The organism is Natrarchaeobius chitinivorans (assembly GCF_003841505.1).
GTDB lineage: Archaea > Halobacteriota > Halobacteria > Halobacteriales > Natrialbaceae > Natrarchaeobius > Natrarchaeobius chitinivorans.
The window spans coordinates 1-169,193 of sequence record NZ_REGA01000009.1; the positions used below are offsets into that span (position 1 = coordinate 1).

At 63.0% G+C, this 169,193-nt stretch carries 158 protein-coding genes, 4 tRNA genes and 4 pseudogenes; 76 read left to right on the plus strand and 90 right to left on the minus strand.

Going from position 1 to position 169,193, the window contains the following annotated elements; all coding sequences use genetic code 11:
* Positions 1–191: pseudogene (locus EA473_RS11240) on the minus strand (IS4 family transposase); the annotation flags it as partial.
* 211 nt (positions 192–402) lie between these two features.
* On the opposite strand from EA473_RS11240, the gene EA473_RS11245 reads away from it, so the two are divergent.
* Genes EA473_RS11245 through EA473_RS11255 form a run of 3 tightly spaced genes read left to right on the plus strand, consistent with a single transcriptional unit; the run spans position 403 to position 3,244 of the window.
* Positions 403–1,500 (plus strand): CRISPR-associated protein Cas4, encoded by a 1,098-nt coding sequence (locus tag EA473_RS11245; protein WP_124195762.1) that lies wholly within the window; start codon positions 403–405, stop codon positions 1,498–1,500.
* Between the two features lie 5 nt (positions 1,501–1,505).
* On the plus strand, positions 1,506–2,447 hold the full coding sequence (locus EA473_RS11250) for a recombinase family protein (protein WP_124195911.1): 942 nt from the start codon (positions 1,506–1,508) through the stop codon (positions 2,445–2,447).
* Between the two features lie 44 nt (positions 2,448–2,491).
* A complete protein-coding gene (locus EA473_RS11255; RefSeq protein ID WP_124195763.1) occupies positions 2,492–3,244 on the plus strand; it encodes a transcription initiation factor IIB family protein in 753 nt (250 codons plus the stop codon).
* Here the strand turns inward: EA473_RS11255 and EA473_RS11260 are convergent.
* Positions 3,209–4,504, minus strand: coding sequence for a recombinase family protein (locus tag EA473_RS11260; RefSeq protein WP_165875266.1), 1,296 nt, complete (start codon positions 4,502–4,504; stop codon positions 3,209–3,211). The genes EA473_RS11255 and EA473_RS11260 overlap by 36 nt on opposite strands.
* 177 nt (positions 4,505–4,681) lie before the next feature.
* Here EA473_RS11260 and EA473_RS11265 point away from each other — a divergent pair.
* Positions 4,682–4,927, plus strand: a pseudogene (locus tag EA473_RS11265) (DapH/DapD/GlmU-related protein); the annotation flags it as partial.
* Positions 4,928–5,017: 90 nt separating this feature from the next.
* On the opposite strand, the gene EA473_RS11270 reads toward EA473_RS11265, so the two are convergent.
* The 4 genes from EA473_RS11270 to EA473_RS11285 all read right to left on the minus strand — a co-directional run bounded on the left by EA473_RS11270 (position 5,018) and on the right by EA473_RS11285 (position 10,521).
* Positions 5,018–6,955 carry an MEDS domain-containing protein gene (locus tag EA473_RS11270; protein WP_124195766.1) on the minus strand — a complete coding sequence of 646 codons (1,938 nt, stop codon included), beginning with the start codon at positions 6,953–6,955 and terminating at the stop codon, positions 5,018–5,020.
* 382 nt (positions 6,956–7,337) lie between these two features.
* Positions 7,338–8,270, minus strand: coding sequence for a GTP cyclohydrolase MptA (mptA, locus tag EA473_RS11275; RefSeq protein WP_124195767.1), 933 nt, complete (start codon positions 8,268–8,270; stop codon positions 7,338–7,340).
* A 343-nt stretch (positions 8,271–8,613) separates the two neighbouring features.
* A complete protein-coding gene (locus EA473_RS11280; protein WP_124195768.1) occupies positions 8,614–9,387 on the minus strand; it encodes a methyltransferase domain-containing protein in 774 nt (257 codons plus the stop codon).
* 309 nt (positions 9,388–9,696) lie between these two features.
* Positions 9,697–10,521: a helix-turn-helix transcriptional regulator gene (locus EA473_RS11285; protein WP_124195769.1), complete on the minus strand. Its 825-nt coding sequence runs from the start codon at positions 10,519–10,521 to the stop codon at positions 9,697–9,699.
* A 530-nt stretch (positions 10,522–11,051) separates the two neighbouring features.
* On the opposite strand from EA473_RS11285, the gene EA473_RS11290 reads away from it, so the two are divergent.
* The 3 genes from EA473_RS11290 (at position 11,052) to ftsZ (ending at position 14,744) form a co-directional block, all read left to right on the plus strand.
* Positions 11,052–11,996 carry a calcium/sodium antiporter gene (locus tag EA473_RS11290; RefSeq protein ID WP_124195770.1) on the plus strand — a complete coding sequence of 315 codons (945 nt, stop codon included), beginning with the start codon at positions 11,052–11,054 and terminating at the stop codon, positions 11,994–11,996.
* Between the two features lie 104 nt (positions 11,997–12,100).
* Positions 12,101–13,435, plus strand: coding sequence for a D-aminoacyl-tRNA deacylase (locus tag EA473_RS11295; RefSeq protein WP_124195771.1), 1,335 nt, complete (start codon positions 12,101–12,103; stop codon positions 13,433–13,435).
* A gap of 157 nt (positions 13,436–13,592) precedes the next feature.
* On the plus strand, positions 13,593–14,744 hold the full coding sequence (ftsZ, locus tag EA473_RS11300; protein ID WP_124195772.1) for a cell division protein FtsZ: 1,152 nt from the start codon (positions 13,593–13,595) through the stop codon (positions 14,742–14,744).
* On the opposite strand, the gene EA473_RS11305 is transcribed toward ftsZ, so the two are convergent.
* The 3 genes from EA473_RS11305 to EA473_RS11320 form a co-directional block, all read right to left on the minus strand.
* Positions 14,741–15,352, minus strand: a complete 612-nt coding sequence (locus EA473_RS11305) for a hypothetical protein (protein WP_124195773.1) — start codon at positions 15,350–15,352, stop codon at positions 14,741–14,743. The genes ftsZ and EA473_RS11305 overlap by 4 nt on opposite strands.
* Before the next feature lie 14 nt (positions 15,353–15,366).
* Positions 15,367–16,494, minus strand: a complete 1,128-nt coding sequence (locus EA473_RS11310) for a DUF3179 domain-containing protein (protein WP_124195774.1) — start codon at positions 16,492–16,494, stop codon at positions 15,367–15,369.
* A gap of 641 nt (positions 16,495–17,135) precedes the next feature.
* The gene (locus EA473_RS11320; protein ID WP_124195775.1) at positions 17,136–17,468 is read right to left on the minus strand and encodes a 2Fe-2S iron-sulfur cluster-binding protein; all 333 of its coding nucleotides are present in this window, start codon (positions 17,466–17,468) and stop codon (positions 17,136–17,138) included.
* A 116-nt stretch (positions 17,469–17,584) separates the two neighbouring features.
* Between EA473_RS11320 and EA473_RS11325 the strand changes: the two are divergent.
* Positions 17,585–17,809: pseudogene (locus EA473_RS11325) on the plus strand (IS5/IS1182 family transposase); the annotation flags it as partial.
* 638 nt (positions 17,810–18,447) lie between these two features.
* On the opposite strand, the gene EA473_RS11335 reads toward EA473_RS11325, so the two are convergent.
* From EA473_RS11335 to EA473_RS11345, 3 genes are read right to left on the minus strand one after another with little or no spacing between them, the layout of a single operon-like run.
* Positions 18,448–18,855 (minus strand): hypothetical protein, encoded by a 408-nt coding sequence (locus tag EA473_RS11335; RefSeq protein WP_124195777.1) that lies wholly within the window; start codon positions 18,853–18,855, stop codon positions 18,448–18,450.
* Positions 18,856–18,859: 4 nt separating this feature from the next.
* Entirely contained in the window at positions 18,860–19,543 is a 684-nt protein-coding gene (locus EA473_RS11340; protein WP_124195778.1) for a hypothetical protein, read from the minus strand.
* The gene (locus tag EA473_RS11345; protein ID WP_124195779.1) at positions 19,543–20,520 is read right to left on the minus strand and encodes a hypothetical protein; all 978 of its coding nucleotides are present in this window, start codon (positions 20,518–20,520) and stop codon (positions 19,543–19,545) included. The genes EA473_RS11340 and EA473_RS11345 overlap by 1 nt, the downstream gene beginning before the upstream one ends.
* A gap of 438 nt (positions 20,521–20,958) precedes the next feature.
* Between EA473_RS11345 and EA473_RS22775 the strand changes: the two genes are divergently transcribed.
* From EA473_RS22775 to EA473_RS22555, 4 genes are all read left to right on the plus strand, one after another.
* Positions 20,959–21,231: a PIN domain-containing protein gene (locus EA473_RS22775; protein WP_243645235.1), complete on the plus strand. Its 273-nt coding sequence runs from the start codon at positions 20,959–20,961 to the stop codon at positions 21,229–21,231.
* Between the two features lie 474 nt (positions 21,232–21,705).
* Entirely contained in the window at positions 21,706–21,945 is a 240-nt protein-coding gene (locus tag EA473_RS11355) for a hypothetical protein (RefSeq protein WP_124195780.1), read from the plus strand.
* A 155-nt stretch (positions 21,946–22,100) separates the two neighbouring features.
* A complete protein-coding gene (locus EA473_RS11360) occupies positions 22,101–23,300 on the plus strand; it encodes a PQQ-dependent sugar dehydrogenase (protein ID WP_243645236.1) in 1,200 nt (399 codons plus the stop codon).
* Between the two features lie 159 nt (positions 23,301–23,459).
* Positions 23,460–24,374, plus strand: coding sequence for a phage tail protein (locus tag EA473_RS22555; protein WP_207890172.1), 915 nt, complete (start codon positions 23,460–23,462; stop codon positions 24,372–24,374).
* 150 nt (positions 24,375–24,524) lie between these two features.
* On the opposite strand, the gene EA473_RS11370 is transcribed toward EA473_RS22555, so the two are convergent.
* Positions 24,525–25,301: a helix-turn-helix transcriptional regulator gene (locus tag EA473_RS11370; RefSeq protein WP_124195782.1), complete on the minus strand. Its 777-nt coding sequence runs from the start codon at positions 25,299–25,301 to the stop codon at positions 24,525–24,527.
* A gap of 260 nt (positions 25,302–25,561) precedes the next feature.
* Here EA473_RS11370 and EA473_RS11375 point away from each other — a divergent pair, with 260 nt between their 5' ends.
* Both EA473_RS11375 and EA473_RS11380 read left to right on the plus strand, forming a co-directional pair.
* Positions 25,562–34,558 (plus strand): carboxypeptidase regulatory-like domain-containing protein, encoded by an 8,997-nt coding sequence (locus EA473_RS11375; protein ID WP_124195783.1) that lies wholly within the window; start codon positions 25,562–25,564, stop codon positions 34,556–34,558.
* A 164-nt stretch (positions 34,559–34,722) separates the two neighbouring features.
* Positions 34,723–36,135, plus strand: a complete 1,413-nt coding sequence (locus tag EA473_RS11380) for a geranylgeranyl reductase family protein (protein WP_124195784.1) — start codon at positions 34,723–34,725, stop codon at positions 36,133–36,135.
* Positions 36,136–36,400: 265 nt separating this feature from the next.
* On the opposite strand, the gene EA473_RS11385 is transcribed toward EA473_RS11380, so the two are convergent.
* The 3 genes from EA473_RS11385 to EA473_RS11395 all read right to left on the minus strand — a co-directional run bounded on the left by EA473_RS11385 (position 36,401) and on the right by EA473_RS11395 (position 39,995).
* A complete protein-coding gene (locus EA473_RS11385) occupies positions 36,401–38,134 on the minus strand; it encodes a M48 family metalloprotease (protein ID WP_124195785.1) in 1,734 nt (577 codons plus the stop codon).
* 187 nt (positions 38,135–38,321) lie between these two features.
* Positions 38,322–39,596 (minus strand): amidohydrolase, encoded by a 1,275-nt coding sequence (locus tag EA473_RS11390; protein WP_124195786.1) that lies wholly within the window; start codon positions 39,594–39,596, stop codon positions 38,322–38,324.
* Positions 39,597–39,659: 63 nt separating this feature from the next.
* Positions 39,660–39,995: an uS10/mL48 family ribosomal protein gene (locus tag EA473_RS11395; protein ID WP_124195787.1), complete on the minus strand. Its 336-nt coding sequence runs from the start codon at positions 39,993–39,995 to the stop codon at positions 39,660–39,662.
* A 141-nt stretch (positions 39,996–40,136) separates the two neighbouring features.
* Between EA473_RS11395 and EA473_RS11400 the strand changes: the two genes are divergently transcribed.
* Entirely contained in the window at positions 40,137–40,571 is a 435-nt protein-coding gene (locus tag EA473_RS11400) for a bis(5'-nucleosyl)-tetraphosphatase (protein WP_124195788.1), read from the plus strand.
* Positions 40,572–40,794: 223 nt separating this feature from the next.
* On the opposite strand, the gene EA473_RS11405 is transcribed toward EA473_RS11400, so the two are convergent.
* Entirely contained in the window at positions 40,795–41,223 is a 429-nt protein-coding gene (locus tag EA473_RS11405; RefSeq protein ID WP_124195789.1) for an RDD family protein, read from the minus strand.
* Between the two features lie 69 nt (positions 41,224–41,292).
* Positions 41,293–41,889, minus strand: coding sequence for an alpha/beta hydrolase (locus EA473_RS11410; RefSeq protein WP_124195790.1), 597 nt, complete (start codon positions 41,887–41,889; stop codon positions 41,293–41,295).
* A 169-nt stretch (positions 41,890–42,058) separates the two neighbouring features.
* Here EA473_RS11410 and EA473_RS11415 point away from each other — a divergent pair, with 169 nt between their 5' ends.
* Positions 42,059–42,892, plus strand: coding sequence for a PspA/IM30 family protein (locus EA473_RS11415; protein WP_124195791.1), 834 nt, complete (start codon positions 42,059–42,061; stop codon positions 42,890–42,892).
* On the opposite strand, the gene EA473_RS11420 is transcribed toward EA473_RS11415, so the two are convergent.
* A complete protein-coding gene (locus EA473_RS11420; protein ID WP_124195792.1) occupies positions 42,893–43,465 on the minus strand; it encodes an HPP family protein in 573 nt (190 codons plus the stop codon).
* Between the two features lie 131 nt (positions 43,466–43,596).
* On the opposite strand from EA473_RS11420, the gene EA473_RS11425 reads away from it, so the two are divergent.
* On the plus strand, positions 43,597–44,172 hold the full coding sequence (locus EA473_RS11425; protein ID WP_124195793.1) for a cupredoxin domain-containing protein: 576 nt from the start codon (positions 43,597–43,599) through the stop codon (positions 44,170–44,172).
* Positions 44,173–44,232: 60 nt separating this feature from the next.
* Here EA473_RS11425 and EA473_RS11430 read toward each other — a convergent pair whose 3' ends face one another.
* Positions 44,233–44,754: an FxLYD domain-containing protein gene (locus EA473_RS11430; RefSeq protein ID WP_124195794.1), complete on the minus strand. Its 522-nt coding sequence runs from the start codon at positions 44,752–44,754 to the stop codon at positions 44,233–44,235.
* A gap of 172 nt (positions 44,755–44,926) precedes the next feature.
* On the opposite strand from EA473_RS11430, the gene EA473_RS11435 reads away from it, so the two are divergent.
* The 3 genes from EA473_RS11435 to EA473_RS11445 all read left to right on the plus strand — a co-directional run bounded on the left by EA473_RS11435 (position 44,927) and on the right by EA473_RS11445 (position 48,269).
* Positions 44,927–46,003, plus strand: a complete 1,077-nt coding sequence (locus EA473_RS11435; RefSeq protein WP_124195795.1) for a hypothetical protein — start codon at positions 44,927–44,929, stop codon at positions 46,001–46,003.
* Between the two features lie 134 nt (positions 46,004–46,137).
* Positions 46,138–47,163, plus strand: a complete 1,026-nt coding sequence (locus tag EA473_RS11440; protein ID WP_124195796.1) for a hypothetical protein — start codon at positions 46,138–46,140, stop codon at positions 47,161–47,163.
* A 68-nt stretch (positions 47,164–47,231) separates the two neighbouring features.
* Positions 47,232–48,269 carry a hypothetical protein gene (locus EA473_RS11445; RefSeq protein WP_124195797.1) on the plus strand — a complete coding sequence of 346 codons (1,038 nt, stop codon included), beginning with the start codon at positions 47,232–47,234 and terminating at the stop codon, positions 48,267–48,269.
* Between the two features lie 27 nt (positions 48,270–48,296).
* Here EA473_RS11445 and ric read toward each other — a convergent pair whose 3' ends face one another.
* From ric to EA473_RS22780, 3 genes and pseudogenes are all read right to left on the minus strand, one after another.
* On the minus strand, positions 48,297–49,034 hold the full coding sequence (gene ric, locus EA473_RS11450; protein WP_124195798.1) for an iron-sulfur cluster repair di-iron protein: 738 nt from the start codon (positions 49,032–49,034) through the stop codon (positions 48,297–48,299).
* Between the two features lie 219 nt (positions 49,035–49,253).
* Positions 49,254–49,529, minus strand: a pseudogene (locus EA473_RS11455) (cupin domain-containing protein); the annotation flags it as partial.
* Between the two features lie 192 nt (positions 49,530–49,721).
* A complete protein-coding gene (locus EA473_RS22780) occupies positions 49,722–49,904 on the minus strand; it encodes a hypothetical protein (protein WP_243645237.1) in 183 nt (60 codons plus the stop codon).
* A 256-nt stretch (positions 49,905–50,160) separates the two neighbouring features.
* Here EA473_RS22780 and EA473_RS11465 point away from each other — a divergent pair, with 256 nt between their 5' ends.
* Genes EA473_RS11465 through EA473_RS11475 form a run of 3 tightly spaced genes read left to right on the plus strand, consistent with a single transcriptional unit; the run spans position 50,161 to position 53,170 of the window.
* Positions 50,161–51,231 carry an ABC transporter ATP-binding protein gene (locus EA473_RS11465; protein WP_124195914.1) on the plus strand — a complete coding sequence of 357 codons (1,071 nt, stop codon included), beginning with the start codon at positions 50,161–50,163 and terminating at the stop codon, positions 51,229–51,231.
* Positions 51,232–51,238: 7 nt separating this feature from the next.
* On the plus strand, positions 51,239–52,192 hold the full coding sequence (locus tag EA473_RS11470) for a carbohydrate ABC transporter permease (RefSeq protein WP_124195799.1): 954 nt from the start codon (positions 51,239–51,241) through the stop codon (positions 52,190–52,192).
* Between the two features lie 6 nt (positions 52,193–52,198).
* Positions 52,199–53,170 (plus strand): carbohydrate ABC transporter permease, encoded by a 972-nt coding sequence (locus EA473_RS11475; RefSeq protein WP_124195800.1) that lies wholly within the window; start codon positions 52,199–52,201, stop codon positions 53,168–53,170.
* A gap of 42 nt (positions 53,171–53,212) precedes the next feature.
* On the opposite strand, the gene EA473_RS11480 is transcribed toward EA473_RS11475, so the two are convergent.
* Complete coding sequence (locus EA473_RS11480) at positions 53,213–53,509, minus strand: hypothetical protein (RefSeq protein ID WP_124195801.1); 297 nt, start codon at positions 53,507–53,509, stop codon at positions 53,213–53,215.
* Between the two features lies 1 nt (position 53,510).
* Entirely contained in the window at positions 53,511–54,830 is a 1,320-nt protein-coding gene (locus EA473_RS11485; RefSeq protein WP_124195802.1) for an ABC transporter substrate-binding protein, read from the minus strand.
* Positions 54,831–55,118: 288 nt separating this feature from the next.
* On the opposite strand from EA473_RS11485, the gene EA473_RS11490 reads away from it, so the two are divergent.
* Positions 55,119–56,246: an AI-2E family transporter gene (locus tag EA473_RS11490; RefSeq protein WP_124195803.1), complete on the plus strand. Its 1,128-nt coding sequence runs from the start codon at positions 55,119–55,121 to the stop codon at positions 56,244–56,246.
* A gap of 36 nt (positions 56,247–56,282) precedes the next feature.
* Here the strand turns inward: EA473_RS11490 and EA473_RS11495 are convergent, their stop codons facing one another.
* The gene (locus tag EA473_RS11495) at positions 56,283–56,543 is read right to left on the minus strand and encodes a HalOD1 output domain-containing protein (RefSeq protein ID WP_243645239.1); all 261 of its coding nucleotides are present in this window, start codon (positions 56,541–56,543) and stop codon (positions 56,283–56,285) included.
* Positions 56,544–56,986: 443 nt separating this feature from the next.
* Positions 56,987–57,058: transfer RNA gene (locus EA473_RS11500), tRNA-His, on the minus strand.
* 166 nt (positions 57,059–57,224) lie between these two features.
* On the opposite strand from EA473_RS11500, the gene EA473_RS11505 reads away from it, so the two are divergent.
* Complete coding sequence (locus EA473_RS11505; RefSeq protein ID WP_124195805.1) at positions 57,225–57,680, plus strand: DUF5814 domain-containing protein; 456 nt, start codon at positions 57,225–57,227, stop codon at positions 57,678–57,680.
* A gap of 54 nt (positions 57,681–57,734) precedes the next feature.
* Here EA473_RS11505 and EA473_RS11510 read toward each other — a convergent pair whose 3' ends face one another.
* Positions 57,735–58,148, minus strand: coding sequence for a ribbon-helix-helix protein, CopG family (locus EA473_RS11510; protein ID WP_124195806.1), 414 nt, complete (start codon positions 58,146–58,148; stop codon positions 57,735–57,737).
* Positions 58,149–58,279: 131 nt separating this feature from the next.
* On the opposite strand from EA473_RS11510, the gene EA473_RS11515 reads away from it, so the two are divergent.
* A complete protein-coding gene (locus EA473_RS11515; protein ID WP_124195807.1) occupies positions 58,280–59,344 on the plus strand; it encodes a VOC family protein in 1,065 nt (354 codons plus the stop codon).
* A complete protein-coding gene (locus EA473_RS11520) occupies positions 59,341–60,018 on the plus strand; it encodes an alpha/beta hydrolase (protein WP_124195808.1) in 678 nt (225 codons plus the stop codon). The genes EA473_RS11515 and EA473_RS11520 overlap by 4 nt, the downstream gene beginning before the upstream one ends.
* Positions 60,019–60,048: 30 nt before the next feature.
* On the opposite strand, the gene EA473_RS11525 is transcribed toward EA473_RS11520, so the two are convergent.
* The 6 genes from EA473_RS11525 to EA473_RS11550 all read right to left on the minus strand — a co-directional run bounded on the left by EA473_RS11525 (position 60,049) and on the right by EA473_RS11550 (position 65,602).
* Positions 60,049–60,549 carry a VOC family protein gene (locus tag EA473_RS11525; protein ID WP_124195809.1) on the minus strand — a complete coding sequence of 167 codons (501 nt, stop codon included), beginning with the start codon at positions 60,547–60,549 and terminating at the stop codon, positions 60,049–60,051.
* Positions 60,550–60,681: 132 nt separating this feature from the next.
* Positions 60,682–61,317 (minus strand): RPA family protein, encoded by a 636-nt coding sequence (locus tag EA473_RS11530; protein WP_124195810.1) that lies wholly within the window; start codon positions 61,315–61,317, stop codon positions 60,682–60,684.
* Position 61,318: 1 nt separating this feature from the next.
* Positions 61,319–62,248 carry a replication factor A gene (locus tag EA473_RS11535; RefSeq protein WP_124195811.1) on the minus strand — a complete coding sequence of 310 codons (930 nt, stop codon included), beginning with the start codon at positions 62,246–62,248 and terminating at the stop codon, positions 61,319–61,321.
* A 126-nt stretch (positions 62,249–62,374) separates the two neighbouring features.
* Positions 62,375–62,965, minus strand: coding sequence for a MogA/MoaB family molybdenum cofactor biosynthesis protein (locus EA473_RS11540; protein WP_124195812.1), 591 nt, complete (start codon positions 62,963–62,965; stop codon positions 62,375–62,377).
* Positions 62,966–63,007: 42 nt separating this feature from the next.
* Positions 63,008–64,399, minus strand: a complete 1,392-nt coding sequence (locus tag EA473_RS11545; RefSeq protein ID WP_124195813.1) for a CobW family GTP-binding protein — start codon at positions 64,397–64,399, stop codon at positions 63,008–63,010.
* Entirely contained in the window at positions 64,400–65,602 is a 1,203-nt protein-coding gene (locus EA473_RS11550; RefSeq protein ID WP_124195814.1) for a GTP-binding protein, read from the minus strand. It lies immediately after the preceding gene.
* Positions 65,603–65,706: 104 nt separating this feature from the next.
* On the opposite strand from EA473_RS11550, the gene EA473_RS11555 reads away from it, so the two are divergent.
* Positions 65,707–66,123, plus strand: a complete 417-nt coding sequence (locus EA473_RS11555; RefSeq protein ID WP_124195815.1) for a CopG family ribbon-helix-helix protein — start codon at positions 65,707–65,709, stop codon at positions 66,121–66,123.
* A 147-nt stretch (positions 66,124–66,270) separates the two neighbouring features.
* Positions 66,271–66,414, plus strand: coding sequence for a hypothetical protein (locus EA473_RS22285; RefSeq protein WP_165875267.1), 144 nt, complete (start codon positions 66,271–66,273; stop codon positions 66,412–66,414).
* On the opposite strand, the gene EA473_RS11560 is transcribed toward EA473_RS22285, so the two are convergent.
* Both EA473_RS11560 and EA473_RS11565 read right to left on the minus strand, forming a co-directional pair.
* Complete coding sequence (locus EA473_RS11560; RefSeq protein ID WP_124195816.1) at positions 66,408–66,881, minus strand: hypothetical protein; 474 nt, start codon at positions 66,879–66,881, stop codon at positions 66,408–66,410. The two genes, EA473_RS22285 and EA473_RS11560, sit on opposite strands and share 7 nt — an antisense overlap.
* Before the next feature lie 770 nt (positions 66,882–67,651).
* Positions 67,652–67,724, minus strand: a tRNA-Asn gene (locus tag EA473_RS11565).
* A gap of 95 nt (positions 67,725–67,819) precedes the next feature.
* On the opposite strand from EA473_RS11565, the gene cca reads away from it, so the two are divergent.
* Positions 67,820–69,256 (plus strand): CCA tRNA nucleotidyltransferase, encoded by a 1,437-nt coding sequence (gene cca, locus EA473_RS11570; RefSeq protein ID WP_124195817.1) that lies wholly within the window; start codon positions 67,820–67,822, stop codon positions 69,254–69,256.
* A 41-nt stretch (positions 69,257–69,297) separates the two neighbouring features.
* Here the strand turns inward: cca and EA473_RS11575 are convergent, their stop codons facing one another.
* The 3 genes from EA473_RS11575 to EA473_RS11585 all read right to left on the minus strand — a co-directional run bounded on the left by EA473_RS11575 (position 69,298) and on the right by EA473_RS11585 (position 72,377).
* Positions 69,298–70,326, minus strand: coding sequence for a histone deacetylase family protein (locus EA473_RS11575; protein ID WP_124195818.1), 1,029 nt, complete (start codon positions 70,324–70,326; stop codon positions 69,298–69,300).
* 1 nt (position 70,327) lies between these two features.
* On the minus strand, positions 70,328–70,759 hold the full coding sequence (locus EA473_RS11580) for a histone family protein (protein WP_124195819.1): 432 nt from the start codon (positions 70,757–70,759) through the stop codon (positions 70,328–70,330).
* Positions 70,760–70,904: 145 nt separating this feature from the next.
* Entirely contained in the window at positions 70,905–72,377 is a 1,473-nt protein-coding gene (locus EA473_RS11585; RefSeq protein WP_124195820.1) for a single-stranded DNA binding protein, read from the minus strand.
* A 233-nt stretch (positions 72,378–72,610) separates the two neighbouring features.
* On the opposite strand from EA473_RS11585, the gene EA473_RS11590 reads away from it, so the two are divergent.
* From EA473_RS11590 to EA473_RS11605, 4 genes are all read left to right on the plus strand, one after another.
* Positions 72,611–72,683 (plus strand) — tRNA-Arg (locus EA473_RS11590).
* An 821-nt stretch (positions 72,684–73,504) separates the two neighbouring features.
* The gene (locus tag EA473_RS11595) at positions 73,505–74,440 is read left to right on the plus strand and encodes a formyltransferase family protein (RefSeq protein ID WP_124195821.1); all 936 of its coding nucleotides are present in this window, start codon (positions 73,505–73,507) and stop codon (positions 74,438–74,440) included.
* Positions 74,441–74,658: 218 nt separating this feature from the next.
* Positions 74,659–75,861 carry a PQQ-binding-like beta-propeller repeat protein gene (locus EA473_RS11600; RefSeq protein ID WP_124195822.1) on the plus strand — a complete coding sequence of 401 codons (1,203 nt, stop codon included), beginning with the start codon at positions 74,659–74,661 and terminating at the stop codon, positions 75,859–75,861.
* A gap of 130 nt (positions 75,862–75,991) precedes the next feature.
* Positions 75,992–76,681, plus strand: a complete 690-nt coding sequence (locus tag EA473_RS11605) for a hypothetical protein (RefSeq protein ID WP_124195823.1) — start codon at positions 75,992–75,994, stop codon at positions 76,679–76,681.
* Positions 76,682–76,803: 122 nt separating this feature from the next.
* On the opposite strand, the gene EA473_RS11610 is transcribed toward EA473_RS11605, so the two are convergent.
* Positions 76,804–78,261 carry a cytochrome P450 gene (locus EA473_RS11610; protein ID WP_124195824.1) on the minus strand — a complete coding sequence of 486 codons (1,458 nt, stop codon included), beginning with the start codon at positions 78,259–78,261 and terminating at the stop codon, positions 76,804–76,806.
* Between the two features lie 82 nt (positions 78,262–78,343).
* On the opposite strand from EA473_RS11610, the gene EA473_RS11615 reads away from it, so the two are divergent.
* The 3 genes from EA473_RS11615 (at position 78,344) to EA473_RS11625 (ending at position 80,711) form a co-directional block, all read left to right on the plus strand.
* Positions 78,344–79,051, plus strand: coding sequence for a helix-turn-helix domain-containing protein (locus EA473_RS11615; protein ID WP_124195825.1), 708 nt, complete (start codon positions 78,344–78,346; stop codon positions 79,049–79,051).
* Positions 79,052–79,179: 128 nt separating this feature from the next.
* Positions 79,180–80,157, plus strand: coding sequence for an ABC transporter substrate-binding protein (locus tag EA473_RS11620; RefSeq protein WP_124195826.1), 978 nt, complete (start codon positions 79,180–79,182; stop codon positions 80,155–80,157).
* Complete coding sequence (locus EA473_RS11625) at positions 80,154–80,711, plus strand: desampylase (protein WP_124195827.1); 558 nt, start codon at positions 80,154–80,156, stop codon at positions 80,709–80,711. The genes EA473_RS11620 and EA473_RS11625 overlap by 4 nt, the downstream gene beginning before the upstream one ends.
* A 161-nt stretch (positions 80,712–80,872) precedes the next feature.
* Here the strand turns inward: EA473_RS11625 and EA473_RS11630 are convergent, their stop codons facing one another.
* From EA473_RS11630 to EA473_RS11655, 6 genes are all read right to left on the minus strand, one after another.
* Entirely contained in the window at positions 80,873–81,316 is a 444-nt protein-coding gene (locus EA473_RS11630; RefSeq protein ID WP_124195828.1) for a hypothetical protein, read from the minus strand.
* Positions 81,317–81,580: 264 nt separating this feature from the next.
* Entirely contained in the window at positions 81,581–83,068 is a 1,488-nt protein-coding gene (locus EA473_RS11635; RefSeq protein ID WP_124195829.1) for a sulfatase-like hydrolase/transferase, read from the minus strand.
* A gap of 197 nt (positions 83,069–83,265) precedes the next feature.
* The gene (gene hisS / locus EA473_RS11640) at positions 83,266–84,564 is read right to left on the minus strand and encodes a histidine--tRNA ligase (RefSeq protein ID WP_124195830.1); all 1,299 of its coding nucleotides are present in this window, start codon (positions 84,562–84,564) and stop codon (positions 83,266–83,268) included.
* A gap of 154 nt (positions 84,565–84,718) precedes the next feature.
* Positions 84,719–85,318 (minus strand): DUF7411 family protein, encoded by a 600-nt coding sequence (locus EA473_RS11645; RefSeq protein WP_124195831.1) that lies wholly within the window; start codon positions 85,316–85,318, stop codon positions 84,719–84,721.
* Entirely contained in the window at positions 85,318–85,668 is a 351-nt protein-coding gene (locus EA473_RS11650; protein ID WP_124195832.1) for a DNA-binding protein, read from the minus strand. The genes EA473_RS11645 and EA473_RS11650 overlap by 1 nt, the downstream gene beginning before the upstream one ends.
* Positions 85,669–85,766: 98 nt before the next feature.
* On the minus strand, positions 85,767–86,222 hold the full coding sequence (locus EA473_RS11655) for a 30S ribosomal protein S19e (RefSeq protein ID WP_124195833.1): 456 nt from the start codon (positions 86,220–86,222) through the stop codon (positions 85,767–85,769).
* A 132-nt stretch (positions 86,223–86,354) separates the two neighbouring features.
* Between EA473_RS11655 and thiL the strand changes: the two genes are divergently transcribed.
* The gene (thiL, locus tag EA473_RS11660; protein ID WP_124195834.1) at positions 86,355–87,287 is read left to right on the plus strand and encodes a thiamine-phosphate kinase; all 933 of its coding nucleotides are present in this window, start codon (positions 86,355–86,357) and stop codon (positions 87,285–87,287) included.
* Positions 87,288–87,408: 121 nt separating this feature from the next.
* Here thiL and EA473_RS11665 read toward each other — a convergent pair whose 3' ends face one another.
* The 3 genes from EA473_RS11665 to EA473_RS11675 form a co-directional block, all read right to left on the minus strand.
* Positions 87,409–88,569: a site-2 protease family protein gene (locus EA473_RS11665; RefSeq protein WP_124195835.1), complete on the minus strand. Its 1,161-nt coding sequence runs from the start codon at positions 88,567–88,569 to the stop codon at positions 87,409–87,411.
* Positions 88,570–88,771: 202 nt separating this feature from the next.
* Positions 88,772–89,011, minus strand: a complete 240-nt coding sequence (locus EA473_RS11670) for a DUF7123 family protein (protein ID WP_124195836.1) — start codon at positions 89,009–89,011, stop codon at positions 88,772–88,774.
* Positions 89,012–89,265: 254 nt separating this feature from the next.
* On the minus strand, positions 89,266–90,105 hold the full coding sequence (locus EA473_RS11675; RefSeq protein WP_124195837.1) for a molybdopterin synthase: 840 nt from the start codon (positions 90,103–90,105) through the stop codon (positions 89,266–89,268).
* Positions 90,106–90,491: 386 nt separating this feature from the next.
* On the opposite strand from EA473_RS11675, the gene pyrH reads away from it, so the two are divergent.
* The 3 genes from pyrH to EA473_RS11690 all read left to right on the plus strand — a co-directional run bounded on the left by pyrH (position 90,492) and on the right by EA473_RS11690 (position 94,874).
* Entirely contained in the window at positions 90,492–91,220 is a 729-nt protein-coding gene (pyrH, locus tag EA473_RS11680; RefSeq protein ID WP_124195838.1) for a UMP kinase, read from the plus strand.
* A complete protein-coding gene (lysS, locus tag EA473_RS11685) occupies positions 91,213–92,931 on the plus strand; it encodes a lysine--tRNA ligase (RefSeq protein WP_124195839.1) in 1,719 nt (572 codons plus the stop codon). The genes pyrH and lysS overlap by 8 nt, the downstream gene beginning before the upstream one ends.
* Positions 92,932–93,038: 107 nt before the next feature.
* A complete protein-coding gene (locus tag EA473_RS11690; protein ID WP_124195840.1) occupies positions 93,039–94,874 on the plus strand; it encodes a site-2 protease family protein in 1,836 nt (611 codons plus the stop codon).
* A 17-nt stretch (positions 94,875–94,891) separates the two neighbouring features.
* Here the strand turns inward: EA473_RS11690 and EA473_RS11695 are convergent, their stop codons facing one another.
* From EA473_RS11695 to EA473_RS11705, 3 genes are all read right to left on the minus strand, one after another.
* Positions 94,892–95,422, minus strand: coding sequence for a PadR family transcriptional regulator (locus tag EA473_RS11695; protein ID WP_124195841.1), 531 nt, complete (start codon positions 95,420–95,422; stop codon positions 94,892–94,894).
* A gap of 120 nt (positions 95,423–95,542) precedes the next feature.
* A complete protein-coding gene (locus EA473_RS11700) occupies positions 95,543–95,800 on the minus strand; it encodes a PIN domain-containing protein (protein WP_124195842.1) in 258 nt (85 codons plus the stop codon).
* Positions 95,801–96,000: 200 nt separating this feature from the next.
* Positions 96,001–96,276, minus strand: a complete 276-nt coding sequence (locus EA473_RS11705) for a ribbon-helix-helix domain-containing protein (RefSeq protein WP_341538994.1) — start codon at positions 96,274–96,276, stop codon at positions 96,001–96,003.
* A 435-nt stretch (positions 96,277–96,711) separates the two neighbouring features.
* Here EA473_RS11705 and EA473_RS22290 point away from each other — a divergent pair, with 435 nt between their 5' ends.
* The gene (locus tag EA473_RS22290; protein ID WP_165875268.1) at positions 96,712–96,864 is read left to right on the plus strand and encodes a hypothetical protein; all 153 of its coding nucleotides are present in this window, start codon (positions 96,712–96,714) and stop codon (positions 96,862–96,864) included.
* A gap of 389 nt (positions 96,865–97,253) precedes the next feature.
* Here the strand turns inward: EA473_RS22290 and EA473_RS11715 are convergent, their stop codons facing one another.
* Positions 97,254–97,433 (minus strand): hypothetical protein, encoded by a 180-nt coding sequence (locus EA473_RS11715; protein WP_124195844.1) that lies wholly within the window; start codon positions 97,431–97,433, stop codon positions 97,254–97,256.
* 321 nt (positions 97,434–97,754) lie between these two features.
* Here EA473_RS11715 and EA473_RS11720 point away from each other — a divergent pair, with 321 nt between their 5' ends.
* Positions 97,755–99,281: a heme-binding protein gene (locus EA473_RS11720; protein ID WP_124195845.1), complete on the plus strand. Its 1,527-nt coding sequence runs from the start codon at positions 97,755–97,757 to the stop codon at positions 99,279–99,281.
* Between the two features lie 110 nt (positions 99,282–99,391).
* On the opposite strand, the gene EA473_RS11725 is transcribed toward EA473_RS11720, so the two are convergent.
* The 4 genes from EA473_RS11725 to EA473_RS11740 form a co-directional block, all read right to left on the minus strand.
* Entirely contained in the window at positions 99,392–99,580 is a 189-nt protein-coding gene (locus tag EA473_RS11725; protein ID WP_124195846.1) for a hypothetical protein, read from the minus strand.
* 99 nt (positions 99,581–99,679) lie between these two features.
* Complete coding sequence (locus tag EA473_RS11730) at positions 99,680–99,868, minus strand: hypothetical protein (RefSeq protein ID WP_124195847.1); 189 nt, start codon at positions 99,866–99,868, stop codon at positions 99,680–99,682.
* 163 nt (positions 99,869–100,031) lie between these two features.
* The gene (locus EA473_RS11735) at positions 100,032–100,421 is read right to left on the minus strand and encodes a DUF5611 family protein (protein ID WP_124195848.1); all 390 of its coding nucleotides are present in this window, start codon (positions 100,419–100,421) and stop codon (positions 100,032–100,034) included.
* 149 nt (positions 100,422–100,570) lie between these two features.
* Positions 100,571–101,506, minus strand: a complete 936-nt coding sequence (locus EA473_RS11740; RefSeq protein ID WP_124195849.1) for a DUF7093 family protein — start codon at positions 101,504–101,506, stop codon at positions 100,571–100,573.
* Positions 101,507–101,763: 257 nt separating this feature from the next.
* Between EA473_RS11740 and EA473_RS11745 the strand changes: the two genes are divergently transcribed.
* Both EA473_RS11745 and ygfZ read left to right on the plus strand, forming a co-directional pair.
* Positions 101,764–102,063: a DUF6432 family protein gene (locus tag EA473_RS11745; RefSeq protein ID WP_124195850.1), complete on the plus strand. Its 300-nt coding sequence runs from the start codon at positions 101,764–101,766 to the stop codon at positions 102,061–102,063.
* Between the two features lie 39 nt (positions 102,064–102,102).
* Positions 102,103–103,224: a CAF17-like 4Fe-4S cluster assembly/insertion protein YgfZ gene (ygfZ, locus tag EA473_RS11750; RefSeq protein WP_124195851.1), complete on the plus strand. Its 1,122-nt coding sequence runs from the start codon at positions 102,103–102,105 to the stop codon at positions 103,222–103,224.
* 57 nt (positions 103,225–103,281) lie between these two features.
* On the opposite strand, the gene EA473_RS11755 is transcribed toward ygfZ, so the two are convergent.
* From EA473_RS11755 to EA473_RS11765, 3 genes are all read right to left on the minus strand, one after another.
* Positions 103,282–103,650: a hypothetical protein gene (locus EA473_RS11755; RefSeq protein WP_243645240.1), complete on the minus strand. Its 369-nt coding sequence runs from the start codon at positions 103,648–103,650 to the stop codon at positions 103,282–103,284.
* Positions 103,651–103,797: 147 nt separating this feature from the next.
* Complete coding sequence (locus EA473_RS11760) at positions 103,798–104,355, minus strand: DUF7342 family protein (protein ID WP_124195853.1); 558 nt, start codon at positions 104,353–104,355, stop codon at positions 103,798–103,800.
* A 125-nt stretch (positions 104,356–104,480) separates the two neighbouring features.
* A complete protein-coding gene (locus tag EA473_RS11765) occupies positions 104,481–105,878 on the minus strand; it encodes a hemolysin family protein (protein WP_124195854.1) in 1,398 nt (465 codons plus the stop codon).
* Positions 105,879–105,979: 101 nt separating this feature from the next.
* Between EA473_RS11765 and EA473_RS11770 the strand changes: the two genes are divergently transcribed.
* Entirely contained in the window at positions 105,980–106,297 is a 318-nt protein-coding gene (locus tag EA473_RS11770; protein WP_124195855.1) for a glutaredoxin family protein, read from the plus strand.
* Positions 106,297–106,818: a redoxin domain-containing protein gene (locus EA473_RS11775; protein WP_124195856.1), complete on the plus strand. Its 522-nt coding sequence runs from the start codon at positions 106,297–106,299 to the stop codon at positions 106,816–106,818. The genes EA473_RS11770 and EA473_RS11775 overlap by 1 nt, the downstream gene beginning before the upstream one ends.
* Before the next feature lie 162 nt (positions 106,819–106,980).
* Here EA473_RS11775 and EA473_RS11780 read toward each other — a convergent pair whose 3' ends face one another.
* Positions 106,981–107,535: a hypothetical protein gene (locus EA473_RS11780; RefSeq protein WP_124195857.1), complete on the minus strand. Its 555-nt coding sequence runs from the start codon at positions 107,533–107,535 to the stop codon at positions 106,981–106,983.
* Between the two features lie 126 nt (positions 107,536–107,661).
* Here EA473_RS11780 and EA473_RS11785 point away from each other — a divergent pair, with 126 nt between their 5' ends.
* The 3 genes from EA473_RS11785 (at position 107,662) to EA473_RS11795 (ending at position 109,854) form a co-directional block, all read left to right on the plus strand.
* Positions 107,662–108,255, plus strand: a complete 594-nt coding sequence (locus tag EA473_RS11785) for an L-threonylcarbamoyladenylate synthase (protein WP_124195858.1) — start codon at positions 107,662–107,664, stop codon at positions 108,253–108,255.
* Between the two features lie 254 nt (positions 108,256–108,509).
* Entirely contained in the window at positions 108,510–109,208 is a 699-nt protein-coding gene (locus EA473_RS11790; RefSeq protein ID WP_124195859.1) for a hypothetical protein, read from the plus strand.
* 127 nt (positions 109,209–109,335) lie between these two features.
* The gene (locus EA473_RS11795) at positions 109,336–109,854 is read left to right on the plus strand and encodes a cupin (RefSeq protein WP_124195860.1); all 519 of its coding nucleotides are present in this window, start codon (positions 109,336–109,338) and stop codon (positions 109,852–109,854) included.
* Positions 109,855–110,035: 181 nt separating this feature from the next.
* On the opposite strand, the gene EA473_RS11800 is transcribed toward EA473_RS11795, so the two are convergent.
* The 4 genes from EA473_RS11800 to EA473_RS11815 form a co-directional block, all read right to left on the minus strand.
* Positions 110,036–111,442 carry a WD40/YVTN/BNR-like repeat-containing protein gene (locus EA473_RS11800; RefSeq protein ID WP_124195861.1) on the minus strand — a complete coding sequence of 469 codons (1,407 nt, stop codon included), beginning with the start codon at positions 111,440–111,442 and terminating at the stop codon, positions 110,036–110,038.
* Positions 111,443–111,615: 173 nt separating this feature from the next.
* On the minus strand, positions 111,616–111,930 hold the full coding sequence (locus EA473_RS11805) for a hypothetical protein (RefSeq protein ID WP_124195862.1): 315 nt from the start codon (positions 111,928–111,930) through the stop codon (positions 111,616–111,618).
* 216 nt (positions 111,931–112,146) lie between these two features.
* Complete coding sequence (gene solA, locus EA473_RS11810) at positions 112,147–113,277, minus strand: N-methyl-L-tryptophan oxidase (protein ID WP_124195863.1); 1,131 nt, start codon at positions 113,275–113,277, stop codon at positions 112,147–112,149.
* A 139-nt stretch (positions 113,278–113,416) separates the two neighbouring features.
* Positions 113,417–113,845: a DUF5807 family protein gene (locus EA473_RS11815; RefSeq protein WP_124195864.1), complete on the minus strand. Its 429-nt coding sequence runs from the start codon at positions 113,843–113,845 to the stop codon at positions 113,417–113,419.
* Between the two features lie 474 nt (positions 113,846–114,319).
* On the opposite strand from EA473_RS11815, the gene EA473_RS11820 reads away from it, so the two are divergent.
* A complete protein-coding gene (locus EA473_RS11820) occupies positions 114,320–114,811 on the plus strand; it encodes a helix-turn-helix transcriptional regulator (protein ID WP_124195865.1) in 492 nt (163 codons plus the stop codon).
* Positions 114,812–115,162: 351 nt separating this feature from the next.
* Here the strand turns inward: EA473_RS11820 and EA473_RS11825 are convergent, their stop codons facing one another.
* Positions 115,163–115,600 carry a DUF7112 family protein gene (locus tag EA473_RS11825; protein WP_124195866.1) on the minus strand — a complete coding sequence of 146 codons (438 nt, stop codon included), beginning with the start codon at positions 115,598–115,600 and terminating at the stop codon, positions 115,163–115,165.
* A 27-nt stretch (positions 115,601–115,627) separates the two neighbouring features.
* Positions 115,628–116,017: a 30S ribosomal protein S6e gene (locus EA473_RS11830; RefSeq protein ID WP_124195867.1), complete on the minus strand. Its 390-nt coding sequence runs from the start codon at positions 116,015–116,017 to the stop codon at positions 115,628–115,630.
* A gap of 319 nt (positions 116,018–116,336) precedes the next feature.
* On the opposite strand from EA473_RS11830, the gene EA473_RS11835 reads away from it, so the two are divergent.
* The 5 genes from EA473_RS11835 (at position 116,337) to EA473_RS11855 (ending at position 119,135) form a co-directional block, all read left to right on the plus strand.
* Positions 116,337–116,615 (plus strand): hypothetical protein, encoded by a 279-nt coding sequence (locus tag EA473_RS11835; RefSeq protein ID WP_124195868.1) that lies wholly within the window; start codon positions 116,337–116,339, stop codon positions 116,613–116,615.
* Between the two features lie 53 nt (positions 116,616–116,668).
* Complete coding sequence (locus EA473_RS11840; RefSeq protein ID WP_124195869.1) at positions 116,669–117,346, plus strand: TetR/AcrR family transcriptional regulator; 678 nt, start codon at positions 116,669–116,671, stop codon at positions 117,344–117,346.
* 21 nt (positions 117,347–117,367) lie between these two features.
* On the plus strand, positions 117,368–118,258 hold the full coding sequence (locus EA473_RS11845; protein WP_124195870.1) for a hypothetical protein: 891 nt from the start codon (positions 117,368–117,370) through the stop codon (positions 118,256–118,258).
* Positions 118,259–118,277: 19 nt separating this feature from the next.
* Positions 118,278–118,595: a hypothetical protein gene (locus EA473_RS11850; RefSeq protein ID WP_243645242.1), complete on the plus strand. Its 318-nt coding sequence runs from the start codon at positions 118,278–118,280 to the stop codon at positions 118,593–118,595.
* Positions 118,596–118,700: 105 nt separating this feature from the next.
* On the plus strand, positions 118,701–119,135 hold the full coding sequence (locus EA473_RS11855) for an SHOCT domain-containing protein (RefSeq protein WP_124195871.1): 435 nt from the start codon (positions 118,701–118,703) through the stop codon (positions 119,133–119,135).
* Positions 119,136–119,237: 102 nt separating this feature from the next.
* Here EA473_RS11855 and EA473_RS11860 read toward each other — a convergent pair whose 3' ends face one another.
* Positions 119,238–120,542, minus strand: coding sequence for a molybdopterin molybdotransferase MoeA (locus EA473_RS11860; protein WP_124195872.1), 1,305 nt, complete (start codon positions 120,540–120,542; stop codon positions 119,238–119,240).
* A 109-nt stretch (positions 120,543–120,651) separates the two neighbouring features.
* Between EA473_RS11860 and EA473_RS11865 the strand changes: the two genes are divergently transcribed.
* From EA473_RS11865 to EA473_RS11880, 4 genes are all read left to right on the plus strand, one after another.
* Complete coding sequence (locus EA473_RS11865) at positions 120,652–121,038, plus strand: hypothetical protein (RefSeq protein ID WP_124195873.1); 387 nt, start codon at positions 120,652–120,654, stop codon at positions 121,036–121,038.
* A gap of 107 nt (positions 121,039–121,145) precedes the next feature.
* On the plus strand, positions 121,146–121,631 hold the full coding sequence (locus EA473_RS11870) for an Hsp20/alpha crystallin family protein (protein ID WP_124195874.1): 486 nt from the start codon (positions 121,146–121,148) through the stop codon (positions 121,629–121,631).
* Positions 121,632–121,694: 63 nt separating this feature from the next.
* Positions 121,695–123,347, plus strand: a complete 1,653-nt coding sequence (locus tag EA473_RS11875) for an ABC1 kinase family protein (protein WP_207890173.1) — start codon at positions 121,695–121,697, stop codon at positions 123,345–123,347.
* Positions 123,348–123,659: 312 nt separating this feature from the next.
* Positions 123,660–124,742 (plus strand): hypothetical protein, encoded by a 1,083-nt coding sequence (locus EA473_RS11880; RefSeq protein WP_124195876.1) that lies wholly within the window; start codon positions 123,660–123,662, stop codon positions 124,740–124,742.
* An 87-nt stretch (positions 124,743–124,829) separates the two neighbouring features.
* Here EA473_RS11880 and EA473_RS11885 read toward each other — a convergent pair whose 3' ends face one another.
* Complete coding sequence (locus tag EA473_RS11885) at positions 124,830–125,396, minus strand: hypothetical protein (protein WP_124195877.1); 567 nt, start codon at positions 125,394–125,396, stop codon at positions 124,830–124,832.
* 155 nt (positions 125,397–125,551) lie between these two features.
* Between EA473_RS11885 and EA473_RS11890 the strand changes: the two genes are divergently transcribed.
* From EA473_RS11890 to EA473_RS11900, 3 genes are all read left to right on the plus strand, one after another.
* Positions 125,552–125,926, plus strand: a complete 375-nt coding sequence (locus tag EA473_RS11890; protein ID WP_124195878.1) for a translation initiation factor IF-5A — start codon at positions 125,552–125,554, stop codon at positions 125,924–125,926.
* Positions 125,926–126,816, plus strand: coding sequence for an agmatinase (gene speB, locus EA473_RS11895; protein WP_124195879.1), 891 nt, complete (start codon positions 125,926–125,928; stop codon positions 126,814–126,816). The genes EA473_RS11890 and speB overlap by 1 nt, the downstream gene beginning before the upstream one ends.
* Positions 126,817–126,938: 122 nt before the next feature.
* Entirely contained in the window at positions 126,939–127,286 is a 348-nt protein-coding gene (locus tag EA473_RS11900) for a DUF7344 domain-containing protein (protein WP_124195880.1), read from the plus strand.
* Positions 127,287–127,371: 85 nt separating this feature from the next.
* On the opposite strand, the gene EA473_RS11905 is transcribed toward EA473_RS11900, so the two are convergent.
* The gene (locus tag EA473_RS11905) at positions 127,372–128,283 is read right to left on the minus strand and encodes an acetamidase/formamidase family protein (RefSeq protein WP_124195881.1); all 912 of its coding nucleotides are present in this window, start codon (positions 128,281–128,283) and stop codon (positions 127,372–127,374) included.
* Positions 128,284–128,478: 195 nt separating this feature from the next.
* Between EA473_RS11905 and EA473_RS11910 the strand changes: the two genes are divergently transcribed.
* A complete protein-coding gene (locus EA473_RS11910) occupies positions 128,479–129,246 on the plus strand; it encodes a Nif3-like dinuclear metal center hexameric protein (protein ID WP_124195882.1) in 768 nt (255 codons plus the stop codon).
* Between the two features lie 131 nt (positions 129,247–129,377).
* Here the strand turns inward: EA473_RS11910 and EA473_RS11915 are convergent, their stop codons facing one another.
* The 3 genes from EA473_RS11915 to EA473_RS11925 all read right to left on the minus strand — a co-directional run bounded on the left by EA473_RS11915 (position 129,378) and on the right by EA473_RS11925 (position 131,238).
* Complete coding sequence (locus EA473_RS11915) at positions 129,378–129,878, minus strand: small multi-drug export protein (RefSeq protein ID WP_124195883.1); 501 nt, start codon at positions 129,876–129,878, stop codon at positions 129,378–129,380.
* 80 nt (positions 129,879–129,958) lie between these two features.
* Positions 129,959–130,294 carry a pyridoxamine 5'-phosphate oxidase family protein gene (locus EA473_RS11920; RefSeq protein ID WP_243645243.1) on the minus strand — a complete coding sequence of 112 codons (336 nt, stop codon included), beginning with the start codon at positions 130,292–130,294 and terminating at the stop codon, positions 129,959–129,961.
* A 242-nt stretch (positions 130,295–130,536) separates the two neighbouring features.
* The gene (locus EA473_RS11925) at positions 130,537–131,238 is read right to left on the minus strand and encodes a glycosyltransferase (RefSeq protein ID WP_165875269.1); all 702 of its coding nucleotides are present in this window, start codon (positions 131,236–131,238) and stop codon (positions 130,537–130,539) included.
* A gap of 625 nt (positions 131,239–131,863) precedes the next feature.
* Here EA473_RS11925 and EA473_RS11930 point away from each other — a divergent pair.
* Both EA473_RS11930 and EA473_RS11935 read left to right on the plus strand, forming a co-directional pair.
* Positions 131,864–132,256: a DUF5518 domain-containing protein gene (locus EA473_RS11930; RefSeq protein ID WP_124195885.1), complete on the plus strand. Its 393-nt coding sequence runs from the start codon at positions 131,864–131,866 to the stop codon at positions 132,254–132,256.
* 426 nt (positions 132,257–132,682) lie between these two features.
* Positions 132,683–133,432: an aquaporin gene (locus EA473_RS11935; protein WP_124195886.1), complete on the plus strand. Its 750-nt coding sequence runs from the start codon at positions 132,683–132,685 to the stop codon at positions 133,430–133,432.
* A gap of 564 nt (positions 133,433–133,996) precedes the next feature.
* Here the strand turns inward: EA473_RS11935 and EA473_RS11945 are convergent.
* Positions 133,997–136,330, minus strand: a complete 2,334-nt coding sequence (locus EA473_RS11945) for a PAS domain-containing protein (RefSeq protein WP_124195887.1) — start codon at positions 136,328–136,330, stop codon at positions 133,997–133,999.
* Between the two features lie 461 nt (positions 136,331–136,791).
* On the opposite strand from EA473_RS11945, the gene EA473_RS11950 reads away from it, so the two are divergent.
* From EA473_RS11950 to EA473_RS11970, 5 genes are all read left to right on the plus strand, one after another.
* Positions 136,792–140,214 (plus strand): hypothetical protein, encoded by a 3,423-nt coding sequence (locus tag EA473_RS11950; protein ID WP_124195888.1) that lies wholly within the window; start codon positions 136,792–136,794, stop codon positions 140,212–140,214.
* Between the two features lie 30 nt (positions 140,215–140,244).
* Positions 140,245–141,564, plus strand: coding sequence for a patatin-like phospholipase family protein (locus EA473_RS11955; RefSeq protein WP_124195889.1), 1,320 nt, complete (start codon positions 140,245–140,247; stop codon positions 141,562–141,564).
* Between the two features lie 360 nt (positions 141,565–141,924).
* The gene (locus tag EA473_RS11960; RefSeq protein ID WP_124195890.1) at positions 141,925–142,965 is read left to right on the plus strand and encodes a lytic polysaccharide monooxygenase; all 1,041 of its coding nucleotides are present in this window, start codon (positions 141,925–141,927) and stop codon (positions 142,963–142,965) included.
* Positions 142,966–143,194: 229 nt separating this feature from the next.
* Positions 143,195–145,105, plus strand: a complete 1,911-nt coding sequence (locus EA473_RS11965; protein ID WP_124195891.1) for a hybrid sensor histidine kinase/response regulator — start codon at positions 143,195–143,197, stop codon at positions 145,103–145,105.
* Positions 145,106–145,223: 118 nt separating this feature from the next.
* A complete protein-coding gene (locus EA473_RS11970; RefSeq protein WP_124195892.1) occupies positions 145,224–146,411 on the plus strand; it encodes a pyridoxal-phosphate-dependent aminotransferase family protein in 1,188 nt (395 codons plus the stop codon).
* Between the two features lie 151 nt (positions 146,412–146,562).
* On the opposite strand, the gene EA473_RS11975 is transcribed toward EA473_RS11970, so the two are convergent.
* Positions 146,563–148,152 (minus strand): HTTM domain-containing protein, encoded by a 1,590-nt coding sequence (locus tag EA473_RS11975; RefSeq protein WP_124195893.1) that lies wholly within the window; start codon positions 148,150–148,152, stop codon positions 146,563–146,565.
* A 572-nt stretch (positions 148,153–148,724) separates the two neighbouring features.
* Positions 148,725–150,077 carry an FAD-dependent oxidoreductase gene (locus EA473_RS11980; RefSeq protein WP_124195894.1) on the minus strand — a complete coding sequence of 451 codons (1,353 nt, stop codon included), beginning with the start codon at positions 150,075–150,077 and terminating at the stop codon, positions 148,725–148,727.
* Between the two features lie 196 nt (positions 150,078–150,273).
* Here EA473_RS11980 and EA473_RS11985 point away from each other — a divergent pair, with 196 nt between their 5' ends.
* Positions 150,274–151,320 (plus strand): NAD(P)/FAD-dependent oxidoreductase, encoded by a 1,047-nt coding sequence (locus EA473_RS11985; protein WP_124195895.1) that lies wholly within the window; start codon positions 150,274–150,276, stop codon positions 151,318–151,320.
* Between the two features lie 20 nt (positions 151,321–151,340).
* Here the strand turns inward: EA473_RS11985 and EA473_RS11990 are convergent, their stop codons facing one another.
* Complete coding sequence (locus EA473_RS11990; RefSeq protein WP_124195896.1) at positions 151,341–152,741, minus strand: cryptochrome/photolyase family protein; 1,401 nt, start codon at positions 152,739–152,741, stop codon at positions 151,341–151,343.
* A gap of 336 nt (positions 152,742–153,077) precedes the next feature.
* Positions 153,078–153,719: a metal-dependent hydrolase gene (locus EA473_RS11995; RefSeq protein WP_124195897.1), complete on the minus strand. Its 642-nt coding sequence runs from the start codon at positions 153,717–153,719 to the stop codon at positions 153,078–153,080.
* 248 nt (positions 153,720–153,967) lie between these two features.
* Here EA473_RS11995 and EA473_RS12000 point away from each other — a divergent pair, with 248 nt between their 5' ends.
* Both EA473_RS12000 and EA473_RS12005 read left to right on the plus strand, forming a co-directional pair.
* Positions 153,968–155,248: a hypothetical protein gene (locus tag EA473_RS12000; protein ID WP_124195898.1), complete on the plus strand. Its 1,281-nt coding sequence runs from the start codon at positions 153,968–153,970 to the stop codon at positions 155,246–155,248.
* Between the two features lie 202 nt (positions 155,249–155,450).
* Positions 155,451–156,350: an STM3941 family protein gene (locus EA473_RS12005; RefSeq protein WP_124195899.1), complete on the plus strand. Its 900-nt coding sequence runs from the start codon at positions 155,451–155,453 to the stop codon at positions 156,348–156,350.
* Between the two features lie 16 nt (positions 156,351–156,366).
* Here the strand turns inward: EA473_RS12005 and glnA are convergent, their stop codons facing one another.
* Complete coding sequence (gene glnA / locus EA473_RS12010) at positions 156,367–157,722, minus strand: type I glutamate--ammonia ligase (protein WP_124195900.1); 1,356 nt, start codon at positions 157,720–157,722, stop codon at positions 156,367–156,369.
* Between the two features lie 126 nt (positions 157,723–157,848).
* Between glnA and lrp the strand changes: the two genes are divergently transcribed.
* Positions 157,849–158,310, plus strand: a complete 462-nt coding sequence (gene lrp / locus EA473_RS12015) for an HTH-type transcriptional regulator Lrp (RefSeq protein WP_124195901.1) — start codon at positions 157,849–157,851, stop codon at positions 158,308–158,310.
* Positions 158,311–158,549: 239 nt separating this feature from the next.
* On the opposite strand, the gene EA473_RS22295 is transcribed toward lrp, so the two are convergent.
* The 11 genes from EA473_RS22295 to EA473_RS12065 form a co-directional block, all read right to left on the minus strand.
* Positions 158,550–158,690: a hypothetical protein gene (locus EA473_RS22295; protein WP_165875271.1), complete on the minus strand. Its 141-nt coding sequence runs from the start codon at positions 158,688–158,690 to the stop codon at positions 158,550–158,552.
* 216 nt (positions 158,691–158,906) lie between these two features.
* The gene (thsB, locus tag EA473_RS12020; RefSeq protein ID WP_124195902.1) at positions 158,907–160,577 is read right to left on the minus strand and encodes a thermosome subunit beta; all 1,671 of its coding nucleotides are present in this window, start codon (positions 160,575–160,577) and stop codon (positions 158,907–158,909) included.
* A 198-nt stretch (positions 160,578–160,775) separates the two neighbouring features.
* Positions 160,776–161,480, minus strand: coding sequence for an SOS response-associated peptidase (locus tag EA473_RS12025; protein ID WP_124195903.1), 705 nt, complete (start codon positions 161,478–161,480; stop codon positions 160,776–160,778).
* 23 nt (positions 161,481–161,503) lie between these two features.
* Complete coding sequence (locus tag EA473_RS12030; protein ID WP_124195904.1) at positions 161,504–162,661, minus strand: MFS transporter; 1,158 nt, start codon at positions 162,659–162,661, stop codon at positions 161,504–161,506.
* A gap of 251 nt (positions 162,662–162,912) precedes the next feature.
* On the minus strand, positions 162,913–164,154 hold the full coding sequence (locus tag EA473_RS12035; RefSeq protein WP_124195905.1) for an RNA-guided endonuclease InsQ/TnpB family protein: 1,242 nt from the start codon (positions 164,152–164,154) through the stop codon (positions 162,913–162,915).
* A gap of 137 nt (positions 164,155–164,291) precedes the next feature.
* A tRNA-Ser gene (locus tag EA473_RS12040) sits at positions 164,292–164,372 on the minus strand.
* Positions 164,373–164,497: 125 nt separating this feature from the next.
* Positions 164,498–164,755: a hypothetical protein gene (locus tag EA473_RS12045; protein ID WP_124195906.1), complete on the minus strand. Its 258-nt coding sequence runs from the start codon at positions 164,753–164,755 to the stop codon at positions 164,498–164,500.
* Between the two features lie 165 nt (positions 164,756–164,920).
* A complete protein-coding gene (locus tag EA473_RS12050) occupies positions 164,921–166,606 on the minus strand; it encodes a bifunctional N(6)-L-threonylcarbamoyladenine synthase/serine/threonine protein kinase (RefSeq protein WP_124195907.1) in 1,686 nt (561 codons plus the stop codon).
* An 18-nt stretch (positions 166,607–166,624) separates the two neighbouring features.
* A complete protein-coding gene (locus tag EA473_RS12055) occupies positions 166,625–166,759 on the minus strand; it encodes a 30S ribosomal protein S27ae (RefSeq protein ID WP_124195908.1) in 135 nt (44 codons plus the stop codon).
* A gap of 1 nt (position 166,760) precedes the next feature.
* Positions 166,761–167,078, minus strand: a complete 318-nt coding sequence (locus EA473_RS12060; protein WP_124195909.1) for a 30S ribosomal protein S24e — start codon at positions 167,076–167,078, stop codon at positions 166,761–166,763.
* A gap of 250 nt (positions 167,079–167,328) precedes the next feature.
* A complete protein-coding gene (locus EA473_RS12065) occupies positions 167,329–168,843 on the minus strand; it encodes an ATP-binding response regulator (protein WP_124195910.1) in 1,515 nt (504 codons plus the stop codon).
* 173 nt (positions 168,844–169,016) lie between these two features.
* Here EA473_RS12065 and EA473_RS23240 point away from each other — a divergent pair.
* A partial coding sequence (locus tag EA473_RS23240; RefSeq protein ID WP_133306930.1) for a helix-turn-helix domain-containing protein occupies positions 169,017–169,193 on the plus strand: 177 nt, incomplete at its 3' end.

Below are 169,193 nucleotides of genomic sequence, written 5' to 3' on the forward strand. Positions count from 1 at the left end.
GTCTCATCAGCTGTCGAGTTGTAGCTGCGTCTGAAGCCAGCGAGTGTTCGGCTTTCGCCTGCGGCGAAACCGAACACGAATGCCCAGACGAATGCGGGAATCTGGAGCTTGCGGTCGCGTTCGACCACGCCGAGTTCCTCGGCGTGCTCTTCGAGGAACTCGGAGGGAAACAATGTAGTGAGCCGACGCATAATCCGAGATGAGGAGGTTTCGTTGTGCACACTCGATACCTCCTCATTCCTTCCGAAAAGTATCCACGATAAGCTGTCGCTGTCACGTGGTTTCACGCTTAGCTAAAGACGGATAGACGCTCCGTAACCACAACTGGCGATTGATCAAGAGGCTTCTCGTTGGCACTCTCCTGTATGATTTGTAATCAGATCAGCAGTCGAGGAGGTCAACATGGGAGAAATAGATAAGGAAACGACTAGAACTCGGCCGTCTGAGACCAATCTGGTCGACGAAATCTCTGGAAAGCAGTTTCGAGACTGGTATCAGGAGCGGGAATTCCGGAAAAACATCGAAAACGGAAAGCCGTATTTCAACGGACCACCGTCGGTTCCGTCGCCCCGAAAACATAGTCCAAGCCAGCTACTGCAATGCCACCGAAAAATCGCATACCGCCAATGCAACGCGCCAGCAGAAAAACCGGATCCAACCGGGATGTTTTGGTTTGGGTCACAGTTTGAGGAAAGCCTCGTGATAGATTTCCTGAGGGAAGCTATAGTTAATGACCACGAATACGTCTCGAACTCGCTCTGGGTCGATTTCACCGCCCAGACCGATGCTGGTACGATCCAAATCAAGGGAGAAACGGATCCTGTGGTCGTAGATTCAGATGGTGAACCGTTGCTTCTCACGGAGATCAAAACCAAACAATCTGTAGACAACGTTCATTCGCCGAATAAACATCATCGAGCACAGGCGCATGCCTACATGAAGGGATTGAGCGAGAAACACGACCGGAAAGTGACGGAAGCAGTCGTCCTGTACGGCAGTCGAAAAACTCTGGACGTCAAGGTGTTCCACATCGAATTTGATCCGTGGTTCTGGCGCAATACAGTCCTATCCTGGGCAGAGACACATACTTCGTACCGACTCAACGAGGAGTTGCCACCGGCAAATCCCGAGTACGGTTGGGAGTGTAGTTTTTGTTCCTTTAGAGAGAGGTGTGGTCGAGGGAGTGCAAGCTACGAGAGCGTAGGTCCTGTAGGATTTCTGCCGCTCCATGAATACCCTCGAGAAGAGGTGAGGCGTCATCTGGAGAGTCACGAGAATGTAAAGCTCACACCGACCCTCTCAAAGCAACATCCAGACTTAACGGACAAATTTGGGGTACATGATTGGAAATGTGAACGTTGCGACGCGACCTATTCGCACGATTCAGTTGAATGGAACGGAAATCTTTCAGAGCCACCCCTCTGTCCCTCTTGTTGCGATCACGGTGTGCCAGCTACACTTCGTGGAGATTCTATCCTCTCACCGAGGAAAAGGGGGTGAACGAAATGGACGGAACCCACATTCCGAAGCGAGAGGAATCGATCGCTCAAAGCGGCTCTGAAGATGAGACAGAACTCGACGCTGGTATCTATGCAAGAACCTCTTCCCCGTCTCAAAAGTCAAAGTACTCCATTGACGAACAGATTAACCGTTGCTGGGAGCAGTGCGAAGCAGCTGGTTGGTCAGTCGAATACGTGTTCTTCGATAAAGCAGAATCGGGTCGAGACGTAGACAGGCCACAGTTTCAGAAGATGCTGGAACAAGCCGAAGCAGGTCGGATCGATGTCGTCATATTCTGGAAGTTAGATCGGTTTTGCCGGTCGCTTGCGGATCTTGTTCGAATAGAAGATAAGTTGCGCTCATGGGGCGTTGGGCTACAGAGCGTAACGGAGTATATCGACACGACGTCTCCAGTTGGCAGGTTCAACTTTCGGAACCTTGCATCGGCTGCAGAACTGGAAAGTGATCTCACGAGCCAACGGGTCCAAATCGGCATGTATGGACTGGCTAAAGATCACAAGTGGCCGAACGACCACCCACCGCTCGGTTACGAGAAAACCAGCGAGGGACGATTGGAGGTCAACGACGAGGAAGCGTCTCTCGTCCGGCGGATCTTTCGAATTTATCTCGAGGAGCGCTCCATGCCCCAGGTGGCCTATCTACTGAATGAGAAGGATCTCACAACGAAGAAAGGCGAGAGATGGTGTCGCCAAGCGGTAAGAACTGTACTTAGTAACGAGTTGTACACTGGGGAATACGAACTGGCAGACTTCAATGAATATGTTGACGAGTATCAAATTGTAAGCGAAGACCTGTTCGAAGCAGTCGTCGAGACTCGGTATCGCTTTCAAAATTCGAGTAACGAGATGGATTCACGGCGAAAGAAATCGAAGAGTGAGAAGATATTGGGCCACTTCAAGACAATGGTTGAGAGAGGTGACGGATAGTGACCGAAACAGCTTGCCCACAATGCGATGGGCAAATAAAAGAGATGGATCCGAAGCCTGGTACCTCTGTTTGCCAGAATTGTGGATTAGTGGATCCAGAAACGAATACCGAGCAGTCAAACGGGGATAATAAAGCGGATGGATCGAACACCCCCGTACAAACAGAAACCACATCGCCGAACGTAGCGTGGGTGAACGACGTCAGTGTCAAAGACTCGTCTGATGAAAATATAGTTGAACTACTCTTATCGCTTGACGGGGCAGCTCAGCAGTTGAGGTTTAGTAGAAACAATCGAATTCGTGCAGCCGAACTGGTGATCGCTGGGTGGGAAAATCGACTTCTACACGGCCGCAGTCAGGATGCACTCGTGGGTGCATGCGTTTATCTGGCATCCCGGGAAAGTGAACGGCCTGTCCCCGTCAGTATTGTAGCAAAGGTTGTCGATGAGAGGGAAGGGTTGATCAGTAATTCATACCGGGACCTGATGAGGACGTTAGAACTTGAGATACCTGTTGCCGGACCAGAGGCCTACGCTCAATATTTAGGAGAGGAGCTAGGAATTCAGGACGGTCTCGTTCGAGAAGTTGAGAACGTTCTAGACAGGGAAGTCGATATAAGCGGGAATCCAGCTGGTATCGCTGTTGGAGCACTCTACCTCATTGCCACCGCTCATGGTCACGACATAACACTAGTTGAGGCCGGAAAAGCGGCTGGTGTAGCTAAAGAAACAGTCTGGAGAAAAGTCAGCGATCTCCGAGAATTAGAAGTCTGTGAGGGCCACTTGATTCGGTCCTGACCCATCATTCTCATCGCTACTTAGATCTTCACGGGCCTGGTCGGCAGGTGTGTCTCCTGACCACGTGAACTTGAGATCTGGATGTTCAAAACCGCGCTGGTATTTGTCTGGAAGTAAATCAGTTCCAAACATATTGTCGCAGCTCAAGCACGTGTATGAGTAATCCCATTCTCCGCCCTCAGCCCGGTCGATCTCAAAGTGTTCCGTTTCGGGGCAAAAAGGACACCGTAATGGGAGGGTGTCGTGTAATTTGTTGAACTCCTCTTGTGTGAGAAGAGGTCCCTGGTGGTCACATTCTTGGCAGACGTAGTTTTTCAACTTCGTTCCCCAACGTTCCAGATCCCCATTATGCTGTAGATCACCGCCGCATTTTCTACACTGCGTGTGTATGCTGTCGAACAGAGTAAGGACGTACTCTTCGCCATATTGCTCAGCGGCTCGCTCTATAGGTTTAGGAACCGCTCGAGTTCCTGTTGGATCTGAACTCCGTCTATCAAGGATTTCTTGGACTGCATTGAAGACCTCTAGATCGATGACTGCAAGCTGTGGATTCTCTTTGATGACTTCGCCTTCGAGTGTTAGTTGGCCCAGACACAGACGGCTCTGAAGAAGTGTTTTAAGTTGAGAGTCACTTACACTTTGGTTATATTGGTCATTGATTGTCCGTTTCACCTCTGCTCGGTTTTGCTCTTGCCGATATAACTCGAAGGTTTCAGGAATGATATCCTCACCTTGCTCAGTCAACAAAACGTAATCATTTTCGTCTTTGTAGTAACCGAAAGGTGGCTGTCCGAAAGGCCACTTACCCTGCTCAAGCTTTCCAATCTGGCCGTCGCGTGCATTGTCACGGATCCGCTGGTACCATTCCCGTGAGAAAACGACTTGGCGAACTAACATCTGAAAGTCGTAAAGATCATCCCAGTCAAAGTAACCGTGTGTGCCAGCGTAGAGGATGATGTCGGCTTCCTTCAGCTGTTTCAGATATTCGAAGCTCTCCCAGGGATCCGCCCGGGTTAGACGATCAAGTTTCGAGACGCCTACAACATCAATCTCGTCCTCCTCTGCGAGAGCTGCAATCTCTTCTAATGATTCTCTCTTTACCGTAGCCGCTGATTCAGCGACTTCCACTTCTTTCCGAACATCTCCGTCAACACTGTTAACTTCTTCCTCGAGGTTATCGAGTTGCCTCTCGGTACTCTGACCAGCCATTTGAGGACCAGTGCTTACGCGCGAGAGAAGCGCCCATCGATCATCATCCACCTTATCACGTCGCAAGAGACCCAGCAACAGAGGGAAGAAAATGCTATTCTCCATGGACAAGAATTGAAGCAGAATAGTCGCGCCTGCTGTAAGGATGATTAGCCCCGTTTTAGTATGGATGGATTGCCCACACCCTCGCGCATATGCACTTAATGACTTTAGGATGGACAGCTCACCTATATCTATACCGCAACACACCCGCTCGACGCGGGCGAACGAATCAAAGGCCCGGAGTACGGCAAACCCGTGACGGTTGGTGATAACGTCTGGATCGGTGGACGAGCGGTTCTCAACCCCGGCGTCTCAGTCGGTGACAACGCCGTCGTCGCGTCCGGGGCGGTCGTGACTGAGGACGTCCCCGACGACGTGGTCGTTCGGGGGAATCCCGCGAGCGTAGTGAAAGACCTCGAGACAGACGGGTAACGTACTCGGTGGGTCGTCGCTTCCGGCGTCTAAAGAGGACAGTGAAAGTTCCAGAGTCACCCGGCCCGTGATCGTTCACATGAGGTGTCGCTACCGCTCGTGTACGTCGGCCGCGGGAAGCGTAAACGAAAACGTCGATCCCTCGCCCGGATCCGATTCGACCCAGATCTCGCCGCCGTGGCGTTCGACGATTCGCTGGCAGAGCGCCAGTCCGATACCGGTTCCCTCGTACTCTTCGCGACTGTGAAGTCGGTCGAAGACGGAGAACACGCGGTCCTGGTCTTCCGGATCGATCCCGATTCCGTCGTCGTGAACCGAGAGCACCCAGTTTCTGCCCTGTCGTTCGGCGTCGACGTGAACCTCCGGTGGGGCGTCCCCGCTGTAGGTTATCGCGTTGACGATCAGGTTCTGGAGAACCTGCCTGAGCTGGTTGGCGTCTCCCTCCGCGCGAGGCAGTTGCTCGGTCCTGATCGTGGCGTCCGATTCCTCGATCTGTATCTGCAGGTCGTTGAGCACGTTCCCGAGAATCTGGTCCAGTTCCACCGGTTCGAACGGATCACCTTGCGTCTCGACGCGGGAGTACTCGAGCAGCGCGTTGATCATCTCGCGCATGCGCTCGGCGCCGTCGACGGCGAACTCGAGGAACTCCTGACCGTCGCCGTCGAAGGATTCGCCGTGGCGGTTTTCGAGTAACTGGAGGTAGCTCGTCACCATTCGCAACGGCTCTTGCAGATCGTGGGACGCGGCGTAAGCGAACTGCTCGAGACGCTCGTTCGACTCCTTGAGTTGTCGTTCGTGGTTTCGCTGTTCGAGTTCGTACTTCAGCCACTGTCCCATCAGGTGGTGAAACGTCCGATCGGCGTCTGAAAACTCCCGGTCTCCCGGCTCCGTGGACACGAAAAAGAACGTGCGATCGGTCCCGTTCTCGAGTCGGATCCGCGTTCCGAGGTAGGCCTCGACGCCGAACGTTTCGTACGCGAGCGTCCCTGCGAAGCCGCTATCTTCGAGGTCGGTCACGTCCGCCGTCTCCTCGGTCGCGACGGTGAGTCGACAGCACGTCTCGGAGAGCGGGACCTCCGTTCCGGATTCCAGATGGTCGTGCTCGCCGCTTACCGCTTCGACCTCGAGCGTGTCGTGTGCCGGGTCGACTTTCGCCAATCCGCCGAGTTCGAGATCGAACCGGTTACGTCCCAGTTCGAAGAGGTTCCGTAGCTTCTCGTCGAACGACTGGCCGGCGTCGGCGGCGATTTCGATCTGTCGCTCGAGGTGTTGCTGGTGGTTCCGGAGTTCGACGCGGGCCGTCGTTCGGTCGAGTAACGTCCCCATCATTCGATCGATTTCGCGTTCGGGCTGATCGTGGCCGAAAAACTCCTCCGGCGGGGTGTAGTAGAAGTTCTGACACACCGTGTTACTGTAGATGAGGTGTGGGTGCGTCCTGATGACGTCTCGGATGATCTCGGCGGAGAACTTCTCGCGGTTGTACTGACAGAGTGCGATTCCGTTCGCATCCGGCAGGAGTTCGTTGAGCTTCCCCTCGTACTCGATGAGTTCCTCGAGCGGCGGATCGTCGCCGAACACCCAGGTCATTTCACCGGTGATTCGAACGCCCTCGAACTCCTCGGTCCCCTCCTCGATTGCACCTGCGATGAACGCGATCATCTCGTCGGGATCGAACTGCCCGTTGCGGAGGTACGCCTCCTGGGCGGTGTACATGACGAGCGAGCCAGATTCGAGCGCATCGTCGACGTCTACCCCGCTCTCTTCGAGTGCCGTCAGCACCTCCGTCGTATCGTTCTCGTCGGCGATGTAGATGCATCGTTCTCCGCGCTCGAGGCCGTGTTCGATGTACGGAATCGCGGTCGCGAACTGTTCGGCCTGCGATTCGTAAATAAACGCGAGGTGGTCGTAGGACTCGTGTTCGGCGACCGGTTCGACGAGGCCGTCGAACTCGGAACTGTTCTGGAGGGCTTCGAGACCGGTGTCGAGGCCGAGGATATCGTCCCTGGGCTGTTGTAGAGAGTGGCTCATGAGGTGCGTTGGTGACCGCGTCGCTTGTCGATGGAACTGTTTCGCTCTCGCCGACTGTTCCGCTCTTTCGCCAACGGTTCCGATCTCCCGCCATTATCGTAACAACTGAAACGATTCACACCGATCGCACGACTGCTGTGCGATCGGGTGTGCAGTGACGTTCAGTGGCTACTGTAGTCCATCAGACCCGGATCGGTCGGGTGAACCGTTTATACCGTATACACGGATAAAAGCCACGGTCACGGACGTTCGACGTCCGCAGGAGCAGGTCCCGCCGGTGTACCGCTACAGCATTCGCGTCATACGGTTTACTGTCCGTCAGTTCCGGCCCAGTCGCGACCCGGGCGGCAGGTGCGCCGGGACATCGGGACAGCAATCCGTCTCAGTCGCCGCCGTCGACTTCCTCGCGCAGCGTCGCCATGTCGACGATGCGCTCGGCGTGGGCGTTGTGCTGGTGGATCGACTCGTCGTTCGACTGTTTCATCGTGATCACCGCGTCGTCGGGCAGGTGATCGAATTCGGCGACGACCCCTTCCGCCATCGAGCGCACGCAGTCCTCGACGAACTTCGCGTCCGCGTGGGCCTCGTAGGTCATGTGATCTTCGTCGGGGCGTTTCGCGAGGTTGTAGATCCGCGCGCTCATCGCGTCTCGAGCGACGTCGATGACGTCGTTCAGGTCGACCTCCGGATCGCCGGTCGTCTCGACGGTCACCGTCGCGTGTCCGCGCTGGGAGTGGCCCGGCTGGGGGACCTCCTCTAAGAACTGGGTGATCGTCTCCGCCTCGACGTCCAGGTTCTCGAGGGTCTGTTTCGCACGTGCGGCCGACATCCCCTGCGAGCAGGGACAGACCGTCATCCCCGTCACCTCCGCGCCGATCTCCTCACGGGTTCCTTCGTCGGTCGCCGTCGCCGAGGCGATGACGTCGACGGTGTGTTGGGTTTCGCGGTCGGTCGCGGGCGTCCGTTCGCGGCGCATGAACTCGGCTTCCATCGCCACCTCCGCTCTGGTCGTGTAGTCGTGTTTCTCGAGCAGCCGTTCGGCGGCCTCGCCACAGACTTCCTCGACGCGGTAGGCCTCCTCGCGGGTGGCGTCCTCTAAAATCTCGTCGATAACCTCCATGTTGCGGCTCATGTCCGCGCCTTTTCGCCAGGCTGGGAGGTCCACGAACACCTCGAACTCGGCGGTGAACACGAGCGGACGCTGGCCGTCGCGGGCGATCTTGACGAGTTTCTCGACGCCGGTGACGCCGACCTGGCTCAGGCCGACGGTAACGTCGGGGGAGGTCGCCTGCACGTCCGGAAGCTGGTGACTCATTGTCACCACTCGGGTCACCAGCCGATTATGCCTTTCGGAACCAACAACTCCGGGGTGAAAATTGTCCGGTGAGGCCGTCATTCGCCGTTCCAGGATTCTCTTCTCGGCTGAAACCACCGGTACGGCCGCGAGTCGACGCCGCGGCTCTCTTTAAGTGCTTCTGGTCACAAGGTGAAGATACGACGGGAAGTCGGCTTCTCTCAAACTCACATCTCGCCAGTGAGCGGTGTCGCTCGTCTGAGTCCATTTTCTCGTCTCGAGCGTCGGCATACGGTCTATCGTACCGATGTAGCGGTGGGGCCGCAGCCGGCGGCCCACCGGAAATGACCTCCAGTAGTCCCTCTCAGTCGTGTTTTCGGGCGTTCAGTGAGACGCTCTTGACGCCGTAGGTCTGACAGGCGTTCGCCGCTCGCTCGGAGGTAAACTCGTAGTCGACGTTTTCTTCGACTGTGGTTACGTCCAGTCCCGCCGCCTCGATCAGGTCGGTGTAGCGGTCCACTTGTTCGGCACCACCGATACAGGCAGCCCACAGGTCTGCATCGTTCTTGATGCTTCCCGGCATTTGCTGTTCGCTGATGATATCCGAGAGGGCGAGTCGTCCACCGGACCGCAGCACCCGGAACGCCTCCTCGAAGACCCGATCCTTCTCGGCGGAGAGGTTGACCACGCCGTTCGAAATCACCGCGTCGAACGAGTCGTCCTCGAACGGAAGCTCCTCGATGTATCCCCGACGAAACTCGACGTTGTGAAAGCCGTTTTCCGCCGCGAGCGTTCGGGCTTTCTCGACCTGTTTGTCCGTCATATCCACGCCGGTGACCGTCCCGGTTTCGGTTACGTGCAACCCGGCGACGAACGCGTCCATCCCCGACCCGCTCCCGAGGTCGAGTACCGCTTCGCCCGGCTCGAGGTTCGCCAACTCGAAGTGGTAGCCGACGCCCGCGAACGAGTCGATCGCTGCGTCCGGAACGTAGTTCAGATCGTCGGGTTCGTATCCGAGGCGCTCGGCGAGCTCCCGTCCGGTCTCGAAGTGAAACTCCGCGTCGGACGACTCCGCGACGTCGCCGTACATCGACTTGACCTCGCGTTCGAGTTTTTCCGTGTCGAGTGATTTGCTCATTTTCTCACGCCTCTGGATGGCCGCCTGGGTGTTCGACGATCTCCTCGAGGGTGTTGGGGTCGATACCGTGTACGAGTTGCTGATAGTCGTTCATAATTACTTCATCTCTCGGCCTGATACGGTAGGTGGTCTGGAATACTGTAGCTACTTCGTGAAGTTTCGGCGGTTGCTGCCGATTTTGCACTCGCTGCAAACGAGTCGCCTGCTGGGCGGCGGCGGTCGTAGCCGAGTTCCATTTACTCGAGGCCCCGTCGAGGTCATCCTGTTACCGCCGTGATCGAATTGGACGGTTGATCGATGTTCCGGTCACTACTCGACGGCTCGTTGCGGCTCGAGTGGGCGAGCATCGGGTTCGTAGCGTTCGTACACCGACTGCGCCCAGTCACGAACTGCCGGCACGTCGGTATCGAGCAACGCCCGTATCGTTCCGCTGTCTCGCTCGAAACAGCTGATGACGACGCGATCGTCGAGAAGCCCGATTCCGTACGGCGGTAGCTCCTCGTGCTCCAGGACGGTGAAGTTGTCCCGCTGGAGCATCTCCGAACTGCGCTTCGGGTACGTCGAACGGAAGTACGTGTGGCAGTTCGGCCGGTCGATCAACGTGACGTCCACGCCGTCGCCGATCAGTCGCGTGAGAACGTCGAAACAGGGGTCCATCAACGCGACTTCGGGCCGGAGAAATCGGACTGTAGTCGTCCCCTCGAGAAGCGACTCGAATCGGTTCACCGGCTGGTAGGGGAAATCGGGCTCGGCGACGGTGACGGTGAGATCCGCCCACGTCTCGATCGAGAACCTGTCCATCTCGTCGGGGAGCCAGTGCCAGACGTCACGCAACTTCCGCTCGGTTTCGATCCGGTCGATCAGTTCCTCCATCCCGGACGCGATGGACTCTCCGAGCCGAGTTGCAACGTACTGATATCCGTCTTTACGGATCCACACCCGGTTTTCGAACTCGTCTACCGTTCGACGAATCGTCGAGGAGGAAACGCCGGTTAGTTCACAAAGCTCGGACCGACTCCGGGGGCGTTTCGTCAGCGCGACGAGCGTCGGAATACGGTGTTCGGACCGTGTGAGATACGCGATATCACCAGTCGGTGAGTCAGTCGGACAATGTCTTGTGTTACCTATTCCCATAGACAAGGTACGCTTACGAGCATGAAAACTATTTGCGTACGGGATGCACCCGGCCATCTCCACACGGGACGGACCACTCCGAATGCGATACGGTACGAAACGCTCACACCGTCCAAAGCGGTGATACCCTCCTCAGCCGTGAACGGCCCGATTCCATCGCCGGTAAAAGAGAGCGAACGGGAACCGTCGTCTGCAACGACGAACTCGGAATCGACGAGGCCCGTTCGTTCCTTTAAGTGCTTCTGGTCACAAGGTGAAGATACGACGGGAAACGACGACTTCTCGAGGGCTCTTCGATCGAAGTGACGACTTCGCTCACGACGACGAAGAGGAGGGCCTCGCTCACCGGACGGACGAGAGAGGACGGACCACCGCCGGCCATCGCTGTCGAGCCGACGCTGTCCTCGTTTCGCACGGAGCGCTGTCCTCGGTCCCCGTTTTGCACGGAGCGCTGTCCTCGGTCCCCATTTTGCACGGAGCGCTGTCCTGGTTTCGCACTGCTTATACCGCGTTCTCGAGTAGCCGACGCTATGTTCTCGGAGACGGTCGGTTCCGTTCTCGTGCTCGCTGCTGGCGTCGTCGCGCTGTACGCCGGTGCCGAGTTGCTCGTCGCCGGTGCCGGACGACTGGCTCTCGGGATCGGACTCCGGGCGGCGACCGTCGGCGTGACGGTAATCGCGTTCGCGACGACCACACCGGAACTCTTCGTCGCGACGATCGGCGCGCTCGACGTTTCGACGGACGTCGGACTCGGGGCCGTCCTCGGCTCGAACATCGCGAACATCGGCCTCGTTCTCGGCGTCGCGGCGCTCATCAAACCCCTGTCGGTGAGCGAGACGGTCATGCGTCGTCACGTCCCGTTCATGGTGTTCGCCGCGTTCTTGCTGTTCGTCCTCGGAATCGACGGGGTCATCGGCCGTCTCGAGGGTGCCATCTTCCTGTTCACGCTTGCCGGGTTTACGGGGTATCTGCTGTACTACGTGGGGGCCGATCCGGCACCGATAGCGGACGAACCCGACGCCGGTGAAGGAATCGAGCCGCGAGACGTCGCGCTCGTTCTCGGCGGGCTTGTCGCGCTCGTCGTCGGCTCGCGGTGGCTCGTCGCCGGCGGAACGGAACTGCTCTCCACGCTCGGCTTTTCGGAGCTATTCATCGGCCTCACCGTCCTGGCGCTCGGAACGTCGCTTCCGGAACTCGCGGCGTCGGTCGTCGGTGCGATTCGCGGCGAGACGGCTTTCGCCATCGGCAACGTCGTCGGTTCGAACATCTACAACGTCCTCGCCGTCCTCGGACTCGTGGCGATCGTCACCCCGATCTCGATCGCTCCGTCGACGCTCCGATTCGAGTTCCCCGTCCTGATCGTCTTCACAGTCGTCCTGGTCGGGATGATGGGATACGGGCGGCGGCTCACGAGGCTCGACGGGGCGGCCCTCGTCGTCGGCTACGTCGCGTTCGTCTACCTGCTGTTTCCGTGAGCGGGCGGACGCGTTCCGACTGTGACAGGCGAACCCGTTCCGGCACGGCGGCCGGACCGATCGAAAACCGGCGACTTAACGGGTTCCGGAGCGGGACCTCCGGTATGAGCGACATCGCGATCGTCGAGAGCCGTGCCGACCGGGCGTCGGTCCACATCTGCGATCACCTTCGGGACCTCGTCGCCTGGGACGAACGGACGGACGAGGGGCGTCCGGATGCCGACGGGGGCGGGACCTACTACCGGACGGACGGAGCCGAACTCCGCTCGTTCGACGGCCGCCACCTCGACCTCGAGCGGCCGGTCGCCGCCTTCGACTGTGAGCCCGCCGTCCTCGTCTTCGCCTCGCGCCACGCCGGCGACACCGGCCCGCTGCTGACCGGCCACTTCACGGGAAACGTCGGTCCGGCGGAGTTCGGTGGCGAGGACGACTCCGTCGCCGAAACCTGCCCGAACGCGCTCGCTCGGCTGCTCGAGGCCTTCGACGAACACGTTCCCGAGGGGTACGACGTCGGAATGGAGTGTACCCACCACGGCCCGACCGACGTCGGCTGTCCCTCGCTGTTCGCCGAACTCGGCAGCGACGACGACCAGTGGGACGATCCGGTCGGGGCCGAGGCGGTCGCCCGGGCGATCCTCGACCTCCGCGGGGTCGACCCACACCGCGAGCGACAGGTCGTCGGCTTCGGCGGCAACCACTACGTCCCCCGCTTCGAGCGAATCGTTCGGGAGACGCCGTGGGCCGTCGGTCACGTCGTGCCGGACTGGGCACTCGAGGAGTTGGACCATCCGACTGCACACCGGGACGTCCTCGAGGCGGTGTTCGAGACGAGCGAGACCGACCTCGCGGTCGTCGACGACCAGCGACCGGCCCTCGAAGACGCTCTCGAGGAGATGGGATACCGCGTCGTCAGCGAGAGCTGGCTCCGTGCGGTCGGTGACCGCCCCTTCGACCTCGTCGACGCGGTGGAGTCCGATCTCGGACCCGTCGGAGACGGCGTCCAGTTCGGCCAGCGCGTCGAGCGCCCGATCGCGACGGTCGATCTTCCGGGCGAACTCGTCGACGCTGCGGAGGGAATCGATCGGCCTCGAGTCCGTGAGATCGTCGAGCGCCACACCGTCGCGTTCGCGACCGAAAACGGTGGCAGCCGCGTCGGATCGCGCGCCGCGGTTCCCCGAACGGCGGCGGCCGACTCGCGGGCGGCGGTGGTCGAAGCCCTCGCCGAGGTCCTCGAGTCGAAGTACGACGACGTTACGGTCGAAGACGATGCCGTCGTCGCCGAGGAGGTCGCGTTCGATCCCGACCTGGCGAGACAGGCCGGCGTTCGGGAGGGGCCGGCGTTCGGCAAACTTGCCGACGGCGTCCCGGTTACGGTCGACGGTGAATCTATCAGCCCCGGGAGTGTTCGGACGAAACGAACGCACCGATTTCCCCTGTGACGTGTCCGACAAACGGAGTAATTCGAAATATACCTTTCACGTCGGCATTTCTCCTCGAAATTGTCTTTTGACAGGTAACGAATCGATAACGTGTCAGACGCTCGGCTGACGTGTAGGGGAAAGGTAATTATGCTTCGCCTTTTAGAGAGTCTCAAGAATGGACTCACTCATCGACGACGCCATCGACGAGGCCGAAGACGGGGAGCCGACGGAGGCTCTCGACGTCGACCAGTCGACCGACGAGTCGGACGGCGAGAGCGGGCGAGAATCGGGAACGATGACCGACGAGGAACTCGAGGACGTTTTGCAGGATCTCCAGACCGACATCACGGTCGTCGGCTGTGGCGGCGCGGGCGGCAACACGATCGACCGGATGGACGAGGAAGGGATCCACGGCGCGAAACTCGTCGCGGCCAACACCGACGTCCAGCACCTGGTCGAGATCGACGCCGACACGAAGATTCTGATGGGCGAGGAGAAGACCGGCGGCCGCGGTGCCGGCTCGCTCCCGCAGGTCGGCGAGGAAGCCGCCCTCGAGAGCCAACAGGACATCTACGAGGCGATCGACGGCTCGGACATGGTGTTCGTCACGGCCGGACTCGGCGGCGGCACGGGAACCGGCTCCGCGCCGGTCGTCGCCAAGGCCGCCCGCGAGGCCGGCGCGCTGACGATATCGATCGTCACGACGCCGTTCACCGCGGAGGGTGAGGTCCGCAGGACGAACGCCGAAGCCGGCCTCGAGCGCCTGCGCGACGTCTCGGATACGGTTATCGTCGTTCCGAACGACCGCCTGCTCGACTCCGTCGGCAAACTCCCCGTCCGTCAGGCGTTCAAAGTCAGCGACGAAGTGTTGATGCGCTCGGTCAAGGGGATCACCGAACTCATCACCAAACCCGGCCTCGTCAACCTGGACTTCGCCGACGTCCGAACCGTAATGGAACGTGGCGGCGTCGCGATGATCGGCCTCGGCGAATCCGACTCGGAAGCGAAAGCCGAAGATTCGGTCAAAACCGCGCTTCGCTCGCCCCTGCTCGACGTCGACATCTCCGGAGCGAGTTCCGCGCTCGTCAACGTTACCGGCGGCAACGACATGTCCATCGAGGAAGCCGAGGGCGTCGTCGAGGAGATCTACGACCGCATCGATCCCGACGCGCGCATCATCTGGGGAACCTCGATCGACGAGACGCTCGAGGGAAGCATGCGGACCATGATCGTCGTCACCGGCGTCCAGTCACCACAGATCTACGGCCGCCCCGAGGGCGAGGCCGTCCAGCCCGACATGGGCGACGACATCGACTTCGTCGACTAACGGTTCGGCTCAGAGTCCATCGGCCCGCGCTCGAGACCGACTTTTCCGGCGACGTACACGAGACTCCCGACCAGCAGCGCCGCGCCGAGCGGTAACAGCCACGGCAGCACCGTCAACAGCGCGCCGCTCGCCTGGATGCCCAGCACGAGGAGGACGACCGGTGCACAGCAGACGCTTCCCGACAGCAACGCCGGGACTGCCGCGGCAGCGCCGGCCCCGGCCCCGATCCCGCAGGAGGCCGGCTGGACGAGTGCCAGGTACGCCAGCGCGACGTTGAGTCCGACGAGCGCCGAGAGAGCGATGCCGATCCCGAGGTCGATCGGTGCGAGGAGGACGGTTCCGAACCCGGCGTCGACGACCGCGATCGGCTCGAACGAGGTCGGTCCCCGCCGCTCGAGCGCGCGAGTGAACGGATCGTCGACGAGACGCCAGGAGAAGCCGGCCCCGAACCGGACGGTAAACGAGTTCGTCGCCCAGAGAAAGCCGAACAGGTAGGCGATCGCGGTCGCGAACGCGACGCCAACGCTGTCCGCCCGACGCACGGCAACGCGGCTCGCGAGAACGGTCTCGTGAAGTCGTCTTCGGAGCCGGGCCGTCGAGTCAGTCATGGACGATCCTCGAGTCAGTCATGGACGGTCGTCGACGGATAGAACCCCTTCCAGGCGAACCACATGGCGTCGTAGGCGTACACCGCCTCGAGCGCCAGGTCGGTGGGATCGTGGCGGTCACCGTCCGGATCGATCACCGCCCCGTCCTCGTAGTCGAACGCGTCGGCGTCTTCGGTCCGGTACAGTCGGCCGAACTCGAGTTCCGGATCGTACGCCGCGAGGTAGTCGTGACCGGCGCGATCGATCCCGTAGACGCCGTGTTCGCGTAACGCCTCGAGCGAGATGGCGAGCGGTCCGTCCTCGGGTCGCGAGCAGAGAAACACCTGCTTCGGCGGGTGGCTGTCGTCCGCCTGGAGCGGATCGAACATCCAGTCGCTGTCTTCGCCGTAGTAGCCGGTCTTCGGGTTGTACGTCCCGTAGGGGTCGCCGTCGTAATCCCGCGCATACCCGGTTTCCTCCGTGAGAACGGTCGAATCCGGGTACGCCTCGATCCACCTCTCCCACGTCGTCCAGACGACCGGAAACTCGAGGAGCGACGCCGCCTCGAGATCGCCCTCGATCGCGGTGGCGAGCATCTGGGGCCAGTAGCTCTCGTCTGCGCGGTCGTACATCACGAGATTGCTGTTGAGCAGGTGACCCGAGACGCCGAGCGTGGTGTCGCCCCGTTCGAACCCCATCGCCGTCCCCGTAAGCGGGCAGTAGGTTACGGCGACCGGCTCGCCGCCGATCTCGTCGTTGACGATTTCGTGGTGGACGAGGATCGACTGCGGGTACGCCTTCGCCTCGCCACCCCGCCGGACGCCGAAGACCGGATCGCCGTCCCGGATCCGATCACCGACGTCGTCGACCGGTTCGAACTCGGGACCGTCGACCGCCGGGATCCCGTCTTGCGGGACGACGCTCCTGACGACGGCCTCCCGCAGGGCCTTGAGTTCGTACTCGACGGGCAGTTGTCCGTCCCGGATCGGAAGCGGCGAGTCGGCGATCGCGTCGTCGTCGGGCGTCGTCTCCATTCCCCCAGTCGTCGTCGCGTTGCTCTCCCCGTTCCCGTCGTACGGTCCGGAGTCGGAGTCGCCGAGGCAACCGACGATGCCGACCGCCGCGAGCGCGAGCGCACCGCGACGCGAGAGCCGTCGGTCCATACGTGGTCGTCGACATCGTTGAAGGTACGACTACCGCGGTCGTGTACCCGTCACACACGATCGGCGCTTCGCTCCCGGTGTCATCACCTCTCCACCTCGAGAAGCGATCTGATGCGAACCGAACGAATCTGCTGGTGGCGAATTCACTCGCCGGGGGAGGGGCGTAAATGCCTCCTTCGAAGCCGCCAATACCGAACGTAGAGCAGGAGACACTACTATAGTATCTCGGTAAGTGTGGGATTTAAGTTCTGCTGAAACGTCATATCGAGTATGGGTGACCGGAAGCCAAATAATCCGCTTTCACCGTACTACCCATCTGAGGCTCCCGATCTGTCGGGGAACGTCCCCAGATGGATTGCAATTGGTGTCCTGCTATGGGCGGTGTTCTGGGGAGGTTGGATCGTCCTCTCTACGCTTGGTATCGTTCCCGCACCGATGTAGTAAGCGTAGTGCCGAGGGGAATTAGAACCTCGAAGATTGCTCCGGTGGACAGTTACAGCAAGCTGCATCAATCTGAAGAAGACTGCTCCGACGACCGACCGTCCCGAATCGGCGTCGTCATACGGTTTACTGTAAGTCATTTCCGGCGCAACCGCGACCCGGGCGGCGGTTGCGCCGGCAAATCGTTACAGCAATCCGTATCAGTCGTCGGCCGCCGCCGTCTCCCCGCCCGTCGCCTCGAGGTCACTCTCGATGCTCGGCGGGTAGACGCCACGCTCGAGTTTCAGGTCCGACTGCGGGCGGGCCATACAGGTGAGCGCGAACCGTTCGGCCTCCTCGTCGGTTAACCCGCGTGCGGCCGGCTGGGTGACCTCTCCCTCGAGAATCTCGGCCGAACACGCCAGACACATTCCGACCCGACAGGAGTATTCCTGGGCGATGCCCTCCTCGAGACACCGGCTGAGAATCGTCTCTTTCTCCGAGCAGGTGATCGTCTCCCCCGTCCCCACGAACTCGATCGTGTACTCCGTCATGAGTGTCGGTACGCAAGAGCGGACTAAAACTCTTTATTCCGGTTCTGTCCCGTCGGATAGGACGAAAATCAGGGTGAGGGACGTATTTTCGACCGGTTCCGCCGATGGAACCGGACCACGAGGTTCGTCCACTGATTAAGCACCGTGAGTTCACATCGCTCTTCAAGGCATGGAACGCACGCTTAGACGCTGATCTCTACGGGCAGCGGAGTCAATCCGAGACTGTCAACTCAACACTCAAGCGAAAGTACGGTGCGTTCGTCCGCTCACGACGCTGGTGGAAACAATTCCGTGAACTCACCATCGCCTGTCTCGTTCATGATACCGACCGATCATTCTGAGCGGTCAATGCAAGATGAACGTATCATAGAACAGCTCAAGCGGATGCAGAACGCCGTTTTGCAGCGTGTACTCCGAGAAGATAGATTGGAATGACGAGAAGTTCGACTACGACTAACGCGATGACAGTACTGAAAACGAATGCAAGCCCCACTCCTAGAACGAATACAGATGCTCCTACGACTACCGGGGAGCGCGAGCCATACTTTTTCGCCTCAGAATAGACGAACCACGAGATGAAAGCTTGTACGACGAGGAATATCGGGATTCCAATACCGAATGCAGGCATAGAAATATGTTTTCTTTTCGTCTATACAAGTACTTTCGATGAAGATTGTCCACACCTCTTGACGGAGAGATGAGCGGTAACTACGCAGTTCCCATCTACCGACTGTTTCATTCTACAGTTTACCGTGTCATAGAATACGTCTCCCTTCCTGACGATTATACAACTCACGATCAGCGTTTAGCTGCTAATGTAGTCAGCTAGTTGCTTTCTCACGGTTGAGACGACGAATCGGGCACGGTGAGAAACATTGTATCACTCTTGACCGACAGATTTGTAACCCACGGCCCTCCGAGCGGAGGTCGTCGCGTGACAGAACATCGTAATGGGTCTACTAATCCATCGGCTGGTAATTTAGACGACGTCCCTCGAGATGCTGAGTTCGCTGTCGGACCCGTGTAAAACGTTGATCCAGGCACCACTAGCTGGGCTAATGTCGTCGGTGAGTTCGTCGCTGTCTCGGTCGGTGGCAGCGGTCACGGTTGCCTCGAACTCCGCTCCGATGTCGAGATCGGGTTTTTTACTCGGTGGCGACCCGTCTTCTTCGGGTCCAGCGAAGCCATCGAAGTCCAACGCCTCGTCGTAGACGACTTCCCCGGTATCGACGTTGGTGATCGTTACGTCGATCGTGACTGGATTTTCGTGCCAATTGCTGATACGGATGTACTTTGGTTCTTCACCTTCGATGTCCAGACAGCCGGCTGCCAGGATCGCTCCGACGGCCGCCGCGTTTCCGAGGACCGACCGACGTGTGCTTGGCATCAGTTCAATATTCGTCACTCAACCAACGAGTAGCTTCTGATTCGGTACACCCAGAGAGGTCAGGCGTCCAGTTGGGAGACCCCGAAGGATCACCTTCGTACCCACAGAATTCGGACGGTGGGTGATTGGTGTCAACCCCGGGGAGCGAAAGTGCATACCCCGTCGCCATCGGCGTAATGGTGGTCTGAAACCAGGATTCCTCAACGTGACCGCAGGAGTGGTCGTCACTTCTAGAAACGTGCGTTCCTGGACAGTTGTCGTCGCCGTTCATCAACGAGTGGAGGAGTTCGTGTTTGACTATATTTCTGAAAGCACTTTCGCTCCCGATAGAACTCTCCATAAGGTGCGCATTGGCGACTGCGTAGCAGCTATCATCGGATCGGAAAAAACTCCGGCTAGCACCCGCTGGGACCTCGCTTGACAGGTCGCGTTTGTAGAGGAGAAGTCCCTGATTACCATCGGGAACGAAGTCCGCATGGACACCTGGAATATCTCCTTCCTCGAGTTCTTCCAGATAGTCACTGTAATCATTGTGGTCGGGGCCATCTCGTGTGCCGTGGGAGGTGGCTGAATAGTCAGTCCCAAGTTGGTCCGCGAGGTTTCCAATGGCATCCACCGCCACGCTGAAGGTGTCATCGTCGACGTCCTCGTCCCGGAACATCGTTATATCCAACGCCGGACTGGACATTAGCAACCCACCCCCCTTGTGACGTCGACAAACAGAAGTTCCGACCCGATTCTCGCCCAGCGACGATCATCGAGGGTCGCAGCCGGATCCACGTCGATGCGCTTGAGGAACTGTGCGACTGCCTCGCTCGGCTCACCTTTCTCGGTGATACCCCCCTCACTTGCGGCAGTAAGAACTTCTTTTTCCTGGACTGTGAGTAGCGATAATTGATCGTCCACCGCAAGTTGCTTCGTTACGAACCACTCGTCGAATTCCGCGGCCGTCTTCGCGACAGATTCGGTACGGACATCGTAGACCTCTACGTTCGCCTGCATCGGCCGGAGAGAAAGACGGTGACAATCTCCGGTTTCGTCTTGGACGTAGTGGGGGAAATCCACGTCGGCCAACTGGGTCGGAACGTTCTCGGACGCACCGAACACGTACCCGCGCTGGCGGGGCTTTGTGTCATCCACTGAAGTGTCAGGTTCCGTTTCGAGCAGGTGCAGATACCGCTCGCGGCCGATCGCACCGTGAATTGCCTCCCAAGCAGCGGAGGTGAACTCGTTGACCAGGGTGACGGAGTCCGTTCCGAGCTCTTTTCCGTCTACGGACTCGGCGACGAGTACCGGTGTCTCTCTTGTTTCACGACCGGAAAATGAAACGTCGTACTGGTAATATTCGTCGTTGACGACGAAGCCAGTACCACGAACCCACGGTCGTTCGTATCGGGTGGTTCGACCGTTTTCGATAGCGGTGTTGATCGTCGACTGTGCATCGTCAGCGAGCGTCTCGAACTGATCCGGTACGACCACGGCAGGTGACCTGTCGTCGTATCGTTCGATCTCGACAGTCAGGTGTCGGGTTGCACTCCCGGTCTCGTCCGGGGTTCGTTGTTGATCCTCGTCGCGAGCAGCGGCAACCGTAGTCAATCCAGCAGTTGCCGAAGCTCCTGCCGCAGCGAGGACTATACGGCGGGGAAGTGGGTTGTCTTTCGACATGCATACAATTGTTGGAGACACAATAATATAAATTCCTTTACTAGAAAAAACATCATTTTATTCCTTTTATTAATATTCAAATTTATATTGTTATTTTCATCACCTGGGTGTTACTAAGAACAGGAGAAGACCGCGATACGAGTCTGCCTTAGGTCACTTTTCTTGAAAGCCTTCGTCAGTGAGAGTGAACCACTCGATCAAACTGTCCCAACTGATTGTAGCTTCAACTGACCATGTCATACACTGATTCTTTCCCTACACGGTTCGTCGTCTTAATTATGAGAAAACAAATACTAACGATATTCCGGCTAAACGCGAATCCTGAGTTGTATAATCGTCAGGAAGGGAGACGTATTCTACGACACGCTATTCTACATTGTGTATGAAGAATAGAACTTCAACAGAGCCGGCCGTTCTGGATACGTTCTCATTTCATCAGTGATCTCAACCGGCACGCCCCACGACGTGGTCGTCGCCGGATTCGAGGGAGAGTACCAGATAGTCGTATCAGTGGCCACTCTCGGGGAGTTCAGAAAGACGCTGCTCAAGTATCTCGATCGGTTCGAGATGAATGAAGATGCCGTCCAGAAAGAAGTCGAAACTGTCCGGTATTTCGCAGAATTCGTCGAACCGAGCGAATCGATCCAAGCGGTCGCAGACGATCCCGCCGACGACAAATTTTTGGAGGCCGCAGTCGCGGGTGACGTATAGTAGCCACTGGGAGTCAATGCACACCTGATCGCACGACGGCTGTGCGATCAGTGTGTAAATAGTTCCAGTTGTTACTATAGTGTATCTGGTCTCGGGTGATCAACATCTACTGACGCTCGAGTCGTTTCGCGGAATCGAGATCGTTTCCCCACGGACGTTCTATACGCTTTTGGAGTGACTGGCCTTATTCCTGACTCATACAGAAGTTATATTATCCTGCAGAACGACTGTCACGATGGAAGCCGTACGCTCCAAAAGCGGACGCGGGGGCATGCGTACGAAATGCCCCGGGTGCAGCAACACCCGAGGCGTGTGGCTTCCAAGCTCTCACTCGGTTGCCATGCTTACGTTCCTGCCACCGAGACAAAAAGGTCTCGCACGACAGCGTCGTATCGCCATCGACTACCGACCGGTCCTCGAGAACACCCGTCCCCCCGCTGGAGTCGTCAGTACACGCCTCGAGAGGACGCGCCGATGAGTTCCCGGCACGATCCGGGTGACGCGGCCGGCACCGATCGTCCGACGACGATCTGTGATCGCTGTGACGAGTCGATCCCCGAGATTCGAGTGATCCACGTCGTCGCCGAGCCGTGTCCCGAACTCACGGACCGATACCGGCCCGTCGGTCGGACGTACTGCCCCGACTGCGCCGCCGCCAGCGGCATGCTCGAGTTTGCGGTCGGTCTTCGAACGTCGCCGACGGAGGCCGAATAGGCCGCTTTTCCCTCGATTTAATAAGACTCCTGCGCTCGCTACCCGCCACGATTGGCTCGAGAACGATCGGCCGGCTCGAGAACTATCGTTCGCCACGGCACACCCCAACCGTCAAACGCCACACCACCGAAAAGGCGGTGACGGGTGACTCCTCTGTGACCGATTCGAACCGCGGCCCGACGCGTCGAACGTTCCTCCAAAGCGCCATTGCGGTCGGTTCCCTCGCGACCGCCGGCTGCGTCACCCCCCTCGCCGGTCCATCCGACCCCGACGAGTTCGACGCCGAAACCGTCGCCGAGGGGCTGGTCCATCCGTGGGGACTCGAGTTCCTCCCGGAGGACTCCCGGCTGCTCGTCACCGAGCGCGAGGGACGGCTGACCGCCGTCGATCGCGAGGACGGTTCGAGTTCGGCCGTAGACGGCGTGCCGCCCGTCCACGACGCCGGTCAGGGCGGACTGCTCGACGTTGCTTCCCATCCCGAGTTTCCGAACGAACCGTGGATCTACCTGACCTACGCCGCGACGAACGACGACGGCGAGTCGACAACGCACCTCGGACGAGGCGAACTCAACCTCGAGGCGGCCACGCTCGAGGAGTTCGAGGTGTTGTACGTCGCCGAGCCGTTCGTCGAGTCGAACGCCCACTACGGTTCTCGCGTCGTCTTTGGCGAGGACGACGCGCTCTACGTCACCGTCGGTGACCGACAGTTCGACGACTTCGGCCCGGATCACGTTTCGCAGGACCCGACGAACGACCTCGGGACCACGATCCGGCTCGAACCGGACGGCTCGATCCCCGAGGATAATCCGTTCGTCGACGACCCAAACGCCGACGACGCGGTCTTCAGCTACGGTCACCGGAACGCCCAGGGGATGACCGTCCACCCCGAGACGGGCGAAATATGGCAGAGCGAACACGGCGAGGAGGACGGCGACGAGATCAACGTCCTCGAGGCGGGCGGCAACTACGGCTGGCCGGTCGCTCACACCGGCTGTGAGTACGGGACCGACGATCCCATCGGCGACGATCCCCGCGAGCGCGCAGACGTGGTCGACCCGGTCTACTACTGGGAGTGTAACACGGGCGGCTTTCCGCCCGCCGGCGCGACGTTCTACGACGGTGAGGCGTTCCCCGACTGGCAGGGGGAGCTGTTCGTCGGGAACCTCGTCGGGGAGTACCTCGGTCACTTCGCCGTCGACGGGAGGGACGTCGAGGAACTCGATCCGCTGCTGGCCGACCGCGGGTGGCGGATTCGCGACGTCGCGGTCGCCCCCGATACCGGCTTCCTCTACGTCGCAGTGGACGACAGCGATGCACCGGTCGTCCGGCTCGTTCCGCCGGAAACCGACGGTTGAACCAGCGTTGTGGCGGTCCGCACGAGGAGTTTCGACGTAAAATGAACAGAATTTGCGTATCGACCGTTCGAATTGCGACCAGTCGTGGCTCGTGTGGGTCGTCTCGGACATTCGTTCTCTAGTCTAGTGCTTATTATCTAGTAGCTTCCACGTAGACCGATGCACGAATTACGACCGGCCCCATCGCTGCAGACGCTCGACGACCTCGTCGAAACGACGTTCACGGTCGACGGTGATGACGACGGAGAGTTTCGGTTGACGGAACTCGATACGTCGCGGGACACCGTCGACGATTGGGAACAGTTCACGTTGATCTTCGACGGTCTTGAGGGGAGGCCCCTCGACGGGAAGATGTACCGGCTGGTCGGTGAGGACGGTGAGTGGTTCGATCTCACGCTCAGCCCGACGCCGAGCGGACGCTCCGACCCGGAGGACGTATATTACGAAGCGGTGCTCTCCCGGGAAGTCCCCGGTCGGCAGGCGATCGACGGATCAGATAATTCCGCTGAGGTTGAGAACGCGGCCGTCGGCGCGTCTCAGCTCTCCATCGAGGAGTACATGGGTGGGATTAGCATGTTTGCTGGATCGTTCGCTCCGAAAGGGTTCATGATGTGTGACGGGCGTCCGCTTCAGGTCCAGAACTACCAGGCGTTGTTCAGCTTACTCGGGACGACCTACGGCGGGAACGGACAGACGACGTTCCGGGTCCCCAATCTGACCGGTCGAACCCCCATCGGAGCGGGACGGGGCACGGGGCGGACCTCTCGAGAACTCGGCGAAACTGGTGGGGCGGAACAGGTCACGCTAACGGAAAGAGAGCTACCAGCGCACGGGCACGAAGCACGGTCGGATTTACCAGTGAGTAGATCCCTTGGAAACACCGGAGCACCGAGCGGAAATCGTCTCGCCCGATCTGACGACGTGGATATCTACGCAGAGTCGACCGGCGGACAGATGGCCGTCGAGACCACCATCGGTGACGCAGGTGGGAGCGCACCGCACGATAATATGCCGCCGTATCTGGCGATCAACTACGTCATCGCCGTACGGGGAACATACCCACAGCGGCCCTGATACGGACTGCTGTACCGATGTACCGGCGCACCTGCCGCCCGGGTCGGGGGTGCGCCGGTAATGGCTTACAGCAAACCGTATGAAACACCGTTTTCGTCCGGAGATCTGCTCGGACACAGTTCCACTCGGTTTCTCGGTCTCCGTTGTTCGTTATTCGAGGAACTCCTCGACGGGGGTACCTCGTGACCAACACCGTTCGAACAGGCCGTAGAGCCAGCTTCGGGCTTCGGGAGCATCGCTTATCGCGAGGACTGTTGCGATCCCGGTCTCGTCGTTTGCGCCAACGGTAACGACGTCTTCGTGGAGGGCAAACGAGAACGGTATCCGTTCAGAGACCCGTATCGTTACGTTCTCCGCGACGATGATCTCGTCTAGGAGGTCCGGGGTAAGGTTTCGAAACGTCGCGAGGACCTTCGGTGTCAGACACATTTCGACGTCCATTCCCGAGTTTCGAATCTCTGTCGTCCCCCTGACGATGGAATCTCGTGAGCCCATTGCGGGAATCGCAAATCGGATCCGGTCGGAAGTCTCCCAGAGATCCATCGCGCGATCGGTCGCTACGTACGGGTTGGTTTCGGTCGCAACGACGAGTTCGGCGTCGATGAGCAGGTGAGCGTTCGCTGCGAGTTCTTGCGAACTCACCCCCATCAGGAGTGGTTCGAGTCGGTCGATCGCCGTCACGGAATCGAGAAAGCGGTTCGTGGCCTCGAGCACTACCGCTCCTCGCTGGGTCGTCCGAAATCCATCCGGAGTCTGTTCGAGAAACTCGTTCTGCTCGAGAGCATCCGTCGCGCGGTAGACCGTTGCGCGAGAGCGATCGACTCGATCCGCGATCTCGCTTCGAGTCAGCGGTGTCCCGGAACAGACAGAGAGAATGTCCGCTCGGTTACCGACAGACAGCGCATCCTGAAGCGCACTTGTATTCATATCTGATAAGATACCACCACTGATATAATTGTTCGCCAGTGAGACAGTTGTTCAGTAATGGAACGTCCATAAAAGAAAGTAATATAGATATGGAATATATTTTGTTAACAATGATTCTTCGACGAGACCCATACGCGATTGGGTTATTATTACTTGTTTTTGGATTGGTATTCACTCCGGGAGTGTTTGCGGTATCGGACGATCTTTCTAACTCGGACGTACTGATAAACACGTTTGAAGGCGGTACGGATGGCGTCTCGGTGAACGAAGCTGATGTTGTCGGTGGTGCTGAAGCGACCGCTGGTGGGACGTACGAGAAACCGACTCGAACAACGTCGTTTTCGGTGAGCTCGAGTTCGGACGGGACGAGTCTCGGTCCGAATCTCCTGGTGAACCCTACGTGCACTGTCGCCGGACAGGGTGGGGGCGAGGAGCCGCTTCACTGGACGGTCGAGCAGGGAGAGATCGAATGCAACGAGCCCGAGCCCGATTTTATGCCGGATCCCAGAGTGGGCGACTATGTGTTCATTGACTGGGAGGACCTGGAACCGACGACCGACGAGTCCATCGTCACGCAAACGGTTCCGGTCACGGGTGGTTCTGAGTACCAGTTCAGCGTGTGGGTTGGGTCCGACGAGGTAGACGACGACTATGCCCAGTTCGAGGTCCAGTTTCTCGACGACGGTAGCCCTATCAGCGAGGGAGTGATCGATAGCGGTGAATTCCAACCTGAAGACCACACAGAACCCGATCAGTTCGTCGAGACGACGGCGGCCCCGGAGAACGCCGACGAAGCGGTCGTGCGAATAATTCTGGTAAACGGTGGAGATTTCGGTCTCGATAGGCCGTTGCTCTGGGCGGACGACGTCCGATTGCAGGAGTTCAGTGACGCGCCGACGGCGTTCGACGTCGAGGGTGTCGAGACGGGGATCGAACAGACGATTGCCCCCGACTGGACGCTCTTCGATGACGAGTTCGGCGAGGACGAAGACGACCGTGGATTCGACGACTCCGGAGAGATCACTCACTTCGGCGGCGGCGACCTCGGTGGGAGTGTCACCGACAACGTCGCGGGAGAAACAGCCGAACTCGCCGGTGGCGACTTACAGGTCAACGCTGACGGATCGTTCAGCGTGACGAACCCGACGCAGACGGGTACGTTCGAGTTCGAGTATCGACTGGGATATGAAGGTGACCACGACGATGCGACGGTCGAGATCGAAATTTTCGATCACGAACTGGAGAACCCGCTGTGTGAGGAGTGGGATAGCAACGCCCAGGACCAGCCAATCGGGTGGGATGGGGAAAGTATCTCCTGTCAGGACCTCGAGGACCTCCCGTTTACCGACACCGATCACACGGCCGTCGGAGAACGGTCGTTCACGGATAACTACATCAATCTCGATGACGAGGTCCACACCGAACAGACCGTCTACGTCGTCGGTGGGAAAACCTACACCGTTTCGGGACTGTACGGAACCGACTCCGAGGACTACTCCGGAACGATCGAGTTCGAGTACCTCGATTCTGACGGCCACGTGATCGCGGCCGAGGGGTTCACGCTCGGGGAACTCCAGTCCGAATCGACCACGGATTTCGATCGATTCACTGAGATCACCGACGCACCCGACGACGCGAAACGGGCGACGCTCCGTCTTACGGTCGTCCGCCCGAGTGGACACGACGATCCGGCGGGGGTCTACTTCGACGATCTCTCGATCGATCGCGGAGACCCCGGTGAAGAGCCGGTGAACGCGTACGATGTCGAAACCGAGGTCGGTATCTATCACACGTTCGATCCCTCGGACACGCTGTTCGATGACTGGGGCAACGGGGTAGACGAACTGGGGACGCCCGAAGCTGAACTCGTGAACTTCGGCGGTGGCGACCTCTCGGGGAGCGTGACCGACCACGGCCCCGGTGAGTCAGTTCCCTTCGCTGGCGGGACGCTCACCGTCGAAGCCGACGGCTCGTTCAGTCTCGAGGAACCGACCGACGTCGGGACCCACACCTTCGAGTACGAGACCGAGAACGAACACGACTCGAGCACTGCGACGGTCGAACTCTGGGTCAGAGACAGTACGCTGTTGGACGCTGACTGCGATCCAGATAGCTTCGAGGCGTGGGACGATGTCTCGCCCGGCAATGGAAACATCGACTGTCTCGACCCACAAGAGTCCGGAACGGGTCAGCCGAACGGAGAGCAGAATCCGCCGGTCCCTCCGTACGCGATCGGTGACCGTGGGGGAGACGGGTACGATGCGGTCGGTGAACAGACGGTGCCAGTCCGGGGCGGATACACGTACGAACTGGCCGGGTTCGTTGGAACTGAAGCGACCCCCGAAGATAGCTACGTCACGCTCGAAGTCGACTATCTGAACGAAGACGGAACGAAAATCACCGCGTCGGGGGACGATGGTGCCGATCTCTCCGAGATGCGGTCGGAGGGAACGACGGAGTTTGACGCGTTTTCGGACACCACTGTTCCGCCCGACGAGGCGACCCACGCAACCGTTCGGATCTTCGTACACAGCCCGGAGGAGATGGATCTCGGCGGCGATGCCTATGCGCGCGCGTACGTCGACGACCTCTCGTTCGAACTGCTCGGAACGCCGCCCGAAGCAAACGACGTCGATCTCGAGGTCGATGCTGCCGATACGCTCACTACGTCAGTTGTTGCGGACCACGGCCACGGAGTCGACGATCTCGGCGAACCGGACGCAGACGTCGCGAGTTTCGGCGGTGGTGAACTCGCTGGCGACGCGACCGAATACGACGCTGAGGAGACGGCCGACCTCGCGGGCGGGGACCTGACGATCGACGCCGACGGCTCGCTCGAGTTGGTCGATCCGTCCAAATCCGGAACCTATCAGTTCGACTACCGCCTCGAGAACGACGCGGGGTACGACGATGCGACGGTGACGATCGAGGTCGAGTCGTTGACCGTCGACGGCACCGTTACCGACTCGATTGCCGACGGAGAGCTGGGAATCGCGGGCGCGACAGTGAGACTCGACCACGAAGACGGCGAGGAGAGCTCCGAAACCGAAACCGCCAGCGACGGTTCGTACGAACTCGAGGTCGGGCAGAGAGGCGACTTCGAGTTGGCGGTCGAGGCATCCGGATACGAGATGAAAAGCGTCCCCATCACGCTCGACGAGGGAGATAAAACCCGGGACATCGGGCTGATCGGAAACGAATCGGTCAGCGGCACAGTCTCGGATACCACGTTCGAGACGGGGCTCGACGGAATCGACGTCGCCGTCGGGAACGGACTCGGGACGTACACCGCCGAGACGGACGAAGATGGCGAGTATACCGTCGAGAACGTTCCCGGAACCGGTGAGGAATACGTGGTGAGCGTCGATCAGACCGGCTGGGACGATAATTCGACAACTGTGACCATCGACGATGGCGACGAGGTGACCGGCGTGGACCTCGCGATCACCGGCGATGCGCGGGACGCCATCACGCTCAGTGACGGAGAAACGGACGCGCCGCTCGAGGGGACGACGGTGCGCATCGAGCACGAGACGTTCGGCGTCGCCGAGGACGCGTTTACGACCGACGGGGACGGAGAGATGGAGATTGTCCTCCCCGGTGGCTTCACGTACGAGTACACGTTCTCGCACCCGGGGTACGAACCGGCCGAAATCCCGCTTCGCTCGTTCGATCCGGGCCATAAACTGGGTGCGGATTATAAACTTGGCGGCAACGCCGAGATCACCGGAACCATCACTGACGGCGAAACCGGCGAGGGAACCGGGGGTACGACCGTGACCGCCCAGAACGGGGCAGGTGCCTACGAAGCGACGACGAGCGCCGATGGCTCGTACACGGTCGAGAACGTCCCCGGTGGTCACGACTACGACGTGACAATCGAGGCTGACGGTTACGAAACCGTCGTCGAGTCCGACGAAGCAGTCGGTGACGGGACAACCCACACCCTCGATTCCGGACTGACGGGTAATGCAGCGATCGAGGGGACCGTCGAAGACGAGCGTACGGGAGACGGGGCCGAAAACGCCGATGTAACGATCGTCTACCCACGTGACGGAGAGTTTACCATCGAGAACGCAACCGATGCAGATGGCGAATTTTCCATCGAAAACGTCCCCGGGACCGACGAGGAGTACACCGTCGTCGCACGGGCGGCCGGGTACGACCACGGGAGTGTGGCGGTGACCGTCGAGGATGGTGTACTCGCAGACGTGGGAGCGATCGAACTCGCCGGGAACGCTTCCGTGAGCGGAACGATCGAGGACGCGACGTTCGAAAGCGGCGTTCCGGACGTGGAAGTGACCGTCTCGGATGGACACCTCGAGTACACGACGACGACCGACGAGAACGGGGAGTACACCGTCGAAGGGGTCCCCGGAACCGGAGTCGAGTACACGGTGAGTACCGATCCGGACGGCTGGGACGAGAACTCGACGACCGTGACGGCTGGAGACGGTGAGGAGGTACAGGCTGACCTCACCGTCTCGGGGTCGAGAACCGCTACCGTTGAGGTCCACGACCAGTTGCTTTCCGATGCTGGGCAGTCACATCTCCTCGGTGATGCGACGGTCACCGTTGAACACGATACGGGAGGAATTGAGCCGACGCTCGGCGAGACGACGGTTACGACCGCGAGCGATGGAAGCCCGGTCGCGATCGAGCTTCCCGAACTCCCCACACACCTGGATTTCGACGGGAAGACTGACCGGTTCGTACTCACGGCAGAAAAGAACGGGTACGAATCAGACACCGTCTACGACGAACACGGTGTCTCTCACTCGATACAATTCTCCGTCTCTGGAACCGCCTCGGTGAGCGGTACCGTCGTCGATGAGGCAACCGGTGAGGGAATCGAGGACGCCGACGTCGCGCTCGAGTATCCGACTGGCGAAGAGATCGTCTTCGAGGATGCCACCGATGCGGATGGAGCGTATGCGATCGAAGACGTCCCTGGAACGGATGAGGTGTACACGGTCCACGCGAGCGCTGATGGCTACGACTCCAGCGCGACGACGACTGTCGTTGACGACTGGGAAGATATCGAAGACGTGACAGTCGGGTTGAACGGGACTGCGACGGTCAGTGGCTCCGTCTCGGATACGACGTTCGAGACGGGACTCGACGGGATCGACGTCGCCGTCGAGAACGGGCTCGGGACGTACACCGCCGAGACGGACGAGAACGGTGAGTACACTGTCGAAAGCGTGCCCGGTACAGGCGACGCGTACACGGTGGGCGTCGATCCGATCGGCTGGGACGGGGAGTCGACGACCGAAACGATCAGTGACGGCGACGACGTGACCGACGTGGAGTTCGCGCTCACCGGCGACGCGCGGGACACTGTTACGCTCAGTGACGGAGAAACGGCCGCGCCGCTCGAGGGGACGACCGTGAGCATCGAACACGAGACGTTCGGCGTCGCGGAGGACGCGTTCACGGCCGACGGGGACGGAGCGATGGAAATCGTGCTTCCTGGCGGGTTCACGTACGAGTACACGTTCTCTCAACCGGGGTACGAACCGGCCGAGATCCCGCTTCGCTCGTTCGATCCGGGCCACGAACTGTCGGCGAACTATGTACTGGGCGGCAACGCCGAGATCACCGGCCAGCTCACCGACAGCGAGAGCGGAGACGGAATCGAGGGTGCGACCGTCACCGCCGAAAACGGTGCCGGTGCGTACGACGCAACGACCGACGAGAACGGCGAATACACCGTCGAAGACGTTCCCGGTGGTCACGACTACGACGTCGCGATCGAAGCGAGCGGTTACGAAATCGTCGTCGAATCGGACGAATCCGTCGGTGAGGAGACGACTCACGCTTTCGACGCCGAACTGACGGGAAGCGCAACGCTCGGCGGAACCCTCACGGACGAGACGTTCGGGACGGCTCTTGAGGACGTCGAAGTCGACGTGGCCGGTGAGCAAGAGTACGTCGTGGAGACGGACGAGGACGGCGAGTACGCGGCGACCGTCGCCGGAACCGGTGAGGAGTACACCGTCACCGTCGATCCCGACGGATGGGTCGAGACGAGCGAGACCGTCGAACTCGGTGACGGCGAGACGGTGACTGACTTCGACGTCACCCTGGGTGGCGACGCAGCAGCCGAGATCACGCTCGAGGATAGCGAAACCGGTGGCCCGATCGACGGGGCGACCGTAATCGCTCAGAACGAGACGCTCGGTGAGAGCGATTCGTTCGTGACTGCCGGTGACGGTATCGCCGAGATGACGCCGCTTCCGGGCGGATTCGTCTACGACGTCACGATCGAGGCCAACGGCTACGATGGCGAGGTGGTGACGAACGTATTCCTCGCTGCCGGTTCGTCCGAGAGTCGAACTGACGCCCTGTCTGGAAACGCCACGATCTCCGGGCAGGTGACCGACGACGCGTTCGGTGCGCCGATGGAAAGCGTGACCGTCACCGCCGAAAACGGTGCCGGAGCGTACGAAGCGACGACGGGTGGAAACGGCGAGTACACGATCGAGAACGTTCCCGGAACGGGCGAAGTGTACACCGTCACCGTCGACGAAGCGGGTTACGAACCGACTGCGGAGACGGTGACCGTCGCCGACGGCGCGAGCGTTTCGCGGGATCTAACCGTCGTCGGTGACGCCGAGATCACCGGAACGGTGACCGATCTACTGACCGAGGACGGAATCGAGGACGTGACGGTGACCGCGACGAACGGCGCTGGAGCGTACGAGACGACGACCGACGAAGCGGGCGAGTACGCCGTCGAGAACCTGCCCGGTGGAGAGACGTACGACCTCGTCGCTGACCGCGACGGCTACGGACAGATGACGCGAGACGGAGTGGCGCTCGACGCTGGCACGCAACAGACCGAGAACGTCGTCCTCGAGCCGATCGGTGAGACGACGGTGACCGGAACGGTCACCGACGAGGTGACGGACCACCCCATCGCAGGCGCAAACGTAACCGTCGAACTCGACGACGACCGCGTCGACACCGGCCTCGCGTTCGAAACCGAGACGAACGCCGACGGTGTCTACGAGCTGACCGACGTCGTTGGCGGCTACGACTACACGCTTACGATCGATGCGGACGGCTACGACGTCGACACGACGTCGCTCCACGTCGATCACGACGACGAGGTCGACCGCTCGCTGACCGGCGACGGCGCACTCGAGTTCGACGTCGGTGGCGAGCAGTTCGGCGACGGACTCGAGGGTGCGACCGTCGAGGCGACGCCGGTCGACGGCCACGGCACCTACGCCGGGAGCCACACCGGAAACGGAACCTACACCGTACCCGAGCTGGCGAGCGCCGTCGAGTACGACGTCACCATTACGCTGGCTGGCTACGAGCCGACCGAATTCGACGCACGCGTCGAGGAGCCCGGAACCACGACGCTGTCCGAGCCGGCGTTGCTCGACGGCGACGCTTCGCTCGAGGTAGATGCCACTGATTCGCGTACCGACGAGCCGCTTGCGAACGTTTCGGTGACGATCGAACGCGAGAACGACGGGGCACAGGTCGAGCCAGTGCCGACGACCGATTCCGACGGAGTGCTCGCGGTGACGGTTCCCGGAACGGGTGACGAGTACGCCGTCATCGCGAACGCCACGGGCTACGACGAGGCGACGGTCACGACGGACGGAGTCGACACCGGTGCGACGGTCCCGGTTTCGATCGCACTCGAGGGTGATTCGACCATCGAGGGGACCGTGAGCGACCGCGTGACCGGCGACGCGATCGAAGGGGTGACCGTCACGGTCGACGCGGATGGCTCCGCCTTCGAGACGACGACCGCCGCGAACGGCTCCTACCTGCTGACGGCCGTTCCGGGCGAGCAAGCGTACGAGGTGACACTCGAGGCGGACGGCTACCGATCCGAATCGACGGTCGTTACGCCGTCGGCTGAGACGCTCGTCGTATCCGACTCGCTCTGGCTGGCTCACGACGGCGACGGCACGCACGAAGAACCGTACCGGGTCACGAACGCGGCCGAACTGCAGGCAATCGGGGCGGAACCCGACGCCCACTACGTGCTCGAGGAACACGTCGACGCCGCCGAAGCCGACGCCTGGCACGGTGGCGACGGTTTCGAGCCGATCGGCGACGACGCGTCGCCGTTCACCGGCTCACTCGACGGACAGGGCAACGCCATTTCGACGCTCAGCGTGGAGCGACCTGGCAACTCTTCGGTCGGCCTGTTCGGTACCGTCGACGGGGGTACGATCGAGACGCTCGCGCTCGAGAACGTGAGCGTCACGGGCGACGAACGGGTCGGCGGCCTGGTCGGCTCGCTCTCGGCGGGATCGATCGACGGGGTCGTCGTGAGCGGGAGCGTCGCCGGCGAGGAGTCGGTCGGTGGTCTGGTCGGCTCCGGCGGCGGCGTTTCGGCGTCGGCCTCGAGTGCCACTGTCGAGGGGACGACGGCCGTCGGCGGGCTGGTCGGTGAGAGCGACGGGGACGTCTCCGGATCGTTCGCCGTTGGACAGGTGACCGGAACGACGGCAACCGGCGGTCTCGTCGGCGAGGGGACGCCGCACGTCGACTCGAGTTACTGGGACGCGACCGAAACGACCCAGAACCACTCGGCCGGTTCGCCTGACTCCAATGGATTGAACGCGGACGAACTGGCCGGTTTAGCTGCCCAGGATACGGGTCTCGATTTCAACGAGACGTGGATCGCGCTCGACGATGCGTACCCACGCCACGGGTGGATGCTCGCCGATCTCGACCTGTCGCTCGCCGACGACTCGCTCGAGCCGGGAGCGACGACTGACGCGATCGTCACGGTCGATTTCTTCGACGGCTCGACGGCGTACGCAAACGAGACGGCGGCGCTCTCGAGTTCCGATCAGGACGTCATCGTCATCGAGAACGCGACTGTTGAAGCCGTTGGCGATGGAATCGCAACCCTCACCGTGAATATCGACGTCCTCGAGTCGACACTCTCCGTGGAGGTTGAACCGCGCTCTTCGTCGTCGGGCTCTTCGAGCGCTCCCGCCGACGGTGAGAAGACAGCAGGTAGTGGCGAAATCAGTGATGACGCTGGCGAATCCGGTGACAGTGAAGCCAGCGAAACCGACGACGTGACGGCGCCCGCTGATGAAACCGGTGACGACGATGGCGGGGAAATCGGCGATGATCTCGGCGACGGTCAGCACGAGTTGCCCGGAGATACTGATCGATCGGATGATTCGGTTCCAGGATTTAGCCTCCACCTTACTCTCAGTGTGGTGCTGGCCCTTCTTCTCACACTCCGGCTAGCAACGGTGTGTGAGTGAAAACCTCTGTCGCGGCCAGCACCAACGACGCGCCGAGCACCCGTAGACGATGCTGACGCGACCCGGCCAACGGCGTCGACGGCCACTCGTTGGATGGATTCGCTCCGCCGAGTCGCCGGAACGACCATAAAACGTTTTCTTGTCGGGGTATAGAGAGTGTGGGTATGAGTACACAGGAGCAGTCGGGTGGGGCCGCGCCGTCTGGAACGCAGACGCAGTCACCCGACGCCGTCGTCGTCGGTGCCGGGACCGCCGGCTGTTACGCCGCCGCGACCGTCGCACGGGAGGGGTACGACGTCGTCGTCCTCGAGCGCAAATCCGAGGAAGAGGCGGGACACATCGCCTGCGGGGACGCCCTGAAGGGGGCGAACGCGTTTCCCGAGTCGATCCCGAAATCCCAGATCGAACCGGCGTTTACCAACACCGGCGTCGACCACGGCCGATTCGAGATTCCACAGGAGGATACGGTCCTCGAGATTCCGGTTCCCGGCGAACTGGCGGTCATCGATCGCTGGGAGTACGGCCGGCGGATCATCGAGGGTGCCGAAAACGCGGGCGCGCGGATGCAGTACGACACCGTCGTGACGGACGTCGTCCAGGCCGAGGACGGACGCGTCACCGGCGTCGAGGCGATCCGGAAAGGCGATCCGATCACCTACGAGGCAGACGTCGTCGTCGACGCGGCGGGCTCGCTCTCGGTACTGCAGGACAACGTCGACTTCTCGGAGTCGACGTTCGACACCAACGTCAACTACTCGCACTTCTGTTCGGCCTACCGCGAGATCGTCCACGTCGAGGAACCCGTCGAGTGGTCCGACGCGCTCGTCTTCAAGCCGACCGAACGCGCGGCGGGCTATCTCTGGTACTTCCCGCGGACGGAGACCGAGATCAACGCCGGGCTGGGCTTTCAGATGACCGAAGAGCCCATGCAACTCGTCGAGGATCTCAAACACGACCTCGAGAACAGACCGGAGTTCGCCGGAGCCGACGTCGAGGACAAACTCGGCGCGGCGCTGCCGACCCGTCGGCCGTACGACTCGGCCGTCCACCCCGGCTACGTGGCGATCGGCGACGCCGCGGGCCACGTCAACCCGACCACCGGCGGCGGCATCGCCGGGGCGGCCTACGCCGGCAAGTACGCCGCCGAACGGATCGTCGAGGCGATCGAGACCGGCGACCCGAGCGAGGAGACGCTCTGGGAGTACAACGAGCGCGTGATGGATCACTTCGGCGCGCGGTACGCGGCGCTCGACGTCTACAACATCCTCTCGACCGCGGTCGACGTCGACGACCTCATGGGGCTGCTCGCGGCGATGCCCGGCGAGAAACTCGCCGAAGCGCTCTACTCCGGCAGCACGGACATCGGCACGAAGCTCAAACTCGAGGCCCTGATCAAGAGCCGCGGCCACTGGGGAACCATCTGGAACCTCTACAAAACGAAACGCTGCGCGGACGACCTCCTCGCACACTACGAGGACTACCCCTCGAGTCCCGACGGCCTCGCGGCCTGGCAGGACCGACGCGACGAGCTGATGGAGGCCGTCTACGAGACGACCGGAGCCGATCCGAAGTACTAGAATCGACCTTTTGCGCTGCGGTCTGGCGCGAGCGACGAACGCCTCGCACGCGCCGTCCCTCGGCAAAATGTCGATCAAAAGCACTCCTCCCTCCGTTTCGGACGCGTAGCGTCCTCCACATCGGTCGTCGGCCCGCTCGCTCGTTTTACTCGCTCGCGGTCGGTATCGGCCGACCGCCTGCCCTCCCCCGAGTCACGACGGTCGCCGCGAGTTGCGGCGACCGCCCCTCCTGGCCACCTGTTTCGAGTGTATCGGGACGCCCGGATCACACTCGAGCCCGCAGCCGGTCGACGCGCTTCTCCGTCGGCGGATGGGTTCCGAAGATCGTTCGCGCGACGAACCGTCGCGTCCGGTCGAAAAAGCGGTGTTCCTCCCACGGCGGCGGGACGATGGCGAACGCGGCGGCCGTCTCCCGCTCGCGGAGGTCCGTCGTCGGACGGCGCTCGAGGTCGAAATCGAGCGTCTCGAGCGCGCTCGCGAGGCCTGCCGGGTCGCCGGTGATCGCGACCGCGCCGTCGTCGGCGGCGTACTCCCGGCCGTGGGCGACGAGGGCGACGTACCAGCGACTCGCGATCCGAACGACCGCCGCGAGCGGTTCGACGACGGGGTTGTAACCGTACCGGCTGCGGGAGAGCCGTGAGACGGCACCGGGGGCCGACAACGCGGTGAGCACCGCGGCGTCCCGGTTTTTGAGGTGGGCGAGTTCGTGGGCGACGACGGCATCGAGTTCGCGTTCCTCGAGCGTCTCGAGCAGTCCGTGCGAGAGGACGAGCGTCGACGCAGCGGGCCGGTATCCAACCGTCAGCGCGACCGGCGTCTCGCGCTCGAGCACCCGAATCTCGGGGGTCGGAAGGTCGGCCTGCCCGGCGAGTCGGGTCACGACCGACTCCAGTTGCGTTCGAGACCGTTGGCCGTCCACCGCTGCGCTCGAACCCGCTTCCGCCCCACCGGCGACCCGACCCGCCGGCTCGTCCGCCACGAGCGTCTCGAGGTCGAATCGATCCTCGAGGTCCCGGAGGACGGCGGTGTCGCCGGCGAACTCCGCGCGTATCGCGCCGCCTGCGTGGACGCCGACGAGTGTGAACGCGCTCGCGGCGGCCAGCGAGACGGCGAGGGTCTCCGTCGGGACGATGGTCCCCGCCCAGTAGCCGCCTCCCGCGACGGCGAGCGCACCGGCCGCTGCCAGAACTGCCGGTCGCGGCCCGCGCGCTCGCCGGAGTCGGGTGCGAATCCGTTCGACCTCGTCCGTGAAGCCGTAGACGTCGGCGGGATCGACGGGCTCCTCCTCGGCGCTCTCGGCGGCGCGGCGCTCGACGGCGTCTCGAACCCGGTCGACGTAGTCGGGTGCGAGGATCGAACCGAGGACGAGCCAGCCGAGCGCGCCCACGACGAGCAGGGAGAATCCTGGCCAGAACGCCGCGCTGAGGTAGCCGACGGCGAAGACGACGAGGACGAGCCAGTTGCCACCGGTCGTGCGCTCGTCGTCCACGCCGTCTCTCGAGCGGAGCCACTCGTGGGCGGCCCAGGCGTAGCCGACCGTCACCAGGTAGAAGAAACCGAGCAGAATCAGCATCGCGAGCACGGGTTCGGGAAGCGCCTGACCCAGAAACGGCAGGGCAGCCAGGGCGATCAGCAGCGACGAGAGCAACAGCACGTACGAGGCGAGTTCGACGGTTCCCTGCGCGAGCGCGCCCGCCGGCGACCCGAGCTCGCGGGCGGTTCGGACGGTTCGCAGCGAGAGTTCGACGGCGACCAGACAGGTGATCGTGACCGCGACCACGAGCGCCGCGGCGACCGGTTCGACGAGGAGGCCGGAGTCGGTACCGGGGAAGAACGTCGGTGACGAAAGCGCCTCGACGCCGTAGCGAACCCCCGCGTAGACGGGGACGGCGACGAGCAGGAGGGCCGCGCCGACGACGCCACTCGAGAGGGCGAGACAGCAGCCGGCGGCGACGACCGTACGGACGAGGAGGCTCGCGCGGGTGCGGATCGACGTCACGGCGAGTTCACCTCGAGTCGCGGCGGCTCGGACCGGGCGGAGGGTGACTGCGTGGAAGGCATGTCGTTCGAATGATTCGTCTCGAGGGACAAATATCGTGGTCGTTCTCGGCGGGTCCCGGAGTGGAGCCGAGAGCCGTATGTTCCTCACGCGGTGGTAGTCACAGGTTCGCGGGTTTTGGCGGCTCTCAGTGATTTTCGAGCTCGATACGCTCTATCGCACCGGCGAGGACGTCGATCCCGGTACCGATGCTCTCCTCGTCCACGTCGAACGTCGACGTGTGGTGGCCGCCGGGGTGGTCGGTGCCGACGCCGACGTAACAGGCCGTGCCGCCGTTTTCCTGGACCGTCTCCATCAGGAACGTGGCGTCCTCGCTCCCGCCGAGGTCGTCGCGCTCGAGGACGCTATCCACGCCATCTGTCCTCGCGGCCACGTCGGCGACGATCGAGACGAGCTCGTCGTCGCTCGTCGCGCTCGGGGCCTCCGCGCCCGGTTCGATCTCGACGTCACAGTCGTGCATCTCGGCGGCGCTCCGGAGGACGCGGCGGGCGTTCGATCGCATGTACTCCATCAACTCCGTCGTCTCGCCTCGCACTTCGGCGACGATCCGGGCCTCTTCGGGGACGATGTTCGCGGCGCTTCCACCCTCCGCGATTCCCGCGTTGACCCGCGTCTTCCCCCCGCTGTTCCGGGGAATGGCATAGAGGTTCTGGACGGCCGTCGCCATCGCCTGGACGGCGTTTCGACCGTCCTCGGGGTGGCCGCCCGCGTGGGCTGGCTCGCCGGTGAACGTCGCCTCGAGGTGTGAGACGGCCAGGAAGCCGTCGACGCCGGCGACGATCTCACCGGTGGGGTGGTTCAGTCCAACGTGGACCGCGAGCATGGCGTCGACGTCCTCGATATGCTCGCTTCTGGCCATCGCCTTGCCGCCGGCGATGATCTCCTCTGCGGGCTGGAAAAAGACCTTGAGGGTTCCGGAGAACTCGCCGTCTGCGATCCGTTCGAGGACGCCGATACCGATCGTCGCGTGGGCGTCGTGTCCGCAGGCGTGCATCGCGCCGTCGTGTTCCGATCGGAACCCCTCCGCTGCGGGCAGGTGGTCCGGATCGTCGGATTCCGACCGCGGGAGGGCGTCGATGTCGACGCGCAGACCCACGGTCGGCCCGTCGCCCCGCTCGAGGACCGCGACGGCTCCCGTGTATCCTCCCTCGAGGCGCTCGAGTATCGCCTCGTCGGCCCCGGCGTCGCGGGCCTGTTCGTACCATCGTGTGAGTTCGACGTCGTCGGGGACCGCGAGTCGGTGCTCCTCGGCGATGGCGTCCGGTCCCACGTGGAGTTCGTCGAGGTCGAAGCGGGACTCGAGTTCCTCGACGATTCGTGCGGTCGTGTAAAACTCCCGCCAGGCGGGTTCCGGTCTCCGGTGGAGGTCTCGCCGAAGCGAGACGAGATCGGCGCTCGTCATACCGGTCCCTCGTCGCGAACGATAAAAAAACACTGTACTTCGTCCGTCCCTCGCGGACGACGTTCAGTTCCCGCGTCCGGAGCTGTGGATCTGCTCGACTTCGGCTTCGATGTGGACCGAGTCGGGGAAGTTCTGCGAGGCGATGTTGCGCGCGAGGTTGTCGTGGCCGTGAATCTCGAGTTGACGGGTGAAAACCGTGTACTCCCAGGAGGAAAAGCGCCGATCGTCGTCCGCGTGGAGGCGGCTGTACTGTGGGACCGACCGTTTCTCGGGCGGGTGCGAATGGGGGCCTTTCAGCGCCGCACCCTTTCGTTCCGCGGTCGTTTTGATGTCGTCGACGATGCCGTCGAGCGCCGCTCGGTCGCCGCTCTGGAGCGTGAGACGGGTGACGAAGGTCATGGCTGTGTTGTCAGACCGTCCACGGCCGGCGCGTAAAAACCTGCTGAGATCGCGGTCGGTTCGGTTGCGTTTCGCTCGAGAGCGTATACGAACGACGAACACTCCGATATTCTCTTAACGTCGTACCTATTAATCTCGTTAATGGCAGTCGAAGCTACGAGCGCAGGCGCAATCCTCTTCCGCGACACGCGGGGCCGGCGCGAGTATCTTCTACTCAAGAGCCGCCCGGGCGACTGGGAGTTTCCGAAGGGCGGTGTCGAGGGAGGCGAAGAACTACAGCAGACGGCTATCCGCGAAGTTAAGGAAGAGGCAGGCATCGAGGAGTTCCGACTTCTCGACGGCTTTCGTGAGGACTACGACTACGTGTTCGAGGCGAACGGGACGACGATCCACAAGACCGTTCACCTCTTCATCGCGAAATCCTTCGAGGCGAGTGCGGAACTGTCGAACGAACACCGCGACCTGCAGTGGCGCGATTACGAACAGGCAGTGAACACCGTTACACAGGACGGCCCGCGCGAAATCTTAGAACAGGCTCACGAGTTCCTCGACGAGCGGGAGGAAGACGAAGAGTAAGCGCTTCCGAACCACGTGCGGCCACACCCCTTAGAGCCGCGGTGTTAGTGATCGAAACGTCCCGTGTGGACTGCACTCGATCTACCGATCCGCCGGCAGGCCGTTCGAAATCGTCCCGACGATGGCCGACGGCGACCTATGGTGACAACTGCAACGATTTACACACCCATCGCCGATCAGTCTGCCGATCAGATGTGCAATGACTTGCAGTGGCTACTATATCTCAGCGTTGCTTGACGACGACCGTATCCGCGATCAGATCGCCGATCCGCTGGTTCTCGTCGGTGATGAGGATCAACACGAGGCCGATCAGGTACGCGAACGGAAGCTGATCGACGATCAGCGCCAGGTTACGCAGAATCGACGCCCCGACGGTGCAGTTCGATCCGTCCGATTTGACCACGACCAGGCCGAACAGGTACTTGCCGGGCGTGTAGCCGTACAGTCCCTCGAGAAGGAACACGTAGACGAACGTGACGACCAGGATGACGAGTGACATCAGTAGGCCGACCGTGTCCCCGAGTGCGAATCCAACGACCGAGAGGAGCCCCGCGATGAGGCCCAGAATTATCCCGTCGACGAGAAACGCGATGAGTCTCTGTGCGATCACGTCGCCGTTCGTTCCCATCTGTGGGCTCGGATGTTTCTCCATACGATCAACGGGTTCATTCAACATACTTGTACTTTTGCATCGAATGCCCCCGTCAGGGACTCAGCGCGCTCACTCGAGCACCGTCCGCTCGAAAAAGGACGTGACTTCGGTAGCGATCCGTTCGCGCTGTCCGACGAAGAAGTGGTCGGCCGGCAACGGCGTCACGTCGTCGCGGTCGGTCGCGCCGTCGACGACCGGCTCCCACTCGACCGTCGTATCCCGCTCTCCGTACAGTATCTGGACTGGCACGGCGAGGGTCTCGAGTGCCGAGATCGCATCGAGGTCGTCCGCGAGTCGAGCCGTCGGTGCGAGCGCGGAGACCGCGTCCACGGCCTCGAGATCGGCGGACGCGAGCAACGCCTCCGTCGCCCCGAAACTGTAGCCGAAGACGCCGATCCGTTCGTATCGATCCGCGGCCCACCGGACGACGTTGCGGACGTCCGCGCGCTCGCCGTACCCCTCGTCCCACGCACCGTAGTCGAACCGGAGACAGGCGATTCCCGACTCACGGAGCGCGTCGGCGACCGCCACGAGCCGCCCGTCGCTTCGCGACCCGCCGCGTTGGGGATGAGGGGGGCAGGCGACGACGATTACGTCTGCGCCGGCAGCCGGTTCCTCGAGCGTTCCGCGTACGTCGCGACCGGCCGGAATCAGTACGTCCGTCATCGGTGACCGTTCGACGCGGTCTGTAATCAAAATCGGTCATCCGGGTTGCCGGGCCGTAATCGATCGTCCGGAGACGGGTATCCCCTCGCTGCGGCACGAACGCTGGCACCTTCGGTTCGGACTGTCGCTGATGTGATGTTTTTAAGGGCGACGAGCGATAGGTACGAGTATGGGCATCCTCTCTCGGACCTCCTACGTCATCCGGTCGAAGATCAACTCGGTGCTCAACCGGGCCGAGGATCCGACCGAAACGCTCGATTACTCCTACGAGCAGATGCGCGATCAGCTCCAGGAGGTCAAACGCGGCATCGCCGACCTCACCACGCAGAAAAAGCGCCTCGAGATGCAAAAACGCCGCCTCGAGGAGAACGTCGAAAAACACAACGAGCAGGCCCGGACGGCGGTCCAGCAGGACCGAGAAGATCTGGCACGACGTGCGCTGGAGAAAAAGAAGACGAAGATGAACCAGATCGAGGATCTGGAGCGCCAGATCTCGGAACTCCAGAGCCAGCAGGATCGTCTGATCGAGCAGAAAGACGAACTCCAGGCACGAATCGAGGAGTTCCGAACGAAGAAGGAAACGATGAAAGCCCGCTACGAGGCTGCGGAAGCGAGCTCGACGGTGTCGGAGGCGATGACGGCGACGGGCGAAGAGTTCGAGGACGTCGGCCGCGCGATCGAACGCGCCGAAGAACAGACCGAGGACATGGAAGCCCGCGCCGCGGCGCTCGACGAACTCCACGAGACCGGCGCGTTCGACGACGTCATCTCCGATAAGGACTCCATCGACCGCGAACTCGAGGAGCTGTCGACCGACAGCGGCGTCGAGGCCGAACTCGAGACGCTGAAATCCGAGGTCGGGGGCGGTGAACCCGAGCCCGAACCCCAATCCGAAACCGAGACCGAGGTCGACGAGTCGGAACTCGAGGACCTCGAAGCCGACGTCGACGACAGCGAGGTCGAGGCCGAACTCGCCGAACTACAGGACGAAGAGAACTCCTGATTACTCGCGAGCGTCTTTCGGTTTGAACCCGTACCGTTCTGCGAGCGTCGAGATGACGCGGTCGTGAAAGTACCAGAGGATGGCGACCGCCGTGACGATGATGAGGGCGTCGACGACACCGCCCATCAGCCCGAGCGCGATGATGAGCGTCGTCGCACACGCCGCCGCGTGGTTCGTCTTCGTCAGTAACATGGTCGTGGTCGTCAGCATCATCGCGAGCGTCGCGCTCGCGGACAGGTAGATCAGGTTCCACGAGAACGCGGGATCCGGCTGATCGAAGACGACGTACGCGCTGACCTCGTTTCCGAGCAGCGCGTAGGCGATCAGTCCGGCGGCGACGGCGACGGCGTGGCCGCCGATGACGTGGTAGCCACCTTCGGCCCGCGGCTGTTCGCCGGTCGCCATCAGGTACGCCGAGGGGCCGAGACTCGGGAAGAGAAACGGCCGGCCGCTCACCAGCGTGATCAGCCCGAGAACCGTAAAGTGCAAGAAGACGTTGAGCGTCGCGCTGTACTCGTCTCTGACGTCCAGTTCGCGGTCGGGATCTTCGAAGGGGAGTTCGACGTCGACCAACGTGGGTAAGAAAACGGTCCGATCCGGCAAAAGCGCTCGCGCTGCAACCGCCCGTCTCGCCGCGGTCGACCGCGTTTTCACGCCGTGGCTCGAGTCGCGTACTTTTCCTGCCGTCGCCTCGAGGTGTGAGTATGGGCAGGCGACGCACCTCGCGGCGACGGGTGGTCGCGACCGGGGGAGCGCTGCTGTCGACCGGCGGGACCGTGCTCGCGTCGGGACTCGCCGGCTGTCTCGAGGAGGTACCAGGCGACGACGATCCGCAACTGGGCGATCCGGAGCCGTCCGTCGAGGTCGAACTGACGACCGCCGCGGACGACGAGCGGATCGATCCGCCGGTGGTCCACCTCGTCGACGGCGGAACGGTCGAGTGGGTCGTCGGTGACGGTCGTCACGACACGACCGCGTACCATCCGGCGACGCACGGCGATCAGTTGCGGATTCCCGACGCCGCCGAGCCGTGGGCGAGCGGCGCGTTGGACGACGGCGATTCCGTCGACCGAACGTTCGACGACGAGGGCGTCTACGACTACGTCTGTACGCGCCACGAACCGGAGGGCATGGTTGGAACGATCGTCGTCGGCTGGCCCGATCCCGACGAACAGCCGGCGCTCGAGGCCCCGTCCGAAACGTATCCGCCCGCCGCGGTCGAGCAACTCGAGCGACTGAACGAGCGGGTACGGGAGTTCCTCGAGGAGGCACACGGATAGCGACTTTCGGGAACGGCCGCGTCTACCGACCGTGCGTGAAGGCACAGTACCCAACGCCGTTCACGTCGGCGTCCCGAGTACCGTCACGTCGTACCCCTCGAGGTCCTCGACCGACTCGAGAAGGATCACCTCGAACGCCCAGGCCACGCCGCCGTCGAGGTCGCCTGTCGTGGCGAGGTAACGCCCCAGTTGCTCGCCGTTTCCATCGTACGTTCGAACGCGGACCTCGACGAGCTGAATGCGGCCGTCGCCCGCGTTCTCCACCGTTCCCTGGACCGTCGGGCCTCTGAAGTCGTCCTCGAGGACGAACTCGTGGGCTTCGATCGACAGCGAATCCAGCGGTGTGACGCTCTCGTTGATCTCGGTTTCGGCGAGCGCTGCCGCCGCGACGGTCTCCTCGGGAGTGCGGTCCTCGCCGTCGACCGCACCGACCTCGCCGTCCTCGTACGCCGGGGAGTCGTCCCCGCCGACGGCGTTGCATCCGGCGATTGCGAGGGTGGCGACAGCCGTTCCGACGCCGGCGAGCACGCGGCGGCGGCCCGGTCGCTCGCAGCGAGACGATTCGAAACCGCGTCGGCTCATCGCCGCAACCGTCGGTCCGCGGAGCGTTCGCCGTGCTCGATCATACGGGTCGAACGGCTCCGAACCATTTGAGTCTGGACCCTGCACTCGAGCCGCAATCGGACACACCGTCGATCAACTCTCGAGATATGCAACGCAGGGCCTTATCGTCGCTGATAACGAAGCCGAGCGTATGAGTTCGTCCGACGCCGAAGAGGCGTACGAGTCGTACGGCGCTGACATCGGTGAACGGATGACCTCGTGGGCGCGGCTTCGTGACTGGGTTCTCGTGGAGGCCGACCGTCTGTTCGTCGCGGCGCTCGTCTCGGTCGTGACGTTTCTCCTCTTTCTCGTCCTGAACGCACTCGGCGTCGTCTCGTTCGTCAACGACGACTCGATTACCCGCCTGGCCGGCGGGATGATCGCCGGCACCTTCTCGCTCGTGACGCTCGTCGTCTCGATCAACCAGCTCATCCTCTCTCGTGAGTTCGCCGCGGCCGGCGAGTCCGAGAAACAGCTCGAGGGCGTGCTCTCCTTTCGCGAGGACGTGACCGAGACGACGGGCGTGGCGGCGATTCCAGCCTCGCCAACGCGGTTACTCGAGTTGCTCGTCGAAGCGATCGACGACCGCGCCAGAACGCTTGCCGACGCGACGAGCGATCACGACGACGAACTCGCGGCGCAGGTGAGGCGGTACACGAACGGCGTCACGGAGAGCACCGAACGCATCGACGAAACGCTCGAGCACACGAAGTTCGGCACGTTCCAGACCGTCTCTGCGGCGATCGGCTACGACGACGCCTGGCAGCTGTACGCCGCCAGACACCTCCGTGGGCGGTACGGCGACCAGCTGTCCGACGAGGCTCGCGAGGCCCTCGATGGATTGATCGACGCGCTCGAGTCGTTCAGCGTCGCCCGCGAGCACTTCAAGACGACGTACCTCCAGCGCGAGCTCACCCGCTTCTCGCAGTTGACGATCTACTGCGGCGTGCCGGCGATCCTCTCGGCGATGCTCATCGGCTTCCTGTACGCCGATCTGGGCGGACCGGCGATCAGCGCCGACTACCTGCCGGTCGTGGTCAGCGCGCTCATCGCCGTCGTCGTCTCGCCGCTCGCGTTGCTCACGTCGTACATCCTCCGGACCGCGACCGTGACGCGTCGAACGGCCTCAGTCGGGCCCATGCTTCCCCAGAAGGACCCCGACGAGGGGCCGTTCGACGTCACCTACGGCGAGGACTCGGAGTCGCGGACGCCGGCCGGATCGGACTGACCGGCCGCCGAATTCGGATCGCCCCCCGATCCTGCGTCGCTTTTGGCTCTCCCGTGTCGTGACCGTCGAACGTCGTCACCCGTCGATCACCGGCTCAGGTATTTTACGCGCGAGCGTCGTCGATTCTCCCGTCGATGAGCGACTCGGACTCGAGCGACGGATCGGACGATCAGGGACGACTCGAGGGACCTCGGCTGTGGCTGTTACTCCAGGTAAATCGCTGGTTGTTCACGGCTGCCATCCTGTTTGCCGTCTTCGCGATCCTGGTGGCCGCGAGTTTTCTCGAACTGACGCCGCTCCGGGAGATCGTCGAGAACCAGGACGGCATCGAGTTCCTCTTTTCGGCGTTCATCGGGGCGATCATCACCGGCACCTCGATCGTCGTCACGATCAACCAGCTCGTGTTGTCCCAGGAACTCGGCGCGGTCGGTCAGCAACGAGACCGGATGCAGGACGCGATGGAGTTTCGCCGGGACGTCGAAAGCACGATCGACGAGGACGCGAGTCCGCCCGAACCCGCCGCGTTCCTCTTCGAACTCGTCGACGGCGTCCAGGAGCGAGCGAGCGAACTCGAGGCGGAGATGGAGGGCGGGCGAGACGAGGAGTTACGGGAGAAGATCGCCGACTACGTCGACGATGCGACCGAAAACGCACAGACCGTCAAGGACGACCTTCAGGACGCCCAGTTCGGGACGTTTGACGTGATCTGGAACGCGCTCAACTTCAACTACTCGCGGAAGATCTACGACGCTCGCAAGATTCGGGCGGACCACGGCGACTCCCTCTCTGAGGAAGCAAGCGAGAAGATCGACCACATGATCGACACGCTGCAACTGTTCGGCCCGGCCCGCGAGCACTTCAAGACGCTTTACTTCCAGTGGGAGCTGATCAACCTCTCGCGGGCGCTGTTGTACATCTCGGTGCCCGCGCTAACGGTGATGGCGATCATGATTATGTACGTCGACGGGAGCGCGTTGCCGGGATCGACCCTCGGCGTCGACAACCTCGTCTGGCTGACCAGCGCGGGATTCGTCGTCGGCATCTCGCCGTTCGTCGTCTTCATCACCTACATTCTGCGAATCGCGACGGTCGCAAAGCGAACGTTGGCGATGGGTCCGTTCATCCTCCGGGAGTCCGAACGCGACGAAGATCTCGGCTGAGTCGGTTCTCCGATTGCATTCCTGCCATACCTATTTCCGCCCCATCGTGGTAGCACCAGCCTCGAGCGATGAGCGGCGACGGCTCCCAGCCAAGCGATACGATGGCCGAGCGCAGCGACGACCCGACCTGGAAGCACGAGCTCCTGTTGAACGCGAACCGCTGGCTCGTCACCGCCGGGCTGATGGTGTTCGTCGCCGTCGGCCTCCTGTTCGTGAGCGAGTTTAGCCCCGTCTCGTTACGGGCGTTGATGGGCGAGAAAGAGCCGGTCCACACCCTCTTTCAGGCGCTCGTGACCGCGTTGATCACCGGCGTCACGCTCGTCGTGACGATCAACTCGCTGGTGCTCTCGCAGGAACTTGGTGCCGTCGAGGACCAGCGCGAGCGCCTCGAGGGCGCACTCGATTTTCGCGAGCGCGTCGAGGCGTCGATCGACGCGCCGATCAGTCCGCCGGAGCCCGCGTCGTTCGTCCAGGCGATCATCGCCGCCTCGGAGGAGCGAGCCAACGACTTTCGAGAGGCCGTTGCCGACAGTCACGACGAGGAGTTCGAAGAGCGCGTCGACGACTTCGTCGACAACCTCACGACCCACGCCGACTCGATCCGCGACGATCTCGGAGACGCCCAGTTCGGCACCTACGACGTCGTCAAGGCCGCGCTGGACTACAACTACTCCTGGAAGATCTTCCGCGCCCGCCGCATCCAGAACGCGCACGCGGACTCGTTCACCGACGAGACCCGCGAGGCGTACGACGAACTGCTCGAGTCGCTGAAGCTGTTCGGACTCGCCCGCGAGCACTTCAAGACGCTGTACTTCCAGTGGGAACTCATCAATCTCTCGCGGGCGATGATGTACGTCGCCGTGCCCGCGCTGGTGGTCACGATCTCGATGCTGCTGTTTTTCGATGCAGACGCCGTCTCGGGGACGATCCTCGGCATCGATTCGGTCGTCTGGGTCGTCGTGCTGACGTCGACGGTCGCCGTCACCCCGTTTCTCCTGTTGATCGCCTTCGTCCTGCGGATCGCGACGATGGCCAAGCGGACGCTCGCGATCGGCCCGTTCATCCTCCGCGACTCGAGTCGCGGCGAGGAGATCGACTGGGAGTGAGCCGGCCAGTATATACACCAGTCCGGATCACTCCAGCAGCGTTTCCGCCCGCGTGAACAGCACGTTGTTCTCCCGGTGGACGTGCAGGTGCGTGTTGTGCTCGAGTCGCTCGAGGCGCTCGAGCATGCTGCGGTAGCTTCCGCAGGCTTCCTCGGGAACTGCGTAGCCGTCGGTCAGGTCCACGATGCGCTCGAGCGCGGCCGCCGTCTCGTCGTGGTCGTCCTCGAGGGCGTCGATCTCCTCGCGAAGGCGGGACTCCTCGGCGTCGGTCAGCGGGCGGTCGTCGTCTACCTTCTTTATCAGCGGGAACGCACCCACCTCCTCGTCGACGATGTGTTCTGCCATCTCCGCAGCGAGGTCGTCGACCGTCGCTTCGAGATCCCGAAGCTCGGGATGGCCCTCGCCGTGGACGCGGGCGACTTTCTCGACGAGCGCCCGAAGCTCCGGTAACTCGTCGCGGAGGTATTCGTGGTGGTCCCGGACGATCAGGTTCGCGAGCTGGGTGAGCGAGTCCCAGTCCGTATCGCGGTTCGCCGCGCCTTCTGTCGAGCGAGCGTCAGGGGCTCCGTCGTTCGTCCTCGCGCGCTCGAGTCGCTCGAGGACGGACTCGAGTTCGAGGTCCGCCTCGTCGCAGGCAGCGGCGAGCGAGCGATCGCCGCCACAACAGTAATCGAGCCCGAGAGACTCGAACGCACGAGCGTACGCGAGATTCGTTTCGACGAGTACTGCGAGTTCGGCGTCCGGATCGACTGCGGTCGTTTGCATACTCGAACGGTGTGCCCCCGAACGGATGGGAATCTCCCCGAACATATTCTCCCAATGCCAGGGGGAAGCGATCTCGTACTGTCGGCCAAAACGGTTCATACGGATTGCTGTACCGATGTCCTGGCGCACCCGCTTCCGGGTCGCGGATGCGCCGGAAAGACGGACAGTAAACCGTCAACCACGTCGCTCGCGCGCGAACGGCCGTCGACGATTACGCGACTACAGTGGCGCGCCGACGAGGACGACCTTCGCGCGTTCCTCGCCCCGGTTTACGATCTTCCGGGTTACTTCCGGGTCCAGCCTGAGGAGTTGGTCTTCCGCGAGCGCGACGGTCTCGGCTGCGTCGGTCAGTTCGACCTCGATCTCCCCGGCGACGACGTAGTAGATCTCCTCCTGACCGGTTTCGGTCTCGTCGTGTTCTTTTCCCTCGCCATCGGGCTCGAGTTCGAGGATCGTGAACCCGACGTGGTCCGCCTCGAGTTCGTCTTTCAAATAGGTATCAAGGCGGATTCCCCGCCCTTCCGAAAACCTGCGGTTTTCGGCTTTCGCAAATCGAAGATTTGCGTCAACACCGTGGGCGGGGAGGAAGCCGACACTCGCTGTCCCATACCAGTCTTTTAGTCGATGGCATCCCAACAATCTGGTAGTGGTCGGCGGCCCACAGTTGTCGTCGGCTACGGGCCGCAGTCAACCGGCCCCGAAGTCAGGGATGCCGACCTGTGAACGCCCGAAACCCTTCGGGTACGACGCGGCGAGTCCACTGACAAGCCACGGGCCACCGCGCCCGTGGCAGTTGACAAACCACATTCCACCGATTTCCTCCGGCACGACCGATTCAGCGTCGGTCTTCGTTGCGGTTTCGTACCCCATACCGTGTTCCTCGACGACGAGACGGTAAACTGCTGGGGAACCGGACGTCGATACGAACGGAGGGTGAGGGGGTGCGGCCCACACCGGACTATGGACTTAGAGATATAATTGATTTATTATATAATAGTTCTCGAACGTACTATTAATGCACAAATTCGCGGGTTAAGACGTAATATAGATATGATTTTTAGATGGTGTGTTGGGTGAGATTAATGGAGTGACATCTGGTATTCGGTACTACATGACACAGGTCTCGATGGAGAACGTGAGCAAATACTTCGACGACGGGGAAACCGTCGCGAACTATCGCCTGAACCTCGAGGTCGAGGAGGGTGAGTTTCTCGTCTTTCTGGGACCGTCGGGCTGTGGCAAGACGACGGCGCTTCGGCTCATCGCCGGGCTCGAGGAGCCGTCGGAGGGAGCGATCTACTTCGACGGCCAGCGAGTGGACAGGTGGTCGCCTAGCGATCGAAACGTGGCGATGGTGTTCCAGAACTACGCGTTGTACCCACACATGTCCGTCGCGGAGAACGTGGCCTACCCGCTCAAGATACAGGGCGTTCCGCCCGACGACCGCGACCAACGGATCGAGGAGGTGCTGCGCTTTCTGCACATCGAAGCACAGGCCTCGAAGTCGCCCGCCGAGTTGAGCGGCGGGCAACGTCAGCGCGTGGCGCTGGCCCGCGCGATCGTTCGCGAACCGTCGGTGTTCCTTCTGGACGAACCGCTGTCGAATCTCGACGCCAAACTCCGCCAGGAGATGCGAAGCGAACTGAAGCGGTTACAGGACGAACTCGAGATCACGACGATCTACGTGACGCACAACCAGGAAGAGGCCATGAGCATGGCCGACCGGGTCGTGGTCATGAACCGTGGAACGATCCGACAGATCGCACCCCCCGAGGAACTGTACTCACGCCCGCGGACGGAGTGGGTCGCTCGCTTCATCGGCTCTCCGCCGATGAACCTGCTGCGCGGAACGCGCCAAAACGGCTCGATCGCGTTCGGGGAGGCGGGTTCGGTCGATATCGGCGAAACGACGGTCGGCGGACTCGAGACCGTTCCGCGCGGCGACGTCTCCCTCGGCGTCCGTCCGGAAGATATCTCGATCGCGACCGAACGACCTGCGTCGACGACGGCGATCGCAGGAACGGTCGACACCGTCGAACCGCTCGGCGAGTACACCGTCGTCAACGTGGCGGTCGGCGATCAGATCGTCAACGCGAAGGTACCGACGACGTCCGTCGAACGGGACGATCCAGTCTACCTGACGTTCGACGACGCCGACGCCTACCTCTACGACGAGAACGGCGAACTGCTCACCTGACGCTCCTATGAGCCTGCGAGATCACATCGATGGCCTCGAGGCGGATCGTGACACCGCTTCCGGAATCGACCGGGAGAAAGCAGTTGCGATCGTGATCTTTCTGGTTCCCGGCCTGACCCTGTTCGGGATCTTTTCGGTGGGTCCCATCGTCTACTCGGCCGTCGGCAGTTTCTTCTCGTGGGACGGGTTCTCGATGGAGAGTTTCGTCGGACTGGACAACTGGATTCGGACGTTCGCCGACCCCCTTATCATCCACTGGGACAACATCGCCCGCTGGCGGTTCCCGATGGGCGCGCTCACCCAGAATCTCCTCTGGGTGGTCCTTCACGTTCCGATCAGCACCTTGCTGGGACTCGGGATGGCGGTGTTGTTCGCCGATCTCAAGGGGCGACGCATCCTCCGATCGATGGTCTTTCTCGGCTTTACGACCCCGACGATTATCATCGGGCTGGTCCTCATGTTCATCTACGATCCCCAGGCTGGAATCTTCAACGAACTGCTTCGAGTCATCGGCCTCGAGGGGTCCGTCCGGAACTGGACGCAGTCCCCACAGGTGGCGATTTACGCCCTCATCGCCGGCGGAATCTGGGTCCAGACAGGGTTCAACATGTTACTGTACAGTTCGGCGCTGGCGGCGATCGATCCATCGGTGATCGAGTCGGCCAAAGTCGACGGGGCCGGACGCTGGCGACGGTTCTGGGACATCGTCTGGCCGCTGGTCAGGCCCGTGACGGCCGTGGTCGTCATCATGGGCATCATCTGGGTGATGCGGGTGTTCGACATCGTCTACGCGGCCGGCGGCTCCGCCGGCGGACCGAATCACTCCTACTCGGTGCTCGGAATCGAGGTGTACAGGGCCGCGTTCGAACCGCCGATCGACTACGGCAAGGCGATGGTCGTTGCGCTGATCCAGCTGGTCATCGTCGCTCCGCTCGCGCTGTACATCGCCCGAATGGACTGATTCGATATGACGAACGACGAACCTCACACGTCGCGCGAACCGACCGCGAAATCGGACGGCGGAGCCACAGAACAGTACATCCCACTGGATGCGGTACCCGAGAGTGCCCCCCGACCGGACCTCGACTGGGGGACGCGAATCGCTGCCGCTGTCCCGTCGATGCCGCGACTGCTCAAGTACGCGATCGCCATCGCGGTGGCCGTTCTCTGGATCGTTCCGTTTCTGGGACTGTTCATGGCCTCGTTTCGACCGCTCGGTGAGATTCTCGCCGGCTGGTGGCACGTAGAGGGGATGACGATCACGTTCGAGAACTACCGCCGGGCGTGGTCCTATCAGACGGCCCCGATGGGTCGGGCGCTTTTCAACACACTCGTCGTGACCGTCCCTGCAGTACTCGTCGTCATGTTGCTCGGTGCGATGGCCGCGTACCCCTTCGCACGCTTCGAGTTCCCGCTGAAGACGATGCTTTTCTTTTTCATCCTGCTGGTGATGGCGGCACCGCCGGAACTGGTCGCGATGGGCAACTACAACACCCTCCGTGAGATCGGTCTCTTCGACAGTTACATGGGGCTGATTCTGGTCCACATCGGCTGGGGGCTGGGCTGGGTCGTACTGTTCTTGCGCAACTACTTGCTCGGCATCCCCGAAGAACTCGAGGAAGCCGCACGCATCGACGGCGCGTCCCGCTACCAGATCTTCCGAACGATCATCCTGCCGCTGTCGACGCCGGCGCTGGTCTCCGTGGCGGTCATCCAGTTCACCTGGGTCTGGAACGCCTTTTTCTTCCCGCTGGTCTTTATGCGGTCACCGGAACTCTACCTCGCCCCCCAGGTCCTGCCGCTGATGACCGGTCGCATCCAGGTCGAGTGGGGACTCGTCGCGGCCGGATCCGTGATGACGATGGCCGTCCCCGTCTTTCTCTTCTTGATGCTCGAGCGCTACTACAAACAGGGGATGGTCGCGGCGGTCACGGACTGATTCAAAACAGTCCGTCCAAGACGTTTCGACGGCAATACGTGCTCACAGCGGTGATATCCCGGTCTCGGTCGCGACCACCGCGACGACGATCGCGATCAGGTTCGCGACGAGGAAGGCGGTCGTCGACTTCCAGGCGAAGTACAGAAAGACCGCGAGCGGGAAGAACGCGACCGCCGCCGGTCGGAGTCCCTGTGCGGCCAGCGTGGCGAGAAACGCCGTGGTGAACAGATAGAGGACGTCCATCGCGAGCGCGCTCGAGTTTCGCCGCCGAAGCTCCTGTCCGACGATTACGACGGAATCGACGACCGAACCGGCGGAACCCGTCTCGCGTTTCGACACGCTATACCTCGTCCTGTTCCTCGACGGTCTCCTGGAGGACGGTGTCGAGCGAGTCGAGCAGCGGTTCGACGTCCTGGTCCGGTTCGGCCCAGAAGCCGGTGAGAACCGACCAGAACTCCGACTGGAACGGGTCGCCGACCGTGTCGTCGAGGTCGGGTACGAGTTCTACCTCGTCGGCCATCTCCGAGAGTTCGAGCATGATCTCGACGTCGTAGGCGTCTTCCGGGACGTCGAGGTTCGAGGCGATGAAGCCGCCGCGTTCGGCCCAGACTTCCTGGCCGTCGGCCGACACCATCTCCTCGACGGCCGCCTGGGCCGCTTCGACGTCGTCACCGTACTCCGGAACCGTAAACCAGTTTTCGGCGGCGACCATCGCGTCCGTACCGGGGAGCATGAAGACGTCGAGGTCTTCCGGATCTTCGATCGCACCGAACGTCGGCGTCCACGACCCCATGAAGTAAAGCGGGATCTCGTTCTCCCAGAAGAACTCGTACTGGATCCCGAAGTCTCGGACTTCGCTGAAGTAGCCGTCGGTCAGGAGGTCTTGAATCTCCTCGAAGGCAGTAACGACGCGATCGTCCGTAAACTCGGCTTCGCCGTCGATGAGATCGAGCTGGAGTTGGTCACCGTCTTCTTGCCGGAGGATGAACGCTTCGGTGACGTCGCTCAGGGGCCAGCCGTCGCCGTTTCCGGATGCGAGCGGTGCCTCGACGCCCTCGATTCCGTCGATCTCCTCGAGCAGGTCGAGAAACTGGTCGTAATCGTCCGGCTCCTCGAGGCCGTGCTCGTCGAAAAACGACTGCCGGTACCAGAACCCGGGTTTCAGGTCCATCTTGAACGGGGCCGCGTAGGCCTCGTCGTCGACGCTCACCAGGTCCGGATCCGGCGCGAAGTTTTCCGGGTCCCAGGTGTCGGTCAGTGGCGCAAGATGGCCGGACTCGGCGTCGGACTGGACTCGAGCCGGCGACGGTATCACGACGATGTCGGCGGTGGCGACGCCCGCCTCGTAATCGATCAGGGTCCCGGTCAGGATCGCCTCCGTATCCCGGGGCTCGTACGTGATCTCGAGGTCAGTCTCCGCCTCGACGTGGTCGACGACTGCGAGGAAGTCCTCCTCTTCGTCTTCGGTCCAGACGCCTGTGACGGTGACGGATCCCTCCTGTGTCGCTTCGGTGTCACCGCCTGTCTCTCCCTCCGTATCGTCGTCGGTCTCCTCGAGGCCGTCTCCTTCCTCGCCGAGACAGCCAGCGATGCCGACCGCGCCGGCTCCGATGCCCCCGAGAACGGTCCGTCGGTCGATTGGTGTGTCGCTCTCTCGCATGGGTGTTTCCGACGGCAATCTGGGACTTAATGCTTTCATCGAGGCCGCTGTAATTAGTCTGGAGGCGACTTACCGTGGTTTCGAACTGTTTTTCGGAAACGAACGACGATCAGTCTCGATCTCGATTCAGCCGATCTGTCGTACCGGTTTTTCGGTGGCTCCGGCCGATCACAGTCACGCCGTAACAGACGACGATCGTCGCACGAGTACCGATCTCTGGACTCGAGTCACAGGCACGACCCAACCGCATGATTTATCTGAAACCACTAACGATGTCAGCCCGCCAAAATGAACGAGAAACGAGCGGTAGTCACCCTGTTCGGGGTCGGTGTCGCCGCCGTGACGGCGTACATCGCCTACCGGTTCATCGCGGCGCTCACCGTTGCTGTCTTCCTCTATTACTCGACGCGTCGCTTCTACAAGTACCTCGAGCTCAAACGGGTTCACGTTCCGGACCAGGTCCGTGCCGCCCTCGTCATCTCGTTTCTCGCCGTGCCGTTGCTCGCACTCGGCAGTTATACCGCCGCCTTACTCGTCGTCGAGGTCCGCAACTTCGTCGCGACGTATCCGGTTGCCGAGATGCTCCCCGAAGACGCGAGCTGGGTCCAGGGACTCGAAAACCCGCCAGAACTGACGATTCAGGGTCTCGCCGGTGCCTACCAGTCCGGAACGTTTGATCCGTTCATCGACTTCGCGGTCGAACACGCCGGGATGTTGACGAGCGTGGTTTCGAGCCTTCTGTTGAACCTTCTGATCGTCGTCGTCGTCACGTACTATCTCCTCATCGACGGATCGAAGTTCCACGAGTGGTTGCTCCGATTCGACGACGACGCCATCGTCCGCGAATACCTCGAGGCCGCCGACAGGGAACTCGAGGCGGTGTTGTTCGGTAACCTGTTGAACGTGATCCTCATCTCCCTGATCGCCATCGTCACGTTCATGGGCTACAACGCACTCGTCCCGTCGGCTGCCGAAATCCCCTATCCGGCACTGGCCGGTGCGCTCACCGGAGTCGCGAGCCTGATCCCGGTCGTCGGAATGAAGATCGTCTACGCCCCCGTCGCCGTCGCGGCGGCCGTCCCACTCGTCCTCGACGGAAACTCGGCGATGATCGTCTATCTCGTCGGCTTTCTGGCGCTTGCGGTCGTCGTCGTCGACACGATCCCCGACCTCGTCCTCCGACCATATCTCAGCGGCGAACGGACCCATGTTGGCCTCCTGATGCTCGCGTACATCTTCGGTCCGATCGTCTTCGGCTTCTACGGACTCTTTCTCGCCCCGATCATCCTCGTCCTCGGCCTGACGTTCGCCGACACGGCTCTCCCGCGTCTCCTCGGTGCCGATCCCGACCGCGACCGGAACCCCGATCCCAGTCCAGAATCCGACCCGCCGGACCAGGTGACGGTCAACCGCTGATCGCTCTCCCAGCGTCCACAGCTCCGACTCGAGTGGTCATCCATCACTCGCGAGACGAACGCGAATTCGCCCCGTATCCTCGACCAGTACGTGATAGTCCTCGAGTCGTAACTCGACACTCACGTCGCCGGTACCGTTCGTGACCATCGTGTCGAGCGCTTCCGGATCGACGTGATCGTGGAGAGTGAAGCCGAGATCGTCCGGCGCGTCGACCGGGTCGACGTTCTCGACTGCACATATCGCTTTGATAATCGCGATGCTAGCTGGTGTTACGTCGTCGTACGTCTGGTCGATCACATACGGCGAATCACCGCCGTTTTGATGAATTTTCGGGGGCATCTCACTGGGACGTGCTACCGTGCTGGCGTATTTGGATCTGTGCCCCGGATGATTTGGTGACGGGTTCGATCGCCACTGCAACCGATCGATCGCTGCGTCGCGAGCGGACTCGAGCGGTTCCGAGCCGATAGCTGTGACAGCTTTCCCCGAAGCCGACTTTCCCCGGCGGTACTGGCGCTTCGATCGGATTCTTCCGTATCCCGCCTCGAGTGTGACCACGAATTCGAGACGGCCGATCGGGATAGTGTCCGGCCAGCGACGGCTCCCGGCGCACCCACCGACCGCTCGATGTCGTCTCCGTGATCGATACCGTCGGATCGGTCTCGAGTGTACCGTCTCGGAAGGGGCATTGGCGTGAGAATCGAACTCGAGTGGACGACTTGCTTCTTCGTCGCGAAAAAGTCCGGGTGCGAGAATCGAACCCGCGTCTCAGCCTCCACAAGGCTGAAGGATAACCACTACCCCAACCCGGACACGCTTGCACGCTTACGTACGACCGGTCGTCCTGAAATACGTTACGACTCGAGCGGGCCGCATGCGAGCGCCTGACGCGATTTTCGCCCTCGAGTACACCGTTGGATCGCCCCGAACTCGCGACCGGGACGTTTTTCGCCGGCCAGGTCGTACGACCGCCAACGCGTGGCCATCACGGACAAAATCTACGTCAAGAACCACCGCCAGCTCGCCTCCCAGCTCGAGACCAACATTCCGAAGGGAGCGTTCAAAGGAGCGACGCTGGACGTGCTCTTCCAGGGCGAGGGCCTCGAGAAACTCGACGACGCCACCCAGGAACGCGTCCTCGATTTCGCGGGCGACTTCCTCGATTGTGATTGCGAGAACAACCCCTACTGTGGCTGTCCGGAACGAAAGTTCATGCGCTACCTGCTCGAGTTGCGCGCACAGGGACTCGGTCCTGACGCCATCGTCGACGTGATGACCGACGACTATCTGGTGTATGCCTACCCCGGAGACGTCCTCTCGTTTCTCGACGACGGCGTGCGGACGCTCGAGGCCGCGGAGGGGCTGGCTCGCGTCGACGGCGAATCGGAGAAATCCGACGAGATCCGACGGGAGAAACAGAACCTCGCGAGATAGCGCGCACTCACCCGCCGAACCGAAGGGGAAACGGCCGGACGCGCCCGGATTCGATCACCGAAGCTGGTAGGAGTCGTCTTCGCCGTCGAGGTCGTCGAGTAACAGCACCTCGTCTTCCTCGCCCTCGAGTCTGTCCTGGAGGTCGTTGACGTACGCCTTGTACTCGTCGAGTTGCTCCCGGAGGTGGTCCGCCTCGAGTTCCAGCCGCTCGTGCTCGCGGATGAAACTCTTCGGAACCTGGACGGTCGGCGGGAACGAGAGGTCCTCGTCGTCGCCCGCCGACGCCGTCCTCGCCTCGAGTTCGCGCTCGGGGACGACCTGCACCTGGCCGTCGTGGTCGACGAGCTGGTCGACGTAGTCCCGGAAGACCGCCGAAAGGGAGATGTCCCGCTCCTCGGCGATGTCCTGAAGCGCCTCGAAGGCGTCCTCGTTCACTCGAAACGAGATCGTCTTGTTCTTGTTGCCCATTCGCCCACTAGTGACCCCTCCGTTCACTTAACAGTTCGTCAGACGATCGTCTTCGATTCGGTCACGAAACGACTGGGCGAATCTCTCACCGGGGGCGGACGATCTAACACGCTCGAGGACCAATCACACCCATGGTCGCCGATACGCCCGGCATTCATCACGTTACCGGCATCGTCGGAGATGCCCAGGAGGCCGTCGACTTCTACGCAGGGGTGTTGGGGCTTCGACCCGTGATCCGGACCGTCAACTTCGAGGATATTCTCCAGCATCACCTCTACTTCGGCGACGCGAGAGGAACGCCGGGAACGGTCTTTACGTGTTTTCCCGACCCCTATGCCGACACCGGCCGAGTCGGCAAACCGCAGGTCGATGCCGTTGCCTTCCGAGTCCCCGACGGCTCACTCCCCTACTGGCGTGACCGTCTCGAGGCCGATGGGATCGACGCCGTCGGTCCGCTCGAGCGATTCGCCGACCGGTTCCTTCGACTCGTAGACCCGGTCGGGACGCGACTCGAACTCGTTGCTGATTCCGACGCCAGCGACGCCGTCGCCGAGCCGTGGCCGGGGAGCAACGTTCCAGCGGAGGCCGCAATCCGCGATCTGTACGGCGTCTCGACGGTGTCGCTCAATCCCTACGCCACCGCGAGCACGCTCGAGACCCTCGGATTCGTGTACGACGAGGAACGTGATGACCGCGTCCGGTATCGCGCGCCGGGCGATCGGGCGATGATCGTTGACGTGCGGACTGCTGTCGCCGCCGACACGAAAGCCGAACGAGGCGTGTCGTTCGGCCGTGAAGGGCCGGGGACGATCCATCACGTCGCCGTTCGTGTCGAAAGCGAGGAGATGCTGTACGAGTGGCGCGACCTGTTCGACGATCGCGGTGGGGACGTCTCGCGGGTCAAAGATCGCCACTTCTTTCACTCGCTGTACGTCCGCGAGCCCGGTGGGATCCTCTTCGAACTCGCAACCGAGACCGATGGCGTTGCCGCCGACCCCCCATTGGACGCAAACGTCCTTGATTCGACGAACGGGAGAGAGCGCGTCCACCTGCCGCTGTCTCTCCCAGACTGGTTCGAGGACGACCGCGAGCTGATCGAGAGCCAGCTCCCCCCGCTGTCGGCCCCGGTCGACAAGCGCGACCAGCAGCCGGGCGAGACGGGCGGTGCTGATACCGACGACGAGGAAGGCACATGACGGACTCGAGTTACCCGATGGCTGCCGTTTCGGGACCTCACGGCGGACAGGAGCTGCGTACCGCAGGTGCACCTTCGATGGCGGCAGATGCCGTCGTCATACTCTGTCACGGCCGCGGCGCGACGGCCCAGGGCGTCTGCAACCTGTTCGAGCCGATCTACCGCCACGGCGTTGCCTTCCTCGCCCCGCAGGCCAAACGGAGTCGCTGGTATCCGCGGCCGGCGACGGCACCCCGGGCGGACAACGAGCCCTGGCTCACCTCGGCACTCGAGTGCGTCGAGGCCGGACTCGAGGCGGCCAACGCGATCGACGTCCCGCCCGAGCGAACGCTCCTCGGTGGCTTCTCGCAGGGGGCGAGCGTCGTCGCGGAGTTCGTCCGGCGGAATCCGAGACGCTACGGCGGCGTCTTCGTCCTCTCGGGGGTCCTCCCCGGCGTCTCCGCCGACCGCGATCCTCTCACCGGCTCCGGCTCGCTCGAGGAAACCCCGGTACTCTTCGGTTGTGGGGCGGACGACGCCAGAATCGACACCGCACACGTCTCCGAGATGGCCGACGTCTTCGCCTCCGCGGGCGGAGACGTCGACGAACGGATCTACCCTGACGTAGGTCACGAGGTCACGGACGACGAGTTCGACGCGATTCGGGCGATGCTCGGTTCTCTCCCCCGGTCGTGATACTGTCGGACGGTACGACTTTTCCCGTCATCAGTCCGGACCTAACCCCTTCTCCTCGAGTTCGTCGATCGCTTCGTCGGATTTTTCGAGCCCGTCGAGGCCCATCCCGCGGAGAACGTGGTCGGCTTTCGTAAACTGGATCTCCTCGTAGTCGACGATCTGAACGCGATTCCCCCACGGATCGCGAAACTCGAGTCCCGGAACGTCGAGCCGGTCGATATCCAGCGTCTCGAGCCGCCGGTCGACGCGGTTCGCGTCGTCGACGACGAGACCGAAGTGGCGCGCGTCGTCGACTTCGTCCGTGGCTCCGTCGGTCTCGGCGAGTGCGATGAACTGGTCGCCCATATCGACGAACGCTTTCGTCTCGGAGCGCCCGCGCAACTCGACGGTGAAGATGGACTCGTAGAACTCGAGTGCCGCGTCGACGTCGCCGACCTCGAGTGCGACGTGGTTGATACCGACGAGTCGCGGTTGGTTCTCGGGCTCGTCGGTGTCCCGGTCGTGATCGTGATCGGCCGACCGTTCGGTCATACGAACGCTGTCGGTATCGACGCCAAAAAGACTCGTGCCGGCCGGCCCGTGGCGGTCGGCCGGCGACGGTCCACCCGCCGAACGAACGCGGTAGTGTGTCGTGGTGGTTTCGAGTTCGATTCGGTCGGCGACTTAGGCGGTCGGTTCGGGGTTCTCCGCACCCTCGAGCGACTCGAGGGCCTGGATCACGTCGTTGCGGTAGTTGACGACCGGCGAGTCGTACCGTTCGCGAGCCATCTGGGCGTACTCGTTGGTCGGAGCGGTCGACCCGCTTTCGGGGGCCTCTTGTTCGGCTTCCCACTCCTCGAACGCTTCGATGCGCTCGAGGGTGCGTTCGGCGGTCTCGACGACCCAGCGGTCCCGCGTCGCGTCGTCGACGACCGAGATGGATTCGGGTCGAAGCGAGACGTTGACGGTGCCGTCGTCGGTCTCGTAGGTTCTGGGTTTGCCGACGACGGCCACGTACGCCGGCGGCTCCGTATCCCGCAGGACGGAGGCCGCTTCGGGCTGGTACTGGCCGGCGTAGACGAAGAACGTCCCGGTCGGATCGACGACGCGGCCGCGCCAGTACTCGCTTTCCTCGCCGACGTCCTCGGTTTCGGTGAGGGTGCCGGCGACGAACACGCGGTTGGCGCGGTCGCCGGTCGGGAGCAACGCGTAGTTCGGTGCGCGCTCGTCGTCTGACTCTTTGAATGCGTACGTCGAATCGTTGAATTCGGAGGCGAAGACGCGGCGAGCGACTTCGCGGGTGAGTTCTGCCTGGCTCATGTCACATCGACCTCGCTTTGATCAGCAACTGTTCTGCATCCACCGGCCCGTCGAGTTCGGTGACGTCGTCGGCCAGCACGTATCGGCCGAACGTCGGCCCCTCGATGCGGTAGTAAGTGCCGACGATGTCGTCGGCGATTTCGTCCGCGACGATCGTCGTATCGAGCGCGTCCATCGCCATCTCCTTTGCCTCCTCGAGGGAAAGCCCCGTGAGGTCCTCGGTGGCTTCCTTGTCGAAGATGACTTCGTGGGCGTCGATACCGTCGTCGACGACGGCTTTGATCCGGAGGTCGAACTCGCCTTCGACCTCGCCGTGTTCGTTACACCGGCCGTTCTGGAGGACGCGCGTGCAGTCCTCTTTCGGACAGCGTTTGATGAGGCCGCTGCCGCTTTGCATGTCGACGAGCGCGCCTTCGATCTCGCTGGTGTCGTCGCCGACTTCGATGTCCTCCTCGAGTTCCTCGATCACCGTCGTCGAGTTGAGTTTGACCGAGTACCGGCCCTGGTACTCGTCGGTGACGACGTTTCGAAGGTCGTAGACGCCGCCTTCCTCGAGCGCGGGCAGGTCGGATTTCGCCCACTTGGTGAACTTGATCGTCCCCGTCGGATCCCCCAGCAGGCCGACCTGGGCGACCGAGTCGCTGCGTGGGTCCCAGAGTTCGATGACCTTCGCCGTGAGGTCGACCCACTGCTCCGGTTCGTCGACGTCCTCGACGTTGACGTGTTCGCTCGAGCCGCTGGAGATGTCCTCGCGCTCGAGGCCCGCCTCCTCTAAGTAGTGGTTGGTGACGCTCCGGCGTGCCTCGTCGATGGGTACCTTGTACTCGTCGACGAGGGTGTGCAGGCGCTCCTCGACGTCGTCGACGCTGACGTCGATGTGGTCTGAAAACTGCTCGTGTATGTCGTCCGCGTGCTGTCGTACGTCGCTCATTGTGCCACGCCTCCTCTTGCGTTTCACTGGGAGGCATACCGACGTTCGCTCCCAATACTATTTAAACTGCCGCCACCGGAGTGAAAGTGATCGGACGCCGTTTCGCGGTGCGATCGTGGCCTGTCGTCACTCCTCGCCGTAATCGGACAACGCCCCCTCGGTCACGTCCGCACGGTGGCTCGTCGCCAGACCGGCGAGATGAGGCGTTTCGGGAACGATCAGTTTCTCGCAGGCGGTCTGACACGCGCCCGTACTCCCCGGGATGCAAAACACCGGCGTGTCGACGGCGATTCCCGCCGTCGCGCGCGAGGCGATCGCTCGAGTCCCGATCTCCTCCCACGAGAGCGCGCGGAAGCGTTCGCCGAAGCCGGGCAGGTCGCGCTCGAACAGCGACGAGGTGGCCTCGGGGGAGACGTCGTCGGCCGTGACGCCGGTTCCGCCGGTCGTGACGACGACGTCGACGTCTCGGCGTGCGACCAGTCCGCGGACCGCAGTCCGGATCGCCGAGTAGTCGTCCTGGACGAGCAGACGCTCTTGTACTTCGTGGCCCTCGGCCTCGAAACACTCCTGGATGACGTCGCCGCCCGGATCATCGGGATCCGCTTCGGCCGCCTGTGCGCGCGAACTCGAGACGGTCACGATACCGACGTACAGCGGGTCGATGATGTCGTGGCCGTGGTCGTCAGTGCTCCGTCTGTCTTCTCTGTTGCTCGTCATCTCTGTTACCGTGTTGGTCTGTATGCTCGAGGGCGATAATTGCTAGCGATTCTCGGACAGTCCATCGCGTTCGTCCGTCGACACGGTGACGGTTTCGCCCATCGCCGTCGGCGCGTCGGTTTCGAACGCCGCCCAGTCGGCGTCCATCTCGGCGTCGGTGAGCAGACAGTCGTCGAGCCGCTCGATCAGTGCGTCCATCTCGAGGCCGCGGCCGATGAGCGCCAGCCGCGTCTCGCGGTCGCCCCACTCCTCGTCCCACTCGAGGTCGGGCTGGCCGGAACGGTAGCGCTCCTGGCGCTGCTCGGAGAGGCTGGCGATCCAGCGGCCCGTGACCTCGAGGGAGGTCTCCGAGCCGGCGAAACTCATCGTGATCGCCTGGCGCTCGCGGCCGGCGATCCAGCACAGTCCCTTCGCGCGCACGAGTCCGTCCGGCAGGTCGGCGAGGAGTGTCGCGAACCGTCCGGGGTGAAACGGTCGTCGACGTCGGTAGGCGTCGACATCGATGCCGTACTCCTCGGGCGGATGCGCGTGATCGTGGTCCCCGTGATCGTCGCCGTCGTCGTGATCGTGGGTATGCTCGTGACCTCGGTCGTCACAGCTGTGTTCGTGATCGTGGGTATGCTCGTGGCCGTCGTGGGCGTGTTCGTGACCGCGGTCTTCGGCGTGCGTACGATCGGGGTCGCCGTGATCGTCGCCGTCGCCGTGATCGTGGCCGGCCGTTTCGTCCTCGAGCACGCGTTTCCAGCCCGCCGATTCGGCGGCTGTCTCGAGGTCGAAGCGATCGGTCCCGAGGACGCCGTCGGGGTCGACGACTCCGAACTCGGTCGTCACGACCTCCGCCCGCGGCTGGAGCGTCTCGAGCAGCGCGACCGCGCGCTCGCGTTCGGCCCCGGTCACCAGATCGCACTTGTTGAGCACGAGGAGGTTACAGAACTCCACCTGCTCGAGGACGAGATCGGCGAGCGGCCGCGTGCCGGATTCGTCGGGGCCTTCGATCGCGGGCACGCCGTCTCGCTCGCGGGCCGCGAACCGATCGTGAAACCGGCGCGCGTCGACGACGGTGACGACCGACTCGAGATCGTACACGCCGGCGGCGGGTCCGCGGACGAACTGTCGAGCGATCGGTTCCGGCTCGCCGACGCCGGAGGCCTCGACGACGAGGTGGTCGAACGAACGCTCGCGCTGGAGCCGTATCACCGACCGCGAGAGGTCGCCGCTCAGACTACAGCAGATACAGCCGTTCTCGAGGGCGAGGACCTCCTCGCCGGTCGAGAGGTCGGTTCGCGCCTCCACGAGGTCGGCGTCGACGTTCACCGAACCGACGTCGTTGACGACGAGCGCGATCTCTCGGTCGCTCGATTCGAGGAGCTCCGAGAGCAGCGTCGTCTTCCCCGCGCCGAGTTCGCCACAGAGGATGGTGACCGGGATCGGCATCTAGTCGGACGTGAGCGCGAGTTCCTGTCTCTCTTGCGGTTCGAACGGATCGGGGTAGGCGTCCCAGCTCTCCTCCATTTCGGCGTCGGTGAGAACGCAGTCGTCGAGACGGTCGATCAGCGGATCCTCGTCGAACTCGCGACCGATGAAGACGAGTCGGGTCATCCGATCGCCCCACTCGTCGTTCCAGTCGTCCTCGAGTCCCGGCCTGGCGGCGAAGTACTGCTTTCGCTGGCGTTCGGGGAGCGTGGCGAGCCACTGGCCGGAGGGGCCTGCACGGACCGAACTCCCCGCTTTATCGATCCCCATCGCGACGTCCTCCCGGCCGGCACTCCAGAAAAAGCCCTTCGCGCGGACGAGTTCGTCCGGGAGCTCCGAGAGGAGCGCGGCGATTCGTTCGGGGTGAAACGGCCGATCGCGCTGGTAGACGAACGACGTGACGCCGTGTTCTTCCTGTGGATCGTGGGCGTGGTCGTGCTGGAGTTCGTGTTTCCAGCCGGCGGAATCCTGTGCCTTGCGGAAATCGAACCGGCCCGTTCCGAGGATTTCGTCCGGATCGATGTCCCCGAACTCGGTGCGTACGATCTCGGCACGCGGTTGCAGGCGCTCGAGGACGGCTTCGATCTCCTCGAGGGCGTCGTCCGGGACGAGGTCACACTTGTTGAGCAGGAGGACGTCACAGAACTCGATCTGGTCGAGCAGGACTTCCTCGGGAACGCGTCCGGAGTCGCCGGCCAACTGTGGCTCGGTCAGCGCCTCCCCCGAGTCGAACGACTCCCAGAAGCTGTAGCCGTCGACCACTGTCACCATCGTATCGAGTTCGTACGTGCCGGTGGGATCGAAACTCGCGTCCTCGAACCCCATCGCGAACGTCTGGGCGACCGGGATCGGTTCGGAGATACCCGACGACTCGACGAGCAGGTAGTCGAACTCCCGTCGGTCGGCGAGTCGCCCGACCTCGTCGAGCATGTCTCCGCGGAGCCGACAGCAGATACAGCCGTTCGACATCTCGATTATCTCCTCGTCACCACCCAGGTCGGTCTGCTGGGTGACGTGCTCGGCGTCGACGTTCACTTCACCCATGTCGTTGACGACGACGGCGACCTCGAGGCCGTGGTCGGCGGTCAGAACGCGGTTGAGAACGGTCGTCTTCCCCGCCCCGAGGCTTCCACTCAGGACGGTAACGGGAATGTGGTCGGTCATCACTCACTTGTGAATGTGTGCTGGTGGCTTGTTAATGTTAGTTATTACATAAGGGTAGTATCTTGAATAACAACTTCTATTATACTCTCAGTTGTAATTCATATATGCCCGTCGTCAGCGTCTCGATGCCCGCGGAACTGATCGACCGAATCGACTCACTCGCGGACGAACACGGCTACACCGGCCGAAGCGAACTCGTCCGCGAAGGGGCCAGAACGCTGCTCTCGGAGTTCGACGACGCCCGCCTCGAGGACGGGGCGCTCACCGGTACCGTGAGCGTCTTCTACGACTTCGGGACGCCGCCGGTCGAACGCCGCGTTACCGAGTTGCGACACGAGTACGAGGACGTCATCGTCTCGAACGACCACAGCCACGTCGACGAGTACTGTCTCGACCTCTTCGTACTCGAGGGCGAGATCGAACCGCTCTCTGCGTTCGTCGGTAATCTGCGTTCCGTCGACGGCGTGGAGACGGTCGACTACTCGTTGATTCCCCTCGAGTCGATCGACGGCCTCGAGTAACCATCGACCGCGACTGCACACTGATTGGCCGTCTGATGGGTCTCGAGTCAGTTCGGGTGGGACTGTGACCCGATTGCTCTCATTAACCCATCGGAGCATCAGATCGCACAGTGGGAAAACCGTCGTCACCACCGGTCTTGGTGTGGTATGGCGGGCTGTGACGTGGCACACGTGGCGTGGTGGGTCGTGATCTGCCTTCCCTGGCGTGATGCGGGCGGACTCGAGCGCAGCGGACACGCCTCGGAGGCCGCCTCCATCACGCCAGAGACCGTCGACCCACCAGGTTACTGATCACTTTCAGTTCCGATCACCGGTACGTTCGTCCGCTGGCCGAATATCGGTGCGACGAGCAGCGAGACGCGCCGGATCGTGCTGTCGGTTCTCACTTCTGCGGTCTCGAACTGTTTGGTGATCGTCGTCGTTTCGCGGGCCGGGAACGCCTCGTGGTCGATATCGACCACGCGCTCCATCTCGTCCGGGTGCGAGATGAGCAGGAACGTCGACGCCGGGATTGCACGCCCCGCCCGATTGCGAACGTCGCCCGTTACGACCAGCGTCTCAGTCGATCGAACTGGACTGTTGTCGCGCATGTCCTCGAGCACGAACGGCCAGTCCATCCCCGGCGATTGCGTCTCGTTCTCGAGCGTTTCGACGCCGTCGCTTCCCGTTGCAGTTCCCGTGGCGAACACGGTACTACCGAGCACCAGTCCCCCGAGACCGGCGAGCGTCGTTCGTCGGTCGCTGTCGATCGGTTCCATAGTTTCTCGTCCTCCAGGGCCGCTACGCCGGGCCACCACGGACGTAACGGCCGATCCGGGGACCGCGGATCACCTGGCGACCACGGCTGCTGTCGATCGGTGCCGGTACAACCGCGACCCGCTCCTGGTTGTACCGGCAAATCGGTCCAACAGATCGTCTGAATCGGCCACGGTGTCCACGTCGGCCGCCTCTGACCGCCCACTGGGAGCGTTTACGCGTTGGAACACGCTGTCAGCCGGAATCGGTGCGCGTTGCGAGGCTCGTCGTTCGGATATTCTCGACCATCTGTGTTAATATCTCGCATACGATGGCCTGACAGTCACCGATGGTATCGACTCGCCGCGGGATGGCTCTGTCCCCCCGCGAGGAGTGTTCGAGAAAACACCACGACTGGAACGCGACACGTTCCAGTTACCCGAAAATTTCGAAGAAATTCCTCGGACGCCGAAACCAGGACTCGAACAGGTACGAGACGGTCCGGATCGATCACTCCGTTCGCTCCCGGCTGCGACTCGCGTGCTCGAGTCCTGGCCTGTGTCGCGTTTGCGAAACCTGTATTCGCTCGGAGCTATAGTAACAACTGAAACGATTTACACACCGATCGCCGATCTGTCTGGCGATCGGGTGTGCAATGACTTTCAGTGGCTACTATAGTACCCTCCCAACCGTCGACTGCTGAGCGAAATCGGACCACACCGCGTGATTTCGCTCATCAGTTCAGGCTTGGGACGCCACTAACGCTCCTCGCGAGGCGTTGATTTCTCAAAAGCGCCGAAGCCAGGACTCGAACCTGGGACAACCTCGTTAACAGCGAGGTGCTCTACCATCTGAGCTACTTCGGCTCGTCCTCAGGTAGTCGGGTGCATTTGATAGGGCTTTCGTTTTGCCTGCCATCGGTTCGATACGCTTTCACGCATCGCTCGAGTACGGTTGCGCAATGAGTGACGAGGACGCCGAGCGAGACGACCGCGATGCCAGCACACCTGGCACCGAAGACGGATCACGCGACCCGGCTGTGGATGCCGTCCAGACGGTCATCGAGGCGGCTCGCGACCGCGTCGATCCCGACGAGGACGAACGCGCCCGCCTCGAGAGCGTCGCCAAGCGCCTCCTCGAGCGCGCCGAAGCCGCCGCGACCGACCGCTGTCCCGACGCGGACGCGTTACAGGTCGGCTCGTCGGCCCGCGACACCTGGGTCAGCGGCGACCGCGACATCGACGTTTTCGTCCGCTTTCCGCCCCGCGTCGATCGGGAGACACTCGAGACGTACGGACTCGAAGTCGGCCACGAAACCCTTCCCGAGGGCCACGAGGAGTACGCCGAACACCCCTACGTCAAAGGCGAAGTCGAGGGGTTCGACGTCGACGTCGTTCCGTGTTTCCGCCTCGAGGACGCGACCGACATCCGATCGGCCGTCGACCGAACGCCGTTTCACACCCAGTACCTCCTCGAGCGACTCGACGCCGATCTCACGGCCGACGTCCGGGTGACGAAAGGGTTTCTCAAGGGAATCGGCGTCTACGGAAGCGACCTCCGGACGCGAGGGTTCAGCGGCTACCTCACCGAACTGTTGGTCTGTGAGTACGGCGGCTTTCGGCAACTGCTCGAGGCCGCACGCGAGTGGACGGTCCCCGTCCACCTCGACCCCGAAGATCACGGCCCGGCTGACCTCGCGTTCGACGATCCGCTCGTCGTCGTCGATCCGACGGATCCCGAGCGAAACGTCGCGGCGGTCTGTTCGGCCGAGAACGTCGCCCGATTACAACACTACGCCCGCGAATTCCTCGAGAACCCGGATCTCGAGTTGTTCGACGACGACGACCCCGAGCCGCTCACCGAGACCGAACTCCGGGCACACCTCGAGCGTCGCGGGACGACGCCCGTCGCCGTCCGCTTCGATGCCCCCGATCTCGTCGACGATCAGCTCTATCCCCAGCTCTACAAGTCGCTTTCGGGGATCACCCAGACGCTCGACGACCACGGATTCGACGTCTTCCGCGGAACGACGTTTGCCGACGAGACGGCCGTAATATTCGCCGAACTCGCCGTGGCCGAACGACCCGGCGTCGAACGCCATCAGGGTCCTCCGACCTCCGTCAAGGGCCACGCAAAGGCGTTTTACGACGCCTACGCCGACGATCCCGACACCTACGGCCCGTTCCTCGAAGGGAGTCGGTACGTCGCCGAACGCGACCGCGAGTGTACGACCGCCGAAGCACTCCTGAAAAGCGACCGGATCTTCGACGTCGGTCTCGGCGCTCACGTCGAGACCGCACTCGAAGACGAGTACGACGTCCTGATCGGCGACGACGTGAGAGCGTTGCTCGGCGAGTTCGGAACGAACCTCAGGACGTACTTCGAGCCGAGGCCGTAGCCGGGAACCGATCCGTTTCGAACGAAAAGGCGTCGCCGGCGTTACGAGCCGAGATCGACGTCCAGGCCGTGTTCGTCGGCGACGTCCTCGAGCGTCGACACCGCCTGATCGGCGAGTTCGTCCCCCGGTTCGAGGGGGTCTCTCCCGTCGAACGTTTCGTGGACGATCGCGACGCTGTCGGCGAGGACATCCAGTCCGTACCCCCCCTCGAGGACGAACGCGAGCGCGGCGTCGGTTTCGTCGGCGACCGTTCGCATCCGGTCGGTCATCAGCGCGTACGCCTCCGTCGACAGTCGAATCCGCGAGATCGGATCGTGGCGGTGTGCATCGAAGCCCGCGCTGACGATCACCAGGTCCGGATCGAACGCGTCGAACGCGGCGGCGATCGGTCCTTCGACCGCCGCGAGATACTCGACGTCGTCGGTTCCGGCCGGCATCGGGACGTTCATCGTCGTCCCCGCACCGTCTCCGTCGCCGGTTTCGTCGATCTCGCCGGTCCCCGGATACAGCCCCTGTTCGTGAATCGAGACGAAGTAGACGTCGTCGCGGTCGTAGAAGACGTCTTGAGTCCCGTTACCGTGGTGGACGTCCCAGTCGATGATCGCAACCCGATCGACGTCGTACTCCCCGGAATCGAGCGCGTGCTGGGCGGCGACGGCAGCGTTGTTCACGAAGCAAAACCCCATCGCGTCGTCGGCAACGGCGTGGTGGCCCGGCGGACGGCCGAGCGAAAACGGCGTCTTCCGGCCGTCGTCGCCGTCGAGTGCCGCCTCGACGGCCCAGCAAGCGAGTCCCGCGCTGTGTCGGATCGCGTCCCACGTCCCCTCGCTTGCGGTCGTATCCGGGTCCCAGTTTCCGCCGCCGTCCGCACAGAACTCCTCGAGAGCGTCGACGTACTCCGGATCGTGGACGGCTTCGATCTGTTCTGCGGTGCAGGGGTCGGCCGCGACGTACTCGACGCCGTGTTTTTTCTTCAGCCGCTCCCGAATCGCCCGAAGTCGGTCTGCCGTCTCGGGATGACGCGGACCGGGATCGTGTGCGAGACATGTCTCGCTGTAGCCGAATTGCATCTCACTCGAACAGCGAAAAGTACGTCTCGATGTCGTCGTCGATGATCGTCCGACGGTCGGCGTGTCGTGCGAGAATCGCCGCCGCCTGCGCGACGTTGTCGGCGTAATCCTCGAGAATGTCGGCGAGCGCGATTCGCGCGTCCATCGAGACCCGATACTGATCGTCGATCTCCAGTCGTGCGATGCGGTCGACCGGGGCGACCGGTAACTCGAGGTCGTCCTTGTCGATCACCGTCTCGACGCCAAAATCAGCGGCCATCAGCGTCTTTCGCCCGTCCGCAGTCGCCCGCTGTGCGGCGTCGGTCGCGAGATCGCTCCCGTGGCGTTGTATTCTCGCTGCGAGTTCCTTCGACGCGTCGGCACTCACCCGAAGATCGCCCGCGTTCCGCCGGATTATCGTGTCCACCGGGGCGAACGGGAGTTCGACGTTCATACCATGATACGCGAAGCTAACTCCCTTAACGCTTTTCCTAGGCGTTCATCGAGGTCGCTGGTCGACTCACTCGGTCCGGTGAATCGCTCCTGGGGGACCGGGAACCATCCCAGGTCCCGCCGAGAAACCGCACCGGGGATCCGTATCAGAAGACGTCACTCGCTTCGAGGCGTCCGTCGGAGATGACTCCCCTGACCGTTAGCTCCTCGCCCAGGCCGACGTCGGCGTCGGTCTCGACGCTCATCGTCGTCTCGCCGTCGTCGAGGACGACCGGATCGCCAGCCTGCACGACGACCCCGGTGAACTCGAGTTCCTCGCCGTCTCCCGGTTCGGTCGCGTCAGTTACGGCCGAATCGGCGTCGGCTTCGACGCCACTCGAGTCGCCTCCGTCTCCGGACGCGTTCGCCCCCTGGGAGTCGACGTCGGTCGAAGAACCACCGTCGTCGTCCGAAAACGCCGAGAGTCCCTCGTTTTCGGCCCGGTCGTCCGCGTCGCCGCCGGCCTCCCCCGGACTGTCGGATTCGAGGATCGTGACCGTCGACTGCCAGCCTGCGGAGGCCTCGAGGTCGTCCTGCCAGCCGTCTTTGATCTCGACGTCGCCCAGCGCGACCTCGTCGCCGGGGCCGACGTCGACGTCGGCCTTCTCACTCCACAGTGCCACACGGATGTCGTCGGTCGCGTCCTGTACCCGGATGTTTCGAACCTGCCCCTCGGAGCCGTCGTCGCGGTCGAAGGTCCGTTTCGGGTCCGCAGAGCGGACGACTCCCGCGATATCGACCGTCTGACCGATCTCGAGGTCCTCGATCGGCGTGCTCTCGGGGACGTACTCGACGTCCTCGTCGACTTCCTCGATCGCCCCGCGGTTGCCGACGTGGAGTTCGAGGCTCCCGTCGCGGTCCTTGACGTAGCCGTCGATCACCTCGACCGTCGTTTCGGGGTCGATCTCCTCGGCGGTATCGGCCTGCTCGTCCCACAGGGTTACGCGAACGCGGCCGGTCGAATCGCCCAGCACGAGGTTCGACACTTTTCCCTCGGAGCCGTCGTCGCGGTCGAACGTTCGAACGCTGTCGGTGTCGAGTACGAGACCGACGAGGTTGACGTTCGAGAGGCCGAGCGAGAGGTTCTCGACGGTGTGGGTGTCGGCCACCTGTACGTCGATCTTCGTGTCGTCGTCCGGTTCGACGTCGTCGACGCTGACCTCGACCCCCGAAAACCCCTCCTTGGGGCGGCCCTTGATTCTGAGCACCTGCCCCTCCTCGAGTTCCTCGATCGCGGCTTCGGCGTGTTCGTCCCAGAACGCCGCGCGCACGGAACCGGTTTCGTCCGCGACCTCGACGTTGACGACGCGGCCGTCCTCGTCCTCGCCGTCGCGCTCGAACGTTCGAACCTCGCCGATCGACACCACCTTGGCGACGAACTTCGCTTCCTCCATTCCGGGCTCGATGTCGGCGATGCCGCCAACCTCGCTCTCGCCGACCTCGTGAGCGACGAGCATCGCCGCCGTCTCCTCGTCCGCGAGTCCACCCATCTGCTCGACTTTCGCCTCGACGGCCTCGCGAAACTCCTCGAGAGAAACGTCGGCCTCGAGGTCCTCGTAGACGCCCTCGATGTCGCTCATTCTATGCTCGTGCATGCATAGCCCGCGCATAAGCGTTGTCCATTCGTCCCGCTCGAGGCGAGTTTCGATCCGGCGTATCGATCGATGTCGACCGTCTCGAGGCACCGTGGACTCCGTCCGAGGTCATACCACCGCTGGCCCCCCGATCGTATAAAAACCCGTGTGTCGGCCGACGACGATGTTCACGGCGGGTTCGAAAGGGCTTTAATACTGACCCGGCTACGAGTAGATGAGTCCTGATAGGGTAGTGGACTATCCTCTTGGCTTGCGGAGCCAGGGACCGGAGTTCAAATCTCCGTCAGGACGCTCACTTCTTGCGAGGGCTTCGCGTTGCTCAGCCCTCGCTGCGCCGTTCGCGTCCTGACGTGCCCAACGCTCACTGCGTTCGCGTTGGACTCCGTCAGGACGTTTTCACCGACACAACAACGCCGAGCGTAGCGAGGCGTCCGTGTCGGTGAAAACTCCTCCGGAGATTTGAGCAGACGAGTCGCAGCCCGGGAAGCGAATGAAGTGAGCGACCCGGAACGCCTCGGCGAGTCACAGCCCGCACAGACGAGCGCAGCGAGCAACGGAAGTGAGATTCGTGGACCGGCTGACGAGTGTGAAACAGACCCTTTTCCAACAGTATTTTGATACTAATCGGGTTTAGAACGGGCTTTCTCTCTATTGGACAGCTGTATTCGTGGAGCCGCAGACGGATCGCGGCTCCACTGGAAATGAGTACGATACACCGACAGTGATGGACAATAACCCGTCTCAGACCGGGTTGATGACCGGACGAGCACCGAAACCTCGTTTCGTCGGCATCCGACTCATACGGAGTGCTGTAACTGTTTACCGGCGCACCCGCGACCAGGGCGGCGGGTGCGCCGGTAAGGACGTACAGCAAACCGTATCACGTGTCGGGGGTGATAACCGATTCCGTTCTCGTGTATTCTACCCACCAGCTTGCCCCTCGTCGATCACGTGTCCGCTCGAGGGCGTCGGTATCGACCACGGATACTATCGATACTGGCAACGAACCTATACTTTCGATACCTCGAGTCGCAATAGCGACGCTGTACGTAAAGCGGGGCGGACTGTACGCTGATGTGAACAAATGCATACGTCCGCCTCGAGTGTCGTACATGACTGGCGTCGATTCGATTCGCGTCGGGGTGCTGGCGGAGCCGTATCTCTACGAGTGGCAGGTGCGTGCACTGACACAACTGAAGGACGAACCCGGTGTGGACGTTCCGCTGGTCGTCACCGACGCGAGCAGTGGGGACGCCAAAGCGGAGTCGTGGAACGTCAAGAAGCGAATCGGTTTCGACGACGTGACGACGTTTCTCGACGTTTTCCGCCGGGAGAAAGCCTGGACGTTCGTCCTCGCGGCCCGAACGCTCGCCAGAGTGTTCGGCGACGATCAAACGCTCTGGCACCGTCACTCGGTCGACAACGTCGACTGTCTGTCCGACGCCGACCACCTCCCGTGTGAACCACGAACCCACGAGGGATGGAACGAACTTCCAGCGGATGTGGTCGCCAGAGTCGCCGAGGACTGCGACGTCGTCGTCCGCTTCGGGTTCGGTCTCGTCCGTGGCGAGATCCTGACCGCGCCGGAACACGGGGTGTTCAGCTTTCATCCTGCGGACATCCGCGAGTACCGCGGCATGGGTCCTCCCGCGATCTTCCACGACGGTCGAGACCGTGCCGGATCGACGCTTCAGCGCCTCGACGAGTCGATCGACGGCGGCGAAATCGTCGCGTACGACGAGGTGAGCCTCGACGGCTGCTACACGCTCTGGGACGTCTTCGACCGACTCGCAACGGTACAGATCCGCCTTCTCGCCGATGGGATCGACAGGGTTCGCGACCCGACGTTCGAACCATGGTCCGTTCCCGATGACCGCCTCGGCGAGTTCTACGCCCGTGATACGCGTCGGACCCTTTCGTTTTCGAGTCGCGTTCTCGCGAAGAACCTCGCCGGTCGTATTCGGCGACGACTCGAGAGGGGGGCGGCGACTCCAGAACGGATCCGATCGAAGGTGGCCGTCCGTCTCCAGCAACTGAAGTGGCGATAGTACCCTCCCAAGCGTCGACTGCTGAGCGAAATCGGGCCACACCGCAGTATTTCGCTCAGCAGTGCAGGCTTGGGACGCCACTAGCGGGACACGCTTGCGGCGTCGGGCGTGACCCACTCGGTCGGCGTTCCCGTCGAATACGGCGTTCGTGGGTCGGGAGCGGGAGTGCGTCCGTCGATCACAAAACTCATCAGGACACGTTAGCGATCGATAACGAAATGCCCTCCAGACGCGACCTCCTCCTCGGGGTCGGAGCGACCAGCGCCGCGGCTGTCGCTGGCTGTCTCGGACGCCGTTCCCCGGATCCTGGCACCGACGATAGCTACACGTGGACGACCACCGGCGCGGACCTCCGGAACTCGAGGACGATCGCCGACGGCGTCGCACCGCGGGACGATCCGTCGGTCGAGCGCCGGGTCGACCTCGAGTCCGCTGGCGCTGCCGGTGAACCGATCGTGACCGACGACGCCGTCCTGATAAATACCGGCATGGACGTCGTCGCGTTCGACCGGGAGACGATGGAGCGGCGGTGGTCGATCGATCCCGAGAACGACCTCTACTCGTATCGTGGCGCGCCGACGGTGTTCGAGGACACCGCGTACGTCCCGGAGCGGCGAACGCTCGCCGCGAGAGACCTGGAGACCGGCGACGCCGACTGGTCGTACGAACTCGAGGGCGTGATCAGCCACGGCTCCCTGACGGTGACGGATACGGACGACGGCCGGGTCTACGTGGCCGGTGGCAACGCCGTTCACGCACTCGATGCGAACACTGGCGACCACCTGTGGGAACAGGAACTGCTCGGGGTCGCGCGATACGCGCTCGCGAAGTACGCCGACTGGCTGTTCGTTCCGACGAGAGGCGGCGAACTGTACCGGATCAATCGATGGGAGGGTGACGTCGAGTGGCGACGGACGATCGAGGCGGGTATCTCGAGCGCGCCGATCGTTCTGACGTCGGAGGATCGGCGGACCGGCCACGGGGTCGCCGTCGCGGGCGGAGATGGCTCCGTCATCTACTACGATATGCGCGGAACCCGGGAGTGGCGAACCGAAACCCGCGGGTTCGGCAACGACGGGCTCGCCATCGGCCACCGGACGGTGTTCACCCGCTCGGCGTCGACGCTGTACGCCCTCGACGCCAACGACGGGGACGAGCGGTGGCGCGTGGATCTCGGTCGCGGGTCCCGAAATCCGCCGATCGTCGTCGGCGACACGGTGTACGTCGGCGGCGACCGACTCCGTGCGATCGACGTCGACGGCGGCATCGGTATCCGATCGCTTCGGATCGGCGAAGGGCGGTTCGAACGGCAGGAGGCGGGCAACGTCGGCTACGTTACCGCAGCCGACGGGAAACTGTTCGTGACGACGCGAGTCGACCGGTTCGGCGACGACGCCGCGGAGTTGATCGTCCTCTCGTAGGAGACTACGTTGATCGTCCTCTTGTAGGAGGCTATACAGAGGTCGCGGAGTCGATCGAACGCCGTCGACGTATAAGTGGGCTGGACCTGCCGGCGCTATCGTTACCTCAAGTGGGCCTCTGGGCTCGAGTATGCGACTCTCAGTGCCGGGCGTCCCTGGCGTCTACTACGACACCGACACGGGAACGACCGCGATCGGCGTCGTCACGACCGCCGCCGGTCGCTACGCCCCGAAGCCGAAAGGGTACGCGATCCAGCTGCTGCCGTATCTCTGGTCGTTCGAAGTCGACTTGCGCGACGTTCCGAACGATCATCCGATCCAGTACCTCCACCCCGAAGGCGCACGGAGCCTCGGCGGGGCCGCGAGCGGACGCGGGGGCAAACAGGCCGGCGACGAACTCGAGTCTGTCCTCCGGTTCGTCTGGTCGGTAAACCGGGAACTCGAGTCGGCGACGAACCAGCTGATCGGCCGGCCGGAGCGCCACGACGGCGTCGTCATCGAGATCGACGACGGACGCGTCGGCGTCGACGGCGAGCAACTCGAGACCGCCGAGTTCGACGTCGACGCGGGTTCCGAGAGGGCCACGCAGATCGAAATCGACGATGCGGACGAGGACGCCGGTTCGACCGGCGGGAACCGGAATACCGATCCGAGCGACGCGGGCAAGGACGTTGACAACGGTCTCGAGGACCCAGGCGAAGACGTCGACGACGCCTTCGAGGACGGCGAGGCTGACGACAACGGCGGCGACGACGGCCTCGAGGACGCGGGATTCGACGACCACGATTCGGACGAGTTCGACACCGGCGGCGAACTATAGTGGCGTCCCAAGCCTGCACTGCTGAGCGAAATCACGCCGTGTGGTCCGATTTCGCTCAGCAGCCGACGCTTGGGAGGGTACTATAGCTGTTACCGATCAGAACCGACGGGTACACTCGAGGATTATCGGCGGTCCATCCGAATCAGCACGTCCTCCGCTGGCTTGAGGGTCGTCGTAACGGCAGGCTCCGGATCGGGCTCGCTCAGCAACGTCGGTTCGAACTGCTGCATCAGGGTCGCGACGATCAGCTTCATCTCGAGCATCGCGAACCGCATCCCGATGCAGTGTCGTGGGCCGCCGCCGAACGGGAAGTAGGCGTACTCGGGCCGGTCGCGGTCGTCGGTCCACCGCTCCGGCTCGAACGCGTCGGGATCGTCGTAGAATCGCTCGTCGGTGTGGAGCCAGAACTGTGGCAGCGTGACGATCGTCCCTTCGGGTATCCGGTAGCCGTCGATCACGACGTCCTCTAAGACCGTCCGAAAGAGGATGTACGCCGGCGGATACAGCCGCATCGCTTCCGTGATGACGTGTTCCGTGTACTCGAGGCGAGGGACGTGCTCGAAGCGGGGGCGTTCGCCGTCGAGGACCGTCTCGAGTTCCTCGTGGAGGGTGTCCGCGACGTCGTCGTGGCGCGCCAGCAACATGAACGTGTAGGTGAGCGCGACCGAACTCGTCTCGTGGCCGGCGAACAGGAACGTGACGAGGTTGTCACGGACCTCCTCGGGCGAGAGGTCGGCTCCTTCGGGTCCGCTCGCCTCGAGCAGGAGCGACAGCAGGTCGTCTCCGCCCGGGCCGTCGGATCGGCGGTGGTGGATCAATTCGTCGATCCGCTCCCGGTAGTCGGCCATCGCTCGGTCGTACCGCCGGTTCTCGGGGGTCGGGAGCCACTTCGGGAGGAACGTGAACACGCTCTGGGTGTTGGCGCGTTCGTTGATCGCCCGGGCGGCGCGAACGATCACCTCGTCGTCCGACTCCGGATCGATCTCGACGTCGAACAGCGCCTTCGCGAGGATCCCCAGCGTGAGTCGGGAGAACGCCCGGTTTGCCGCGATCGTCTGTCCGTCGTCCCAGTCGTCGGCGGTCCGTTCGGCGTACGCCGCCATCGTGTCCGCGTACGTCCTGATTCGCTCGATCGTGAACGCCGGTTGCATCAGTTGGCGCTGTCTGTGCCACTGCTCGCCGGTACTCGTCAGGAGCCCCTCGGAGCCGATGTCGAGTCCGAACTCGGTGAACAGGTATCGCTCGAAGCGGTCGTGCTCCGAGACGAGCACCCGTTCGACGTGGTCGGGGTGTAACAGCGCGGTGAACGTCTTCCCCGCCACCCTGTACCGGACGACGTCGCCGTATCTCGAGACGACGTCGTAGAATCCGATAGGATCCCGGACCACCTGGAAGGTGTTGCCCACGATCGGGAGGCCGTCCGGCCCCGGCGGAAGCGGGTACGCCTCGAGCGGCCAGTCCCGGCGCTCGGTCGGCGACTGCCCGTTGGCGTCCGATTCGCCGTCGGCCACCTCGTCGCCGAGCGATCCGTCGTTGCCCCCGCCACTGCCGTTTCCGGGAGTCGACCGCTGCGGTGTCATACGAGTCGGTTCGTCCGTTCGGCGAATCGACGTTGCGGCGAACCTCCTAGCCCATTTTAATGTAGCGTCCGTACCGACGCGCATGAAGTATCTCGACGTCTGGCTCCGCCAGCCCGAGTGGATGCTCCACCCGATGCAGGAGTTCATCCGGCACGAAGACGTCGTTCGGTACGAGGAACTGCTCACGTGGAACATCCTGCCGGAGGAGGGCCTCGAGTACGAACTGTTCTACGTCGAGGCGGACGTCGACCGCTACCGCGAGGCGATCAGCGACGTGGAGTCGATCGTCGACTACCGGCTCGCGCCGATCGACGATCAGTCGCTCAACGTCTGGGCCTGTCAGGAAACCCGCCCGGAAGACCGGTCGTGGCGCGGCGCGTTCTCGGATCGTCATCTGGTCGTCGTCCCGCCGATACGGTTCGACGACGACGCAGCGATGGGGATGACGATCGTCGGCGACGGCGACGACGTTCAGGAGGTCTTCGAGAACCTCCCGAGCGAGATCGAGGTGCGCGTCAGCGAGATCGGTACCTACGACCGCCGCGGCGGGACGCTGGCGGGCGTCCTCACCGATCGGCAACTCGAGGCCGCCGCCACGGCCTTGCGTCTCGGCTACTACGACGTCCCCCGGAGCGCGTCGCTCGCGGACGTCGCGGACCGACTGGGGTGTGCCGAGAGTACCGCATCGATGTTGGTTCGCCGGGCCGAACGTGCGGTGTTCTCCCGTCTACTCGAGCGATACGGCGGCGCGACCGTCCCGAAACGCGAGGAGCCGCGAACCGCCGACTGACTCGTTCGCCTCGCCTGGACTCGTCGTCTCATCCAGGGCTCGTCACACGTGGGTACCGATCGCACGCTCGAGACGACGAATTGAGCGCGAGCCAGCCGTTTTTGTTCTCGGCCCCCTTACTGGCGGCCATGCGCATCGTCACGACGCTCCCGTCGGCGACCGAAATCGTCGCCGCGCTCGGGACGGAACCGGTCGGCGTCTCCCACGAGTGTGACCACCCGCCGGGGGTCGAATCTATCCCCTCGATCACGCACTCGAGAATCGACGCGGCGGCCTCGAGCGAGGAGATCGATCGGCAGGTCCTCGAGGCGGCCGACGACGGCGGCGTCTACGACGTCGACGTCGAGACGCTCGATCGACTCGATCCGGAGCTGATCGTCACGCAGGGGATGTGCGACGTCTGTGCGGTCGACGAGGCGGTCGTCGCCGACGCCGTCGATCGGATCGACGCCGATCCGGAGGTTCTGCCGACCGATCCGCACAGCGTCGCCGACGTTCTCGACGACATCGAGCGGATCGGCCGAGCGACCCGACGCGAGGAACGCGCCCGGGAGGTTCGGGCGGACCTCGAGAATCGAATCGACCGCGTCAGAACCATCGCTGGCGAGGCCGGGAGCGGCGAGCGTCCGCGGGTCGCGATCTTCGACTGGACCGACCCCGTCATGGTCGCGGGCCACTGGACGGCCGAACTCGTCGAGTGGGCCGGCGGCGAGTACGGACTGGCCGGCGTCGGAGATCCGTCCCGTCCCCGCGAGTGGGCCGACATACGCGAGTACGACCCCAACGTCGTGATCGTCGCGCCCTGTGGCTTCGGCCTCGAGCAGACGGCCGACAACCTGACGGATCTCACGGACCGCGACGGTTGGACCGACCTGACGGCCGCCCGCGAGGGCCGCGTCTGGGCGATGGACGGCCACCACTACCTCAACCGACCCGGCCCGCGGCTGGTCGAGACCCTCGAGACGCTCGCACCGATCGTCAGGCCGGACCTGTTCGACCGCTCGCTCGCGCCGGCGGGCGAGAACGGACCGATGGCGCTCCCGCTTTCCGATCTCGAGGCTCGGTTCGAGGACGGTCGCGGGCCCGGGGCTCGAGTCGAGCCGTGAACCCGACCGACGACTCCCGCGAGGACGGCGACCCCGACGGTTCCGGCGGTTGTACCGATCCCGACGGCTCCGACGGCCCTCTACGACCGGAACTCGTCCTCCCCAATGCCGTCCACGACGAGATCACGAAGCGTGCCCACGACGGCCGCCCTCGAGAGATCTGTGGCGTCCTCGGCGGTACGTTCGACCCCGACGAGAGCCGCGTCCGCTCGCAGTATCCCGCCGAAAACGTCGCGGACACCCCCCGAACGCGCTACCGGATCGATCCCGAGGAGCAACTCGAGGTTTTCGAGCGACTCGAGGATAGGGGTGAGGAGATCGTCGGATTCTATCACTCCCACCCGCGGGGGCCGCCTCGACCGAGCGAAACGGACGTCGCGACGGCGACCTGGCCCGATCGTTCGTACGTGATCGTCTCGCTCGAGCCGCCGGACGTAGGGTCGTGGCGCTGGCGCTCGGGGGACGAAGATGACGGGGACGAAGATCCGAAACTCGGAGTCGACGGCCCTTCCGGCCGGTTCGAGCGCGAGCGAATCGACCTCGAGTCCGGCTGATTTTCCAGATCCGACCGATTTCCGCTCGAGACGGGACTCGAAATCGCTCTTCAGGGGTGAGATCGGCTCTGACGTCACTCATACGGTTTACTGTACGTCATTGCCGGCGCACCCGCGGCCCGGGCGGCGGGTGTGCCGGTACACAGTTACAGTAATCCGTATCAGTCGGAACTCCGATCTGCACTCCCTCGATCCGTCCCCTCGCGTGCCTGTTGTGCCTGCTCTCGAAACTCCTCGATCCGCTGGCTCAGTTTCTTCCCGACCTGATAGGTGAACTCGTCTGGCATCAGTCCGCGCTGGATATCGATCGTCACCATCGTATCACAGTCCTCGACGATCTCCGGTGCCCAACTTCCTTCCGCAAGCTTCGACTCGTCGGTGACGACCGCCTCGCCGTCCTCGACGTCGATAAACGCCGTGACAGTGTTCCAGATGCGCGGATCGCTCGTGGTCGCCTCGTCGAACAGCCCCTCGAGTCGCGACTCTCTGACCGACTCGTCGCGTAACTCGACGACCAGGTCCTCGAGTGCGTCTGCGATCTCTTCGTACTCGGCCGCGTTCTCGGTGCGGTCGTCGGCCTCGTCGCTCGAGCCACCGGCCGTCATCGGTGCCCTCCGCCGTTTTCGTCGACCGCGTTCCCGTTGATCGTATCCCCGTCGATCGTGCTCCCGTCGATGGTCATAGAGTAGCGTACCCCCTTCGAACCCGTAAACGTACGCTTCCGCTCCGGGGGTGGATCGATCTCCCGACCGTCGGGTCCGTCGGACGGTCTGGTGTCAGTCGGTACTGACGCGACCGCATCCAGGCTTGCGAACACCCGGTACATCGTTACAGCGGCCCGTATCAATCCGCCCGCTCAGCGGTCCGTATCAATCCGCCCGCTCGAGCACCTCGGGAACCCAGCCCCGGTTCGGGTCGTTCGTCTCGTCCATCCAGTCGACGAGCCGATCCCGCATCTCCCGGCGAACGCCGGCGTAGTCGGGGTGGTCGATCAGGTTCTGTAACTCTGCGGGATCGGCCTCGAGGTCGTACAGTTCGTCGACGTCCGGGCCGTTGTAGACGTACTTGTAGCGCTCGGTACGGACCATCCGCTGGCTGTAGAGGCCGAACTCGTCGCCGTGGTACTGGGCGAAGACGGAGTCGGGCCAGTCCTGATTGCCGTCGGTTTCGCCACTCTCGAGGAGGGAAACGAGACTCCGCGAGTCGAACGTCTCCGGAACCTCGAGGTCACCGATCTCGAGGAACGTCGCCGCCAGATCGTGCAGGTGGACCGGCTGCTCGCAAACCGATCCCGGCTCCGCGACTCCAGGCCAGCGGATCTGCATCGGAATCCGGTAGGTGTCGTCGTACATCAGCGGTCCCTTGTTGAACTGGCGATGGCTCCCCGCGAAGTCGCCGTGATCGGACGCGTGGACCACGACCGTCTCCTCGGCCAGTCCGTACTCCTCGAGGGCCGCGAGGATCCGCTCGAGCTGGTCGTCGATCAGCGTCACGAATCCCCAGTATTTGGCGATCGCCTCGGCCCAGAGTTCCCAGTCGTAGTCCTCGACGCCCCGATAGTGCAGGTAGTTCTCGTGGACCCGCGGCTTCCCGTCGAACGTTTCGGCGTAGCTCTCTGGCGGCTCGATCTCGTCGGGATCGTACATCGAGGCGTACGGTTCGGGGACGACGTAGGGGTGGTGTGGGCCGTAGAAGTCCGTCCTGTGGAAGAACGGTCCGTCCCCGTCCACGTCGTCGAACGTTCCGCCGTCCGTGGCGTGGGCCTCGAGCGCTTCGATCGTCCGTTCCGCGAGGAACCAGGCGCGGGTTTCCTCGACGTCGATCGGCGTCGTCGCGGCGACGAACGTCCCGTCTTCGCCGTCCCTCGGTTTCTCACCCGTGTAGATCTCGTCCTCGAGGTCGACGTCTCCGACCGGCGTCCCGCGTTCGCGGCGGTACTCGCGAAACGCCTCGTCGATGTCGTCGTGATGGACGTCGCTGCCGCCCAGATACGAGAACCCGAACTCCTCGGGGGTCGCGTCCCGACCGGCGTGCCACTTTCCGGTGTACGTCAGATCGTAGCCGGCGGCCGCGAGCGCCTCGGAAAACGTCGGCAGATCGGGCGGCAGGTTCGCCTGAATCGCGTCGTCTTCGTGGCAGTTGTTCAGCATCCCGTGGCCGTGGGGAAATCGCCCAGTCAGCAGCGATGCACGGGCGCTCGAGCAGATGCTGATCGGCGTGAACGCGTACTCGAAGCGGACCCCCTCGCTCGAGAGGCGATCCATCGTCGGCGTCTCGACCGGTGACCCGGGTGCGCTGCAATCGTACCGTTCCTGATCGGTGAGCGCGAGCAAGACGTGTGGACGGGTGTCGGCCATCGGGCGTCGTACACCAGCCCGGTAATTAATGCTGGCCCCGGAAACGGTGGGTTTCGTCGGTCCGTTCGGGGGATTTCGTCGGTCCGTTCGCGTTTCGATCCCGCTCGTCTCGACGCTCATACGGTCTGCTATGAGTCTTTACCGGTTGATCGCCCACCGTTCTGCGATCGACCGGCAATCAGTCATAGCAAACCGTATCAGTCGAAGTCGTCGAACGTCGGCCGCTCTCTGTCCCCGGGGAACTCGTCGACGGCGACCTGCGTCTGATCGCCGGTTTCCATGTCCTTGATCGTCACCTCGTCGTTCGCGAGGTCTTGCTCGCCGACGATGACGACCGTCTCGGCGTTGATCGAGTCGGCGTAGTTCAGTTGTGCGCCGAACGAGCGTCCTGCAACGTCGGTTTCGACGACCTGACCCCGTTCGCGCAACTCACGACAGATCCGGGCGGCCTCGCTTCGGGTGTCGCCGATCTGGAGGACGTAGTAGTCCGTGGTCACCTCCTCGTCGGGCCAGACGCCGGCGCGCTGACAGAGCAACGAGAGGGTCGCGTGGCCGGGGGCGACGCCGACCGCGGGCGTGGGCTGGCCGCCGAAGCTCTCGATGAGGTCGTCGTAGCGGCCGCCACCGAAGATCGATCGCGAGACCTCGCCCGCGGAGTCGAAACACTCGAAGACGACCCCGGTGTAGTAATCGAGCCCGCGGGCCGTCTCGAGCGAGATGGTACAGTACTCGCGAGCGCCGAAGTCCTCGGCGGCTTCGAGGACGCGCTGGAGGTTCTCGACGGCGTCGGTGACGCGCTCGGTGTCGGCAAACTCCTCGACTGCCTCGAGGTCGCCGCTTGCGACGAGGTCGTCGAACTCGGCCGCCTGATCGTCCTCGAGGCCGGCGTCGACGAGCAGGTCGTGGTACTCGGCCGTCTCGAGTTTGTCCGACTTGTCGACGGCGCGGATCGCGTCGTCGACGTCGACGTCGGCGTCGTAGGTCTCGAGGACGCCGCCGAGGATGTCGCGGTGAGAGATCCGGAACTCGAAGTGGTCGCCGGAGAGTCCGAGTCCTGTCAGGGCGTCGGCCGCCCAGGCGAGGATCTCGGCGTCGGCTTCGGGCTCGCTCGAGCCGAAGATGTCGACGTTCGTCTGGTAGAACTCGCGCTGGCGACCCTGCTGGACCTGTTCGTAGCGCCAGAACGGTCGCGTCGAGAACCACTTGATGGGTTTGGAGAGTTCCTGCTGTTTGGCGACGACCATCCGCGCGACCGTCGGCGTCAGTTCGGGCGTCAGCGTGACGTGGCGACCGCCCTGATCCTCGAAGGCGTACAGCTCATCGACGATGTCGTCGCCGCTTTTGTCAGTCCAGAGTTCCGCGCGCTCGAGCGCCGGCGTTCCAATCTCGCGAAAGCCGTAGCTACGGGCGCGTTCCTCGATGGTGTCGATGGCCGCCCGCCTGGCGGCCATCTCTCCGGGATAGAAGTCACGAAAGCCCTTGATCCGGTCGTACATGACCGACCGTTCGGGAACGGCGAACTTCTATCCTTTCGTTCGCGGACGGCCCGCGAGTTCGGGGTCGTCACCCCGGGGCCGATCGAGACGGGCGTTTCCCGGCCCGGTCGCGTCCCGTTGCGGTGGTGTGGTACGTCCGGTGGCGGGGGATGGGTTACGTCCGCTCGTGAAGGTCGGTGACGTACGTCTGCTCGTGGTCGGGAAACAGGTCCCCGACCGCTTCGGGGCCGTCCTCCTCGGCGATGATCGTCCGTAGTTCGGCCTCGTAATCGGCTCGTCGTATCTCCTCGCTCGGCCCGGTCGTCACCTCGAGGTGGGTCTCGACGAGCCGGTCGACGGCGGTTCGACCGAACCCGGAGAGCGGGGCGAGGTAGTCGACGCCGTGGCGGTCCTCCAGACTCTGGGCCTGTGCTCGAGAGACTGTCGGCACGCGGTCGTCGCGTCTCGTTCCGTCGGCGACGGCGTCGAACTCCGCCGACGCGGCTCGCTCGAGGGCGTGCTGGTGGACCAGCTGGATCCCGTTACGGGGAAAGCCGTCGTCTCGAATCCGATCGACGGCGTCGTGGGCGACGTCGGGATCGAGCGCGAGCCGTTCGAACGAAAAGCCGACGGACTCGGCGCTCGCGCGGGCGTGCTTCCAGTCCTCGCCAACGCCGAAGTGAGCCGTGACGAGCGTCACGTCGTAGAAGTCCTCGAGGAGGAGCGCTGCAAGCGTCGAATCTTTCCCGCCGCTGTAGAGTACTCCGAGCTCCATCAGCGCCGCTTGATGTCGAAGCTCTTCGATTCGGGCTTTAGCTCCTGGAGGAGCTGTTTCATCTTCTCGTCGTCGATCTTGCCCTGAATGCGCCCGCTCCGGGCGAGTGCGATCACTTGCTGTTCGACCTGCTCGCCGAACTGCTGTTTGCTCATCTTGACCGTGTTGAGTCGCTTGCGGGCGTCGTCGGTCAGGTGCTGGCGGAGCAGTGCTTTCTTTTGCGCTTCGGCCTGTTGCTGTGCGGCCTCCCGCTCGGCTCCGCCTTGCTGGGACTCTGCCTGTTCCTGTAGCTGCTCCATCTTCTTCTGTCGCAGCTCTTCGAGTTTCTCCTCGTCGGGTTCTCCGCTCATACGTACCGAATACTCCCGCACCGGGGAAAATGATTACGGACCGCGATCGATACCGACGGCTCTGAGGCGATTTCGACGTGAAAACGTTCGTCGTCGAGTTACGCGTAGCGCTCGAGTTCCGGTCGGTCGAGTTCTTCGAGGACGGCTCCGGCGGTGTCGTCGAGGAGGCTTCGTCCCTCGGGCGTGATCCGGCGTCCTTCGCCCTCGGCGGTTTCGACGAGGTCTTCTTCCTCGAGTTGCTGGAGGATGGTTCGGATCATGTTACGCGAGCCGTCCGCGCGTTTGTCGGGCGCGACCTGATAGCGGTTGGAACCGCTTTTCCCGCCGCCGTATTCGGTCGAGAGCCGTTCGACGCCGACCGGACCGCGGTCGGCGACTTTCCGAAGGAGGCTCGCGGCGCGAACTGCCCAGTAGTTCTCCTGTTTTGGCGGGAGTTCGCGGTCGACACCGGTCTTGACGAACTTGCCCCAGTCGGGCTCGTCCAGCCGTTCCTCGAGATCGTCGGCGAGCGCCTCGATGAGGTCGTCCGCCGGAACGTCGTACATCGTAGCCATTGGCGTTGGGTTCCCTTCCGCGGCATTTAAGACCATCGTATCGAGTCCAGACCGGTCGGTCCCGAAAGGAGCCGTGGCCCTCCCACCGGGACATTTCCGATCGTTTTTCGCCCTCGAGCGTCAACCGGGGGTATGGACGAACGCGCCGCACTGGCGCTTCTGGAAGCGGAACTCGATTCCGTCGGCGACGACGCGGCCGTCGTCGGCGACCTCGTCGTAACGACGGATATGCTCCACGAGAAAACGGACTTTCCGCCGGGAACGACGCGGTACACGGCGGGCTGGCGCGCCGTCGGCGCGTCGCTGTCGGACGTCGCCGCGATGGGTGCAGAGGCCACGGCGGCGGTCGCCGCCTACGCCGTTCCCGAGTTCGATCGCGAGGAACTCCTCGCGTTCGTTCGCGGCGCGAGCGACGTCTGTGAACTCGTCGGTGCCGAGTACGTCGGCGGCGACCTCGACGGCCACGAGGAGTTTACCGTCGCGACGACGGCGTTCGGGCGGACCGACGATCCAGTACTTCGGAGCGGCGCGCGACCCGGCGACCTCGTCTGCGTCACGGGAACGCTCGGCCGTAGCGCCGCCGCGCTCGCGCTGTTCGAGCAGGCCACGGCGAGCGAGACGTCGCCGACCGACGAGACGTCGACGATCGACTCGGACAGCGCGCTCGAGCGGGCGAACGAGCTGTTCCAGTTCGAGCCCCGCGTCGCGGCCGGACTCGCACTCGCTGCGCGGGCGACCGCCATGATGGACTCGAGCGACGGCCTCGCGCGCTCGCTCCACCAGCTCGCCGAGGCGAGTGACTGCGGGTTCGCCATCGAGTCGGAGGCGATCCCGATCGACGACGCGGTCCGCGCGGTAACGGCGGGAGAGGAGGAGGCACTCGAGCGCGCGACGACGTTCGGCGAGGACTTCGAACTCGTCGCGACCGTTCCGGAAGGGACCCTAGAGGACGTCCACGCGGCGAGTGACGTTCCGATCACGCCGATCGGGTCGGTCGTCGACCACGGAGACGGGATCACGCTCGACGGCGACGAACTCGCGGATCGCGGGTACACACACGGCTGAACGACCCGAAACACTCCGATATCGCAGGCCGGAACGGTCCCAAACCGGAGGCCGCAACGGTCCGAAACCGCAGGCCGTAACGGTCCGAAACCGCAGGCGTTTCGATCCGACTCGAGCCCCATCACTCGATTATCGCGATCGGAACGGCCATGAAACAGAGGACGCCCAGCGCGAACGTGACGATTCCGAGCAGGATCCGGCCGAGACCGAGTCGATCGTCGCGGACCGGATGGGCCGGGCCGACGGAGGCGAGGACCGCGGTAAAGACGCCCCAGACTGCCCAGATGAACACCGAATTGCCGCTGTAGCCGCTCACGTAGTAGAGGTAGGCAGCGAGGCCGAAGAGGACGCCCGGAACCAGCGCCGCGATCGTCTCCTGGTACTCGCCGGCCATCGCCCGGAGGATGTGACCGCCGTCGAGTTGGCCGACAGGGATCAGGTTGAGGAAGGTGACGAACATGCCGACCCAGCCGCCGATGACGACGGGATTTACCGCCGTCGTCGGATCGTCCCGATACAGCGGCTGGTCGAACGCCGCGGCGAGCATCTCGAGCAACGGCGGGTAGCCGAGCTGGATCTGGATCGCGTCCGGATCCTGTACGACCGCTTCCGGTGCGGTCACCGGCGGCAGGTGAAGCCCTACGATGGTTACGGCAACCGTCGCGACCAGTCCCGCGATCGGTCCGGCGACGCCGATGTCGAACAGCGCTTTCCGGTCGGGCATGCGCCCTTTCATCTTGATCACGGCCCCCATCGTTCCGATGAGCGTCGGCACCGGGATGAAATACGGGAGCGACGCGTCGACGCCGTGGTAGCGGCTCATCACGTAGTGGCCCATCTCGTGGACGCCGAGCACGCCGAGGATCGCGGCGGTAAACGGCCACGCGCGCCACATTTCCGTCGGATTGGCGAACGGGTCGATGTGATACCACATCGATCCGGCAAACAGCGTGGAGACGACCGTCAGAACGAGCAACACGACGTTCGTCCTGGGAATACCATCGCTGGCGCTATCGCCGGTGTTCGGTTCGGCGACGAGAACGAACTCGCCGTGTCGAGTCCGAAACTCGAGGTCGTAGCCGGCCTCACGGAAGACCGACCACAGGTCTGCCGTCACGTCCTCGGGCGGAACCAGCGGATCGCCGTAGTACACCAGTTGTTCGTCTTCGATCCTGGTCTCGTAGACCGTAAACACCGATTCGATCCGCTCGAGTGGCGGCCCGTCCGCTGGAGCATCGACGCTCGACGATGCTCCGTACGCGGACGGATCGACGTCATCCATCACCCGTGGATCACTCGCCGCTCGTATAAAAAAAGACCGCGAACGAAATGTGACGTCCGCGACCGACGTCAGCGAGGTCGTGCCGGATGGCGTCGACGACGCGCCGGCAGTTCGTAGCAGGGCATGGCATGGCTGGATGATCCGGGTCGGCCGTCGTTCGGGGAACGCGACGGCCACCGTTCGCGAAGACGACTCGCTTCGATCAGGCGGGCTCGACTCGCCACGTGGTCGCGCTCGTGTACGACCACTTCTCGATCTCGAGTTCGGTCGCGGATTCGGAGAGTTTGACCATCAACGCGCCGATCTCCTTCGGAGACAGGCCGACGTCGTCGGCGATGAACTTGCCCTTGAAGTACAGTTCACCGTCTTCGGCGCGTTCGCGAAGGTAGCGTTTCAGGCGGCGTTCTTTGCTTTCCGTGGAGGGTTGGGCTGTCGTGCTCATCGACGTCGGGCCCTTGTGAGGGGGATATGTTATAAAGGAGGGACGCTTGACGAAATTTCGGTTGTGTTCAGGATTTCGCCCGGTAATACACCTTTTACCTCGATTTAAGATCTGTTTTCTCGATCGATCAGATGGCTCGAGAACGTTCAAAGCGGGATCTAACTCATTATCTCTGCCGAATCATTCTCCGTTATTATACGTTCGTATTTCTCTGACTGTCGCTGTATTCTATCTGGATGACCTGGAATCAACGGTCAGGATCGCTCGTGAACCCAGAACTCGTCCTCGACCGTCACTTCCTTCTTGAAAAGTGGCACCTCGTCTTTCAGGCGATTGATGCCGTCCTCGACGGTCCGAAAGGCCTCCTCGCGGTGGCCGGCGAGGACGACAACGAAGACGATGTCCTCGCCGTCCTCGACGACGCCCGTGCGGTGGTGCATCTCGATCGCGAACACTCCCTCGCGCGCCTCGAGTTCGGCCTCGAGCGCCGCCATGCGCTCGTCGGCGACGCCCTCGTACTTCTCGAACTCGAGGTACTTCGTCGGCGCGTCGTCGTCGCTGTCACGCGCTCGCACTCGTCCGGTGAAGGTTGCGATCGCGCCCGCACGATCGGCCGACGGCGATCGTTTGACGCGAGCGACGAGCGACTCGAGGGTGACGTAGGGTTCGGTCTCCTCGAGACGCGCATGGAGGTCTACCGTCTCGAGTTCGACCGCCGTCTCGACGGTCGCGAGGACGTCGGGGCCGTCGTCTCCCGCGTCCGTCGGGTCGGAGCCGACGACGATCGACGGATACCGGAGCGTCGGGACGCCCGCGACGATCGCGTACTCACAGTCGATGGCCAGCCGATCGAGCGCGCCCTCGACCGAGAGTCCGGTCCCGCTGGCGCTCCAGTCTCCGTCCGCGCCGAGGTCGTACGTGACGTCGCCGCCGACAGTCGGCGACTGGTGAGCGTGGGTGCCGTCGGCGATAGTCGCGTCGTATCTGACGACGCCGACCCGTCCCGCTTGCGAGAGTTCGTCCGCCGCTCGATCCACGACCCGATCGAGTGCACCGTCGGGCGCGTCCGAACCGAGAATACCGAGTACGTGCATACTATTGACAAGGCCACGTCACACTTTGTAGCTGTCGCCACGGTCGCGTCTCCGTCTTCGTCGGCGTCACCACGGTCGTCCCCCACCGTCGGTGCCATCGGCTTCCGGTGTATGGGTTCTGCTACGCCCGGTCGTCCGGGCACCGTTCTGCCCTATAGTGACAACTGAAACGATTTGCACACCGATCGCCGATCCGTCCCGCGATCGGGTGTGGGGTGACGTTCAGTGGCTACTATAGTCGTGTGGGTTGGGCTACCGCCACACTCGTGTGGGTTGGGCTACCGCCGGGCTCGAGCGAGATCGATCGGAAACGGGGGCACACGAAACCGAGTCGGAGAGTCCACTTGGCAACCCTTAAGATTGCAACCCGGTTACACCGGGTTAGCATGAAAGTGGTCGTCTCTATCGGCGGGAGCGTACTCGTACCCGAACCCGGGGCTCACCGGGTGGCCGAACACGCGGCCGTCGTCGAAAACCTCGTCGCGGACGGCTGTCGCGTCGGCGCTGTCGTCGGAGGCGGCGGCGTCGCACGCGAGTACATCGGTGCCGCTCGCGAACTCGGCGCGAACGAGATCGAACTCGATCAGCTCGGGATCGACGTCACCCGGCTCAACGCGCGATTGCTCATCGCGGCGCTCGGCGAGGAGTCGATCACCGCACCGGCGCTCGATTACGAGGAGGCCGGCGAGGCGCTTCGGCAGGGGAACGTCTCCGTGATGGGCGGCGTCGCGCCGGCCCAGACGACCGACGCCGTCGGTGCCGCCCTCGCGGAGTACGTCGACGCCGACCTGCTCGTCTACGCGACCAGCGTGTCGGGCGTCTACAGCGACGACCCCAACGAGGACGACGCGGCGACGAAGTACGACGAACTCTCGGCGGCGGACCTCGTCGACGTCATCGCCGGCCTCGAGATGAACGCCGGCGCGTCGGCACCGGTCGATCTGCTCGCAGCGAAGATCATCCAGCGGTCGGGAATGCGGACGATCGTCCTCGACGGAACGGATCCGGATCGGATCTCCCGGGCGGTCCGCTACGGCGACCACGAGGGAACTGACGTGATCCCCGACGGCGTCGGAGAAGAGCCGACCTACTGGGCGGAACACGAGAATGAGTGACGACCGACCCGGCATCGAATCGGACGACAGCGTCGTCGATCCGGCGAACCCGTACACGCTCCAACGAGCCGACGACCACCACGCGTTCTGGGCCGACGCCGTCGCGGACCGCGTCGAAGCCCGCGTCGACGACCAGCGCGAGCGTGGCGTTCGTGATCGGGACGATCCGATCGTCGTCAAGGGTGGAATCTCGCCGTCCGGCGTCCCTCACCTCGGCAACGTCAACGAGATCATGCGGGGATACTACGTCGCCGAGGTGCTGCGCGAGCGCGGCCACGACGTCCGGCAGGTGTTCACCGCGGACGACCGCGACCCCCTTCGGAAGCTCCCGCGAACCCTCTGTGATCTCGAGGGGAACCTCGTCGATCTGGGGGAGGTAGACGCGGGCGCGCTCGGGCGGAACCTCGGTGCGCCGTACACGGACATTCCCGACCCCTTCGGCTGTTGTGACTCCTACGGCGAGCACTTCTCGACGATCATCCAGGACAGCGCGGACGCCGTCGACGTCCCGATCGAACTGATCTCGAACACCGAACTGTACGAAACCGGTGCGTTCGACGAGATGACCCGGTACGTGCTCGAAAACCGCGATCGCGCACGCGAGGTTCTCGCCGACTACCAGGACAAAGTCGACGACGACTACGTCCCCTTCAACCCGATCTGTGAGGAGTGTGGCAAGATCACCGAGACGGTAACGGGCGTCGACCTCGAGGGGGAACCGTCGGTCGAGTACCGCTGTACCGACATGGACGCCGGCGAGCGTCCGATCGACGGCTGTGGCCACGAGGGGACGGCGACGCTGCGAGAGGGGAAGATGCCGTGGCGGTTCGAGTGGCCGACCCAGTGGGAGATACTGGGCGTCGACTTCGAGCCGTTCGGCAAGGACCACGCCGAAGGCTCGTGGCCGAGCGGACAGGACGTCGCGCGCAACGTCCTCGAGATCGAGCCGCCGGTGCCGATGGTCTACGAGTGGTTCACCCTCGACGGCGAGCCGTTTTCCTCCTCCGAAGGAAACGTCGTCCTCGTTTCGGACGTCCTCGAGTTGCTCGAATCCGAGGTGTTGCGATACTTCTTCGCGAAAGACCCCGCGAAGGCGCGGGATTTCAGCATCGAACGCCTCGACCAGCTCGTCGACGAGTTCGACCGGCTCGAGGCGGTCTACTTCGACGAGGTCGACGCCGACGAGGACGAGACGGCGTTCGCAAAGCGGGTCTACCCGCTCGTCGTGGAGGAGCCCCGAGAAGAGCGGATCCGGCTGCCGTACACGTTCGCCGCGGTGCTTGGCATGACCGATGACCCCGACCTGCGCGAGGAGATCGCTCGTCGCGAAGGCCACGTTCCGGACGACGCGCCCGGGTGGGCCGTCGAGGGTGCACTCGCCCGCGTCGAACAGGCACGCAACTGGGCACGCCGGACCGGAAACGAGTTCGACTACGAACTCAAGCGACGCGAGATACCCGATCACGAGTTCGACGACGCGACCGAGGACGCGCTCGCGGAACTCGCCGACTACATCGAGGAGGGCCACGACCCCGACGAGATCCAGGGCGAAATCTACGAGACCGCGAAACGCCACGACGTCGACGTCGGCGACTTCTTCGGGGCCGGCTACCGGCTGTTCTTCGACGAAGAGCAGGGGCCGAAACTCGGCCCGTTCCTCGCGAAAGTAGACCGCGAGTTCGTCGTTGACCGATTGCGTCGGGAACGGTAGTTCGTCGTCGCGGCCGATTACGTCGGGAACGGTAGTTCGTCGTCGCGGCCGACTGCGGTGCGAACCAGACAAAAGCCATTTGAGAACCCCTCCCCGAGTAACGGTAGATGGTCACCGGTTCCCTCGCGCTCGTTTCGGTTCCCGAACTCTTCGGATCGGAGACGCTGACGTGGGTCCTCGTCGGGTTGTTCGTCTACTGGTTCGCGATTATTTCGCTGCGTAACGCCGGAATCCTTCCGGAGTTCGTCGGTACCCAGGGACCGATCCTGACCTTCCATACCAAACGAGGAAGGGAATTTCTCGACTGGCTTTCGGGCCCGAAGCGGTTCTGGCGCGCGTGGGCCAACATCGGTATCGGCATCGCGCTGGTCGTGATGGTCGCGATGTTCGGCTTTCTCCTGCTCGCGGCGATCGCCGCACTCACCTCGCCACAGCCGTCTACGGCCGTCCAGCAACCACGCAACGTCCTCGTCATCCCTGGCGTCAACGACTTCCTCCCGCTGTCGGCGACGCCTGGCATCGTCTTCGGCTTGCTCGTCGGCCTCGTCGTCCACGAGGGTGGACACGGATTGCTCTGTCGGGTCGAGGACATCGACATCGAGTCGATGGGGATCGCGATGCTCGCGATCATCCCGATCGGCGCGTTCGTCGAGCCCGACCAGGAAAGCAGCAAGAACGCCTCGAGAGGCGGCCAGACGCGGATGTTCGCCGCGGGCGTGACGAACAACTTCGCGATCACGATCGTCGTCTTCGCGCTTCTGTTCGGGCCGATCGCCGGAGCGATCGCCGTCGCACCCGGAGCCGCCGTCGGCGGCGTCGAACCGGACTCGCCCGCGGCGCAGGCCGACATCGAACCCGGCGACCGGATCACCGCCGTCGGCGGCGAACCGGTCGAGAGCAACGACGACCTCGCCGAGCGCATCGAGGCCACCGGTGACGACGCGATCGCCGTCGAAATCGACGAGGAACGGACGGTGGAGGTCGACCGGTCGCTGATCGTCTCCGCGAGCGTCCAGACCGACGCGGTCGGACTGGAAAACGGCGACGTGATCCTCGCCGTCGACGGGACGGAGGTCGCCACCGAAGCCGAATTCCTCGAGGCCGTCGGCGAGAGCGAGACGGTGACGCTCACCGTCGCGACCGACGGCGGCACCGAAAACCGCGACGTTCCGGTCGGCGGACTCGTCCAGATCGCCGAGGACGGCCCGCTGGCACAAAGCGGTGCGCCGGCCGGCGAACAACTGGTCATCACTCGCTTCGACGGCGATCGAACGCCCTCGGACGGGGCGTTAAACGACCGACTCGGCACGACCGATCCCGGCGACGAGGTTACGATCACCGGCTACCTCGACGGCGAACGCGTCGAGTACGACGTCACGCTCGGTGATCGCAGCCAGCTGACCGGCGGCGGCACCGTCGGGTTCTACAGCGCGTCCGGTATCTCCGGCGCTTCCATGTCTCCGCTCGGCCTCGAGTTGTACCCCGCCGAGGCGTACCTCACGATACTCGGCGGCGACACCGGCGAAGAACTCGCCGGAGTGACGGATTCGTTCCTCGGGAAGATCGGTCTCGCGCTTCTGTTGCCGATCATCGGCGTCGTCGGCATGCTTCCGTTCAACTTCGCCGGCTTCACCGGCGGCATAGAGAACTTCTACGAGGTTCAGGGCAGCCTCGCCATTTTCGGCGACGGGGCGATCTTCATGATCGCGAACCTGCTGTTCTGGACCGGCTGGATCAACGTCCAGCTCGGCTTTTTCAACTGCATTCCGGCGTTCCCGCTCGACGGCGGCCACATCCTCCGGACCAGCACCGAGGCGATCGCCTCACGGCTTCCGATCGAGGCGACGCGCGGAATGGTCCGCGTCGTCACGACGACGGTCGGGGTGACGATGCTGATCAGCTTCCTCGCGATGTTGTTCGCGCCGGGACTGCTCGCGGGCTGAGCCCTCGATCCGTTTCTTTAGTCTGAATCGTCCTCGTCGATCCCGTGGCGCTCGACGAACTCCTCGGGCGTCACCTCGACCCGTTCGAACTCCGTCTCGAAGTAGTGTTCGTGGTGGCGGACCACCTGCTCGACGATCCACTCGCTGAACGTCTCGTCGAAGGTCCACTCGCCCTCGAGTTCGGGAATCTCGAACCGATCGTCGGTCGCAAAAGCCGCGTAGACGTGAAAGAAGCCGAGGATGACGTCCGCGAAGTCGCTTGCTTTTTCCGATCCCTGCGTTCGGCGCTCGGCGAGTTCCTCGCGTCCCGCGTCGGTCATCTCGAAGTACTTCCGATCCGGCTCGTCCTCGCGTTCGATCCGTGCGGCCCACCCCTTCTCCTCGAACTTGTAGAGGATCGGATACACCGACCCGTAAGACGGCTCCCAGTGACCGCCGCTTAGCTCCTCGATTTCTTTCAAGATCTCGTACCCGTACCGCGGTTTCTCCTCGAGCAACTCGAGGACGATGTAGGCGATGAGTCCCTTTGGCGGCCCACTCTTCCGCATGTGATCCGTGATTTAAACGGACGTACGTAAAGGGTTTCGGTCACCCCGGTCGGCTTTGGGTGTCGAGGGGACGGTGGCTACAGTAGTCGTTGAAACTGTTTGTCGAAGTCGGTAAAGATGTTACTCGAGGTCACGCGGATCGAAGTGTCCGACTTCGTCAATCTCGGGATAGAGCGTATCGGTCGACACGATCGGTTCCTCGAGCGTATAGGCAGTCCCAAGATGGACTGCGTCGAAGACATTGAGCCGATCGTATGCCCGTCGCAACTCTCCAGCAGCGTCCATCATATCGACGGTCAGAGGAACGAGTTCGATTCCCTCGTTCGCAATCTTGCTGTGGCTATTCGAGAGTTGTTCTTTACTCCAGGTGTCTTCCATCACGTACTGAACTTCAATCGCTGCTGCGACCGATGTCTTTGGTGCGTCGATCGGTTCGAGGTCAACTGTGCTTGCTATAGTAACAACTGAAACGATTTACACACCGATCGACGATCCGTCTGGCGATCGGGTGTGCAATGACTTTCAGTGGCTACTATAGCCAGTCGTCGGTTTTCAGAAGCGCAAGGACGGGATCGGTATCAAGATACACGCTTTCGCTCCAAGCACTCTTTAACGTCGGCACGCGCCTCAGCGTCGGTTTGGTCATGGAGTCGCGCTTGTCGTTCTTCGCGAACGATGAGACGGGCGCCATATCGGAGAGCTTCGGACCGTGAGCTAAACACGCCGTCCTCGACGAGCGAATCGAGTTCTTTCACCAACTCCGGTGGGAGCGATACCGGCACAGAGTGTCTATCGCTGCTCATAGCTATACATACTTTATACAATCGTATAAACATCGCGGCACTCTGGCTCATTCATAGTGTGCAAACACTGTGAGCGTGCCAATAACTTTTCTGTTTGCTGTCGGATAACCGTTGCAAAGAAATCAACTCAGGCTTCCCGCTCACTGTACTTTTGGACGGGAGTCATGCAATCGACGTACGACTCCTTCTAGCGATTGAAATACTTGCTCAGATAGGGCGTCGGTTGCTCGAGATACCCCTGATTCACCAGAGCCATAAAAAATATACAAACGCTCTTCTACAAAACCCGTAGCCATACGCGGTGTGGTTGCTCTCTTCGATTCCACAGCGACAGCCTGGCGGTATCAACAATTTCCGACAGAAGAGCGTTCTACTGGTTCATCACACTCTCGAGGAGTGGTGGAGAGCGACCAAGAGAGGGGAAACTGGATTGAACGATCCGACTCGTGACGAACTGTTTTACTCCCGCAGAACGAGTAGCTGAGTATGGGAGTCTACGCTGATGACGTGAACGAATTCACGTGTACCGACGACGAGGACGATGATCGTCCTCCACTCGGCAAACGGCTTCGAGGTCTGGCAAGCGAACTCGCTGTCGATTCAGCTGTCGAAGTTCGCGAACTACGCGAACGGTCATGACGCTCTTTCTTGATACCAACGTATTTTCCGCTGCAGTATCAGACGAACCGGACACTGGCACGATAGCTGAGGATGTCCTCGACGATAATTCAGAACTACAAGCGGCAGGGGCACTGGATCCGGAAGACTGTCTCTGAGTGCCTCTGTCGAGTGGCAGTACCGGTCGGCGTCCCGTTCCTCTGCCGTCGATAACGTCCACCTCGAGCGACCCGGCTTCGCTCACGGCGCGGTAGCCGTCGGACTCGAGTCGAACCGGGACCTCGGTGTCGAACCGGGACTTCGTTGTCGACCTCGAGCACCGAAACCAGCGTTCGTCTCGCCGGACTCGGACGGCGGCGTGAGGGCTCGCCAGACTCGGACGACTACGGAGGGCTATCCGGCGATAGCCCTCACGGGCCTCGACACGAGCGAAGGCCGTTGCGAAGACCGGATGTCTCGCGCTCGGGGGCGAATTCGATTATCGTCGTCTCGAACGCGGACTCGCAGTCGGGACAGACGACCGTGCCGTCGGTCGTCTCGGTGTGTACGTCGGTTCCACAGTCACAGTGTATGGTGACGTTCGCGGTCATGGGTAGCTCCGTCGTGGCCCAGCACAGCGGAGATCAACCCAACCGAGATCCGGCCGTCGCGACGCGGTCCCGTGGAAACGCCGGCAGGTCGTGGCCGACGAAACGTCGGCAGGTCTTTATTTCGCCAGCGTTAATAGTGGATTGCTCCCGCTATGCGGGGGTTGTGCGAGCCGGAGTGCTAGGTTGGTGCCGGCAACTCCGGCTCGGCGCACTTTCCGTGCGCGTTCGTACATTATTCAACCAAGGTAAAGAACGTTAGGATGTTTATTGTTCGGCGCGGAAACCCGGTCCTTCTTGGCGTCTCCGTTCTAACCACCGCGTATGGATCGTCGGACACCTCCGCAGACCGAAGAAGGCTGGTACGTTCTCCACGACTTCCGATCGATCGACTGGGACGCCTGGCGCGACGCGCCCGAACGACGCCGTTCGCAGGCGATCGAGGAGGGCGTCGAGTATCTCGCCTCGGCCGAACGACTCGAGGACGCCGAGGCTGGCGACTCGGCGACGTTCTCGGTGCTCGGCCACAAAGCCGACCTGTTGATCCTCCACCTCCGGCCGACGCTCGCCGACCTCGATTCCCTCGAGCGCCAGTTCGAACACACGGCGCTCGCCGAGTTCACCGAGCGTGCCGACTCGTATCTCTCGGTGACCGAAGTGTCGGGATACATGTCACAGGAGTACTTCGAGGACGACGCCGAGGTCGAAGACGCCGGGCTGGAACGCTACATCGAGTCCCGCCTCGAGCCCGAGATTCCCGACGCCGACTTCTGTAGTTTCTACCCGATGGACAAACGGCGCGGTCCCGATCACAACTGGTACGAACTGCCGTTCGACGAGCGCGCGGACTACCTCTCGAATCACGGCGAGATCGGCAAGGGGTACGCGGGACGGGTCACCCAGATCATCTCCGGCAGCATCGGCCTCGACGACTTCGAGTGGGGCGTGACGCTGTTCGGCGACGATCCGACCGACGTGAAGGAACTGCTCTACGAGATGCGATTCGACCCCTCGAGTTCGCGATTCGCCGAGTTCGGCCGGTTCTTCTCGGCTCGCCGGTTCCCGCCGGCAAACCTCGCGGCCTACCTCGCCGGCGAAGACGTCCCACAGGAGGCTGCACACCCGCACGGCTCGGGTGGACACGGCCACGGACACGCCGACTCCAGCACGCACGCCCACGGCGGCTCGGGCGGCCACGGACACGGCGACTCCAGCGGCCACGGTTCCGGCGGTCCCCACGGTGACGACGAGGACGAACGCGTCCGCAGCGAACTCGAGGAGATCGGCGTCTACGCGGGCCAGCCCCACGGCGAGGACGTCCACGCGGTCGTGCTCTACTCCGCCGCCGACCCGGAGGAACTGTTCGAGGAGGTCGACGGCCTGCGGACGAATTTCGATCACTACGACACCCACGTGAAGACGGCGGTCTACGAATCCCAGGACGACGAACCGGACGCGGAAACCGCGATCGTCAGCCTCTGGGAGACCGACCGCGCCGCGAACACGGCGGCCGGCTTCCTCGCCGAGCTGCCCGAAATCGTGCGCCAGGCGGGTGACGACGAGGGCGATTCCTGGGGAACGATGGGGATGTTCTACACCGTCGAACCCGAACACAGGGACGACTTCGTCGGGACGTTCGGCGATGTCGCCGGAGTGCTTGCCGATATGGACGGCCACCGGAAGACCGACCTGCTGGTTAACCGCGAAAACGAAGACGACATGTTCATCGCCAGCCGGTGGGACTCCCGCGAGGACGCCATGGCCTTCTTCCGAAGCGACGAATTCTCCGAGACGGTCGAGTTCGGCCGCGACGTCCTCGCGGAGCGTCCACGGCACGTGTTCCTGGCCTAGGTTTCATACGGTTTCCTGTCCGTCAGTTCCGGCACAACCGCGATCCGAGCGGCGGGTGCGCCAGTACATCGGTACAGGAATCCGACTCAGTAGTCATCGTCACTGCTGGGCTACGGTCGGCCGTTTTCGAGTTCCGCTGTTCGTTCCTCGAGTGCCGTGAGCCGTTCGTCGTACCTTCGCTTCCTGTCGAGGAAGAGCACGACGAAACCGAGAACGAACAACGGGAGTGCGATATTGACGAGCAACAGGACGAGCACTTCGGGGCCAGCAGGTGCACCGGGAATCGTGAGAGGGTTCATACCGTCGTCTCCTTCACACACAGGTATGGATTTTCTGGAGCTGTTTCGGTGGGAAATTTATCGGTTCTGTTCGGCACTCGAGCCGACGCTGGAGACGGTTTAGATCCGTCCACGCGACGTCGTCTCGTCGTAAAAGAAGTAGCCAGCGACTCCCGCAAGTCCCAGTGCGAGCGTAATGTAGGGCCAGTTTCCGGCTTCTCGGTCGGTAAACGACGCGTGTGCTGTGACGAAGATCGCAAAGCCGACGTGGGCGACCGCGGTCGCGAGCAGGAACGAGACGAGATCCATCCTACTCGAGGGATTCGACGTGGGACCAATAGCCGTTTCGAAGCCGATGCCATCTCGACTCTCGAGATCCGAAACCGGTGCCGGTACCGATCGCTGTGGCTGTGGCTGTAGCTGTGGTCGACGACGAACTCAGGCGGGCGGAGAACAGGCAGATTCTGCTTCGTTAGGCGTCGATGTCGTGGTCCGGATCGTCTTCGACGGTGCGTTTCATCGAATCTCGTCGAGCCTTGGCGTCCCGCCCGGTCGCCTCGAGCAGGAAGTCGTTTTTCGCGTCGACCGCCTCGCCGGCGGCCTCGAGTTCGTCGGGACCGAGTTCGGTCGGATCGCGTTCGTGGAACTCGACGCCGAGTTTGTCCTTCTTGCCGGAGTACTCGACGGCGCCGACGACGATCTTCTCGAAGACCGGGTTATCGGGTTCCCCGATGACGTAGAGGTCGCTTCCCTTGAACTCCTGGGTGCCGGTAATGGGACCGAAGTAGTCTTCGATCGTCGACTCCATGTCGGGAATTCGCTCCTCGAGATATTCACCGCGACGCATCTTGTACTCCTTCATGGATTGGAGATACACGGCGGGGTGTTTACCTCTTTTCATAGCCGATGTTTTGGATTCCCAACACGTCTTCGGACGGCAACTCCGCTCGTGGGGGTTCCTCCACGCTCATTGAAAACCGTCCCGGACCGACGCGGGCGGACGTCGATCGACTACTGAAGCGGTCGTTCGCCGAGATACCCCTTCCGGCACTTGGGGCAGATGTCGCCTGCGCGGAGCGATCCGCGATCGCCGGCGTCGACGTACTCACACCGGGGACAGTAGAACTCAGTCGGTGCGTCGTCGGAACGGGCGTTCGGCGTGTCACCCGGTTTCGGAGCGGGTTCGGCCCGCTCGATTCCCGATCCGGAGTCGACCTCCGGGTCGGCGTCAGCGCCGGCCGCGGCGTCGAGTATTTCTGACTCCGTGGCGATCGCTTCGGCACCGCTCGAGGAGCCGACGGCCGATTCGTCGTGCTCGAGAACGATCGCGTCGTCTTCGACCGGTTCCTCGGCGTCGGCGGGATCGGCCGACTCGTCAGCATCGGGCCAGGAACCCACTTCCTCGCCCGCGTCGACCGGCGGACCGACGTCGTCGGAGTCCGGCCACTCGCCGCGGTCGCGACCGTCGCGTGGCTCCTCGGAGTCGTCGCTCTCGAGGATTTCGCCGTCGTCGGTGATCGTCTCGCCGTTTTCGTCGGTCGGCAGATCGATATCGTCGGCCGACTCGGCTTCCGCGGGAGGCTGGTTCGAGTCGGGCTCCGGATCGACGTCAGTCGGGTCGGCGTCGACGATCACGCCGTCCGTTTCGGCGGGATCGTCGCGGGCGACGTTCGCCTCGGCGGCCGGTTCGGCGTGGTCGGAAGTCGGTTCGGGCTCGGGTTCGGGATCGGGGGTGCGGGCGTCGTCGTCAGTCAGTGTGCTCTCGTTCGATTCAGTGACGATACTCGTCACCTCTGTGTTCTCGCTGATGACGTTGCGTTCGCCACAGCGGGCACACTCTTCGAACTCCTGGACGGTGACGACGACCTCGCTGCCCCGTTCTTCGCGCTCGCGTTGGACCTCGGTCTCGCCGTAGTCGTGACCGAGCAGCGAACATCGCAGGACCATTGTCCCATCGTACCGATCCAGGGCATAAAAAACGTACTGCCTGTGCCGTTCGCAGCCCTGACATCTTCGGGACCGCCGCTCGAGCGAACTGACGGTGGCTCTCGGTCGATCGTCTTTTGGGGGTTCTCGAGCGATCGTCTATCAGTGGGTCGAGATCGATCGTCTCCCGATGGGTCGTGAGCGCCACCGACACCTCGTTCGACTTCCCGGAGCGGAACGACAAACGTCAAATCCCGGGTCGTCGAATACTGGAACGGATGAGAGTGAAGCGGGAGTACCGGGACCGGGAGCAGACCGAGGTAGCGGTACTCGACGCCCTCGTCGATCGTGCTGAGGATGGAATGACCGTCTTCGAACTCCGCGCGGCCGTCGAAGTCGACATCGACGATCTGGAGTCCGCCCTGTCGACGCTGAAGACGGACGACTTGATCGTCGTCGACCTGGAGGGAAGCGACACGTTAATCAAACCCGCCGACCGCGTCGTTCCGGACGAGCCGACCGACCCGAACGACGAGCAGACGATCGCCGACTGGTTGCGGGAACGACTGCCCTTTTGAATCGAAACGCCTGAGGGGCTCAGACGCCTCGAGCTATCTATGACCGTCATCGAGTCCGTTCACGCGGACCACGGAGCGACGTTCGGCGAGCGCGGCGGCCGAACGATCGTCGAGCACTACGGCCGGCCGGACCGAACCCACCGCGCGGTGCGAAACGGCGTCGGACTGATCGAACTCGTCTACGGCGTTATCGTCGTCGAGGGCGAGGATCGACTCGAGTACGTCGACAACGTCGTCTCCAACCGGGTTCCCGACGAGGACGGGCAGGGGTGTTACGCACTCGTCTTGGATCCACAGGGAGGTATCGAGGTCGAACTCTACGTCTACAACGCCGGCGAGCGGCTGTTGCTTTTCGTGCCGCCCGAGAAAGCCGAGGCGCTCGCCGCGGACTGGGCCGAGAAGGTGTTCATTCAGGACGTCGACATCCGGACCGCGACCGACGAGTACGCGATCTTTGGCGTTCACGGCCCGCAGGCGACCGAGAAGGTCGCGAGCGTCCTGAACGGTGCCCCGTCCCCGGACGACCGCCTCTCGTTCGTTCGCGGAACGATGGGCGATTCGGGGGTAACCGTCGCTCGAACCGACGCGATCACCGGCGAGGAGAGTTACGACGTGATCTGCGGGGTCGACGACGCCGAGGCCGTCTACGACGTCCTGTTGAACCAGGGACTGAACGCGGCTCCCTTCGGCTACCGGACCCTCGAGAGCCTCTCGCTCGAGGCCGGTTCGCCGCTTTTCGCGACCGAACTCGAGGGCAGGATTCCGAACGTTCTCGGGCTCCGGATCGCACTCGACTTCGAGAAAGGGTGTTACGTCGGCCAGGAGGTCGTTTCACGCGTCGAGAACCGCGGCCGACCGAGCAAACGGCTCGTGGGGCTGACCCTCGAGTCCGGCGGCGAAGACGACGGCGAGGCGCCTAACCAGCGGATTCCCGAACCGGGTGCGGCGGTCTTCGACGGCGACTCGACTATCGGGGAAATCACGCGTGCGGGGGCGAGCGAACTGCTGGGGGAGGGCATCGCGCTGGCGGTCGTCGACTACGGCTCCGAGAGCGAGCGGGTGACGGTCCGCGTCGAGGGCGAGGACGTTCCGGCCGTGCGGACGGAACTCCCGTTCGTGGAGGGGTCGGACCGATCGGATCGGCTTCCGGTTTACGAGTGAGCCGGTTACACAGCGCATCTCTCACGGATTCGAACTCACGCTTGGACGTCGAGTCGGTCATCGGATGGCCTCGTTCGGGAGGTGCGGGACGCCATCTCCCCACGTCAGTGTGTTGAGAATCTCCACGAAACCGTCGATCCGTCGGTCGAGCACGTTTAACGGGTGTACATCGAGAAACTCGGCTTCCGATCGCTGTACAGTCTCACCTCGATAATCGATCTGGAAGTGACACTCACCGAGGTCCATGTGCGTTTCGTCCTGGTGCCACCCGACCATGAGGTCACGGTCCGACTCGACCCACTGAATCACGTAGAAGTCGTAGGAGTGTGTCTGGGGAAAATCAAACGAGATCTGCAACTCCGCTTCATCGGCGGGATGGGACCTGCGGAGAAACTCGTTCGGCGTGATCGTCGCTCGGACTCCCACTTTGTTCCCGGTAGACGTCTGATACCACACCTGCTCAACCGGGGAGTCCTCTTTCGGAGCCTGTGTCTGGAGCCGATTATGAATTCGGGTGAGAAGCGTACGTTTATCGAGATTTGCGCGATTGGCGAGAAAGATCATCAGCCCGGCTTACTGAGAGAGTGGGACCGACGAGTTCGATGAGTCGTTCTGGCCCGGGTAGAGTTCTCGTGCGTCGTCGTAGAGTTCCAGCGCGTGTTTCAACAGGCGCTTGTTGTCTTCATAGCGTTCCCACTGCCGCAACACGCGGTTGCGGTCCCGAATGGCATCGCTGTCGAGTTCGTCGTCGGTGAGTGTCGATTCCAACTCCTCCCGGGAGTCGACGGTGAATTCGCGCTTCCACTCGTCGATTTCGGCCTGGATGGACGCGATTTCCTCTCTGAGTTCCGCCCGCGTGTGGTCGTTGATCAACTCGGTTACTTCGCTGAAGTACCGAAGCTGGTAGTTCGGAGCGTACTTCGTATTCCCCGCGTCGCCTTCGACAGCCTGGACCTGCTCGAATTCGACGAGCATCTCCAACTCGTCTTTCGCGGTTTGCCACGACGACACCTGTGCCTGTTCACGTACCCATTCGACGGAACGAGGTCCCGTGAGCGTCGTAGCGATTTCTCTGACGCGCTCTCGGGCAGAGAGGTCATCAGTCCACGAGCCGAGGCCACGACCAGTCATACTCACGGATACACTGTCTGCTCTATTATTTCTTTGGATGGCTCACACATATGCGAGACCTGTAGCCAATATATCCGCTACGCCCTGTATGCTGTTCCATCACGCATTATCGAACCCGCGGTGGCTCACTCGATTTCGTTGGTCCCTTCGGGTGGCTCTTCGTCGCCCTCGTTGTCTCCCGCGGGCGGCTCCTCGAGTTTGTGCAGACGAGCCTTCATGATGCGCGTGTTCTCGACGGTTTCGACGGTGATTCGGACGCCGTCGTAGGTGATCTCCTCACCCTCCTCGACGAGACGGCCAGCGCGGTTGAAGATGAAGCCCGCGATGGTTTCGAACTCCTCGCCTTCGGGGAGGTCGATCTCGAGGGCCTCGTTGACGTCTTCGATGTTGACTTCGCCGCGGACGATGACGGTCCGCTCGTCCAGTTGCTCGACCGGCTCTTCTTCGCCGGATTTGAGGATTTCACCGACGATCTCTTCGATCATGTCCTCGACCGTCACCAGCCCCTCGGTGGTGCCGAACTCGTCGATGACGATCGCCATGTGCATCCGGTTTTCACGCATCTCGGTCAGCAGTTCGTCGATGTTTTTCGACTCCGGAACGTGCAGCGTCGGCTGGATGAGATCCGATAGCTCGAGGGCTTCGGTTTCGGTTTCGCCGTAGTTGAGATCGCGCACGAGGTCGCGGATGTGAACGACGCCCTGGACGTTGTCGAGACTCCCCTCGTAGACCGGAATCCGGGCGTGACCGCTCTGGATACAGGTTTCGATCGCTTCGTCGATTCCCGCGTCCTTCGGAACCGCCGTCATGTCGAGTCTCGGCGTCATAACCTCCTTGACGATCGTGTTGTTGAACCGAAAGATGCGGGTGAGCATCTCGTGTTCTTCTTCTTCCAGGACGCCCTCGCGCTCGCCGGATTCGATCATCTCCTGAATCTCGTCTCTGGTGACGTAGGGCGATTCGATCGCGCCGGTCGATCCCGTCAGCTTGTTCACTTGCCGGGTGAGGTAGTCGAAGAGGACGATCAGCGGGAACAGGAGGTACTCGGTGCCTTTGAGCGGCTTCGAGATCCGGATCGCCCACGACTCCGTATTCTCGACCGCGTAGGATTTGGGGACGCTTTCCCCGAAGAGGAGGACGATCGCCGTGATACCGAACGTCGCGAGGATCACGCCGAGGAGGCCGCCGAAGTGTATCGAAAGGACGGCGGTCGCGATCGACGACATCGCGATGTTGACGATGTTGTTCCCGACGAGGATCGTCACGAGCAACCGATGGGGATCGTCCTTTAACTCCTTGACCAGCTCCGACCCCTCGATTCCCTCCTCGACCATCCCCTCGAGGCGGTGTTTGGGTAGGTTGAACATCGCGATCTCCGACGAGGAGAAGAACCCGGAGAGGGCGATGAGCACCGCCACGGCTACGACGCCGAAGATCGTCACCGTCGATTCCTCGATTTCGAGTCCGACGACGGGGACCTCGTATGCGGCGAGCACCAACTCGACGGGAAGCGAAAACGCCATCGATGGTGGGGGTTGTGTCCGAATCGGTTAACCGTTTACCATTCTACCCGCGATTTGCGGGTGACGATACGTTTACCCGGTCGTTTCCCGAACGAATGACTATGAGCGAACGCTCCGGCCCGCCGATCACCTTCTATCGGCTCCAGGGCTGTCCGTACTGCGAACGAGTCACCCGAGCACTCGACGAGTACGACCTCGAGTACCGATCGCGGTTCGTCGAACCGATGCACTCGGACCGGGACGTCGTCAAACGCGTCGCCGGCGTCCGAACCGTCCCGGTCGTCGTCGACGAAACGACGGGCGTCACGATGGCAGAAAGCGCCAACATCGTCGACTACCTCGAGTCGACATACGGCGAGAACGGGCGGCTGGAATCGGCGGCACGTGAGCCGGAATCGACGGCGGAGGGTGACGACTGATGCCGGAGTTCGACGTCGTCGACCTCGGCCCGGCGGATCATCCAGAACCGGGCGACCGCGCCCCCGACTTCACCCGTCCGCTCGTCACCGCCGAGTTCTGGGAAGACCGGTCCCTGTCGGAACTCGTCGCCGAGTCCGGCGATACCGATCCGACGATTCTGGTTTTCTTCCCGATGGCCGGCTCGTTTCTCGCGACGTACGTCCTGGACGAACTCGCCGACCGCGGCTGGGACAGGCGGGCGGCTCACGTCGTCGGAGTCACGGCCGCGAACCCCTACGGCGTCAAAGGACTCCTCGAGGACGGCGAGTATCCGTTCTCGCTGTTTTCGGATCCGGCGAACGACGTCGCGGCGTCCTACGGTATCGCCCACGACCTCGACGGGATGGCCGGCGTCGGCGAACCTCGACTCGCCTTTTTCGCTCTCGACCCCGATCTGACGGTCGAGGCGGCCTGGGTCGCCGCCGAGTGGCCGGAGTTTCCCGACTACGACGACCTCGAGGAACGGCTCGGACTCGAGTAGTTCTCGCGTTCGACGACGCCCCGAGAGCGGAGTCGGATCGGGACACGCTCGCCTCCGGCCGGTCGTCGGAACCGTCCCGTCTCGTACGGTCTGCTAGGAGTCTGTACCGGCCGATCGCACAGCGGTGGGCGATCGGCCGGCAATCAGTCGTAGCAGATCGTTTCAGAACCCGCCGACCGGCTCGAACGTTCCGTCGGAGTCGAACGTCTGCGTGCCGTCCTGACCGTTCGTAAACGTCACGCGCACCGTCTCGGGTTCCCACGAGGAGTCGACGCGAACCAGTCGTGACTGGGGTGCCCAGTCGTCGGTCATCCCTCGCCTGCGGATACAGATGTAACAGTGGACGCGGTCGTCCTCGCGGACGACGTGCGTGACCCGCGCGTCGCTCGATTGCCCCGACGAACCGACGATGATGCCGACGACGAACGCCTCCTCGAACGCGGTCTCCTCGAGAACGGCCCGGTCTTCGTCCACCAGTTCCGCGTCGGTCTCGGCCGCGAACTCCTCGGGCGGTTCGAACCGGGAGACGTGGGCCGGTTGCGTCGCGAGCGCGGCGTCTTCCTGCCCGACCCACCTGCTGATCGATCGGAGTCGGTCGGTCTCGAACTCGAGGCGATCGGCGCGAAGCGACGGCCGGGAACAGATCGTCGGCAAGCCAGCCGCACAGCCGGCGAGCGTCGTCGTCCCGACCGTCGCGAGGAGGGCGCGGCGGCGCATACCCCTCATGTCGTCGGGAACCAGTAAGTGTCTTGCCGTGTCGGACACCGCAACGCGTTCCATCCTTCGCCCGAGCACCTCGGTCGTGACGGTACGTTTTTGCCCGCGACGCGAGGACGCGTAGACATGCAACCGGACGACCTCGATCGAGCCGCGACGGCCATCCGCGAGGGAGGGCTCGTGGTCTACCCGACGGAGACCGTTTACGGCCTCGGCGCGGACGCGCTCGAGGCCGACGCGGTCGAACGGGTGTTCGCAGTCAAAGGCCGGGATCGAGCGAAACCCATCTCGCTCGCCGTCCCCCGGTTCGGGGCGGCGCTCGAGGCGGGGTACGTCGACGCGACCGACCGCGAGCGGGCGTTCGCCGACGCCTTCCTCCCTGGCCCCGTCACCCTCCTCTGTAAGCGCCGGGAGGTCGTCCCCGACGTCCTCACCGCGGCCCGCGATCGCGTCGGAATCCGCGTTCCCGACTGCGAGCCCGCCCTCGCGTTGCTCGAGCGTGCCGACCGGCCGATCACGGCGACCAGCGCGAACCGAAGCGGCGAACCAAGCGCTCGCCGAGTCGCGGAGGTCACCGAGTCGGTTCGCGACGCGGCCGTGGTCCTCGACGGCGGGGAAACGCCGGGAACCGAGAGCACCGTCGTCGACCTCTCGACGGAGACGATCCACCGCCGCGGCGCGCTGGCCGACGAAATCGAGGCGTGGATCGACGCACGCTGATCCGCCGCCCGCTTCGAGCCCGTCTCCCCCTCGAGCTTCCGAATTTCGTCCCTATTTCTCGCGTTCCCGCGTTTCCCGCTCGTCGTACGCAGAATCGCGGGGAGCGCAGGCGGCGACACCGACACCTCCCGCGATCACGAGTACACGGACCGGGACGAGATCGAAGCGTTCGCCCTCGAGTTCCTCGCAGAAGCGATCGAGCGAAATCCCGTCCGGGGGTAGTCTTTTCCGCGCAGGCGGGGAAGGGACGTCCGATGAGTTCGTTCGAGACGCCACACGAGACCGGTCGCGGGTTCGGTATCTCGGGTCGCGAGGCCCGGATCATCGGCGGCGCGAGCGCGCTGATGGCGATCAACGTGGCGCTGATGTACGTCTTCGTCTCGACGCCGCTGGCTGTCGTCAACGACTACCTGTTCGCCGCGCCGATCGTCGGCGTGCTCGTCTACGGTGCGGCGATCATGGCCGGCGAGTTGATCGCCGAGCGGGGCGTGAAGGGAGGTGATGCGGGTATCGCCTTCGTCGGCGTCGCGCTGTTACAGTTCGCGTTCGGCACCTTCGGGGCCGGCGTCATTTCGCTCGCCCCGCCGGAGACTCACCTGACCATCCTCGGGGTGACGGCGATCGTCACCGCCGTCGTGACCGCGGTCATTTCGGGGTACGTCTACGCCCGCGCCGCGACGTTCGAACACTGGGGCCGGTTCGCCAACTTCGCGTTCCTCGGCGGCGTCGCGGCGATCGCGATCGGGACGTTCGTCCTGCAGATCCTGCTTTTCGTCGGCTTCGTCTTCATCTTCCTCGGCTTCTTGCTCCGGCTGGGGTACGAAATCTGGCAGGTCCGGGACAAGCGGGATGCCTCGGCGACCCTCCAGACGATCGGCGTCTACATCGCCGTCGCCGGTGTCTTCGTCCACATCCTGCAACTCGTGATGCGGTACGTCCTCTCGCGGGACTGATACGGATTGCCGTCACTGTGTACCTGAGACCGCGGGACAGCACCCGGTATTCGGTACTGACTGCCAGTAAACCGTATGACCCGCTTTTCGACCAAACTGCTATCCGACGACGGATCGAACGCGGCGTATGGAACGCGTCTCGATCGACGACCTCGAGGCCGAACCGGTCGATCCCGACGTCCACACCGACCGGCGCGACGTCGCCGAGCCGTTGAACGCCGACCACGTCGCCATCACGCGATACGTTCTCGAGCCCGGCGAACGATTCAGCGCCTCGATTCACGCACACGTAGACCAGGAGGAGGTGTTCCTCGTTCTCGAGGGGGAGGCGACGTTCGCGGTCCGATCGGGTGCCGACGGCAGTGAGGGAGCCGATTCCGACCGTCGCGAACTCGTCGTCGGCGATAACGAGGCGATCCGATTCGCGCCGGGCGAGTTCCAGTCCGGGTGGAACGACGCCGAGGAGCGACTGGTTGCGCTGGCACTGGGCGCTCCCCGAGAGACGGACGAGATTCGGATTTCGAGCGTTCCGACCCTCGAGGACGGCGACGTCGAGTGTCCGGACTGCGGTCGCGGCGACATGCGGGTTTCGCCTGACGACACCTTCGAGTGTCCGGACTGTGGCGCTGTTCTCGACCTCGAGTGAATCGACGTCGGTTCCGGCTCGAGTGAATTGATGTCGGTTTCGACTCGACCGCTCGGACTGTGACGCTGTCTCCGAACTCGAGCGTTCGGACTCGACTTCGGCTCAGGCGTTCGGACTCGACTCCGGCCTGATCCGCATTACCTCGGAGAGGCTCGAGTACGCCCGCTGCCCGCGGCGACGATCAGTTCCGCTCGACGATCGCTCCCGCATCGCCGACGGCGACGGATCGATCGGGACCGAGCGATGCGGCGAGCAACCCGACGTCGGTCTCGAACCGATCCCAGTCCGTCGAGTCGGCGGTTCGCTCGTACACTGAACCGTCGGCGCTACAGACGGCGATTCGGTCGCCGGACCGTGTGATCCCCGTCAGGGCGGCCTCGCCGACTCGTTCGGGCGTCCACGTCGTTCCGTCGAAGCGGTGAACGACGCCGTCGTCCGCACACACCAGCGCGCTTCCGTCGCCGTCCGCAGCGACGTCCTCGAGGGTTCCGTCGGCTCCCCCGAGTCCGATCCGGTCGAAGGACTTTCCGCCGTCGTCGGTTCTGAACACGCCGTCGTTGGTGTCACAGCAGAGCCCGGTTGATTCGTCGGCGAGAACGACCCCGCTCAGACTGGAGCCGCCGCCGGGTTTCACCGGCTCGGCCCACTCGAGGTCGCCGTCGCGGTAGCGTCCTCGGAGGACCTCACCGGAGCCGTCGATCAGCAGGATCGTCTCGTTCCCCGCCGGCCCGCCGACCGCGACGCCGAGCCAGTTGTCCGTGAGATCGCGGGGTGCCGTGTAGTCGGCGTGTCGACCCGAGTCGGCCTCGATCCGCCCCAGCGAACCGCTATCGCCGGCGATCCAGACCGCGCCACCGTCGTCCGTCGCGTCGACGCCGCGGAGGTCGTTCCCGGACGCGGCCGGCCCGTCCTCGAGGAGAACGTTCCACGACCCCTGTCCACCGCCGGTAACGACGAATCCGCGCTCACCGACGGCGTATGCGGCATCGGTGTCGGTGACCACGACGTCGGAAAGCGTCGTCTCCGTCGGGGAGTCGACCCGCCCCCACCGTGGTCGATCGGTCTCCGCACCGCTTTGTTCGATCGTCGTACCGTCTTCGGTCGCGGTGCCGTCGACGCCCGTCTCGAGGCTGTCCCGTTCGTGTTCGCCCTCGAGGCCATCCCGTTCGTGTTCGCCCTCGAGGCTGTCCCGTTCGTGTTCGCCCTCGAGGCTGTCCCGTTCGTGTTCGCCCTCGAGAGCGTCTCCGCGATCGTCCGGTTCCGTCGTCGTTCTCGATCGGTTCTCCTCGCGCTTCCGTTCGCTCCGTTCGAGACCTCCCCGCTCGGTTTCCGACTCGGCGACCGAACTCCGGCGTTGGACGTCTTCTTCCTCTCCGTCGACGCTGGCTCGACCACCGCTGACGTAGAGGGCGATCGGCGGGAGGACGTACGAACCGATCGCGAGGACCGCGAACCAGCGGTCGACGAACGTCAGCGTTCCGAAGGCGGTCAGGCCGGCTGTCGCGACCGCGTGGATCCAGGTCTTCGTGTAGCGACGAAAGAAGGGAACGAACCCGTCGCCGTCGAATCGGGCGGTTGCAGTTGACATTCCTGGAGAGCATCGACGATCGCCCGCTCCATCGGAGCCGAGACGCTACGAACGATCGATGACGGTCGTATCGGATCGCCGGTCAAAAGCACACTGCAGGCGAACGCACCCACTCGAGTGCGGCGTGCCGTTCGTCGTGGATAGTTCCGTTCGAGAAGTTCCGAATCTCCCGGCTACGGATCGATTCTCCATCGGATACGATTCCGACTCGATCTGCGGACTGTCTCGAGCGAAACCGTGAGGATGCCGTTGTTGAACACGGCCTCGCGATCGTCCGTAAAGCGCCGCCCCCGCGGCGACGCGATGGTTCGATCGTAGACCTCACCGTCGCGGTCGATTCGAATGTGGACGCGGTTCGAGTCTGCCGCGGCGTCGACGTCTGCGTCCTCCGAAAACGCGTCGACGACTATCTGTAGCCGGCCGACCGACGGGTCGTAGACGACTCGAGTCCGGAAGGGATCCGTCTCGGCGAACGTGGAGGGAAACACGAGCCACCGTTTCGACCGACGGCGGAAATCGTTCGCCGTGTATACGTTCACGTTTGAGAACCGGTCGGCTTCGAGGTTGAAGACCGGTCGGCTTCGCGGTGGGAAATACCCCCCGGGGGTCCGGACGGATCGCTGTAAGACTCGAAGCGCAGAGACTCGAGGGCCTTCGGCTCCCGGAGGGCGGAGTCGTCCCGAGACGACGCCGTCGGCGGTCGATCAGTCGAACCGATCCAGCGAGAACATCTCGATGTCGTGGTCGGTTTCCCCCTCGAGTGTGAGATCCGCCAGGATCTCGCCGACGACGCTTGCGAATTTGAACCCGTGTCCCGAAAACCCCGCGGCGACGGCGACCTGTGGATAGTCGGGGAGCGTATCGAGGACGAAGTGATCGTCGGGCGTATTCGTAAACAGGCAGGTCTCGAGACGCATCGTCGGTCCGGCGGCGTTCGGGAAGTACTCCTCTACGAACTCGCGGAGGAGCCGTTCGTCCGCTTGAGTCGGCTCTCGCTCGAAGGCGTCGGGATCGACGGTTTCCGCGCGGTGGTTGTAGCGGCCGACCTTGAACCCCGGAACGCCGTAGACGGGAGCGCCGTAAAACCGCCCCTCGGGTGCCTGAAGAGTCCAGACGGGAAACCGGTCCGGGCTGAACACTTCCGGATCGCCGGGCTGGAAGTGGCCGAGAACCTGGCGTTCCGGAACTGCGATCCCCTCGAGCGCATCGACGAACTGGGTCGCCCACGCGCCCGCGGTGATCACGAGTCGATCCGCTTCGTACGCGCCGTGATCGGTTTCGACGCGAACGCCGCCGTCGGTCCCGCGCCAGTCGACGACTCGCTCGCGGGCGCGAATCGTCGCTCCAGCGCGGTGTGCGCGCTCGACGTTTGCGACGGTACACTCCTCGGGGCGGAGGAACCCCCCTTCGGGCTGGAAGAGCGCCGCGTAGTCGTCGGGTAGCTCGTATCCGGGATGGCGCTGAGCCAGTTCCTCGCTCGAGAGCAGTTCGTACTCGAGGCCGTGTTCCTCGCAGGCGCGTTCAGCCGCCTCGAGTAGCGGATCGTCTCGAGGCGCGGCGTCGATCGATCCCGTTCGATAGAAGAGCTGGCGGTCGTAATCGGATTCGAGATCGTGCCAGAGTTCTTCGGCCCGGCGAGCCAGCGGAACGTAAGCCGGGTGTTCGTAGTACGCAAGCCGGAAGAGTCGGGTGAGGCCGTGAGAGGAGCCATAGGTGTGAGGGACGTCGTAGCGCTCGAGTCCGAGGACGTCGACGTCACGGTCGGCGAGTTGGGCAACCGTCGCGCTTCCCATACCGCCGACGCCGAGGACGATCACGTCGTACCGTTCGGTCATGCGGTGGGCTACGGCCGGCCCCTCGAAAACCCTTGCTCACTCGGCTCGACCGAGTCGGATCGTCGAACGGTGTGGGAGCCGATGGATACCGGTGGGGTTGGCTCTGGACTCTCTCTTGGCCGGCCCTCGTCGACTCGCGTTACGAGTCGGTAACGTTCCACCGATCGGAGTACGCCGTCCCGCAGCGACACTTGGCGTAGGCGTGAATCACGTCGCCCTCGGCGTAGATCCCGCCGACGCCTTCGTTTTCCTCCTCAGCGAAGGCGAAGATGAACTGTGGCTCGTGGTCGTCGCCGTCCGACGCGTCCGGACAGCTCCCACCCGCGAGGTCTGGATCGACGATTCCCTCGAGGCTCATCGCCGACTTGGCGAACTCCATCGCGCCGGTCCCGGTCGCCGCCTCGAACGCACTCCGGCCCCGGTCGCCGTCGACGACGATCAGTACGCCGCCGTCGACGGGATTGCCGAATCGTTCCAGTCGCTCGTCGGAGACGTACGAGTCGGCAAGAAAGAGCGCGACGTCGTCGGGTCGTTCGCCAGCCAGAAACGCTTCGCGCGGTGTACTCATATCCGCTGTTCCCTCACGAGGGGGAAAAGGGCGTCGGTCGCCCGCCCGATTCGGCCGTCGGAGTCCGTGGTTCGGCGATATCGTCGACACTCGAACCGATCGTCTTTCACGACCGGGCGTACCCTTCCCCGATTACCGTCGCCGTCGTCGCCTGCTGTTCGGCCAGAACAGTTATAATATACCACGAACATTCGGTAAAAGATTAAAATAGGGGTTCACACCGGAAAGGAAGTGGAATATTTGGAGGTCAGACAATATTTTCTGGGCGAACAACCTATGTGGTGTTGGTTTTAGTTATTGTATTGTATCATATCTATTGATTTATCACAAATCGGTTCGGTTGGTTCCCTGTCGTTTAATAGCCGGTGGTTCCAGAAACTCAGTAGTCGTGGTGGGGTTGCTCGCACAGTTGTCTATCGTATACCCGATACGTGTGGTCGAGACCCACCGACGAACCCCCAGCAGTGATCGCCAATGCGTGAGGATGTAACTAATACCGAATCCGTCCTCGAGAACTTCTCGAGGACGAGTACGAACGGAACGTCGGAATCGAACGCACCCGATGCGTCGGAGGGCTCGACGGATGCAGTCGAGCGTGAACTCGGCGAACTGATGTCTCAGGTCGACGGCGCACTCCCAACCGACGAGGTGGAGTTCGACGAGGACATCGTCAAAGAGAACGTCGACGAGATCCTCCTGATGCTCATCGCATTACGTGACGGAACACACGGCGAACAGCTCATTTCGGATCTGTCCAGCTTTTTCGGGACGCAGTTGAGTCCGGGGACGATATACCCGTCTTTGCACGAACTGAACGAAGACGAGGTGCTCTCGATGCACGCCAGGGTTCGGACGAAAGAGTATTCGATCGCGAACGAGGACTACGCTCGGTCGACCATCGAGGACGCGATGGTTCAACACCTCGCGTTCGGCCTCTTGCTGTACGCGTTCCTGTCCCAGCACTGATCCGGCGGGGCGGTCGCCTAATACAGTGACGACTGGAACTAGTTACATACCCATCGCACAGTTCACGGGTCGTTCCTCCCCGTTCGCTGTTCCGCGGTTCTCGCTCGTTTCACTCGCTCACGGGTCACTTCGTTCCCCGTTCGCCGTTGCGCGGTTCTCGCTCGTTCCACTCGCTCCGAACCGCGTACGCTCCGAACCGCGTACGCTCCGAACCGCGCTCCTCGAGCGATCAGGTGTGCAGTGATTTCCAGTAGCTTCTAAACGTACTACCGTCGACGACCCGGAGGATTGGCGGATCGCGCTCACACGACACCGACGGACACCAGACCGTCTGACCAACGGGACTCGTTCTTACGTTTCCTCGAGGCGCTTTGCGATGGCGCTCAGACTCTCGTTTGGCGGTTCGACGGCGTCGTAGTAGGCCGTCGTTCCCGGCTCGCGGAGGCCGTAGAGGTAGTCGGGTTCGACGACGTCGATCAGGATCGAGCCGCCCGCTCGGACCTCGTGTTCGTCGGTCCATTCGGCGAGCCGATCGGTCTGGCCGCCGGGGTCTCGCGCCGCCTCCGGCGTCTCGTAAACGCCAGGGACAGAGAGGTCGTCGCCGGTCAGCGCTCGGTCGATCCGTGCGAACAGCGTCTCACGGTCGGCGACGATCCGGACGACGTCGTCGATCGGAAACGCATCACGGTCGTCCGCTGGAACGTCGAGGCGTACGCCACCTGCCGTCTCGGTACACGTGGCACGAACCGTCCGTATCGAGGGGTGGTCACTCGAAATACGATCTGTCATACGGGGATGTCAGGGATGAGATCGATCTTACTCGTCGCCGCCGATCAGTTCGTCGACGTCGGTGCTTCCGCGGTCGACGATCGATGCGTTGATCTGTGCGACTGCGTCGGAAATTTCGCCTCCACGGACCGTGATCCGTCGTCGCTCGCCGTCACGAGACGGGTGATATCCAGTCTGGCGTCCTTCCATCAGGACTTCCGTCAGGTTCGGTCCCGTCACGTCCCCGCTGAGCGGTCGACCGGCGTCGTCCGATCCGCCGGTAATCTCGAGGGTGTAGCCGTCGAGACCGACTGCACCGCCATCGACCTCTTCGCCGATCGATCGTCCCATGAATCGATTCGCGTCCTGTTCTTCCGCCTCGAGCTGGTAGGACGACCCGGTATCCGGGTCGCCGACGACGACAGTGAAACTTGCCATGTCCGACGGAAGACGGCCGTCGCTCAAAAGAACATCGTTTCAACCCGACCGTGTGCGCGATGGATGGGACCCAGCCGCTACCCCGGAAAGCTTCGCCGAACCGGCGTCCTCTCCCCTTTTTGTGTTTCCCCCTCTGTCGGCCAATGACCTCCTCTCCTACTGTCGGCCAATAACCCCCTCCCTTTCTCGTCGGCCAATGACCTCCGCTTCCCCGGCCAACAACTTCCTCTCTGAGATCGCCTGCGGTAGCTGTCCGCGTCTCGTTTGCGACTTCGTGTTCGATGGAACAGTCAAGTGGATTCCCTTCCTACGACCGACTGTGTTCATCGATCCCGAGCGCCTCGAGAGGCGCTTGCGCGAGGAGTTCGCCGGAACCGACGGCGAGTCCCGGGTCGTCGTCCGTCAGGCTGTCGATCTCGCCGACTCGGGTGCGTATGCGGACGACGTCGGTGTCCCGCTGACGACCGAAGTCGTTCTCGAGGAACTGTCGGATGCGCCCGACGGAACGCCGGCAGAGCGATGGAACTGGTGGATCGGCTCGCTCGAGATCGCCTACGGCGAGTACGACCAGTTCGGTATCCGACAGTACCGCAAGTGACAGCGTGTGGAAACGAAACCTCTTTTATGCGTTCCTGACCAATGGGTCAGCTAGTGACCGATCCGGACGTTCGCAACGAGATCATGACTGCGACATACGAGGCGCTGTGCGAGCACGGCTACACCGATCTCACGGCACAGGACATCGCCGACAGGACTGACAAGAGCAAGTCCCTCCTGTTCTATCACTACGACTCGAAAGAGGACCTCGTCGTCGACTTTCTCGAGTACCTGCTCGAGGTGATCGACGACCGGGTCGCGGAGATCGACTCCCTCGAGCCCGCCGAACGGCTCTCGGTGTTCGTCGACTGGTTTCTCTACGGATCGGAGGGCAGCGACCAGCAGTCGTTTCACACGGCGATGCTCGAACTCCGAACGCAGGCACCCTACAACGATCGCTACCGCGAGCAACTCCGCCGAAGCGACGATCGCCTACGGGCGGCACTCGAAGGAATTCTCGAGGACGGGATCGACGCCGGCCAATTCGTCGATCACGACCCCGAACGGACGGCAGCCTTGCTGATCGCCGCGATCGACGGGGCCCGGATCCGACAGCTCACCCTCGAACGGGACGAGTACCTCGCCGAAGTACGCACGGCGCTCGTCGCCAGGATCTTCGACGAACTCCTCGCCGATGACGTCGAGTTCTCGGCTGAGCGTCCGTCGACGTCCGCATCGAAACCCGATCGAACCCCGGACGGCGATCGGTTCGAATCGGACCGAGAGACGTAGTTCCGCCGTTGGCCCACTACTATGAGCGAACACACCTCCACGCACGACGACACCGCCTCCACAGATACCCCGTTGCAGGGGCTTTCCCCCTCTGTTCGGTCGATCGTCTCGCATTCGCTTCCTGCCCGCGATCGCTCCCTGGCCGCCGCCCTCTGTACGATCGCCGGTGAAGCCGCAAGCGCCAGCGACGAGCGTACCGGAGGACGGCCTGCTCAGTCCCTCGAGCCGGTGACGAAGGCCGCGGTGACCTTCGAGGGGTACGCTCGAATCCGACTCGATCTGCTGGCGACCGATCGGTACGACCGGGAAAACGCTCGAGACGCTGCCGTACTGGCCAGCGATTACCTCCACGCCGCCGCGTACACGATGGCCGCCGAGACCGCCGTTCCCGACCGCCGTTCTCTCGAGCTCTACCGAATTCTTACCGAGGGATCGACGACGCTCGCGGCGCTGTTTTTCGAGCGCGTTCCAGAGAGTTCCGCCTCGAGCCCGGACGTCTCCGCACACCCGGACGTTGTCCTGGCCGAAACGGCGAGTGCGCTCGGCGCGACGGCTGTCGGCGCGACGACGGAGACGCGGGCGGCGATCGAACGCTACGCTCGTGGGCTGACCGCAGCACTGATCGCCCATCCCGATCGGACCGACGAACCCCACCGAACGGCGATCGGAGCGCTCTCCGGAACTGCCGAACGACCCGAAACCGACGAAGTCGGTCCCGAAACGTCTCAGTTCGTCCGTTTCGGCGACGATCGACCGTCGACGGTCGAGCGACACCTCGAGCGCGCCCGTGACGCGATCGAAACCCTCCGGCGGACGCAACTCGACACCCGGTCGGACGCCGAATCGATGTTCGCCCGCCTTGAAGGGGCAACACGGATTCCGTTCGACGACGTACTCGAGAACGATGGCTGAACTCACACGTCCGGTCTAGCTGGCGTACCCGTTGACGGCGCTCGCGGCCGGACTCGGCCACTGCTATCTCGGCCAGTGGAAACGCGGGGTGATCTGGTTCGGTCTCTACGTTCTCGCGCTCGCGTTCCTGAGCGCGCGCTCTCTCTCCGGCGCGTTCGAACCCGGCGAGCCGTTCGTGATCACGGCCTTGCAGTTCGAGTCGGTCAGCTATGTCGATGTCGCGGTTCCGTTCGCCGTCGTCCTCGTCTGTCTGCTCGACGTCTATCTCATCAGTCTGACCGCTCGAGCCGAACCGATGGCCACAACCCCGGACGAGCCACGCTCGAACGGGTCGTAGCTCGAGGCGGCCGGCTACGCTGTGTACTCGAGAAGAGGCAGGTTCCGTGTGTACTCGAGAGATCCGGACGTGGGCATTTTTGTAGCCGTCGACCGTAAAACGCGTATGGGCCGCTTCGGAACGCTCCTCCTCAAGGGGGTCGGCGTGTTCCTGCTCGGGGTACTCGCCCTGGCTATCGTCTGGACGATCCTCAGCGCCGTCCTCTCGCTCGTCGCGACGGTCGTTTCCCTGCTCGTCACGGCCGTCGTCGTCGGCGTTCTCGTGCTGGCAGCGATCGGGCTATTCTCGATTCTCCGCGACCGGGGGGACTCCGAAACGCGGACGCGGTCGACGTCGGTCGGTCGTTCGATCGGCGACGACGAGCGCCAGTCGACGGCCGCCGATCCGGAGTCCCGTCTCCGGTCCCGGTACGTCGCTGGCGAACTCTCCGACGATGAGTTCGAACGCCGGCTCGACCGGGTGCTCGAAGACGACGAGACTCGCGACCGCTCCGGCGGTCGGTACTCGAACTCGAGGGACCTGAACCGAAGTCGACGGTGACGTGATTGCCGCTTTTTCCTGCCGCCGTCCGGGCTGGAAACGCCCGGTCGCGGTCTCGCCGTCAATCGTTACAGTAGACAATCAGGCGCTTCAGTGGACCAATCAAGCGCTTGGCTCCCAGTTTTCGACGGCGACCGTCTCTCCGGCGGGGATCCCCTCCCGATCGTCGTCGACGACGACCCAGCCGTCCGCGAGCGCAACCGACGAGAGAACGCCCGAGCCGCTGGCCCGAGTCGGCGTCGCCGCGAACGCCGGCTCGTCGTCTCCGTCACGTTCGTCGGCCGTCCGCTCGTCGAGTCGGACGCGGGCGAACGTTCGCGTGCCGGGTTCGCTCGGTATCTTTCGCTCGAGCGTGGCTCGCGTCGTCGGATGAGGGTCAGGGGTTGTCCCCTCGAGCCACCGGAGCGTGGGTCTGAGAAACTGAACGGCGTTGACGATACAGGCGACCGGATACCCTGGAAGCGCGAGGACGGGCGTCCCCTCGACGATGCCGAGACAGACGGGGTGGCCGGGTTTGAGCCCGACGCCGTGGACGAGCACCTCGCCCAGGTCGTCGATCACCTCCGGCAGCAGGTCGCGCTCGCCGACCGAGGAGCCGCCGGTCGTGACGACGACGTCTTTCGTGAGATCGCGCTGGATCGCGACCCGGAGGGAGTCGAAATCGTCGGTGACGACGTCTCGATAGGTCGACCGGCCGCCCCAGCGGTCGACCAGTCTGGAGACGGTGAGCGCGTTGGTCTCGATCACCTCGCCGGGACCGGGATCGTCCTCGACGAGTTCCTCGCCGGTCGGAACGACGCCGACCGTCGGCCGGTTCGCAACCGGAACGTGGGCGTACCCCGCCGATCGAAGGAGGCCGAGGTCGGAGGGACGGAGCCGGTGTCCGGCCTCGTAGAGGGTCTGGTCGGCTTCGACGTCCTCGCCGATCGGCGCGACGTTTTCGCCCTCCGCGAGGGCGTCCTCGATCTCGAGTTCGCCTCGTTCCTCGAGTTCCACCACTCGCTCGATCATCACGACGGCGTCGGCTCCCTCCGGGAGCGCGCTCCCGGTGTGGACGCGTGCGGCGGTTCCAGCGTCGACGGTGGCGTCCGCCCCCTCTCCGTCCGCGATCCGAACCACCTCGGGCGAGCGCTCGCTGGCACCGAACGTGTCGGCGGCACGGACGGCGTAGCCGTCCATCGCCGCCCGTCGATAGTGGGGAACGTTCCGGGCGGCCGTGACCCGAGTCGCCAGAACTCGGCCGTCCGCGCGTTCGACGTCGACAGTCTCCGTCCCGACCGGATTCGCCGATTCGTCGTCCGCTCGGTCGCTGCTCTCGATCGCGTCCCGTAGAACCCGGCGCGCCTCGTCGACCGGCGTCCGAACCTTGAATCCGGCCTCCGTGCGCTCTCGGTCGGCACCTTTCATACGGTGACTCGAGTCGCCCGTGGGCAAAAGCGTAGGGGAACGGATTCGAAGACCGGCGTTCGACGCGTCGACCAAAACGATTTCGTCATCGGACGAGAACGTCAGTCGTATGAGTAACTCCAGCCAGCTTACGTCGACGCTCGGCATCGTCCTCGGAGCCGTCCTCGTCGCACTCGGCGTCGGCGCGTACGTGGCCACCGACTTCGCGAGCGTGACCGCCCTCATCCCGGCGTTTTTCGGCGTCGTGATCGCGCTTCTCGGCGTCGCGGGTCGACAACTCGATCGGGATCGAATCGCCGTCTACGGCATCGGCGTGCTCGCGCTTCTGGGGATCCTCGGCTCCGCTCGAGTCGTCCCCGACGCGATCGCGCTGGTCGCCGACGACGCCGTCGACTCAGTCGTTGCAACGGTCTCCCAGAGCGCGATGATCCTCATCTGTCTCGTCCTGCTCGTCGCCGTCGTCAGGGACGGCCTCGATCTGCGAAGAAGCCCGTGACCCCCGGTCCAGCCGGTCGGGTCTCTCCGTTTCGGCGGTCGGTTCGTGTCCCTTTCGTCCCCGCCGGTACCGCGGCCTTTTTCGTATCGGCGATCGAACGTGTATCCATGTCAGCGCTCCGTGACGCATTGCGGGACCTCTCAGAGGACGTCTTCTTCGATCTGCTCGAGAGCGACGACGCCTACCTTCTCGTGGTAGACGTACCGGGCGTGACCGCCGACGCGCTCGAGGTATCCGCCGAAGACGGTCATCTCGGGATCGAGGCACAGCGAGAGAAAGACCTCCCCGGCGAGTACCGCTATCTCGAGGAGAACCGGTCGATCTTCTTCGACGTCGAGTTACCCGTTCCCGAGGACGCACTCGAGGGGGAAGCGGACGTCTCGGTAGATCGTGGCGTTCTCGAGCTTACGATTCCCAAGCGGTCGAAACGGCCTGAGACGACGATCGACGTGGTCGAACGCGACAGCAACGGCTCCGACCGCGATGTCGACGGCCCCGACAGCAACGGCTCCGACCGCGACATCACCGAACGCGACATCACCGACCGCGACGCAGACGACGCGGCTGACCCCCAGGATCCGGAACCGAGGTGACCGAGGCTGGTCTCTCTCCGCGCGTACAGGCGATTCGTCCTCGTCGCGTGGCAGTTTCTCCCGTTGTTACTCGCGTACGCCCGCGACCGCCGTCGGTTTCTCCTGTTCGGCCGGCCCCGTTCGGTCGATAACGCCACGCACCGTCACCGGGCGGAGGTGTTACTCGAGTCGCTGTTGACGCTCGGACCGACGTTCATCAAACTCGGGCAGTTGCTCTCGGCCAGACCGGACGTGTTGCCGCCGGAGTACATCGACACCCTCTCGACGCTCCAGGACGAGGTGCCGCCGGCCGAGTGGCCGGCGGCGAAACGGGTGCTCGAGGAGGAACTGGGGCCCGTCGACGACCGCTTTGCGGCCTTCGATACCGATCCGATCAGCGGCGCGAGCCTCGGCCAGGTGTACCGGGCCCGAATCGCCGAGGACCGCGCGCCGAACGGGACCTCCCTCGAGGATGACGGACCCCGAGACGTCGCGGTGAAGGTCAGACGACCGAACGTCGAGGAACTGGTCGAGGCCGACCTGCGTGTCATCCACTGGTCGCTGCCGATCTTGCTTTACTTCGTCGACGAATCCCGCTCGTTCTCGCTCGAGAACCTGGCGGAGGAGTTCTCGAAGACGATTCGCGAAGAGATGGACTACGTGCGCGAAGCCGAGATGCTGACCGAGATCCGCTCGAACTTCGCCGACGACGACCGGTTTCTCATTCCCGAAGTCGTCGAGAGCCACTCCGGGCCGCGCGTGCTCACGATGGAGTACATCGAGGGGACGAAGATAAACGACGTCGAGGAACTCGAGCGACGGGGGATCGACCGGACGCAGGTGGCGGAGAACCTGGAGCGGTCGTACCTCCAGATGATCATCGACGACGGCGTCTTCCACGCCGACCCTCACCCGGGTAACCTCGCGGTCACCGACGACGGCACGATCGTCTTCTACGACTTCGGGATGTCCGGTCGGGTCGACGAGTTCGTCCAGGGGAAGATCGTCGAGTTCTACGTCGCGGTCGCAAACCAGGACATCGACGCGATCCTCGACGCCCTGATCGAGATCGGGACGCTCTCGCCCGAAGCGGATCGGGCCACGATGGCCGAGGTGATGGAGATCGCCATCCAGGACGCCCGCGGCGAGGACGTCGAACAGTACCGGGTCAACCAGATCGTCAGCCAGATCGAGGACTCGATCTACGTCTTTCCGTTTCGCCTGCCGAAGAACCTCGCGCTCGTCCTCCGGGTCGCCACCGTCGTCGAGGGAGTCTGTGTCACCCTCGATCCGAATTTCGACTTCATCGCGACGGCAACCGACTATCTTACCGAACAGGGCTACCGCGAGGAGTCCATCAGACAGTACCTCTCGGAATCGGGCGAGAACCTCCGGCGGACGGGCGAGTCGCTGACCCGGATCGCCCCGAAAGCCGAACGTGCCCTCGATCGGCTCGACCGCGACGACCTTTACGTCCGCATCGGCGTCGAGGACTCGGAGAACGTCTTCGATAAACTCGCAAAGCGGCTGATCTACGGCATGTTGCTCACCATGTCGTTGTTCTCGATGGGGGTCCTCTACGCGCTCGAGGCTCCGCGGGCGGCGATCGTCGCGGCGGGCTTCTCGCTGGTGGTGACTGTCCTCCTCTACCGAAGCTTCCGGAAGCGCCGGACGACCCGCGTCAAACCACAGTTCACCCGGCAGAACCTCAGGCAGCGCCAGCGCGGCGACGACTGATACGGTTTGCTATGACTTAGGGATTATCGTAGGAGTTCATAGTTTCCCGCTGAAGAACCGAGACACAGTGTCGAAGGTCCGGTTTCGAGACCTCCGGGAGGCTACGATAATCCCTAACTGATTGCCGGTCGATCGCCCACCGTTCTGCGATCGACCGGTAAAGACTCATAGCAGACCGTATGATAGCGCTCCCGCCACCAACCGGCGTCTCCGGTCGGGAACGTCCCCTCTTCGGATCGGTTTTCGCGTTTCGCCCCCCGAACCAGCCTGGCTCCGATGAAACGTTTTGTCGCTGGCCCGCGAGGACGACGCATGGAGTACGATCGGATCGCCGACCTGGCGCTCGAGGTCGAATCGGTTTCGACCGAACGGACCGCCCGCGAGACCTCGAGTGATTTCACGCGGGTGACGACTCGGATCAGCCTCGTCGGTCCCGGACGCGAATCGGTCGACGACCGACCGACGGGGATCGGCGAGGACGTCACCTACGACGCCGACGAACACGACGCGCTGGCGGAGACCGGCCTTCCCGACCTCACCGGCGCGTACGACCTCGAGTCGTTTTCGGCGCATCTGGACGACCTCGACCTCTTTCCGGCGGGCGAACCCGACCGCGAGGTCTTTCGTAACTACCGCCGGTGGGGCGTCGAGAGCGCGGCGCTCGACCTCGCGCTCCGGCAGGCGGGAACCGACCTTTCGAGTCGCCTCGAGCGCTCGCTCGAGCCGGTACGATTCGTCGCGAGCACCCGTCTCGGCGACCCGCCGACGGTCGAGCGCCTCGAGGCGCTTTGCGAGCGCGTACCGGGCCTCGAGTTCAAGCTCGATCCGACGCCGTCCTGGGACGCGGAACTGATCGAGGAGATCCGCGAAACCGTCGATCCGTCGGCCGTCCGGATTCTGGACCTCAAGGGCCAGTACGAGGGAACCGACGTCGACGTTCCCGCCGATCCCGACCTGTACGAACGCGTCCTCGAGGCGTTTCCCGAGGCGGTCCTCGAGGATCCGGCGCTCACCTCGGCGACCGAACCGCTGTTCGACGATCCGTCGATTCGAGAGCGGACCTCGTGGGACGCGCCGATCCACGGCCTCGAGGACGTCGAGGCGCTCCCGTGGGAGCCCGGCTGGCTCAATATCAAGCCGTCCCGGTTCGGCTCGCTCGAGTCGCTACTCGAGACGATCGCTTACTGCGACGAGCGGGGGATTCGCCTCTACGGCGGCGGCCAGTTCGAACTCGACGTCGGCCGCGGCCAGCTCCAGTTACTCGCCTCGCTTTGCTATCCCGACGGGCCGAACGACGTCGCACCGCGGGGGTACAACGACCCCGACGTCGGGAGCGGGTTGCCGGCGAGCCCGCTCGAGCCGCCAGCCGACCCCGTCGGTTTCCGGTGGAGATAAGCGGACGATACGTTCCGCCGTCCGTGATCTGCGGCCCACTCGCGAATCGGTCCCGTCTGCACTGGTCGATCGGTACAGCAATCCGTATCAGTATCTCGTACACTCCGCCCACAACACCGACGGTCCGTCGGTCCGGTCGCCGCGTTTGATCTCGCGCTGGAGGTCGAACGCGCGGTAGCTCTCCTCTGTAACCAACCGCTCTACGAGTTCGGGCGGCACGGAGACGCGCCGACACTCCCCCTCGACGAACAGCCCGTCCGGACCGAAAGTGAACTCGACGTCGTAGTGGGCGACGCGTTCCTCGCGTTCGACGAGCGTCGGGTGGATCGCCTCGAGGGCGTCCGCGACGTACTCGTAGATGAGATCCATTCCCGGCGCGTCGGTCGTCTCGAGGTCGATCCGGACGACTGGGATGTAGACCGGTTGGGAGTCGCCGCCGGCCGTCTCGACGCGGTCGACGACGGCGAGTTGCCTGACGCTCGGCGCGGTCTCGAGGTGTGAGGCCGTCCCGGGGGCGAGGGTGGTTCCGAGTCGCTCCTCGAGTTCGCGGGCGAGCGCACGTCGATTCCGCGTTCGCCACCGGCGCCGGCCTAACAGGGCGAGGGCGATCCCCCCGAGGAGCGCGACGGTCGCTCCGATCAATACCTCGGGCATCGGTGGCCGTTCGTCGCCCACGTATGTGACGGTTCCCCACTCGTACGACGCGCCGTCACTCGCCAGTACGACGCACCGTTACCCACTCGAGGGCCAGGTTTCGCTCCAGCCGCCATTCCAAACGGTTTATGGCCGTCGGTTGATTACCCCGGGACATGGCGAAACAGCAGCAAGAAGTTCGCGATCTCCAGGAAGGAAGCTACGTAATGATCGACGACGCGGCCTGCAAGATCGACGCCTACTCGACGGCGAAACCGGGCAAACACGGCAGCGCGAAGGCTCGAGTGGAGGCCCGCGGCGTCTTCGACGGGAAAAAGCGGTCGTTCTCCCAGCCCGTCGACGCGAAGATCTGGGTTCCGATCATCGAACGCAAACAGGGCCAGGTCGTCTCCGTCGACGGCAACGACATGCAGATCATGGACCTCGAGACCTACGAGACGATCACCATGCGCATCCCTGACGGGGAGGACGTCTCGCCGGACGACGAGATCGAGTTCCTCGAAATGGACGAACAGCGGAAGATCATCTGATGTTTCCCGGGGCGACCGACGAGCGCGAGGTGACCGACACCGCAACCGGAACCGACCGCAATGTGGACACCGATACGGGCGGGGAGGAACCTGCCCGTGGAGGCGCGAACTTCGTGGTCGTCGGTGCGCCCCTGGACGTATCGACGACCTTTCAGCCGGGGACCCGCTTCGGTCCTCGACGCATCAGAACGTTTGCGGAGACGTTCGACGACTACGACCGCCGAACCGGCCAGTACTTTTCGGAACTCGGCGTCGTCGACCACGGCGACGTCCGCGCGTGGGACGCCGTTCCCGGCTACCTCGAGTGGCTCGAGGGGACGCTTCGCGACGTCGTCTGGGACGACGCCGTCCCCCTCGTGATGGGCGGGGAACACACCGTCTCGCTCGCCGGTGCGCGCGCGGCCGAACCCGACGCCTTCGTCTGTCTCGACGCACACCTCGATCTGCGCGAGGAGTACGACGGAAACGACCTCTCTCACGCCTGCGTTACCAGACGGATTCTCGAACTCGAGGGCGTCGAGGAGGCCATCGTCCTCGGTGCGAGAACCGGTAGCGAAGCCGAGTGGGACCGTGCGGACGAAGACGACGTGACCGTCGTCCCACCCGAGGAGGTCGCGGCGTTTTCGTTCCACGATCGACTCGAGGGACGGGACGTCTACCTGAGCGTCGACATCGACGGCGCGGATCCGGCGTACGCGCCGGGGACCGGAACGATGGAGCCGTTCGGACTCGAGCCACGAGAGATGCGCGACGTCGTCCGCGACGTCGCTTCGCACGCGTGTGCGTTCGACGTGGTCGAGGTGAACGACCGCGACGACGGACAGGCGGCCTCTCTCGCCGGAAAGTTGCTCCGCGAGTTCGTGTTCAGCGCGGCCGAGTCGTCGGTGTAGCGACGCCCCGGGCGCTTTCGTGGCACGTCGTCGTTCCGTCACCCGTCGGGACAGTTCATATGTGTTGTAGGCCCAACTAGTTTGGCTCAAAAGTTGCAACGCCCCTCGTCGTACGACCGGGTATGTCATCGTACCAGACCCCCAATCTGGACCGAGACGCCGTCTACTCGATCATGGCAAACCGCCGCCGCAGGCGCGTGCTCTCCCGATTGGACGAAAACGAGCGGATGACTGTTACCGAACTGACGGCGGAACTGGCCGAATGCGAGAGTACGGCTACGGATCGAACCGGAACTTCCACCGAGTATCGGAACGTCCGAATCTCACTCGTTCACAATCACCTTCCCCGACTCGCCGACCACGGTATCGTCGAGTGGGAACCCCACGAAGACGACGCGGTCGTGGCCGCGGCGTTCGACGAACACCCGGTACTGGAAACCGAACTCGAGTTCCTCCACGACACCGGCTGACCGTCCCGTCGACTCCGTTCGAACGTTCCGCAGGTACCGTCCGAGCGTCCTGCCGGGGTCGGTTGACCCGTCCGTCGGCTCCCGATCAGATCGGCGAGGACAGGTACGACTTCGGAACCGTGTTCCGGACCGTTACGAGCGGGTCGACGACCTGACTGATCTCCAGTCCGCCGACCAGACTCGAGAACGCGTACGCTTCCGTCGGATCGAACCCGTGTTCGGCCGCAAGCAACTCGATCGCGTCCATGTTCGCGCGTTCGCAGGCCTCCTCGAGCGTCTCCGCGCTCGCGACGGTCTTCCAGGCGTCGGGCGTCTCGATCAGCGGCCGCTCGAGGGGGCTCGCGGGGTCGTCGATCACCTCGAGCGTGACGTCGATCTCGGTGTCAATCTCCGAACCCGTTCCGCACATCTCGCCGTCGGCCATCGCGGCCTTGCAATCGCCCATCGCGAGCATCGCGCCGGGCTGGAACACCGGGAAGTAGATCGTATTTCCGCCGGTGACGTCGGTCGTATCCAGGTTCCCGCCGTGATCGTGGGGAACGAGGGTCGTGTACGACTCGCCGGCCGTCGCGACGCCGATCGTTCCGATCACGGGATCGACCGGGACCTCGAGGTCGTCGAAACGGACCGAGGTCCTGTCGTCTCCGACCGGCGTCAGTTTCGTCCAGGGGGCATCGATCTCGTCGTATCCGTCGAGCAAGCCGAACCCGTCGATCGTGATCACCCGCCCGTGTTCCTCCGCTAGCCGAATCTCCTCGATCTCGACGGCGAGCACGTCGCCCGGTTCGGCCCCCTCGACTTCGATCGGTCCCGTCGCGGCGTTTACCTCTTCGGGAACGGCCTCGATCACGTCCGACTCCGACTGGACGGCGCCGTCTAAGCTGTCCCGCGTTTCGATCGTCAACTCCGCTCCCGGTTCGACCGTGGCGATTCCCTCGAGACCCGGCGTGAACTCGTATATCGCTCCCTCTTCGTGGCTCACTGTTCGGCGCGACATACCCGCCGGTTCGTGCCGGAGGACGGTAAATCGTCCTCCCGAGTGGCGGGGACGAACTGGGCCGGCCCGGAGTGATTGGGACGAACTGGGCCGGCCCCGAGTGATGCGGACGAACCGGGCCGGGAAGCGTCTCCGGAGTGCTCGAGTCGGCTCCGGATCGAAAGGTTACAAGCCGTCGGCGGCCGATCCGGTCGTATGGAACTCTCGGAGTTCGTCGACCGGTTCGACGAGGAACTGCGCCACGACGACTACGCGGACCTGGATGCCAGCGCGAACGGACTACAGATCGGGCCGGAGACGGCTCACGTCGATCGAGTCGCGTTCGCCGTCGACGGCGTCCGCGAGACGTTCGAGCGGGCGGTCGACGCCGACGCGGACGTCCTCGTCACCCACCACGGCATCTCCTGGGGCGGGTTCGACCGCGTCGCCGGCCGCACCTACGACCGCGTCGAGACGCTGATCGACGGCGACGTCGCGCTGTACGTCTCTCACCTCCCGCTCGACGGCCACCAGGAACTCGGCAACGCGGCCGGCGTCGCCGACGTCCTCGACCTCGAGGAGCGGTCTCCCTTCGGCGAACTCGGTCCGGAGTACATCGGCCAGCGCGGGACCGCACCCGACGGATACGCCCCGGACGAACTGCGCGACCGCCTCGAGTCGTCTCTCGAGACCGGCGGCGAACCGGTCCGACACCTTGCGTTCGGTCCCGACGAGATCGAAGACGTCGCGATCGTCACCGGCAGCGGCACCGACTGGCTCGAGGAGGCCGCGGCCGCCGACGCGGACGCGCTCGTCACCGGGGAAGGGAAAGGGAAGGCGTATCACGAGGCCAGGGAAGCGGGTGTTCACGTGTTCCTCGCTGGTCACTACGCGACCGAGACGTTCGGTGTTCGGTCGCTCCAGGAACGCGCCGAGGAGTGGGGCCTCGAGACGACTTACTTCGAGGTCCCGACGGGTCTGTAGCCGTCTGGACTGACTATAATTAAATTGACATATGTGGCGCGCCTGGACGGACTGAAGCGCAATCGAACGGACTGAACGCGGTTTCTCCGAGCGAGGCACACGACGGGGGTCGCCATCGAGTACGCTCTGTCTCAGGAGAGGCCGAGTAGCGACAGGCCGAGTACCGATCCGACGACGATGACGACCGTCCACGCGGCAATTCCGACCGTCATCCACGCGGCGACGTCCCGGCTTCGACTGCCCGCGAGCAACGCGACGACCGCCGCGACGTGGACGCCGGTGAGTACCGGCCCGCCGAAGGAAATCCCCGGAAGCCCGTATCGATCCCAGAGCCGGCGGGCCCGCGCGTACCGATCGTTCGATTCCGTCGTCGTCTCGCCGCGTCTGGCTCGCCACCACGCCGAGAGCCGCCGGTGAAATGCCACGAGTCCGTAGACGGAGAGTGTGTTTCCGGCGAACGCGACGATCCCCGTCGCGATCGGATCAAGTCCGAGCCCGATCGCGATCGGGACGACGACGAGCACCTCGATCACCGGAATCGCCGCGAAGACGAACACCAGCACGTACTGGAGAACTCCCGTCGCGTCCTCGAGAGTCGCGCCGACATCGACCATCAGTTGCGCGATCGCCATCGCTCATCTACCTCCCGGCCGGACGACGGCCGTCGAATCCGCGGCGGCCGTCTCACGTCGGGTCCGTCTCGCGGTCATCGTCAGTACGTCCGATACGTCGCCGATCCGACGTCGATTCGGACCAGCGTGTTCTCGGTGTAGGCTTCCGGCCGGACGTCGTACTTCTCGTTGATTCGTCGTCGGGCCTCGGCGGTCTCGTCTTCGTCTTCGACGACCGTCGCCGTCCCGAGCAACGTCACCATCCAGCGGGTGTCGCCGCCCTCGTCCGCCTGAATCGAGAGCGAAACCCGTGGGTTCTCCCGAATGTTGGCGAGCTTTCGCCCCGTCGTGACGATTTCGACTGTCCCATCCTCGTACCGATACCAGACCGGCGCGACGTGGGGTCGCCCTTCGCGGCAGGTCCCGAGGTGAGCCATCACCCGCTCGCTCTCGAGCAGTCGTTCGGCCTCGTCTGGAACTGTCACGGTCTCTTCTCGACGCCGACGAGCAAAAGCGATTGTCGTTTCCGTTCGCTCCCGCTGGCTATCGATCCCGTACCGTATACTGTCGGCGGGCAGTCAGTTCGGCGCCGGTCCTGACTTCGCGGCCGTCGCCATCGGTGACTGCCCCAGGAGGGCGACGATCCTCGAATAGGTCCGTCCAACAGTATATCGTCCCGTCAGGCTCCGACCGTCCTCCGAATTCGCTCCGCGTCCAGGCGGAGATAGTACACGAGCGTCCCCGTCAGTCCGTACGCTGTGACCCGTCGCCCGGAACTCTCGACGAGGACGCGTCGACAGTACCCGGTGGGATACCGGCGGCCGAGTCGTCGGCTGAACGCGGTATCCTCGTTCGGAACCGCCGGAAACCCCCCCATCTCGAGGAAGACCTCCCGGTCGACGACGACGTTGAACCCCGGGAGGATCGGGGACTCGAGCCGCGAGAAGACGTGATTGATCGTCGCCTCCACGAGCTTTGCCCGCTTCGGTCCGGTCATCCGACAGTACGAACTCGCCGCGACCAGATCGTTCGCCTCGAGATAGCCGAGCATCCGCGTCAGATACGTCGCCCGGACGCGCGTATCGGCGTCGATGAACGCGATCCACTCCCCGTTCGCGTGGTCGGCTCCACAATTTCGCGCCGCCGCGATTCCGGTGGCGTTCCCGGCGATCACGGTCACACCGTACTCGCGAGCGATCTCTCGCGTGTCGTCGCTCGAGTCGCCGTCGACGACGATCACCTCGTACTCGTAGGCCGTATCCAGAGCCGCGAGACTGGCGAGCGTCCCGCGGAGATACTCGGCCTCGTTTCGCGCCGGAACGACGAAACTGACTTCGGGGTCTTCGCCGGTGGCGGCCACGCCGGCGGGTTCGCCTCCCATCTCTCTCGAGGTGTGTCCCCGGGAGGCTTAAGTCGTCCCCACGAGTTCGCTCGAGGACCCGGATCAAAACCGTCTTTGGACCGACCGGCGTCTCCTCGAGTGGCCGATGACGATGCACCCGCTCCGAGCCGGACTCGGCATCCGGCGGTGACGAGCCCTATGAGTGCCGAGGCCCTCAATCCACCAGTATCATACGATTGCCACTCAACGTCCGCACGACTTTCAGACTCGAGTATCGATGACCTACCCCTCTAATAACTGAGGCACACGACCGATTACTTCACATAGTGTTAGTATACTATTATAAATGACACAGGTTGTATGACTGTTGATCGTTCAGGAATGCGGTATGGTTGGCGACTGATACGGATTACTGTAACTGTGTACCGGCACACCCGCCGCCCGGGTCGCGGGTGCGCCGGCAATGACTTACAGTAAACCGTATGACGTGTCCGCACAGGAGTGGTCGAACGATCGGTCGTCCGGAATTCACTGATAGACACGAGCGAGACCAGTCCGAATAATGCCAACCAAGTCACGACGAATACAGACCGACGGGAGCGATAGTCCACGGACCGACGCTTCACTGGAGAAGGAGGCACAACCGGCTTCGAAACGAGTTGCGATGTTCTTTGGGACGCTCGTAGGCACCGGGATCAGTATTCTGTCCCTTGTCCTCGTGAGCTACTTCGAACCCCTCGCGGTGGGGGTGCTGGCAGGACCGATATTCGGAGGGTTCGTCGCGGGATACTTCAGGGGGAACGATATCCGTCAGGGGACACTGGTCGGAATCGTTCCGGGGGCGATTGCGTCACTGCCGGCCACAGTGCTGGTTGCATTTCTACTGTTTATTTCCCTGTTGTGGGGGATGGGAAGCAGGGATTTCACGACCTCTCTGGTCATCGCACTCCTCCCAGCAGGTATCGTACTCCTGATCGGAGCAGTGATTGGCGCCGTACTCGGTCTCGCTGGTGGAGCTATCGGTGCGAGGGCGACCGATCGACCTGCACCGACCTGACCGGCAACTCGAGATACATCGAAATTATGCCAGGTAAACGGAGTCATTGTGATGGTTCGAACGTGAATCCGTTTACTTATACGCCGTTCCTGTTCGAGTTCTGCCACCATCGATTTACGTGCTCCATTCCGTCCGATTCAGTCGTCAGACGGTCTCGAGACCCAGCATAGTATTTCACGCGTTTGCGCTACGAGACGCCGGATCCACGGCTCTCGGTGGAGAGAGGACGAACCAGATTACGCCGAATTACTAGCCTCGAACACTAAGGTGATCAGTCGCCCGGCTACTCGGTGTCAAACCCCGTCAGCGACGCGGCGGGAGACGCTAACACAGTTCGCACCGACGACCGTCCGAAAAGTCGGACGGTACAGCAGTCGGGCGGTTAGGTGGTGCAGATAAACCCGCTCGAGACCTACATGTCGGTTGATGACTGGAGACAATTTCACAACCAAACAGAAACTCGTCGCGGAGTTTTTCGGGTCCGCGACGCTCGTTTTCGTCCTCGTGTCCTCGGGCCTGCTCGCAGACGGAATGTTAGGGGCGAGTCCGAGTATCGGCGTCTTGTTCATCGGGCTGGCGACCGCAGGCTGGCTGTTCGTCGTCGTGCAGATGCTCGGACCGATTAGCGGTGCGCACGTGAACCCAGCGGTCACCATCGCGCTACTGGTGACCGGCGACGTAGACGCAAAGACCGCACGGCAGTACATCCCCGTGCAGTTCCTTGGCGGTCTCGTCGGCGTCGGGTTGGCGGGGCTCACCTTCGTGAGCACGATCGGGTGGGAGGTGTTCGCCGTCTCCGCCGTCGAACGCCCCGCGTCCACCTGGCTGGCCGAGTTCCTCGGCACCGTGTTACTCGCCTCGGTCATCATCTCCCTGATCCGTCAGGAAAGCGACTGGATCGGGCTCGCGGTGGGCTTTACCGTCGGTATGGGGATCATCGGAACGGCCTCGACGGCGTTTCTGAACCCGCAGGTCGCCATCGCCCGCATCTTCACGTCCGGTATTGCGGGGATCCAGCCGTTCGACGCCGTCATGTTCGTACTCGCCTCGACGCTCGGCGGGATCGCTGCGGGGCTCATGTGGCGATACCTCTGGCCCCGATCGACTCCCCTCGAGAGGGCAAAACCGAAACTCGACGACGAGACAATCCTCGACGAGTTCGCTGTGGAATCATAGGTGGTTCCTCCGAATCGAAAGCACAGGAAACCGATTCGTCACAGTCGTTCCTCCTGAAGAGATTTCAGTCGAAGCGCCGGAAGACTCGAGTTCATAGTGTCAGAGAGGAGACACTCAAATCAGTACGAACGAAGGTCGAACGCGTCGAACAGGAGAGATGTCGTCGTGGAGGACGTCGACTGGGGCCTGAACGCGTGACGTCTGGGGCTGTCTCAGACGGGGCTGATTATTCCTCTCGCCGAAATCGATTCTCTCGAGTTGCTCGAGGCGTTCGCCACGCTCCTCGTTTTAGAGACAGTGTACGGTGAAGTTGAGGCCGCTAGCGTTTCGGATGGGCTATAGTAGCCACTGAAAGTCAATACACACCTGATCACACGAGGGGGACGCGGTTCGGAGCGTACGCGGTTCGGAGCGAACGGAGTGAGCGAGAACCGCGAAACAGCGAACGGGGAGGAACGACCCGTGAGCTGTGCGAACAGTGTGTAAATCGTTTCAGTTGTTACTATAACTGACCTCTCGCACGAAATCGCCAACGCTGATTCGTGATCGGAACTGCAATGATTGTCAACGACTACGATAGTTTTCCTGATCAGGTCGCGCTGGCAACGTGAACGAAAACGTCGCCCCTTCGCCGGGTTCGGAGTCGACCCAGATTTCGCCGCCGTGGCGCTCGACGATGCGCTGACAGAGTGCGAGCCCGATCCCCGCTCCGGGGTGCTCACCGTGGCTGTGGAGTCGCTCGAACACCTCGAAGATCTGGTCCTGTTCGGTAGGATCGATCCCGATGCCGTCGTCGGTCACGGACACGCGCCACTCCGAGTCCCGGTGCTCGGAGCTCATTCGAATTCGTGGCGGTTCGTCACCGCTGTACTCGAGGGCATTCCGGAGGAGATGCTCGAAGACCTGCGGGAGCTGTCCGGGGTCCCCGGTAACCCGCGGCAACGACTCCACGATCACCTCTGCGTCCGTTTCCTCGAGTTGTTCCTGGAGGTCGTCGAGGACGCTCTCGAGCACGTCGTTCAGGTCGACCGGCTCCATGGTGCCGGCAGTGACGTCCACTCGCGAGTATGCGAGCAGCCCCTCGATCATCTCGTACATTCGCTGGGCACCATCCAGGGCAAAGTCGAGAAACTCCTGGCCGTCCTCGTCGAGGGCGTCACGATGTCGTCGATCGAGGAGCTGGAGGTAGCTCGAGACCATCCGCATCGGCTCCTGGAGATCGTGGGAGGCGGCGTAGGCGAACTGCTCGAGGCGTTCGTTCGACCGCGCCAGCATCTCGTTGGTTCGCTCGAGTTCCGCCTGGCGTTCGATCTGCTCGGTGATATCCTGAGAGAAGGTGAGTCCGGCGAAAATCTCGCCGCCGGGGTCGATGAGTGGCGTCGCCCACACTCGCCAGGTACGGTCTGCGAACTCGGTTACGACGCTGTCGGTCGTGCCGTCCTCGAGTGCCGCCCGAAACATGGGCTCGAGTTCGGTGACGAGATCCGGCGGAAACAGGTCGTAAATGGTCTCGCCCTCGAAGTGATCGGGCTCGGGGAGGACGTTCCCGAAAACGGTCCCTTCCGCCAGCGTGTATCGGAGGTCGTCGTCGTACACCCCCACTGCGCCGTCGGGGATACTCGCGGCGAGCGTCCGATATCGGCGTTCGCTCCGCTCGAGGGCGCGTTCGCGTTCCTTTCGAGTGGAAATGTCACGTGCGACGCCGATTCGCTCGGTTTCGGTTCCGTCAGCGGGATCCGATAACAGGGCAAACGTCGCCTCCGATGGAACCCGTTCGCCGCTCGCTGTCTCGAGTTCTGCCTCGAGCAACAGTTTATCAGTTTCGTCCGCCTTCACCCGTTCTTCCAGCGATTTCGCCTCCAGAACCGTCTCGTCGGAGACGACCAGAGAGACGTGTGATCCCAGAAGTTCTTCCCGCGAGTAGCCGGTCAACTCGGTGTAGGCCTCGTTGACCATGGTAAACCGTCCGTCCTCGTCGACGACGTAGATGCCGTCGTTGACGGTTTCGACGATCGTCTCGTATTTCGTCAGCTGCTGTTCGTAGGCCTTTCGCTCGGAGATATCCCGGAAGTAGATGGAGATGCCAGTTTCGGAGGGATGAACGTGTTCTTCGTACCAGGTGTCGTGGGGTTCGTAGTACGCCTCGACCGAGACCGAGTTGCCGGTTTCCATCGCTTTGCGGTAGTTGGTCTCGAACGGAGTTCCCCGGACGCGCGGAAAGACCTCCCACAGATTTTTCCCCACCAGCTCCTCGGCATCCACCCCGAGGAACTCCGCGGCGCGGTCGTTCACGTAGGTGAACTCCCAGTCGGTGTTCAGCGAGTGAAAGCCGTCGGACACGCGTTCGTGAATCTCCCCGATCTCCCGACGGCTCCGGTGGTTCTCGATCGCCCCGGCAAGCAAGGTAGCGATACTCCGGACGAACGTGGCGTCGTGTTCGGTGAACGGACGCTGGGCCGTCGTATACACCTCGAAGACACCCCACGGATCGTCGACCGAGCCGACGGGAACCGCTACCCCGCTGACCACGCCTTGCTCTGTCAGCCGTGGGGCCACCGAAAAGCGCTCCTCGGCGGCGAGATCCTCGACGATGACCGTCTCGTCCCCGTCGAGGACGTACGCGAGCTGGGAGCCCGGTGTGAGAGGGATTGGTTCCTCTCCGACGTGGCTCGTCTCCCAGCCACGTCCCTGACGGATTCGGGCACACTCACGCTCCAGACACACCTCCAGCAGCGATCCACAGTCAGCAGCAAGGGTTTCGACGACGGTCTCACAGGCGTCGGCCAGCAACGAATCGATATCGTCGGCCTCGAGTGCCCGTTGCCCGAAGTCGGCGACGACTTCCTGCTGGCGAAGTCGCGTGTGGAGCTTCCCGTCTGTTTCGGGTTCCGAATCCATGTTGTAGGGGTGTATCGTACCACCCTACCTAAATCATGTCATTTTATGTCATATCCACGGAACGTTATCTGTTCTGGCGGTAATCTCTCGAGGTCGTCCGGCCCGTCAAAATGCCTCCCAGCGTGTGGGTGCCGGCCTCCTCGGGCGACCACTTCTACTGGAATGAGTTTCGCTCGATCTGAACTGACACGTCCTGGTTGCCCAGGCGTCTCTTTTACGAGTTCGGAGAGTGTATCGAGCCGCCGCCGCTCGCTTTCGAGTGTGAACCGCCTCAGGGTCAAATCCCGAGACACTCGGCCTTTTTCACCGGAGACCGATCTTTGGTTCGTACTACTGGCGTTTAGATTACGACGTCGGCATATGATTCCGCCTCTACATTATTGTAAGTAATCTCGAGGTAATCGTGACACTTACTTCTAAATCACCTTAAATTTAACACCTTACCATCGGTCGCCTACCCTATGTCGAACACCGGTGACGCCGGCAAAGAAACAGTCGCAACGGAAAGCGATGCACGGACGTCGAGCGGGACAGGGTCCCCAGGGTCGAAAGAACGGAGAGAGAAGCGGGATGAGATGCCCGAGAAGCAGTCCGACGAGACGGACGGATCCGGCACCGAGAACGCGCCTCGACCGGACCGTTCCGGGAACGAACTGAAAGCGGCGGAAACCGCGTCGTCGGACGCCGGGGCAGTCGAACCGTCCGTTCTCGCCGACGAGGTGGTCCGGTTTACGACGGCTGCTACCCCTGCCCCGTCCGAGCGAGTGATTCGGGTCCCGAGAGGCGAATCCGAACTCGTCTCGAAGCTTCGTACCGTCGAGGAGCGCACACGAATGGGCGCGATAGCAACCAGATTCGGGCAGAGTGGCGCGTTCGTCGACGACGTGAACGATCTGGGGACGCCGATCGCTGCGTTCCAGACAGCTCTCGAGTCCGACGACGCCGAGACGATTTCGGAGGTCGAACGGACGGTACAGGAGGTGTTCGATGCGATGCCGGCAGAAATCGTCGACGAGACGACCCACCAGCGGGCGCGGAGACGGCTGGAAGATACGTTCGTCGCACTCGCCGTGTCCCCGGAACTGGGTTCTCGCGCCGTCGACCAGCGGACGGTCGCGGACGCGATCCGGCTGTTCGAGGTGATCGAAACGGCCGCCGGACGAGGCTCACAGCCCGAACTCACGGACGTGGTTTCGGCGGGGATGGAGCGGCCGGTTGCCCTGGTTGACGACCTCTTCGCGTCGACGGATTCGGGCTCATCCCCGACGGAAAGCGAGGGGGAAACGGAACCGTCCACGGGGAACGCGAGTGGCGACATCGAGAGCGCTGTCGAGGAGCTTCGATCGGTCAGCCGGTCGATCGACCAGCTCAACCGGGTCGCCTTCGACCGGGAGGCTGTTGCCGACGTCGAGCCCGCACGTGACGACGATTCCAGTGACGGCGATTCCAGTGACGACGGTTCCACCGGATTCAGAGAACGGGTGACACGAGCGAGACAGCACCGGACGGTCGATACCGCCGACGCATCCAGGCGGAGACGGGGTAATCGAAACGACGCGAACGCGGACGACGATGACGACCGAGCACTCGAGGTGACAGTCGACGACGCACAGGTACTCGACCGGTCCAGGTTGACGATCGGCGATCTGGAGACGGATCTGGAGCTATCGGACGCGGTGAAAACGCAGATCGAGACGGTCGAACCCGAGATCGACGACGCACGGATCGGATCGACGGTAGAGACACTGAAACGCCGAGAGCGGGCGTTGGCGACGGACGTTCTCGAGGAAGGCGTCGGCTCGCTCACGACGGAGATGGTGCAGGTCGGTGATACCTTTTACCCGATTTCCGAGCGGGCCCAGGAGTTCTCGTTTCGTGAGACGGACGTACCGGACGGAGCGACACAGTCTCTCTTTCCGGCCGGTTCCGACACGCTGTCCAGTCCCTTCGTCGACGTCCTCGGGGTGAGCGACCTCAACCTCGTCAGACAGAACCTCGAGCGCTACGAACTCGGGGAAATCTCCCACATCGAGAACGTCCTGCAGGGGGAGTCGAAAGAGCGAACGCATCGACGAAAACGTCGGACCGAACACGAGACCGAATCGGAGTCAGAAACCGTCGAGGAGGGCGAGGACCACCTCGAGACGACCGATCGGTACGAGTTACAGCGAGAGACGGTCGAAACGGTTCGCGAACAGTCGAGTCTCGCCTCCGGGTACGAATCGTCGGGGACGGCCCGCATCATGGTGGGTATCGGCCCGAAAGTCGAAACCGAGTCGTACGTGGACGCCTCGTCGGCGAGCTCGAGCGAACTGAGAGACAGGACCGCACAGCAGTTCGCCCGCGACGTCGTACAGCGCTCCGTCAACCGGATCAAGACGAAGATTCGGGAGCGAGAACGGTCACGAATCGTCCAGGAGACCGAAGAGACGAACGCACACGGCATCGACAACGCGGACGGGAGCGGCCACGTTACCGGGATCTACCGCTGGGTCGAGAAGATCTATCGGGAGCAGGTGTACAACTACGGAAACCGGGTGATGCTCGAACTGACGGTTCCCGAGCCGGCGGCGTTCTATCGTCACGCGCTGACCTCGAACGACGAGGTCGACGTCACCGTCGAGAAGCCACGAAAGCCGTTTTTCATCGACTACGACGCCCAGGAGATCAGAGAGCTACGACCCGAGGATCTGGACCGCTCGAACTACCAGTGGTACGCAACGGAGTACGGCGTCAGCGACGTCTCACCGCCGCCCGAGGAGTACCAGGTCCGCGGCGACTCTCTGAAACGTGAGCACGATGAGGTCCCGGATACCGATGAGCGGACGTACGATCAGTTCTCGCTCACCAGTCCCGACGGCTACCGACCCGAACGCGTCGAGGTCAGGACGAATCCCTTTTCGGCCAGGAGTGACGAGTACGTCGACGATCTGTACGATGTGGACGGAGAGAGAGGCTACGAACTGCAGGTGACGGTCGGAACCGGACGTCACACCGTCTCGAGTGTCTTCTCTCAGACGCGAAGCTTCCGCGGGACGATCGACGTTCCCGAAGTCCAACAGAACGCCGACGAACTCCCGGTGACGGTCAGTCGGAGGTACACCCACGAGTTCGCACTCCATCTCCTCCTCGTCTCCAGACGAAGTGATTCGCTGGTTGCCGAGTGGCAACTCGAGACGTACGACGCGATCGTGCGAGCGTACGAGCGAAAGAAATCGGCCTACGAGGACGCCGTCGCCGCGGCCGAGTACGAGGGAGTGATCGACACGTTCGGCGACGCTCCGAACCCCGGCCGCACTTCCGAAATCGTGACTGACGAACTCAAGCGTGGATCGATTACGCTGTTGCAGGGATCGGAGATCGACGAGGATCCGATCGCCGACGGACCGAACGGCTATCCGGGCGTGGATTTCTCCGGGCTGGCCGGGGCCACCGACACGATCCAGTTCTTCGAGGACGCCTTCGAGTGGGAGCACATGCGCTACGAGTTCCATCCGTACTACTGGACGGATCGGGACCGGTGGGTATCACTCCAGGACGCAGACGATACCGATCCGGAGTTCGCACGCTTCCTGCGAGCCGGTGTTGCGACGGTCACGCTCCCGGTCAAACCGGGCTACAATCGGGACGTGCTCAACTACCTCCAGTCGAACGGGGACGAGTATACGTTCGACCCGGACGCAGACGAGATCTGGCATCCGGAACTGGTGGGGACGCTCGAGGAGATCGAGGAACTCGAGGCCGACGACGACAGCTGGGAAGCGGAGACGCCCGTCGGCGAGCCGTGGCTCGTCAGCGTGCCGACGTCGCTGGTCAAACTCCAGGAGACGGCGGAGTTGCCGACGCTGGATTCGGAGACCGGACCGGGCGAGAACGGAGACTGAGAGCGCCGGAATAGCACTCTTCTTACAATCATGCCAGAATTCACCCGAGCAAATCAGGCGACCTACGCCGACGGAACGCCGACGGGGCGGATACGATACCTGTCGTTCGAAGGTGGCGGAGGGAAGGGACTGGCCTATCTCGGTGCGCTCACGGCGATGTCCCACCCGGCGATCGACGTGATGACCGAATCGAACGGCGAGTACGTCCTCAACACGGATCGAATCGAGGGCATTTCCGGAGCCTCGGCTGGGGCGATCACCGCGGTGTTGCTCGCGTCCGGTCACTCGTTGCGAGAGCTGTACGACGTAATGACCGACGACGCGCTGCTCGACTTCTACGACCCGCCGGGTGACGACGAGAGTTTCGTTCCCGCGGTACGAAAGGGGCCAGTCCAGCCCTTACACGTCGGCCGTTTCGACGGCCCCCACTCGATCGACAATCGGATCCTCGGGGCGAGCCACTACGACCGCAGCGACCACGGGTCGACCGTCGAGCGAGGCACGATCGAAGCGTCGGGGCTCGCGATCAAACATCCCCTTCGAGGGCTTTTCGGACTGACCGGCGTCGACGACCCGGTTCTCGACCACGTCTTCGAGGACTTTCGAGGCTGTCTCCACAATCTGTACTTCGATTTCGGAATGTTTTCGGGCTGTTACGCCAGAACGCACCTCGCAAACCTGATCGACCCGCATCCGTGGGACGGCCACGAGATCACGTTCGACGACTTCGTCACCGAGTACGATACCGAGATTCGACTCGTCGGCTCGAACCTCACCACGATGGAGCCACACGTCTTCTCGACGGAGTCGACGCCCGAGTTCAAGGTCGCCGATGCCGTGCGCATCTCGATGAGTTTTCCGGGAATATTCAAACCCGTCCCCATCGGAGACCCGATAGAAGACGCCCCGGAAATCGAACAGTCGCACATCCACCCCGCGGACGAAGACGCGTTCGCCCACCTCGAGGGCGTGTGGGCCGACGGCGGGGCGACGAACAACAATCCGATCCACGCGTTCGACGAGCCCGGTTCGTACAGGCTTCCCGAGGGGATGGTCGGAATCCGGTTGGGACAGGACGAGCCAAACCGGATCGACGGGCTGTCGGGATGGGCCGGCGCTCTCGTCAACACCTTGCTCTCGGTCCGGTCGGACGGCGAGATCAGATCGGATCGGGAGGCACGGCAGGTGGTCGACCTGCCGCTCGGTGAACTCTCGCTCACCCAGTTCAGCCCGAGCGAACGCGTTCTCAGACGGGCGATCTACGAGTCCACACTGGAAACGTTCGACTTCTTCTCGATTCCGGTCTCCGACGTTCGACCCTGGGTCGACTCGCGTCTCGGTCTGAGTTGAGACGGATTGCCGTACCGACGTGCCAATAAATGTCAGCGGCGTGAGTGCACTCATACTGTCGGACAGAACTATTTGACGATCGGTCGCTCTCCTGCGACCGCCTTCGATGGCGACCGCCAGCTCACTCGCTCGTCAATCACCAGACACACTTTGTATCCGCAGAACTTTCCCTCGTGATAGCCCAAGATCACTCCTTCGACGTCGCCGTCGGAACCTACAAAACACGAAGGTGGATATTAACACGAACAGTAGAACAAATAACATTAAGATGGGTATGAAATAAATGCCTGGCACCTTGTGTTAATTCTGATGACAGAAAAATGTATATAGTATCCAATTCTATGTGGAGTTGGATCGCCAATGGAGACAGAAACAACAACGAGTGGGATAGGTGAAACGAATGGGCTGCCACGTGTCACGAGATCACGTGTCGCAAAAATAGGGGTAATGGTCCTCTTTATGATGGTTCTCGGCATCTTTGCCGTACAGATGGCCGCTGCACATGGATCCATGGAGGACCCATACAGTCAGACGTACTACTGCAATTTCATAGATGATGGCGACAACGAGATGTGCCAATATGCCTACGATGAGAACGCGCAGGCAGTCTATGACTGGCACGAAATAAACATCGCGGATGCTGACAGCAACCACCAGGAACTCATTGATGACGGTGAACTCTGTAGCGCCTCACGCGATAAATACGATGCGTTCAACGAACCAGGTGACTGGCCGACAACGGAGATAGAGCCTGGTGAGCAGACGTTTACCTATGAAGCATCCGCGCCACACGAAACCGAGTACTTCCAAATCTACATCACCGAGGATGGATGGAACCCAGACACTCGGCTTGCGTGGGATGACCTGGAATTGATCCACGAGACTGATCCGTTTAGCCCTGATAGAACAATAACCATCGATGGTGTAGACGTACCTGACCGCAATGGAGAGCACGTAATCTACACGGTCTGGCAACGGTCGGATTCGCCGGAAGCGTTCTATTCGTGCTCCTATGTCGACTTTGACGGCTCTGATGATGACGACAATGGGGACGACGACAACGGTGACGGTCCCGACCACGACGCGTGGGACTCTGATGAGACCTACACGAGTGGCGATAAAGTCGTTCACGATGGTGCTGTTTGGGAGGCCAATTGGTGGACTCAGGGTGACGAACCCGGTAGCTCCGAGTGGGGCCCATGGGAACACGTAGAGGACGTCGATGACGACGACAATAGTAACGATGACGACTCACCTGACGCTGATGAATGGGACCCTGATACGGTCTACAATGACGGAGACCAGGTTAGCCACGACGGCGAAACGTGGGAAGCCCAGTGGTGGACTCAGGGTGACGAACCCGGTAGCTCCGAGCTGGGTCCGTGGGAACAAGTAGATTAGTGAGAAGCTAACAGTTCCACCTGAAGAATCGAATTAGCACCTCTTTTTTGCGGTTGCTGATTGGGTAGCGAGCAGGAAGGACTATGACCGAATGATAGTCACTGATTCACGCCGCGCAGTGGCTGTTATCATTCTCCGCCAACAGATCGGTGTCACGAATCACTGTCATATAATCTGATGAGTTATCCGATTCCAAAATTATATGCACAATTAAGCCTATTATCCCGTCATGTCCCGTGAGATCCGAATCATTTACTTCGGCTCGGAACCGGATTTCACACCAAACTTGTCAAAGTTCGATGGATTCGCGGACAGGACGACCGAGTTTCTAAACGTTTCTACGTCAGCCGAAGCGATGCCCACACTCGAGCGGACTCGTATCGATTGCATTCTCGTTCAGCTCGAACCTCCCCGCCAACCTGGGATCGAATTCCTCGAAACGGTACGGGAGACGTATCCGAACCTCCCGATCATCGTGTGGATCGAAAACTGGTCTTCCGACGCCGCGGAAGAAGCGATATCGGCTGGTGCGACCGACGTCGTTCGACGCGAAACCGGTTCGGATTCGGTCGTCGTGCTGGCGAATCGTCTTTCGAACGCCATCGAGCAACATCGAACGACGAACGAAACGACGAAACGAGACTGGCAACTCGAGCGGGCGTTCGATGCGATAGGCGTTCCAGTTTGGGTCCGAAATCGGGAGAACGAATACGTCCTGGCGAACGAGAAATATCGGGACGAGGTCGGCATCTCCCGCGACGTCGACGTCATCGGGAAAACGCCGACAGACCTCGTCGAACCGGAGATGGCAGAGCGGTTCGTCGAACTCCACGAGCAAGTAGTTCAGACGGGTGAGCCACTCCAGATCGAGTGGCACCGTACGGAGCGCGACCCACACCGTGTGATCGACGTCCGCCTCAGTCCCGTTTTGGACGACGGACGGGTGGTCCTGGTCTGTGGGATTGCTATCGATCTCACCGAACGGACAGCCGAAGTGGGAGCGAGCTCGATTCCCGATACCGAGGGGGAAACTCCCATCGTTGACGACGATGGCACGGTCGACGATGCCGCTTCCATCTCCGCGGCCCTCCCGAGGAACGGATCACTGGACCGTGAACGTCGTCGAAACGCCGAACGGTTAGAACTCGCGCTGGAGGCCGGTAAAGTCGGTATCTGGGAGTGGGACGTTCAGACGGAACGAACCTGGTTCGACGACCGCTTCGCACAGCTACTCGGCTACGAGCAAGCGGAGTTGACGCCACACGCGGACACGTGGCTCGAGTTGCGTCATCCCGAGGATCACGAGCACGTACTGGATACGTTGCACTCACATCTGCGAGACGACATCGCTCATTTCGACGTGACACAGCGACTCCGGACTGCAAGCGGTCGGTGGAAATGGGTCAGGGACGTCGGGAAGGTCGTCGAACGCGACGAAGACGGTACGCCCCGTCGTGCAATCGGGTGCATCGTCGATATCGACGAGCAAAAGCGTCAGGAACGAAAGCTGCAACGACAGAACGATCGTCTAGAAACGTTTACCGAAACGCTTTCACACGACTTGCGAAATCCGCTCAACGTTGCACAGGGGCTACTCGAACTCCTCGAGGAGGACTGTGAGAACGAGGTCTTACAGGAAGTCTCCCGGGCACACGACCGAATGGAGCAGTTGATCGAGGAACTGCTCGTCTGGGCACGGACCGGAACCTCCGCTGTCGATTGCACGCACGTCTCACTGACTTCGATCGCCGAATCCTGTTGGTCGAACATCGAACAGACGGGTTCAGAACTGATCGTCGACGACGATATGGACATTGTCGCCGACGACAGCCGTCTCAAACAGTTGTTCGAAAACCTGTTTCGAAACGCAATAGAGCACAACGACCCCTCCATTCGCATTCGTGTTGGATCGCTTCCGGGCCGAAGTGGATTCTACATCGAAGACGACGGAGACGGGATCCCCAACGAGATTCGCGGTCGGATGCTCGAGCGGGGGTTTACGACTACCGAATCCGGAACGGGTTTCGGCCTCGCGATTGTCCGGGAAGTCGTCGATTCTCACGGCTGGGAGCTGGACGTAACCGACAGCGACCCAGGCGGTGTCCGATTCGAAATTACCGGTGTCGAGGCTGCCGATTGATCGACGACAGGTTGCCTGATTCGGTTCTCGAGTCGTGATCGAAGCGGTCGTCGGGGTACGATACCGGTCCTCGAGCCACGGCGGGGCGTTTAATACACTGGATCGAAATGTCTGTGCCATGTACACACCTCCCACGGTCGAGGAGTTACGGCCGCCCGAACGGACGCTCGTCGGTCCCGGGCCGAGTGCGATCCATCCTCGGGTGTATCGTGCGATGACGACGCCGGTCACGGGCCACCTCGACGACTTTTACGTGGAGGTGATGAACGACGTCCAGGCGTTGTTACGATACGTCTTTCAGACCGAAAACGAGCACACGTTCGCCGTCAGCGGGCCGGGATCGGCGGCGATGGAGGCCGCGTTCGTCAACCTCGTCGAGCCCGGAGAGACGGTGTTGGTCCCCGGAAACGGCTACTTCGGGGACCGAATGGGAACGATCGTCGAACGAGCGGGAGGGGAGGCCGTTTCCGTGGATGCGCCGTGGGGGGCGGCCCTCGAGCCCGCAACCGTCGAAGCGGCTGTCGAGGAGCACGATCCGGCCGTGATCGGTATCACCCACGGTGAGACCAGCACGGGCGTCCGTCAGCCGGCAGTCGACGATATCACGCGGATCGCCCACGACCACGACGCGTACGTCGTCCTCGACGCCGTCGCAACGCTCGGCGGGGTCGAACTGTACACGGACGAGTGGGACGTCGACGTCGTCTACGCCGGCTCACAGAAGTGTCTCTCGGCCCCGCCGGGCGCGAGCCCGGTAACGATGAGCGACCGGGCGGTCGAGAAGGTTCGAACGCGGGACGCACCCGTCGAGTCGTGGTATCTCGACCTGGAAAACCTGTGGTCTTACTGGGGGCCCGACCCAGGATATCACTACACTGATTCGATCTCGACGACATACGCCCTTCGGGAGGCACTGCGGATCGTCGCCGAGGTCGGCCTGGACGCTTACTGGGATCGTCACCGCCGGGTGTCGACAGCGATGAAGGAGGGTCTCGAGGCGATGGGGCTGTCACTGGCAGTCGACGAGTCGTGCTGGCTCAGAACGCTCTCCCCCGTCGGCGTCCCCGCAGGGGTCGACCCCGGTCAGGTGACGTCGCGGCTCAAATCCGAGTACGGTATCGAAATCGTCGGCGGACTGGGCGAGACGGAGGGCGAAATCCTCCGTGTCGGCTGTATGGGTCACTCCGCCCGGGCGAAAAACGCCGTCTACCTCGTCTCGTCGCTCGGATCGGTGCTGGCCGAGCACGGCGTCGAGGTCGACGTCGAGGCCGGCATCGACGCGACCCGCCGAACGCTCGAGGGCTGATTCCTGTCCGCTCGCTGTACGAACGCGACCGTCCGCGGTCGGCCGGTCCGACGCCACAGCGGACCGTCTCATACGGATTGCTGTCCCTGTGTACCGACGCACCCGCCGCCCGGGTCGCGGGTGTGCCGGCAATGACGGACAGTAAACCGTCTCACTCGGGCGGATCGATCGCTTTCGGCTCGTTGTCGCCACAGCCGTGGTAGTAGATCGACCGAACCTCTCGAGCGCGCTCGTCGGGGTCGTCCATCGTCTCGAGGGTCACGTCCTCGACGACGTAGTACATGTTGACGTGGGTGAGTTCTTCGCCGTGGTCTTCCGCCCACGTCTCGCAGAGGTGTTCCGCGAGCGTTTCGGAGACGATATCGTCGGGACCGCCGCGTCTGACGCTGTTCATGTAGAAGCGTTCCCGGTAGGTGCCGAACTGCTTCTGGAGTTCGTCGTGGGGCCTCTCGTAGGTCATCGGACGTTCGTTGTACGCGTCGACCGTGTCGCCGCCTTCGGTTTCGGCCGGGAAGACGTAGTATCGGTCGACGGTCCGCGGATGTGGGGCGAAGACGGTCCACTCGGGCTGGGAGACCCGGATCACGTCGGCCCTGTCGTCGATGCGCTCTTTCGGACCGTCCTCCTCGTCGATGGACTGGGCGACCGGCAGGTGTGACAGTGCGGGTACGACGAGCAGTGAAGTGACCGCGACGATCAGTGCGAGGGTGTAGACGGTCGTTCTGACGTGGCCGAGGGCCTGTGAGTCGATCCGGGCTCGGGGGAGTCGAGATCCGTGGCGCTCGAGTTCGCCTCGAACACGTGCGAGTCGGAACCGCTCGAGGGGCACAGAGCGGACGAGTGCCTCGAATCTGTCCCAGACCGGCGTCTGCAGGAACAGGATCAGACCGGCGATCGCGACGTAGGGAAACGCGCCGATCCGAACGGTGATCGCGAACGAGGCGTGGCCGGCGAGGAACATGCCGACGAAAAGCGTGCGTGCGTGTCCCCGGAGGAGGACGAGCAACCAGGCGAACAGCATCATGTAGTACCACGTCATCCCGCCGTACTGCAGGAGCGTCGGGACGTTCCGCATAACGTCGCCGAGGAGGAACGTCGTGTTGTCGAGCCCCATGATAAGCGGGGTGGCCTCCCCGCCGGTCCACAGCTCGGATTCGCGCTTGTGGTAGCCGTTGAGGACGTACATGTAGACGATCTGGGCCAGAATCGCCGCGGACGCGAGGCTCGCAACCGTCGGTCTCGGCGCCGCGTCGGCGTGGAGGGCGTCGACCGACCATCGTTCCCCCAGCGGCAGGAAGGTCGCCCAGAGCAGCAACATCCGAAACAGCGTATCCGCGAAGCTGAGGACCAGCGGATTGTGATGATCCAGCGAAACGACGAGGAGAAACGAGAGGACGATCGCGATTCTCGTTTTGTAGCCGACGATTAACTGCACCGCGACCAGTATCGTGAGGACGAACAACGCCGCGATCACCGTCGGATCCGTCGTGAAGTAGTAGATCGAGAACGCGTTGTCAGCCGTCATCTCCGTCGCCACGGACTGCGGGACGACGCCCGACTCCGTGTAGAAAAACGAGAAGTTCCGAGCGCGAAGCAGGACGTCCGCGACGATGAGCAATCCGGCGGCGATCCGAAACGCGGCGAGCGCCCGCGTATCGATACGAACCGCCCCCAGGTCGACGTAGGTGGCTTCTCGCACGTGATCTCGAGCACGCCTCGAGATCGAACGGAGCGGACTCATGTTCGGCCTGAATCAGTCCTACTCACTACAGTATGGACTATATACATTGGTTCACGGCGGCTGTCCGGTTTCGGGGCTCGATGGCCGACGCTGGGTCGTCCCATCGGGGGAATTCGATCCGCCGATCGAACACGAAGGGGAATACGGTGATCCTGGGTTATACGCAGTTTACATTCCGGAACGCGCTCTCGGTCCGTTCATCACCGCGTACTCACGTTCGGTATCGTCCGCGTCGTATTCATCGGAACGCACGATTTACGAAGCGACTACCCGTGTGAGCCGATGAGGAAGCCGTCACAGCAGTCCACGAATCAGCCAACAGCGGTGAAGTATTCCTCGGTGGTGATATTGCCGACGTTACGGAGTCACGCGTACGACCCTATGGTTTCGGTCTCGAGCCGTTCGACGATCGGCCCGACGCGGCGTAACTGGTGGTCGAAGTCGAGTTTCCGGAGGGGGACGACCGACAGCGTTCCGTCCCGCTCGAGTCCGTCTCGGATCCCGCCGAACAGTTCGGAGAGGCCGGTCGCCGCTCGGAACGTGCTTCCACCGGTACATTGCTACAGCAGTCCCTATCGGACGTTCGGCCGGAGCACCCGCCACGCGACGCCGGGACGAAGCAGCGTCGCCGGGAGACACTCGAGGCGGAACACGCGGTAGAACGCGTCGGTCAGCTCGCCGTCGGAGTGAGCCTGGCGAACCAGCCGCGACGTGTACCGGTTGAAGACGTCCGTACCGCGGGGTTTCGGCCCGGTCGTCTGCGGGAACGCGAAGTCGGCACCGACGGCGATTTTCCAGGCGGCGTCGATCACGGGTGCGATCCCGTCGAAAAATTCCGGTGCCAGCTTCTCGTTGCGTCCGTCGGCGAGGGCGTGATGGAGTATCAGGGCGTCGAGCGCCGCGACCGACATCCCCTGGCCGTAAACCGGGTTGAAGCTGGCGACGGCGTCGCCGGTGACGAGCAGCCCCTCCGGGAACCGATCCAGCGTCTCGAACCGACGCCGAATACTCGAGGGGAAGGGGTAGTGGTGGATCGTCTCGGAAACCCACTCCCGACTCGTTACGAGTCGTTCGAACTCGGGAACGGGGAAGCTCTCGGCGAACGCGACGAACTCGTTTTCGGTTCTCGGCGCCGCCTCGCCGTGGATACCCTGGAAGATCACCTCCCAGCGGTCACCCTCGACGGGAATCGCCGCGCCGCCTCGAGGACGAGACGGAACGGGTGGGACGAAAAGCGAATAGCGGGCCTCCGGTCGTCGCTCGACGCGGATCGTTCCGTACGTCACGTCGACGGTGACCTCGTCGACGGGTGGCGGCGCGTACCCGTTGGCCTCGAGCCACGCCGGGGTTCGACTCGTCCGACCGGTGGCGTCGACAACCAGATCGGCATCCAGAGACGTTTCACCGCCGGAGTCGGCGCGATACGTTACGCCGTCGATTCCGCCTTCGGAGTCGACGAGGTAGTCGACGAACCGGCACTCGCCGCGTTGCTCGACGGTCTCGAACTTCGCGAGTCGTTGCCGGACGACGTGTTCGAACAGCGCCCGGGTCGCACAGTACATCGGGAGTCGCGTCGGTCCGTTAGCCAGGAAGTCGCCCTGTTCGTAGTATCGCATGTCCGTCGCGGCGTCGATAACCAGCCCACCCGCCGAGAGCAGTCGCTCGCCGAATCCCGGGAAGAAGTCCTCGAGCGTCGCCCGCCCGGCCTCGAGCATGACGTGGGGGTGACTGCTCTGGGGTGTGCCGTCGCGGGCCGCGGGGTCGTCGGGCAGCGGATCGCGCTCGAGGACGACGACCTCCTCGAACCCGTCGGCCAGGACCCGCGCGGCACAGAGGCCCGCGATACTCCCTCCGAGGACGACCGCCCGGTCGCCGACGTGGCCGACGCGGTCGGGATCGTATCGGGGGATGGTCGAGAGCGTCATACCGGCCGTTCGAAGGCGCTTATAATATAGACCGACATTTCGAGACGACCCTGGAGCGTTCGACTTCCTCCTCGGTTCAACGGTCTCGCACCCCGGCCACTCGTCGATCGCTTCGCAAAACAGCTCGGTGCCGTTCTCGTCGAATCGCTGGTCGTCCGATCGTAACACCTGCAACGATTCACGCCCAGAGTCGCGTATGGACATCGGAGTCATCGGCGCCGGCGCGGCGAGTGCGGCGGCGGCGTACGCCATCCACCGAGACGCGCCGGACGCACACTGTACGGTACTCGAGAAGTCCGGCGGCGTCTGCGGGCGGGCGGCGACGCGACGTCGCGACGGAACGTACTACGACTACGGGGCGAACTACCTGAAAGACGACGACGAGCGCATCGTCTCGCTCGTGACCGAACGACTCGAGAGCGACGGTCTCGTCTCGGTCGACGGGCCGATACACGTCTTCGACGAGGACGGAACCGTCGGCGAAGGCAGGCAGACAGATGAACGGAAGTTGACCTATCGAACGGGCATCACGCAACTCGCGAAGCGGCTGTTCGCCGAGACGGACGCGACGGTGAACCGGCACACCCGAATTACGGGGATCAGCCGCGACGGCGACCAGTGGCTGCTGACCGACGCCGACGGCGATCGGTGGGGACCGTACGACAGATTGCTCTGTACGCCGCCGGCCCCGCAGACGGCGCGACTCGTCCGCGAGGCGGACTGGGACGACGACCGACGCGCCTCCATCGCCGAGGCCGCCGAGGCAGTCGAGTACCGGACGATCCTGACCGCCGTCCTCGGCTACGAGTTCGCACTCGAGGTGCCGTACTATGCACTCGTCAACACCGACAAGCGCCACGAGATCGGCTGGATCGCACGGGAGGAGTGCAAGCCCGGTCACGTTCCCGACGGCGAGTCGGTTCTGATCGTGCAGGCGAACGATCGGTGGTCGGTCGAGCGGTACGACGACGACCCGACCGACACCGTCGCGGAACTCGCCCGACTGACCGCCGACGTCGTCGGCGACGCCCGCCTCGAGACGCCGGCGTGGACGGATTACCAGGGGTGGCGGTACGCACAGCCGGAACGCGGCGTCGACCGGGATGCGGTCGAGTCGGCCGAACGCGACGGGTTGTACTGTCTCGGCGACTGGGTCGCCGGCGAGGGTCGGCTCCACGCCGCGCTCCGAAACGGACTCGAGACCGGCGAGCGGGTCGCTCGGTCACTCGAGGCCGGCGATTGAGACGGACCGGTGAACTCGGTTCACTCGTCGCCGCGGGCCGTCTCGAACATTTCGATGGCCGCCTCGCGACACTCCGCGTGGTCGACGATCGGAGCCGGATACGCCGGCGCGACGGCCGCCCGCTCCTCGGGCTCGAGGTCTGGCCAGTCGTGGATGGCCTCGGGAGGGGCCTCCTCGAGTTCCGGAACGTGTTCGTGGATGTATTCGGCGTCGGGATCGTACCGCTCTCCCTGCGTCATCGGGTTGAATATCCGGAAGTACGGCTGTGCGTCGGTGCCGGTTCCGGCCGCCCACTGCCAGCCGCCGACGTCGTTCGCGGTGTCGTGATCGACGAGTTTCTCGCGGAACCAGGCGTACCCTTTCCGCCAGTCGAGCAGGAGGTCTTTCGTCAGGAACGAGGCGACGATCATCCGCACGCGGTTGTGGACGAACGCCTCGGATCGAAGCTGGCGCATTCCGGCGTCGACGATCGGATACCCCGTTTCGCCGTCTTTCCACGCCTGGAGGGCGTCCGGATCGGTTCGCCACCGGATCCGGTGTTCGTACGATCGGTAGTTCTGCGTGACGACGCTCGGGTTCGCGTCGAGGACGTGGGCGTAGAACTCCCGCCAGGCGAGTTGCGACGCGAACTCCTCGCACGATTCGATCGCCGCCTCGTCCGGCGCGTCGTCTTTCGCACGCTCGAGGGCTTCGTCCACCGTCCGTATTCCGACGGTTCCCCACTTGAGGTGGGCCGACAGTCCCGAGGTTGCGTCGGCCGCAGGTTCGTCCCGTCTGTCCGCGTACCGATAGACGGGGCCGGCACAGAACGTCTCGAGGCGACGGCGTGCGGCGTCCATCCCGCCGTCGGGAACGTCCGCCTCGGGGTCGTCGAATCCGAGGTCGGCGAGCGACGGGAGGGGGCCACTCGAGACGTCCGCCAGCCGGTCGGCGGGCGGTTCCGGAGCGGGTGATTCAGTCTCGCGATCGCGCCACTTGCGCCAGAAGTAGGAGTAGACGGCGTACGTCTCGCCTTTCTGCGTGGTGATCGAACCGGGTTCGTGCAGGAGGGCGTCGTCGTACGACTCGACGTCGATACCCGCGCCGCCGAGCGCCTTGCGGACCGCCTCGTCTCGGTCGTCCGCAAGCCCCGAGTAGTCGAGGTTCCACGTCACGCAGTCTGCGCCGTGTTCGCGGGCGATGCGCGGAATTTCGTCCCGCGGATCGCCGGTCGCAACGACGAGATCGCTCCCGCGCTCGCGGTACCACGCGCGAAGTTCGGCCAGCGACTCGAGCATGAACGCGACCCTTGGTGGCGAGGCGAACTCGAGTATTTCAGGATCGAAAACGAAGACGGGGAGTGTCATCCCCTCCGACGCCGCGGCGTCGAGCGATCGGTTGTCGGTCGCACGGAGGTCTCGACGGTGCCAGTGGACGTTCATCGCATGGCGGCGGTTCCAGCCCGTGTTTCCGTCGGCGTAGCAGTCCTGGACGGATTCGACTGCGAATCGTCAGCGTGACCGACGTGTGTGAGTCTCATACACCGACGTCGTCTTCTCGAGAGTTAGTGATTTCCCCGTTGGGTCCATCTCGCCTCGAGAGACCGGCCGGCGAATCCCCTGATAGCGCCGACAGCCGTTTCACTATCCCTACGGTCGTCGTCGAGGATATACTACCGGACGGAGCGAAGCGACGATCGGTCGCGCAACTGCGGCCACACCCGAGGGACGACCACGAATTCGCGACCGACCTCACACGGACCCCTGTCCGACAGTATATTACCCGTCGTCGCCGATGCGCTCGAGGTCCGACTCCTCGAGCGGGAGAAACCGAGCCGGGAGGTGATCGAAGACGGGATCGGGGACGCGCTCGAGTACCCGCTCGGCGACCACGGCGAGGGGCTTTCGCACGAGTACGTACCCCGCCGAGATTGCGAGGCCAGCGAAGGCGAGACGTCTGACGACGCCGTCGAAGACCACCAGTGCGGGAATTGCAAGCGCGACGGCGAGAGCGAGATCCTCGGGCGCACCGTCGTAGCGGACCCACCGCCGCGGCTCGATCCACCGGTCGTGGTAGTGGCTGTACACCGCCCGGTCGGACGTCGCCCGCCAGGGTTTCAACTCGAGGCCGCCACCGAACGCGTCCATCGCCGAGTGGAGCGCTGCGGCGAGGAGGAAGACCGCCGTGGCGACGGTCGCCGGCCTGGGAACGGTTACTGCGACGACCGATGCCGGGACCGCGAGCACCCAGTAGTAGACCGGGAAGTGAAGCGTCCGGCGGTGGCCGGCGTAGAGGTCGAGGTCGGGGAAGAGTCCGCCGACGATCGCGGCGGCGGCGATGACGAACGCGAACTCGGGGACGACGATCGCGAGCGCAGCGGCGACCGCGAGCCCTCCGTACGCGTGAGTCGTGGCCATCATAGCGAGTATCCCGTGTACGCACGACGGCCTCATATGGGCGTCGGGTGGTCGAGAACGGATACGTTCCACCGGCCGCATGTGATTGGGCACGCAGTCGTCCCGGGAGAGGGGACGGCGAGTCCTCGGGTTCCCGGGATGCGCTCTCTCGGCGGCGGTCGCCAGTTGCAAGCCGCGACCTTTACTCGAATCCCGTCGTACGGACGGTTCGGACGGCCCTTCCCCACCAGCGTGTGCCGAACGAACTATCGATGTCACGGACTCCGACTCGGGCGTTTCACGGCGAACGATCGAACGCGTATCTCTCCTGGCTGGCGATCGCTGTCGCCGGATTCGTCGGCGCACAGGCGCTCGTCGACGGCCGGATCCACGAAACGCTGTTCGCCGCGACCGTCGTGATCGTCGCGATCGTTCCCGTCGTCGCCCTCGAGTCCACACGCGCCGCGCTCCCCTGGGAGGTGACGACGGTTGCGGTTGCGGCGCTGCTCGTGGCTACGATCTTCCCCGATCTCTGGCGTCGCCAGCTCGTCCTCTATACCGGTGGCGCGGCGATCGCACTCGCGCTCACCCTCGAGGTACACGCGCTGACGGAGGTTCGACTCGAGCGGTGGTTCGCGGTCGCCGTCGTCACGATGGTGTCGGCGTCGATTGCGGCGGTGTGGGCGATGGTGACGTGGATTCGGGACCTCCTCGCAGGAACTGCGATTCTCGCGAGCAACGCGGAACTGATGTGGCTTCTGATCACCGCGACGACGGCGGGGCTGTTCGCGGGCGTCTGTTTCGATCTGTACTATCGGCACTTCCCCGGTGACGAACTCGTCTCGGCACCCGTCGACGGCATCGACGAGGACGTGTTCGCGATCGAAGCCGACATCGACGGGCGGCCGCCGCTCGAGGAGCGCCTTCCCGTTTCCGGAGGACTCCAGCGTGTGCTCGTTCAGGTGCTTCGTCTCGGAATGGTCGCGATGGCCGGATACGGTGCCGTGACACTCGACTTCGGGGCCGTCTCCAACGCGACCGCAATGCTCGCGGTGACGTTCGTTCCGACGCTGCTTCGTCACAGATACGACCTCCCGTTCGACTCGGGGCTCGTGCTCTGGGTTACGGTGGTTGTCTTCATGCACTCGATCGGTTCGTTTTACATCTACGATCGCTCGTTCTGGTGGCACAACCTCACCCACCCGCTGTCGGCGACGCTCGTCGGTGGCGTCGGCTACGTCGCGATCCGCGTGCTCGACGAGCACCGGGAGGAAATTCACCTTCCACCAGAACTGACGCCGGGGTTCATCGTCATATTCGTCCTCTCGTTCGGCGTCTTCTGGGAGATCGGCGAGTTCGGCTTCGACGTCGTCGCCGGTATCACCGGCCTCGAGATGCCCCTGGCTCAACACGGCCTCGACGATACGATGTCCGATATCCTGTTCAATACCATCGGAGCGATCGTCGTCGCCCGCTGGGGCCTACCCTACCTCACGGACGTTACCGACGCCGTTACGGACCGCCTCGACGGGTGGTCGCCCCTCGAGTCGTGATGGGTAAACGGCGGGATACGATTGCTCCGGCGCTCTCCGTCCGATCACTCGAGCGATCGTCGATTTTCCGGGGTCGACGGACTGCGGAAATCGGATCGCCCTGTCGGGACACAGGCACTTTCACTGGTGAGTGGATTTACGTTATTGAGTCGAGTTCGAAAACGAATCAACAATTAAGATCTATAGCTGAGAAGCCGATTTCATGCCATCCCCGAGCTACTTCGGTGAGGTCAGACGGTATCTTCGCGATCAGGGGTGGAACACGTCGTCACGACGGCTACAGGAGGGGGTCTTTCTGTACGGCGGAACCCGGAAATCCGCGGATGGCCGGCAGCGCGTCGTCGTGCTCGCCGTCGTCGATCCCGACGTGGCGGTGACCGAACGGCACTTGCGACATCTCTGGAACGTCGGTCGTGAGAAGGACGCTGACGCAGCGGTGGTGACGAAAGCCGGCGGGCTTTCGGAGCGCGTGACGGACGTCGCGGAATCGAACGGCTTCACGGTGTTAGAAAGCGAAACGGTTCGACGAGACGGTTCCGAACCGTCACACGAGCGATCGGAGTACCCGTCGGACGACGAGGGCTACGAGATCTATCCGTCTCGGTTGCGCATGCTTCTGTACTTCGCCGGAAGCGTCGTACTGGCGCTTGGGTGTGGCCTCCTCCTGTCGGTAGGTCCCGCTATCGGACTCTACGAGTTCGTCGCGGTGGCCCTCGCGACCCCGTTGTTTGCCGCAGGCTCCGTCCTGTTTTTCTACCGCCTGATCGACTACTCGCCGGTCATCAGGATCGACGCGACGGGCATCCGCTACAGGAAGTTCAGTTCCATGGAGTTCATCCCGTGGGATCGGATCGAATCAGTCGACGTCGAACGTGTCGAACACCGGGGAGGATCGACGGAGATGTTGCAGATTGCAGTTACCGAATATCCGGAGGAACGGTGGTGGCAACGACTGCAAAACGGGATGAACAAAGCAGTACTCGGGGCCGAAGAGGACGCCTACTACGTCCCGATCGATTCCTACGGCGTCTCCTCGGAAGAAGTGACGGGAGCGATCGAACAGTATACCGACGGGACCATACCCGTCCTGATGGAGTCGTAACCGGTCTCGCGACCGCTCAGAACGTCTCGAGGTAGCGATCGAGTTCCCACTCGGAGACGTCGACGAGGTACTCCTCGAACTCCTGGGACTTCGCCTCGACGAACTTGGACGCGACGTGGTCGCCGAGCGCCTCGGTGATGACCTCGTCTTCTTCCAGGGCCTCGACGGCCTGGCCGAGGTTCGACGGCAGCGTCTCGATGCCGTACTCCTCGCGTTTCTGTTCGTCGAACTCGTAAATGTTCTCTCGGACCGGGTCCGGACACTCGAGGTCCTTCTCGATCCCCTCGAGACCGGCGTGGATCATGACGGCGATCGCGAGGTAGGGGTTACACGACGGGTCCGGCGAGCGGAGTTCGACTCGGGACGCGGCGGGGACGCGGGCTGCGGGCCTGCGGATCAGCGCCGAGCGGTTGCGGTCGGACCAGGCGACGTAAACGGGAGCTTCGTAGCCCGGGACGAGTCGCTTGTAGCTGTTGACCGTCGGGTTCGCGATCGCGGTGATCGCCGGCGCGTGCTCGAGGATGCCCGCGAGGAACGAGCGTGCGGTCTCGCTCAGGTTGAACTCGGCGTCTTCGTCGTGGAAGGCGTTCTCGCCGGCCTCGGTGAAAAGCGAGAGGTGAGTGTGCATGCCGGAGCCGTTGATCTTCGGGATGGGTTTTGGCATGAACGTCGCGTGCTGGTCGTGCTGGGCCGCGATGGCGCGAACGACGGTCCGGAACGTGGCGACGTTGTCAGCGGTCGTGAGTGCGTCGTCGTACTCGAAGTTGATCTCGTGTTGCCCGCGTGCGACCTCGTGGTGGCTGGCTTCGATTTCGAAGCCCATGTCCTCTAACCCGTAGATGATGTCCCGGCGGACGTCCGAGGCGAGGTCTTTCGGCGCGAGGTCGAAGTACCCGCCGTGGTCGCCGGTTTTGGTGGTGGCACGACCCTCCTCGTCCTCCTCGAAGAGGAAGAACTCGGGTTCGGGGGCGGCGTTGACCGTGTAGCCCATCTCGTGAGCGCGGTCGATAGCGTTCTGGAGAACGCGGCGCGGATCGCCCTCGAACGGCTCCCCGGACGACGTATCGTAGACGTCACAAATCATGCGGGCCGCCGCGCTGTCCTCTTTTTGCCTCCACGGAAGAATCGCGAACGTGTCCGGGTCGGGAACCAGACGCATGTCCGACTCCTGAATGCGGACGAAGCCTTCGATCGAGGAGCCGTCGAAGTAGATCCCTTCGGCGAACGCCTTCTCGGCCTGGCGGGCCGGGACAGAGACGTTCTTGACTGTACCCAGAATATCGGTAAATTGGAGCCGGAGGAAGTCGACGTCGTTCGCTTCGATTTCGTCGAGAACCGCCTGTTCGCTCTCAGTGATGTTTCCGCTTGTCATCTTTCTCGTCGTGCTATCCAAGCATCTCTGCTACTAAAACCCTACTGCTCCGCGCAATTCTCCCATCTCTCCTTCGAAATTGTATATTCGTAAATTTCTAAAGGGGTGAGTGAGAGGGTACACCTGATGACGTACGAAAATCTCGATGCAAAACTAGTGAATGCACTTCTCGGAGACGGCCGAGCGAGCCTCCGCAGTCTCGCCGAGGAGCTCGACGTTTCCGTCACGACGATTTCGAATCACCTCTCGGATCTCGAGGAGGAGGGGGTAATCGAAGGATACACACCCCGTCTGGATTACGACGCGGTCGGATACGACGTCACTGCCGTGATTCAGCTTCAGGTCGAGGGGAACGCGCTGCCGGACATCACTGATACGCTGCGCGATCACCGCCAGATGATCAGCGTCTACGAGGTCACCGGCGATTACGACGTCATCGCAATCGGCAAGTTCAAAGATACGGACGGAATGAACGAGCAGATCAAGGCGTTGCTCACCGATCCCGATATCAAAGCCTCCAACACCAGCGTCGTCCTGAACGCGGTCTCGGAGAACGAGCAGTTCGAACTCGACATCGAAGACGCCTGATCGGCGGCCGACCGACCGCTTCGTCTCGTTATTTGTCACCACTCGAAAACAGCGTTCGACGGTTTTGTCGGATACGGATTGCTGTAACTGTTTACCGGAGCGACCGCGGAACGGCGTCCGGTCGCTCCGGTAACGACTTACAGTAAACCGTATGAGAAAACGGGAGAATACCTCGAGGCGATTTACCGGTCCCCGTCTATCATCACGCCGACCGTTTTACCCGCATCTCGACTTGGATCTCACCGGACGTACAGCACGACCACGCCGAGAGCGAGCAACAGGAGTCCCCACCACAACGAATCGCCGGGGAGAACTTTGAGGACGAGCGTGACGATACCGGAGGTGAAAAGCGACCAGCCGAGCGTGGTTCGATAGGCCATATTCGTCCTACGCCGTCCAGTTCAATAGGTGGTATGCACGCTGGATCCGGTCTGGATCTTCGACGAGGATCTCTTCGGAATTCGAAAAACCGGATTCACGCGTGTATCGATCGACTCGAGCGAGAAAGCGAGCGTCGAAACGACGTCGGTTGGCGGACGATTCGAGCGGACGGACGAGCGAACGGGCGCTCGAGGTGGTGGGGCAGGTGGCCGCGTTTACATCATGCCGCCCATGCCACCGCCCATACCGCCCATGCCGCCGGGTGCACCGCCGGGGCCGCCTTCCTCGTCGCCGCCCTTGTCGGTCGACAGGTCGCCGGCGGAGATGATATCGTCGATCTTGAGCACGAGGTTTGCGGCTTCACTTGCGGACGTGACCGCCTGCTCTTTGGCGTGAGCCGGTTCGACGACGCCGGCCTCGAACGTGTCCTCGACGTCGTTCGAGAAGACGTTCAGTCCGGCAGCGACGTCACCGTCGTCGTGGGCCGCACGCAGGTCGACGAGCGTATCGATGCTGTCGAGGCCCGCGTTTTCGGCGAGCACGCGCGGGACGAGTTCGAGCGAGTCGGCGAACGCTTCGACGGCCAGCTGTTCGCGACCCGAAACGCTGTCGGCGTAATCACGGAGACGGGAGGCGAGTTCGACTTCGATCGCACCGCCGCCGGCCAGCACGCGGCCGTCGGAGACCGTCTGTGCGACGACGTCGAGTGCGTCGTTGATGCCGCGCTCAAGTTCGTCGACGACGTGTTCGGTCGACCCGCGAAGCAGGAGGGTGACCCCGTGGGCTCCGTCTCCCTCGACGTAGAACAGTTCGTCTTCCTCGTCGCGGGTGACGTCGCCGTGACCGAGGTCGTCGGCAGTCGCGCTCTCTAGGTCCGAGACGATTGCCGCGTCGACGACCTCCGAGATGAACTCGAGGTCGGATTTCTTCGCGCGGCGGACGGCGAGAATGCCTTCCTTGGCGAGGTAGTGCTGAGCGAGGTCGTCGATGCCTTTCTGGCAGAAGACGACGTCCGCGTCGAGATCGACGATCGTGTTGACTTTCTCACGAAGCTGTTTTTCCTCGCGGTCGAGGAACTTCTGGAGCTGGTCCGGGTCGGTGACCGAGACTTCCGTGTCGACGTCGGTCTCTTCGACCTCGATCGCCTGGTTCAAAAGCAGGATGTCGGCGTCTTCTGCCTGGGCGGGCATGTTGTCGTGGACGGGATCTTTGTCCACGATGCCGCCCTCGAGCAGGTCGGATTCGCCGACACTGCGGCCGGTCTGGGTCTCGGTGTTGAGGAACTCGAGGTCGACGACGTTCTCGCCGTCGTCGCTCTCGACAGTGACCGAGCGGACGGCGTCGACGATGAGCTGGGAGAGGTGCTCTTTGTTGACCTCTGCTCCCTTGCCGGTCATCGACGTCTCGGCGACCGAACGGAGGAGCTCCTCGTCGTCGGTGTCGACGTCCTGGGCGATGTCGTCGATCTCCTCGCGGGCCTGCTCGCTCGCGAGGTGGAAGCCCTTGATGATCGCCGTCGGGTGGATGTCCTGCTCGAGGAGATCCTCGGCGTTTTTGAGGAGTTCGCCGGCGATCGCGACGGCCGTCGTGGTGCCGTCTCCTGCCTCGTCTTCCTGTGTTTCGGCGACCTCGATGATCATCTCGGCCGTCGGGTTGTCGATGTCCATCTCCTGGAGAATAGTGACGCCGTCGTTCGTGATGGTGACCGATCCCATCGAGTCGACGAGCATCTTGTCCATCCCTTTCGGGCCGAGTGTCGAGCGAACGGACTCAGCAACCGCACGGGCGGCGCTGATGTTGTAGTCCTGCGCGTCTTTGTCTTTGACGCGCTGGGCGTCCTCGCTCATTACGATCATCGGCTGCCCTTGCTGCATTCGCTGACTCATAGTCGACCGATCATTGTTTGCCCTTCTACATAAATGCAACGATGTCGCACAACTCGCCCGACGCCAAATCCTGGGGATACCCTTCCAAAAACCGCTGTAATGGGTCCCGTCGCGTGGTAGATATCGAAGAACGTCGATCCAGAATCACTGCGTGACAGACGGGTATATCCGCCACCTTTAAGTATTATCGGTGGCCGGTTACGGATCGATCGGGTCGATCACCGATGGATCGTCCGTTCCCGGATCGTTGACTGCCGTCGAAACTGGGGACGCGGTCATCTCGTCTGCCGGGTACGTCTCGAGGAGACCGTCGGATTCGTCTCCGGCGAGCCATCGCGTTTCGACGTCTGGTTCGAGAACGACCGCCATCCGGTGGTGGAGATCCGCGACGAGATCGTTCGGTTCGGTCGTCACGATCGTGAACGTCTCGAGCGGTCCACCGGGTCTGTCGTCCGTCGACTCGACACCGCCGCCGAAGGCGTCGAGACCGGTCTGGGTCGTCTCGGATTCCCAGCGCTCCCAGAGCCCGGCCATCGCGAACGGACGGCCGTCGTCGAACGCGACCCTGTAGGGCCGAGTTTCGCCCTCGCCCGTTTCGACCCACTCGTAGAACCCGTCTGCCGGGACCAGACACCGCCGCCGTTCGTACGCCTCGCGAAAGCTCGGTTTCTCGTCGAGCGTCTCCGCCCGCGCGTTGATCAGCCCGCCGGTGGGGTCGTCGGCCCACTCCGGTACCAGTCCCCACTCGAGCCGTCGGATCGTCTCCGGGGCGTCGTTCGTGATCACCGGCAGCCGCTGGCCGGGTGCCGCGTTGTACCGCGGTGAGAACTCCCCGGCGAACGTCGCGTCGAACCGCTCCTCGAACTCGTCTCGCTCGAGGGTGAGCGTGTACCGTCCACACATACCCGCGACTACGGAGCCGAGGTTCAAACGTGTGCCCGTTCGACCGGTCCGTCCCGCCTCCACATCGTCAGGACGACGGCGAACAGGACGACCGTGAGCGCGGCGGGAATCCACATCGCGGTCCCGATGTCGGTCAACTCGGCGACGACGCCGACCACGGCCGGCACGGTCGCCATCCCGGCGTAGGTGGCGGCGGTCGCGAGCGCGCTGACGGGGCCGCTGTACTCCGGCGCGAGTTCGACACCGTAGGCCGACAGCAGCGGGAACAGCGAGGACAACAACAGTCCGAGACAGAAAACCGCCACGAGCATGCCGACGCCGGTCCAGCCGACGGCGAGGACGATCGACGGAATCGCGAGTGCGGTCGTCAGCGCCGAGAGTCGAAGGTACGAGGTGGACTCGATGAGTTTCGCGTAAGCGTACCGACCGGGGACGTACGCAAGCAGGTAGACCGACAGCGCGAGATTGGCCGTCGTCCGGTCGAAGAACGTCCCCGCGTAGTACGGCAGCCAGGTGAAGATCGTCCCCTCGATCCCCCCGACGAGCGCCATCCCCAGCAGCGTCCCGCCCATCAACGGGTTCGAGAGCAGCCGCGTCAGCGACTCCCGCTCGAGGCGGCGTTCGTCCCACTCCGTCGGCGACTCGAGCGTCCAGACGGCGACGACGACCGGAACGAGCAACAGTCCGATGAGGACGTACGTCAGTCGCCAGTCGGCGACGAGCAACACGCCGCTTGCCAGAGCCGGTGCGGTGACGGCCCCGACGGCCCACGCGAGCGCGTACAGGACGAATATTCGGCCCAGGCGCTCGGGATAGAGGTGGCTCAACAGCGGCCGATCCATCGCCCGGAACACCCCCGCTGCCGCCCCCTGGGCGAGCAACGCGAGCAGAAACAGCGAGTACACCGGCGCAACGGCGATCAGGAACAGCGACGCCACCATCGCCGCGGCACCGACGACGAGGACGTGACGCGCGTCCAGTCGTCCCGCGACCAGTCCGACGATCAGAATCGCCGCGACGAACCCCACCGTCCCCGCCGGTGCGACCAGCCCCAGTAACGACTCCGAGACGCCGAACGTCGCCTCGAAACTCGAGAGCAACGCGCCTCGAGCCTGCATCGCCATCGCGTCGCCGGCGACGAAGCAAAACGCTGCACCCAGCCAGAGCCGTCGTCTCGTCACACCCGTTCGTTCGGCTCGGCCTATCTATACCCCGCGACTTTCCTCGACTCGTGTCGGCTGGGTTACGGTCTCGAGTTGATTGGCCCACTCATTACAATCTACGACCGGTTCGTCCTCACTGACCGATTTCGAGACTCTGTCCCCGTATTCGAACCGTTCACAGGGAGACGTTTTATCTTGGACCGCGGATGAAACGCCAGAACAGGGATATCAACTGCCACCCGGTTTGCTCGTGGTTCGTTCCCACTCGCTTACGGGGTTGACTTGCCCGTAGACTCGTCCGATGATGCGGGAGAATACGGGGAGTATTCTCCGGTCGGAGTCATTGTCCCGGACTTCAGGGCGTATTGACTGACACCCCTCCGTCGAGACAACTGTTGATCTCGACGGAGATACCGCGCTGCAACGTTTTTCGACGCAATATAGTCTGCGTGACCCGTACAGCCACACGACTGACACTCGAACTGATTACGGACGAGACGGTTTTCATCGTCGATATATTCACACTCCGGACATCGACGACTCGTGTCCTTCGGCATCGTCGTGTCGACGAACAATCCCTCCGCTTTGGCTTTGTACGTCACGTACTCGAGCAGTGTATCGAACGCCCATTCGGAGTGCCAGTTCGCCTCCGGGAGCCGATCGCGGATTCCGGTTAACTCTTCGAAAACGATCCCAGCACAGTCGTATTCGAGGGCCTCCTCGACGATTCCGTTCGCTACGTCGTGGAGAACGTGTTTTACGACCTCCGTTTCGCGTCCGGACACCTTTTCGAGCGTTCGGTACGCGCTTCGTGTTCCCCGTGCTTGCAAATCAGCGCGCACCCGCTCGAATTCTCGGCGCGCGTGATTGAGTTCGCCGGCCGAAAAGAACCGTGCGGTACTGGTAACAGCAATTTCGGCAACACCGAGGTCAACCCCGAGAACCGTTCCGTTCTCGGTTTTCGGATCTTCGCTGTTCGGTTTACGAAAGCCAAGGTGCAGGTACCAGTTGCCGTCTCTGTAATGGAGCGTCGATTCCGTCGGTTCCCACTCGTCGCACTCGAGAAATTGATGCTGATATCCACTGTCGTCGGGAAGCAACAAAGTTGCCCGGACTCGATCGTGATCGCCGAGCGTAGTCAGGGATACTTCCCCCCGGTCCTCAAAAACGGTCATCGATCGCGTATCGAACGTCATCGATCGCGACGTAAAATCTGGTCGCGTCGCGGTCTTTCCGTTCCGTCGTCGTTCGAGACCGGATTTTACCGCCCGCGCGACGTGATGCGTTGCAAGAATCGCGTGTTGACTCCCGAGGGCAGTTTCGTCCCGGATTCGGTCGTACGCGAGGTTTTGTACGTCGACCGCGGAATCACAACCGTTCCAGGCCATCTCCGACGCGATGTTACATGCCTCGAGCCACTCATCAACTGTCCGTCGTAACAGTTTTTCGTCCGACTGGGAGACGGTTACCCGCGTGATGGCAGTTCGGCGGAGGTAGCCGTCATCTCCCATACACAGCTTGCGCTTCCTTATCCGTTATAAACCCTCGAGTGGAGAAAATATACTTCGGTATCTCTCACCTTCTATTGGACATTTGAATCGTCATACAGTTACAAAAAACACGCCTGTTGGTTTTATAGTAGAAAAAACGCCAGGACTGGGATTTGAACCCAGAATCCCAAAGGGAACACGCTTTCCAGGCGTGCGCCTTACCGTTCGGCCATCCTGGCTCGAGTGATCCTAGCCACGTCCGTCGTTTAACTCTTACTTTTACCGTCGCCGTCGTGTGAGACGGGTTACTGTAAGCCACTTCCGGCGAACCCGCGACCCGGGCGGCGGGTGCGCCGGGACACAGTTACAGTAATCCGTCTGAATCGGTTTCACGGTTCGCGCGTCGCGCCGACCACGCCGCGATTCGGTGCTCGAGGACGTACGCGATTCCGGCGGCTGCGAGTCCCACCGCGATCGCGAGGGCCCCACCCTGTCCGATCGTCAGGAGCGGAGAGCGGAGGAGGGCGTAGCCCTGGACGAGGACGAGAAACGCCATGAAGCCGACGGCTCCCCACAGCAACGCGGACTCGACGCGCGGCGACGGTCGCTCGAGGCCGACCATGTGATCACTCGTCGGGACCGACTGAAATCAGTGACGGCTTTCTCCGGAGCCGCGTTCGGTCGGGTCGATCCACCACCGCCGCTCAGACGGATTCCTGTACCGGTGTCCCGGCACACCCGCCGCCAGAATCGCGGGTGTGCTGGAACTGACTGACAGTAAACCGTATCAGGTCGCGTCGGTGACGTACCGGCCGCGTCCCTCGACGTCCCGCAGGCGCTCGAGCACGCGCTCCTCGCCCACGTCGCGGTATCCCTCGCGGACCGCCTCGCGGAGGGGGTCGGGGTCGTCAGCCGTGCCGACGAGGCTCTGGTCGAAGACGTGTAGATCCATCGCGTAGTCTTCGACGTGGTCGGTGTGATAGCCCAGCCCGAAGTCGATGAGGTAGGTGCGCTCGTCACCCGGCGTGTCGGGCCCCGCTTGGCCGACCCGGACGTTTCTCGTCGTCGGATCGCCGTGGACGAACCCCGCCCGGTGGAGCGCAGCGAGGTGGCGACCGACGTCGCGGACGGCGTCGGCCGTGAGCGCCGCCTTGAGATCACACTCACCAACGTACTCGAGTTCGAGCCGCGCCTCGAGGGGGTCGACGTCCGAGAGGACGGGTGTCGGGACACCTTCCCGGCGGGCGAGGCTCGTCAGTCGAGCCTCGAGCGTCGTTCGCTCGCGCCGAAGGCGCTCGTCGAGCTGGGGGTGGCGATAGCGCTTCTCGCGCCGACGTTTCTTCACCCGGCCGGCGTCGGGCTCGAGGTCGACGACAGCTTCGGCCCCGCGGATTCGGCCGGCGTCGTCGGTGCCGATAGCGACGTCGTCTTCGTCCGCTCGCCACCGCACGGGAACCTGGTCGGGACGGTAGTTCGGGTCCACGCGGGAGTCCTCGAGTGCGAGGGTGTCGCCGGCGTCGTACATCTTCGCGCCGAGGACGGCGATCATGCCGGCGTTGTCCCGCAGAAAGCGCGCATCGGGGGCGTGAAACTCGGCCCCGCGCTGATCGCACATCGCCGCGAGCATCTCCCGTAAGCGGTCGTTTTGCCCGACGCCACCGCCGAGGACGAGTTCGTCGCTGCCGGAAAGCGAGAGCGCGCGTTCGGAGACTTCCGTCAACATGGCGAAGATATTCTCTTGCAGGGAGTAACAGACGTCCTCGACGGGGACCCCCTCGTCGTACCGTTGCTTGGCGGCGCTCATGATCCCCGAAAACGAGAAGTCCATCCCCTTGACGACGTAGGGGAGGTCGACGTATTCGCCGTCCTCCGCGGCCGCCTCGACTTTCGGCCCGCCGGGGTGGCTCCAGCCGACGTGGCGGGTGAACTTGTCGATGGCGTTGCCGACGCCGGTGTCCATCGTCTCCCCGAGGACGCGGTACCGGCCGTTGCGGTAGGCGAGCAGGTGGGCGTTCGCACCGCTCGCGTTCAGACAGACCGGCGTGGAAAAGCCGGAGGTGTGTCGACCGATCTCGAGGTGGGCGACCATGTGGTTGACCCCGACCAGCGGTACCTCGAGCGTCTGACTCAGCGCTCTGGCGGCGGTGCCGACGATTCGCAGGCACGGCCCGAGGCCGGGGCCGCGGGAGAAGGCGACGGCGTCGATCGGTGCTGACCGCTCATCCGGCGGGCGTCCGTCCTCGCCGTCGCGGTGGGTTTCCCGGGCGTACTCGAGTGCGCGTTCGACGACGCGGGGGATCGCGTCGTGCATGTGTTCGGCGGCCTCGCGGGGATGAATGCCGCCGCTTTCGGGTTCGTAGGCGTCGGTTTCGATGAAAACGGAACCGACGTCGTCCGCGTCGGAATCGTACACCGCTGCGCTTGCTGCCCAGGCGGTGCCTTCGATCCCGAGTACTCGAGTGCCGGCGCTCACGTCGCGGTCACTCGCTCGTTACTCCCACTCGGTGTAGCCACACTTCCCGCAGTGTTTTCGGTCGCCGTGGTCCGCGAGAAACGTATCGCCACAGCGGGGACAGTGTTCGCCTTCGACGCTGCCGTCGTCCCCGTAGAGTTCGTGTCGAGCCATCTTATGCCTCCTCCGCTTCCGCGTCGCCCTCGCCCTCGTCGGCGACGATCTTGTTGCGCTCGAGCATGTGGTCCTGCTCGACGTCGCGGGCGTCGTCGGCCGTGTCGTAGACTTTGGCCTCGCCGACGGTCTTTCGCATGCCGAACTTGGTGTCGAGTTTGCGGATGACGACCTCGGCGGCGTCCTTGTTCAGTTTCGCAGCCAGGCTGTCCCGGACCTGAAGTCGCTCCGGCGTCGCGTCGTCGTGGGACAGTTCGAAGGTCACGTCGGTTCTGTGCAACATGGGGTTCTCCGATTCGGAGATGATGTCGACGTCCATGATATCACTCAGTTACCCTATTATCCCCGTGTAGCGCCTAAAAGGATTTCGAAGTGGGGGGTCGCGGAAACGCTCGAGCGATCGGAAGCCGCGTGACGTGCGATCGGAAGCCGCGTGACGCCTCGAAACGCGGTCGGAGCCGTTCGTCCGGTCCCTGCCGGGCAGTGCCCACGCAACTGCGACGGGTGGACGTCGAGACACCGACTCACATCAGATCGTACCGACCTACCTCAGATCGCACCGACCCGCATCAGAGCGTTTCGATCCCGTGTACCCGGAACTGCGCGCCGTCGCCGTGGTTCGATGCCGAGACGGTCCAGCCGTGGCGGTCGGCGAGGTCGTGTACGATCGCCATTCCGAGGCCGGTCCCGTGGCCGGCACCCGTCATACCCATCTCGAAGATGTCCTCGAGGACCGACTCGTCGATACCGACGCCGTCGTCCTCGACGAGGATCGCGTCGTCGTCGGCGGAGACCGAAACGGTGAGGCGGTCGTTCGGCTGCGTGGCGTGTTCGATCGCGTTCCGAAAGAGGTTCTCGAACAGCCGCCGGAGCAGGGACGGATCGGCCTCGACGATCGGGACCTCGCCAACCTCGAGCATCGCGTCGTCGGTTTCGACGGTTTCCCACGCTTCTTCTACGACGCGTTCGAGAGCGACCGGTCTGGCATCGAGGACGTCGTTGCTTCGGACGAGTGCCAGAATGTCGTCGACGATCGTCGCGATTCGGTCGAGCGATCTGTCGATCGACTCCAGTTCCGGTGTCTCCTCGCCGTCGGACGTCTCACGAATGACGGCCAGGTTCCCCTGAGCGACGTTCAGCGGGTTCCGGATCTCGTGAGAGACGATGCTGGCGAACTGCTCGAGTTGCTCTTTTTGTTCGCTGAGTTCTCGTTCGCGTTCGACCAGGGAGTTTCTGACCTCGATCGCGTTGAGCGCGTGGCCGATCGTCTCGCCGAGTTCCCCGAGGACGGTTCGCTCCGTCTCGTAGACGACGTGGGAGGGATTCGTCTCGAGTACGAGGACGCCGTGTAAGGTGTCTTCGTAGATGACCGGAATAGCCACGATAGACGGCGAACTCGAACCGGCCGTGACGGACTCGGACTCGAGCGTTCTGTCGACGAGTCGTCGCGCAGCCTCGTCTCCGTTGAGCGTCGCTGCGTCTTCGCCCGCCCAGGATTGGATCTCCCCCGTCTCGTGGTCGACGAAGACGAACCCCGCGGCTCGATAGACGTCGTCGGTCGTCAACTCGTGGCAGATCCGTCTGATCATCTCGTCGCGGACCTGCTCGCGGACGAGCGAGTCGTTGACGTCGCGGATGACCTCGTTGATCCGGGCCTGCTCGTCGGCTCGGCGTTCGGTGAGCCGCCGGTCGATAGCCGAGTTGATGTGGTAGCTCAACTGGTCGACGACGTCTTCCCCCTCGATATCCCTGATGTAGGCGGTGACGCCGCTGGTAGTTGCCCTGCGGACGCTGTCTTCGTTGACGACGAACGTATAGATGATAAACGGCAGTTCGCCGTGTTCGCGACGAACGTACTCGAGCAATCGGAGCCCGCCCATGTAGAGCCGACCGTTTTCGTCGGGAACCTCGTAGGCGCTGACGATGCAGTCGACCCGTTCGGATTCGACGACGGCCGTCGCGGCCGGAATGTCCCCCGCCGTAAGAACCTCGAGGTTCAGTCCCGTCCGCTCGATCGCCTCCTCGAACTCCGGTCGCTCCGGGGAGTCGCTGACGATCAACAGCGTCGGCTTGACTGGTTCCACGATTGCCGTTCGGAGCGGACGGTCTTAATCGATGTGGCGTTTCATCTGTAACTGGTGAGTGAAATCAGTTCGCGCCGCATAATTTCGCTCGTCAGTCGACGCTTAGAACGATACTAGTGCACTTGCAAGCGTCGACTGCTTAGCTTATCTCTTCTGAGCACCTCTCTATAGGGATGGGACGGAAAAAGCACATCGTCAACCTCTCTGACAAGGAACGAAGCGAACTTGAGGCGATTATCTCGACGGGTGAACATAGAGCAGAGGATATCACCCGCGCACGAATCCTGCTAAAGGCTGACGAGGGGCTCACAGATCCCGCGATCTGTGAGCACCTCGATTGTTCGATCTCT

What these genes read in the sequence shown, in the direction of transcription:
- EA473_RS11745 (WP_124195850.1), top strand. Translation starts at nt 101,764, where the DNA reads ATGAGAGTGAAGCGGGAGTACCGGGACCGGGAGCAGACCGAGGTAGCG.
- ygfZ (WP_124195851.1), top strand. Translation starts at nt 102,103, where the DNA reads ATGACCGTCATCGAGTCCGTTCACGCGGACCACGGAGCGACGTTCGGC.
- solA (WP_124195863.1), bottom strand. Translation starts at nt 113,277, where the DNA reads ATGACCGAACGGTACGACGTGATCGTCCTCGGCGTCGGCGGTATGGGA.
- thiL (WP_124195834.1), top strand. Translation starts at nt 86,355, where the DNA reads ATGGACGAACGCGCCGCACTGGCGCTTCTGGAAGCGGAACTCGATTCC.
- EA473_RS11885 (WP_124195877.1), bottom strand. Translation starts at nt 125,396, where the DNA reads ATGCCCGAGGTATTGATCGGAGCGACCGTCGCGCTCCTCGGGGGGATC.
- EA473_RS11925 (WP_165875269.1), bottom strand. Translation starts at nt 131,238, where the DNA reads ATGGGAGGCGAACCCGCCGGCGTGGCCGCCACCGGCGAAGACCCCGAA.
- EA473_RS11775 (WP_124195856.1), top strand. Translation starts at nt 106,297, where the DNA reads ATGCCGGAGTTCGACGTCGTCGACCTCGGCCCGGCGGATCATCCAGAA.
- EA473_RS12000 (WP_124195898.1), top strand. Translation starts at nt 153,968, where the DNA reads ATGTCACGGACTCCGACTCGGGCGTTTCACGGCGAACGATCGAACGCG.
- EA473_RS11905 (WP_124195881.1), bottom strand. Translation starts at nt 128,283, where the DNA reads ATGTCGCGCCGAACAGTGAGCCACGAAGAGGGAGCGATATACGAGTTC.
- EA473_RS11440 (WP_124195796.1), top strand. Translation starts at nt 46,138, where the DNA reads ATGAGCGACTCGGACTCGAGCGACGGATCGGACGATCAGGGACGACTC.
- EA473_RS22290 (WP_165875268.1), top strand. Translation starts at nt 96,712, where the DNA reads ATGGGAGTCTACGCTGATGACGTGAACGAATTCACGTGTACCGACGAC.
- EA473_RS11880 (WP_124195876.1), top strand. Translation starts at nt 123,660, where the DNA reads ATGGAGTACGATCGGATCGCCGACCTGGCGCTCGAGGTCGAATCGGTT.
- EA473_RS11370 (WP_124195782.1), bottom strand. Translation starts at nt 25,301, where the DNA reads ATGAATACAAGTGCGCTTCAGGATGCGCTGTCTGTCGGTAACCGAGCG.
- EA473_RS11800 (WP_124195861.1), bottom strand. Translation starts at nt 111,442, where the DNA reads ATGTCAACTGCAACCGCCCGATTCGACGGCGACGGGTTCGTTCCCTTC.
- EA473_RS11825 (WP_124195866.1), bottom strand. Translation starts at nt 115,600, where the DNA reads ATGACAGATCGTATTTCGAGTGACCACCCCTCGATACGGACGGTTCGT.
- EA473_RS11910 (WP_124195882.1), top strand. Translation starts at nt 128,479, where the DNA reads ATGGAACTCTCGGAGTTCGTCGACCGGTTCGACGAGGAACTGCGCCAC.
- EA473_RS11600 (WP_124195822.1), top strand. Translation starts at nt 74,659, where the DNA reads ATGCCCTCCAGACGCGACCTCCTCCTCGGGGTCGGAGCGACCAGCGCC.
- EA473_RS11355 (WP_124195780.1), top strand. Translation starts at nt 21,706, where the DNA reads ATGAGTTCCCGGCACGATCCGGGTGACGCGGCCGGCACCGATCGTCCG.
- EA473_RS11985 (WP_124195895.1), top strand. Translation starts at nt 150,274, where the DNA reads ATGGACATCGGAGTCATCGGCGCCGGCGCGGCGAGTGCGGCGGCGGCG.
- EA473_RS11645 (WP_124195831.1), bottom strand. Translation starts at nt 85,318, where the DNA reads ATGGAGCTCGGAGTACTCTACAGCGGCGGGAAAGATTCGACGCTTGCA.
- glnA (WP_124195900.1), bottom strand. Translation starts at nt 157,722, where the DNA reads ATGACAAGCGGAAACATCACTGAGAGCGAACAGGCGGTTCTCGACGAA.
- EA473_RS11530 (WP_124195810.1), bottom strand. Translation starts at nt 61,317, where the DNA reads ATGAGCCAGGCAGAACTCACCCGCGAAGTCGCTCGCCGCGTCTTCGCC.
- EA473_RS11465 (WP_124195914.1), top strand. Translation starts at nt 50,161, where the DNA reads ATGGAGAACGTGAGCAAATACTTCGACGACGGGGAAACCGTCGCGAAC.
- EA473_RS11790 (WP_124195859.1), top strand. Translation starts at nt 108,510, where the DNA reads ATGAGTTCGTTCGAGACGCCACACGAGACCGGTCGCGGGTTCGGTATC.
- EA473_RS11770 (WP_124195855.1), top strand. Translation starts at nt 105,980, where the DNA reads ATGAGCGAACGCTCCGGCCCGCCGATCACCTTCTATCGGCTCCAGGGC.
- hisS (WP_124195830.1), bottom strand. Translation starts at nt 84,564, where the DNA reads ATGTACGACCGGATCAAGGGCTTTCGTGACTTCTATCCCGGAGAGATG.
- EA473_RS11285 (WP_124195769.1), bottom strand. Translation starts at nt 10,521, where the DNA reads ATGGGAATAGGTAACACAAGACATTGTCCGACTGACTCACCGACTGGT.
- EA473_RS11280 (WP_124195768.1), bottom strand. Translation starts at nt 9,387, where the DNA reads ATGAGCAAATCACTCGACACGGAAAAACTCGAACGCGAGGTCAAGTCG.
- EA473_RS11245 (WP_124195762.1), top strand. Translation starts at nt 403, where the DNA reads ATGGGAGAAATAGATAAGGAAACGACTAGAACTCGGCCGTCTGAGACC.
- EA473_RS11490 (WP_124195803.1), top strand. Translation starts at nt 55,119, where the DNA reads ATGAACGAGAAACGAGCGGTAGTCACCCTGTTCGGGGTCGGTGTCGCC.
- EA473_RS11340 (WP_124195778.1), bottom strand. Translation starts at nt 19,543, where the DNA reads ATGTCCAGTCCGGCGTTGGATATAACGATGTTCCGGGACGAGGACGTC.
- EA473_RS11900 (WP_124195880.1), top strand. Translation starts at nt 126,939, where the DNA reads ATGTCATCGTACCAGACCCCCAATCTGGACCGAGACGCCGTCTACTCG.
- EA473_RS11975 (WP_124195893.1), bottom strand. Translation starts at nt 148,152, where the DNA reads ATGAGTCCGCTCCGTTCGATCTCGAGGCGTGCTCGAGATCACGTGCGA.
- ftsZ (WP_124195772.1), top strand. Translation starts at nt 13,593, where the DNA reads ATGGACTCACTCATCGACGACGCCATCGACGAGGCCGAAGACGGGGAG.
- mptA (WP_124195767.1), bottom strand. Translation starts at nt 8,270, where the DNA reads ATGAGTCACCAGCTTCCGGACGTGCAGGCGACCTCCCCCGACGTTACC.
- EA473_RS11870 (WP_124195874.1), top strand. Translation starts at nt 121,146, where the DNA reads ATGTCAGCGCTCCGTGACGCATTGCGGGACCTCTCAGAGGACGTCTTC.
- EA473_RS11990 (WP_124195896.1), bottom strand. Translation starts at nt 152,741, where the DNA reads ATGAACGTCCACTGGCACCGTCGAGACCTCCGTGCGACCGACAACCGA.
- EA473_RS11845 (WP_124195870.1), top strand. Translation starts at nt 117,368, where the DNA reads ATGAGCGAACACACCTCCACGCACGACGACACCGCCTCCACAGATACC.
- EA473_RS11765 (WP_124195854.1), bottom strand. Translation starts at nt 105,878, where the DNA reads ATGGCGTTTTCGCTTCCCGTCGAGTTGGTGCTCGCCGCATACGAGGTC.
- EA473_RS11650 (WP_124195832.1), bottom strand. Translation starts at nt 85,668, where the DNA reads ATGAGCGGAGAACCCGACGAGGAGAAACTCGAAGAGCTGCGACAGAAG.
- EA473_RS12060 (WP_124195909.1), bottom strand. Translation starts at nt 167,078, where the DNA reads ATGGACGTCGACATCATCTCCGAATCGGAGAACCCCATGTTGCACAGA.
- EA473_RS11580 (WP_124195819.1), bottom strand. Translation starts at nt 70,759, where the DNA reads ATGAACGTCGAACTCCCGTTCGCCCCGGTGGACACGATAATCCGGCGG.
- cca (WP_124195817.1), top strand. Translation starts at nt 67,820, where the DNA reads ATGAGTGACGAGGACGCCGAGCGAGACGACCGCGATGCCAGCACACCT.
- EA473_RS11960 (WP_124195890.1), top strand. Translation starts at nt 141,925, where the DNA reads ATGGAGACAGAAACAACAACGAGTGGGATAGGTGAAACGAATGGGCTG.
- EA473_RS11675 (WP_124195837.1), bottom strand. Translation starts at nt 90,105, where the DNA reads ATGCACGTACTCGGTATTCTCGGTTCGGACGCGCCCGACGGTGCACTC.
- EA473_RS22780 (WP_243645237.1), bottom strand. Translation starts at nt 49,904, where the DNA reads ATGGGGTACGAAACCGCAACGAAGACCGACGCTGAATCGGTCGTGCCG.
- EA473_RS11475 (WP_124195800.1), top strand. Translation starts at nt 52,199, where the DNA reads ATGACGAACGACGAACCTCACACGTCGCGCGAACCGACCGCGAAATCG.
- EA473_RS11630 (WP_124195828.1), bottom strand. Translation starts at nt 81,316, where the DNA reads ATGACGGCCGGTGGCTCGAGCGACGAGGCCGACGACCGCACCGAGAAC.
- EA473_RS11830 (WP_124195867.1), bottom strand. Translation starts at nt 116,017, where the DNA reads ATGGCAAGTTTCACTGTCGTCGTCGGCGACCCGGATACCGGGTCGTCC.
- speB (WP_124195879.1), top strand. Translation starts at nt 125,926, where the DNA reads ATGTTTCCCGGGGCGACCGACGAGCGCGAGGTGACCGACACCGCAACC.
- EA473_RS11555 (WP_124195815.1), top strand. Translation starts at nt 65,707, where the DNA reads ATGCCCGTCGTCAGCGTCTCGATGCCCGCGGAACTGATCGACCGAATC.
- EA473_RS11435 (WP_124195795.1), top strand. Translation starts at nt 44,927, where the DNA reads ATGAGTTCGTCCGACGCCGAAGAGGCGTACGAGTCGTACGGCGCTGAC.
- EA473_RS11735 (WP_124195848.1), bottom strand. Translation starts at nt 100,421, where the DNA reads ATGAAGGAGTACAAGATGCGTCGCGGTGAATATCTCGAGGAGCGAATT.
- EA473_RS11610 (WP_124195824.1), bottom strand. Translation starts at nt 78,261, where the DNA reads ATGACACCGCAGCGGTCGACTCCCGGAAACGGCAGTGGCGGGGGCAAC.
- EA473_RS11665 (WP_124195835.1), bottom strand. Translation starts at nt 88,569, where the DNA reads ATGGATGACGTCGATCCGTCCGCGTACGGAGCATCGTCGAGCGTCGAT.
- EA473_RS12045 (WP_124195906.1), bottom strand. Translation starts at nt 164,755, where the DNA reads ATGGTCGGCCTCGAGCGACCGTCGCCGCGCGTCGAGTCCGCGTTGCTG.
- EA473_RS11655 (WP_124195833.1), bottom strand. Translation starts at nt 86,222, where the DNA reads ATGGCTACGATGTACGACGTTCCGGCGGACGACCTCATCGAGGCGCTC.
- EA473_RS12025 (WP_124195903.1), bottom strand. Translation starts at nt 161,480, where the DNA reads ATGTGTGGACGGTACACGCTCACCCTCGAGCGAGACGAGTTCGAGGAG.
- EA473_RS12005 (WP_124195899.1), top strand. Translation starts at nt 155,451, where the DNA reads ATGCCATCCCCGAGCTACTTCGGTGAGGTCAGACGGTATCTTCGCGAT.
- EA473_RS11250 (WP_124195911.1), top strand. Translation starts at nt 1,506, where the DNA reads ATGGACGGAACCCACATTCCGAAGCGAGAGGAATCGATCGCTCAAAGC.
- EA473_RS11545 (WP_124195813.1), bottom strand. Translation starts at nt 64,399, where the DNA reads ATGCCGATCCCGGTCACCATCCTCTGTGGCGAACTCGGCGCGGGGAAG.
- EA473_RS11725 (WP_124195846.1), bottom strand. Translation starts at nt 99,580, where the DNA reads ATGAACCCTCTCACGATTCCCGGTGCACCTGCTGGCCCCGAAGTGCTC.
- EA473_RS11690 (WP_124195840.1), top strand. Translation starts at nt 93,039, where the DNA reads ATGGTCACCGGTTCCCTCGCGCTCGTTTCGGTTCCCGAACTCTTCGGA.
- EA473_RS11540 (WP_124195812.1), bottom strand. Translation starts at nt 62,965, where the DNA reads ATGACGAGCAACAGAGAAGACAGACGGAGCACTGACGACCACGGCCAC.
- EA473_RS11620 (WP_124195826.1), top strand. Translation starts at nt 79,180, where the DNA reads ATGCGCATCGTCACGACGCTCCCGTCGGCGACCGAAATCGTCGCCGCG.
- EA473_RS11970 (WP_124195892.1), top strand. Translation starts at nt 145,224, where the DNA reads ATGTACACACCTCCCACGGTCGAGGAGTTACGGCCGCCCGAACGGACG.
- EA473_RS11550 (WP_124195814.1), bottom strand. Translation starts at nt 65,602, where the DNA reads ATGACCGACCACATTCCCGTTACCGTCCTGAGTGGAAGCCTCGGGGCG.
- lrp (WP_124195901.1), top strand. Translation starts at nt 157,849, where the DNA reads ATGACGTACGAAAATCTCGATGCAAAACTAGTGAATGCACTTCTCGGA.
- EA473_RS11760 (WP_124195853.1), bottom strand. Translation starts at nt 104,355, where the DNA reads ATGACTGGTCGTGGCCTCGGCTCGTGGACTGATGACCTCTCTGCCCGA.
- EA473_RS11935 (WP_124195886.1), top strand. Translation starts at nt 132,683, where the DNA reads ATGACTGGAGACAATTTCACAACCAAACAGAAACTCGTCGCGGAGTTT.
- EA473_RS11430 (WP_124195794.1), bottom strand. Translation starts at nt 44,754, where the DNA reads ATGAGCCGACGCGGTTTCGAATCGTCTCGCTGCGAGCGACCGGGCCGC.
- EA473_RS11890 (WP_124195878.1), top strand. Translation starts at nt 125,552, where the DNA reads ATGGCGAAACAGCAGCAAGAAGTTCGCGATCTCCAGGAAGGAAGCTAC.
- EA473_RS11740 (WP_124195849.1), bottom strand. Translation starts at nt 101,506, where the DNA reads ATGGTCCTGCGATGTTCGCTGCTCGGTCACGACTACGGCGAGACCGAG.
- EA473_RS11980 (WP_124195894.1), bottom strand. Translation starts at nt 150,077, where the DNA reads ATGACGCTCTCGACCATCCCCCGATACGATCCCGACCGCGTCGGCCAC.
- EA473_RS11560 (WP_124195816.1), bottom strand. Translation starts at nt 66,881, where the DNA reads ATGGAACCGATCGACAGCGACCGACGAACGACGCTCGCCGGTCTCGGG.
- EA473_RS11720 (WP_124195845.1), top strand. Translation starts at nt 97,755, where the DNA reads ATGGATCGTCGGACACCTCCGCAGACCGAAGAAGGCTGGTACGTTCTC.
- EA473_RS11585 (WP_124195820.1), bottom strand. Translation starts at nt 72,377, where the DNA reads ATGAGCGACATCGAGGGCGTCTACGAGGACCTCGAGGCCGACGTTTCT.
- EA473_RS22555 (WP_207890172.1), top strand. Translation starts at nt 23,460, where the DNA reads ATGCACGAATTACGACCGGCCCCATCGCTGCAGACGCTCGACGACCTC.
- EA473_RS11820 (WP_124195865.1), top strand. Translation starts at nt 114,320, where the DNA reads ATGCGTGAGGATGTAACTAATACCGAATCCGTCCTCGAGAACTTCTCG.
- EA473_RS11700 (WP_124195842.1), bottom strand. Translation starts at nt 95,800, where the DNA reads ATGGAAGACACCTGGAGTAAAGAACAACTCTCGAATAGCCACAGCAAG.
- EA473_RS11955 (WP_124195889.1), top strand. Translation starts at nt 140,245, where the DNA reads ATGCCAGAATTCACCCGAGCAAATCAGGCGACCTACGCCGACGGAACG.
- EA473_RS11920 (WP_243645243.1), bottom strand. Translation starts at nt 130,294, where the DNA reads ATGGCTCACCTCGGGACCTGCCGCGAAGGGCGACCCCACGTCGCGCCG.
- EA473_RS11320 (WP_124195775.1), bottom strand. Translation starts at nt 17,468, where the DNA reads ATGACGGAGTACACGATCGAGTTCGTGGGGACGGGGGAGACGATCACC.
- EA473_RS11395 (WP_124195787.1), bottom strand. Translation starts at nt 39,995, where the DNA reads ATGACCTTCGTCACCCGTCTCACGCTCCAGAGCGGCGACCGAGCGGCG.
- EA473_RS11515 (WP_124195807.1), top strand. Translation starts at nt 58,280, where the DNA reads ATGGTCGCCGATACGCCCGGCATTCATCACGTTACCGGCATCGTCGGA.
- EA473_RS11795 (WP_124195860.1), top strand. Translation starts at nt 109,336, where the DNA reads ATGGAACGCGTCTCGATCGACGACCTCGAGGCCGAACCGGTCGATCCC.
- EA473_RS12035 (WP_124195905.1), bottom strand. Translation starts at nt 164,154, where the DNA reads ATGGGAGATGACGGCTACCTCCGCCGAACTGCCATCACGCGGGTAACC.
- EA473_RS11535 (WP_124195811.1), bottom strand. Translation starts at nt 62,248, where the DNA reads ATGAGCGACGTACGACAGCACGCGGACGACATACACGAGCAGTTTTCA.
- EA473_RS11730 (WP_124195847.1), bottom strand. Translation starts at nt 99,868, where the DNA reads ATGGATCTCGTCTCGTTCCTGCTCGCGACCGCGGTCGCCCACGTCGGC.
- EA473_RS11705 (WP_341538994.1), bottom strand. Translation starts at nt 96,276, where the DNA reads ATGAGCCAGAGTGCCGCGATGTTTATACGATTGTATAAAGTATGTATA.
- EA473_RS11575 (WP_124195818.1), bottom strand. Translation starts at nt 70,326, where the DNA reads ATGCAATTCGGCTACAGCGAGACATGTCTCGCACACGATCCCGGTCCG.
- EA473_RS11945 (WP_124195887.1), bottom strand. Translation starts at nt 136,330, where the DNA reads ATGGATTCGGAACCCGAAACAGACGGGAAGCTCCACACGCGACTTCGC.
- EA473_RS11295 (WP_124195771.1), top strand. Translation starts at nt 12,101, where the DNA reads ATGAGCGACATCGCGATCGTCGAGAGCCGTGCCGACCGGGCGTCGGTC.
- EA473_RS11335 (WP_124195777.1), bottom strand. Translation starts at nt 18,855, where the DNA reads ATGCCAAGCACACGTCGGTCGGTCCTCGGAAACGCGGCGGCCGTCGGA.
- EA473_RS12055 (WP_124195908.1), bottom strand. Translation starts at nt 166,759, where the DNA reads ATGGCTCGACACGAACTCTACGGGGACGACGGCAGCGTCGAAGGCGAA.
- ric (WP_124195798.1), bottom strand. Translation starts at nt 49,034, where the DNA reads ATGCAAACGACCGCAGTCGATCCGGACGCCGAACTCGCAGTACTCGTC.
- EA473_RS11995 (WP_124195897.1), bottom strand. Translation starts at nt 153,719, where the DNA reads ATGATGGCCACGACTCACGCGTACGGAGGGCTCGCGGTCGCCGCTGCG.
- EA473_RS11950 (WP_124195888.1), top strand. Translation starts at nt 136,792, where the DNA reads ATGTCGAACACCGGTGACGCCGGCAAAGAAACAGTCGCAACGGAAAGC.
- EA473_RS11595 (WP_124195821.1), top strand. Translation starts at nt 73,505, where the DNA reads ATGACTGGCGTCGATTCGATTCGCGTCGGGGTGCTGGCGGAGCCGTAT.
- EA473_RS11635 (WP_124195829.1), bottom strand. Translation starts at nt 83,068, where the DNA reads ATGGCCGACACCCGTCCACACGTCTTGCTCGCGCTCACCGATCAGGAA.
- lysS (WP_124195839.1), top strand. Translation starts at nt 91,213, where the DNA reads ATGAGTGACGACCGACCCGGCATCGAATCGGACGACAGCGTCGTCGAT.
- EA473_RS11525 (WP_124195809.1), bottom strand. Translation starts at nt 60,549, where the DNA reads ATGACCGAACGGTCGGCCGATCACGATCACGACCGGGACACCGACGAG.
- EA473_RS11400 (WP_124195788.1), top strand. Translation starts at nt 40,137, where the DNA reads ATGGCAGTCGAAGCTACGAGCGCAGGCGCAATCCTCTTCCGCGACACG.
- EA473_RS11715 (WP_124195844.1), bottom strand. Translation starts at nt 97,433, where the DNA reads ATGACCGCGAACGTCACCATACACTGTGACTGTGGAACCGACGTACAC.
- EA473_RS11270 (WP_124195766.1), bottom strand. Translation starts at nt 6,955, where the DNA reads ATGAGCCACTCTCTACAACAGCCCAGGGACGATATCCTCGGCCTCGAC.
- EA473_RS11390 (WP_124195786.1), bottom strand. Translation starts at nt 39,596, where the DNA reads ATGACGAGCGCCGATCTCGTCTCGCTTCGGCGAGACCTCCACCGGAGA.
- EA473_RS11815 (WP_124195864.1), bottom strand. Translation starts at nt 113,845, where the DNA reads ATGAGTACACCGCGCGAAGCGTTTCTGGCTGGCGAACGACCCGACGAC.
- EA473_RS11425 (WP_124195793.1), top strand. Translation starts at nt 43,597, where the DNA reads ATGGGCAGGCGACGCACCTCGCGGCGACGGGTGGTCGCGACCGGGGGA.
- EA473_RS11615 (WP_124195825.1), top strand. Translation starts at nt 78,344, where the DNA reads ATGAAGTATCTCGACGTCTGGCTCCGCCAGCCCGAGTGGATGCTCCAC.
- EA473_RS11255 (WP_124195763.1), top strand. Translation starts at nt 2,492, where the DNA reads ATGGATCCGAAGCCTGGTACCTCTGTTTGCCAGAATTGTGGATTAGTG.
- EA473_RS11785 (WP_124195858.1), top strand. Translation starts at nt 107,662, where the DNA reads ATGCAACCGGACGACCTCGATCGAGCCGCGACGGCCATCCGCGAGGGA.
- EA473_RS11915 (WP_124195883.1), bottom strand. Translation starts at nt 129,878, where the DNA reads ATGGCGATCGCGCAACTGATGGTCGATGTCGGCGCGACTCTCGAGGAC.
- EA473_RS11855 (WP_124195871.1), top strand. Translation starts at nt 118,701, where the DNA reads ATGGGCCGCTTCGGAACGCTCCTCCTCAAGGGGGTCGGCGTGTTCCTG.
- EA473_RS22285 (WP_165875267.1), top strand. Translation starts at nt 66,271, where the DNA reads ATGGCGGGCTGTGACGTGGCACACGTGGCGTGGTGGGTCGTGATCTGC.
- thsB (WP_124195902.1), bottom strand. Translation starts at nt 160,577, where the DNA reads ATGAGTCAGCGAATGCAGCAAGGGCAGCCGATGATCGTAATGAGCGAG.
- EA473_RS11485 (WP_124195802.1), bottom strand. Translation starts at nt 54,830, where the DNA reads ATGCGAGAGAGCGACACACCAATCGACCGACGGACCGTTCTCGGGGGC.
- EA473_RS11445 (WP_124195797.1), top strand. Translation starts at nt 47,232, where the DNA reads ATGAGCGGCGACGGCTCCCAGCCAAGCGATACGATGGCCGAGCGCAGC.
- EA473_RS11860 (WP_124195872.1), bottom strand. Translation starts at nt 120,542, where the DNA reads ATGAAAGGTGCCGACCGAGAGCGCACGGAGGCCGGATTCAAGGTTCGG.
- pyrH (WP_124195838.1), top strand. Translation starts at nt 90,492, where the DNA reads ATGAAAGTGGTCGTCTCTATCGGCGGGAGCGTACTCGTACCCGAACCC.
- EA473_RS11470 (WP_124195799.1), top strand. Translation starts at nt 51,239, where the DNA reads ATGAGCCTGCGAGATCACATCGATGGCCTCGAGGCGGATCGTGACACC.
- EA473_RS11695 (WP_124195841.1), bottom strand. Translation starts at nt 95,422, where the DNA reads ATGCGGAAGAGTGGGCCGCCAAAGGGACTCATCGCCTACATCGTCCTC.
- EA473_RS11405 (WP_124195789.1), bottom strand. Translation starts at nt 41,223, where the DNA reads ATGGAGAAACATCCGAGCCCACAGATGGGAACGAACGGCGACGTGATC.
- EA473_RS11965 (WP_124195891.1), top strand. Translation starts at nt 143,195, where the DNA reads ATGTCCCGTGAGATCCGAATCATTTACTTCGGCTCGGAACCGGATTTC.
- EA473_RS11670 (WP_124195836.1), bottom strand. Translation starts at nt 89,011, where the DNA reads ATGAGCACGACAGCCCAACCCTCCACGGAAAGCAAAGAACGCCGCCTG.
- EA473_RS11605 (WP_124195823.1), top strand. Translation starts at nt 75,992, where the DNA reads ATGCGACTCTCAGTGCCGGGCGTCCCTGGCGTCTACTACGACACCGAC.
- EA473_RS11930 (WP_124195885.1), top strand. Translation starts at nt 131,864, where the DNA reads ATGTTCTTTGGGACGCTCGTAGGCACCGGGATCAGTATTCTGTCCCTT.
- EA473_RS11865 (WP_124195873.1), top strand. Translation starts at nt 120,652, where the DNA reads ATGAGTAACTCCAGCCAGCTTACGTCGACGCTCGGCATCGTCCTCGGA.
- EA473_RS11310 (WP_124195774.1), bottom strand. Translation starts at nt 16,494, where the DNA reads ATGGACCGACGGCTCTCGCGTCGCGGTGCGCTCGCGCTCGCGGCGGTC.
- EA473_RS11415 (WP_124195791.1), top strand. Translation starts at nt 42,059, where the DNA reads ATGGGCATCCTCTCTCGGACCTCCTACGTCATCCGGTCGAAGATCAAC.
- EA473_RS11410 (WP_124195790.1), bottom strand. Translation starts at nt 41,889, where the DNA reads ATGACGGACGTACTGATTCCGGCCGGTCGCGACGTACGCGGAACGCTC.
- EA473_RS11290 (WP_124195770.1), top strand. Translation starts at nt 11,052, where the DNA reads ATGTTCTCGGAGACGGTCGGTTCCGTTCTCGTGCTCGCTGCTGGCGTC.
- EA473_RS11345 (WP_124195779.1), bottom strand. Translation starts at nt 20,520, where the DNA reads ATGTCGAAAGACAACCCACTTCCCCGCCGTATAGTCCTCGCTGCGGCA.
- EA473_RS11780 (WP_124195857.1), bottom strand. Translation starts at nt 107,535, where the DNA reads ATGCGCCGCCGCGCCCTCCTCGCGACGGTCGGGACGACGACGCTCGCC.
- EA473_RS11520 (WP_124195808.1), top strand. Translation starts at nt 59,341, where the DNA reads ATGACGGACTCGAGTTACCCGATGGCTGCCGTTTCGGGACCTCACGGC.
- EA473_RS11305 (WP_124195773.1), bottom strand. Translation starts at nt 15,352, where the DNA reads ATGACTGACTCGACGGCCCGGCTCCGAAGACGACTTCACGAGACCGTT.
- EA473_RS22295 (WP_165875271.1), bottom strand. Translation starts at nt 158,690, where the DNA reads ATGGCCTATCGAACCACGCTCGGCTGGTCGCTTTTCACCTCCGGTATC.
- EA473_RS11510 (WP_124195806.1), bottom strand. Translation starts at nt 58,148, where the DNA reads ATGGGCAACAAGAACAAGACGATCTCGTTTCGAGTGAACGAGGACGCC.
- EA473_RS11380 (WP_124195784.1), top strand. Translation starts at nt 34,723, where the DNA reads ATGAGTACACAGGAGCAGTCGGGTGGGGCCGCGCCGTCTGGAACGCAG.